The following is a 230,686-nucleotide window of genomic DNA, read 5'->3' on the forward strand; positions in this document are numbered from 1 at the left end:
TTCAGCTTCGGATCCGGTGCTCCGAGTGCAATGGTTCTTGTCACATCTGAGCAATAGCCATCAAGTAATGCACCGAAATCAAGGGTAATGAATTCATTGCCTTGAATTACGCGGCTGCTTGCTACGCCGTGTGGCATGGATGAACGTTCGCCTGAAGCAACAATCGTATCAAACGATGAAGAAGTTGCACCATGGGTACGCATATAAAATTCCATTTCCAAATCAACATCGCGCTCAGTCATACCCGGCTTGATCACGTTCAGAATATGACTGAATGTAGCATCGGCCAGATCTGCTGCACGTTGCATAACGGCAAGCTCTTCCTCATCCTTGAACATACGAAGGTCTTCCACAGCTTTGGAAATTGGAACTAACACTGCCGGCTTAAGTGCTTCTGCATATGCGGTGTACGCGCTGAATGAAACATCATCCTGTTCGAAACCAATACGTACCTCTTTACCAGAAGGCAGAAGCTCGCGAACTGTATCAATGAATTTAGTTGTATGCTCTACAACTTTAACCCCCATTGCTTGGTCCGCGGCCTGTGTCATATACCTGAAGTCAGTCAGCAGATAACAATCATCACTTGTCACCAGTACATAACCGGACGATCCGGTAAATCCACTTAAATAGCGGCGGTTATAACCGCTAGTTATCAACATTGCATCCAATCCTTGATCCTGCAAAACCTTACGCAGCTTGGAGACACGCTTGTTACCCATTTTCATTCTCCTCTCGAAATAGCCACATTGTATTTTAACATAGGGATATCCCCTTGAGAAGTTTTTTCGCGCCGTTAGGCAAGCGCTGTACTTTGCTCACGCTTCCGTTCGTCCGTATACTCAATTGCTGCTGTATATCCAATGAACATTCCCCATAGCAGAAAAATACAGAACTCACTAATGACCGTGTTCCACGGCAGCTTGAATGGGGGCTGCATAAGAAACATCTGAGAACCAGGAATAAATATAATCACCCACCATAAAATGCCGTAGACTAGGCCTGGCCAAGGCCCCTTCAGCTTACGGAGAACCAGTACGTACAGCATAGAAGCGATGACCGAAAATACAATAAACATCATATATCCCACGAAATGTCCAAATGCTGTTGTCAAAAACGCATGCTTGAAGAAAGGCTCTGCTATAAAGCCAGGGCTGACTTGGGTAAAACTGAACCAATAAACTAGCCAATGAAGCCCACCCCAAATTAATCCTGCAAAAAAACCTAATTCGAGTGCAAAAAGCCAAATATTTGTATGCCCCGATTGTTGTTGATGAGATTTGCTCATGAAATTGCCTCGCTTTCTTTATTTTCAATGCCGATTTATCTCTCGTTCTCTCTAGAAGATAGTATGTACAGCAAAAGGCGATCCAACTAGTAATGTCTTCAAAAATTAGTTACAATGTATTATATAAATCATATTAAATACGAGAAGGTGAATTGGTTGTCCCAGGAAACTCCCAGTTACGGCGGCCAAGCCGTCATTGAAGGTGTCATGTTCGGCGGTAAGCATATCAATGTAACAGCCGTACGACGCAAGAATCAGGAAATCACTTTTTTAGAAGTACCCAAAAGCGATAAGAGCTGGGTCACGAAACTGCGCAAGATTCCGCTGCTTCGCGGCCTTGTCAGTATTATAGATGCCAGCGCTAAAGGCTCTAAGCACTTGAACTATTCTGCCGAATCCTACGCTGAAGATGAATTGGAACCGGAAGATCTTGAGAAGGAAAAAGCGAAGCCGAAGAAAAAGGATGAGGGCTGGAGCCTTGGAATGATTTTTGGCGTTGCTGTAATGGGTATTCTCTCCTTCTTGTTCGGAAAGCTCATTTTTACGCTTGTTCCGGTATTTGTAGAGGATTTTTTATTTAAAAATGTATTTGATAACTACGTACTGCACAACCTCATAGAAGGCGGCATCAAAATGATTCTTTTGCTGGTCTATTTATGGGCGATTTCTCAAACACCTGTGATCAAGCGACTGTTCCAGTATCACGGCGCCGAACATAAAGTCATCAGCGCTTTTGAAGCAGGCGAAGAACTGACTGTTCAGAACGTTCAGAAATACAGCCGTCTGCATTACCGCTGTGGAAGTAGCTTTATGATGCTGACGATTATCCTCGGTGTGATCATTTACTCCGTAGTCCCATGGGATAATCTTTGGGAACGAGTGATCCAGCGGATTATCTTGTTGCCAGTCGTAATTGGTGTATCGTTCGAAGTTCTAAAGGGAACCAATGCGGTAAGAGAAGTACCAGGCCTTAAATATCTGGGTTACCCTGGATTGTGGCTGCAACTCCTTACAACCAAAGAGCCAAAAGACGATCAGGTAGAAGTATCTATTGCCTCTTTTAACCGTATGCGTGAGCTTGATGCTGCGATTGAAGCAAGAGGATATTCGGAGGCAAGTGTGTCAGGCGGCATATTGGATCCTGCGAAAGGATGAGTGATCTATGATCAGGCATGCTTTAATTTTTTGGATTACGGTTACGCTTGCGATTTTCGGTTTTGTGATTGGAGTCTTGACTGAGCCCTTCTTTACGCTGTCGAAGCTGATTCTCCCCTTAGTACTGTTAGCAATCATTTATTATGCTTACAAAAAAATGGGGCCAGGCAAATACGCTCTTAGCAGCAGTGGATCTAAGGTTAAAGTGAAGCCTTCCCAGAAGACCATGTCAAAGGTAGCAGGAATTCGCAAGACTCAAGCTGCACCAGGCAAACGCAAAAGCTATCCTTTCCAAGTGATCGAAGGAAGTAAAGGTAAAAATGATGATCAGCTTCCGAAGTATCACTAACTTCATAAAAACTCCAAAAAGCATCTCCACGTTTTAAGTAACGTGCGGGATGCTTTTTTCTCATATGGATAACGCGCTCGTTATCTTGGTCGCCACTCCTTAAAGAAATCTTCTCCTGCTTTGAGTCCGGCAGCATACATTTCATCGCTTTGCGCTTTTGTAATTTCAAATTGAGTCGTCCCAATCCCAAGCGTAGGAATTTTTACCGTGCGAACAAATTTATCCCCTTCAATAAACTTTTCATCATGAGCAGAGAGCATGGTAGTTACCAAGGCTTGGAGCATACTGAATGGCCCTCTGATTTTATGCGGCTGTGGATCGGTCTTACCTACCGTTTGATAACCTACCGTAGGAATTCTGTTCCCAGGTTGTATACTCCCATTATTCTTGCCGTCAAATAGCCACAAAGGGAAATTACTCAAGAGTCCACCATCTACAACATACACAAACTGCTCGGTAAAGGATTTCCCTCTTGCTGCTTGCCCGTTCAGTCTTAACATCACAGGATCAAAAAAATAAGGAATGCTGCAGCTCATTCGCACTGCCTTGGCCACTTCAAAATGTTCCGGAGAGATCCCATACTGCTCCAAGCCATCTGGCAACACCAATATCCTTCCATTTGTGATATCGGATGCGATGATAGATAATTTACCTGCAGGCAGATCACGGAAGGTGATGATTCCCTTTTTCAGTAATAATGCTCTTATCCAGGACTCCAAGGCTTCCCCAGAATATAATCCTTTCTTCAATAACACTCGCAGCGCAGGACCAACGATAGCAGTATTGTAAACGGGGCCTCGCTTCAGAAACGATGAAAAGGATGTTCCTTGGATGATCCGACACATTTCCTTCCCCTCATAGCCCGCTGCTAGTAAAGTGGCTACAATCGAACCTGAGGAGCTTCCTGCTACCCTTTTAAAAGTCCAGCCTGCCCTTTCTGTAGCTTCAACTGCTCCCGCAAGAGAAATCCCCTTTACGCCTCCTCCTTCAAATACTGCGTTAATCTCCATACACAAAAATCCCCCGTTTCCCATAGATTCTATTGCTTATCTATGAGCACGGGGGAACATTCATGACTCCTTATGAATAACAACTAATCGATTAGGACTTAAAATAAAAGGTCAATAAGCTCGACAATCCGAACGGATTGCGGACTACGACGTCATTCGCTCTAAACATAATACTACCTGCAACTTCTTCGTACTTCTCATTATATTTGAGCTGATTAATAATTTGATCCCCACTTTGCCATTCAGCCTTTTGATCACTGGCTCCGACCTTATAGCCGGCTAACCCGATGTAGAGTTTAACATTCGTATTCTCGACTTCTTTAACCCACCAATCTACTAACTTGTCATAACGTGCTGTGCTAAAGGACAAACTCCAATAAATTTGCGGAGCGACATAATCAATCCAGCCCTGTTTAATCCATGTCCGAACATCCGCATACATGCTGTCATAAGCAGTTACCCCTGCACTAGTGTCCGAACCTGTACTATCATTTTTAATATTTCGCCATACTCCAAATGGACTGATCCCATAAGAAGCCTTAGGTTTTACCTTATGAATCTGTTCTCCCAACTGACGGACAAATTCATTAATATTATCTCGGCGCCAATCAGCTTTAGAAAGCTTTTTCGTATTATAGGTAGAATAAGCAGCATCATCGGCAAAAGTAACATTTGAAGGATAAAAATAATCATCCAAATGGACACCATCGACATCGTAACCTTTAACCACTTCCATCACCGTGTCGATGATATGTTGGCGAGCCTCCGGAATACCTGGATTAATGTATTTCTTACCCTCGGCATTCACAATCCATTCTGGATGTGCTTTTGCCACATGGTTACTTGCTAACGCTGAGGTGGAAGCATCTGTCGTTGCACGGAACGGGTTGAACCAAGCATGAAACTGCATGCCGCGGGAATGCGCAGCACTGACCATATAACTTAGAGGATCATACCCCGGATTCTTCCCTTGTGTACCCGTCAATACCTTAGACCAAGGCACTAAAGTCGATGGGTACAGACTATCTGCTGAAGGTCTTACCTGAACAAATACAGCATTAAAGCCAACAGCTTTGAGTTTGTCCAACAAATTATCAAACTCCTGCTTTTGTTTCGTTTCATTTCCTGCAGAAGACGTTGAAGGCCAGTCTAGATTAAACACCGTGGAGATCCAGGCTCCCTTCATCTCCTTACTAGTTGACCCACCAGGGAGAGTAGGTAATGTTGGTTCGGTTGGTGTCGTTGGTGTCGTTGGTGTCGTTGGTTTTTCTGGATCGACAGATTGTGGCGGTTCAATGTTTGAGATCAAAGAAATATGCTTATTGACCTGATCCCATAACACCTGCAATCCCAATTGCTCACTTACAAAACGAATCGGTACCATTACCCGCCCCTGCTTAATCTGTACGGACGTATCCAGCGCTACCGAAGCATCGTTAACCATTGCATTTTTCTGGCCACTGGTCAGCTTAAGGAGCATATCTCCTTGAGTAATGGTTACAGTTTTACTATTTTGATTCCATACTACGCCGGCATTTAATCCTTTACTGATCACACTAATGGGCACCATCGTTACATTAGAAGTTGTGATATATGGGGGCACATCACTAACCAGCGCCTCTCCATCCAGTTCAATGGTAATTTGCACTGCTGCGGCACGTGCACCAGGTGACCATAAAGGCAGAAACAACATAATTACTAACAAGCTCAACATCCATTTACGATAATTCATAATTCCTCCCCAAATCTAAAAAATATGTATCCAAAAAAACGAAAAAAACGGATAAATCCTTCATGCAGATGAGTGAGTGCCTCCTTCTAAAAAGGTGGTCTCTGTCTCTGCAAAAAATATAAGAAGTATCGGATAAAGCTCATACTCTCTTATATTTTTAAAAAGGACTGTATCCGTTTTGACGCTAAAAACTGGAAAAGGTTGCACTAAACAAAATAGAAACGGCTATACTATCCACAGCCTATGCTCAAGAAAGCCTTGCTACGCATAACTTTTAGGACAGTATCCGTTTCGGGAAAAAACATTTCAAGAATCGCTTGCTAGTTCGTTGTGAATCGCATATAAAGTCTGTACACGTTCTTCGTCGCGGCGGAAATATTCTACCAACGTTTCAATACGCGTAATCGAATCCCAACTTAAGTGATGCTCGATTCCTTCGACATCATTATAAATGTATTCCTGCTGTACTCCGATCAACCCGAGGAATTCCTCCAATAGTTGATGACGATCAACTAGACGTTTTCCTACTTTTTTCCCTTTGGTGGTTAGGACAAGCCCACGATATTTCTCATAGATGAGATATTCGTCCTTATCCAGTTTTTGGATCATCTTGGTCACAGAGGAGGGGTGTACTTCCAGTCCCTCGGCAATATCCGAGACCCGCGCATAACCTTTCTCATCTATGAGCTTGTATATGCGCTCCAAATAATCCTCCATGCTGGGTGTTGGCATTAAACTTTACCTCTTTTCTATAATGAGCATGGCGCCGGGCCAAACCTTGCTCTAACAATGATACATGTTTCTAACGCACCTTGGCAAGTCCTTCAAAGGAACTTACAGAGGAGTTGCACATGTTTGCCATGCTTCTCTTGGGGCTGAGTTAGACATAATAAACATACTCGTCATTCCAAAGGAGCGTGAAAGTATGACAATAGTGACGCCGGAGTCCACTACTGTAAAAAGAACCAGAAAACCTACAGCGCTTTTTCTTCCAGAGCTTGTTTTCTTCGAGCCGGATGCTTTAAATTACCCTAAAGGTGAAAAAATCATGGAATGGGTAAAAGCTAACAATATCCCTTATCGTATGACCACATCACATAATCGAATTATGAATTTCCCTGGTGAAACTGAAGTCGAGCAATATAAAATTGCCAAAAGAACGCTTGTTGTAGGCCTACGCAAAACTTTGAAATTTGACCAATCCAAGCCATCGGCTGATTATGCTATTCCCATTGCCACGGGCTGTATGGGGCACTGCCATTATTGCTATTTGCAGACTACCTTAGGAGCAAAGCCCTACATTCGCGTATATGTAAACACAGGTGACATTATAGATGCTGCCAAAAAATATATTGAGGAGCGTAATCCAGAAATCACCACCTTTGAAGCTGCCTGCACATCAGATCCACTAGGACTTGAGCATATTACTGGTTCTCTGGCAGAACTAATTACATTTATGGCAAAAGAGCCCCTTGGCCGTCTGCGCTTTGTGACCAAATACCAACATGTTGAACCCCTGCTTGCTTTGGAGCATAACGGGCATACCAGAGTTCGCTTCAGCGTGAATGCAGATTATGTGATCAAGAACTTCGAGCCTGCCACCTCCCGCTTTGAGGAGCGTATTGAGGCTGCTGGAAAGGTAGCACGGGCGGGTTATCCACTTGGCTTTATCATTGCCCCAATTATTTGGTATGACGGCTGGCAAGAAGGCTATGCTGAGCTACTGGCCAAGTTAGCCCAGACCCTCCCCCCTGAAGTTGGAAAAGGATTAACCTTCGAAATGATTCAGCATCGATTCACCAAAACCGCTAAGACGGTTATAGAGAAGCGCTACCCCAAATCCAAGCTAGAGATGGACATGGAGAAGCGTAAGAAGAAATGGGGACGCTGGGGACAAAATAAATATGTCTATCCCGATGAACAGCAAACCGCCCTGCGAGAGTTTATCACAGAGCGGATATTCGAACATTTTCCGGAAGCAGGAATTGATTATTTCACCTAAAAAACGAGCCAATCTGGCGTGATTCCCTGCAGCCATACTGTGATCCGAAACATTTGATCTGTAAAGAGCAGAACGCCCATAAATACCATGAGAACGCCACCAATCTTCATCAGCACATTTGAATATTTAAGGATACGTCTGGCTCCTCCAAGAAAGAAGGCCAAGACAAAGAATGGCAATGCGAACCCGATGCTATAGGCCGTAATTAATGTGAACCACGTGCCAGGCTCACTTGCGGAAAGTGCGATAATTGCGGTCAAAATCGGTCCAATACATGGAGACCAGCCTGCAGAAAAACCGATCCCAAATATAAATGAGCCCATATATCCGGCCGGCTTCCATTTTAAATCAAGCTTACGCTCGCGAAGTAGAAATTGCGGCTGAAAGATCCCAAGCAGAAATAATCCCATCACAATAATCAGAATCGCGGATAATTGCCGGATCAGATCACGATGACCATTAAAAAATTGTCCGAATAGTCCGGCACCAAACCCCAGCGTGTAAAAAACCGCTGAAAAACCTAAAATAAAGGCCAATGTATGAGTTATGGTGCGTATACGGATTTCTTTGGTATTCGCACCTGATTTCAATTGTTGAACAGATAATCCGGTTATATACGATAAGTAAGAGGGATAAAGCGGCAAACAGCAAGGGGATATAAACGATGCTACCCCTGCTGCTAAGGCTATTCCTGCATTGATATTAGACAAGGTAGCGGCTCTCCTTCCGGCATTCGAGTCACTTCAGGGAAATATTTGTAGCTCCATCCTATAAAAACGCATACCGTATATTTTATTCGCTGTTTAAGCGGGCAAACCCTTTTTACCGATCAAAGTCAACACTAATAGGGATATGAGTAAAAGCACAATGGTAGCACCAGGGGCCAGATTCCAAACTCCTGCAACTACTAATCCGCCTACAACAGCTATTTCCGAAATGATGACGGATAGAATGACTGAGGATTTAAAGCTTCGAGATAACAATAAGCTGATAGCCACCGGAATGGTCAGTAGAGCAGATACGAGCAACGATCCGACAATTTTGATCGCAGTACTGATTACAAGCGCCGTCAGAATGGTAATTAGCATGTTCAGCAGCTTCACTGGCAGTCCGCTTACACTTGCAGCATCCTCTTCAAAGCTAAGCAAAAAGAACTCTTTAAAGAACATCGTAACCACTACTACTACTGCAATCGTCACAATCCCCACAACGATTAAATCAGTATTATTTAGCGTATAAATGCTACCGAACAAGTAACTCATAACATCTGCATTATAACCTTTTCCTAAGGTGAAAAAGAGTGAGGCTAAAGCCACCCCGCCAGACATAATGATGGCAATCGAGAGCTCTGCATAACTCTTATAAGCCTTGCGAAGCTTCTCTATCGCGAAGGAAGCCACCACTGCAAAAATAAGACCGGCTCCCAGCGGGTAGAAGCCTGTTAAAAAGCCAAGTGCTACACCGGCTATTGTAACGTGAGCCAGCGTGTCCCCTATCATAGATAAACGTCTGAGCACAAGAAAAACGCCTATAAGCGGCGCTGTAATACCTATCAGAAGACCGCCCGCAAGCGCTCGCTGAAAAAAATCGCTAAATAGAATTTCCAACTTTAACTCTCCTCCGTAGAACAATTGAAACATTTTTAAAAGCTTTTATTAAAATCTTTTTTCGATCCCTCCCAAACCCTCCCTTCCAAGGGAGGGCCCCAAGGGCTCTGCCCTCTGGACACACCCGTCAAGTGCAACTGGCGTAGGAGGTGGGGTTACTTAACTTAGATGGCGCGAGGTAAGATCGCTTTCGCCCCTTACGGGGCACGCTTACAGCGTCACGTTATTTAGATACGGAAAGGATTAGATGAAGATTGAGATCAATAGAAATGCAACCAAACAATAAATAATTATCTCTAATTTCCACTCTCCAGCTCTATGTACGCTCCCCAATAATCGAGGGCTCCCTCTACTACCAGAGTTTAAGTATGACCTAAGAGAGCGTGTGCTGCAGATTCTCCTCTGTACAATTCTGCAAATCATGAGAATGACGGGAGAAAAAGTTAATCTTACCGTTCGTTTGCACAGGTTCATTCCCTAAGTAATTCTTAATCATGTCGATATCATGCGACACCATAAGGAATGTCATATGATGATGAGCATGCATATGTGTAATTAAATCAAAGAATCCTGCTTGTGATTCAGCATCAATACCGACTGTAGGCTCATCCAAAATTAGCAGATCCGGATGGTTAATCAGCGCACGTGCCAGAAATACACGCTGCTGCTGACCGCCTGAGAGCTGGCCTACTCTTTTCTCCGCAATATCCTGTATTCGCATCACTTCCAGCGCATCTTCGCACTGACGATGCTGAGCCTTAGATACTCTTCGAATAATATTCTTGTTGTTGTACAAACCAGATAACACTACTTCCCGCACCGTTGCTGGAAACAGGGGATTGAAGGCGTTCTTTTGTGGAACATAACCAATCCGTTCCCAGTCTTTAAACTTGCGGACAGGCGTTCCGAATAATTTGATTTCACCACTACTGGCTGGAAGCAAACCGACGATCATCTTCATCAATGTTGTTTTACCAGCGCCATTAGAACCAATGATACCGAGGAAGTCTCGTTCTCTTACACTATAGTTAAGATTTGAGATCACCTTCTGTTCGCCATATGAAAATGAAAGATCCTGTATATCGATGATATGCTGATGGCAGTCCAAGGATACCGATTGCATACTTAAGCACCGCCTTTTCCTTATACTATCCTTTTTATTGTAAAGCCATAATCAGATTTTGCAAATTTTTCTCCATCAATGTGAAGTAGTTATCCCCATTCTTTTCTTGCTCCGCAGTAAGACCCTCTACTGGATTAAGCACCATAGTGGACACACCGGCTTCAGCTGCTAATGTCTTTGCGAGTTTATCGGAGACCAGTTCTTCAAAAAAGATATACCGAATGTTCTCCTCTTTAACCATCTTCGCCAGTTTGACTAGATCCTGTCCACGCGGCTCAGCATCTGGGGATAATCCCATAATCGCATGCTGCTCAAGTTTATAGTCACGGGCAAGATAGGAGAACGCTTGGTGCGAAACTACAATTTTGTGATTAGGCAGCTTGCTAAGCTCCTGTTCAAATTTACTATCCAATGCTTGTAAACGTTCAGCAAGCTTATTGTAACGATCTTCATAACCATCTTTATGCTCCGGGTCCACGGACTGAAGGCTTTCTTTTATATTACGAGCCATGATCATCGCTGATTTCGGACTTACCCAGGTATGTGGGTCTGTATGCAGACTGTCCCCAGTAGCATGGCTACTATGATCAGCATCTTCCTCATGATGATCTTCTTCACTGCTTCCCCCGTGATCATGTCCGTCATCTTCATCAGTCATTATTAAATCAACGCCTTTACTTACTTCAACAGCTTCCACTTTACTGCTACTATCCAGTCCTTTTAGAAAATTAGGAACCCATCCCTCAAGCCCTGCTCCATTGTACAAGAATAATTGCGCTTTGGAGGTATTGACAATATCCTGACTGCGAGGTGTCCAATCATGCGGCTCTACGCCAACTGGAAGCAGATTAATGGCATTTATATCATCTCCACCAATTTCTTGAGTAAACTCATAAATAGGATAAAATGTAGTTACAACATTTACTTTCCCTTCAACTATACTTCCACTGCTCTTTGGTCCACATGCAGTGAGTGTAAATACAAGCACGAGTGCAAGTATGAGTAGGCTTATTCGTGACCTCATAGCAACCATTAAAATGATCTTCCTCTCAAATCGTAATCTTTACTATCAGAAGTATAATAGTAATTATTACGATAAGTCAATAATAAATCATCTAGATCAGATGACCCAGCACTTTATCCCTGCTTGCTTTTACTTAGAAAAAAGGAATGTTCCCACAGCCTAACTGGCTGAAGGAACATTCCTTTTCTTTTATAACCCATTGCAATTATATATTCTATATAACCGCTCTTACTTCACAATAGCTCCGTTTGGCATGCTGTCTGGAACTGTGGCGAGAGTTAACTGATCACCTTTAGAAGCCGCTAGAATCATCCCTTGCGACAATTCACCACGCAGTTTCACTGGTTTCAGATTCACAATACAAATCACTTTTTGTCCTACCAGTTCTTCAGGTGTGTAAAACTTCGCAATACCAGAAACGACTTGACGCTGCTCATAACCTAGATCCAGTTGCAGCTTCAGCAGTTTATCGGCTTTCTTCACAGGCTCAGCTGCAATGACTTGAGCTACTCGAAGCTCAGCCTTGGCGAAATCGTCGATGCCGATCTCTTCTTTATGCTCTTCCTCAGGCTCGGATACCGCAGGGGCAGCAGGGGCTGTTTCAGTTACTTCAGCAGCCGACTTACCTGCGCCCATGGCTTCGGCGATATAAGCTACCTCTTGCTCCACATCCAGACGCGGGAAGATTGGATTGCCTTTCACCAGCTTCGTTCCTGCCGGAATCAGACCGAAAGTCTTTCCACTGTCCCATGTCGTCAGCTCACCTGTTTCGATGCCAAGCTGTTCCCAAATCTTCGCTGGGGTTTGCGTCAAGAACGGCTGCAGCAGAATGGAAGCGGTACGAAGACCTTCCACAAGATGTCTCATCACGGAAGCGAGCTCAGCTGTTCTGCTCTCATCCTTAGCAAGCACCCAAGGTTGTGTCTCATCAATGTATTTATTGGTGCGGCTGATAAAGATCCCGATAGCAGTCAGCGCTACGGAGAACTCCATTTTTTCCATCGCTTCTTCTACTTTGGCATAAGTATTCTCTGCCGCCGCTTGAAGCTCACCATCAAAGGCAGTTACATTTCCTTCATACGCCGGAAGCTCTCCTCCGAAATACTTCTCTACCATCGCACCTGTTCGGTTCAACAGGTTACCAAGGTCATTAGCAAGATCATAGTTAACCCGATCGACAAAGCTTTCAGGTGTGAATGTACCATCCGAACCAAACGGTACTTCCCGCAGCAGATAATAACGCAGTGCATCCAAGCCGTAACGATCAATCAGTGTAACTGGATCTACTACGTTCCCTTTAGACTTCGACATTTTGCCATCCTTCATAAGCAGCCAGCCATGTGCAAACACCTTTTTCGGAAGAGGTTCACCCAGCGCCATTAGAATGATCGGCCAGTAAATCGTATGGAAACGAACGATTTCTTTGCCGACAATATGCACATCTGCAGGCCAGAAATTATCGTACAGACTGCGATCCTCGGAACCGTATCCCAAAGCAGTAATGTAATTTGTCAAAGCATCGATCCATACGTACACTACATGCTTTTCATCGCCTTTAACCTTAACACCCCAATCGAAGGTCGTACGGGAAACTGCAAGATCCTCCAGACCCGGTTTGATAAAGTTATTGATCATTTCATTCTTACGGGATTCCGGCAAAATAAACTCCGGATTCTCCTCATAAAATTGCAGCAAACGATCAGCATATTTACTCATCCGGAAGAAATAACTCGCTTCCTTCACCAGTTCAACGGGATGACCGCTATCAGGGCTTTTTGCGCCAATGATTACGCCATCGTCATCTCGAACAATATCAACCAATTGTGTTTCTGTATAGAAGGTTTCATCCGGAATACTGTACCAGCCTTCATATTCGCCTTTATAGATGTCACCTTGCTTGAGCAGTCGATCAAAAATATCCTGAACAACCTTTTTATGACGCTCTTCCGTTGTACGGATGAAGTCATCGTTGGAGATGTCTAGCTTGCGCCATAATTCCTTAATGCCAACAACGATGTCATCTACGAACTGCTGAGGGGTTTTGCCTGCTTCCTCTGCCTTCCGTTCAATCTTTTGACCATGCTCGTCTGTTCCTGTAAGATAACGCACATCATAGCCGCGCAGACGTTTGTAGCGGGCCATTGCGTCTCCTGCCACGGTGGAATAAGCATGTCCGATATGCAGCTTATCACTCGGATAGTAGATTGGTGTAGTTAAGTAAAACGTTTTTTTCTCGCTCATTGATTTATCATCCTTTCTTTCATAAAAAGACAAAAAACTCCCGCCCCTATCATGGGGCGAGAGTATAACTCACGCGATACCACCCAAATTTCCTGTCTCTTCACAGAGAACAGGCTTCGCCAGTTCCCGAGAGGGAACTGTCCATTAACGCTGGAACACGCCGTTATCTTACACGAACCTCAATTGCAGTTCCCGCTCGAACACGGTTCCTCCCGGACCATATTCAATCTAACGCTCCATACCGGCTTTCAGCTCGTTCCGGCTCTCTGTAATGGACGTACCGATTTACTTATCCGTTCCTCGGAATTCATACTATTATCTGTGAATATACCCAATGGTATGGGCTTGTGTCAAGTCACACGGGCAGAATCCTTCTTCGCTGGGTGTTCCTCAAGAGGCGGAACCGGATCAAGTCCCCCTGGATGGAAGGGATGGCATCTAGCAATCCGCTTGGCAGCAAGCCACGAACCTTTCACAGGACCATGGACTTCAATAGCTTCAAGCGCATAAGCAGAGCAGGTTGGATAGAAGCGACAAGTTGCAGGCTTAATCGGGGAAATGTACTTGCGGTACACCCGAATGGGAGCCTGAATCGTTCTACGTAGGGTTGCCATTTCTAAACCCCTTTTTTGCTATCTGCCGCTGCGATTAGTTCTTCTTCCCGGTTCTCTTCACATTCTTTGCAATAACCGAACACCTCAAATTTATGCTTGACTACCCGGAATTGATCAGGTGTATCCGTTAAATTCATCGGGCAGAAATTAATCGGGTAGGTTTTCTCGCATTGAAGGCAGATCATATGATGATGGTGATCCTGATGATTACAGCTTCCCTTGAATTTCACTCCGTCTTCAAAGACGATTTGCTCAAGTACACCAAGCTCTTCCATTACACGCAGATTGCGGTACACGGTATCAAAGCTAAGTCCGCTATACTTGCGGCCCATATGCTCATAGACATCCTTCGCTGACAAATAACCCTTATTCTCGCCGAATAACTTGGCAAGCGTTTTGCGTTGGTCGGTGATTCGCAGACCTTGCCCCGACATGACCTCTAATATTTGTTCTGTCGACAGCATACGCTCATCTCCCATAACATTTCAGTTCATTTGTAATTCACTCTCTTAATAATGCCCCAAAATAAATGCCCCGTCAATGAAACAACCAAGCGTATGAGCGCTCATCAGTTTAAATTCATACATTTAAATACAAAAAGTCCGGCTGAGTATTCCTTTACGGAATATTCAGCCGGACTTTTATTTCAGGTGAATCCCAAAAAGCTTTATTTCTTCGCTGGCAGTGGTGTAACCAGGAAATTCACCGGCAAGTTACTACCAGAAGCTGCTGTGAACAAAATTTCCACGGAGCCGCCAAAATCACCAGTACGATAAATCACACTGTTCATTTCAGCACTAGAGAGACTTCCCGATGTCGGCATGTGTACGATTTGACCGTTAACCAAGACAGGTCCCATATAATTACCGCCACGTGGATTAAACGTAATCAAGGAATTAGGTGCAACACGCTCGAATTTGATTTTGTATAACACGCCGAAATTACCTGCATTGGATGCTTCAGTACCATTCATTGGATCTACACCACTCAAATTCAAATCACTCGAATTGTCACCGAGAAGGAGTCTCGCAGGAGTTGTTCCCACTTCGTCGGTAACCGTGATGATGCGCGTAGAATCAGCATAAGTTCCCCGGTTATGCACCCCATCACGATCCAATATTGGAAGTGTAGGAAGTGTAGTTAAAGGATCTTTATTCGCATCGATCATCATGACATTATATTCAATAGGATAATCGCTAAATAAATCCGCTTGTAGTGATACAATTTCGCCTGGTTTCATGGCAATTTTGTTTAGATCCGTAAGAATCGAGACGCTTTCTCCTGGTTGTAGGACCGTTGTCTTATAATCTTTTCTAGTCTGCATTGATTCCCAGTAACGCTGAACAGACATTTTGCCAGTACCTTCAGGGTAAGAGTTTGGACCGCCAAAGCCTACATACTCGGTTGTAATTGTCGTAGGGTACAGATTGTTATTCTTAGCAATCACATACACCTTCGTTTTGATATTCATATTATTCTTGTGGTGGACCAAGAAGCGAGTTCCGCCGAATGATGTTTCTTTATACGTGATCCCTTCCGTATTCACTGTTTCTGGACTGTTACTGCGGATAAGGGTATAAGGCTCAGAAGAAAGATTATAAGCTACCTTCTGCCAAGTTGGAACCATCGATCCGTCGATGTTAAATACGCTACCTGGAGCACCGAATAATCTATAGAAATCTTCTTTACTGTACAAGATTTCATCTGAAATATTAATAGTCTTCTCAAAAGTGCTGATTGCGCCATGTGAATCTTTGACTTGAATGGCTACTGTTGCTGGACCTGGAGTGAAGAACGCTTCTGCTTTGTTCGTCCAAGTCACTTCAATTGGATCACCGTCTGGATCGCTGCTCAGATCCGAATAAGTGATCATTTCACCCATCTTGTAGGAGTCCTTGTCAGTAGTAAAATTAGCAACTGGAGGTGTATTTGGTTTAAGTACATTGATGGTCACGGAGTAAGGATCGCTCCACTGTCCATTCGCATCCATAACGGAATAGGATACTACATAAACCCCTGGTGTATCATAGACATCCTGCTTATTTCCGTCCCAACGTTGATCGACAATGGCCGTACCATTCGGTGATGAGCTAGAAGTCACAAAATTCACAGGATCACCAGCATAAATTTCAGTTGGCACTGTAAAAGAAGCTTTAGGCTTCGTGTTCAACGTAAGAATCACTCGTTTTTGCACATTATCAACCGTATAAGGAATGCCTAATGCCCCGGTGATGGACGTCAAAGGAATCATGAATGTACCATTGGTTTGGTAAGCTGGACCTTTCATCGTCACATTTTTACCATTAACGGAATAGATCTTACTGTCCGTCTTAAAGCGCATTACATCGGTTCCTTTGGTAACAATGGTCTCTTTCGTTTTATAATCGTAAATGTATTTCACACCTACGCGTTCCACCATAGCTCGGATCGAAACGTATGAGACACCATTCTTCACGGCCATTGGCTGATTAGCTAAATACTCAACGCCGTTTTGATACATTTTGTTGCTGTTCATCATAAGAACAAGCTGATTACTAGCTGCAGCACGAACACCATCCGTTGGTATAGGCTGTGTAGTGGTTACAGGTGTTGCAGTAGGAATTGGTGTAGCCGTTGGTTCGGTTGTTGATGTAGGTTCAGTTGTTGTCGCAGGTTCAGTCGTCGGTTCAGTTGTTGCCGCAGGAATTGGAGTTGGTGTAGGTGATAACACTCCCCCTGGCCCCTCAGTTTGCAATGGTGGCAATGGGTCTGTAGCTTCTGGCATTACATCCGTCACAGAGGAAACAATTGTTCCTACTGTATTCGTATTACCTGAAGTATTATTGACAGCTTCAGCAAAAGCCGGCACTGCCGAGGCGGCCTGCGATACGGCCAAAACAGCAACTAACGTTAATTTCTTTAAATCCATGATATAACTCCTCTGCTCCTATTTGTAAATATAAGTAGGTCTCTGTCTTTTTCATACGCCTCTTATATTCCCCGCAAAAACGCAACCGCTCTCATCAGAGCGGAAGAATTGCTTTTTGCCACGTTCGTTATAACAAAACATAGTATTAGACGCATCCGGCCGCAAAAAGTTTCATTTTAAAGTAAAGAAAGATTAACTCAGTATTAAAACAAGCAAAAATAACCTTTCATCCGCTACCCGAAAAATATGAGATTCCACAGTTTTATTATCACAAGTATCCCCGGCTAATACTGCGACTATAAATACCATTCATTTGGATCTACTCCAAAGAACGAAAGCGTTGTGCTTGTAATGGTCCAAGCTGCCTCCATTGAGAACAAAAAGCTCGCTATCCCAACCCAGGCACTGCCTAGAATCCCTTTCTGGTAATTGATATAGCAGTATAGGGATCATATTCCATTTATATAAAAAAAAGACATGATTATCCTTAATAACTAAGAATAATCATCTCTATGTTTTAAATCATTTAATCTTATGTACCTTTATCACAGCCGCAGACTGGTCCAATAGGCCCCTCGCCCTTCTATCACAGCCACAGGCTGGTCGATACTCTTTCGCCCTTCTATCGCAGCCGCAGGCTGATCGATAGTCTTCACTTTCCCCAAGGAGTCCCCACGTCTGTAGGAGTGGGACGACCCCATATCCACAACGAAGTGTGGTGAGGGAGAAGGAACGGAGAGGAAGTTTGGAACTGTAGGAGCGGAGCGTTCGCCTTTATCCTCGGATTTCAACCGCAAAGAGCGGTTTCTAATCAAGAAATCTGAGGATAACAGCGACCGGAAGTCCAAACATTCCTCGCAGTGACGCTGACTCTCACCATACTGGCCAGCCTAAACCTCACCACACGCCGCCGGACTCATAATACTTCACTCCGGCACCGATCACGATACTCCTTAGGAGACATCCCCGTCTGCTTCTGAAATACCTTCGTGAAATAACGTCGTTCCTGATAACCGACTCCGGAACCAATCACCGTAATGCTTTTATCGCTGTTAGTAAGCATAAACTTAGCTGCTTCAATTCGTTGTTGTGTTACGTATTCCACGAAAGTCATTGCAAAACGGTTCTTAAACAAGAGGCAGAAGTAACTGCCGCTAATGCCGATCTTATTCGCCACTTCCTCAATCCCGATATCTGAATGAAGATGTTCAGTGATGTATTGAGCAGCCAAGTTCATTAGCTGATCCGGCGTTTTTTTACCATTGTCAACTTCAGGAATCTCCTGAAATAGAGGGATACTATTGTACAGTTTATTCTTAAACTGTTTACTACGGATATTAGCTCCGATCTCACGCACCTTATTGCCGAGCTCCTCATAATGTATCGGCTTACAAATGTATTCTCTTACCCCGAGCCGGATCGCTTCCCGTGCATAGTCAAATTCCTGATACCCGGTAAGAAGCAGTACCTCACTATCCAATCCCAATTCCCGCAGCTTTCCTACAAAAGTTAATCCGTCCATCACTGGCATACGAATGTCACTCAACACAAGATCGGGTTGCTCCTCTTCAGCAATGCGCAAGGCGTCCATACCGCTTCGCGCCATACCGACGACCTCCATCCCCATCTCCTGCCATGGTAACACTCTTTTCAGATTATTCAGAATTGGGGCTTCGTCATCTACCAATAATACTTTTAGCATAATGATCTTCCCCCTGCTCGTATTTAGGTATGACACATTGAATAATAGTACCATATCCTGGACTGGAACAAATAAATATTCCATATCTGTCACCGTATTCAATGCGGATGCGATCCGCTACACTGCGTATGCCAAGACCTCTGCGTTCAAGATTCATCCGGTTTTCCCGTTCAACTTCAACCTCTTGCTCCACAGGATCATTCACAATATATTGGAAAATAGACAACTGCGATGGTGTAATTCCAATACCGTTATCTTCAATTCGTAAAATTAAGTCCCCTTGCTTCTCCCAAACTTTCACAGAAACTTGACCTTTGTAATCTATACCCTCAAATCCATGCTGAATGCTATTCTCTACAAGCGGTTGCAAAGTAAGCTTTAAAATACCGCAACTCATCAATTCTTGTGGGATATCAATATCGTATTCAAATAAATCCTCAAATCTAAATTTTTGAATATCCAAATAATTGCGCAGATGTTTAACCTCTTCATCCAGTGTAATTTCTTCTCGATCCTGAATGCTAATACGTAAAATACTTGCCAGTCGGTAGACCATCTCACTGACTTTCTTGCCTTCATTCTGTATAGCCAGAACATTAATCGACTCTAACGTATTGAATAAAAAATGCGGTTTAATCTGAGCCTGCAGAACACGCATCTCGGCTTGATTCTTGCGACGCTGTTCCAAATGGATTCTGTTAAACAACCGGTTAATTTTATCCATAAGATCATTAAAGCCCTTACCAAGAAGCGTTAACTCATCGTTCCCCTTCACTTCTACCCGCGAAGTTAGATCTCCATCCTCAACACGTCGCATAAAACGAACAATTACTGCTATTGCACCAGTAATGCGATTCATAAAGAATAGATTGAAGATCACCGCTGCCAAAAAGCAAAGGAAGATTACCCCCACAAACCAGCGTGCAAATACTGTAACTTCTCGAGATAAAGAGTCCCATGAGGTTACAGACACTAGACTCCAAGGATAATCCTTCAAATGATACATGGAGAGAATACTCTTCTCCCCGTTATACTCTGTTTTAAAACTCTGAAACCCTTTTTTGAAGGTAATCTCTTTATTCGCGAATGACTGAATATCTTGCCCATCCAGCTTTTGATCTGGGTCAAATAGAATCATTCCATCATCATTTACTAGCATAAACGAAACATCCTGATTGCTATCCCCAATTTTTAAATTGCGAAATATCGATTCGAGCTCCCAATTTTTGATCTGTACAACAAGGATACCTATGTTCTGAAAGAAGCTCAGTTCCTTCACGAGTCGAATTTGTGTAAACACAGGTTCAGTTCCTGTAAGTTCAGGATACTCATGAGGAGCCAGCCATTTCGGCACGCCATTCAAATCCATTACTTCCTGGTACAAATCACTTTTTTTGAAAGTATCATAGGGTAGCGTTCGGAAATTTTCCTTATTAAAAAGCGACACGATTTCAGAGTTACCTCTACCGTTAAAATTGTACAAAAAAGCATAACTGATCGATGGATGGTTAAACAACAGACTACGGAAATTGCGCTGGCTTGCATTCAAACTGAGTTGCTCAGCATCCGTCAAATCCTGATTAGAAGGATCTTCGGCGCTAAGTGCCATATGAAAAACCGAGGTAGCAATTCCGTTGTCTGTAACGTTATCCATATCTTTTAACACATTTGAAATACTATAACTAATAGCTTTAAGTGAGTATTCCGACTGCTGGCTGTACTTCTTCTCAATAGAGTTATAAGTCACAAAGAACATAAGCATGCCTAGAATAAATAAGGGAATGATTATCAGGCCCAAAAATGCCGTAAATAATTTATAGCGCAAATTCATCGGCTAGTGCTCCTGACTGAGAAAAAAGTTATCCTTTTACGCCGCCCGCTGTTACGCCTTCGATAATTTTTTCCTGTAGAATCGCATAGATAACAATTACTGGAAGCACACTGAAGACGATACCCGCTGACATTTGTGCATAGTTCATCTGATATTGATCGCGGAATTGAACCATACCCACTGGGAGCGTCCGCAGTTCGTCATTCGATAGGAAGTAGTTTGCCAGCAAGAATTCATTCCAATTGCCCAGGAAATTAACAATGAATACAGTAACCATGGCAGGTACGGTTAGAGGTACAATAATTTTAGCAAAGATACCCGGTGCCTTCAACCCATCCATGACCGCAGCCTCTTCAATTTCTCTAGGTAACGAACGCATAAATGCAGCCAATATTATAATCGTAAATGGAATTGCATTCGCGATATAAGGAATAATCAACGCCCAGTGTGTGTTCAGAATTCCCATTTTGCGTACAATCGTATAAATAGGAAGCATCAATGCGTTGTTTGGAATGAGCATTCCCACCATAACTAGCGTGAACAAAATCGTATTCCATTTGCCTTGGCGCATCCGTGTTACCGCAAAAGCAAACATAGAAGCTAGAATGATAGACACTACAGAAGCTAATATGGAAATGTACAAACTGTTAAAAAAGTAGGTGCTGATCTTGGCGTTTACCCAAGCTTCAACGTAGTTACCAAAAACGAACTCCTTTGGAATCCCAAAAGGGTTAAGCGCTATCGCATTGTTATCCTTTTTCACAGATGAGAATAACACGAACAGGAAAGGAAATAGAATAACTAGTAGATAAGACAATAGTGCGACATGGGGCAGACTCTTTTTCAGGGCGCGTGGCATCAGTATTCAATCCTTTCTGTGCGTCGGGCTATCAGCAGCTGATAAACGGCTGTAACCACCAATGTAAATACAAAGATCAGGACTGCGATGGTGTTACCGTACCCGTATTTAAAGTTCGTAATTGCATATTTAATCATGTAGGTTGCCATTACATCGGTTGAACCTGCAGGTCCACCCTTAGTCATTACAATGACGATATCCGCCGCTTTCATTGCCCCTGCAATGGATAACATGATTACAACAGAAATGATCGGAACGATTAGCGGAAGTGTGATGCGTGTAGCACGTTGGAATCCAGTTGCGCCATCAATGGCAGCTGCTTCATCCAATTCACCTGGTATCGACAGAATAGCTGCCAGTACCATTACGATATAGAATCCAGTCCACTGCCAAGCATTCGTGATCAGGATCGATACCATTGCGAATTTTTCATCCGACAGCCAGTAAATTGGATTAATCCCCACTAAACCTAGAACCTTATTTAAAAGTCCAATGTTGGGCTCATAAATGAAGCCCCATAGAATACCGATAACTGCTGTAGACATAATGGAAGGCATGAAGACCGCTGTCTTATATAAGCCTTTCAGTTTCTTTACATTCGATATCAATAACGAGAAGAATATGATTAACGGTACCTGTACAAAACAAGAGAAAAGAATGAAGAAACCGTTATTTTTGACAGATATCCAGAATCGTTCGTCTCCTAATGCCTTCTCAAAATTACTGATACCGGCAGACTTGACTGTGTCAGATACCCCGTTCCAGCTAGTAAAGCTGTAATAGATTGAACTAAAGATGGGATAGATGAAAAACATCGTGAACAAGATCAGTGCTGGAAGAATAAAAAGGAAAAATACCAATGGATTTCTTAGTGCTTTATTCATGACTACCTCCGGTTGCTTTGACATCTGGCGAACAATGAATGTTTTAGATCTTTGCAAACACATAAATTCTTTGAGTTTAAAAATGTACCCTGGTTCTGGCACCAGGGTACATTCAATTTGCAGCTACTTATTCAACTGCTGCGTTTGCTTCTTCTTGTACCTTCTGTAATGCTTCGCCCATTTTCTCAGGAGTTGTCTGACCACCAATTAGCTTTTGAATTTGAATGTTACTGATTTCTGTAGTTACATCAGCTTGAACAAGTGAGTCAAATGCTGGGAACGAAGATTGTGAGTTATTAAGTACACCAACGATTTCGCTCATCAGATCATCCGTAATATTTTCGTTCAGAACGTTTTGGTCAATTTTCATTGCTGGCAATACGCCATCTTCAACCAGTCCACGTAATTGCATTTCTTCATTAAATAGGTTTTTGATAAATGACTTCACAGCAGCCAATTGACGTGGATCTTTTTCAGCAGAAGCAGAGAAACCGTAGCCATTGTTTACATCGCGCATCAATGCAGTTTGGTCGCCTACGCCACCATCAACTGGAGGAATATTGAAGAATCCAACTTTACCGATCAAACCTTCGCCAGATTGTCCTTCTTTAAATACGGAAGATTTCCAAGTACCATCATACAAGAGGATTGCTTCACTACTAGTGAATTGCGTTGTATATTCAGCATACTCGAAACCAAGTTCGCCTTTTTTGAAGTATCCTTTGTCAACCCATTCTTTGTACTTCGCAAAACCTTTTACAACGTTTGGATCAGTCCATTTAGCTTCACCTGTTGCAAACTTAGCGGTTACATCTGGACCTGCATAACGTGACCACAAGTGGTTGGCTAGCATAAGCGGTACCCAACCAGCCTTAGATGCACCAGCCAAAGGTACTTTTCCGTCAGCTTTGATGTCAGCCAATTGTTGTTCCAATTCAGCAAATGTTGTTGGAGCTTTCCAGCCTTTGCTATTGTAGTACTCTTTGTTGTAGAAGAAACCTTCACCAGATCCACCGATAGGCAATCCGTAAATTTTTCCTTCATAAGTGAAAGGATCAAGATTTGAGAATTTATCCTTAATTCCAAGTTCCTCTAGGATTGGAGTCAGATCGAGTAATTTACCTTCTTTAGCATAGATCTTAGAGTCAGGGCTTCCGAAAAGATCGAAGATCTCTGGTGGATTACCTGCAGCCATTTCACCACGTAATTTTTCTTTACGGTTTACATCTGAATCTACTCCATCAAGCTTAAAGGTCAGACCCGGTACATCGCCTTCTACCTTTTTCACTACTTCTTGCAGAATTGCTAAACGCTTCTGTTTGTCGGCACCGATTTGAGTGTGACGAATCGTCATTTCGAACGGTTCGCTACTTACAGGTTCTTCTGTTGCTGGAGCATTTGTAGCATCCGCTGAATTCGTCGCGGTAGCGTTTCCATCTCCTTTGTTAGAAGATGCATTGTTGTTGCTTCCGCAACCTGCCAGTAAAGCTGATGATACAAAAATCAGGGACAATAGCAAAGTCATACCTTTTTTCATTTCTTGTGACCCCCCATATAATGTTGTGCTTTACACTTCTTATTATAGAAAACAGATTCCATTCTCGTAAGGTTAAGATTCATCCACTATAGGGATAAAAATCTCTAATGAAAGCGGAATCAACTACACAACGTGTAATATAACATAACTTTATTTTAGTAAAAATTACGATTATCTGCTAAACAGCGTGGATTAGTCATACATATACTTAGAAAATAATAATAAAAACTCAATTAAATGACATAAAATCTATCATAATGTATTTCCAACTCCTTAATTAATAGCTGGAAATATATCATTTTTTTAAAGGTAAAACACAAAATTACCCCTTTTAATGACATCAGACGTCCCTCATAACAAAAAAACCGTTCCTTCAGCAGTAAATCACTAAAGGAACGGCTCCACTTAATGTAGATATAAATTATACCAACGCTGTCTGCTTGCGACCTTCTTCGACTAAGCGGTACGCCCGCTGAACTTCTTCATCCGTAGGGGATGGCACTCCATCCAATTCATAAGCCTTGCCGAGCATTTCCCATTTATAGATACCCATTTGATGATAAGGTAAGATTTCAAATTTCTCAACGCCATTTAAGGTTCCAATATATCGACCCAGATTGATAAGATCCTCTTCACGGTCATGAATGCCTGGAACATATACATGTCTAATCCACATCTTACGGTTATGATCTGACAGCCAGCGCGCAAGCTTCAAGGTCCGATCATTAGATTTACCAGTTAACTTAATGTGTGCTTCTTCATCAATATGCTTCAAATCAAGCATCACCAAGTCCGTAACATCCAATAAGTCATTAATCTTGTCACCTTCGTTATAACCATTACTATCTAATGTAGTGTGCAGATTCCAACGCTTTTTAACTTCCGTAAATAACTGCTTTACAAATTGTGCCTGCAAAGTTGGTTCTCCGCCGGATACAGTTAACCCACCACCGGATGAACGATAGTAGTTTAAATATGGCTCGATCTCCGAAAGTACTTCTTCTAGAGTCATTTCCTTACCTTCATCTAAAGCCCAAGTATCAGGGTTATGGCAATACTGGCATTTCAGCAAGCACCCTTGCATAAATAAGACAAATCGAATACCAGGCCCATCAACGGTTCCAAAGGTTTCCAAGGAGTGTATGCGACCTTTAATCATAGGATGTCATCCTTTCTCCACGACTGACTAACAGTCCATCTTTCACGAAGAAGAACCCCTGCCCATAAGACTGTGTTCTCCTTAAACGCGACCGTAAAATTTAAAATTTTAATGATTCTTAAACAAGATATTACCGCCCTTGAAACAAGAGCGGTAATTCCTTGCAATTATTTTAGTGCATATCTCAATGAAAGATCTTTATAAATATAAACAACTTACATTGAACCATGGAAAGTACGGTTAATTACGTCCATTTGTTGTTCGCGAGTCAGCTTGATGAAGTTAACTGCATAACCGGATACACGGATAGTCAATTGTGGATAATTCTCTGGGTGATCCATAGCGTCCATCAGCTGTTCACGGTTAAATACGTTAACGTTCAAATGCTGCGCGTTGTTATGGAAGTATCCGTCCATCATGTGTACCAAGTTAGACTTGCAGGATTCATCGTCTTTACCTAGTGCCTTAGGTACGATGGAGAACGTATTGGAGATACCATCTTGGGCATCGGAGTAAGGCAGTTTGGCTACAGAGTTCAGTGAAGCCAGTGCACCTTTCTTGTCGCGTCCGTGCATTGGGTTAGCACCTGGTGCGAATGGTTCGCCTTTTTTACGTCCGTCAGGTGTTGTACCTGTCTTCTTACCGTACACAACATTCGAAGTAATGGTCAATACCGATTGAGTCGGTACAGCATCACGATATGTTTTGTTTTTACGGATCATAGACATGAAGGTTTCAACCAATTCTACTGCGATGTTGTCTACAGCATCGTCATTGTTACCGTAGCAAGGGAATTCGCCTTCCGTTTCGAAGTCAATTGCAATACCTTCTTCGTTACGGATTGGTTTAACCTTCGCGTATTTAATAGCACTCAGCGAGTCAGCTGCAACGGACAGACCAGCGATACCGCAAGCCATCGTACGCAGAATGTCGCGATCATGCAGTGCCATTTCGATACGTTCGTAAGAATATTTGTCATGCATATAGTGAATGATGTTCAAAGTGTTAACATAAGTCTTAGCCAACCACTCCATCATCGGTTTGAAGCGTTTCATTACTTCATCATAATCCAGATATTCAGAAGTGATCGCTGGGAATTCCGGCCCAACTTGTGCTCCGGATTTTTCGTCTTTACCACCATTAATAGCATACAGCAAAGCTTTTGCCAGGTTGGCACGAGCGCCGAAGAACTGCATTTGTTTACCGATACGCATTGGAGATACGCAGCAAGCAATAGCGTAATCTTCACCCCAGTACGGACGCATTAGATCGTCATTTTCATACTGAATTGCACTAGTTTCGATAGAAACCTTAGCACAATATTTTTTGAAGCCTTCAGGCAATTTTTCGGACCACAGAACAGTTAAGTTCGGTTCCGGAGCCGGACCTAAGTTGTACAGGGTGTTCAGGAAACGGAAGCTGTTCTTGGTAACACGAGTGGTTCCATTTTCAGCCATACCACCGATGGATTCAGTTACCCAAGTAGGGTCGCCGGAGAACAGATCGTTATAGTCAGGTGTACGCAAGAATTTCACGATACGCAATTTCATTACGAAATGGTCGACAATTTCTTGTACTTGTTCTTCAGTCAAAGTACCTTCTTCAATATCTCGTTCTGCATAAATGTCTAGGAAGGAGGATACACGTCCCAGGGACATCGCCGCACCATTTTGTTCTTTAACCGCGGCCAGATATCCAAAGTATACCCATTGCGTAGCTTCCTTGAAGTTCGTCGCTGGTTTGGAAATATCCATACCGTGAGCAGCCGCCATTTCTTTCAATTCGCCAAGTGCACGAATTTGCTCGGACAGCTCTTCACGCAAACGAATTACTTCTTCAGTCATGGAATCAACTTCAAGCTCAGTTAGTTGTTGTTTTTTGTCTTTAATCAAGAAATCAATACCGTACAGAGCAATGCGGCGGTAGTCGCCGATAATGCGTCCGCGGCCGTAAGCATCAGGAAGACCTGTGATAACGCCGGATTTACGCACTGCTCTCATGTCTGGTGTATATGCATCAAATACGCCTTGGTTATGCGTTTTGCGAATGTTCGTGAACATGTCAACGATGTTTTGTGGAAGCTCGAAGCCATAAGCCTTCGTAGCATCGACCATCATCTTGATTCCGCCGAATGGCTGGATAGAACGTCTGAAAGGAGCGTCAGTCTGTACGCCTACAATTTGTTCCTTGTCCTTGTCAATGTAGCCTGGAGCATGTGAAGTGATTGTGGAGACAGTATCTAGGGAAACATCCCATACGCCGCCTCTTTCTCTTTCTTCCTTGCTCAGCTGGGAAATAATCTTCCACAGTTCAGTTGTGTTACTAGTAGGACCTACGAGGAACTCTTCGTTACCTTCATAAGGTTTAATGTTACTAGCGATAAAGTTGTTAACGTCAACTTTCTTGGACCATTTACCTTTTGCAAAACTTCTCCAACCGGATTTCACTTCATTTACTTCTTTTTCAATCACCGACATGCTAAATCCCTCCATCTATATTTATTATATTTGTAGAGATCGCGGGCTTGAAGGTTGATCCCGTGTCTCGTGATCCCCAAAAGATGTGATTGTTCCAAATTTCACAATCAACATTTCATATGCGGGACCGTTGTTTATATAAACATTCTAGTTTATTTTCTATAAAAACACTGTGACAAATATCACCTTTCGAGTGATATTTGTCACCTTTATCTAAGTCCACAACTATCCTATTCTCTATTTAACCATTTGTTAATTATCAAATCTTCCGTAGAATGCGTTACGGTATACATCAGCAAGTTCAGATACTAATGGTAGCTTAGGATTGGCAGTTGTACATTGATCTTCAAACGCACGGTCAGCCAAGTAATCTACACGGGATTCGAAGTCCTTAGGGTCAAAGCCCAGTTGTTGGAACGATTCTTCGATACCCAATTTTTTATTCATATCGCGAATCGCATTGATAAGGCTAGTCACACCTTCTTCAGTTGTGCGAGCTGGCAATCCCAGAATACGGGCAATTTCAGCGTAACGCTCATCAGCTACGAAATGCGAATATTTAGGGAACGAAGCGAACTTCGTAGGTTTTTTAGCATTGTAGCGGATAACGTGTGGCATAAGGATCGCGTTAGTACGACCATGAGCGGTGTGGTACTGTCCGCCCCATTTATGCGCCAAACTGTGGTTAATACCCAAGAACGCATTCGCGAAAGCCATACCAGCCAATGTCGAAGCATTGTGCATTTTCTCACGAGCAAGCTTGTCACCTTGGAGTGCGGATCTTTCTAGATATTGGAACACCAATTGAATCGCTTTGATAGCCAAACCATCAGTGTAGTCACTCGCCATAACAGATACATAAGCTTCGATAGCATGTGTCAATACGTCCATCCCTGTATCAGCAACAGCCGTTTTTGGCAAGCTGTAGACGAACTCAGGATCAATGATAGCTACGTCTGGAGTTAATTCGTAGTCAGCCAAAGGATATTTAGTGTGCTGTTCCGTTGTTTTATCGGTAATAACTGCGAAAGATGTGACTTCCGAACCAGTACCCGAAGTAGTTGGAATCGCTACAAACTTAGCTTTGTTACCTAGTTTAGGGAATTTGTATACCCGTTTACGGATATCCATGAATTTTTGTTTCAGACCGTTAAAGTCTGCATCTGGATGTTCATAGAATAACCACATTCCTTTTGCAGCATCCATTGGAGAACCGCCGCCAAGTGCGATGATGCAGTCCGGTTGGAATCTATTCATCATTGCAGTACCTTTTTCAACTGTAGTTGTCGATGGATCTGGTTCAACTTCAGAGAACACTTCGATAGCTACAGGAGTTTGGCGTTGACGCAGGTAATGCTCAACTCTTTCAACATATCCAAGCTTAACCATCATTGGGTCAGTGATAATTGCAACACGTGTAATATCAGGCATTTTGGTCAGGTACTGAGTAGCGCCTTTTTCAAAATAAATCTTGTCAGGTACTTTAAACCATTGCATATTCACGGTACGACGATTCACCCTTTTCACGTTGATCAAATTGATTGCTGTAACGTTTTGCGATACGGAGTTGCGACCATAAGATCCACAGCCCAGTGTCAGTGAAGGGATATTAGTGTTATAGATATCGCCGATAGCGCCATGTGTCGAAGGCGAATTGACGAGAATACGTCCTGTTTGTAGACGGTTAGAGAACTTCATGATCACTTCTTCGTTGTTGGAGTGGATAGCCGAGCTATGACCCATACCGCCAAATTCAACGATTTCAGCTGCGCGTTCGATACCTTGATCAGCATTCTTAACTTTATAGCAAGCAAGAACCGGGCTTAATTTTTCTGCAGATAACGGGTATTTAGTGCCTACGCCTTCGAGTTCTGCTACCAGAATCTTTGTGCCGGCAGGAACTTGAATGCCACACATTTCAGCAATCTTCACTGCCGATTGACCAACGATTGCTGGGTTAACCGCACATTTATCAACGTTCATTGCACCGCTAGTCAGCTTACCAGCTTCTTCTTTATTCACAAAGTAGCAGCCATTAGCGATCATTTTCTTCTTCACTTGGTCGAAGATTGGTTCTTCAATAATAATCGCTTGCTCGGAAGCACAGATCATACCATTATCGAATGTTTTAGAAAGAATGATGTCCGTTACCGCTTGATCAATATCAGCACTCTTTTCAATGAAGGCTGGTACGTTACCAGGGCCTACACCAAGAGCAGGTTTACCACAGCTATAAGCTGCTTTTACCATTGCAGATCCGCCAGTTGCCAGGATAAGAGCAACGTCTGGGTTGTTCATCAAAGCATTTGTCTTGTCCATTGTTGGCATTTCAATCCATTGGATACAGTTCTCAGGTGCGCCAGCTTTCACGGCTGCATCACGAAGAATTTTAGCTGCTGCAGCACTACACTCTTGCGCAGATGGGTGGAAACCGAATATAATAGGGTTCCGTGTCTTAATCGAAATCAACGCTTTAAACATCGTGGTGGATGTTGGGTTGGTTACTGGAGTGATGCCCATAACGATTCCGACGGGTTCAGCAATTTTTTGAAAGTTCTCATATGGATTATCTTCAATAACGCCTACTGTTTTATCATATTTAATTCCGTGCCAGATATATTCTGTCGAGAAGATGTTCTTCGTAATTTTGTCTTCGTATACGCCGCGTCCTGTTTCTTCGACGGCCAATTTTGCGAGGTACATATGTTTGTCGAGTCCAGCCAACGCCATTGCATGAACGATTGTGTTAACTTGCTCTTGATCTAGCGCCATGAACGCCTCATGCGCTTTTTTCGCTTTATCCACTAAATTCTGTATATACTCTTCAGCGGTAACTTGTTTAACTTGGGCGGCGACTTCATTCTTAACTGCCATCTCCCTCGTCCTCCTGTCAATTTTTAGTTGTTTTTCTCTACACATTTATCTTATCACATGATTTCTACCTTGTATAGTGAAATCTTTCACAAAGTATAAAGTTTTTTTGATTTGTTTTCAAAGCGCTTTCATTCGATCATATAATAGTCTTTTTACCATATTATGTAGTATAAATCCCTTAAAATCTTAGAATTATACTTTGATAAGCAAAATACCAGACCCATTTTATCCCATATCTCTAAATATTCACTCAAAAAAACCATCCCTTACAGCACAAAAAATTACGATTTTCCTACGCCATAATAATTTCCAGTTGATTATCACTATTTCTGATAATTTATAAATTTATAAATCATCACAACAAAAAAATCGGCCCACAGGGACCGATTTTTTCACTTGCCTATTCCGCTTTAATCGTATCAAAGAATTTCTCTTGCACTGTTTTAGCTGCTGCTTCTAGCTGGCTCTTGGAATCCGTTCCTTTTTTGGAGAACAGCTCTTGAATAACATTGGACATAGTTGCGTAATAGTCCTGTGTGTTGTATTGAGCTTCAGGTTTACCATCCAAAAGTCCCATAATATCAGGGCTATATTGGTATACATTTGTGTACTTGTCATAAACCGCTTTGGTCTTCTTACCAAACTCAGAATCTGCGGAGTAATAATCTAAGAGTGGCGGGATAAAGTATTTGCCATCAGCTGTACGTTGTTGAAGAACTGCATCCAGGGCTTCCAAACCTTTATCAGAGAAGTAATCAAATGTGATATAACGGAATGCCATTTCTTGCTCATCTGGTGTTGCATTCGGATTAATAACGAGGTAATCACCACCAAGTACCCCGGTGTGCTTACCGCCTTTTTCCATAGCAGGCATTGGATATGTGAGCACATCCTCAGGTTTCAGTCCGCCTTGATTCAGTGCTTGCTCGATTACGCCATCGGATCCAGCCATTACCATAGCTGTACGACTTTGTTGGAATGCGCCTACAGCATCGCCCCAGCCAAGTGCCCAGTCCTGAGGAATCGCGTTAGCTTCCCATCTAAGTTTTTTGTAGAAATCCAGTGCTTTAACACCAGCGTCGGAATTAAATGTAGCTACAACCTTGCCGCCTTCAACCTTTTGAATTTCACCGCCAGCTTCAAACAGGAAGTTGGTCCAGTTCCAGCCTGCTTCGTTACCTTTACCCATTGGAGCAATACCGGAAATGCCTTTTTTGACATCAGCTACGCCTTTAGCCGTATTCAGCATATCATCCCAAGTCCAATCCATTGGTGGGACTGCAACGCCTTTGTCATCCAGCATTTTTTTGTTGATCATAGTAGTTGTTACATAACCTTTTTGAGTTACGCCGAAAACTTTACCATCAATGATGAATTGATTTTGCAGTACTGGGTTAATTTGATCCTTAAATTCATATTTGTTCCAAAGATCCGTAATGTCAGCAACCCAGCCCTTTTCCACCAGGAATTTAGCTTCTGTAGCGTAGGTGTTAAAGAAGGTTGGTGCTTCATTCGCAGCCATTTTAATTCCGATTTCACTTACATTGTACTGCCAGTCATCTTTAACAATTTCAACATTAGGATATTCAGCTTGGAAACGCTTAATCTTGTCATCTTCTTGCGCTCTCACTTCAGTCAAGTCAGGTGTTGGATAGTGGATCTTGATCGTCACTTTTCTTTGAGTAATGTCCTCCACTGGCGCATCCGTAGCAGTTGCTGTATTATCCGTTACCGCATTTGTTGGCGCAGTAGATGCTTCCCCGCCTTTGTTCCCCGCTGTGTTTCCGTTATTGTTGCCGCTGCAAGCAGATAGCAACGATCCGGCTACAAGTACGCTTAGTAGAACGCTAGAGTACTTACGCATTGAAACTCCCCTTTTCAGTTCATAATTATCTTACCTATCGATCATAAATTAGAAACCGTTTACAAACGAGGTGCATTTATATTCCTTTCATGTGCATGTTTACGATCCATGGGTAAATTCGTCGATAATTGCTTATCCTTTCACGGCCGACAAAGCAACCCCACGCATAATGAATTTCTGGAAAATCAAGAAGACAAGGATTGGAGGCAAGGATACTATAAACAGGATTGCAAACTTAATATTAGTATTGAGTGCCTTCACATTAATAACGTATTTATAAATGGCTGTCGCAAGCGTATATTTCTCTTCACTGTGCATAACCAAAGATGGCCAGAACCAGTCGTTCCATGCAGTAGAAAAGATAAAGATTGCTAATGTAGCAAAAATCGGAACGGATAGTGGCACGGCAATGGAGAAAAAGCTTCTCGGCTCAGAGGCCCCATCAATTCGTGCTGCTTCAAAGATTTCTGGATGAATTCCGTCAAAAAAGTTCTTCAGCAATAGAAAGTAAAACGTGTTCGCTCCCGCTGGCAACCAAAAGGCCGCGTACTGATTTAGCAATCCAAGCTCCTTCAGATTGACAAAGTTCGGAATCATGTAACTGGTCGCCGGAATAAATAATGTCATCAGAAAGAAGAAATAAATCGCTCTTTTGTAAGGAACATTCATACGAGAAATACTAAAAGCTGACATTCCCAATACGACAAGCGTCACGACCATATTCCCTAAAAAGATATAAATGGTGTTTCTAAGGAACATGGGTAGATCAATGTAATTCATCGCGTCTTTAAGATTACTGAAGTGCCATTCCTGAGGGAAAAAATGCGGCGGGAATGAATTCACTTCTTGATTCGACTTCAACCCGTTGAATAACGTCATACAAATCGGGTACAGCATGCTAAAAACCATAACCAAAATGACTACGCACATCAAACCATAAACGATCTTATTACTTGTTTTTTTCAAATCGTGTTCTGAAAGAATTCCTCTATCTGCGCTCTTCATCTTAGTAGTCCTCCTTGTTAAGCTTGAACTGTAAAATGCCCAAACCACCCAGGACAATGAACATTAACATGCCAAGCGCAGTAGCTGTTCCATAATCGAGTCTTGTAAAAGCATATTTTACGATCAACAGCGCATAGGTAAGCGTAGTGTTATTCGGCCCACCATCAAGCAGTGCCATCTGTGACTGATACCCTTGTGAAGTACCAATAACTTGTAGTATTAGCATCAAAAAGATTAAATTACGGAGTGAAGGCAAGGTGATGTACTTTATACGTGCCCACACACCAGCTCCATCAATTTCAGCGGCTTCATACCAATCTCTTGGAATACTAAGTACAGCAGCCAAGTATATTAGCATCCCTGATCCGAACTGTTGCCATGTCTCCATAAACACAAGAGAAATCATCGACCATCTTGTATCTGTTAAAAAGGCAACCTGGTCCACACCCAACGTGCCTAGTAATGCATTAATTGGGCCGACCGGATCATAAAGCCATCTCCATAGTCCATAGAGAACCACACCAGGCATTACGAAAGGAAGGTAAGCCGCTACACGTACAAAGCCCCCAAACTTTCTCAGCTCTGAGATCATGATGGCAAAAGCAATCGGAACCCAGAATCCAATAATAAGACATAGGAACATATAATACCCAGTGTTCTTTAATGCGGTCAGGACATCTGGATCACTAAGTGCTCTACTGTAGTTCTCAAAGCCTACGAAGCTGTTTCCTTTAACAAAATCAACATGGTAGAAGCTGTACAGTAAGCCTTTAAAAATTGGAACCCATAAGAACATTATAAAAATAATAATGGCAGGTACGAGGAACATATATCCCCAAAAGTTTTTCTTCCAGCGGTTTTGCTTGTACGGTGTCCCCTTCAGCGTCGCCGGGTTTTCGGTTACTACTGCGGTTTGATTCATCAGGCTCCCTCATTCCATTGTTCTTTCAGCATTTTTCGCAAAATGCTTCCTACCTTAAATTGTAGGAAATGAGGGTTGTACTGAACATGTCTATATCTACCGAAGTCATGAGTGTTTTTACTTCTTCAATTCGCTTGGACTAATTCCATAATATTTTTTGAAAATTTTACTAAAATGTTCCGGCGATTCATAACCCACACGTTCCGCAATTTCGTATCTGCGAAGATCGGTATTCAAAATCATTTCCCGGCTTTCTTCCATCCGGAGCTTGATTACATATTCCCACAGGTTATAACCTGTATTTTTCTTAAACAGGTAGCTCAAATAATTGGGGCTAACATGATTCTTCTTAGCCACATCGTGAATAGTAAGTCCTTTTTGAGCATAGTTCTCGTCAATATATTCTTTTGCTTTTTGTACGATCAGATTGCTATGAGTATGTAGTTCTTCTACAGAAGGATCACTCGTGTAGCTGTTCCAATTGAAATCCCCATAATAGAACACGTAATGGTCACTATGCTCATTATTCCAGAGAATTGCATTAGAGGCCTGACGGTTCAAAACGGCCATAAACGAAAGCCCCTTTAAAATCTGGCTAATGCCAATGACCACATTCAGATGTAAATATTTATGGATATTAAAATGAAGACTACGACCAAGTATATCTAGCCTGTTGATTTGGCCGGCAGAAGAATCCTCATAGCTTTTTTCATCCCATTGGATAATGATCGTAATTTCTCCATCCGGCGCATAAAAGGCTATCGAGTTCCATTCCTGATCCATTAATTCTTTGGCAATGTTCAGCGCAGCATAACAAAGAAGCCGTCTGTCCCGCAAAGTATACTGCTTATTCTGGTTCACTCCAGTTAGTGGTACCTTAAGTTTTAAGACGGAAAAATACGGCCCTTGTAGCTTCAGGTTATCCAGCTTCTGCAGGTTATCTGCCTCAGCTAGTACAACCCCAGGGTCAATGAGCAATTCGTTCAAGAACTTACTATATTCCGGCAACGGCTCTTCCAGTCGAAAGCTTTCGTTAATTCCAGACATAAAGACATCTAGTTCTGGTGAGGGCTTCCCCATCTTAAGGAGCACATTTCGGACCGAATCCAAAAATTGCTCACTATTTAAAGGTTTGATTAAATAGTCCTTTGCCCCGAGCCTAACGGCCATTTGAGCATATTGAAACGTTTCATGAGCAGAAATCACGATGGTCTGTACCCATGGTTTGGCCAGTTTTGCATGCTGCATCAGATCAATTCCACTCATCGCACCCATCTGAATATCTGTAACGAGCAGATCAATCTCCTCCATACGGATACAGTCTAGCGCTTCAAATCCGCTATTAGCTGTATAGATATTAGAAATATCCAGCCCGGATGAAGCTAATAAATTGCTCAATCCTTTACAAATCAATGGTTCGTCATCCACAACCAATATATTGAACATATCTGCACGCTCCCCTTCCTTAGTCCTGATTCTCCGATTTCGGAAGCTTAACCGTTACTAGCGTTCCGCCTTCTGTACGAGGGGTATAGCTGATGCCATAATCAGAGCCAAAATGTAAATGAATACGCTGGTTAATATTGCGGATACCATAACCGCTAGTAGGATTGGGGCTATCATCATTCAATACAGCTTCTATGGCTTCATAGTCAACAGACTTATAGCCGTTATCTTCAATAGAGATCCTAACGGTTTCATCCTCACATACTGCAGTGATGGTGATCTCACCATCCTCGCCCATATTTTTAACCCCATGAATAATAGCATTTTCTATCAATGGCTGCAGCGTGATTTTAGGAATTAGGTTGCTTTTCGTATCCGGGTGAATATTCATCACAACTTGAAATACATAATCATAACGGTGCTGCTGCAGCTTGATATAGGCTGTTGCATGCTCCAGCTCTTCTTCAAGGCTGATCAGCTCCCTTCCCCGACTAAGACTGATCTTCATTAGTTTGGACAATTCCTTGATCATCTCGGCGGATTCGACATTTCCTTCTAAAGAGCTTTTCCAATAAATGCTCTCTAGGGTGTTATAAAGCAAATGAGGGTTGATTTGTTGATATAGAAGTTGAAGCTGGGATTCTTTCTGTTTAAGCTCCATCTGATATTTGTATGTGATTAATCCGTTCAGCCTTCGGGCCATATCATAGGTAGATGCAATCAGCACACTGACCTCATCGTTACTCCCCCTCCGTGGTGTCTCTGGAACTCGATTACCCGGCTCGTATTTTCGCACGAAAAAAGCCAACTTTTGCAATGGAGTCATTAATGAACGCCAGAAGTATGTAATCATAATTAGTCCAAATACCGCATAAGCCACGGTGATATATTGAATAACACTTTTCATTTCGTTCTGTTGCTGCAGTAGCGCCTTCACCGGAACTTTGTAGACCAGTTTTTGTCCAAGCGCATGGTTATTGTTAACCACATAGATAAAATCGGAGGTAATCACATCCACGGTACCTTCCAGATCCTCGGCAACAACCGTCTCCGGCAACGCAATCACTTCCCCAGTATTATTAGTAGTGGAGGCAAGAACACGGTTGTTTAAATCTGTTAAGTAAATTTCGCCGTCAGGTAAAGATATTGATTTGAGGGATTCTCCAATTTTAGAGTCCATTTTGGTGATGACCAAAACGCCAATAGTCTCCGCTTTTCTAGAAATGTTGTTTACAGCTCTCATGTAAGTAAGTGTCTTTAAATTCTCCGCTTGAGCACTTAGCCTCTCCGTGAACTTCAGCGAGCCGCGTCCTTTTTTCTGAACAACCTCCTCAAACCAGTAAGGCTCTTCGGCTTTAGAAAAGAAATAAACTCCTGCCTTCTTAACCTGTGGAAAATTGGGAGCAAAAAAGTAATAATCAGTCGGATCGTATATATAAAGAGAGTAGTAAATGCCGTCACCACGTTCAGCACCCTGAGAGTAACTGAGCAATAGCTTCTCTATCGTCTCATATCGTTTGACTCGCTCCAGTATGGTATCCGAGCCAGTCATATTAATTTGCTGAATTAGAGGATTTTGAATCACGGTGGTAGTGATTTTATTTACGGTGTCGATATCCCGGTTAATGATCGTAAAGTTCTGCTTGTTCAATTCCACATATGCATTCGTAACATGGCGCTTCAGTATTTGCTCTGCCTTCAAATTTCCATATATGTTCAAAAAGAAAATAGGAGAAATCATAATCAGGAATAGTAGGATGAGCTGCTGCTTCACGTTCAGCTTTCGAATCAATCTAATCAGCCTAGACAACACTATAGTCACACCTCCGGGTTAAATAACTATATCAAAGGGACAAACGCTTACATATGTTCATTTTAAAGTTTTTTATGGTCATTTGTATGTAGTTTTTTTCTGTTATGCGTATTTGAAAGAGTGGGAATCATGGTGTCATTACGAGGAAACTTTGGACTTACGGCCGCTGTTGTCTCCGGATTTTCTGATTTATACCGCCACTGGTGGATAAAATCCGGAGACAAAGGCGGACGCTTTCGCTCCTCCAGTTCCAAAATTCCTCTCCATGACCTTCTTCCCTCTCAAAAAAACCGAAAACAGAAAAAGTGAGGGCGCGCAGGGGACACTGCGTGGGGCTTTGGGACTCGATACTCCCTCTGAGCTTCTACCGAAATTCTGAGCTTCTTTGGTCTTTTGAGTATAATAGCTTTCTAAGCTATATCATCACGTTGAGCCATCGGATGCACGTTGGTTTTTTCAAACAGCTGTACTTGTCAGCTGAATTCAGAGCGTGAGCGTAGGAAATCAGAATAAAGAAGATAAAAAAAGAACGACCCCATAGTAGCGTCAACTACTTTGGAGTCGTTCCCATGTTCATTTAGAGCTTTAGTCTGTCAACAACTCATACAATCCTTTTACAACCATATCGGCTTCCTTCAGCACTTCCGGCTTGCCAATACCAACTACCTTCATACCTGCAGCCTTACCTGCTTGAACGCCTGCCTCCGCATCCTCAAACACGACACATTCGTCCGGCTGTAAGCCTAGCTCCTGACCAGCGATCAAGAATACTTCCGGGTCCGGTTTGGCAAGTGACACTTTGTTACCGTCAACTACGGCATCGAACAGATCCGTAATGTTCAGCTTATTCAGAATAAACTCTGCATTCTTACTAGCTGAACCTAACGCAATTCCAATCCCCCGCGTTCTCAGTCCAGTTAAGTATTCTTTGACGCCAGGAAGCAGTTCGGACTCCTCAAGCTTAGAGATGTACTCTACATATAGGCGATTCTTTTTCTCCGCCATCGCAAGCTTCTCCGCTTCTTCAAATTGTAGTCCACCGACTTCCAGAAGAATATCGAGCGATCTCATCCGGCTCACACCCTTAAGGCGTTCGTTATCCTCCTCTGTAAATGTAAAACCTAGCTCGTCAGCAAGACTCGACCAAGCCAAATAATGGTATTTTGCTGTATCTACGATAACGCCATCCAGATCGAAAATGGCGCCTTTCATATTTTGCAACATCGATTTACTTCCTCTCCGTTATTAATTAATGTCCAAGGTTAGCCGCAAGCTCTCCCCTGCACCACAGGACTTTCCTTCCCGCCCTTGTACCGAGAACACCAGAGTCCCTCTGTAGTCAGCTGCTGTGGTAACTGTAACCTCATCCTTGCTGATCCGCAGTTTAAAGGTATCTCCCCGAAGCGTAACCGGAAGCTCAACAGACTGCCAATGTTTAGGCAGTGAAGGTTTGATATGGACAGTTTCTCCATCATAATCCAACCCTGCAAAACCAAGCACCGCAGCCATCCATGCACCACCGTTAGCGGCTGGGTGTGTACCACCAATATAGAGATCCCCTACATACTGCTTAGATTCTCCCGTAAGATCAACAGTAGCTGTACGCATAAAATATGGATATCCCCAATCCGGCGAACCAATATCGGCAGCTACCAAAGCATAGATGCAAGGACTGAGACTTGACCCATGTTCGGTGCGTGGCTCGTAGAATTCCCAGTTTGCTTGCTTCACTTCCTTGGTGAAGGAATGTTTGAATAGATTCAACATCAACACGACGTCTGCTTGCTTCAGGATGGTTGTCGTTGTAGCTAATCCATTACCCCCACCCAAATACTCATTTTTATTAAGTACACGGGATTTCAATTCTGTCAGCCTAACATCTTCTAAGGTGAAGTATCGGTCAAATTGTTCAATGACAAGACTGGCAGGGTCTGGCTGCGGAACATAGAAGCTATCCAGCATAGCTTTGAACTCTGTAAGAAACGGACCTTCACTAAACTCTGTAGACAGTTGGTTGTACACTTCAGGATACTTATCTTGCAGCAATTCTGCAGTGCGCAGGGCTATCTCCAGGGTCTCCTTCACCAGAGCATTCGTAAAGGCATTATTGTTCACACGCTCATGATATTCGTCTGGACCTGTAACATCTAAAATCTCGAAGCGTTCTTTTACCGAATTATAGTAGGCATAAGAGTAGAAGAACCGGGCACATTCCCAGATCACTTCCGCCCCTCCGCTAGTCAGCAGACTCTCGTCACCTGTAAATTGAACGTATTTCCAGATCCCATGTACAACATCCCCACTGATATGGACCTGCTTATCGCGGAAATAAGTCCGCATTGGTCGACCGGTAAATACATCGTTCACATTAAACAGAGTACAAGCATCGTCTCCTGTATCCTGACTTTCCCAAGCGTAGAATGCTCCCAGAAAACCATATTCCGCGGCCTTCCGGCGAGCTCCGTCCAAGGTATGAATCCGGTACATCATCAGGTTGCGAGCAACCGTTGGATCCGTATGCAGGAAGAAGGGCAGCATAAACATCTCTGTATCCCAGAATACGGCCCCTTTATAGACCTGACCCGATAAACCTCGAGCCGGGATAGAAACTTTTTCCGAAACTGTAGGTGCAATAATTAACAGCTGATAAATACTGTATCTCAGTGCAAATTGAGCATCCTCGTCGCCTTCGATAATGACATCGCTAAGTGACCATCTTTCTTCCCATAGCTGGTTGTGAGCTTTAAACAATTCGTCATAACCGAGTGCCTCAGCTCCACGGACAGATTTCACAGCTTCTGCCTCCGGTTCACTAACATCAAGCCCAGTATACACCGCAACGTACTTAAACCATTCATAGGTCTCACCCGCACTTGCTTCAAAAGAAATCCGGCGAATACTAGCGCCCTCATCCAGTTGCTGATCTCCGAAATTAAATACGGCTCTCTCCGCCACAACTACCGGAACCTTCAATTCTCCACTAGTGGAGGAAGAGACTAGTACATCACCCTTTGACTGTACTTTTTGACCATAGAGGTGGGGACCATTGATATCCCATACATCTACGTCAATCCCGGTCTCAATCACAATTGGGCAGTCCTGTGTACTATGGATAGTGTATTTACTAACGAGGAGGTGCAGATTGTCCTGGCTTACGAAACGATCTGCTGTAAATGTCAACGTCCCACCATCAGATAGACTATAGCCAGTACTCCGATGATGAATGGCACTACGAATATTCAGCTCCTGCATATGAGAGCTAGGTTCACGCTCTAGCACACTTAAAGGTTCACCATTGCAGACAATCTTGGTCCATAATCCATTAGGAGCATTGACGGGTTCTCTCCACTTATCTCCCGCTTTGTCATATAGACCAGCTAAAGTTACGGCAACTAACTCAGCTTTACCGAATTCCTCAAGAGTACCGCGATATCCCATATACCCATTGCCTAACATATATTTGTTCCCGTTCGTCGTCACAAGCTGCTTGTCAAAACAGCTATCCCTAACCGCCCAGCTCATCGAGCCAACATCCCTTCACCTAGCGGAAGCGTCGTCCCGGAAGCGTCCACCGTTATTGACTGCCCATACACTATAATATCAGTGCTCCCCCCATTAATTGCGGTGAGCGTTACTGAAGTCTTGTTGACCAAAATACGTAGTAATACCCCTTCATACATCACTTGGAAGCTATACTCGCTCCAGCGCTCCGGCAATGAAGGCTGGAAGGACAACCGATCCCCATCTGAACGCATACCGCCAAAGCCATACACAATATTCATCCAAGCGGCTGCAATCGAAGTCGTGTGCAATCCTTCGCGTGTATTACGGTTGTAATTGTCTAAATCCAGTCTTGTCGCAAATTCAAAGAACGAATACGCTTCTTCTGGCTTGCCGATTTCGCTTGCCAGTATGGAATGGATCGAAGGCGAAAGTGAAGACTCATGAATACATCTAGACTCGTAATATTCATAGTTAGCCAGCTTCTCTTCTTTAGTGAATTGTCCATTATATAAGAACATAAACATGAGAACATCCGGTTGCTTAATCATGTCATAACGGTACAATCGATCATACGACCAGTTCGAGTAGAGCGGAAACTCTGTTACAGGAATGGAGTGAATATCAATATGCGGCATATCGAAGAATCCATCATGCTCCTCAAATACGCCTGTCACTTCGTCAGCAGGAATCTTCATATTGTCTGCTTTATTTTCCCAATCGGTAAGCTCTTCATTACGGAGCCCCGTCTTTTCCGCAACCAATGCAAAGGCCTCCGGTGCCTGTTCTTTCATTTCACTCAGGGTGTCTAGAGTGTATTCAAATGATTTTTGGGCCATCAAATTAATATAGCAGTTATTATTCACCATCAATTGGAACTCATCAGGACCCATTACGCCAAAATATCCATACTTCCCACTCTGTTGACCCCATTGACCGCGTGTAGCATAGAATCTGCTAATCTGGATCAGCATTTCAGCGCCTTTACTATGCAGGAATTCTTTATCCCCAGTATTTTTGACATAATGCCAGATACCATAGGAAATAGCAGTCCCTACATGAAGCTGAAGATTCGAATGCTGCCAGAGATCACAGCTTTCTGTTCCGTCTATAGTAGCAATAGGGTAGCAAGCTCCCTCGCAATCAACATCTTTAGCACGTTGCATAGCCTGAGGTAATGTCTTATATCTAAAGTCCAGTAAGCTCCGGGCGGCCTTAGGATTATTAAACATATAGAATGGTAAGCAATACGACTCTGTATCCCAAAATGCCAAACCACGATACACTTCTCCCGTCAATCCCTTAGCGCCGATGTTGAACCCTGGATGATCCCCATGATAAGTCTGATAAAGCTGGAAAATGCAAAACCGAATGCCCTGCTGATTCTCAGGATCGCCCTCGATCCGAATATCACTTGTCTCCCAGATCCCATTCCAATATGCTGTCTGATCCGCGAATATTTGAGTATCACTCAATTGGCTTACACTTTCAGCAAGAGCTAGCCCTTTGCTCCACAGCTCTTCAGCTGTATGGGCAGATTCACTATCCGAACAGTTGATAACCAGCTTTGTAAAATGGGCCGCTTCTCCCTGAGCAAGATCCATAGTAAAGCTTTGTCCAATAAATTTATCATGTTCAACTCGCGTAAGCTGAAGCGGCTGTGAAGATTGTAACGAAAAGCTTGAGAATAGTTTGTTAGCTGTATTCACTGTTCTCGCCATAATAGCTGTGGCAGATCCTTGTTCTCCACTGCGGAGACTACTCCACATACATTCGCCGCGTTCCTCATGAATAATGCTGAAATCAAGACCTGCACAAATGTCCACGCTGCCCGAGAAATTAAGGGGCTCAAATTCCACCCGCTGTAGTCCCAGATGAGACATCGTCATACTTACCAAACGAGTAAAGACAACTTTTAAGATTTTCCCATCATCTAGGTGCCAGAGTAGCTCCCGCCGATAGGTCCCACTACGAAGATCCAGTTTGCGTACATATTCCGATATTTTACTTTTTGCCAGATCGAGCTGTTCACCATTCACAGTGATCCGCGTATACAGCCAGTCCACCGCATTCACCATATATCTCAGCGAGCGAATAATCCCTTTATAATGATTGCCAATGTCCAATTGTTCATTTAGCCCGTTGAAATAACTGCCTTGCAGGGAATCCCCAGAGTAACCTTCCTCAGCATACCCCCGCACACCCATATACTCATTTCCCAGCGAAAAAATAGATTCCGAGGTCCGATTTCGTTCTGGATCAAAGCCCTCTTCAATAATTGCCCAAGGATCTACCTTAAGATATTTGTCAGCCACTTTAGCCATGTATGATTTCCCCTTCTCCTGGTTTTTGCTCCATTCTCAGGATATCGTTCCATACCCGTTGCGCCAATGTCTGACCTTAATGAAGATATGTGCATTTATACGGAATTGAAATCGAATGGATTTCTATATCATGAATTTTTGCAGTATACTATGTAGAATCTAATAAGAACAAAATAAACAGTGACAGACCCATTATTTGAGAATAATGGATTGCCACTGCTGATATATAAAGAACATATACTTCTTACTCCTTTTTAGTTAAAAATCATATTACATCTTGCACTTTTGAAGTGAAAATAATCACAATGTTGAAAATTCGACACTTTTAAATGGTTTTTCTTAACCAAATCAAAGATTTTAGAGGTATAATTAATTTAAAATTTACTGAAAAACTGAGGGAATAAAGGGGATGTCGATTATGCTAAAAGAACATTACAATGTCATCGAAGCCCACGGAAATACAAACTGTTTCTCCGAACAGAATTTCAACAGACTTCTTGTTACGATGAAAGAACGCGTTGTTCCAGAGGGTTCACATCTTTTCTGGGAAGGCGACTACTCGGATAAATTGTTTTATATCAAACGTGGACGTGTGAAATTAACTAAATCAACGGATGAAGGTAAGGAACTTATTCTTTATATGTACCAAGCCGGCGATATGGTAGGTCAAGCGGACCCATTCTTCAGCACCAAGCACAGCTTTACTGCAGAAGTGATTGAAGAAAGTGAAGTTGGCGTTATCGAGCAAAAGGATTTAGAAATTCTCATTTGCCAACATTGTGATTTTGCGATCGACTTTATGAAATGGATGGGCATTCATCACCGTCTAACTCAAACGAAATTCCGTGATCTGATGATGTACGGCAAACCAGGCGCACTTTGCTCCACTCTCATTCGCCTCGGCAACACCTATGGTGAGAAGAGCAGCGATGGTGAGAATATCCTCATCAACAAAAAAATTACGCATACAGATTTGTCCAACATGATCGGCGCTACTCGTGAGAGTGTGAACCGGATGTTGAGCGACTTGCGTAAAAAAGATGCGGTTGAGTACGAGAACGGTATGATTGTCATCAAGGATCTGGGCATGCTGCAGGAAATTTGCCACTGCGAAATGTGTCCTAACGAAATCTGCCGGATCTAAATTTCTGTCTTATAATATACCCTCTATTCTCCTCAATGAAACATATATGACCCAATTATTCTGCACATTATAAAATAGAGTGGTCGAAGACGCCTAGCGAGGGCGTCTTTTTTTATAGCATAATGATGAAAAAAGAACTGATCCCGAATCGGGTCAGCTCTTAATCATAAATATGCTCTTAACTTAACATTTGGTCTGAGCACCACGCACGGGAGAAATCATCCAGTAGGCCATACCGACGAATACGCCACCGCCAATTATATTTCCTAACGTAACGGGTATCATATTGTGTATCCATCCGGTAATTGTAACGGTGTCCGGGTGATTCGGGAGCAGCACAGCAACACTCAGCAGCGTCATATTAGCCACACTGTGCTCATAGCCACTCGCAATAAAGGCAAATAAACACCACCAGATTAGAACCAGCTTGGCCGTTTCACTTTTGGCGCGCGAGGCCATCCATAGTGCTAGACAGACCAGCCAGTTACATAGAATCCCCCGGAAAAACAGCTCTGAAAACGGAAGGCTCATTTTCTTGGCTGCAGCCGCAAAGATCAGATGCTCTGGGGGAGCCGCACTGAATAGTCCAGTTCCTCGAATCAAAAGTGCTAAAATCACTGCCCCTACCACATTCCCTACAAACACAAGCACCCAGTTCTTAACAGTATCCCAGATACTTGTTCTACCAGCTAGTGTACTAACCGTAAAGAACATATTATTTCCGGTAAACAGCTCTGAGCCTGCAAACACAACAAGAGTCAAGGCAATACCGAAGGATGCACCCATAATGAGGGGTTGGAAGGGCGATTTGGCAGCCGCTAGAGGCGCTCCCAGCGAGAAAATAAGGATAATCCCAATGCCTACATATGCCCCTGCCAAAAGGGCTGCCAGAAAATATCTTGGTAAACTTTCATTCATTTGGTCACGCTTACTGACTGCCGCCTCGACAATGTTCTCCACACTCTGAGTAAACATAATACTCCACCCCACCGTTTTCTATTTCATCCTTTACTACAAGCTTCGGTGTCTACAAGCTCACTGTCACAATGTCTCCGTCAAGGGAGACTGGATAAGTCACAACGATACCTTGATCCGGTGCCTGAACTTCACCCGTGCGAAGATCTATTTTCCAATCATACAGCGGATCATAAAGAAAGTGACCCGAAACGATTCCTTCAGCAAGCGGCCCCCCTTTTGGATGAGGACTCCGATTCTCAAGCGCATAAATCGCTCCGTCAGAGGTACGAAATACAGCCAGTTCCACATTTCCAGCCACAACTACCCGGCCAATTTGTAACAGGAGATCCTGTACTGATCCTATTGCATACGTTTGTGTGGTCTTATTCATTGCTCTCTCCCCTTCTGTGTGCGTTATATCCGCTAGACTCTTGTTTCTTCAAAAAGCGCAGTACGAGTGCTGCTGTCATTGAGCATTTTTTTCCAAGGATCCGTAACCTGAGTGAGAGCAAAGTCAATCCGTGCTGCCAGCTCTTTGCGGTTATCTTCATTATCCAAAATGACCGTTTGAATCTGCTCAAGTCCCATACGCTCAACCCACTCGGAGGTTCTTTCCAAATAATTGCCGGTCTCACGGTAATATTGCATCACAGCGGAGCACACCTCGATCAACTCATCATCGGTCTTAATTTTGCAGAAAGAGTCAGCGATCCTTGGCTTAATCCCACCGTTACCACCGATAAACACTTCCCAACCACCATCATTACCGACGATGCCAATATCCTTCGTGCAGGATTCCGCACAGTTACGTGGACAGCCGTTGACAGCTATTTTAAACTTGGCGGGAAAATCAAGACGTTCATACTTACGTTCTATGAGCGCGCCCATTGCCAGCGAATCCTGTGTGCCGAAACGGCAGAACTGTGAACCCACACAAGTCTTAACCGTACGTAGCGATTTGGCATAACCATAACCTGATGGCATATCGAGCTCTTCCCATACTTTCGGCAGATCCTCTTTTTTCACCCCGATCAGATCCAGGCGTTGCCCACCAGTCACCTTCACAACTTTCACGTCATATTTAAGGGAGACATCGGCGATTTTCTTCAAATCCTCCGGTGTTGTTACCCCACCATACATGCGTGGTATCACGGTGTAGGTTCCATCTTTTTGAATATTGGCACCCATTCTTTCATTTACAAATCGGGATTCTTTCTCATCCTGATGGGTATCAGGGTTCATCATTCCTAGATAATAGTTAATTGCCGGACGACACTTGGAGCAGCCTTCCTCTTGTTTCCATCCGAGTACATTCATGACCTCTTTTGTTGTTTTAAGACCTTTAGCTGTGATTTCAGCAACAATTTCATCACGGTTAAGCGTTGTGCACCCACAAATACCTTGCTTAGCAGCTTGCTGGAAACTGTCACCTAAGACAAATTGCAGGATTTGTTCTACTACGGGTTTGCAACCACCACAAGAGCGAGTAGCGCCAGTACATGCTTTGATCTCATCCACAGTAGTAAAACCATGTTCAGTAACAGCATCTACGATCGCTTTTTTAGTTACACCGTTACAGCCGCAGACAATTTCTTCGTCCGCCATAGCTTCTACGGATGTACTCTTCTTTGCTCCGCCACCGCAGCAGCCCGTTCCCATGACTTCTGTATAAATTTCATCGGTCATTATCGCGCTTTGTTTTACTAGCTTTTGCAAATTGGCGGACTCCGTCACATCACCGAACAATACTGCACCGACAATCACATTATTTTTGAGCAGAATTTTCTTATAGGTTCTCTTCCATTCATCTTTATTTGAGATCACCGTGTGATCAGAGGAATCCAAAAACTCACCCGCTGAAAATACATCCACCCCAGATATTTTAAGCTTCGTGGAGACAATCGAACCTTCATAAGGCTTGGTATTGCTACCACATAAATGTTTAGCTAGAACCATGCCTTGTTCAAATAATGGAGCCACCAGCCCGTAACACATACCGCGATGCTCGGCACATTCGCCGATGGAATAAACATTCTGCATCGAGGTTTGCAAATAATCATCCACCACGATCCCACGATTTACGGAGATTCCGCTTTCTTTTGCCAACGTCACGTTCGGTTTGATTCCAACAGCCATTACCACAAAATCCGCTGTAAGCATACTGCCATCGCTGAAGCGCAATCCACTAACTCTCTGTTCCCCGGTCAATTCCACCGTTTGTTTGCCCATAGCAAATTTCACACCTTGACGCTCCAGCTCAGCTTGAAGCATCGAGGAGGCATTCCGATCAAGCTGACGCTCCATCAGATCTTCCATCAAATGAACTACGGTAACGTCCATGCCTAGGTTCACAAGACCTTTTGCCGCTTCCAGCCCAAGTAACCCCCCGCCGATAACAGCTGCTTTGCTGTATTGCTTGGCCGCTGACAGCATCGCATCACAGTCTGAAATATCCCGGAATCCTACAACGCCCTCTTTATCACTGCCAGGTACAGGTAGAATAAACGAATTCGAACCTGTCGCAATAATTACCTTGTCATAGGGGACTATCTTCCCGTTATCCGTAACCACTTGCTTCGAGCCTTCATCAATTCGTGTCACCGTTGTTCCCGTGTGTAGAGTTATATTATTGTCTTCATACCAATTCCAGTCGTTTAGGATGATATCATTAAGGGTCTTACTTCCTTCAAGAACATAAGACAACATGATCCGATTGTAATTGGGATGAGGTTCACTTCCAAAAACCGTAATGTCATAAGCTCCACCCAGCTTCAATATCTGCTCAATCGTACCTATGCCTGCCATACCGTTGCCGACTAATACTAGTTTTTCTCTTATCGTTGTCATGGTTAGGTGCCTCCTCAAGCTTATGAATACCTGATCAATCTCTCTTCTACATATTGGAATTATACGTTTCAAATTCAAGTCATCATTGTGATTGCAGTCACTTTAATTGTGAATATTTTCACACTTTAGTGTGCTGATAATTGTTAGATATCTTTTCCACATAAAAAGCCAGATTAACGGTTCTGAACAACCGTTAATCTGGCTTAATGTACGATTTTTAGCGTAAAGTCAATAAAATCTCCAATTCATCTTGAGCCCTGAGCTTCATATCCATTCCATCATCGAGTAGTTGTTTTCCGTTCACCTTCAGCTTCCATTCTTCATTACTTAGAGGGGTATAATCATTGACGGAAAGCACCTTTTTATTATCATCCGCCAATTGTACCCTACTACAGCTTTTGAGCAAATCTCTTACGGTTAAATCTTCTCTAAATAAAATAATATACGTATGATGCAGGTCTACTTCTACACTTCCACCGTTCAAGGTCAGCCTTACTGTTTGAAGTGGTGCTTGATGATCCTTCGACTTCGCGGTGAAGACTAGCTGTGAATCATACCCTACAGTATTATTCCAATCCGCATTCCCAATGATTTGACCGCCCATCTGAAGCTCCCAAACCAATCCCGACTCTAGCGAAAAATCCTTTACCGAAAGAATGCTTGAGTTATCCTCCGCAAATGTGGCAATATTACTACCTTTCAGGAGCTCCATGAGCGATATTCCATTTCTATAACTCCCGCTAAGTAACCTGTCCGATGGTTTAGTAAGCAGTTCATTATCTCCAACCCTTATCGATATTGTCGGTCCCTCTAATCCTGCCGCACCATTATTAGCATTACTATTGCTGTCATTGTTAGTAGAGCATCCACCTATTGTGAATCCGATGACTAAACCTAGCATCAATTTCCACAATGATCGTATGGGCATCCTGACACCGCCTTGTCCCGCCTAATGACCATATAGCGTCTCAGGCTTGTAAAGTTATGTATACTGTCTTTTTAAGGATAACTTAAACAAGCCATGTTCTCAAATAAAAAAGCCCCCTAAGGGGCCCTTTAGAACACTATTCATCTTCACTGAAACCTAGGGAACAATATATTATTCTCCAAATGTACGTGTTCAAAAGTCATACTCTCCAGCTCTTCCAGCCGGGCATATGTCAATCGATAGGTCGTGCAAGCATGCGCCGGTGGAGTGAAATCATCTGTAACACTACGTATTTTTCTCAAAATATCGCCCGCACCATCATGCTCACTCTCCAGCTCAGACAATGACTCACGAAGCGATGTCAGGCCTTCTTCACTAGGATTAGCAGCGTATGTCAACAGCTTAGGAAACTCATCTTCTTCTTCTTTAGCCGTATGCTCGAGTAAATCTTCCTTAAGTGTGTTGAACAAGTTATATAATTCCACCAAATGGGGAGAATCCCCACCATGCACTCGATACACCTTAGTTACATTTTGGCTAATAAGGGGTAGCTCTTCACGAAGATAACGATGGTGTTTGTTAATAATATGGGCAATTAACTCTTCTGAGGATGCAGTATTCCAAGCGATTTCCTCTTGGGGTACTGGATACTCTTGGAACAGCTTGTTTAGATCACCGATGATTATCTCGTGATCCAGACCACGCTCAGCTGCTGCTTCAGCAAGTGGTTTAGCTCCACCGCAACAAAAATCAATCCGTTTTGCTTTAAAATAATCTGCCGCTTTAGGGAATTGCAATACAATATCCCTCACCAGTGCATCTGGGGTAAACCCAGCCTGTACCGATTCTGCTTGTTTCGAATCCGAAATACTATCATTAAGTTGTTTAGTTTCCATTATAGCTCCTCCTTGGGTTATGGGATTAGGTTCTGAATAAATCTTATCCACTTCTTCACCTTAACCCTGAAAGGAACTTTGACTTGTGATTGTACGCACGGAAATTGTATCTTATTTTTGAACGAGATTGGAGAATGTACATACATAGTAAGCGCAAAAAAGCACCTTTGCCTACAAAGGTGCTTTTTCAACTCACTTTATTGCACATAAGCCTGCATATACGTCCGCTGTCCCTTTGAATCCTTCAAATAAGGTCCCAATCCAGCAAAACGGGAGTGATCCATATAAACACCGGTCATCCATCTGCCTTCCGTCAAGCCACCATTCCATTTGAGGACAAGATCTGGTGCGGAAATCCATTCCTGAAAGACTCGTATATTCTGATCTTTGTATTCTTTACATGGCTTAGACCGCTCAATAAGGTGGAACTCATTCAGATAAGTTGGAACGAAATAAGAGGATATCGTATGCAAATCATCATCGTCAAAAAAAGGCTCATCGCCTAAAAAGGGTTTGAATAATACGATATTCTCGTACATGGACCAAATTAAGGCTTGAAGTACCATACTCTGGCGAATGCCGTTATGAAACTTATATTGTCGCCCATGATTCGCCGCATTCACATCTTGTGGAGGTTCCGTGGACTCCAGACAGTGCCGTTCACAACCAATACACTTCCAGCCGGTCGGACTTTGAATCCATTTTTGAAAAATAGTCCCACTATCATTGTTTCCTTTGTAGAGTGAAGAGATAATGCTGTAAGGCACGCCAATCCACGCATCCCATAAGGAATCAGGAAGATGGCTATGCAGCATGAACAACGTCTTGTCATAGATGAGCTGTACTTTGATAGAAGCATTCTCTAGCTCAGCAACATCCTTTTTTCCATACGTTATTTCCCGGGAAAATAGGGTCGTCTTCGTCTTCATCTCCCTCGCCTCCTAACAGTTTTGCTATGCCTGTACTCCAGCTGAGTAGATTTGAGCAAAAACCAATACGCGAGCGCTTCCATTCAAGGATCATACAATGTTTTTCTATTATATTACAATTATTTTTAAACTGTGCAAGTTTTTTTCAAGCATAAAGGATTGGAACACAACTGTCACTGTCTAATATTTAGAAACTGAAAAGCCCCTTTTCCACCATTTCGGAAAAAGGGCCACAACATTACTGTGAATTTTAGTCAACCCAGCTCTCAGCCCAAGACTGAATCTGCTGCATAACAGGCTGCAACGCACGGCCTTTGTCTGTTAATTCGTACTCAATACGTACGGGTGTTTCTGGGTATACATGCCTAACCAGGATACCCTCACCTTCCAAATCCTTCATCCGCTCGGACAGCATCTTATCGCTCATTGAAGGAATGAGGCCGGAGATATCTTTAAACCGCTTCGGTCCACTCATCAATGTCTGAATAATAAGTCCATTCCAACGTTTGCCTAAGAAAGAGAAGGCTGTTTCAAATCTGGGACACATCGCAAATTGATGTTCTTCCATTGTTCTCACCTCTCACTTGCGAAACTTACTATTAGTTAGTATATATAATATTAACACATTTTAACCATGATGAACATCGTTTACCGAAAAAAGTTCATCTGACTCTATTATTATATCCCCAATGTCAATCCCCCACAGGTCCTTTAGATCCCCTTTGAGCAATCGCTTCAGTTACGATTTGTGCCAAGTCATCATTTCCAAAAAGTGAAAGTACACCCAGAACGGTGTCATCAGAAATGTCTCCCGCTTCCTCTGCGGAAACCGTGAGGGCAAGTGCCTGACGCAAGGCTTCATTCCCTTCCTGCTGCGGATAAGCCTGCAAGTATAGCGCATGTGGATCAAGTCCATTATTTACACACCACTGAGCGAATACAAGAATCATCATCTCTTCTTCGCGCTTATAGCTTTCGATGATCTGTTCCTCCACTAATTTACGGTTATCCTCCATATATTCTTCTCCTTTCTCAGAGACCTCATTCAGCAAGCTGTGCCGCCAGCATATGACTAGGCAGTACCGCTGAAGCAGCAATGCTGCATAGCTCCGGTGTATTTATGTTGCAAAGAAAATTATTCACCACTCCACTAAAACCTCTTCTATCCAGTACAGTATCCCAGCTTCCAAAGCCTTGAATATGCGGTAAGGTATCTTTTTCAAAAAGAATGGCCTTGTCTAGATCCACTACTTCCACCGATCTACCATTTCCGTGCAGCTCAAGCTTCTCCAAATCCGCACCGGCTTCACGAACCATACTGTACATCCCTACTGCACTATGTTTCCAGGCTAGCATTCCAGATGCCTGTAGCAGACGACCATCTCCACTAGATTGAAGATGACTACGAAGCAGTTCATACTGATCTCCACATAACCACAACAGCAAATCAAGCATATGGATAAGATCATCATGCACAGTTTCGCGGCTGGTGCTTGTCTGTAGCTTCGTTCGATGTTTAATCGCACTGCAGTGGCTAATTCCACCGACTTCCTCAAGCCATTGCTTGGCGGTGACATACATAGGGGCAAACCGGCGGTTAAAGCCCACTCCCAGCAAAAGCCCTTTATCTTGTGCTAGCTCTGCCATCCTTCTGGACTCTTCAAGATCATAAGAAAGTGGTTTATCTACATATACCGAAATCCCACGTTCGAGACATTTTGTTACTATATCATAATGAGTAGTTGTTGGGCTATGTACAAATACTGCATCCAGATCCCAAGATAACAGCTCTTCCAGATTCGTCGTCCCTTTAGGAAAACGATAGGTATGAACAGCCTGCTCCACCGTTGTCGATGAATGGCTGAGAACACCCACTACCTCGGCATAATCATGCTGAGAGAGCAGTGGCAAATATACTTTACGGGCGATATTGCCGATTCCTATTATGGCGACTCTTTTACGTTCAGGTACAATCACTGATCCATCCCCCTCTAACATTTCAATATCTCGATCTTTTCTCTTTGTTCTCTACAAATGCTATTATACCTGCTTCTCATTCTCTGACAATTGATCTTTGCTTCAATATTTACTTCATATCCCGTATGATGAGATGAATGAGTGGAAGAAGGGGCATATTATCTATGAAGAAATGGTTCTCGATTGTTCTTTATGTTTCGGGTACAATCCTTGCGTTTATCTACAGATATGACATCCTAAGCTGGATGAAAGAGGATCATAATCTTTTCAGTTCTATAGGGTTTGCAACTTTACTGGCCTTGTTTCCAGTTGTCCCTTATAAAGCTGTCATCGGATTCTTCGGTTATGCATACGGAAGTTTAGTGGGAGCCTTGATTTGCTGGCTAGCTACTAATTTGGCTGCCGCAATCCTGTTTGGAATTGTGAAGTACTTATTTCAAAGCCAAGCTAGAGCTTATTTAGCCTCCATTCCCGCACTCGAAAAGTTCACAGTAGGCATTGAGCGGCGACCTTTCGCTTCGATTGTCCTAGCACGACTCGTGCCAATCATTCCCCAAACAGCGGTTAACATCTACGCTGGAGCTGCTGGACTGCCTTTTTGGAGCTATATTGCAGCTTCCGGCATTGGAAAAATACCAGGGATTGCATTATACGCTTTCCTCGGGAATCATCTCTTCCAGGACCCTGTAAGTGCGATTATTGCCATCATCGCCTATGCCGCTGTGCTAATTATTGCCGGACTGAGCTTGCGTCCGCGCGCTCAAGAAGCGAAGAATAACAGATAGCGAAAGAACTTATCGGTTACAAACTGGCAGGCAGTTAGTATTTGCTTTATAATTAAATTGTGATCTATTTAATTGCATTATGTGAATGGAGGGATATCAATGAGTGAACATCAGACTAACCATATAAATACCAAGACGGATAAAGCAACCTTTGCAGGTGGATGCTTCTGGTGCATGGTCTCGCCGTTCGAAGAATTGCCAGGAATCATTAGTGTCGTCTCTGGCTATACCGGCGGACATACAGTGAACCCAACCTATGAAGAGGTTTGTTCTGAAACGACAGGACATGTTGAAGCTGTACAAATTACGTTTAACCCAGATATTTTCCCTTATAGCAAGTTACTTGAGCTGTTCTGGCAGCAAATTGACCCTACCGATGCAGGTGGACAATTCCATGATCGCGGGACTTCTTACGGAACAGCAATCTTTACCCATTCGGAGGAACAAAAAGAACAAGCAGAAGCTTCCAAGGCAGCTCTTCAAGCAAGCGGTCGGTTCTCAAGTCCAATCGTAACCCCGATTCTCCCGGCATCCACTTTCTATCCTGCCGAAGAATATCATCAAGGCTACCATCATAAGAATCCAGGCCACTACAAACGTTATCGCAAAGGTTCTGGACGAGAGGATTTTATAGAAACCCACTGGACACATAAAGAGGACAAACAAAGTTTGAAAGAACGGTTAACGCCTCTTCAATATGAAGTCACTCAGAACAGTGCTACAGAATCTCCTTTCCGGAATGATTTTTGGGATCACCATGGAGATGGTATTTATGTAGACATCGTATCTGGCGAACCGTTATTCAGCTCGCAGGATAAATACGATTCCGGTTGCGGCTGGCCAAGCTTTACTCGTCCCATCCGGGACTATGCTGTGAAGGAAAAGACGGATCTCAGTCATTTGATGGTCCGCACTGAAGTTCGCAGCAAAGTAGCGGATTCCCATCTAGGCCACGTCTTCGACGATGGTCCCGGAGAAAACGGTTTGCGCTACTGCATAAATTCGGCGGCGCTAAGATTTGTCCCGAAAGAGGATTTGGAGAAGGAAGGATACGGGGAGTACCGCGTACTCTTCCAGCCTGCCTAAACATCAATCCTCAGTACACAAAGAAACGGTTGTCGTCCTTTTAGGATGACAACCGTTTTTTTCTCTTATAATATAAGAAAGTATAAGTTTCACGTTATACATTATCCTTATATTTCTCGCTTTAACGCTTACCGTCTTTATAAGGACGCCGAGGTCGTTTATGCTTAGAGGGGCTATTCTTTCTTTGAGTCCTCTGAGTCCTTATTAGCCTTCGGCTCATCCTCTGAACCTGCCTCCTTAGGTTCTGTTGCCGCAGGGATGATTTGCTCTCTCTTCAGCTCCTTATTGCGCTGACGGATCCTCTCGGTCTGCTGCTCCCGACGCTCGCGGATATTTTTACGGGAAACTAATACAATAGCTAATATAATGGCAGCCCCGATAAGTATCGGTAACGCTCCTGCAAGGATAACTACAAGCCACTGAAACATCACAGATAGCGCATTTAAGCTGCCATTTAGAGCATCTGAAGCGCGTTCCAGTAACGGCCCTTGCTCCTTCTTCTCTTTGACAGCAATGCTTTCATCCGTCTGATACACTCTCAATTCTACCGTAGAGAAGGATACATTCTGATTGATATAACGCATTCTACCTTTAATCTGTTCAATGCTTTCTTGAATCGAGCCAAGCTCGTTCGCGAAGGCGACCAGATCCGTGGATTTCGTCGCTTTTTTCATAAACTCTGTATATTGTGCTTCCATTAGCTGCTTTGCCTTCAAACGTGACTCCAGATCAACGTACTCTTCAGAGACATCCTGACCTTGAATGCTGCGCTGTAGAGATTCGTGTTTTACTTGTTCTAATTTATTCAGAAAAGGTGAGAATCCGGAGGCAGGTACCTTAAGGATAAACGTCCCACCTTGCTCGTACTGCGACATATTTTCATTAAACTCAATAATATATCCATTGGCTATGGTTACTAAATTACGTATTTCAGTCTGTGCTTTTCCATAGTCTTCTACTTCCATGTTAAGGTTCGCTTTATAGATCAGCTTCTTGTTCAAGCCCGCTACTACATCGCTACCAGTAAACCCTGCACTTGCTTGAACAGTATTTTCTGATGTGGAGCCCTTTATAGCCAAGTTCTCGCTGCCTGTTGCTTCTGCCTCAGGGGCTGCCGAAGTGCTTTTATCCGCTGTTGAGGCCAGCGAGCTCTGCGATTGTACCTCTACTGCTGCGTTGTTACTCGTACTACCATTTTCTTTTGCCGAGCTATCTGCCGCTGAATTCCTATCCGCTGAACCACAACCCGCCAAGACTACCGCAAGAATTAATAAACATAAGTAATGCAGACCCCATTTACGCATTCTCATTCCTCCAAAAATGTAGTAGATACCGCTTGCACGGATCATCATATCGTAACGGAATGTCTTGTTCTAAGCAGATCTCTTCCGTCACTCTTTACTATGACGTTCCAAAACTTGGAAGGTTGCACTTAAAAATGGAATGATGAATAGTTTCTTTTAAATCATGCATACTCAAAAGAAAAAAAGCCGCATTTCTGCGGCTTTGAGGTCTCGAACTATCATTTTTTGTGCAAACACTAACCTGGGTTAGAAGAACTTTGTTTAATGACATAAATGCCATCTGGTAGCGAACCGCTTAATAATCTTGCCATGTAAATATCAACATCATAACTAGTGGTGCCTACAAGAACTGAATTCCCTTGAACATTGGCATAAGTCTTCTCTGTGATCACACCAAATGAGTTATTCATAATAGGCGTATATTCCATCCAAGCATAATTGTAAGGATTCACTAATGCAGTTGTCGTGTTACTGCCACCATAAGTATTGGACCACGACGAGCCACCTGTAATGCCAGCACTAACAGCTGTTTGTTTTGCGGTTACACCAAAGCTAGTGTTCGCAATATAACCTTGAGAAACCGAATAGCTGATGTTTAACAACGAATTTCCAGAAGCACTGTTATAAACAGCCTGAGAGATTTTTCTAGTCAAGCCACTTCTAGTAACATAGGAGACATAACCATTTTGTTGGTAAGAGTAGATCGTTGTTTGGAAAGCATCTCTAGGAGCTATAACAGAGGCTTTCTCAAAAGAAGAATCTGTATTAAACAGGGGCACACTTGGCAACAATCCCTCTTTAGCAGCCTCTAAAGCTTGTCCTTGCGCAAGAATATCATTGTACTCTTCTATTGAGATTTCTGACAATCCCGTAGGTGAGGTTTTGTAGACTTTTATGATTTCGGGTTCACTATTTTGAGGGGCTTCGTCATTATGTACACCTTCTGCACCTGCATAAATAGGTAAACACAAGATTAGCATTAAGGCAAAAGGGAATAGTAAGAACTTTTTCATCAATTTCATCCTCCAATATTTCAGATTAGGATCGGCCGTTCCCTATCGAAAATATTACCAGATATTTTTTAAAATTATATAGATAATTAGGATTATTTTGTATTTTTTGGTATGTTAATGAGAAATGTATTTTGTAATTTTTTATATTTATTTGTATAACTTTGTCATATTTCTGTGATTGAATAACCCATTTGCTTACAAACGCTTTATTTGGTACAATAACCTCGTCTAGCTACACAGAAAATACCAAATACCCTCAATTCATAATGAATGAGGGTAGGGCGCGGTTCTGTTCGGACAAGCTCCACCTTGTTGAACAGAGTAGTTCTTTGTTAATAATGCTGTCTATTACTAAGAAGGGGAGGTGAACCCTCATGGCAAAAGACGTAATTTGCGAAGTTAACTCCTGCACCCACTGGGCAGAAGAGAACAAATGCAGTGCTGATTCTATCTTTGTAGCTTTCCACAGCTCCCAAGAACCTACACGTGCAGAAGAAACAGATTGCAAGACTTTCGAAAGCAAATAAGGTGATAATTTGAAGGGACCCTCCACGGTTCCTTCTTTTCTTTTCTCATTCTATCAAGAATGAGAATTATTATCAAGTGGCTGAAATAAAAAGCCAGGGAGAAATTCCCCGGCTATGATTTATTGTATATCTCTAATGCTATTTGGAGGCACTAACTCCTGCCTTTTCTCTTGCAATAGCAGCAGCCTTTACCATGTTACGAAGTGCATCTTCCGTCTCCTGCCAGCCACGTGTCTTAAGGCCGCAATCCGGATTAATCCAGAACTGTTCAGGGTCGAGCACCCGCAGCGCACGATCAATAGCAGCTGTCATTTCTTCTACAGCAGGAACCCGTGGACTATGGATGTCATATACACCAAGACCGATTCCCTTATCATATTCCTGTTCTTCAAAGCTAACGATCAATTCCCCATGGCTACGGGAAGTTTCTATAGAGATGACATCCGCATCCATCGCGGAAATGGAGTCGATCATGTCATTGAATTCGCTATAGCACATGTGGGTATGAATTTGTGTTGTAGCCTTCACATGATTCGTTGCGATACGGAACGACTTCACCGCCCAATTCAAGTATGCCTCATGATCTTCAGCCTTCAAAGGAAGCCCTTCACGGATAGCCGGTTCATCTACTTGAATCATCTCTATGCCTGCATCCTCCAAAGCTTTAACTTCATGACGGAGCGCTAAGGCAATTTGATTGGCTACTGCTTCCCGACTAAGGTCATCACGTACGAAAGACCAATTGAGGATTGTAACAGGACCAGTCAACATACCTTTAACAGGAAGGGCAGTTAACGACTGAGCATAAACGCTCTCTTTCACAGTCATAGGCTGAATAAAAGCTATATCCGCATAAATAACCGGTGGCTTCACGCAGCGAGATCCATAGGATTGAACCCAGCCATTACTAGTAAATAAGTAACCATCTAGCTTCTCCCCGAAAAACTCCACCATATCCGTTCTTTCGAACTCACCGTGCACGAGTACATCCAGACCTAGTTTTTCTTGGAAGGTAATTGCATCCGCGATCTGCTCACGTACGAACCCATCATAGCGCTCTTGATTCCATACCCCTTTACGCCATTTCAACCTTGCCTGACGTACTTCTACGGTCTGTGGAAAGCTTCCGATCGTTGTCGTTGGCAGAAGTGGCAGCTGCCATTTCTCCTGCTGCACCTTCAGGCGCTCAGCAAACGGTAGACTGCGTTGGTCCGGTAAATCTGCAAGTCCAAGAACTTGCTCCGCAACATCCTTACGGCCGCGTTCAGGAAGCGAACGGAAGGCAGTAAGGGCTTCGCGACTGGCTGTCAACGCAGCAGCAGCTTCTCCTGTACCCTCTAAGGCTGCAGCAAGCAGGCCAAGCTCACTAAGCTTCTCATCAGCAAAGGCTAATGCAGCCTTGACGGTTGTCTTCAGCTTCGCCTCACCCTGAACAGTAACCGGAACATGCAGCAAACTGCAAGAAGGCTGTAGAATAAGACGATCAAGCGGTACATGTACACTCAGCTTCTCGATTAGCTGCAGCTTAGCATCCAGATCCGAGCGCCAGATGTTGCGTCCGTCAATAATACCCGCTCCCAGCCACTTATCCTCAGGCCAGCCAAGACGTTCAATCGATGCCAGGTTCGTCCCGCCATCATGGACAAAATCAAGACCTAAACCTTGTACCGGAAGTTTGAACAATGCCTCCAGCGGTTCAGCAGCTTCAAAGTAAGTCTGCAGAATAATATTTAAACCAGGCACGGATTCAGCAATTTCTGTGTAAATCGAGTGAAGTAAGGATAATTCTGACTCATTTATTCCTGTAACAATTGCTGGTTCATCCATCTGTACCCAGCATACTCCTTCTTGCTTCAGTTCCTGCAACAGCTGAATGTAAACCGGAAGAAACCGAGCAGCAATCTTCGCAATATCCGCAGATGCAAAACCTTTTGACAACTTAAGGAATGTATAAAGGCCTAAAACTACAGGTTTACCCTCAATTCCCCCTTGGGACTTGGCAAAACGATAAGCTTCCAGTGGTTTGTTCTCGGTCAGACGCGGCGTTTGTGCACCAATCTCTGGAACGATGTAATGATAGTTCGTATTGAACCATTTAGTCATCTCACAAGCGGTAGCCTCAGCATTTCCTCTAGCCATCGCAAAATAAAGATCAAGTCCAATGTCGCCACCGTCATACGCATAACGTGGAGGTACGATCCCGAACATAACAGCTGTATCCAGCACATGATCGTAGAATGTAAAATCATTTACCGGAATGAAATCAATTCCTGCCTCCTGCTGAGTCTTCAAATGCTGAAGCTGAATGCCTGTCATTTCAGTACGGAATTCTTCCTCATTTATTTTCCCCGCCCAGAAGGCTTCCAACGTTTTCTTCCACTCGCGGTTTTTTCCGATTCTTGGATAGCCAAGATTACTTACTTTTACTTTGTTCGTCACTTTGCAGCTCCCCTTCTCCATTTTCTTATTTTGGACTTGATATCACTTGCATTCCTATAAGCATAAACGCCTTCGGCGTCCTTGTAAGGACGGTAAGCATTTTAGCGAGAAATATAAGACATAAAGTATAGGTGCAAAACTTATACTTTCTTATATTTTTAAAAAAAGCGCCTTTCCCTAAAAAAAGTCAAAGGGAAAGACGCCCATAATATACCTATGGTTAACGTCTAACACCTTCCTATCCTCCGTAGGTGAAGCAGTGCTGTTGAAACAGGCAGGTCTCCTGGCTAGCGGTGTCAGCATCCTTAGCAGTCTTCCCAGCAGTAGTAAATTGCCAGTGACATATGTTGCTATGGACTCTTCCGTTACAGTGGCGGGACCGCATCGGCTTCGAACCGAACTTCCCTTTTAAGCCTACCGAATTACTAATTCCGGCAAGCACCTGTCTCCGTTATTTTCAAGCTAAAACGCCATTGGCGTCCTTTTAAGGACGGTAAGCGTTTATGCGAGAATAATAAGAAAGTATTGTGTGAAACTTATACTTTCTTATCATTTAATCGCTAAAACGTCTTCGGCGTCCTTTTTAAGGACGGTAAGACGTTTATGCGAGAATAATAAGAATAAAGTGAAACTTTTACTTTATCCTTATCATCAATAAAGTGAGTGTCTTAATCTGATGTCATCATACGTGAAAGCCCCCGTCATCTGCAATAGATGACGGGGGCTTTGGTTATATCGATTCCTTATAACGGATTTAGAAAAACACGAAATATACTACTGCAGCAAGTACTATGCGATATATAGCAAATGGTAAAAGCTTAATCCGGTTGATCAATTTCAAGAAGAAACGCATCGATAATAGCGCAAACACAAAGGCACTGATAAAGCCTGCAATGAAGAACGGCAGGGCATCGATGGTGAAATATTGCCAGTTCTTCATCAGTGAGAGTAAACTGGCGCCTGCCATGATTGGAACAGCCATAATAAACGTGAAATCAGCAGCAGCGCGATGACTCATACCCAGAAGAACACCACCAGAAATCGTCGACCCGGAACGTGAAAATCCCGGCCACAAGGAGAAGCACTGGACCAGACCAACACCTAGCGCCTGCTTATATGTAATCTGATCGACACTCTCCGTTTGAATCTTCTTAGGTCCGAATAGATCCGCAATAATCATTAATACAGCACCGACTACTAGACCGATTAACACGGTAGATGTAGAGAATAAATGTTCGTCAATATAATCATTAAACAGAACCCCCAGCACGCCTGCTGGCACTAAGCCTACAAGCACCTGTGTAAGCTTAAGGTGGCCGCCTTTTTCAAGCTGTGGTTGTTGCTCGGTTACAGGATCCAACTGCTTGCGGCTGAAGCGCTTTAAGCCCAACAATTCAATGAACCTATTTCTAAAAATAACTACAACTGCTAATATTGACCCCAGCTGTATAACCACTTTGAACGTATTGGCCGTATATTGCCCAAATAACTCTGTCGATTTTAACCACATATCATCAACAATAATCATATGACCCGTGGAGGATACCGGAGCAAATTCAGTCAATCCTTCAACAATTCCCAAAATAATAGCTTTAATAATCGTTAATAGCTCCATTTGTTCTCCTCCTTTTAATCATAACTTTTATCTATAAGTCCTTCTCGGCTCAACCTTCGGTGTTCATTTTCCGGCTGCGCTTGCGGAAGAACAAATATCCCAGGATCACTACTCCACCTGCAAGAAGCACGTACACTACGTTAGAGTACATATCCATATACATGGCGATGTCTTCCCAGGACTCACCCAATGCCGCCCCAATAAGCACCAGCAATAGATTCCATCCCAGCGTACCAATCGTTGTGAAGATCATAAACACTCCAAATTTCATGCCCGACATCCCTGCTGGGATCGAGATCAAACTACGCACTAATGGAACCATCCGACAAAATAATACGGTCCAATAGCCATATTTGTCAAACCAAGCGTCAGCCTTGTGGATGTCCTTTTTGCTAATCCGGAGTAGGCCGCCCCAGCGTTCAACAATCTTTTCCAATCGATTTACATCCAACAAACGACCGATATAATAAAGAATCACTGCACCCAGCAGTGAGCCAAGCGTAGCAGCAATGATTACCCCAGGAATGGTCAAATTCGTTGTGGTTGTCATGAATCCTCCAAAAGGAAGGATCACTTCGGAAGGAATTGGTGGAAATATATTTTCAAAAGCGAGCATCAGGAAAATACCAAAGTAACCAAACTGCTCCATAAAATCTGTAATCCATGCTTGCATTTCGTAACCCCCATTATTCAGATCAAGTTCTTCTTCAAGTTGCGTAAATAACGGCTGCGAATAAAAAAGAAGTAAAGTCCCTGGACAGCCAAATATCCCAATAACACCGCCCCGGTCTCCACAGCAATAGATAAGTAGAACAACCGCTGAAGCGCAATAAAGGCAAACACACTATGCAAAATGGCAATCCCAACCGGAACAAAAAACAACAACGACAATTGTATCGTTACAATTCGGTTTAGCTCATGATCTGTAAGTCCCATTTTGGACAATGTAGAATATTGATGACGATCATGATCTAGATCTGTATACAGCCGGAAGTAAAGGAAGCTGCCTGCCGCTATGAAAAATACAGTACCCACCAGTAAAGAAGCGAATAGCATCGTGTTGTACAATGTTCTCTGTATTTCAAACAGCGTGCCGCTAACAACAATCGCGTATGGCGAGTTACTTTCATAGGATCGTTTCCCTTTATGAGCAAGATCCGCCGCTATACCTACTGTTCGCGGGAAGTCATCCATGTAAAATCCTGTATACAAATCGGTCTGTACGGGATGAATAGCCTTGTAAAGCTCATCGCTAATCACAACACCGCTGAAATCTCCCCCATCCCTTCCATCCAGCTCCGGCAATAGATATTCGGCAATGGGAACATGCTGGGTATAACCCATTTCTCGAATGGAAAGACCTTGCTTCAAGGTGTATATCGGCTTTACTCTACCCGCTTGCAGACTCCGGTCTCGTTGCGAACCGATCATCACCAGTCCTTCATCTCCACTTAGAGGTTGCTCATCCGTCGTAAACCCTGCACGAAGCAGAGCAAGCTTATAATCACTGTAAGCAATCAAGGGAAGCCTTAACGTGCGATCTGGCCCGGTCTGAGATTCCACCTCTGCGTATTTAATCGGAATATTAAGTGTCTCATAGGGTAACCCGAGCGTTGTAAGCTCTTCCTTAATTTCGTCCAAATGCTGGTCAAAAGGATCCTGCGATTGATGGCCTTTGGCTACATAACCAACTGCTGCGGGATAGTCCAATTTCAACTCTCTGGAAAGCGTATGGATCGATGCAAATACTCCCACTGAAGTAAAAGATACTGCGGATACAATCGTCACCATAAAGAACATTCGGGCATTCTCTTTCCAGCGGTAAGACAAGCCCGATAAAGTAATGATATTCGTGCGGTTCCAATACAGGCGCCGGATCGTCTTAAGCAGTTTAACAGTGTAAATACTGAGCTGAGTATAAAAGAGATAGGTACCCGCAACCGTAATTATAACGACGGGGAACATCACCTTTTCAACCGAAGCCGCTTGTGCAGTAGCTGCCATAAAATAGCCCGTTAACAGCAATAAAGCAGACAGGATTGATAACACCAAGGAAACTTTAGGTTCCTCTTCTGCTTTTCGTTCTCCCTGAAACAGCCGCATCAGTGATTCATTCCCAATAAAGAAGAACGTGCTTAGCGAGATTAGAATAAATAACAGCGCAAAGCTACATATCGTTAGTACAAGCGCCTGCCATGGAAGATGAAACGTTAAAAGAGGTATACCCAGAAAAGTAGATCCGATCATTAAAAACAACTTGCCCAGAATTAACCCTAGTAATGTACCTGTCAGAATGGCTGAGGTGCCGATCATCATATTTTCCAAAAATACCATCATGTTGAGCTGTTGCTTCGTCATTCCATGCATCAATAAAATCCCAAACTCCATCTTACGTGACTGCAGAAACGATCCAACCGATACGAGAACGAACAAGGAGCAAAACACATAAATAATGGCTTCTGCCGCCATCATTGTATGAGCTGCTGTACTATAAACCAAACTCTTAGAAATATCCGGATGGTAAATAAACAAAGCGCACACGAAAAAGATCATCACTGAAAAAGCACTGACGACAAAATAAGCCGCATATTTACGCTTGTTACGTGTAACATTCCTATAAGCGAATTGCCGAAAGGTCATGGCTAGTTCCCCCAAGCAGAGACAACATATCAATGATACTTTGGAAGAAAGCGCCTCTGCTGCTCCCCCTGTACATTTCACTATAGAAACGTCCGTCTTTAATAAAGATGACTCGGTTACAAAAACTCGCGGCCACTGCGTCATGTGTGACCATCAGCACAGTTGCCCCTTCTTCCTGATTTACCTCTGTCAGCATATTCATGACTTCACCTGAAGCCTTGGAATCCAGATTCCCTGTAGGCTCATCTGCTAAAATCAGTGCAGGACGATGAATCATCGCCCGGGCGATGGCGGTCCGCTGCATCTGTCCACCTGAAATCTCGTATGTCCTTTTTTGCAGCAGATGCTTGATGTCCAGCATACTTGCTACTTCTTTCAATCTGCTCTCCATTTCCGTTACACGGACACCAGCAAGCGTGAGAGGCAGCACAATGTTCTCCTCAACAGTGAGCGTATCCAGCAGATTGAAATGCTGAAAGACGAAACCAAGCTCATGGCGGCGAAAGAGTGCCTTGTCTTGTCTGCTAAGCAGATTGGGGTCTCGGCCGTTGATCAGAATCTGACCGGAGGTCGGCTGGTCGATGGTGGCGATCGTGTTGAGCAGTGTTGTTTTTCCACTCCCCGAAGGTCCCATAATGCCAACAAACTCCCCTTTTTCAACAGAAAAGCGGATATGATTCAATGCCTGAGTGGACACTTTGCCCTCATATATTTTTGATAAATTATGAACATCTAGAATGGGCAAGTGTTACCTCTCCTTCTTTCGACTGGATTGCCTTCATTATACAAAGTGTATACACAGGCTGCCATTTCTCTAACTTACAATGACCTTACATATTTGTAAGGTAGGACTCCTTAAACACTATCCGTACGGTCGTGCCCTTGCCTTCTTCTGAGCAAATGCTCACCTCTTGGCCAAGTTTTCCGCAGATCTGTTTTACAAGATATAAACCCATTCCCGTGGATTCTTGAAAGGTTCGTCCATTGACACCTGTAAAATAAGGATCAAACACACGCGGCAGATCACCTGCTGGGATGCCCACGCCTTCATCTCGTATCTCCAGTACTGCTCTCTTGTCTTCTTGTATGTACCCATGAAAATATACATGTTTGCCGACTTCCTTCGTATAACGTATTGCATTCGTAATAATCTGCGTAAGTACAAAACTTAGCCATTTCTCATCTGTAGTTACGGCGATTCGCTCATCTATTTTAATAGTAGGAAATATACGGTTACGTATGAACAGACGCTTCTGCTCTGAGGTCACGCTACGTACGAGGGTTTCCAAATCCAAACGTTCCACGTAAAAATCATGCTCAAAGGTATCTAGCCGAGCCGTATAAAGTACAGTGTCCAGTCCTTTTTTCAGACGATCCAGTTCATCACCTATCGCCGTAAAAGGCGGTCCGTCTTTATCTTGAATCATCAAATGGATCACAGACAGCGGTGTCTTCATTCCATGCACCCACTGATTAATAAAGTGAATATGTTCTTCCAGCTTGTGGCGGTAGCTGTGTAAATCATTTTTGTAGAGGCGGAATTGTGACCCTAGTAGTCCTCGTAAACTCACGGCAAGCGGAGAATCCTGTGATGGACCGCCAGCTTCATCTAGAGAGGTAGGTACAGTCTCCAGTCGTTCATAGAACGTACGATTGCTGATATACCGGTAAGCGAGGTAGCCAAGCAGCAGACAAGTGCTGAGAAGAGCAGCGTACAGACTAACACTCACACCACTGCCCCCATCCAGCCGATAGACTAGTGTGATCAAGATGAGCTGTGCTAGATAGACCACAATTAATGGGATCTGCTCCCTTAAAAATAGCTTCAACCCTCATCCCCCCAATTCGGAATCAAGCGGTAGCCTTGACCTCGAACGGTTTGTAGACCGTCCGTAATCTCAAGAGCGGCAAGCTTTTTACGTACACGGGTGACATAGACATTAAGCGTATTCTCATCCACAAAGGCTTGATCATCCCAGATTTTTTCGAGCAGTCTGTCGCGGGTAACGATAGTTCCCGACTTTTGCATCAGCTCATCTAGTATCTTGGCTTCCGTGTGACTTAAATCCACCTTGGCTTCTCCCCGAGTAAGGACTAGTCGCTCCACATCCAGTGCCAATCCGGCAACGGTTAGGGTACGCTCATTGTTGCTTCCCGCATAGGTGCCGTAAGCGCGTCTTAACTGGCTTTTAATTTTGGCCATCGCAATTTCGTAATCAAAGGGCTTGGTAATATAATCGTCGGCACCGTTCTCCAGCGCCATCACCTGATCCATTTTGCCGTCGCGGGCAGATATAAAAAGGATAGGGCAGGTGGAAATCCCACGAATCTGGCGGCACCAGTAATAACCATCGTATTTTGGCAAATTAACATCTAATAGAACCAGGTGCGGAGCGAACGTCTCAAACTGAGTGCGAACCCGCTCGAAATCATTCACAGCCTGTGTTTCATATCCAAACTTATGTAAATAATCCTGTAGCAGAGCTACCAGTCCACGGTCATCTTCTATAATAAATATTTTGAACATATCATGCCTCCGGTCACAGCCTTAACAATATAGGGGTTTGCCAAATAATATATACATCGTGGACAGGGTTAGTCAAATTAGGAGGGGGGTGCGACAGATCGTCAGCGTAACGTGAGGCAGATATTTAATGGTTATGAATTAAAGTATCCCAAGCCCAACCTCTAAAAAAAGACCCGTGAATGAGCATAATCATTCACGGGTCTCACTATATAGCAGTAGCGGTAGACATCACAGAGTCGATAAAAAAAACGTCAACCGGCGATATCATCTCGAACATAAGTAACCAATGTCTTGCTGAAGCAATTAGAACTGGATCCGGCCCATTCTACGGGATTTATACCGTTCTTTTGGCTGGATTCGCGCGATCCAGCCATTTCTACGGGATTTATACCGTTCATTTGGCTGGATCCGCGCGATCCGGCCCATTCTATGGGATTTATACCGTTCATTTGGCTGGATCCGCGCGATCCGGCCCATTCTACGGGATTTATACCGTTCATTTGGCTGGATTCACGCGATCCGGCCCATTCTACGGGATTTATACCGTTCATTTGGCTGGATTCGCGCGATCCGTGCAAATCGAAAGCATTTTTGCCCTTCTTTCGCTCCATTTAGGCCATTTCCCAGAAATCTAGGGCATTTTTGCCCCTATTTCGCTCCATTTGGGCCATTTCACTCAAATCGAGAGCATTTTTGCCCTTCTTTCGCTCCATTTGGGCCATTTCCCAGAAATCGAGAGCATTTATGCCCCTCTTTCGCCTCAGCAAGGCCATTTCTCTCAAGCCCCCTAATCGAATTGGAGTCCTAAAGATGAAATAATTGTTTCTTTAACAGGCATATAAAAGAGTGATCACACCAAAACGACTGCATCCAACATGATGAATACAGTCCCTTCTTTGACTCCCACATCCACTGATCAGCAGCGACAAAATATCGTCTCCTCCACTCGCGCCGCCATTTCGCAGAATAGTCTCCATATGCATGATGATTCTGACATATTCATTGCGCTGTTTTTCTTATTAATATCCAAGTTTTAACCATTACTGAATCAAGAGTTTCTCTTGTCAATGCTTGATAATATGTTACAATACTTTTTATACTTAAACGTTTATTTAGTAGTCTAATTCTAATGATAAAGGTGAAAAGAATGAAACCACAATCGGAATATGCAATTCTGCTATACTATAAATTTGTAAAAGTGCCGGATGCAGAACAATTCGCTCAGGAGCATTTATCTTACTGCAAAGAGCTTGACGTAAAGGGACGAATTCTCATCTCAGATGAAGGCATTAACGGGACACTGTCTGGAACGATTGCCCAAACCGAGCAATACATGAAGGATTTGCGCGCAAATCCGATGTTCAGCGATATCGTCTTCAAGATCGATGAGGCAGATGGTCATGCCTTCAAAAAGATCTTCGTTCGTTATAAAAAGGAACTCGTGACGTTCCGGGTCGAGGATGAACTGGACCCCAACGTGATCACCGGAGAGCATCTGGCGCCTAAAGATTTCTATGAAATGATGCAGCGCGATGATGTGGTAATTCTGGATGGCCGTACCGGCTATGAATTCGATCTGGGTCATTTCCGCGGTTCCATCCGCCCTGAAGTTGACAGCTTCAAAGAATTCCCGGACTGGATTCGCGAGAATATGAGCGAGCTAAAAGATAAACCAATCCTGACCTACTGTACAGGTGGAATCCGCTGCGAGAAATTAAGCGGGTTTATGATGAAAGAAGGCTTCCAGCAGGTGTACCAGCTGGATGGTGGGATTGTGACTTACGGTAAAGACCCTGAGGTACAGGGACAACTGTTCGATGGAAAATGTTATGTCTTCGATGAGCGGATCTCCGTACAGATTAATCATACCGATGATGATATCGTTGTTGGTCGTTGCCATCACTGCGGTAAGCCCGCTGACAAATTCATCAACTGCGCCAACGATGCTTGCCATCTACAGCATATTTGCTGTGAGGACTGTGAAAATGAGCATAGTGGACATTGCTCGGACGAATGTGAAGCTATCACGAATGCAGTGGGCTAAATAAGAGGGACAAGTGGTCGCAAATGTCTCTTCACGATTTAAAGACAAGCATAAGAGAGTCTTAAGTTAACAAAAAGGTGGCGCATAGGATTAATCCCGTGCGCCACCTTTGTTATGAGCGAAACGTCCAAGCAACGCCCCTGAGATCACTTATTCAACAAAAAAAAAGTCAACCAGAAATTCTGGCTGACCTTATATATAGTATATCCCCGAAATAAGCTGTTTATACAGTCTTATTCACATTACCGTACCATCATGCGGTTTACGCAGCGTAGACTGAATCTTTGGCGCCTTCACTAACTTTGGTTTACCTAAAGAGGTTGTAAAGGTGATCACATAACCTGCGACGACTACCGCCATCACCGTATACATCGTTTCTCTAACAGGCATATAAAAGAGTGATAATGCCAGAACGATTACATCCAACATGATGAAAACTGTACCTACTTTAATTCCCTTCCATTCACTGATCAGCAGCGACAAAATATCATCTCCACCACTTGCGCCGCCGCTTCGCAGAATAATTCCCGCGCCTAAACCTGTCAGTACGCCAGATAAAAGGGCTGCTAATGCCAAGTTGCCCTGCAAGTTGATGACCAAACCGGAATAACGTTCCATGAGTCCGTAAAAGATTGTAAAAGCTCCTACAGAAACAAAGGTGTTGCATACGAACGTTTTCCCTTTGAACATCCATGCAATCAAGAGTACTGGAACGTCTAGAAGCAGAGTTGAAATTGAAGGTGATATTCCTAATACGTATTTGCCGAGAAGCGATAATCCTACGAATCCGCCCTCAGACAAATGGTTCTGAAAATTGATGTGATAATAAGCAAATGCAAGCAAAAATGTTCCAAACAAAATGACTGTCAACCGGAGCAGTACATTCACTCCGTAATTGTGGTTCCTCATACAGGTCTCCCCTTATCGTATATGGCGGCTAAACGTCCCACCAACCTCTACGACGGGTAAAACCGGAGGTATTGCTCCTTCGCATATATATACTCCTTCCCCTCGCAGAGGCGGTTCGTCGAGTAACAACGGTTCACGCACCTTCTACAGGGAAGCTAAGTATAAGACAGATCATAACGTTTCCAAATCGTCCTTTGGGGAATCGTCCTTCGGGGACACATGGTATCCTGATCCTTTCTGTAATTTAATAAGTTCTGAATACATTATACCACGGAGATCCACTACTCTAAACACTTCACTATAAAAATAGGCAGGAATCACTCCACGGTACGCAACAAACGATTGACTGTTTCGCGTCTCACACCGATCAATTGCCCAATTTCCTCCTGTGTCAAAAGCTCTGTTAGTGCTGCGCCATGAGAGTAGTCATTGAACCAGCGGGTTAACAGTTCCATACGTTCTGCGGGTGTTCCAACCGTAAGGTGATCTAGCCGAGTCTGCATAAAACGCACCTTCTCTTGAAGCAACATAGCGATTTCCATCGCTCGACCTGGCTCATCCCGTACCTGTTGATACCATTCCGCTGAAGGAACTGCCTCCACCTCGCTCTTCATCATAGCAACCGCTGTTCCATGCGCCTCCTTTGGCGAAATGAGTGAATGATGGGGAACCATCTCACCAGGATACAAGATGTTGAACAACACCATGTTCCCATTTTCATGAAGCCTTGTTACCTTGAACAGCCCACTTTTCACCTTATATAAGAATTCGCAGCTGTCCCCTTGACGGAACAAGACTTCCCCCTTGTGCAGTATCATCTCGCTCGCTCCTTTGCCCTCTTGTTATATATATATTTTCAATTATACAAAAATAAACCTCAATGAAGGAGATTATTCTCGCAAGGGCTGAGGGCATCGTGGTCAACGTTTAGGTAAGAAGAATCGCCTTCGGCTTCTTCTTAGGGACGATGATCGTTTCTGCAAAAATAGAAGAATAGTTTTTAGCGTATGCATAAAAATTCTTATATTTCAAAAAACTGCCGAGTACCAGAAGAAGCGTCTGGCACCCAGCAGTTCAAATTATTTATTTTATTACTTTGCCTCAAGAGGTTTCTTCCATAATCCGAGCATTAATCCGGAAATAACAGATCCGATCAGAACGGCCAGTAGGAACAACAACGCATGACTCGAAAGCGCGGCTACAAAGATCCCACCATGCGGTGCTGGAACGTTGATATTCCAAAACTGAGTGAGACCACCAGCTACGGCTGAACCTAAGATACAAGAAGTCAGAACACGCAGTGGATCGGCAGCGGCGAATGGAATCGCCCCTTCTGTAATGAACGATAAGCCCAATACATAGTTTGTTAACCCTGATTTACGTTCTGATTCTGTAAATTTATTCTTGAAGAAGGTAGTAGCAAGGGCTATTGCAAGTGGAGGAACCATACCGCCTGCCATTACAGCCGCCATCATAAATCCGTTAGTATTTCCACTGGTAGTGAATACCCCGATGGCAAAAGTGTAAGCCGCTTTATTGAAAGGACCTCCCATATCAATAGCCATCATTCCACCAAGAACCAGACCCAGAATTACTGCATTAACCGTTCCAAGATCGTTAAGCCAATTAATGAGCCCTACGTTCATCCAGCTAAAGATCGGATCGAACAGGTAATACATCAATCCACCGGTAATTAATAGACCAAATACCGGATATAACAGAATCGGCTTTAATCCGTCGAGCGTTTTTGGCAGACCCGCAAACACTTTGCGCAGACCGATAACAACGTAACCAGCCAAGAAACCTGCAGCCAGACCGCCGAGGAATCCAGCATTGGAATTCAAGGCCATATAACCGCCAACCATACCTGGCATCAGAGCTGGACGGTCACCGATACTAATCGCAATAAATCCAGCAAGAACCGGAATTAGGAAATGGAAGGCACCATCACCGCCACCAATCGTCTGCAGCAGCTGGAATAGAGGGTGATTCTCTCCACCAACTTGTTCAATCAGGAAGGAGATCGCCAGCAGAATACCACCGCCGACTACAAACGGCAGCATGTGGGAGATACCATTCATCAAGTCCTTGTATATTTTACTGCCGATACTGCCTGATTTCTCTTTGGACTCTCCTTCATTACCACTACGACCTTCATTATGGTAAATCGGTGCATCGCCGTTCATTGCTTTGCGAATGAGCTCTTCCGATTTGCGAATACCGTCACTAACCGGTCTTTGCAGTACTGGCTTGCCATCAAAACGAGCCATTTCCACTTGTTTATCTGCTGCCACAATTACACCACTTGCACGCCGAATCTCATCGGGTGTTAAGATGTTTTTGGCACCTTCTGAACCATTTGTCTCTACACGGATATTAACTCCCATTTCCAGAGCCTTCTTCTTGAGCGCATCTTCAGCCATAAAGGTATGCGCAATTCCAGTAGGACAAGCAGTAACAGCTACGACGAATGCTTGGGAATCTGGGTTGCCGACGATTAGCTTTTCAGGTTCTGACTTCTTGGCAGCTTCAGCAGCTTCGCTCTCTTTCTCCTTGGCTTCCCCTTCGGCCTGCTTCGCATCGAACAAGGCGGATACCTCATCTGGAGTTCGGGTATTCATCAGCTGTTCAATGAACTCACTATCGATCAACAGTCTGGACAGCGAGGCCAATGTACGAAGATGCATGTTGCCCGCTCCTTCTGGGGCTGCAATCATAAAGAAGATCCGAGCCGGTTCATCATCAAGTGATTCGAATTCCACGCCCGTCGCACTTTTGGCAAACACAACTGTCGCTTCATTCACCGCTATAGTCTTGGCATGTGGCATTGCGATACCGCCACCAATCCCAGTACTGGACTGCTCTTCACGCTTCAGGATCATCTCTTTAAATAGAACAGGATCATTGATACGACCACTTGCGGCAAGACTGGCAATCAATTCATCAATTGCACCTTCTTTAGTGGTTGCTTTTAAATCCATAATCATTGTTTCTTTTATCATCAAATCCGTAATTCTCATTTCTTCCAACTCCCTTGAGTACTTTGAATGCTGTTAGCTTACACTTCTGAGATGTTGATCAGCGGTCTCAGTTGCTCAATGAATTCTCTATTTGCCAGGTCATCAGAGAAAGCTGTTGCGCTGCCTGAGGCAACACCTGCACGGAAAGCTTCCATTAAATCTCCAGTCAAAGAAAATGTGCCAACGAATCCAGCGATCATAGAATCGCCTGCGCCTACAGAATTTTTTACTGCTCCTTTTGGAGCATTGGCGTGGTATACCCCCTGTTCCGTAATGAACAAGGCACCTTCACCAGCCATTGAAACTAACACATGCTTCGCGCCAGCTTCGAGCAGCTTACGACCATAAGTAATAATTTCTTCCTTATTCTCTATCGTAACGCCGAATAGCTCTGCAAGCTCATGATGATTAGGCTTAACGAGCAACGGCTGATGAGGAAGTGCCTTTTTCAGCGCTGAACCTGTAGTATCAATGACAAATTCGGCCTCTCTTTGCTTGCATACAGATATCAACCTGTCATAGAAATCAGCACCCAGTGAAGGAGGAACACTTCCGGACAATATCACAACATCGCCTGCATTCAGAACAGCCATCTTCTGTAATAATGCCTCTGCCTCCGTATCTCGGATGACAGGCCCTGCACCATTAATCTCCGTTTCCTCTCCATGCTTAAGCTTGATATTAATTCGGGTATCATCAGAAACAAATACGAAATCACTTGAAATCGACTCTTTCCGCAACCATTCCTCAATATATCGTCCAGTGAATCCACCAAGGAAGCCTATAGCTTTATTCTGAACCTCAAGCTGATTTAACACGCGTGATACGTTGATCCCTTTACCTCCAGGAAGCTTCAAATCACGTTTCATCCGGTTCAAGCCACCTAGTCTCAAATCTTCAACTTCCACGATGTAATCGATGGAAGGATTAAGCGTTACTGTATAGATCATAATTATCCCTCAATTATTTTGGTTTTCTAAGCCATAGATTACCGGCTAAACATGCGGCAAATGTAATTTCTCCAAACGATCTTACAATGATTCCATACCACTCAAATTAAAACATTTTCTAACCGTAGAACAGCCTCCACCTAGGGTCATACCAGCGAGAAATCCACACCCATTTGCGTAATCTCACGGATGAACTTGTCAGATGCACCAGAATCAATAATGCAGTGATCCATTTCCGTCACGTCGGCAACCTTACAGAAGGATACTTGACCGAGCTTGCTATGATCAGCCAGAAGAATTACTTGCTTTGCAACCGAGATCATCTTACGCTTGGTCGCTGCTTCAAGCATATTAGGTGTAGTGATTCCTTCTCTTAAGTCTAATCCGTTGGTTGCAAGAAATGTTTTATCCACTCTTACCATCTCTAAAGAGCGCTCAGTCATCGGTCCTACAAAAGCCAATGTATCCGGTCGCAACATTCCGCCTGTAATTGAGACTTCTATATTGCGACAATCCCGCAGTTCATTAAGCGCCATAATTGAATTCGTAATGACTTTTATATTAGAAAAAGCCCTCAGCTCTTTAGCAATCTGAAGCGTTGTGGTTCCAGCATCCAGCAGAATAGCATCGCCTTCCTGAATCATCTCTACAGCCTTACGTGCTATCCTCTGCTTCTCATCCAATAATCGATCTTCCTTATCTGGATAAGCCGCCTCAAAGTTAACGCTCTGCAGGGATACTGCCCCCCCGTGCGTTCGTTTCAGCAACTTGGCTTCTTCAAGCTCTTTCAGGTCACGGCGCACAGTAGACTCCGATACGCCCAGTTCCTGACTTAGCTCCTGTACCGAAGCTCTTGAATTCTTTTCCACAAATAGCACGATTCTTTGTTTTCTTTCTTCCTCAAACAACATCGTGGTTCGCTCCTTTTATTTACAGTGCTGTCCCATTTATTAAATGCGCTTATCTTTGGAATTTCATGACCATTATTTGATTATATATGACTGTTATTGATCATTTGTGCTCGTTTATGATTTTAACAGCGTTTTCATCATCTGTAAAGCGCTTTAACATTAAAAATGATGCTTCGGGAAAATGTAATAAATGGAATGATTTCATCCTACGTCCAAGGTGAAACAGGCCCATTAGAAAATTACATACCAATTGCCTATCTCATCACTGGCGTTTAAAACATATTAATACTACATATAGGAAAAAGCGGGTGATCAGAAATGGCCAACGGAAGAAACAACAAAAAAATGGGCGGTAACAGCAACACTAAGCGTAATGGAAATAGTAGTGGAAATAACAACGGGAACGGCACTAGTGAGGAAAATGCAGAATTAAGCGCTGAAGATTATGAAATCATTGCTGCCGCACTGGCCACTTTAGGGGAATTTTTTGCTTTTTTATCTCTCGTCAAGGCGAGACAAGTTACGAAGGAAACCGGAGGCGAAATTGAAGTGCCAGAAATATTCACCCTATCCACAAAGAAATCTTCTAGACGGAAGTTAAGATAATCTACGAAGCCCCCAAGAATCGAAATGATGATGTTATGGTTATGAGTTGTGACCTCTTACTTGGCGTAGCCTTAGCCATATGAACACCCTCCACGGATATGCCAAGAACTACCTAAAGGGGAGTAAACCACATTTTTGAATCAAGACATGTGAATTAGGGTTATTAAACTACATAGATTATTATTTTAAACTTGGGGGATGTTCCTATTGCAACAACAGAAATATTTTCGGACAAGTCTTGCTATTATCGCTTTTTTACTTATTTTGTACTTGGGCTCCAAAGTAATGTTTCTATTCGCACCACTGGCTGCCATTATCAGATTATTACTCGTTCCTATGGTACTATCAGGTTTCATGTACTACTTGTTACGACCTTTAGTAAGGCTTCTTGAGAAAAGAAAATTAAACAGGGCCTTCTCCATCCTGCTCATTTATTTCCTGTTTGCCGGATTGTTTATCCTCTTCTGGATTTTAGTCTGGCCGACGCTGCAAGAACAAATTCAGAACTTTATTGATAACACTCCTTATCTCGTTGAGGGACTACAGGATCAGTTCAATGCATTAAAGGATAATCCGACATTGTCACGTTTTTTCCAAGGGGACTCCGACATAGCTGCCCGTATATCAGAATATCTTAGCGAGGCTATTACTTGGGTGACCAATTCGATGTCTAATTTGATCGGCGTAGTTTCCAGCATTGTTATTCTAATCGCTACCTTGCCCATCATTCTGTATTACATGCTAAAAGATGACTATAAGCTATCACCAAAACTACAAGGCTTAATCCCTAGAAAATACCGCAAGGAAGGTAAAGAGATGTTCGGGGATATCGACAGCGCACTGAGCAGTTTCATTGTCACACGCGTGGTGTTAAACGTCGTACTCGGTATTATGTTGTATATCGGTTTCCTTATCATAGGTCTCCCTTATTCGCTATTGCTGGCAATCATTTCAATACCGCTCAATTTCATTCCTTATGTGGGTTCTTTCCTTGCGGGAGTCCCCGTAGTTATTGTTGGATTCATTGAATCACCCACGATGGCCATATGGTCGCTGGTCGTCATATTCATTGCACAGCAAATCCAAGATAATGTACTCTCACCGATCATTTACGGCAAATCATTAGATGTGCATCCACTGACCACGGTCCTTCTTGTTCTTATAGGTGGGGATTTTTACGGTATTATTGGTGTGCTTATTGCGCTGCCCGTTTATATGATTGCCAAAATAATTTTTTTACGAGTGTATGAGATTATTGTTGCAGATCGAGAGGAAGAGGCTGAGCCTCTCAAGCATGAGAATCTATAGCACTTACGACGGAATGAAGTTCCATTAATAAAAAAAGGTACGTCTCCGATTAGAGATGTACCTTTTTGTGCTTCTTTATAGGATTACTGAAATTAACCTCGTAATGAACGAACTACAAATATGTGATTGCCTTTCATAAGGTTCTGTCCATCTTGAAGTGTAACTGAACCTTTGGTATGCGAAATGATGGTCGTATTCAGAGCAATCAGCCGATCTTCTTTCCAGACACTTACAGCCGATTTAAAATATACTGCATTATCAAATTGCTGCCGTTCCCTCATCACATAACCCACAGAATGCAAGACTGGAGGCAGTGCTCTTTCTCTAGGAGCCAAAGCTTTGATGACCACAATATCCCGAAATGGCACAGCAATTTCCTGATGACCGATGACCGCTACAGAAGCGGAAAGATCCCATTTGCGCAGAATGCCTTTCATGATCGTGTAAGGTTCGTCGCCGCAGTACATGATAACCGGTTTACCAACCCAATGCTTCATAGCTCCCTCCCCCTTCCCAACATCCCATTAGCTATAAGTCCGAAATGAACCAATCGATCCCTTTCATTCCCTTCGACTCCAAAAACTGATTAACCTTCGAAAAAGGTCGACTACCGAAAAATCCACGATACGACGAAAGCGGGCTCGGGTGTGGAGATTGAATCACCTCATGACGACTTTGGTCTATGAAGGCGCCTTTTTTTTGCGAATGACTTCCCCATAAAATAAAAACCATCGGCGTAGTTCTTTCATTTAACTTCTTCATTATGGTGTCTGTGAATGTCTCCCAGCCTAGACCTTTATGAGAATTCGGCTCTCCCTCACGTACCGTTAGTACCGAGTTGAGCATAAGCACTCCCTGTTCTGCCCATCCCATTAAAGAACCATGATTTGGAATCGGAACACCGATATCCTCATTTAGCTCCGTATAAATATTACGCAGGGAAGGGGGTATACGCACCCCCGGATTTACTGAGAAGCTTAAACCGTGAGCTTGTCCCGCTCCATGGTAAGGATCCTGTCCCAGAATAACGACCCGTGTCGCGCTATAAGGCGTAAGCTTTAACGCCGTAAACAATAATTCTTTTGGCGGATAGACTATGTGTTCCTTATATTCACTATCTAGCTTAGCCATTAGCTCCAGAAAATAGGGCTTTTGCATTTCATTCTGTAATACCTCATCCCAATCGTTTCCAAACATCCCCAATTCTCCTCCTCTAGCCGAAACCCAGAGCCTTACTGCAACTATTTCCGACCATAATCTGCTTTGATTTCGCCCCACTCTTTGGTCTGCCACTTTAGCACTTTATTGTCATATGTATTGGTTTGCAACCAACGTTCTGCCCGATCAATAAGCACCCATATTTCCTCTGTTGAAGCATCGCGTGGCAAGGTTGTAGCCACCTTCTTCTGCTTTACCCATTTCATTGCATTCACAGAGTCACTGTAGACCGTTCTATTACTTCCCTCTTTCTTCAGGAGCGCCAAGGCATGCACAATCGCTAAAAATTCACCTAAATTATTAGTGCCCTTTTTAATCGGCCCACAAGAGAAAATAATATCTCCAGTTTGTGTATCCACGCCTTTGTATTCGACAGGACCCGGATTGCCACGCGTACCTACATCCACAGAAATACTGTCGTAATCGATTTCCGCTGAAGTCTCCACTGTAGCGCTTCGTTTAAAAGAATTTGTCCCCTTAGATTTAGCCGCACTGGTTGCCGATGCCCCAGTTCCCCAATTGCCTTTCCAACCTGCTTTGTAAGCCGCATCTGCTGCCGCTTTAGATTCATAAGATTTATATTTAGCTCCGGTATAATGATCCGTCTGCGCCTGACATTCTGCCCAAGTGCTATAGACTCCCGGTTGCTTGCCTTCCCATACTACATAATATTTCTGTTTAGCCATTGGTATAGCTCCTTTTCCGCCTTAACTTATTGTAATCTAAAATGCTTCTTCACCAAAAGAAGAATGTTATTTTTCGTGAATTTCTTCGAATAATTCATATTTTCCAGGTCATACTATACGCCAGAGATGTCCAGGCCTATATTACCATTTGTAGAATGATCGGTAAATATTATTGTGTCCACAAGCAGAAATGCCTTCAGCGTCCCTCAAGGACGGTAAGCGTTTGTGCTTACACCACATTAATACTAACTAATCAGTCTATATTAAGCTCGTAGGATATCAGTACAATTACTCAGGGAGGTTATACAGATGAGAAAGATAGCAAGCGTAGCCGCAGTATTTGCAATTGTGCTGTTGGTCGGATGCGGAAACTCAACCAATAACAATGCCAACGTTACCCCTACCGCCACTACTACACCTGGTAACACCAATAACGCTGGCAACACTAATAACACCACTGATGCTGTAACCTCAGCGTCGGTAGTAGATAATGAAGAGGCCTTTAAAAAGGCTATCAGTGCGGACGGTACTTGGATTGCTGCTACGCTGAAAGACTTAACCTTCACCGAGGATCTCGTGCTGGACGGACAATTCACGAATAAAGATGAACCTGCTCGAAAAATCGCTCTCTACACACAAGATGCAGATCACAATATCACTAACTCTTATAAACTAACAGCACCAAAACTTACGATCAAAAGTAAAAATGCCCGTATTCAAGGCGGCACATTTATTGGTGATGTGTACGTAGAAGCGGAAGGCTTCAGCTTAGTAAATGCAACGGTTGAAGGGAATGTTTACTTCACAGATGCTAAGTATCAATCCACCTTCGACACCTCGGATCAAGGAAAAGTTACGGGTGTTACAGAAGTGAAACAATAAGGTTGTCGCTCAAGCGGAAGCAGCTACACCTCTTATATTTCAAAAAAATGCTCTCCAGTTCAATCAGACTGGAGAGCATTTTTTTATTATTCCTGATAAAATCCATTTTTAAAAAAGTGATACCATCCATCAACTTTTTCTAATGGCATTACCTTTAACTTCTTCAAGATTTCACTTGTAAATTCCAATGCCGCCGTACCATTTGCAGTAATGATATCGTCACTGGAAACGGTCTGTTTTTCTAAAAAATTTGCCTGTCCTTTATAATTAGGAGCGAACTCTTTTAAGTAATCTAATGAATTTCCAGTGTGAGGAATGTTATCTAAATATCCATGTTCTGCCAAAAAGGTTGATGCATCGCATATAGCAGCTATAGGAGTTCTATTCTGTATACAACTTTCAATCACTGGAGTAATCGCTGAATTATCTTTCCAGCCCGTACCCCCAATTAAAATTAACATTTCAAACTGGGAGGGGATATTGTCTAGATGATAATCTGGAATAACAGTAAATCCGCCCATAGATTGTACATTGTCGCTATTTAAAGAAACTGTCTTCACTTTGTATTCAATTTCTGGCTTGTTTAGTTCGGCACTTATATAGCCAGCTTCCCAATCCGCATATCCATTAGAAATAAAAATCAATACTTCTTTTTTCATTTACTGCCCCCCCTCAAGTTTCAACAACGTATCTGCAACTTCCCGCCCGTTAACCAACAATACAATCCGATGTTCCCCGGGATAATGACGACGAGTGGTTAAATTCGCCCAACGATGCGTCCGTTTACCTGACAGAATTGTACCCCCAGGTACTGTTTTATCCGAAAGTAAGAAAGATTTACGAGAGGTTCGACCTGTAGCCTTCACGAAATAGATGCCATATTCTATTCGAACACGGGCAGGAGTTCCTTCACAAACTTGAAGTTTGTATTGTAATTCAGAGTCTTCTCCAATTCGCAATAGGGTAGGATCAATCGTGATAGAAGCACTCGTTATTAGGGGTGTTGCTTCATCTGTTTGCTCTGCATATCCGAATAAAGCCATAATCTCCGGATTCGCTTTACGGATTAAAGAACGACAACCATGCCGCACAATCCAGTCCGTGAGGGCATTTGTCCCTATCCAGCGTCGAGCGGTTTCAAGCACCACCTCGGGGTGATCCTTCGCAATGTCGTTCAAATTGTTGGCTACGCTCTTGCGCACATATAGGGAAGAATCCGCCTTAAGCTGCTCAAGTACAGGCAGCACCGGGGCTGGATCAAGCTTAAACATCGGGAGCGCCTGTCCCCATGGCAGACGAGGGCGACAACCCTCACTTGCTAACCGGCGCACATGCTCATCGGGATGTTTGGACCATACTAGCATTTGCGCCATCATCCGCTCCGGTTCACGCAAGAGAAAGGGTCTAACTGCAAACTCTGCTGACGACTTTGGTGTGAACCTTTCCAGCGCCTGCATAGATAGCTCCCAATGCTCAGCCCCTTGACCAAATACCTCTACAAAATCCGGAAAGATCAAGTATGGAAATCCCACACAATCCTCAGTAATAGCTGTCAAAATCGCCAGCGCATCCTCATAAGGAAGCTGTAAATGATTTCCCAATGTCTCTGTAATCCGCCGCATCCTTGCCTTCAGTTCGAGTGATTCCCAAGGTTCCGTCATAGCCGACATCACAAACGCATCTGTGTCAAATACACTATGTACACTGCGAATCTTTTCGCCGAAATAATGCAGAAATTGTTCATTGTACATCGCTTTTAAAGGTTCAGCCATGGTGTATCCCTCTTTTTCTTCTATAGATCATCAGATTTAATCTGTAATGGAATCGTAGCACACCCAATTTGACAACAGTATGTCAACTTCAGCCGCTCCCTAAATTAAGAATATCAACCTGCCTTGTCTTGAGATTAATAATGCGACTTCTCGTATCATTGCTCGAAATATAAATAGGTTCTCCGGTAGCGTCGATCCAATAAGAGATGGGAATCGAGATGCCACAATTTCGGTAAGATCCGTCCGCATGGCTTGTCCCCATAATCATCGTGTTATATTTCACGGCAATTCTAGTGGCTTCCTCGATCCATAATGCAAACTGTTCTTCACTGAACATGCCTACCCCAATCGGATGCGCGATGAAATCCAACGACTCTGCTTGCCCCTCCAAACCAACGTATCCTTGCAGCAGTTCCACACATAGCAAATAACCAAACCTGAGACCTTCCGTTTCCACTATAGACGGGTGATACAGCTGTTTATCCATCGGAGATTTGGCTCGTTCCAAAATGATGTCCCCGGAAGGATGAATGATTAGCGCTCTATCCTTATTATTACTGTTCCTATATCCTGTAATAATCAGCTTGTTATACGTTTTGGCTAGTTCACATAAGGTCCTCACACTGGCTTCATCTGCAACATAACCTTCCGGATACAACACCGCGTCAAAAGAATCCGGTTCTTTTAGTTCCTTCAAAAGCTGCTCCAAATGGGGCTCATGATTGGGTTGAGCTACAAGTAATCTCATATTTCCCCTCCAACGGTTAATTAATTAGCACCTTCACCTGTTCTAAGCTTTGCTCTGCACGACTGTTCAAAGCTCTCTTATCTTTAAGGCCAAGCTCCTTAAGCTCATGTCCAGGGTCAATGACCATCGGCTGTGAAATTACATTTTCGAGGATTTGTACAGCAACTTTGCAGGCCCCAAATAACAGCTCCTTTGAGATCACTTGTTTATGGGAGCCAATAATTCCAACCAGTTTCTCTGTGTAGATCAATCTAACCAGGCTATCCGCACTCATCATATTCCTCGAGGCAAAAGAAGATACCCTCTCCACAATCCAGCTATCTTGATAGTTTCTCGATAAAGCTTCTAGTGCATTAATTGCATCCCAATCTCGGATCGACAACTGCCCGGCGTACGCCAAGGCCATTTCATTGAGCCATTCTATCTCTTGTTCTCTAGGAATTTCAAAACTCTTATATTCCTTAAGGAAACCTGCCTTATGCATATCCAAAAAATGACCCAGAAATTGTGTGTATAACTCCTTGGCTCTTTGTAGCTGTTCTGTCATTTGGCGATCATCCTTTCACTACATAAATCATATCCGTCCGCAGGTTTCTTTTCAAACCAGACCAAATTTCGCATATTTTTGACCCAAATCAAGTAATCCCTCCTCAAAATCATCCGCAAATCGTGGTAAAATAGTTCCTTAGGATTATTTATATTCATAATGTTGAAGATATCACCGGAGGGAATACCATGCCACATACACTTAATAAAAACATTGATTTTTTTATAGCCGCTTTATCCCAAACTTATATCACTGCCCTGCAGCTTGATCCTGATGGTATGTATTCTGAGGTAGCCTCAGGAATTGTTGAACAGTTCTCCGATAAACAAGTACGGCTAAGAAGATATGACGGCTCTGTATCACACTATGCTAGGGACAATACAAAATTCCAGCGCAATAAAGGTTAGGCGAGAATGCATGCCAAAAAGACGTGACTGGAGAAATCATCTACAATGATCTTTCCTTCAGTCACGCCTATGCTTACTCTATATCCTGCTAGTTAAGTATAATCCATTCCCCTTCGGCATTCGCTGACTGTACTTCCGCCTCTATGATTTCCAAAGATTCGGCTGCACTTTCCGGCGTACAAATGACAATAGGCTTATCTTGAATAATCGCATTCAGGAAATAGACCAGCTCTCTATAGTAACCCGCATCCGGCGAAAGCTCCACCATAAAGCCTGCTCCATTATTAGGATTCACCTTGACTTCACTACCATCAAATACAACATTTCCTCGCTCGAAGTTAACCCTGTACCCCATGTAGAAACCAAAGTCGCCCTCCAGCGTCCAGTCCACCTGAGCATTGATCACCTTTGCGTCCTTATAAAAATAGTGTGTAGAAGCTATGTCATAGCCACTTCCCGGCAGAACGTTCCGTCCTAAGGTCGATACTTTGTCCGGTCTGCCGAACAGATAGTTAATCATATCCGTATCGTGAATATGCATATCCACAATGCATCCACCGCTTAGCTTCTCATCCAGAAACCAATCTTTAGGAGCCCCTGAACCACGGTAGAAATACCCTTCCGTCACTTTACCAAATTGCTCAGTTTCCACAACTTCTTTCAAATACTCATACCCTGGCCAAAAACGAAGGCACTGTCCGATCATCAATTTCTTTCCACTGCGCTCCGCTGCTTCTACCATTTTCTGCGCTTCTACTGAAGTTCTAGCCATCGGCTTCTCACAAAAGACATGATATCCTCGTTCCAGCAGCGAACAAGCCATTTCAGCATGCAGGTAAGTAGGAACTGCAATATCGATCATATCCAGTTCCTCATTCGCTATCATTTTCTCCAGATCATCATAGAGACTGTAAGCTGTTAAATCATACACTTCCCGAGCGGTACTCATATTGCCGTCCGCCTTACCATCTTTTAATTCCTCAATTCGCAAATCACAGATAGCTTTCAGGGCGATGGGATGTCCCTCTTCCGTTAAGCGAACATAATTATCAAAATGCATCCGGCCCATAAATCCAAAACCAATCAAACCTATTCTTAACATAGTGAAGCCTCCCCCGCTAAAGCTTTGAAAGTGGTACGTCCGAGAATGGCATCCATAGCTGCAGAAGTATTGAAAATAATTTGCTCCGTATAATGTGTGTATGAAGGTATCATTTCACCGGTAACATAATTGTTGTATCCAATATCTTCAAGCGCTTTCATAACTGCTGGATAATCCACATCCCCGGCGAGCAGATCAACAAATCCGTGAAGCCCACCAGCCGTCCGACGGTAATCCTTGAAATGCACCTTCTTGATTCTATGGCCTAGAATCCGTATCCATTGCTCTGGATAACCGGAATGCACGATATTCCCAACATCAAGATAGGAACCTACATAACTGGAACCGACCGTATCAATAAAAGTACGTAATTCAAGCGGAGACAGCAAGAATTTATTCCACACATTTTCGAGACCAATAGAAACGCCCGCTTGCTCAGCATCCTTGGCTAAATGACTAATCGCTTCCAGTGCTCTATCATAAGCTTTTTCATAATCAACAACCTCACAGCCCTCGATGAAATCCACACCAACAGCGCCAGGGATGACAAGAATCGTATCTACACCAAGCGCAGCCGCCAGCTCCAGTTGCTTTTTGCATACGTCGATTGCCTTGGTTCGATTCGCTTCAGATTCACTAGTCATCGCATAAGACCAATATAGCCCTGTTGCCAATCCTGCGATCTCTAGACCTGTTTCATGAATGGAATCACGAAGAATACGCGCCTCCTTCTCAGTGGTTTGCAGACCAAGCTCACCTGACTCGTTCAAGGACAGCTCGATCCCTTCAAATCCAGCAGCTTTGGCTAGACGTACACATTCTTTAATTTCTGTTCCTTCGCGAAACGACCAGATGTTTATTCCCTTTTTCATTTGAGCCCTCCTCAAATTTGTTGTTTTCCGTTTTTGACTCCCTAGACTTAGATGTACTTCTATCCTTTATTTATTTATATTATAATAGATTCAAAGTTCGATTTATTTAGGAAAAAAAGAGACTTTTTGCATTATTCCGATATGTTCTATTAAACATCAAGGAGGCAGTGCCATGTCTGACAAAGATCCCTCTTATCCACTTAGAAAACAGGTGCCCTCTCGTGATTGGTCACCCGGAATTCACTATGCACAATTGCAGACCCTTCCTCCTTGCACCTTTCCAAGAAGAAGGCTATATGACTACGAGTTACTCTATGTTCGCCAGGGCAAATTATTAACAAAGATGGATACGGTGGAATACGTACTGAACGCTGGGCAGCTAATCTTTCTCTCAGCTGGGGTATATCATCAGAATGCGATCCTGTCGGATTCTGACACCAAGCTTATTGGTATCCATTTTGATTTCTTTGGGGAATCCATTATTACACATGAGGAAGATATGGTAGTTAATGAGGAAGAAGTAATGGACGATAAATTCGCCTTTGAAGCCGTGACCGCTCCTTTCATGCCATTGTCACAAGAACCGATCTACTCTCCGCCTCCCGAATGTGTTCATGCCATGGAACAACTCGTTCATGAATTCACCATGCGGCCTGCCGGCTATGAGTGGGTCTGTAGAGGGCTACTACTCGGCATTCTGACTTCGCTGCTTCGAACGCAAAACTCCCGGGATGCTGCTAAATCTTCGGTTCACACCGAGCGGCTCAGAGCATTAATCGATGAGATAGAAGAGCGGTTAGCAGAACGCTGGACCAATAAATCCATGGCCACATCCATGAATATGCATGAGGACCACTTTGCCAAACTCTTTCGTGAGGTCGCAGGTATGCCCCCCGGGGAATACCTCCGCTCGATCCGGCATAGGGAAGCGCGTAAGCTGCTGCGGGAAACGGATTGGCCGATTGAACGGGTGGGCGATCAGGTCGGTTATCCCGATATCCATTATTTCAGCAGGGTGTTCACGGCGAATGAGGGGATTTCTCCGCGGGCGTATCGTAAGTTGTCCCGGATTCTCTAGATACGGAAACCCCAGAACATCTCAATCCAAGTAAGAAGAACTCGCCAAAAACATTGCGGTTGATGGATTCATGCTTATGCTTAAAAAGCAAAAGCCCCCTTCCCTGAAAAATCGAAGAAGGGGGATTCCTTTAATTGCTATCGAATCAGCTAAACTTTAGGGAGGTTTTCCCTGATTAGTAGTCTAATGACCAAAAATCCCGGACTTTCAGGGAGAAATTCCCCAATTACTCTATCGAAGCGGTACAATTCAGGAAATTTGGAGACAACAGCGGCCGGAAGTCCAAATATTCTCCGTAGTTACGACGGACTCCTTAAATGTATGCCCTCATAGAATTCATATCCAGCCACACACTTTCCATTCCGTTCAATTCCAGCTCCAGTCTCATATCATTCTCCATCAGGATCGTCGTTTTCTGGGTCTCCGCTGTGTTATTCACTGCACAAAAGCGCCCAGTCTCAGGGTAGGCATGACACTCTACATTCGGATTCACTGAGAACCAAGAATACAATTGATTCTCTTGATGTGCAGCCCAAAAGATCGCCCGGCTCAATAATCTAGTATTCTGGATACTATACGGCAGCCCTGCAATATAAACGCCTCGACCGTCCCCAACTGAATTCACAGCAAGATTGCAGCTTTTGTCCTGCACATCCAATATTTCAGCGCCAGTCTCTGCTTGATAGATCATGGTCATCCCTTCACCATAATCGATGTCGCCTTCCAAATCTTCCGTAATGAAATGCTCCTTTACTGGCGTTACCTTAGGCTTATTAACGCTTGCTGTAAAACCCATTTCCTTTTGAACACCTAAAATATCTGCCAGTTGAAAGAGACCCCCTTGATGCTCATAAGCCGTTGGATCACCAATTCCAATAAAGCCGCCGCCTTGATGCACCCATTCGCGAAGCGTTACCACCACTTTCGGGTCGCTCCAGTGATCGTCACCGCTCCAAGAAGTATGAACATCACCCGCATTAATAATCACACCGATACTAGGATCAATCCCGTGTTGCCGAATATCATCAAAGCTTATAAATTCAATGTCGAAAGGCAGTCCTGCGAGCGATTCCAGTGCCCCTATGTAGGAATAACATCTTTGATTCCATAAAGAGTGAGCCACCTGATGTGTCTGCCAAGAACGGATGTAGCCCCAAGTATTAAGAATCGCCACTTTAAACGAAGCTTTATATGGCTGAGTCCCTTCAGCATTTGCATGAATGCCTTTAAACTGAGCCGCGATCTCCGTCACATGATCAATGAAATTAGGGAATTGGTACGCCAGACTTAGATATCCGCCATACCCCATTCTTCCAACCGATTTACGCATAAGTGCCCGGCGACATTTTATCCAGATGGGCATGGACTCCCCAACAGGATCTCCACCTTCAAAGAATACATCTGGGAAAAAGTAAGGATAGAAACGGGCTTCAGTATCCTTAATCGGAATATCCGCGATCATACGGGTCGTAACCCCATCTCCGGCAGCCCCAACCACCGCATCTAGCCCAATCTCGGAAAAATATTTACCATAAGGCTCTGTGCCTGCCCAGTGATCCCCAAAGAACATAATCGCTTTCTTACCAAAATCATGTACCATATCAACACATTGTTTGGCATAACCTGCAATGAATTTCTGATTAAATTCCATCCAGTCCAAATACCTTGGTGTCGGATTCTTAAACGGTGTGTTATATCGTCCCTGATCCACAAAATCTTCCGCAGTCAGACGATATCCATAGGCTTGTTCAAACTGATCTAATGCTAATGGACTTACGCAGCTTAGATAGCCAAACCAATTAACTTGCTTCTCCTTACCTTCCTTATTAAAAATCAAGTCGAAATTATAAAAGAAGGTAGTAAAACGAACGATATCAGTCTTCGGATGCTTTGCTAGCCAATCTTTCAGCACCTTCAATACCTGCTCTTGAGCCTCGGGATAACGAACATCCAGTGGTAAGCGATGCTCTTCCGTCCAGTTATTCGTGATGTGATTGTACATAGAGACCGGTTCCCAAATCTGATAGGCCAAGAAACTGACGGTATATTTGTGAAACTGTTCCGCCTGCTCAAGCGTGACGATCCCCTCTGCGTAACTCCAATGTGCCGAAGGTACTATTTCTCCTGTGGTCCGGTTTACAACCTGCCAATATTTTTTAATATCTACATCTATGTTAGGAACAAATTGATCTGCAAAAAAATCTGCCATAATATCGATGGTGTTTACCTTCGATGTCACAATCAATGGTGCAGACATCAGATAAATCTGCTGTCTATACTGTGGATGCTGCTTTGCCCACTCGTTGTCCTCACGCACCAGACATAGCGTTGAATAGATTTGCAGACCCATATCAAGAATGTCCTGCGATAGACTCGTGCCATCACTGTCACGTACAGCATCTACGCCCCATCTCTCTACAAGATCAGCTATGACCTCTTCCATTCCTGTTTCACCAGGTAGTGTAAATCTTCCTTTATCCACACAAATTCCCTCCATGACTTTGTTGTTCAGCCCTTAATTCCGCCAGCGCTTATGCCTTGGAGCAATTGTTTTTGTCCTACCACATATAGGAGAATCGTTGGAATGAGTACCAAGATCAATGCGGCAAATAGTGCGCTCCAATCTGTAGCATACCTTTGAACCTCAAACAGATTGGCTAAGCCCACCGGTAATGTTTTTTTGCTATCCGTCTGAATTAGAACTAATGCCAGTGGATACTCATTCCAAAAGCCCATCGCTGCCAGCATACAGACCGTTACAATTCCTGGCTTAGCCAGTGGCGCAATGATTCTGACGAGTACCCCTGTATTCCCGCAACCGTCAATCTTAGCGGCTTCTTCATAATCTCTAGGGACAGATCGTAGAAATCCGCTCAACACAAAGATCGCAAAGGGAAACTGAAGGACCGCATAGATCAAACCGAGCATCCCGCGATTGTCCAGCATCCCGAAAGAATTCACTTGAATAAATAAAGGGACCATAATATAAGAAGCTTGAAGAAAGATACAGGCCATATAAATATTAAGAATCATTTTAGAACCCCAAAACTTAAATCTTGTTAATACATAAGCTATAGGGACCACAAAAATAACTAGAATCGCAGTTGAAAGCACCACTAGAAAGATAGAATTCAGGAAATAACTTCCCATCTTGGATTTCTGAAAAGCACGTACATAATTATCCAAGTGTAAGGATTGTGGAAAGGCAAAAGGATCGGTTAAAAATTCCGTGTTGCTCTTAAATGAGGCTAAAAGATTCCATACAAACGGATATAACAAAACAATGGTAGCCACAATCAGAAACAGCCGAGTGATCCAATTGATAATGTTCATTTTTATAAGACTCTGTTGATTACTATTCACCCTTCTCCCCTACCCTTCTGCTCGATTTGTAAGTAGTCTGGACAGAAAAGAAAGGGCAAAGGCAAAAGCAAGCGTAAAGATTGCGATCGCCATGGCATATCCAAAGTTCGCATTTTGGAAACCTTGCGTGTACATGTAATGGAGTAACACAGTAGTACCACCTGCCGGCCCACCGCCAGTCATGATAGTTACAACTATAAAGCTTAAATTGATCGTACCCGCCAGGGACAGCACGAAGGTTATACCAATGATTTCTTTTAACAGTGGGATCGTAATGCTGATAAGCTTCCGGAAATACCCCGCACCATCAATGGTCGCCGATTCGAACACATCCGCAGAAATCCCATCAATAGCAGCGATATACATCACCATATAGTAACCAACCGCCTGCCAGATCAGAGTGACCGCTACGCACCATAATGCAGTTCGGCTATCCCCAAGCCAAGTCATAGTCAGTTGATCCAGCCCAATACTTGAGAGAATATTGTTCAAGATTCCCATGTTCGGATGAAATACAAAGGACCATATGATCCCGACTACCGTCAAAGAGATAATGCTGGGGAAAAAGAATACCGTCCGGTAAAAGCCGCGCTCTTTCAGCTTCGTCTGCGTCAATAGAAAAGCAAGCACTAAGCCAAAGGCTAAGGTAACCACCGGCACGACCAGCATCAGCTTGAACGTATTACTAAGCGCTTTGAGGAACATCTCATCTTGGAACATATATTTATAGTTATCCAGAAAGATAAACTTGTTCTCATCACTCATCCCGGTTGCATCCGTAAAAGACATAACGAATGCCCGAAAGGTTGGAATGATCATAAATACGAGAGTCAACAGTAGCGCAGGAATGGTACATACGGCTATGAATAGCTTCGGATTTTTAGTTTTCGTTGACTTAGTCTTTATTTTTCTGTTTCTAGGAGCTACTTCCGTTAGTTGCATCTCAGACATCTTTCTCACTCCTCTTCATGCAAAATGCATCCTGTTCATAGATGTCCTTATCCATTCTTAACAGGATGCATTGGCATGAGATGCTATAAATTATTTACTAGCTGCTTTCTCTTTACGAATCTGTGCAAAAGCTTTTTCAACATTATCCATCCATTGGTCAGTGGTCATTTGACCTGTCATGACTGGCGTCATCGTATTTTTGAACATTTCAGTCACTACACTAACCTTGGAGCCCTTCGGTAAGGATTGCCAGCCTTGCAGAATTGAAATGGAACCATTATAAGCCTCAAACATGTCATATACACCTTTGGTCAAGTATGGCTTCGACAGCTCCTTCGCACCGTTAAGTGCATACGCACCATTAGCTTTTTCCGCGAATAATTTAACGGACTCATCCGTATACAGGAACTTCAAGAATTCTTTAGCCAGCTCTGGATTTTTAGCTTTTGCTGGAATGGAGAATTGCTCATAGCTGGAAAGCACGTACTTCTGATCCCCTTTATTAAATACAGGCACAGTCGTCATCCCAAATTCAAAGCCATTCTCTCTAGGCGAATCCTTCATTTCATTTTCCATCCAGTTGCCGTTTACGATAAACAACGCTTTCCCCATCATCATATCGGTCTGCGATTGGGTATGATTCAGGGCAACCGTACCATCCATCAGATATCCGTCTTTAGATATTTTGTAGAATATATCCAATACTTTTTTGATCGTGTCGTTCTTAAATGATCCTTCCTCATAAGCAAATACTTTATCTAACGTTTCTTTACCACCCGCACTAGCAATGGCAGGATACAGGATTTCTTCCAAATAGTCCGGATAGATGCCTTGGTAAGTGAACAAGGCTCTTTTCGTTTTCGTTCCATCTGCATTGACCAAGAAGTTCTCTTCTTTTTTCAGCTCATCGCCTAAAGCAAAGAACTCATCCCAAGTCTCAGGAACACTCCAGCCTTTTTCCGCGAACAATGTTTTGTTGTAAATCAAGCCCATCGGTCCAGCGTTAAAAGGTGCCAGATAGATCTTCCCGTCTTGATACGGCTGAAATCTTGTGCTGTCCAGCATTCCTGGAAGAATCATATCCTTTAGCGTCTCATCTTTATCTAATGCTTTGCTTTCGAATACATCACTGATATCTAGGAGTCCTTTTTCTTTAATGAGGGACAACATAATCCCACTTTGCTCTGTGTCCGTAACAGATAGGAAGTCAGGAGGATTACCGGCCACAATCTGTGGTCTGATCACTTCACCAACCTTAGGGTTGATCGTCATATTCACTTTTACCCCTGGATAAGTACTCTCGAATTTGCTGACAATTTCATTCCAATAATCGGCGCCATATCCTCCTTGGAATACAGCAATACTCAGTTCCTTGTTATCAAATTCCTTCTTAGCATCCTCTTTAGAAGTATCCTCAGCGTTCGTTGTACTTGTGGCTTGCGCGGTACTTGTAGCTTTTGTTGCATTCGAATCATTTGAAGCAGCAGGTTTATTCGTGCTATTCCCACAGCCAACCAACCCTACACCTAGCAGCGTAACCGCTAATAACGTACTCATCGTCTTTCTCATACACGCCCTCCTTAAGATGTTCTTGCTATCAATCCAATCACAGATTCAATATTGAAAACGCTTTATCTGATAACTTAAGTATAGAAGTGTTTACGTTTAATTTACATTTACAATACAAACGTACCTATGTATTATTTTATCCATCTATCATTCAGGTTTCAGATATACTTATTCATCAGACTCACATGACTTGTAAACTTAGCAGTTAAAGGAATGGATAATACTAACGATTCCATAGATTATTCTTGCTTTTCGCCCATGCATATATATTCCATTCTTCTTTTTATGTTAACTTGTAAGTAAAGGATATCGAATGGGAGGTCATCCACCTGAGTCATAACAAAGGGAATCGGCATTTTCCTAGTCCCCCACAAATCATAAGAAAAATTAAAATTCAAAATCGCTTAACCGTTATCTTCTTAATCGTTTCCGTGATTCCCATCATCTTTATAGGTTTCTATTCCTATACTATCTACTCCAAATCCATTAACAATAAATTAAGTAAATCTACCTTTCAGGCTTTGACACTGCTCAATCGAACGATGTTAAGCGAGCTTAATAACTATCAATATCTTGCCGGATCTGTTTCTACCAATCCTATTATTCAGGAGCGTTTAACGGCAGCACCTAATGAACCCGCTCCTAGCAATGCTACCATTAACCACGCTATGGATAATGTGTACAGAACCATTTATCCGGGATATGTTCAGAACGTTCGGATCATAGATTCCAAGAACGAACCGATCTATGAACTAGGCTATGATGGCATTCCCAATTCAAAATATGGGGAAATCATGAACCAGGTAGATCTGAATGCCCCTTATGACAGTCTTAATTATGTAAAAAGCTATCGTGCTTCCCATACGATTGTCCTGGGGCGTAAAATTTTTGATCAAGAAGACATTGGCGTTCCATTAGGTTATGTGTTTGTTTTTATCGGCGGGGAGTTATTCTCAAAAGTCATTCTTTCCAGTGTAGACTTAGGAACAGGTTCTAATCTGCTTATCATGAATAGAGAAGGAATAGTGATGTCCTCGAACCTTAAGAGTACAACACTTGGTGAAGCCTATGATAAAGGTCAACTTTTCAACCAAATCAAAGAACAAGAGTCACAGAAGAACCATTCCTTTCAAGGCTTAGTCAATGGCAAAATGCATCAGATCTCCTATATCAATAATAATCAATTAGGCTGGTACATGATTTCTACGGTTCCCTTCTCTTATATTAATTCTGAGACAAGTAAAATCACCACTGGACTCCTTATCGTTGTCAGCATCATTGTAGTCCTTTGTATCCTAATTATCATCGTCTTGTATAAAAGTATCCTGAAGCCTATCAAACAAATTATTGTCTTCTGTAATCAAATTTTTTATGGCAATTTATCCAATCGTATAGAAGATCACAGTAACGATGAGATGGGTGTTCTGGCTAATAGGATTAATAGTATGGTCAGTCGGATTGAGCAACTGATAGAGGATCAACAGAAAGATCAAAAGAGGCAGCGTTCGCTTGAATTACAAATGCTACAATCACAGATTAACCCTCATTTTTTATTCAACACTCTAAATTCCTTGCGATGGCTCGCAATGATTAACCAGGTTCCGGTGCTAAGTGATGGTATCTCCTCTCTCGCAGAATTACTGCGAAGTACCATCATCGATCAAGATGAGGAAATAACCATCAAACAGGAGCTTAATAATCTGGACAATTACTTTGCCATTCAAAAAATACGTTATGCTGATCGATTTGACGTTGAATATGATCTAGATGAATCGGTCTTAGATAGTCTGATCCCTAAACTTATTCTGCAGCCGATCGCTGAGAACGCTATCATCCATGGGGTTACGGATATTGGAGGAAAGGTTCTTATTCGCATTAAGGTTTACGCAAAAAATGAATACACACTTGTTATAGAAATCATTGATAACGGAAAAGGCTTTGACACGAAAAAATCGGAAAAGGCTGATACCCTGTCCGGTATCGGAATTTCTAATGTAGCCGATCGCATGAAGCTTCAATATGGTGAGAGCTACGGACTATTCATCACAAGCTTAGTGGGTCAAGGCACCTGTTGCCGCCTGATGATCCCCAAACAAACCTACGAAGAAGATAAGGGGTGATACTAGTGTATCCAATGTATAATGTAATGCTGGTGGATGATGAACCTATTGTAAAAGTCGCGCTCAGAACCATGATTCCGTGGGAAGAGCTTGGATATATGATCTGTGCTACAGCCTCTGACGGAATTGAAGCTTTAACCCTTGTCGAGAAATTTAATCCCCATATCATCATTACAGATCTCAAAATGCCTAATATGGATGGTTTGCAGCTGATAAAAGAACTGAATAACAGAGGGTTTGCAGGAAAAATCCTGGTGGCAAGTAACCACGGGGAGTATGAGTTGGTTCGCGAAGCATTAGTTCTTGGCGCTGTAGATTACATGCTTAAGATTAGTATGAAGACTGCGGACCTCATCCAGTTGCTGGAGAAATCCACGCACCTAATTCAAGAACAGCTTCAGTCCAAGCAGCAGCTAGAGACACAATCTCAGCTATTGCAACACAATTTAAAGAGTGTAAAAAATGCGATTTTAAAAGATTATTTTACCGACCCCTATTATGATATGAACCAGCTTGAACAGCAAGATTCTATAACACTCGCTTTTAGTGAAAATAGCTGCTATTTGTTCTACATTACCTTTGAGCAAAATAGCGCCAGCCCTAGCGAACGGAAAAATCAACTTTCGGTATCCTTCATTGAAAACATCATCTTAGATATCCTGGAAACCGTAGATCAATTCGAAATTATTCAGCTTGAATCGAATGCATTGTTGCTGCTAATCTCCACTGATACCTTAGATAATCAGCAAATTATCCGTACCGACTTTATCCATAGAGTCATCCAGTTGATCAAAATGTATATTTCCATTACCCCTACCATTGTTTATTCCCAGCCCATTAGAGGATACGCTGAGGCGAAAGTAATGCTAGAGCGATGTAAAGAATCCTTGGAAATCCAATTTTACAACGATATAACGATTATTGATCCCGAGATTGTCCATTTAAATGATACGCTCGATTTCGAAAACGTTCATGAGTTCTCTACAAATTTAATACAGGCCTGGAAACGCTCCGGCGTTGAAGCCGTTAATCAAGCCATTCATAATTTCCTTGAGACCTGCAGATCGAAACAAATAAAGCCGGCTGAAGCCAAAACATTCATCGTCAATTGTCTGCACTATCTTCCATTATGCGATGCTCACATTATCGTTGAAGATCCAAAGCTTTTGAAAACAACTATTGAGAATATTGCAAATAGTAAGCGAAGTGCTGAGATTCTAACGCAGATGGAGCTTTTATTTCAATTATTCACCCATCAAAAACAACAGATTGTGACTACCCATAATAGGGATGTTAAACAAACCATTGATTACATCAATGCAAATTATCAGAAAAAGCTGACCTTATCTCTGATTGCCAAGCAGGTCAACTTAAGTGAGAACTATCTATCCCGAATCTTTAAAGAAGAAGTCGGGCAAAGTATCATCCATTACATTAATACTGTAAAAATGGAGAAGGCCGCAGAGTTAATTCTAAAGGGCAACCCTTATGTCAAAGAGATTTCCACGCAAATCGGTATACATGATCAATTTTATTTCACCAGACTTTTCAAGAAGCATTTTGGTGTTAATCCGAGTGAATATAAAGATTATGTTCAAGCGACGCTTGGCTCAGGAAATTAAAGATCATTTCTTTTACGACGAAAGGCCATTGCTGTAGATCAGCAATGGCCTCTTTTTTTGGTTTACATCACTTTCCGAAACAATTCCTTGTTTAATCGCTCCAGCTGCAGAAGATGATGACGATAGTGCATTTCAATAAGCAGGAACCATTCCTCCGCGCATAGTCCACCGAATCGCGGATGAGATACGGTATTAAGTTTGGACGCTTTTTCAAGAGACGGTTCGACCTCTCTCATTCTTTGGATGACTGATTGTAACCCTTGAATTAATTGTTCTTTGCTCTCCGGCTGCTCCGGTGTATATTGGGCAGAAGGCGGAACCTGAATACGAATGGGTGGAAAGCTTCCTTGTGCAAATATAGCCGCACCATCCTCGGTTTTCCCTACATGAGATATTAAGGGATCTTGGCTTGGCGCCAGACATTGATCAATATTACGAAGCTGCATATACAGTGCCGAGTTAATGAGATGTTGAACCATCTGTCCGATGGACCACTCGTTTTCACTTGGCTTTTGCTTCAGCTGTTCCAGATTGAATCGCTCTAATTCATGAATATAGTATGTCGCAGTTTCTTCAAAACGTTGTAAGGCTTCTTTAGTTGTAATCATCATATTTCAGCTCCTCTAGTCATTAATTATCCAAGTATACAAAAACGCTACTGACAGCGTTATGTCAGTAGCGTTTTAACATTATTTCCAGCTCGTTTCTAACTTGATGGCGAAAAGATTCCGGCTCTAGCACAACCATGCCGCCTCCCCAGCCCAGCACCCATTGCAGCAATTCCGCTGGCTCTCGAACTCGAAAAGTAAACAGTAAGCCTTCCGCATGCTCCTCTATAGTTTCAATATAGAAATTGTTCGATTCCCTTACCCTATCGGCTATGTCCGAATGGACTAAGATAAGCACATGAACGTTGCGATCATCAGGAGGCTGGTATACCTCCAATTGGAAATCCGCTGGCAGTATGAATTTATCTTCCAGATCCATAAGCTCCCTCATTCGGGATAACCGGAAATGACGGATGCCTTGACGCAATTCACACCAAGCGACGAGTACCCATGATCCTTGATGAAGCACAAGTCCGTAAGGAGCAACCGTACGAATACTTTGACGGTTCCCATCGGCTTCGGCGATTCTTTTGGAATAACGAAATCTTATTTTCCTTTTCTCCATTATCGCTCGACGAATGGCTTCCAGACATGCCTTTTCTTGTATTGGTGCTATATCTGCTGCGGATGCAAATAAACGAAAACTTTTGCGGATCTGTGACGCTTCACTGCGGATGGCTTCTGGAAGGATAGCTTCTATCTTTGCTTTAGAGCTTCTAGCCTTATTGCTATAGTGGGCATCAAACCACTGCTCGATAAAGTCAGTCCCGATAAGCAATGTCACTGCTTCGTCCAGCGTGAAACTAACGGGTGGCAGGAAATACCCCTCGATTAAGGAGTAGCCCTGCCCTGGCGCTCCTATTATGGATACGCCCGCTTCACTCAGTGCCTGAATATCCCGATAGATAGTTCTCACACTCGTTTCAAACGTAGCCGCCAAATCCTCCGCCCGTAACATTTTATTTCGCTGCAGTTCAAGCACTATAGCTAACAATCGATCCATTTTGTTCATACGGCGCTCCCTCTATAAATCCTTTTTATATTAGATATCACAAACATTAATTTCACTTATATCGCTTAAAAGGGTATAGTAATATAGGATAAAAACCATTACTTATATAGAGAGTATACCCTTATAAGAGGAGAGATTGTATTGGAAAGAGTAGTTGGAACAGTGGTGCGCGGACTTCGCGGACCCATCATTAACAATGGGGATAACATAGAAGAAATCGTAGTTGAGACCGTATTGAATGCTGCAACAATCGAGGGTTTTAAGATAGAGGATCGCGACATTGTAACCGTAACAGAATCCATTGTGGCTCGGGCACAAGGAAACTATGCGACCATTGATAATATTGCTGCTGATATTAAAACAAAATTCGGTGAAGAGACTGTGGGTGTCATTTTCCCTATTCTTAGCCGTAACCGGTTTGCTAACTGCTTGCGTGGAATTGCCAAAGGGGCACAAAAAGTAGTCTTAATGTTAAGCTATCCATCGGATGAAGTAGGCAACCATCTTGTAGACATCGACGAATTAGATGCTAAGGGTGTCAATCCATGGACGGATGTATTAACTGAGGCTCAGTTCCGTGAACATTTCGGCTATATTAAGCACCCATTCACAGGTGTTGACTATATCGAATATTATAAAAGCTTAATTGAAGCTGAAGGTGTGGCTTGTGAAGTCATCTTCTCCAACAATCCGAAAACCATTTTAAACTACACAAAAAATGTATTAACTTGTGATATTCACACACGGTTCAGAACCAAACGAATTCTCATGAGCAATGGTGCTGAAAAAGTATTTGGTCTGGATGATGTTCTTACACAATCCATCGATGGCAGCGGCTTTAACGAAGCTTATGGTCTGCTTGGCTCTAATAAAGCAACAGAAGAAAGCGTAAAGCTATTCCCTAATAACTGCCAACCTATCGTAGATGGTATCCAAGCAAAAATTAAAGAAATTACAGGTAAAACTGTAGAAGTAATGGTCTATGGCGATGGTGCATTCAAAGATCCGGTCGGTAAAATATGGGAACTGGCAGATCCAGTTGTATCCCCTGCCTATACTGCAGGACTTGATGGAACGCCAAATGAGGTGAAATTGAAATATTTGGCCGATAACAACTTCTCTCATCTTCGTGGTGAAGAGCTGAAACAAGCCATTTCTAAATATATCCAGAATAAAAATGAGGATCTGGTTGGTGCGATGGAAGCCCAAGGGACTACACCTCGTAGATTAACGGACCTGATTGGTTCATTATCTGATTTGACTTCTGGTAGTGGAGACAAAGGAACACCAATGATTTATATTCAAGGTTACTTCGATAACTATACAAAATAATATAAGTACAAAAAAGGGAGCCTCTTAACGAGAGCTCCCTTTTTTGTACTTTGCGTTTTATAGATTAGGGAATTTCTCCCTAAAATTCAGAGATATTTGATCATTAGGCTGACAATTAGGGAATTCCTCCCTATAATTCAACTGATTTGGTCGTGAATTTAGTTATCCCCCGATTTTTAGGGAGGAATTCCCTGATTCGATTCATTTAGAGGAATGATCGGCTTTTATTAGGGAGATTTTCCCTAATCTAGTCACTGGTATAGATAGAACTAGCCAAGTATATCGATGCACTCGCTTTAAATCAAAATAAACCTTAAGCCGAGTCGGATGAATATCCGTGCGGTTTAAGGTGTTTTTTTAACTTTTTACTTATCCTTAATTCCAGATCTCTTCCGCAATCTCTTTAATATACGCAAGCTTGCGCCATTGCTGCTCCTCTGTCAGGTGGTTACCTTCTTCCGTAGAAGCGAATCCGCATTGCGGGCTCAGGCAAATCCGGTCCAGATCAACATATTGCTTTGCTTCTTCAATACGCTTCAGGATATCTTCCTTGCTCTCCAGCTCACCAAATTTGGAAGAGAACAGACCAAGCACGACCTGTTGATTGTCTTTTAGGAAGCGCAAAGGTTTGAAATCGCCCGCCCGTTCCGTATCAAACTCCAGATAGTAACCTGAGTAGTTATTGATGTTCAGAAGTGTTTGCGCGATAGGTTCATAACCTCCGCCTACTCCAGCATAAGTAGAAACATAATTGCCTCGGCATACATGTGTCGTTACAACCAGATCTTCCGGCAGACCGGATACTACTTCTTCGTTCAACTTCGCAAGCTCGTTCGCATATTCAGCTACATTCACACCAACCTGATTCATAAATGCTATAAACTGTTCGTCGCACAGAGCTCCCCACGTGCAATCGTCGATTTGAATGCTGCGGCAGCCCGCTGCATAAAAGGCAAGAATTGATGCTTTATACGCTTTGGCAATATCCGAAATTAGCTCTTCACGATTCGGGTATAATTCATTCGTGCTTTCCTTATTTTCTGCCCGATCCAGCTCAAACAGGAATTGCGCAGCTGCAGGAATCGATTGACGCGCAACAACGCCCTCGCCTGCAGCGCCTTTTAAGAATTCATAATGCGCTACAAAAGGGTGGCTGCTGTAGCTTATTTTCCCGGTCAATCGGGCTGTTTCTGGTCTCGACTGCGCGCCGTTAAACTGGTAGCCTTGATCAATAATAGTCCGCTCTACACCATCAAATCCCCAGAAGAAATCGAGGTGCCACCAAGAACGGCGGAATTCGCCGTCAGTTACAGCTTGAAGGCCTACCTCTTTTTGCTTCTGCACTAGCTTAACGATTTCTTTATTTTCAATTTCCTTCAGCTGCTCAGCGGTAATTTCGCCGTTTTTGAATTTTGATCTAGCCTCTTTCAACGCTTGAGGGCGCAGGAAGCTGCCAACAATATCATATCGAAATGGAGTAACGGTTCGTTGTTTAGGTTCGGTTTGAGTGCTCATATATTAATCTCCTCGTAAAAAATTATTAAAATTAATATAGCATATCCGATGGCCTATACCGTTACACCAATGAGTTATGGCAGGTTATAAGTATTAGCTATACCTAAAGAATAAACGTTTGTGTAGGCTAATATTGCCCGAGAAGACCTTTCTTCATGGCTATTTTCTCGCACCGATCAAACACAAAGAGCCCTAAAATCAAATACACTAGCGAATTTAATAGTAATACGCCATAATCTGATAAGGGCAACTCCGTTAGCGTAAGATTCTCTATCATCACTGTTCTTACCATATTCACGCCTTTGACGAATGGAGCAAACGCCAGAAATGGTGCGACAGATATCGGAACAAATACAAGTCCCATCAAAACGAATTGGAAAATCTGTAAAAATGCTTGAATTTGTTTCACGATAACAGCCAAACCAGCAATCATAAAACTGACCCCCACCATACTTATCATCGTAACTATAATGATTGGGATCGTAGTCATAGGATTTAAGCTCAACCACTGCCCGGAGGTCAGCATCGCACCAAAGAGTAAAAGGATCATAATAACAGACTGTAAGCCCAATTGACTGATGATCCGCGTGAGCATGATTTTCCACACGCCCAAGGGAGACATATATAACTGTTCTAACGTTCCACGCGTCGCTTCTGTGATTACCGAATAACCAATAAAATTCATCGTCATCATCGTTAAGCTCCAAAAGACCACACTTACAATGGAGTATTGAACATTCGTATCAAAGCTGGCCGGATCTCCTATGAACATAATTCCAAAAAATGCAGCCAGAAATATAATATAAAAAGTGGCTACTAACGCAATCGTGTTCGGTAGATAACGTTTCATCTCAATATATTCCTTACGAAAATTCGCATTAAATAAATGGAGCCATTTCATGAGTTCTACCTCCTTTCACAATCTGAATAAACACTTGTTCAAAATCAATCGTAATACGATCAATACTTTCCACCATGGTTCCTTCCTCTTTCAGGAGATCAAACAACTCGTAGATATCCTGCCCATGCTCTAAGTTCACTTCCACAATCGTTTCATGAGAGCTTGCTTTATAAGTACTTAAAGGGAATATACTTAACAGTTTATTCTCCTGTTCTAGGCTTAATTGCTCACCCAGCTTAATGGAATATGCCCTTGTTTCAAATAACTTAAGTAAATTCTCCACCCTGTCATCAATCACAACTTCACCTTTATTAATGATAATGGCACGGTCACACAGCTCCTGAACGACGGGCATATCATGTGAGCTAATAATGATCGTACGTCTTTCTTCCCTTACTATCGTTTTTAGAATATTACGTAATTCATAACTAACCTCAACATCCAAACCGAGCGTTGGCTCATCCAGCAAGATGACATCCGTATTAGCTAATAACGCCACAGCGATTGCCAGCTTTTGCTGCATCCCCCGGGATAATCCATTAACCAGCTCATTCTCCTTTTCTTTAAGATTGAATTGCCCTAATAATTTCTCTGTTTGATCGACTATTTGCTTCCGAGAGTACCCCCGGTTACCTGCAAAATATTCTAAATTTTCCCGTACGGTAAGACGCCAATATAAATTCCGGTTTCCCTCTAATACAGCACTAATATGCTCTAGCGCTTTCAGTCTCTTCTTGCATATATCTAAACCATTAATGGAAATAGAACCCCCATCCGATTCTAACAAACCACAAAGCATCTTTATTGTTGATGTTTTCCCAGCCCCATTGGGGCCCAATAAACCGAGAACCTCACCACGATTTACATGAAAAGAAACATTACGAACGGCATGTATTTTCTCTTTCGTCTTTCTTTTCGCATAGACCTTGCTAATCCCCTGTACCTCTATAATTTTCTCCACCTTATAACCATCCTCTCCCGTACGATTTTTAAAGAGTGATTCCATTGTTAAATTCATTTTATTTTAGAATCTAAATTTAGATAACTGGCTCCAGATGGATACTTTCTCCGTCTGGGGGATGAGAATTGGGTATGGGATGGGTAAATTTGATTTTAAGGTGCTGGTAATCGGAGGGGTTACTCTACAAGCCGGATCCTTCGCAATGTTCGGATGAATGAACTCAGTATGGGGATGGTACTTTATTCTCGATTCCTATGGCATAGTCACTACTCGGCATCAAAAGGTGCGGTTCGCGAACCTCAGCCTAATAACAACTATGACAGCCCTTGAAATTTATAAGGGCTGTCATTTTTTACGTAAATAAAACAAGCTACAACACCATTAAAAGATCCATATGAGTAAGAAAATAACTGCAATGATTGCCACCACAATTAAAAGATTGGTCACTTCGCTCCAAAATCCGGGAACACCTTGTGTATGATATTTCTGCGCATTGACATCATGGTTTGCTTTATGACCACCAGGGTCCGTCGTATTCGAACTAGGTCCTGGATTAAAAAAGTCTGACATAGAAATCAACCCCTTCCCATGATTACCAACCATATTATACCAGTATATTTCCTTTTTTATTAATAAATCACTTAGCTCCATTCATTTGAGAATAAAAATAAGGTAAGTGTTTCTTTGATAGAGCTTTTTCGATTAGTTCTTGATCGTAGCCATATTTTTGCAGTGCAGTAATAATCGCTTGTGTCCTGTCGGACCGTTGTCGTCTTAAATTAGATTCCAGTTGTATTTCTAGAGGAACCGTAGGAATAGTGTACCGTCCGATTGTTACATTCTTACAATGGTTCCAAATGAATCGTCCACCTTCCCATATCCCATCACCATCCATAGAATCAGGAATTCCCGCTGAGTTGGAGATATGAACGACTTCCACTTTGAATCCATTGATAATCCAACTTCCCTTTGTCCACGAAAAGCCCGAAGAAAAGGTCTGAGTGTATGCAGGTTCTTCTAAAGAGGATAACCAGTTCTCCCCATGAGGAAGTTCACATTTGTCTATCAGGGAATATTCCTTCAGAAGTTCTGCAAATTGTGCAATCCCTTCTTTATTTTTAGTATAAATATCAACGTCTCCCGGAGTCATTTCACAGCCCTGTAAAACCGAACCCACCGAGCCAACCAAGATCCATTCTAATTTCGAATTCACTTCCGATGAAAAATAAAGCTCACATACCTTTGACAAAGCTGTTTCCCAGCTGTTCATAATTTCACCCCAAATTGACTAGTAAGTTCGAGTACATGAAACCTTAATAACCTCAGATGCGTTAAAGAACTATACAAATTCACAGGAGGTTTTAAAAATGAGATACAGTGCTGCTGGCGCGCGAATAACCTGTCCTTGTTGTCAAAACGATACCTTTGATCTGGATTATAAACTACTTAACACAAGCGGAGCATCATTTCTAGGATTTGACTGGGCAAACAAAAACGCTGCAATCCTTATTTGTAAGAGATGCACCCATATCTCATGGTTTATGGAAGAACCAACATCAGATAATTAAACACTACCAGATTCTTCTACATCCTCATTATAAAATATATCTTTAGACCATGTGTCCTTGAGCTGGATGCAATTGTTCTTATGTATCCAGTTCAATACCTCTCGATACCCATCCTCAATTATCTTAATGCTCTTTAGATATCGCTCCGAAATATTCTACAACTACCTCACGAAATTCCAGAGCAGCTTGCGAAATATACCGGCTCTTGTGCCAAATCAAAGCAATCTCTCTTTCCAATTCATGATTCTCAACTTGGAGATATTTGATATCTTCCCGTGAATTCCTTGCCGTACTTGGAATGAAGGCTAAGCCAATTTCAGCTTCCACAAGCGCACTAAGCCTTGCAGGTTCATCCCCCTCATATACATATTTAGGCACAAATCCAACCGATTGGCACACAGAGTCTATTAAATCCCGAGTTCCATAACCACTCTTAACCCCGACGAACCATTCATCTCTCAGCTCTAACAAGGATATGCTACTTCGATTAGCCAACCGATGCCCCTTTGGAACGGCTACAAGGATTGGATCGATAAATACGATTTGGCATTCGATATCGTCCCCTTCTATAGGTGGTGAGGACAAACAGAAATCCACCTCTCCTCTATCCAAAAGTGTGATCATTTCCTGCGTGGTCAGCATCTGCACATGAAATTGAATATCAGGTCTCTTTTTTCGAAACTTGCGAAGGATATTGGGTAATGTGCTCGCGGTGGTCACCGCTAATTCAAGCGTGTTATGTTCCGGGTGAGATAAATCACTAAGCTCCTGCTTTCCCTGCTCCAATTCAAATAAAGCTCTTTCAGCACGGCGAAGGAATCGTCTGCCGAACTCATTCAATCGCAGCTTTCTCCCTACCCGATCGAACAAAGGGACCCCAAGATCCTCCTCCAAACGTTGAATCGTTCTACTTAGGGATGATTGAGTAACATGTAGATTTCGTGCAGCTTCAGTCATATGCTCCAAACGAGCTACTGCGAGAAAATATTGCAATTGCAGAAGTTCCATTTCATGCCTCCATTCATTCCTTCAAATCAATGAGATCATACCATGAAATGCGTTGGAATGAATAAACGAATTCAAGTACGATGAAATTAATAAGTAATGGGAGGCTTCATAATGAGTGTTCGCAGCAGGTGGTTAATGATTTCAGTGGGTTTGGGGATATTATTGAATCCTTTAAATTCTTCAATGGTTTCTGTTGCTATTCCAAGGCTGCAAAATGTATTCCAGCTTGACTATACAGGTGTTTCCTGGATCATTTTTTCTTTCTACATTGCAAGTAGTGTCGCTCAACCTGTCATGGGAAAAGCCAGCGATTTATTCGGCCGGAGGAAGATATTTCTTACTGGCCTTGTCGTATCCTTCATCGCAGGCTTATTAGCTCCAATATCCCCGAATTTCGGGTGGCTCATCGTGTTCCGGATTGTGCAAGCCATTGGAACAAGCATGATGGTAGCCGTTGGAATGGCCATTGTACGTATTCATATTACGGAGAAACAAGCGACAGCGCTGTCTGTTTTGTCCATATTCCTGTCCGGAGCGGCAGCCATTGGACCCTTTATTGGCGGGGTCATCATTCACTGGTGGGACTGGCCCGCTATCTTTTTCGTCAATATTCCAATCGTCGTGGCGAGCTTTCTTTTATCTTGGAGAAATATCCCTAAGGACGAACCGTCAACAACCGTTACCCGCGGGATATCCTTTCGAAATTGGTTTAATTTGATGGATGTGACAGGAATCCTGCTCTTCACGATGGGACTGATCGCCTTACTTGTTGGATTGCTCTCAGCCAAATCATCCGGGCATGTCGCATTAGTAAATGTTATTGCCCTACTAACAGGAATCGCTTTGTTAGGAGTATTCGTCCGGCATGAGTTAAAAGCGGAGTCACCCTTTATTCCTTTGCGTACCTTTGCCAAATATCCGGCGATGACTTTGGTTAATATTGAATTTATGCTCGTTAACGTACTTTTTTACTCCCTCTTTTTCGGGATTCCATCTTATTTGCAAATGGTACGGCATGTCAGTGAGTTCCAAACCGGGATTCTCATGCTAACGCTAGGATTATGCTCGTTGATTACTGCTCCAATAGCAGGACGCTGGATCGATAGATCTGGCCCCCGGCCAGCATTGCTGGTATCCGCAATACTAATGACATTGGGATCGGTGTGGCTTGTCACATTAAATCAGACTTCACCGGTTATCAGTGTATGTGTGGCATTGGCTGCCTTCGGGATTAGCAATGGGTTGAACAATGTAGGTCTGCAAGCCGCTTTGTTCCAAAGTTCTCCAAAAGAAATCATCGGTGTAGCATCGGGCTTATTTAACACATCAAGATATCTGGGAACCATCCTATCTTCCTTGTTGATAGGGATAATTATGGGAGAAAAATTCAACTTTGAGGGATTTCAAGTCCTTGGGATTATGCTCACGATCATTGCATTATCTTTGGTATTCATGAGTTGGCAGCACCGGAAGTCGGGGGAGTTCAGTAGAAGTTAAATTGATTAATTACTAATAAGTTCGCTGATTTCTTCATAAGTCATTTCAGTTGTCACTTTCGTTAACTAAAGTTTTCATTCAAACACCTCCAAATTGTGGGGCTTGCCTAGCACTAGTATATGCTAAAACAACCCTTAAACAAAGAAAGTCTCTATGACCATTCACATCATAGAGACTTTCTATTTGCAGACTTTTTACTTGTTCCACACTTATTTAATCACAACAACGTTAATCATGATGTCCGTGTTCATGATCCTCTTTCACCTGCTGCACTTGTTTACCTGTCAGGTCAATAGACTCTGTCGTAGTCGCATTGAATGCAGAGAGTTGAACATCCAGACTAGCAGCCAACGTATGGGAAGCTCCTTGCTCATCCTGACCCACAAACGTAAGATCTAACTGTTGGTGCTGAAGCGCATTGGCTGGAGTGATATCCGCATTCAGACGGATGCTTTGAATCTGTACGCCGTTCGTCATATCAATGGCTTGAAAATCAAACAGGTTCTGCTGAATAAGATCTTCTGGATCTTTCGAATCTACAGCAGTGTCTTTACCGGACTCATGATCCTTCTCTTCTGAAAGATTCTTGAACAGAACTGGGGCTAAAGCCTGCATCACTGCCGGAATTTGCGCATTATCAAGCTGCAGCGAGATATGCTTGGCACCGTCTTTATCGGTGGTAGATGTGAACTCATTCTTTAAATTACCGATCAAAGCATCCATGATTGTCTCTTCTTGGCTACTTAACCAAACGGCTTCCTTGGGTTCTGTTCCTGATTCCTGATCCTTCTTATCCTTTATATCCTGCTTTACGTAATAGATATCGGAAGCATCACTCTTCCAGACCTGTCCGTCAGGCTGACTATAGAGGCTAAGTACATGGGAACCTTGTGACCCGCTAATCTTTACAGCCCCACTAACGGCTTCATTCGCCAAGTTTGCTTTTAAGCTTCCTTGTGCCTGACTAAGAACACTGCCGTTATCTTTAAGTATCGCATCAGCTTGTACGGTAATACTCTGCATGTTCTCTGCAGTATTCTTAAGTGCCGCTTTATAATCCTCATACCCAGAGGTTCCCGCAAACGCCGTCAGTCCAGTAGCCAGCATGATAACCCCGCTAATCCCTGCTGCCCCTCCTGTGAGTAACCATTTCTTCTTCATTCTTTTTCCTTCCCTTCATTACTTATTTAGTCTTGCATATTAAGCTTAGGTGCAATTCCTAAATTCGTTGTGAAGAGTCTATTAAATAAATCTTAACTACGATACATTTGGAAGCTTCTCGATTACTCTGTTTCTGTGAATAAATAATCGGGCAGGGGATAGTAAGTAGACAACACTAATCAATCCAAACAAACAGGCACTGACTTGAAATGGCAGCAATTGATTCCCTGAGCTTCCCAGCCAGCCTCCAATTAGCGGACCAATAACCACCCCTAAACCTTCTATAGAAAACAATAAGCCCCAGCTGATCCCTACGGAATCTTCGGGAATGTAACTGGCCATTAAAGCATTCCAAGAGGGAAGTAAAGCAGCATAAGCACATCCCAGCAGAAGCGAGAGCCCAATGGCGGCGGAGAAGGAATTAATAGAAGTTAAGCCGAACAAGGCAACCGCAAATACGCCGAACCCAATCACAAGGAACCATTTACCTCCAACTTGATCAAACCATTTTCCCATGGGCACAAGAAATAGAACTACACCTGCTCCTCCCATAAATAACACGATCGACAGCTGAGAATGGGACAGACCTAAATGAGAAATAGCAAAGCTGGTTAGAAAAGGGACCAGTATCCCGCCCGCTGTAGTCTGCAGCAGCATGCCCGGGACGAGAAATCCCCCTTTCTTCACTTTGTTCCATAGAGATACAAACTGCTCGCCTACGGATATATTCACACGCTGCACCGAGACCTTGTTCATCTTCACAAGACCTACCATGATCCAGCCCGCTACAAAAAATAATCCAATGACAGCAAGGGACAGTGACAGTCCACCACCCATTAATAAATTCATCATTACGGGACCCAGACCTAGACCAGCCATCCAGTATACGTACAAGGTTCCCATCTGCTGTGCTCGTTTTTCCTCTGATACCTGGCTCATACATAGGATCCAGATCGGTGAGAATCCAGCCCCCAAGCAAGCAGAGGCTACAATAAGCATCCATGGACTATGCGTTGTCACCATCATTAACAGTCCTACGAGCCCAAGAAAGAAGCCTCCATGAAGCACGGTACGCCCAGGATATCTATCCAAGAGATAGCCAATGAAGCTTTTGATCAAGCTGTCCGTTAAATAGTGTACGGAGACCGCAATGCCAACTACTGACGTTGTAAGCCCCCAGCTCGTCAATATATAAGTGGGTAAGAACGTGATTAGGACAGCACCTCTTATCCATTCTATAAAAAAGAGAATTATTGCAAGGCGGGTAAACGTCTGCTGTTGCCTTTCTTTCTTCCTAATAATATCCATGAATCGTCTTCGCCTGCCCTTCAACAAGCATGGATTTTACTGCGGGAACAGAGGACTGACGCAATTTAATAGCCTCTAAGGCTTCGGTAACAATAGCATCCGAGGCTGATTTCCGCGAAAAGACCCTCATATGCTGTTCCCTTTCCTCTCTGTACGCCATATGCTCCAATCGCTGAAGCTGCTCTATTAACTGCTCCTCATTTCGTGCGATCTCTATCAAATGGTGCCCAGATAACCATTCTGCATTGCCTGCCTCCTGACCGGGGAGTGGTCGATAGACGATAACTGGAAGTGCTAGAGCCATCGCCTCAGTCAAGGTAATCCCGCCTGCTTTGGTCAATAGACAGGAAGCTATGCACATCAGCTCCTGCATTTCTTCCGTATAGCCCAAAATGTGAACACGAGGGTTCTCTTGAAAAAGCTCCACCGTAGCTGTTCGAAGCTTATGATTATTCCCGCATAATACAATGACATCGAAGCTTGATTGAAGCAGTACTCTTTTTATTAAACTGCTAATATCACTTAATACGCCGTAAGCCCCTGCCGCTAGTAATAGATATTGGCGATCTCCATGTAACCCATGTTTGCGTAAAAGTGCTCCACGATCCTGAGTCTGTTCAAAAGCCTCGCGAATAGGGATCCCGCTGACCACAAGCTTCTCTTCAGCAATCCCTGCTGCCATCAGAGTCGCCTTCATGCTTTCTGAAGCGATAAAATATTTCGTCGTTTGTGGGTGAAGCCACCTGCCATGAACTACATAATCCGTCATAACCGTGAATAGAGGCATCCGACCTCCTGTTGTTGATGCTAGCTCAGCTGCAGCCAAATAAGGAAAGGTATGAATAATAATATCCGGCTGTATCACGTCGATGATCCTTTGTACTTTTCGTTTGCCCATAGAATGGATGAGTCTACCCATGAACTGCTCTGGCCTCATCTTACTCGTCATTGTGTACAAGAATCCATAAAATTCTTGGGTATACCCTGTGTTGTTCAAATAGAATCTTCGGGATAGCTCATTCAAGGTAGGATGAACTGCAGCGAATAGATCCAAGGTGGTAATCCGGCTAATGCCCTGACGTCGAAATGAATGTTCGATGGCCTCGGCTACTTTCATATGCCCGTCTCCAAATGCCGAAGTAACAATAAGTACTTTAGGATCTGTGTTCATGACAAAGCTCCTTTTCTCATGGCCTCCTTTAACTCTAACTCTGAATCGTAAACGGATAGTGATGGGAGTCTTAACTGAGTATTAATTTCAATATTTTCTAAAGTGCTACCTCGTCTTTCTTTGTCTTGGTTAAATAGATCACTAACCCGAGAATAATAACAATAAAAATAATACTTGTTCCTGTCGTGCCCAGTTCCAACCCGCCTTCACTCCGGTCCTGTGAAAGATAGTCACCCAGTGATGCTCCTAATGGCCGAGTCAGAATATATGCAAGCCAGAAGGCAGTTACTGCATTTAGCTTAAAGCGATAGTAAGCGAGTGTTATCGCGCCTATCAGAGCGGCAAAAATAATTGCTGAGAGCAGGTATCCCCAGTTCAGACTTTCTGCAACTAAATCTCCAGCGGCTGTGCCTAAGGCAAAGGTAAATAGAATGGTTAGCCAGTAAAACATCTCGCGCTTTTTGGTAGTAATCGAATGGATAGATAACGTCCTCTCACTGGCATACCAGACTCCAAAGGTCAGGCTTAAGAGGATAGAAAAAACTATAGTGGTCGCCTCCAGTGATACGCCAAGATTGTCCACCAGATTGTCAGTGATGAGCGTACCCACGACACTGATTAATACAACAGCAAGCCAGTAAAGAGCAGGTACATATTTTGATGCTGACATCTGGAAGTATAGTGCTGCAATCAGCAGTCCACTCATCACCAAGGTTGTATTAGATAACCCCCAAAAGAGGTTGAAATTAAGAAAATCCGCAGCAGTTTCTCCAACAGTGGTCGCCATAATCTTAATGATCCAGAAAAAAACAGTCACCTGTGGCACCTTATTCCATACATTCCGATCTTCCGATAATAATGAACTGGTTTCCTTCACCAATCATTCCCCCTTCCTTTAGCAACACAATTGATACTCCGAGAAGTAAAAGTAGCGCTCAGGCTAAACCTCTTTCCGATCAAAGAAGAAATAGCCCACTGATAGAAATAGCAATAATCCTGAAAGTAAGAACAAGGTAGTTGTGGCAAGCCTGCCTGCGGAAATTGCATGACTTAACCATAGAGAGTACCCATTCGTATAAGAAATTATAGAAAAGGAAGAGAATCCACTTATAAAGTAAGGCACAGCCTTACCTCCGGCGAAGACAAAGATCGAGAACATTAGAAACCCACCTGTGCTGCGAAAAAATTGAGCGATGAACACAAACAAGGCTGCCAGTGAACACATCGAGAGAAATGCTGCTGTATAAGCTTTTATCAAGCTAATAATACCTACGTTCCCCATATGGATAGTTCCAAACAGAATATTACATAACGTGCTCACTATCCCTAATAGAAACAGTAGTCCTCCGATCGCAAGCCCTAGCGCAAGGAACTTAGCGGTGTACGCTCCCAATCGCGTAATCGGTTTGAGTAACGTCAGCTTCAAGGTACGAGAGGACACCTCTTGTGGAAATAGCTCAGAGATCTCTAAGAACATAAACAATGGAATTAAGAATGTTGTGCAGATTCCCAGCATCTGGACTGGATACGTGGAACCAACAGCCACAATGCCCAGAATAGGGTGAAGCGCCTGAAATAATAACATCAATAATAGTGGAATAAAGGCAGAAACAATAAAGAACATTAGGGTCTTTTTGCGGTAAATCATCAGTAGAAGCTCATTTTTAATTCCCGCTCTTAATCCCTCCATTCTCAAGCACCTCCTTTCCTTTCTTTAGCTCCGTAATGTAAAACTCCTCAAGGGATAAGCTGTCGGTCAGTAGCTCCTGTACTTCCCCCTCACGAATCAGAACACCTTGATTCAGAATCCCTACTCTATTACATAGCTGTTCCAATTCATGAATCATATGGCTGGAGATGAAAAAGGTAATTCCCTGATTAGCAGAAAGCTCTTTAACTAAAGCACGAAAATGAACAACCCCCTCAATGTCCAGCCCGTTAGTCGGCTCATCCCAAATCACTAGCTCTGGGTGATGGATGATAGAGGCAGACATGGCGAGCTTTTGCTTCATTCCTGTAGAGAAATGTCTGATTTTTTCTTTGGAGAACAAGGCGAGACCTACCGCCTCTAATACCTCGGTGATCCGTTCTGGACGAATATTCGGATAAAAGCTGGCTGTCAGCTTCAAATATTGTACAGGTGTAAGATAGTCGTAGAAATCAGCCGATTCGATCATACAGCCTACTTTCCTCATACTAGAAGAATAGGATGAACCCAGATCTTGCCCGAACAGTGAGATACTGCCGAAGCTGGGTGAAATCAGACCCGTTATTACTTTTAAGAGTGTTGTTTTCCCTGCACCATTCGGTCCAAGTAATCCGTAGATATCCCCCTTTCGAAGCTCCAAAGAAACCCCGCTAATCCCGCTGCCATTACGAAATTCTTTGGTCACTCCTGTTAGCTTGATTATGCTCTCCATCTCAGTTCCCCCTTTACTTCAATTCTTGTCCTCCATTTAACAATTCCATTTCCCTGCAATATTAGACTAAGTCGTAAATCTAAAATGCCCGTGAACAGACCCTTAAATAATTCTTAACTCCTTGTATTTTTACAAGCTTAAACGCCTTTGGCATCCTTTTAAGGACGGTAAGCGTTTATGCGAGAATTATAAGGATAAAATATAGCGTGAAACTTATACTTTCTTATAATTAAAAAAAGAAATGTCCCAGAAGCCATTAAAATGGCTAACTGAGACACCTCAAGTAGTTTGGTCAGGATAGACGTGATCGCTGGAGATGTTCTAGACATGAAAGCGATAGCCGGCACCCCAAAGGGTTTCGATATAGAGTGGATTTGCAGAGTCCTCCTCAATTTTCTCGCGGAGCTTACGAATATGGACCGTCACTGTCTGCGTGTCACCCAGAGAATCAATCCCCCATAATCGCTCAAAGAGCTGATCTTTACTGAACACGCGATTGGGATGCAGCGCCAAGAAATACAGCAGATCAAATTCCTTGGTCGTTAAGGTTACCTCCTCATCTCTTACAAAGGCACGTCTAGAATCAGGATTTAAACGCAGCCCCTTGATTTCCAATTCGTTAGTTGAGGAACCACGTCCCTTCAGCCGATCATAACGCGAAAGATGTGCTTTCACTCTGGCAACAAGCTCGGCTGGCTTAAATGGTTTTGTGATATAATCATCTGCGCCAAGACCCAGCCCACGAATAATATCAATATCCTCTAGTCTGGCGGTGACCATAAGAACCGGAATATCCAGCTCCTCACGAATTTTCTTGCAGACCTCAAATCCATTCAACTTGGGCAGCATCACATCCAGCACGATCAGATCAAATTTCCCTGTTAAGCCCATCTCCAAGCCTTTTTCTCCATCCTTTGCAATTTCCGTCTGATACCCGCTCATCTCCAAATAATCACGTTGCAGCTCAGCAATAACAGGCTCGTCTTCAACAATCAGTATGCTTCGGTTCATCTCTGATGTCTCCTTTCACAATCGGCAAGGCAATATATATAATAGTTCCTATTCCTTCCGTGCTATTCGCATAAATCGTTCCCCCATGCCCAGTGATAATCTGTTTAGCAATCGCCAGACCTAATCCACTTCCGCCAGTATGTGTGTTTCTGGACTGCTCCCCACGGTAAAAGCGTTCAAAAATATGCTCCGTTGCTTCTGGAGGAATTCCTGGTCCATTGTCTTCAATAGCCAGAATAAACTGTGTTTCTTCCTGCCAGCTGTGTACTGTGATTTTCTTTTCAAGCTTATCCATGTATTTGAGACTGTTCTGAATAATGTTGCCAAGAACGCGCTTAAAGGAATCACGATCTACAGAGACCCATACTTCCTCGCCACCTGTCATTTCTATGTTAAGGGCGACCTCTTGCTTCTCCAGCTCTACCTTTAGTTCCTCTGCCCAATCATTTAAGAAGGGTATAATTCTTACGGACTCAAAAGAAAATGGCAGCTTTTGCATATCCAGCTTGGAGTATAGAAACAATTCATTAATTAGATGATCCATTTCTCCAGCCTTGGCAGCAATCGTTCGCATATATTTTTCATTTTTTTCCGGAGAATCCGCTATCCCTTCCAAAATTCCATCCACATATCCTTTAATGGCAGTGATCGGTGTCTTCAAATCATGTGAAATGTTGGTGATTAGCTCCTTCCGGTTCGTCTCATATTGCTGCTGTACAAGGATAGACTGTTGAAGCCTGTGTCTCATTTCCTCAAAAGCCATCCCTAGCTGGCCCAGCTCATCTTTACCACTAATCTCCACCTGAAAATCCAAATCCCCTTCGGTGACTCGTTTTGTCGCTTTACGAAGTTCCAGCAAGGGACGGATTATCCGTCTGGACATATATTTTGTCAGCAATGTATGTGTCAGCACCAGAATAACCAACGTAATCAAAAACAGCGTCGGAAAGAACGTTCGCACAAATTGGACAAGAGGATCGATTGGCGTCAGAAAAAATATACTTACTGGCTTGGCATCCTTGGATAACAGATCAAACTGGCCTACTTGATACCATTCATTATTAAATTGCTGTCTAATAGGTTCTATATGCGATCTGTCTCCTTTGTATCCAGGCAAATGATCGGTTAATCCTTGTTTAAGCTTCAGATCCTCTGAAGCATACAGGATCTGGTCCTCCGAACGAATATAGACAGACGTATTTCTCTTGGTCATATCAGCGGATAATTCATTCAGGAAAGCAGTATCTGTAAGTAAATCTGTATTTTGCAAAAAAGTATGTTTAATAAGATTGCGGATATCGTTCTCTTCCATTCCTTCAAATTTACTTTCATACGTGCTCTTTAAGCTCTGCACATCCCCATGATAGACAATGCTCATTAACATAGCCGTAATGATAAGGAGAAGAAGTGGAACTACAAGCATAGCCGCATAGGATAGAAGAAATTTCCAACGTATAGACATAATGCAATACTCACCCTACCTCTTCTTGTTTCTTGATGAGCTTATCGTACGATATCTCCGTACTAACCACCATATGAGCAGGAGAAGCACAATACCGCAAATGGTATAACTAATCGGACGTATATATTGTTCTACAATACTCCAATTGTCTCCTAATCGGTAACCTAGATAGATTAACGCCAGATTCCATGGAATACAGCCCAACGCTGTAAATACAATGAATTTCCATGCCTTCATTCCAGCAATTCCTGCGGGTAGTGAAATAAATGTTCGGATAAAGGGTAACATACGTGTGAAAAACACAGTACTCTCACCATAACGGTCGAACCATCGCTCGGATTGCTCCAGATGATGCTCATTCAGGAGAATATACTTACCGTATTTCTCTAATAACCGCCTACCTCCGGCTTTCCCAATATAGTAAGCAATGATGGAACCTATTAGATTTCCAAATATCCCAGCGACAGCAACTTCCATAAAAGTAAGTGAGCCTTGCGCAACCAGCCAACCGCCGCTGAGCATTATCACTTCACTGGGAATCGGGATACAGGCACTCTCTAGGATCATCCCTAACCATATGCCCCAAATTCCCATCGTATTGACAAGGTGGAGCGCAGTTTCAGATATCCAAGTTAATAATTGATGCATGAGTGTTCACTCCGCTTCATAAATTTTACTATTCCTTAAGAATGTAACGCTATAATTGAACTAAAAGTCGGGGGAAGTACCATAATGAAAAAATTACAATCACCTAAGTTTTTATATGGTCTATTCGTAATAGCTATTATACTGCTGATGATTCCCAAATTCTCTTATAATGATCCTGATACTTTCTGGCACATAGAGTTAGGACAATATATGATAGAGCACGGACAAATCCTGCATCATGCCATACATACTTTTTACGGAGATAAGCTGCCCTATGTCCCTCATGAATTCGGATTCCAACTACTCGTTGCTCCGCTTTATGCTGCATTTGGATGGCCAGGGGTGTATATTTTGACCGCTGTTTGTTTGTTCTTTTTAGTACTCGGTTTGCTTCGGTTAGGGAAAGTGTCCCGCAAAGAGCTAGGACTTCAACAAGACCATGTGCTGATGCTCCCTTTTGTACTGCTAATTACCTGCTGGATTTACTACAATTATTTCAAGGGTCGTCCGCAGATGATCTCCTCGTTTATGATTGTCTGGTTCTTCGTTTATTTACGGGAATACCAGATGACAGCTCATAAGAAATACGCCGCTGCAATGGTTGCACTTTCTATAGCTATCGCCAACTTTCATGCAGGGGTATGGCTTGTAACAGCTGTATTTACAGGAATGGCTCTGCTAGAATCCTTGATTAATAAAACGCTCCATTGGCGTAAAATCACAGTCTTTGTTCTAGTCTGGTTAGCTGGCCTTCTAAATCCTGGAGGTGCAAAAAGCCTCTTATTTATTTTGACTGTTACGAAAAAGAACTTTAACCTGCTGATCAACGAATGGCAGCCTATTCAGTTCAATAGCTTGGAGAATCTACCCATTCTACTCTTGCTTCTGTTCTTTGCCTGTACGCTTCCTTTCGCACTCCAACGTAAACCATTCCGCTTCTTTCTCATGCTTGGGATTCTCTATCTCGGCGTATCGAACTTCAAGCAGAACCTGTTTATGTGGCTATTTGTTCCTTATTTTGCGGCCGTGTTCTTTGATGCGCTTCCTTACTTCCGTAAACCCGTTGTTCTGTTCCGTCAAAGCACCTTACGACTATGGCTTGCGATAGGACTACTCCTAAATATTGTGTATATATTCTTTGTACCCCCTGTTATTGATGCAAATAATTATCCTGTGAATGAAATGAACTATATTATGCAGCATACCCCTGAAGGTACTCGTCCAAAGGTTCTTGCCCGCTATGGTTCATCCGGGTATGTGATGTTTCGAGGTGGAGATGTGCTGTGTGATGGCAGACAGGACCCCTTCGTTACGCAGGCTTCACTTGGTACATTGGGCTGGACTGCTTTTGAGCGTTCCATGTACGGGTTCTCTGAGTATCTTCCTGAAATTGTAGACTATGATCATCCCGATTATGTAATTACCGGCAATGGAGTCTCACATAAGCTTTTTAATGAATGGTCACAAAAATTCGGGCAGCCCGTATATACAGGGACCTATGGAAGTGTCTTCTCGTTCATCAAATCTACGGAGTAACTCATTTACGAATCACATATCCGAGGCCGCGCATCGTCTGCACAATGCTTGGTTGTCCCACCTCATCAATTTTACTCCTAAGGTAGCTGATATACACGTCGACTACCTTAATATCCACCTCGGAATCATATCCCCATACGGTTTCGAGCAGCATCTCCCGGGTCATTACTCTGCCCCTATTCTCCATTAGCACTAATAGTATTTCGAATTCCCGTTTCGTTAAATTAACAAATATCTTCTTCTTTCTCAGCGCTCGGCCGTCAATGTCCATCTCCAAATCGCGAAATATTAGCATCCGTCCTGTGTTAAAAGTACCTGCCCTTCTTAACAGTGATCTCATTCGTGCCAGCAGCTCTTCCATAGCGAATGGTTTCAGAATGTAATCATCCGCTCCGCTATCCAGACCTCTGACTTTATCCGCGAGCCCCGCTTCCTCTGCAAGGATTATGATTGGTGTTTGTTTAGTTTCCCTTATTCTTTTGCACATCTCTGCGCCACTAAGGCCTTGAACCATTACATCCAATAAAATTATATCCCACTCTTCTTCTCGAGCTAATTGTAGACCTTGAAGTCCGTCGTGCGTAACAGTGATGGAGTACGATTCATGTGACAACTTCAGTTCCATACATTTAGCTGAACTCTGCTTTTCTTCTATCAATAGTATTTTGTTCATAGGCTTCCTCTCCATGTATGACATTTATCAAAGCTTTATGTCTGAGGTTGTATTGCCATTCTACTCGCTATCTATTAAATATTTATTAACTCCTTCTATCGGGGACCCGCTTAAAGCGCACAAAAAAACGATGACCTATGGCAAATAGCCAACAGTCATCGTTCTTGTACGCTTACTATGATTCAATACTACCTCTCGCGCATAATAACCCCTTTAGAAACACGCAGTTTTGGATATTCGCCCATGATTTCCGGTATATCTTTCAGCGAAAACTGATGGCTAATCAACGACTCAATCTGAACGATCCCCTTTTCAATTAACGCAATCGATTCCTCATGGGTATATGGATTAATGAACGAGCCCATGATGTTCAACTCTTTTGTAAAAATTTCGAATGGTGAGACTTGAATCAACGTGTCCGGGGAAGCAACACCAAACATTAATACTTGTCCACCCTTACGTGATGCCTTAACCGCCAGCTCCATGGAATCCGCCCGGCCGACACATTCGATGACAATGTCAAATTGATGATGGAGAGCTTCCATCACACCTTCTGCTGTAGGAGATACGGCTTCATCCGCGCCTAATTCGACTAATCGGTCATGTTTGAACACCTCTGGCTCACTGACAATAATCCCTTTAACACCCGCAGCTTTGACGAGCTGCAAGAACAATTGACCAATAAAACCTCCGCCGATAATCAGGACTTGAAGTGACGGACGAATATCCAGCTTCTTATAACCGTGAAGCACACAACCTAGAGGTTCAATCATTGCTCCTTCGATCCAGCTCATTTCATCAGGTAGCAAGTAACAGTTCGCTACAGGAACAACACAATACTCGCCCATGCCACCGTCACGAGTCACCCCAACAGCCTGCAAGTTATCGCATAAATGTACCTTTCCATTCCGGCAAAAATAACAGTTTCCACAATAGATGTTCGGATCAACCGATACACGGTCCCCCACTTGCAAGGTCGTAACCTCATCACCCACAGCCACTATTTCGCCCGCAAGCTCATGTCCTAACACAATCGGAGCTGTCACTTCAGCAGACCCTGGGTATCCATGATAAATATGCTGATCTGTACCACAGATCCCGCAGCATTTCACACGAAGTTTAACTTCTTTGGAGCCCACAGCCGGGGCTTCCCAGTCCGTAAATTCAATATGCTTCTTCCCTTGAAATACAGCCGCCTTCATATTAGCTCATCTCCTTAAATCCAAGTTTTTGTTAACCCGCATCATTCATTGCCGTTACACGTAAGGTTTCCCAAGGCAGTTCCCCGACATCAACATGATGCACACGAACAATCTTCTCTTCACCCGGCATCAGATCAAAGAAATTATCGTCCATGATCACCCAAGGTGCATCTAGTTCGATCATCACCATCCGGGCAACGCGATCTGAGATCAAGTGGATATGTCCTTTCGCTTCATCCACGGAGATCTGAACATGTGCGGGTTGATAATCCATATCCTTATAGTCTCTTAAATAGAGTACATAATCTTCTGTTACCCGTTTCTTCGAACGAAGTACGACCACAACCTCGCCAGCGCTATGTTGCTGCAGTACCTCAGCTTCAGTCAACTTGGCAAAATTAACTTTACTGTTCGAATCAACGGTAACATCGAATGTACGCTGATATACAATTGTACCATCCATCCGATAGATCGTTAATTCCGCCTCATCCTGATAAGTTTCGCGGCGATCATTGAGAGCCCATAACTGCAGCAGTCCATTCGGATCATGATCCACACATAAGAGTACCGGTGCAAAGAATTTACGCGCATAATGGTAGCTCGCCTTTGGTAAACCATAATAATCGATAACAGACCAGCTTGTTCCCGGCCAGCAATCATTGAACTGCCAGAATAAAGCCCCGCTTGTATCCGGCTTATTACGGCGGTAATGCTCAATCCCATACCTCAATCCCTCTGCCTGGGTCAGCATGGAGAACTGAATATATTCATTGATATCCTTCGGAACGCCTGTATAACCTTCCATGAGCATAATACCCTTTGGGTAATGGACATCTTTATTACGATATTTCATTTCATCGCTATCCCAATAGAACTGATTGTCCGGCATGTTCTTTGCTAAGGTGTAACGATTGGAAGCGGCATGCAGCCCGAATTCACTGGCAAATTTCGTGAAGTCTGACTTGAATCGTTTGAACGATATCCCTTCAACACTATAATCCTGTGTCTGCGGTTCACCAAACTGACGCGGCTCATTATTCCCATGCCAGACTTGCCAGTTATGAGTATCACCCACATCACGTGAATTGTGATCATTGCCGCCAAAAGGCGAGCTAGGCCAAAACGTTCGCGATGGATCAAGTTGCTCTAGTACTGCGGGCATGAGCTCATGATAAATTTTTTCTCCATAAAAGGGATGTGTGATCTCGCCGTTAGAGGACAGTGCCTCATACAACCAATCATTCTCGTTATTCCCACACCATAGAGCAAGACTCGTACGACTGCGAAGACGTTTTACGACCTGCTCAATTTCGCGGTGAACATTATTCATAAAATTACGATTGTAATCTGGATACAACGCACAAGCGAACATGAAGTCCTGCCAGATTAAAATTCCTAACCGATCACATTCATCAAAGAAGATATCCCGCTCATAAATGCCTCCACCCCAAGCGCGAATCATATTCATATTGGCATCCTTGGCCATCTGAAGCAGATGTGTATAGCGGCTGTCTGGCACGGTCGCAATAAAGCTATCAATAGGGATCCAATTTGCACCTTTAGCAAAAACCTTTACGCCGTTCAATACAAAAGTGAAAGCATGGCGCCCTTCTTCATCCAGCTGCATCAACTCGATCTTTCGAATCCCAAATGGCTGCTCATAGGTATCTATTTGCTCCCCATCAGCAAATAACGTAACGCGTAGATGATATAAGAAAGGCGTTCCTAGATCATGGGTCCACCATAAGTTCGGATCCGTCACTTGCAAGGTAACTGAATGATGAAGCGTACGCGCTGTAATCGCACCGTCAACTGTAATCCCTCCAATCTTATCCAAAGAGACATGTTCTTCCGCAACACGCTCTGTACCTTCTAAAAGTTCCACACGCGCCGTATACGAACATCCGCGATCAAAGGCATGTGCGCATAAATCCACATCAACAACACCCACTTGACCCTCTACCGAAGTTGTTCGAGCAAACACATGATCTAAATGTGCATGACGGTGTTTAATCAAATGCACCTCTTTCCAAATGCCTGCACAGACCAGACGCGGACCCCAGTCCCAGCCAAAATGACTCTGTGCTTTACGTGTCCAGATCCGTTTCTTACTAAAGCCTGACCAATAATATTGAACCTTATCACCTGCATGTACATGAATAGGATCAAATTTTACGGCAAGCGTATTTTTCCCTTTATTTAATTCACGGGTTACATCAAATGAATGGCTAATGAACATATTATCTGTTGATCCAAGCTCCACACCGTTGAGATATACGGTTGCATAGGTATCTAACCCTTCGAATAATAGCTCCATCTTCTCACCAGGTTTAAGATCAGAATCGTATGAAAAGACCGTACGATACCACCATACCTTTTCTTCAATCCAACGACATTTCTGATCTTGGTGGCCAAAGAAAGGATCATCAATAATGCCTTTCTCCCGAAGCGTCGTATGGATGTCACCGGGCACTGAGGTGGTCATCCAGAAATAATCAATAAACTCTGGCGATGCAACTTCAAGATCCCGGGCTTCCCCTACATGAAAATCACGAAGTTTCCAGTTTTCAGTTAATTTAATGTTCATTCTCTTCATCCTCTCTCCCAAATTAAAACGCCAAAACCACTTCGGTTTTGACGTTTTATTGTTATACGTATATCAAGCTATCTAAAATTTCTTGTACACTAAGTTCTGCGCAAGCCATTGATGTATCCGCGACTCCGTAATACATTTTTACAACATCGTCTTCCACGAGTGCACCGCAAGAGAATACAACATCGCCGAAGAATCCATTCTTCTCATAATCCGCTTCCGGCTCCATGATAGGAGCATTGGAACGTGCAATCACCTTCGAGGGATCATTGAGATCTAATAGGACTGCCCCCATGCAATAACGGTGTTCCAGCGTGGCCCCATGATACAGCTCCAACCAGCCTTTATCAGTCTTGAATGGAACCGCACCGCCGCCAATCCGGCCGCTATCCCACATCCCCTCACGCAAACCGATCAGGTGCTTATGGTTACCCCAATATAATAAGTTGTCCGATTCTGCGATCCATATTTCCGGATCTCCCGTGCTTTTCGTTGTTGGACGGTGCAATGCATAATATTTGCCGTTAATTTTCTCCGGGAAAATCAATACATCTTTATTATCCGGCCCAAAGATCATGCCGTGGTGATTTACATTCACGAAATCTCTAGTGGATACCAGCGATTCTCCAACGCCCACAGGGGAGACTGCCGAGAAATAAATATAATAGGTATCCCCAATTCGGGTTACCCGAGGATCTTCTACCCCGAAGGTCTCCAGTGAATTGGAAGGGTACACAAATGGCTTCTCATCCACCGTAAAATGATGTCCATCCTTACTTCGAGCGATTCGGATATAAGATAATGAAGTCAAGTACTGAAATGTAGCACTAGCGGATTTATTTTTGATCACACGCGGATCAGAGAAGTCGAAGCGCTCATCATCTGTATCCAGATCCAAAATATCCAATTCATTGGTCTCCGGATTATAAATCGGAGCTTTCACAATTTTTGGATCCTTGCTAATTGGGCGTTCTGCTACACGGAGAAACATTAATATTTCACCATTATAGCTAGCAATACCGGCATTAAATGCACCAATCACTTCAAAGTCATCGTGATACGGCTTAACGTCCGCCGGTGTAATAAGTGGATTTTGTTCATAACGATAGATTTTCATGTTGTAATAACTCCCTTAACCAAATGGATTTCATGTTTACAAAATTTCAAATTGAGCAAATGGATCAGGGATTGTCGCACGTTGTGCTTCCGCATCGCTGATTCCTGCATATATGTTAGCTGTACCGTCTTCATGACGTACGAGCCCGCCGCTGAATACAACATCCTCCAAATCAGGCCGTTTCGTGGCACCTGGCAAGAACTGATTGCGTACAGCGATTAATTGAATATCTGAATATTCACCCGTTGCCGGATCGATAGCGAATACCATCGGGTAATAGTGACGATCGCCCGCATCATCAAAAGAAGCGATATGCCCAAGAACACCGAGCAGTCCGTTCTTTAGCAAGTGTGCTTCATTCGCACCGCCCCACTCTTCATCAACAAACTGTCCATCCAATAACGGTGTTTCTTCGATCAATGGAATGGATAACGCTTCTAACGATGCAATGCGGGTAAAGCCGATTTTACCGCGTCCTCCTTTATCTCCTTGAGGGCGGGTCAGTACTCCGATGCTATCTTTCAGATCCACTAGGCGCAGATCTTTCATGCCATCCGGTCCTTTAAAGAATGGTTCTAAGCTCGCGATGTTCTTCCCGCGGTAGAATACTGTACGCCACATTAAGGCATCAGCCTTTACCGGATGTGGATAAATTTGAACGCCGCCAACTATCAATTCGCCATTAATTTTCGTAAAAAAAGGATCTTGAAGTTCAAGGGTAGGCGCTCCTTCACAGGGTACCCATTGTCCATCACGTTCGACAAAAAAGACGACATCGGAATGCTCGCTGTCACGGGATTCAACCCGACCCGCGATCACCCACTCACCCTCATCTTGGAATGGAGCTGTAATATTGTAGACATCTTTATGATCTACACCTGTGAATGTTAACTTCTGTGTATTGGTTACGGATACGTCCTTCATCGCGTATTCCATAAGCAGTTGTTCACATGTCTTCACAGCATTCTTGAGCAGTTTCATAATAATAAAATTCCTCTCTAGTCAAATAATAGCGGCGCACGCATCCATATTGCGGCTTCATTCGGCAACAGCGTTACCAAGTCTGTGCCGCTCACTATCTCTCGGCGGCTCGATAATATATTAATTGCTTGCCCATCCAGCAGCTCACTAGGATCAATCTGTATGCTCTGATTATCGTAATTCAAGGCTACGAGCGCTCTGGTATTGGTTTCTTTCAATGTTCTTACATATAAAATAAGATTGCCTCTGCGTTCCAGCACGTCATAATCCCCGAATTGAAATACATCCTGTGTATTGCGCAAGTGGAGAAGCTTTTTATAATAATGTAATAATGAATCCGGTTGATTGCATTCGGACTCCACGTTTAATTGCTGATAATTTGGGCCCAGGCCAATCCATGGTGTTCCTGACGTAAACCCGCCATGTGGACTTGCGTTCCATTGCATTGGGGAGCGAGATGCATCTCTTCCCTTTGCATTCGCAATTTCCAGGGCTTCCATTGGAGTTGTCCCCCGCTGTAGTGCGATTTCATATGCCTTCAATCCTTGGATGTCCCGCATATCTTCCAGCTTATGGGCTACGAAATTCCGCATCCCAATCTCTTCACCGAAATATAAGAAAGGTACCCCTTTTGCGGTCAAGGCCAACGTTGCCATAAGGCGGGCCCGTTCTTCCTCAATCTCCGCGTCCCCTTCACCAAAACGCGAAATTACGCGGTCCATATCATGACTACCGAAGAATAACGTTGGAATCTGATCTGCACGGTGCATCTTCTCCATCGTCTTAAGCTCGGCGAACAAATTCTCTGGACTAAATTCCTTCTGGCTTCCCAGATTGAAATTAAAGACCACATCAAACTTACCCGTTCCGCTGTAACGCTTCAGCATGTCCATATCTTCAGAGCCGACTTCACCTACCATGAACATTCCGCTATGCGCATGAACAAACCTGCTAATTTCCTCGATGGCATCCATAATTCCATCTTGATTCTGATCATGTACATGCTTCTGCTCACCCGTTACTTCATCCATCGGGTTATCCGGGAATTGATCGGACACCGATAAGAAGTTGATAACATCTAACCGGAAGCCACTTATGCCTTTGCCCAGCCAATAAGCCATAACATCCTTCATCGCTTCTTTAACTTCGGGATTTGCCCAGTTCAAATCGACCTGTTCTTTCGCAAACCCATGATAGTAATACTGTTCTGTTGCAGCATCCCATTCCCACGCGGTTCCACCAAAAAACGATTCCCAGTTATTAGGTACGCCGCCGTTCACAGCGTCCTTCCAAATGTACCAATCCCGCTTCGGGTTCGTCCTTGAAGATCGCGATTCCTTGAACCATGCATGCTCTGAAGACGTATGATTCAGGACAAGATCGGCAATCACTCTGATCCCGCGAGCCTTCGCTTCCTGAATAAACCGTTCGAAATCTTCCATCGTTCCAAAGTCTGGATCAATCTGACAATAATCTGCAATGTCATACCCGTTATCTACTTTAGGAGACTTATAGAACGGCGTTAGCCAAATCCCCCCGATGCCAAGTTCCCGCAAATAATCCAGCTTGGAAGTAAGACCTTCGAAATCACCAATCCCATCCCCATTGCTATCACAGAAGCTTGGCATATACACTTCATAGAATACCGTCCCTTTCCACCACGGCTGTTCCAACCGATACCCCTCCTGTGCAGACCTATTTCAAGTTAAATTGCATGCCTTCCTGGAACTTCTTGCCGAAAATAATGAACAAAATAATGATTGGCAAGGTGAGCATCACTGCACCGGCATACATCGGACCCGGATACGATTGATACGGACCAAACATCTGAGATAATAAAACGTTCAATGTTAGCATGCCGTCACTTCGGACGACGATCATATCCCATAGGAGCTCTGTCCAACGTTCCATTAGCAGGAATAGGAATACAACGGTCGTAATGGACTTCGACATCGGCATCATAATCTTATACAGGATTTTGAAATCGGATGCCCCATCCAGCTTGGCGGCTTCAATGAAGGCGTCGGGCACCGCCTTAAAGAAGTTGGTGTACATGAAGATCCCCCATAAACTCATCGCCTTGGGAATAATGAGCGCCCAATACGTATCGAACAGTCCTACTTTTTGAATAATCAAAAAGTTAGGGATGATCAGAATGATTGCCGGGAAGAACATATGAAACAACACAAAGTTGTTAATAGAGTCTCTCCCGCGGAATTTCAGCTTCGCCAACGCATAAGCTACCATAATTGCGAACATCATCATTAAGGCTGTAGATACCAAAGAAACGAACACACTGTTAAAGAAGGCGTGAATCCATGGTCTTGTAATCCCGGTCTCACCACCTGTAAAGAGCCATTGATACGAGCGCAGCGTAAATTTCGTCGGTATCAGCTTCCGGTCTACCTGTGACCAATCTGCAAGTGAATTCAATACCATATATAAATAGGGGAATACCATAATCACAAGCAGTACGATCGCAATCAGATAGCGGATCGACAGCCGGAGCTTGATGTTTGAATTAGACCCAACCATTGCGCTTACCCCACATTTCCAGAATTTTTCGGATTACGAATATAGATATAAATGTCGCAACCGCAGCCATAATCGCGATAGCTGACGCGTAACCTGCCTGCAGGTTCTTAAATGCTTGACTGTATATTTCCATTTGCCATGTATTCGTTGCGTAGTTTGGTCCGCCGCCTGTTAATTGGTAGACCTCAGTAAAGATACCGAATGTTGCACCGAAGGATAAAATTAAGGTTGTATAAATCGCAGGGTAAAGCAAAGGCAACGTAATCTTCCAGAACCTTTGGCTGTCCTTCACGCCATCAATTGCCGCTGCTTCATATACTTCCTGATCAATGCTTTCTAAACCTGAAGTAAGAATTAACGCATAGTAACCGGTAAATTTCCAAGCCATAATCATCGCAACGACGAACAATGCCGAGAAAGATCCGCCGAGCCAGTCAATATCAAGACCTAACCGTTCCCTTAGAAACGTCTGAACAGGACTTGTATGTGACAAAAATCCTTTAACAATAAGGGATGCAACAACCCCTGAGGATAGGTAAGGCAAGAAGAATCCAATAAGAAATACCGTTTTTAATTTAGGTAAGCCTTTTACAATTACCGCTACAAAAAGCGACATGGCTGTGACAATCGGTACAAATACGATCATAAATTTGTACGTTACCCAAAATGCCGATCTTACCCCTGGCGTGCCTAATGCTTTGGTAAAGTTTTTGAATCCAACAAAATCATAAGTTGGTGAAATCAAGTCCCAGTTAGTAAAAGACAAATATAAAGACCAGATAAGCGGGCCCAAGAAAAACACAGTCGAAAAAATAAGGTAAGGGCTGGCAAAAAGCCAGCCTAACCGATTATTATTTTTTTCAATCATTATTGAAGTTCCCCTTCAATCGCCTTCTTCATATTGTCCCAACCCGTTTTTGGATCAATCTCACCACGAACGATTTTGTTAAAGGCCTCTTGACCAATAAAGGTTTGCAATTCGTTGAATTTCGGATTGTCCATGGATGGAACAGCATTCGGGATTGCTTTTGCATACTCTTGCAATACAGGCGTTTTTTCAAATACTGGTTTAAATACTTCATTTGTACCTACATCATCACGTGCTGGAGGCAAGTTAGTTTCTTGGAAAAAGGCAACATCATTTTGGTCATCCGAGTAAACCCACTTGATGAATTCTATTGCAGCAGCTTGTTGCTCTGGACTTGCCGAAGCATAGATAACAATTCCTTTAGCATCCGCAAATGTTTTTGCATTCGCTGGATCCATACCGTCAGGAACAGGAGGCAATGTTACTTCAAAGTTTTCCTTGTACTGAAGCTCTGGATATTTCTCAGCCCATGTGCTGAATGTCCAAGGTCCTACATCCGTAAATACGCCCACTCCATTTTCAAAAGGTTCTGTTACATTCTGAGACAACAGCCCTTTCTCCTTACGAAGATTGTCCACGAAAGTAAGAACGTCTACACCAGCTTTTTCATCGCCAACAAATTGGCTGCCTTCAATGAATTTGTTGCCATCTGAAGCTGCATTGTACAGCATAAAGAAGTCGAACCATCTTTTCCAAGAGGTAGGGTCTGCTAAGTCAGGTTTCGCCCAAAGATATTTATCCGGGTATTTTGCTTTTAATTTTTTCGTTGCCTCAATCACTTCACTGTATGTTCTTGGAACTTCGTTCACACCAGCTTCTTTCAAAATATCCGTTCTCCATCCGAACAACATTGCATTGGAGTAGATTGGAAGAACATATTGATGGCCATCGGCAAATTCCCAAGGCTCAATCGTTTTGGTCATATTACGTTTTGTCACAATATCATTGAAGCCAGCAATCGTATCCAATGGAACTAACGCTTTGCTGTTCGCAAGTTGTGCTGCAAAACCACGGCTAATATTCTCAGTCATCGTCGGAGCGCTTCCACCCGCGATTGCGGCTTGGATACTTGCCTCAGAAGTAGGGGACTCCTTGATCGCACTTACGTTAATTTTCACCTTAGGGTTAACAGTCTCATACTCTTTGGCGATTTTCTGCCAATATGCTTGTTGAGTCGGGTTAGGTGCAGCCCAGAACTCAATAGTTGTTACTCCATCAGCTGAAGTGCCTGAATTACCGCTCTTTGATCCACAACCGGCAAGAATCGTGAATACAAGCGTAAGTGCAAGCATTACTGAAAGCTTCTTCTTCATAAAATAAACCCTCCCTGAGTATCGATGCACATCAGTGCAGCATTTTGTAATTCCTAGATATAATTTTGTAACGTTACAAAACTAAACAAATATATACCTGTAAGCAGCTTTGTAAGCGTTACAATTGCTATTATTATAGTTTTTAGCGAAAATGTCAACCTGTTATTCGAGTGTTAATGAAAAAGACACAATTAATTACATTACAAACTACCTTTACTTATATAGTTTGTAATGTTAAAATAATTTATAGTTGTAATGTAGTTTTACAGCATAATCTTTAGTATTATGAGAGACAGTATGGAAGAATATTCATTACACTTCTAATTAGAAAGGACGTATCTTCGCATGAAGGTGAAGGTGACAATGCAAGATATCGCCGATCGATTGAATATATCGAAGAACTCTGTTTCTCAGGCTCTGTCCGGTAAAGACGGTGTGAGTGAGGAAACGAGACAATTAATTATCGATACTGCGAATGAAATGGGTTACACCTATTCGCGAGGGCGCAAAAGCACAGAAGAAGAAGCTGGAACCTTTGTCATTTTGGCATCAGAATTTGCATTTTCCAAACGTAATTTTTTTGGAGAAATTTATTTGAGTATTGAGAAGGAAGCAGCGAAGCGGAATAAGCGTATGGTTATTCAATCTATTGATCATCACGCTTCCGAACAATTGATTCTGCCTCCTATATTATTTGATCCTTCTGTAGAAGGAATCTTGATTTTGTCCCATATTACGACCCCGTATATTCAAGCAGTGACGGGCACAGGGATTCCCACCGTGTTAATTGATCATCATCACCCTGATCTTAAGGCCGATAGTATTCTCACCAATAATCGTTATGCCGCTTATACAGCGGTGCAGCATTTAATTGGATTGGGACATACCCGTATTGGATTCATCGGCAATATTCAATTCTCACCAAGCTATTACGAGCGTTTAGAAGGTTATCGCCTGGCTCTATACCAATCTGCCATTGAATACAACCCAATATGGGTGTTCGATCATGCCATTGAAGAAATGGATGATGTGTTCAACGCTGTACAAAAGTTGGATGAGCAGCCTACGGCTTGGTTCTGTGTCAATGACGGCTTGGGGTTCTTGATCAATTCCGTGATGTACAAGCTTGGGTATCAGATCCCCCAAGATGTATCTATTGTGAGCTTTGATAATGGACAGTTATCACGGATAACAACTCCTTTGACTACAACGATGGATGTAGATTTGTCTTACTTTGGACGAAAAGCTATAGAACAGCTCTTCTGGCGCATCGATCATCCCGAGGAGCCTTTTATAGAAATTCTCCTTCCTACCCATCTGATCATTAGGGAATCCACACAACATCCAAATACATAATCAGTTCATATAGACAGGAATGTTGTATGGAGAATAATATACGCACATCACAAAAAGGGAGAGTCCCACAAGCCATGAAACGGCTGCGGAACTCTCCCTTTATTTTCAGATTAGGATGTATGTTGACGCTCGTTGTGGTCACTACGTGAATGAACCGTTGTTCCATTCATCTACTACCAATACCCGCGGATTCCGGTCTGCATACGGATCAGTGCTTCCAAATAATAATAGTCTCCCCAAATCATGTGACCATCCGGCACACGTCCACCTCTGACATGATAAGAACCATGCTTTAGAAGCCCCTCCGACTCCGGATTCCCAGAGGTCGCATAATGTTCCACCAAGGATTTCATGCTGCGGAGTAAGGCATCTTCATAAACAGCGCGGTCCGGGTCATCTGCATCTAGAAGATCCAACAGCTCTATTAGACCGGAAGCCGCAATGGCCGAAGCCGAGCTGTCGCGAGGCGTACCCGCTTCCACTGGCACATCAAAATCCCAATACGCCACATTATCCTCTGGAAGATGGCTGATAAAGTAATGGGCCAGACTTTTAGAGGTATTAAGAAAGTCTTCCTCTCGTGTATAACGATAAGCTAGAGCAAATCCATATATTCCCCAGGCTTGCCCCCGTGTCCAAGTCGACCCATCCTCATAGCCTTGATGTGTTCCTCCACGAATTGCATTTCCAGTGACCGGATCAAAATAAAACGTATGGTAAGAGGAAGCATCGCCGCGCACAAGAAATTTCTGACTCTTTAGCGCATGCTGGAGAGCTATATTATAATAGCGATTGTCCCCCGTTTCCTCTGTCGCCCAGAACAGCAGCGGCAAATTCATCAAACAATCAATAATAATGCGTCCCGCATTTTCCGGGTCATTCTCCAAGCCCCATGCCTGAAGAATCCCGGCTGGTTCACGCCAGCGCTTGCATAGCGTATCCGCAGCTTGTAGACCGACAGCCCGTGCCGCTTCGCTGCCTGTTATTTTCCACTCCGCTACAGCAGTAAGTGAATATAAGAAACCTATATCATGATGATCCAGCGCAATATGATGATCCAAACGATGCTTGAAGTCACCTAACCAAGAGGCTGCCGCCTCCTTATAGCTTGGATCTTTGCTATATTCATAAGCAAGCCACATCATCCCTACATAAAATCCTTCTATCCAATCATCATTGTCTCCCCATTCGTACTGTTGTCCCTCTGCTATATGAGGCAGTTTGCCCGGATGGTTAGCAATATTTCTCTTAATTTTGTGAATCGCATCCTCAATCGCCTTATTCCACATCTTTGTTTCTCCTTTCCGATAAGTCAGCAGTATAGAGCAGTTCACCGTTACAGGAATCGTATACAGAAATCCTTCCATCCGAATGCTGCTTAATAATTGGTGGCAAAGCTAGTGCTGACTGGTTCTCTGGCGTATTCGTTGCTCCGAAGACAGCAGACATCAATACCTGATCTCCGGGCTCCAATCGAGTACACAAGCTAGGAAGAAGTGTCCGCGGCTTCAGCAGGTTGGTATTGGGTTCAGGATACACGCACTCTGCCCGGTCAAAGCCGTTTAGCATATGTATAGCACTTATTCCCCAAGGCATTTGCACGGAAACGGCCGTGTTAGTTACATTAATGATTTCCCGTTCACTACGTGAGAAGCCAGCAGACTGGCCAATAGCAAATCCACCTTCTGCTAGATCTAGATGCCGGGCACTATGAATGCTGTGAATACGGACATGCCATAAACCTGCCGGAATAATCCATGTCTCCACTTGTACATCACTCCAGGGATGCCAGCGGGAATATACATAACGCTCTCCAATTTCCCACATTTCACAAAATCTGCGTACCCGGTAATGTTCATCGCATTCGCACAGTGCCAGCGTAGAGTCGTAAGCGCCTTGAACCAACCCGTAACCCGCCTTCGGTACACTAAAGCCGAACAGCGTAGAGTAAGCAAACTTGGAATATTTAGCTGCGCTATGGGCCATATCAAAGTTCGCCATCTGACCAGAGGTATAGGCAATAACATGCTTATTTCCTTCCGGACGACTCACCAGCATACGCGCCTCTTGGAGAGCCCGTAGCTCTTTCAATTCAGGTAGCGGCTCTTCCTCTGCCTGCCAGAAAGGATGATCGTCCGGCAAGGCTAGAATGAGATTAGCTTTAAAGGCCCAATACGGTGATCCGGGGGCATTGTAGTTCTCCGTCATTACCAGATTCGGGTAAGCATATCCGATACTTAGTAATCCGTCTATTCCCACAATAGGCTTCTCAAACCACCAACGAAAATGACGCATTATAATTCCTTTGAGAACGCCATATGAGAAAGGAAGCACCTCGGCATACACCAGCGCACTCCAGAAAGAGACCTGTGCAAAACGATAGGTCAGACTACGTCCGAAAGGAATCGCACTTCCGTCCTCAGCAAACCAATACATAAAATCCTTGGCAAATTGCGCGGATCTTTCCCGGTAAACTGCAGCCCTCTGAGGATCATCCTCCGCCATCAATTTAGCATATATCAGCGTATAATAATGCATAGCAAAAGCAATATAATAGTCTCTCTGATCGGTCAGCCCATCGGAATACCATCCATCACTCAAGTAGTAGGTGTCAATCTTCTCCAGATAATCATCCATGATCTCTTGATCGTAGGGCAATCCGACTTTCTTAAAGCCCACATTGACAAGAACCGTGAACATCAGCCAGTTATTCGGATTCGAGCGATCCACATGATTGATCTGGTTCAACCAGTTATATACCTGCATTTTCTGAACATCACTCAATGGTTCCCACAGCTTATGCGGCGCAAGAGCAAGCCCCAGTCCCAGGACGGCTTGTTCCACCATACGCTGGTCTTTGGTCGAGAATTCACCCCAATATTCTTCATGCTCCGGGTCAGTCCCGTTAATGATCCCCTCTAGAAACATCGGCCAGAGCGCACTTTCTCCTCCACCGCTGGCATGGGGAACAAGCCCCCATAAAGGACGGGCAAAGGCTTCCATAAGCGCAGTCGCTTCATTATATATAGATCCTGTAGCTCCCATCTCGATTCCTGCATGACCAGCAGTAAATCGTTGCTCTAGCGGAGCATACAGATCATTTAAGAACAGCTGTAATTCATTTTTAGTACCCTTCAGTTCCACAGTAATGGTCCCTCCCAATCCAAACTCAATGCCAAGCCGCATATTCACTAGGCCGCATGCCCATTTCTCGCTTAAACAGCTTGATGAAATAACTTTTGTTCGCATATCCCAGATATTCGGAAATCTCTTCTACAGTCTTTCCAGACTGATTAAGCAGTTCTTTTGCCTTCTGAAGCTTTAGCATATTTACATATTCAATGAAATTCTGGTTCGTTTCCCTTTTGAAGAGGCGACTGAAATAGCTGGCATTCAAGTTCAAGCGTCCTGCCATGTCCTCTAGCGTTATTTTCTCCGTTACATGACTAATCACGAACTGCTGGGCTTTGATGACCTCACTCCGTTTGGACTTGATGGAGAACATACTTATTTTCCGGGCTAATTCCTCCAAGTACTGAACCAGCCAATCTTCCAAATGCTCCAGGGTTTCAATGTCACCCACCACATTAAACAGCTTCTCTTCAGCCATAGGCAATGGAGATTGCAACAGCTGTTTCGTCTTCATTTGCAAGTCCATCAGCAAGCGGAGCACACATTCCTTAACTTCATTGGGATGGAACTTTTGCGAGGCCACCCATTCTCTCCATTCCTTGATATGAACACGAAGCTCTATTTCCCTGTTCAAGGCAATATCATCATTGATAACAGCGTAAATGCTTCCATATTGGGCATAAATATCTTCCTTTGAAAAGCAAATCTCTTCAAAACGGTGAATTCCTGCTGTTGGCAGATAAAAGCGTTGGGTCTTCTCCCTTAGCATCCGCTGTAATGTCCCACGAATTTCTTCAGGACTGCGCGCCTCAGCGCCAAATAGGCAGGAGACAGACAGCTTAAGATATTTTTGCACGGCTGCAGCTGCATTTTGCATTGAATGATAGATCACTTGGTGGTCTTTAGAAGGCTTGTCACTGCAAAAAAGAATGACAATTTCCTTATGACTATATCTCGAAATAAACAGACTGTGATCAGCCTCAAGCACTTCCTGCATGATATTCTCAACTGCAAAAGAAATCGTATATTCACTCATTCGGCGTACCCTCGAAACTTCCTCAGGGCGGTTAATCACAATAAGCACCGGAATATAGTTCTTAGCATGGATCATAATTCCGTTTGACCGGGCTTGCTCGATCCAAGCCTCCTTGTCCCAGGACTGGTACAAGGTATCTTTTAGAAACTTTTCCTTCAGCGCGGCGCGGTTTTGAGACTGTTTTTGCTTATATACCAGCATCTCCGTATGCCGCTGCCTGTTCAGGCCCACTTCCGTTACAAGGGTTCTAAGGGCATGCTGCAGCTGATCGATATCCAGAGATTCCTTTAAAATATATTCCCCCACGTTAAGCTTAAGTGCCTGCTGAGCGTACTTGAATTCGTTGTGGCAGGAGAGAATGATCGCACGGATTCCAGGGTTCACCGCTCTGAATTTCTCAAGCATCTCTAGTCCGTTCATCTTGGGCATTCCAATATCGGTAATAATCAGATCCGGTGGATTCTGCTGTGCTTTTTCCCAAGCCTCGAGACCGCTATAATAACACCCGATGAGTTCAATCCCGAGCTCACTCCAAGGCACAGCCTGCGACAAATAACGGATCACCGGATAGTCATCATCCACCAAAATTGCCGTCAGCATTCACCACACCCACCTTTCCATCATCCAGAGGAAACTCCAAACAAATCTCCGTCCCTACATCAGGTTCGCTTTGAATATTCAGCTTGAAAGCAGCGCCGTAAATCATACTGAGGCGTTGGGCCACATTGCGTAAGCCTATGCCGGAGAACCCTCTTCTGTCCTCATCTGCAATTTGCTCGCTGCTGTATGCGGTTTCACGAAGTCTTGTTAAATTCTCCGCTGACATGCCGATGCCATTATCCTTAATCGTGATAACCAGCATTCCCGAAGTTGCCACAATATGAGCTTCAATAAAGATCTCACCACCAAATTGCTCGAAACCATGGATGATCGCATTCTCGATCATAGGCTGAATCATAAACCGAGGCACCAGTGCTTCAGCAGTTCCATCTGCTAAATCCATTTCCAGCCTGACCTGATTGGCATGGCGAAAATTCATCAAAGTCACATAATGAGATATCGTATCTGTCTCCTCACGAAGCGGGATAAACTCATTGTCTCTGTTAAAGGTCATACGGAGCAAAGACGACAACGAACCAATCAACTCGGCGTTCTCCTTGTCTCCTTGCATCAGAATATTTAACCGGATCGAATTCAACAGATTAAACATAAAGTGCGGATTGATCTGTGCCTGCAGCATTTCCAGTTCAGCTTTTCTTTTTCCTGTTTGCTCATAGGTGATCTGTTCAATCATGGACTCGATTCGATCTAGCATTTGGTCAATGGTACGGGCCAGCTGTGCCGCCTCATTATTCCCACGGATTAGTGAACGTTCATCCAATTGACCACGGCCTATTCGCTTTACAAAAGCACTTAATTTCACGATGGGCTGAGTCAGCTTAGAGATTAGAACAGTTAAGAGAACGGAAAACAAGGTAAAGAATAGAATTTGCACGGCTAAGCTGATAAATAAAATCTGCTTATTCTTCGATAAGGCATCCTTCAATGGAATAATGCTTACCATCCGCCATTTGTTACTGCTCAGTTCCTGGTCTACATATAAGAATTTCTCCCCGTTAATTTCGACAGTATCAAGCTCGCCATCCTTTTTCCGCCACGTCATCGTTTCACCTATTCGGGCCTTGTCAGCATGCGAGACTACAGTTCCCTTGTCATCCAAAAGCATCATCTCTTTGCCATTGTCATTGTTCAGGTAAGGGCGGAGTTTGCGCTCATTGATGTTGATAATCATATATCCGATCGTGCTGCTGGAGGTTGATTGAATGGGTCTTGCAATGGTTACCCAATCCACTGAACTCTTATCCGAGTAATTATAGTAAGTATCGTGTTCCGCTTTCCAATAGGTCGAGATCGGTTGAATTTTTTTCAGAAGCGACATCCACTGCTCGTTATAAAAGGTTGAAGGATTAAAGTCACTATAAGGATAGCTGGTATAAATAAATCCATTCTTTCCGATTAGCGTTACTTTCAAATATTCTGTCAGAACGAACATATCATCCAGCATCCGTGACATACGGTTATACTGGATGATATGCTTCGCTGAACGGAGTGTCTCTGGATCAGCAGACATCATCTGCCTAATTTCGCTGTTCTGAAGCACAAAATTGGACTGCTCCAGCGTTTGTTCAAAAATGGCATTCATATTGGCACTGGACGCATTGAGAGACTCTCTTGCGCTGCCAACGGCCTTCTCCAGAATCAGATCCCGGGTTAAGTAATCTGTAACCATGTAAATGCAGACTAGCGGGATCAGTACGCAGATCATTGAAGACCAGACAAGTTTCATTCGAAGTGATTGATGCTTTCTAAACACGGATGACAGGCCCCATATCTGTTTTAAATTTGGAGCAGGAGGCAGAAATGCTTTCCTGCCCCCACATTATAAGCCCCCTTGGGGAAGCGTACAATCAGTCTCCGCCTACTTTCCGCTGTTGTTCTGAACGACCTCCGAAATTTTCTTATCGATATTGGTAACAGTGACATCCAGATCCTGTTGGCCAAGGAGATACATCTCCGCTTCTGGAATAACGTTGTTCTTAGCTTCATCCGCATATTTAGCCGGAACTTGCGTCGCACCAGGATTCGAGTTCTCCATTGTAAATTTCAATGAATCAACATCTATCTTAGATGGATCCTTAGAACCACTTACAATCGTATCGACCAATTTGTTCGTGTCCGATTTCGCCCAGCCAGAGAAGACACGTCCGCCGATTTCCAGCCCTTCTGAGGTATACCAGCGTACAAAGGTGTAAGCAGCTTCCTTATGCTTGGATTTAGCAGCTATCCCCATATAGGTTGGCTGAACAGGTGAGTAATGTTTGCTCTCACTATCCAGTCGAGGGATCGGCGCAAACGCGGTAACGAAAGTTGCTGGAATGGCATCCGTTCCACCCGATTCCGCAACCATCCAGTCACCCATCGGAAGCATCGCTGCTAAACCGTTAAAATACTGATTCCGGTAGGCAAGCTTCTGCGAAATAATATCCTCGTAAGGAGTAGCACTCTTATCTTCGTACATCATTTTCTTCATCATCTGCAGATTAGCCTTAAATTGCGGGTCCAGGGCATTGGAGGTTCCGTCAGATTTCAGGAAAGTATTATCCTCTGGTTTACTCATTAGCTGGAGCTGGAAATAATCCGGCCAATTATGCAGATATGCGCCAAAACGCTTCGTTGCACCCTCACCCTTAGTCAATTTCTTGGCATACTCTTCGAAATCCGCCCAAGTCCAGTCGGTCGGAACCGGCAGGCCCGCCTCATCTAGCATTTCTTTGTTAAGAAGCACGAACCAGCGCTGCATAGATGACGGTAACGCATAGACTTTGCCATTGACCGTAGTATCCACTAGATATTCATCGGAGAGCTTATACCCTTCTTTCTGAATATATTCGTCCATCGGTGCTAACACACCGATATCTGCACGCTGCGAATAGTTGGTATACGGCAATTCGACAATATCCAGCGGGTCACTTGCAGCGGCCATCAAATCCAGCTTCTGCATGGAGGCAACAGAGTCGCCTTTTTCATTTAGTAGATCCACTTCTACATGAATGTCGGGATGCGCCTTCTCAAACTCCGCAATAATCGTGCTCCACTTCGCTTTAGCTTCTGTCTGCCAGGTGCTCAGCTTCAGCGTAACCTTCTCTGCTGCAGGCTCCTTATTTCCACCAGTGTCAGGCGCATTTGTCGCTCCTGCATTATTTGTTTTCGCATTTCCACCGCATGCGGTGAGTGACAACGCCATTGATGAGATCATAAGCACGGATAATAATTTCTTTTTCATATAGACCCTCCTATAAATGTGTTGGGCATACCTCGTCTTACAGCTAGTGCTATGTAACTGCTTACAAGAACATCCTAACATGCAGGATAGATGAGGAAAGTTCTCATATTCTACCGAAGAGAAACTATTTTGACTTTTATTATCCTTTCACACCGCCGAGGGCAATCCCCTCAATAACCTGCTTCTGACCAAGAGCAAAAATAATCAGCAGCGGCAGTATTGCGGACACCGCACCAGCCATCATAAGGGAATAGACATCCCCGTATTGGTCCCCAAACAACCTAATACCTAACTGAATAGTAAACAGTTCTTTAGACTTCAAAAAAATGAGTGGATACTGATAGTCGTTCCAGGTCCAGATAAAACGTAGAATAGCATAAGTAGCAACAGCAGGACGGATCAGCGGAAAGGCAATTTGTAGAAACGAACGAAAATGACCTGCTCCATCTATCCGCGCGGATTCAAGATACTCGTTGTTTACCCCCATAAAAAATTGCTTGAGCATAAACGCACCAATAATACTAAAACTGTTAATTAAGATCAACCCTAAATGTGTATCAATCAGATTCAACCAGTTAAACAGCAGAAACTGCGGAACCAGCGAAGCCTGTGGAGGAACCATGTAAAGGGCCAATACAACTATAAACATTGCATCTCTACCCGGAAAACGCAGCTTGGAGAACCCGTAAGCCGCCAATGCGCATATCAGCACATTAATTATAGTCGTAGCCAACGTAATATAAATGGAATTTCCGTAATAACGAGCGAAATCACCGGACCAAACCTGTTTGTAATTTTCAATAAGATTCCACTGCTGAGGCAACCATTCTATTGGAAAATTAAACACATCTTTCTCCAGTTTAAAGGAAGTGGATAACATCCATAGAAAGGGTAAAAGAAATGCGATACCTAGCAGTCCCATTGCGATTGTCCAGATGGTTCTGGATAGAAGCTCTTTTCTCACTGTAATTTCTCCTTTCCGCCTTTAATAATTGACCCATTTTTTTTGCGCTAACATCTGCAGGGCTGTAATGATCAGGCAGATGAGGAACAGGACAAGTGCCATGCTAGAAGCATAACCCGTCTTCAATTGATTGAAGGCAGTGTCATACAGCTCATAGACAATAACGGTCGTGGAGTTAGCCGGTCCGCCCTGTGTCAGTACTTGTATGAGATCAAAGATTTTAAAGGAGCCGATGACCCCTGTAACCAGCAGGAAAAAGGTAGTTGGCGAAATGCAGGGAACCGTGATGTTGCGGAATTTCCGCCAGACATTGGCACCGTCAATATCAGCCGCTTCATAAAGATCCTTCGGAATACTCTGTAAACCCGCGATAAAAATAATAATGTTGTACCCGAGCTGAATCCAAATCTGGATCATCATCAGCGACGGCAGCGCATAATGGATATCAGCCAGCCATTTGGGTGGAGAATCCCATCCCAGCGACATCAGAAATTGATTGACAGGCCCTAGGGAAGGGTGAAACATAACCTGCCAAACCATAGCGATGGCAACTACACTGGAAATGTAGGGAAGGAAGTAAATCACTTTAAATAAATCCTTCAGGAAAACCTGTTTATCAATCAGGATAGCTAACAGCAGAGCAACGATGATCGTAACCGGTACTGTAATAATAAAGAGCAAATTGTTCAGCAAGCTTTTCATAAAGGCATCATCATGAAACAGCCTTATGAAATTATCGAAACCCGCGAACTTAATCCCCCCTAGACCAGCTACAAAGTTCCAGTTCGTGAAGCTTAATAATAGTGAACCCAGGACAGGGATCAAGGTCAAGATGATCAGCCCCAACATTAGTGGAGTGACGAATAAATACCCAGCGATCGCTTCGCGCGTATCCATTTTAAGATGAAATTTTCGTATCATAATTCTCCTCCTTTACTTATCCCTAATTGTAGAAAAAGTAAGCATTGATCATAAGAACTATAATTGTTCATTTTGGAACTAATTTTACCGATCCTTCGGTCATGAAACCTTCTAGATAACCAAGTATAAACACCTTTAGCGTCCTTATAAGGACGCCAAAGGTGTTTATACGAGAAATATAAGACATAAAGTATATTGTAAAACTTATACTTTTTTATATTTGCAAAAAAAGCGCGAGCCACGCTCCCGCCATCCACTATATTTCTATGCTTTTACGTAAAGCAAAGCTTTTGTTACACCGACGCAACCTCTACAATATCTTTTCCATCCCCACCCGTGCTTTTAAGCTTTTTACTAAAAATGATAAACAAGATGACACCCATCAAGCTCGTTATAACTTCTGTTATGGTCATTGACCAGATCACGCCATGAAGTCCAAAGACAGAATGTAACACGATAATCATAGGGATAAACAATACGCCTTGTGTGATGGCCATAATGTTAGTTGGTATCCCCTGTCCGGTCGCTTGAAAAACACTCATAAACAAACCTGTAAAACCATTAAATAAAGCAGAGATTAACATGGCTACCAAAATATAAGTTCCCATACTTAACACGGAAGGGTCATTAGAGAAGAAATGCAAGATCGTTCCTCTAAACAAAAACACTAGACCTACAAAGACAAATGCAATGCCTCCGATATAGGCAAAAGCATGTTTAATCGTTGATTTAAGTCTCGCCATATTTTGACTAGCAAAGTTAAATGCAAATAGTGGAATCAAACCTAAGAATAAGCCCATGGATAAAAATTCCGGAACTTGCACAATTCTTAAGGCTACACCAAATCCAGCAACCACATTCTCTCCATATTGAATCGCGAAGTTATTTAACAAAAGCGTGCTCACAATCACAAAACTAAATTGCAATAACTCCGATACTCCTATTTTGTATACTTCTAATTGATCTCGTACAGATATCTTGAAATGCTTCAAAAATCCCCTTAAATGCTCACTTTTCTTTTCTAAAAAATACACATAATAAATCGCGGAACCCACATTCGCTAAAACCATCGCCAACGCAGCACCTGCCACATGCCACTTCAGCACAAGAATAAAGAGTGGATCAAAAATTAAACTTAAAGCCGTACTGATGAAGATCCCGTACATCGATTCTTTGGAGGCACCTTCGGAACGGACTAGCTGTTCCAAGGCAAAATTAAGCACAATGGCGAATCCACCGGCGAAAAGAGTCAAAGCATAAGCCTTAGTAAAGGCTAGAGTAGCAGCATCTGCGCCTAGTAATCGCGTAATTGGATCCATCGCTAACATCGCTAGTAGAGCAATAAGAATACCCACTATAATGCTTCCATAAAAAGTGTATCCGGCAACCTTCTTCCCCTTCTCCGTATCCTTTTGCCCCGCTAGCCTTGTAATAAATGTTCCTCCACCAACGCCAAGCATATTCCCAAAGGCCATTAAGACTGTGAAAATGGGTAGACCCAGCGTAATGGCAGTCAGCATACTAGTATTGTGGAGTAACCCAATGAAATAAGCATTGATTACATTATAGATGGTACCTACAGACATCCCGATCATCATAGGAATGGATAAATGAGCTATTGCCTTCTTGATCGGCGCCGATTCTAAATAATATTGATTGGAGACTTCGGTTTCCATGATTAATCCTCCGAACGTTTATAGACTTGAATTAACTTTTTGTAGTAAAGACTTTAAGGTAGCTGTTTCTTCCGGACGTAGTGTTTTTGTAATGCTTGCTTCTACCTCAGAGAAAATCTCATTGAACTCCTCGACCAAAAGCGCACCCTTTTCCAAAACAAAAATACTCTTCTGCCGTTCATCATTCTCAGGTGTGACACGCTTGATATAGCCTTTCTTTTCTAACCCTTGAAGCATACTGGTGATACTCGCTCCTTTTCGATTAAAGACTTCCGCCAAATCCTTTTGGATCACACCTTTTTCTTGATGCTCAAAAATATAGCCAATCATGCGTCCTTGCTGAGAATTCAGCCCTAGCTCATTCAGCCTGGCATCAGCTGTACTTTTTAGTTTCATCCCGATCTCTCGAATCAAATTAGAAAATGGTGTGTTTTCAACGGGTTTTCTCATTGTTATTTCCTCCGCATTCGCATTAGTTAGAACTCTAAGTAACATCATTATCATAATAGTTAGAACCCTAACTGTCAAGGTTCTAACTAAATTAAAAAAACTCCTCTCCAGCACCCGTCGAGTAGACAGGTACTGAAATGGAGTGCTATAGATGATCCTTTATAGTTTCCTTATCGGTTCAATAACTTATAGATCATAACTGCTCCCTGCGCACGTGTTGCTTGGGCGCGAGGTGCAAAACTACCGTCGGTAAATCCTGTTAATATCTCTGCTTTTTGCATAGCACTGACTGCTGCCTTGGCGTACTCAGAGATGAGATTTCCATCGGTAAAATTCACTTCTCCACCCTCAAAATGAGTTCCTGCCAATTGGGCCGCTCTATAGGTCATCACCGAAATATCTTGTCTTGAAATCGGATCATGGATACCAAAACTGCCATCTGGCTTGCCTTCCACAATGCCGAGCACTTGTGCGGAACCAATATAGTCCGCATACCATGCGTCTGCCTTAACATCTGTGAAGCTGCTTGAGGTACGCTCTACCTTGAGGTTCAAGGTAAGCATTAGCATTTTCACAAACTCTGCACGTGTCACTGTAACATCAGGATTAAATCTGGACTCCTCTGTCCCCTTCACAATTTCTCTTGCTGCCAAGGCCTCGATACTCGCTTTTGCCCAAGCCAGCTTTTCGATATCTCTGAAGGATGACCCCGCATAAGCCGCAGCATAATAGCTGAAATGATTCGTTTCAAACACGATTGCCTTTGCTTGTGCATCATATCTGCTGTGTCGAATCACTTCCACATTTCCAGCATCATTAATGTAGTAGGCAACCATATTCTCGGGCTTCTCATCGTTGTTGATTGTATATGGCAAGGCCAGGGTTAGTCCGTGCTTCGCCTTAAAGATCTTAATCGTTGTTCCATCTACCTGAAACGTAAAGTCTAGTACAGGATTCGAACCAAACTTCTTCTGCATCGCGCCAGAAAGCTCAGAGGGATTTGCTAGTCGTACGGTCAGCGTAAGTTCTTTACCATGATCTCCAATAAGCTCCAATAACTGCTCTTTGGATAGCTTCACTGAAGCAAGACCTATATTCAGCGTAAGCTGTTTCAGATCACCTGTTGCAATGGAGCCTGCAATTTCTTTAGCTGGTAGTTTAACGGTTACTGTATTGAAAGGAAGTTCAGAAATCACCTGAATGGTTAAGTTTCCATCCACGATTGTTTTTACACCCTTCTGGAAATCAGCCTCAATTACTTTCACTACACTCATATTCGGCTGTAACGCCATTTCAATCAGCCCTGTCTTAATCGTCGAATTAGACGTTTGTGACCCCTTGTCATTGTCATGGATATTGTCATTCACAGCTGGTGGTGCGGTGATCACGGAAGCTGCAAAAACCTCTATTTCCTTCTTCAGGTCCACCAGCGCTTGATCTACTTGTATTTGAGAGATTTGATTATTGCTCGCAACGACCTGTGCTAGTTGGATCGCCTGATTTAATCTATCCACCGCAGCTTGCGAATATTGCCCTGGTACAGTCCCTACTACAGCTGCCGCTACCTTAGCTTGAGCAACATCTATTATTGAGATTAATGACGATTTATCTACAGACAATTTATTAATCCGTACCTGATATAGAGGTGCGGCAGACAGCTTCATTTCGCTTCCATCTAGATCGCTCACTAAAACATTCACTGGAGCTATAGAACTTGTAGTGTTCTCAGCAACAGGCTCCGTCTGGAAAAGTATTTTCAGTAAGTCACCTGTCTCCCTAGGAATAAAAGATGGGTCTGTGCTCGTTAGCTGAACCTTTACAATGCCAGATTCATCCGTTTGCGTATCAACGCTTACCCCATCGATCAAGGAATCCACTTGAACAAATTTCAAATGCGCTGGGTCATAATTGAAAGTCACTTCTTTCAGATATACACTTTCTCTTACACCCACCAGCTTAAACGTTAAATCTAAAGACTGGCCTCCTGTAACTTCTGCGGATCCCGTTAGAATTCCCAGCGGTTCTTTAGTAGCCTGTACTGTTAAGTTAAGCAAGGCGGCCTGATCTTCGAACTCTGCCTTAATCTCTGCGCTACCTGCTGAGATTGCTCTTATCAATCCCGTATTAGATACAGTTGCTACTTCTGAATTACTACTAGTAAACTTTGCTTCAGCGGTAACATCTACCGTTGTATTATCATTATAGTTAGCTATCAGCCTCATTTGTTGATCTGCTTCACCCAAATACATCGTAGATGGCCCAGTGATAGACAATGAGGTCAACGTCTTGTCGGTAGAGGGTTCAGCTGGAATACCATCTGTGGCATATTGTGCAAAAAACAAATCGTCAAAATAATATACCCCTGGATTCCATTCACCGAGTGAAATACTTGTAATCTTCGAGAAATCGAGTCCATTGCTCACTATTTTTCTCAGGTTTATTGACACCTTTGTCCATGTCCCGCCTATGCCCGCATTCTCTGTCCAGCCATCTGCGATGACACCATTCGCATCTTGCAAGACAACATTGACGGTGTTCCCCTTCTTACTCATATCCTTTACATAAAAGCTAAGATAATCATAACCGGTTGAATCAAAGAAACTTCCTTCTTGAGGCAGCAAGGTTACGTTACGATCTGACCGACCTGGATACCCACCTTCACCCGTAATTTCCATCCGTACACTCGATATCCCATTTGAATATGGTGGGTGTTCTTTCTCTATAGTTGTTGTAGTATTGCTGCCAGCGATCACAGCAGCTTCAGCGTTATCCTCCAAGTTCTGATACCATTTCGTAATTCCCATGGGATTAAGCACTGGCAATGGATCATTCTCATAGGTCGTAAGATAAAAATCATCCACATAATAAACACCGGGTTGACTGAGTTCAAGTCGAATCTCTTTAACAGAAAGGTTGTTGATTCCTTTAACAACAGAACCAAGTGGCAGGGTTAATCTCGACCAGCCATCCTTAACGGCTGTTTCGCGAGCTATCCCGCTCCAGGATTTCCCGTCCGTGTCGACTAGCGTAACGCCCACCGGAGGTACATTCCCTTGATCTGCTTTCATATACAAATTCAAATAATTAGCATACGTCAAGTCTTTGGAGAACATCCCATCTGCAGGTGCTACTGCCAAATAGGTAGAATCCGTTACGGTCCATTGAACAGATTTCATTCCATTCACATTCGCAGATTCTTTCGAAACCACAGCTTTGCCGTTAGGCCCAACGGAATAGAAATTCCCCGATTCAAAGTTCTGATAGAAATCACTTAGACCTACAGGTAGGGGCTCTACAGATTTGTTCGTATATCGACCATAACGTTCGGATAAAATATCCGTTAATTTTTTCTTGTCCTCCCGGTTCATATGCATCAGACCCATGGATTGAATATGTCCTCCATCATCGTCCACATTAGAGTACCAGTTGAAGGCTGTCCACCAAGCCGCTCCGCTGAATATACCGTTCGGATTCGGAGTGCCATCCTCATTTACCGTTGCTTTACTAGCGAAGGCATTAAAGGTTGAATTAAAGAATTGCACTTGTTTATCACCTTGCGCACCATCTGGACCGGACCAATAACCATACTCTGTAGCAAGAATCGGCTTATCCGGATACATCGCATGCAGATCTTCTATGGATTGTCTCGTTTCCATATCTGCATTTTCACCATAGAAAATCCCATAATACATCGTCATTCCGACGATATCGGCAACCGTATGGGTGTTATCGTCCTGCCCCATGTATTTGTTGGATACTGCAGATTGCGCAACTAATCTAGTCCCATCAATCTCATACGCAGTATCGTATAAATCTTGGATATAGTTAATTCGCGTTAAATTCCCGCCTGATTCATTTGTCGTTCCATCGAACCAAACCGAAGGTCTGTTATAGTTGCTGTAAATCATTTCACTGAACATTTGCTTAGCCATTCCAGTTTGTCTTGTACCGTTAAATCCATCATCGGAGAACCAGAAGGCCGGGATTTCCTGCCAAACGGCTAGTCCTAAACGATCCGTATACATATACGAATTGATATGACTCGGTAGATGGCCCGTTCGCACAAAGTTTGCGTTAAATTGATTCTTGATGATCGAGAAGTCCTTATAGAGTTCCTCATGTGTTAAGGAAGGTCCTTTATCAAAGCTGTCTTCGCTTCTACCCATACCTACTAAGAACGGTGCGGGCTTCCCATTAAGCATAATAATTGCGCCTTCTGTGCTCAATGTGCGAATCCCAAATTGCGAATAATAGGACTCAGACGTTCCGTCTGCCAACTTCTTTGTAACTTTTAAAACATACAGATTAGGTTCTGCTGGACTCCATAATTTCGGATTAGGTACCTGCAGCTTCAAATGAGCCAATCCAGCCGATTCAGCCTTGACTCTGACAGACTGTACTGTCGAAGCTACAGCAGCCCCACTGATCAGATCCTCGGCGAAATCACTGGATTGATTCGAATCCGTTAGCTTGGCCTCAAACACCTCATAAGTTAAATCTACATTAGCGTCTGATCCTACTCGTTTATTGTTTAGAATGGTCGAGATATCCAGATCCCCTTGTGCATTAAGCGGTTTAATATCACTTCTCACCACATACACTTCATCAGAGGCTTCCAGATAAATATCACGTAACACACCGGTATAGTTGAACCAGTCTGACTTCACATAAGGCAGGATTTCACCTTTACTGAAGAAGTCCCATTTCGGATTGTCTACCCGTACGGCAATTACATTATCCTCACCGTATTTTAATAACGAACTGACATCGAGTCCAAAAGGGGTATAACCGCCAGCATGGCCACCCGCATATACTCCATTCACCCACACGTCCGCAAAATAGTTAACGCCCAAAAAGGATAACTTCACATTTTGCCCGGCCCAAGATGCATCGGGTTCAACATGTTTTCGGTACCAGACTGCGCCTTGATAATCTTCAAAGGAGTCATTCTCAGTGACTTCCTTATCCGCTCCCGGCTTCATTCGGTCATTCTCAGGCATAGGTAACGTTTTGTTCCCCCAAGTGGAGTCGTCGTATTGCGCAGCGAAGCGATTCCCACTTTCAGCTTCGATAGCGGAGATGCCTGCGGCGTCTCTTGGCGCTGCCGATAATGCTGAATTCACAGTTACCCGCTGCTTACTCCATTCCCCGTTTAAAGACAGATAATCACGATCCTTCTGCTTTTCAAATGAAGCAAGAGGCACTCCATTCTGATAAGGAATTAAATCCGCTCCCACGGCCCTATAGACTAGCGTAGTAAATCCAAAACCTGGAACTTGAGCGGTGTCACTAGATGCAAAATAGAGTTCATCATAATAGTAGGTCCCTTTTTGAGTTGAGCCTAATTGGATACCGTTAATCTGTTTAGCATTGATTATGGATTTATCAAGATTCACCACCACACGCTTCCATTGATCCTTCAGCGTGAGTGTATCTATGGCTGGAGTCCAACTCTTCCCTCCCACATCTTTGAGGGTTACGTTAACCGGATTACCTCCGACAGCATCGTAAACATAAAAGATCAGGTATTCATAATTTGTAGCATCAAAATGTTCCCCAAAATTGTTCGAATCAGCAGGATCTAAAGATGCACCTAACAACTGCGGCGTAATGGTCACATGATGCGCAGATTGAGCTTGGCTACTTTCTGCAATGGTTACTTTGAGGCTGTTCTTTCCATATTCATTGGAAGATAACGTATCTACAGTGGCTGTAACTCCTGAGGCTTCCACGAACCCTTTTTTGTTCTCAAAGTTCTGGTACCACTCTATCTTTACCTCTGGTTTCTTACTAATAAAACCCGGTAAGATATCTTCCTTATTCATCGCAAAATACATATCGTCAATATAAAGTGTATGCTTGTCCCATTGGCCGATGGTAACTTTCGCCACCTTGCTTAAATCCAATTTACTTGCAGAATCAAAAGAACTAAACGGCACAATAATTTTTGTCCACTCTCCACTGACGGATTTATCGTCTGTCCAGAGATTTGTTGTCCGACCATTTGAATCCGTTAGCGTGAGCTCCATATTTCCACTTTTCTCAATATCCTTTATGTAATAAATTAAATATTTATAAGCACTTACATCCATAGAGGACCCGTTTCCAGGAATGATGTCAACATAGTTCTGCGTATTGTTTGGCCAGTCCCCCCCAGTCGTAGATACCATTTTCATGCTCGTATTGCCATTCTGGTTCGCAATGTGATCTCTATTTTTCTCAGCAGTTACCGTCGCTTTTGGACTTGAAAAACCATTGCCCAACTCGAAGTCTTGGTACAGCAGAGTATCTGAAGAAAGAGCTGTACTAACTGATGTATTGTCTTCTTGCGGCATAGCAGCAGCTTCAGCAGGCGTAGAGAAATAAACAAGATTCCCGGCTAAAATAGTAATAATCAAAAAGAGCAGCATACTTCGCTTTTTCACGTGATATCCTCCACATTCAATTTTGTAAACGATTGCAAAACTTAATTATTTAGAGTCATCTACTGATAACTCCATCACCACCTTTAGAAATTATAGAAACTCTATCTTTATATTTCATGAAATCGATTTCATAAAAAACTGAAAGTCATACCTTTCAAAAATGATACCGCAGCCAATGGTTAATCTCACTCTAAACTACGTCTTCTGAGGAATCCCTATCCCTCTCTAGTCTAAATAATAAGATGAAGATCACCTTGAAATCGTTTTCATGATAAATTATAATCATATTATAAATTGATTGTCAAATCATAATTCAGAAAGTGGAATCAAATGGATATTAAAATAAGCGATGTAGCGGCAAAAGCCGGTGTCTCCCCTGCTACAGTTTCCCGAGTCTTAAATGGTATCGTTCACGTCAATCCTGAAACAAAGGAAAAAGTACTTCGAGCGATCGATGAATTACACTACCATCCTAATGCTGCCGCCAAAAATTTACGTAGTCAAAAAACCTCAACGATTGGTATCATAGTTCCGGATATTAATTCGGCCTATTTTGCTCAGATCGTTAAAGGGATTGAGAACATGGCTTATGCCAGAAAGTATAAAGTGATTATTTGCGATGCTGAGAATTCAAAGGAAAAGGAACTGGAATATCTAACCTTTTTAACAGATCGAACGGTAGATGGCATGATCTTAAATACCACCCAACTTAGTGAAAAGGAAATTATTGATTTTGCTGAGAAGGGCTATAATATCGGGGTCATTGGTAAGCATATTGAGCATGATTTAGTTCCCTGCATCTATACAGATAATGTGAAAATTTCTAGAACCGTTATAAACCATTTGGTACAAAATGGCCATAAGGATATTGTGTATTTAAATGGATATCCCGATTCCACAGACAGTTATGAACGTCTAGATGGATATCTAAAAGGATTAAGCGAACACCAAATTCCCTTCCGGCCAGAGCTTATTGAGAATGGTAATTTCAATGAAGACAGCGGTTATGAGGCCATGACGCGTCTACTATTAAAAGGAATTTCTTTCACCGCTGTATATGCGGCCAATGATGAGATGGCGTTAGGTGTCTATAAAGCCTGCCGCGAAAAAAATCTGCGGATTCCTCAAGATATAGCAATCGTTGGTGTCGATAATAACCGAATTAGTAAATACCTGACGCCCACGCTGAGTTCAGTAAATCAGCCCATATATACAATGGGTGCGCTCCTAGTTGAGAAGTTTATTGATCAGATGAAGCAAAATGAATTTCAGGGTAATAGAGTCTTTAAATTGGATTCCGAGCTCATCATTCGTGAGTCTTCGGATTATGTTAGAAAGTAGAACAAAAACACCTCCAAAGATGGCCTCATGTTTAAGTCTAACGACATGATGCCATTCTCTTGAAGGTGTTCAGTAATTCATACCTCTTGTTACTTCACAAGCTCCTCTAAACTTCCGAATAATGCTTTTGACGATTTCAGCTTTGAAGCATTGCCGACCACCGTGAAATAATTTTGTTCCGTCACAGCCTTAAGTAAATCGGTGTACTGTCTGATATCTTCCGGTGTTGTCGACAAGATTTCATCCCGTTCTTGCTGCATCTCGGCCTCCATCACCTGTTCAAAATAATGTCTGTCCGCCCGCCGTCCCTGTGCACTGGGACTCAGCGGCTGATCCAGCATGGACAAGGTGCCGATAATTGCTTTGGTCATCTCGTCGGAATCTGCTTCATATCCCTCAACAAAGCGGTACGCCTGATCATAAACCTCCAGCGTCTCCTGCAAATTCGGATCACGGTAGGAAGTGAACATCATCATCCCATCTCTGCGCAGAACCAGGTTCCCGCCATACGCACCACCCTTCACACGCACGGCATTCCACAGATAGGTAAGACTCATGATTTTCTTGAGCACCTGCATTTTCCCTGAATATGTGAATCCTAGTTTAGTAAAGTCGTATCCCTTAACCACATATTGCACCTGGCTGGAAGACATGAATCCTTCATTGTCCGCATGTCCCTGCGCCGTAATCTTAGGCCTATTTACTACTGGCCGATCCTGGATACCCAGCTTCGCTGCATTAGCGACGAATTCTTCATACAAGTCAGGTGTTCCCGTCACGCTGATGATCAGATTGTTTTTATTGAACAAATCCCCACAAATGTCCTTCAGTATGTCTGCTACTTGAGCTCCCTGCTGATCGAACGTCTCGGCAAGCTCCCGTATAAAGCGGTAATAAGTAACGCCGCCCTGTTGTTCCTGATATGCTCCCATATCCGAGAAATAGGACATCAGGCGGCTGGCCGCAATCTCATTCCCTCTTTGATTCAGAATCGATTCCATCTGCGAGGCTTCCCGGCGGACGATTTCCTGCAGCTTAGTCAGATTGTCGAGCGCACTTGTATAGAGTATCTCTCGCAGTAGGTCCAGTGATTCACCAATATGCCCCGCCATCACCTTCACCAGCGCAGAGAATTTAGGCTGATAACCCGCCCCCGCAGCTTTTGCAGCGCCAAACAGCTCATTTCTGAAAGTTATGCCCCCGGTTTTGATCCCGATTTCACTGGTGAGCTCTTTAATAGCGTAAGAGGCAGTCTCCATTTGGCCCAATACCTCTGCCAATAGCACCAAATAAGGAATTCGTTCAGGAGCTATAGCACCCGTATCCCAATAAAACTTGCAGTAGGCAATCTTATGGGTAGCTACCTCATGGTGGATCACCTTTATGTCCTCATGGGTTTGTTCATGGGTCGGCACCTGAGGTTCTACGCTGCGGTTAATATCCTGTAAAGACAAGCTTGGTAGCTTCTGTAAATCTTCGGCTGCATCCGCACGACTCTGCCGCGCCAGAAGATGCTGTGTACTCTGAACAAGCTGCTCCAACTGATCTGGTTGCAGTGACGCTTTGTATTCACTCAACCGATGCTGAGTGGATGCTTCCTTTTCCGCTGCGATCGTCTTGGACGGGTTCAGTACCACCACACTGCAATGATCACTGTTCAGCAAATAGTCCTCAATCAGCTTCTCAAAATAACGGTCCGCAAGCTTTTCCCGAATGGCCGTGAGCACCTCTTCATAGCACATGTGAGTAGTCGGCTGACCGTCATAGAGCCAGGACTTCATCACTTCGATATTGTAAGTAAGCCCCTTCGGATACTGGTTAAAGTCCGCTTCCCGCAGTTCAAATTCCTTACTGTTGACCGCTGCCAGCACCAGCTTCTCATCTAGTCCGTCCTCCGCCAAACGCTTTAATGTAGTCTTCACCAGCTCCACGAAGGCATCTTTGGAGGAAGCATTGGAATGCGTCAGCGTAATACCAAGCAGCGGTTGAACCATACTGTCGGAATAAAAAGCAAACGCGTCTTTGCCCAGTCCGCTTTCGAGCAAGGCTTGCTTGAGCGGAGCTGCGTTGCTGTCCATCAGCATGCTTTTTAAAATATCAAAGGAGAGGTTCAGCTCCCGATCTGTAGACTCTCCAATCACATAATTTAGACTCAAATAAGTTTTGTCTGTGGCTGCTTCTGCTTCCAGAATCGGATAATCTGCTACCAGCTCCGTCATTCCAATGGGCTGTTGTAGGGGAATGGAAGTATCGAAGCTGTTATGTTCATAATGACTGAGATATTCCTGGTCTATAAATTGCAGCTTTTCTTCAATATTAACGTCTCCGTAGAGATAAAAATAACTGTTGGACGGATGATAATAATTGCTGTGCGCTCTAAGAAACTGCTCATACGTTAGCGCAGGAATCTCCTGTGGATCTCCACCTGAGGAATGGCGGTAAATCGTATCCAGATATAATGATTTTTTGATTCGGTCCATCAAAACCGTAGTCGGCGAGGAATATGAACCCTTCATCTCGTTATAAACCACGCCTTTATAGATTAACTCATCTTCGGAATGCTGAAGCTCGTAATGCCAGCCTTCTTGCTCAAAAATTTCTTGTTGCTTATAAATATTCGGTTGAAAAACACTATCCAGATAAACCTCCACCAAATTGGAGAAGTCCTGATCGTTCCGGCTCGCTACTGGATACATCGTCTTATCCCCAAACGTAAATGCGTTCAGGAACGTCTGCATTGAACCTTTCAGTAGTTCTACAAAAGGTTCCTTGACCGGATATTTCTCTGAACCACATAATACGGAATGCTCCAAAATATGAAAGACCCCCGTACTATCTTCAGGCGGGGTCCTGAAGCTTATGCTAAATACCTTGTTGTCATCCTGATTCTGCACGAACAGCAGCCTGGCGCCGCTCTTCAGATGCTCCAGCGTGAATACGTTGGATTCGTTCTCCCGGATAAATTCCTCATTAACGACCTGAAATCCATAATAAGTGTTCCCTGTGATCAAACGGCTCATAGATTTCCCTCCTCTGTTTAGGGATATGATAACTCTACATGAGCTTATCATATCCCTGGGCGATTATTCCATCAGAAGAAGATCTCCGGGATTAATTTCTGGTTCACATAAAACAAGACCACGCCAGTAATAATCCCTGACAAAGCCTTGTTTTATTTCAAGTGATCTTTTAATATTGCTCCTAGTTCAGCAGTGTATTTCGTCAACCTTAAGCTTATCTCTGTACGCATAACATCTCGGGTTAATCCAAAGCGTTCCTGATATCCCCGGCAAAAGATTTTGTAATACACCAAGAATTCCTCCTGTTCATCTGCCAGCACCCTGATATTCCGCTGTTTCAGCTCTTTTTGCAGCCGATAAGTATCCTGCATGATCCGGCGTTGAATGGCTTGCCCAGCCATCAAATAGGCGCGTTTAAGAATGTTGCTGGAGGGCTCGATCTCTTTCAAGCTCTTGCTAACCATGGTATCTATATAGGGAAGCAAAATGAGATCTCGAACCATCGTACGCTCCTCCATAGTTATCATTTTATCTGGGTTCACACGCTGCTGTTCCTCGTACTGCTCAACATGTTCGGTCATGATCATTTTCGTTTTCCAGCGCTCATTACCCTCAAGTTTACTCATTTATAGTGACCTCCAATCTGTTCAGCTCTTTCTAAGGCAACACCGGATTCCAGCATAGATGAAGCTCTGATTAGAGCTTTACTGCCATAACGGGCTTTTATTTGATCGATTGCACGTTCTTTGTTGTAAGCCCGAACCCTGTCATCAAAGAGTGTAAGTTGGATGACGCTATCATCTGATAGGTTAGACAAGGAAATCGCTAATCGACCTACGGGAAGGCCAGACCAGTTGTCTGCAAATAATTTTTGCGCAGCAGCAGCTACTTCGTGTGTTAGTGATGTCGGTTCGGGCAATGTCATCTGACGCTCGTAAGCGTTTGAACGCTCTCCGTCCGTCTCTAAAACTGAAATAGAAACTACCGATCCCATATAACCATACCGCCGGGCTCGCTGGCATACTTCAATGACGAGTTCAAGCAGCACAACCTCAATATCTGTATGCCGGGTGTATAAATTCCAGCGAAGAGCCTTGCCGTGTCCCACAGATTTGATCTGATGGCGCATTCCTGTGACCACTGGACTAGGATCCAGCCCGCGCGCAGTTTGCCAATAATATTCCGCTTGAATATCACTTTGCTTACCCATGGTGGTTCGCATTCGTTGCTTAAACTCTGACAGTTCCATTCGCGCAATGTCTCCAATTGTGGATATACCCATACGCCAAAAATTCTTGGTCATTCTAGACGCTACCATAAACATATCCTGCACCGGAAGTTTCCAAAGGGTCGTCTCTAATTGGTCAAAAGAAAGTTCATATATCCCATCCTTCATCTTCTTGGCGTAGTTATCTGTCGCCATCTTTGCCATAACCTTAGTAGATCCAATACCTACCCGTGTCCAGACTCCCGTCGAAAGTAATACATGGTGCTGAATTTTATGAATCATGTCCTGCAGCGATCCTCCGAAATACGCAAGGGATCCTGTGACATCCAGAAACTGCTCATCGATACTGTAGGGTTCTACCAGATCGGTATATGTTCGGTAAATCTCTGATATCAAGAGTGATACTTTAATGTAAGTCCCCATGCGGGGCCTTATTACGATTAGCTCCGGGCATTTTGCTAAAGCTTCACCTACACGCGAGGCCGTTGTTACCCCCTTCGCTTTTGCAAGCGGGCAGGCTGCCAGCACAATCCCGTTCATTCTTGTTGGATCCCCTACTGCAACAGGTTTATCTCGAAATTCAGGGTGGGCAGCTTTCTCCACAGAGGCGTAAAATGCCTGGCAATCAGACAGTAGAATGACGCGATTCTTAGGCATGACGTTGTTCCTGCACGGGTTGCCATGAAAGAATATTTGCTGCCAAGAACATGCGGGGCGTCCCTGTAGTCAGACAGCTTGCTCGTATGCGGCCGTCACGGATACTGTGTATTTCAATTTTTCGCTGGCTGATATTTCTCGCTTTATCCAGATATATAATTTCAATTATTTGGCCGATGCTGATTTGCATGCGATCGCCTCCATAAAAATAAGAACACTTGTTTGTATTATATGCGTAATCGGGAATTTTAAGCAACAAAAAAGGTGAGGTAATTTCCCCCACCACACCAGCTCTTATTTTTTAGAGCTGAGGCTTGCGTATTCAACAGAGATTGAACAGAGAACGAAAAAAGCTTACACTTTGATAGAGTAAACAACAGTAGTAAATTATTGATCTGTTCTCAAAAGCTTTTTTTAGAAAGGAAAGTTGCTAATGTACCGTTCCTCCTACACCTTTCGCTCGGAAGAAGAAGCTTCCATGCTTCTGTTTGATTCTATCGGCTGGGAACTACTCGATTCACCTGCCTATTCATTCAACGGCCAGAACCGGACGGAGAGAAGTTGTGTTATTTTTCAATACACATTATCGGGAGAAGGTAGAATTGAAATAGATGGGGTTGTTCATCGGTTAACGAAGGGCAAAGCTTTTTTAGTGACTGTCCCCAGCATACACAGGTACTATTATCCGGAAGAAGGCACCGAGCCTTGGGAAGTTTTATGGCTCAATCTACGGGGGCCTTTAGCGATTTCACTTTGGAACCAGCTCGCTGCTCATTGCGGTCCCATTGTAGAACTCCCTCAGGAATCGGTTTCAATAGATTTATTGTGGAATACATTCAAGGACATTCAGGTTCATGAAGAAAGAGATTTGCATCTTTTAACGGGAAAAGTCTTTCAGTGGATCTTGTCCATGGAGAAATACCTTAGGAAACCAAATTTATTAACTACCTATATAAAAAATGACAAGCTTCACGCCGCAATTCAATTCATGAAGGATAATCTGCATAATAATAATCTAAGCTTAGACGATGTTGCCGCTCATATTGGCGTTTCCAAGCATCATCTTTGCAGACTATTTCAAAAAAACATCAATCTTTCACCCTTTGAGTATTTAAAAAGACGGAGGATTGAGTTAGCAGCTTCTAAACTTAAAACAACAGATTTGAGTATCAACCAGATTGCGACGGAAACCGGATTTGATAATGCCAGCTATTTCGGAAAGGTTTTCCGGTCCTATTTTGGGGTCAACCCTTCGACTTACCGCGAACAGGATCTAGCGTTCCTCACCAAACATGTATTTTTCGAAAATTAATTCATATAAAAAAGGAGCAAACCCGTGGCTTGCTCCTCTTTTTATTAAACCTCTTTGAGTACAAATAGCAAACTTTTGAAATCGCCCTCAAGCTGTGGAAGAGTGAGTCCGAAGTGCATCAGCTCATCCCCTCTATACACTTCACCATTAAACTCAAGTTTGTAATTCTTAGCGGGGTCGAGTCCTTTCAACCGCAATCTGCGGAGAGGAGCATTAGGCTCAGCCAGAACTCTGAAATATGTGGCAAAAGCTTCTTTTTTATCCTCCGAAACAAACATCCACGCCGTCTGATTGCCTTCAAATGGACTAAGCAGTCGATAGAAATCTCCGAATTGAATCAGCATTCTCAGTTCTTTGTACTCAGAAACCTGCTTACGGATATCTTCGCGTTCAGCTTCAGTGAGCTTGGTCATATCTAGTTCGTAGCCGAAGTTACCAGACATCGCAACATGACCTCGTGTTTCCAATGGGGTGATACGGTGCACCTGATGGTTAGGAACAGCCGATACGTGAGCACACATAGAGCTTGCAGGGTACACCATGCTTGTTCCATATTGGATCTTCAATCTTTCAATCGCATCCGAGTCATCACTGGTCCAGGTCTGTGGCATATAGTACAGCATTCCTGGATCATATCGTCCGCCACCGCCAGAGCAGCTTTCGAACAGAATATGAGGGAAACGGGTGACGATACGTTCCAGCACATCATAAAGTCCAAGAATATAACGGTGAGCTGTTTCGCGTTGACGTTCTGCAGGAAGAAGAGCAGATCCAATCTCCGTCATATTCCGGTTCATATCCCATTTCACATAAGTAATCGGAGCCGATGACAGCACAGAGCTAACCGAATCCACAATATAATCACATACATCCTTACGGGATAAATCCAGTACAAGCTGCTGGCGGGCTAACGTTCTTTTGTGACCTGGTACATGAAGACACCAGTCCGGATGCTCACGATAAAGATCGCTTTCTGGCGATACCATTTCCGGTTCGAACCATAATCCGAATTCCATGCCCATTGCCGTAATGTCTTCCCCGAGTTTTCCGAGACCTTCCGGAAGCTTGTTGCGATCCTCTACCCAATCTCCGAGGGAGCTATCATCATTGTCTCGTTTCCCAAACCACCCGTCATCTAAGACAAACAGTTCAAGGCCAAGGTCTTTGCCTGCTTGAGCAATTTCTTTGATTTTATCTGCGTTGAAATTAAAATAGGTCGCTTCCCAGTTGTTGATGAGAATAGGGCGCTTCCGATCACGGAATTCACCTCTGCATAACCGGGTCCGATACAGACGGTGGTATGTTCTTGATAATCCACCAAGTCCTTGACTGGATCTTACCAGCACTGCTTCAGGAGCCTGGAAAGATTCTCCCGGTTCAAGCAACCATTGAAAATTAAACGGTTGAATGCCGATGCCCACTCTGGAAATCCCGTATGGATCCACTTCCGCTTGCGCAAGAAAGCTTCCACTGTACACAAGGCTGAACCCGTATACTTCACCATGATCCTCTGTTGCATCTTTTGCAAGCAAGGCCATAAACGGATTCTGCGTGGAACTACTGGCACCGCGTTTACTGTCAATTCGGTGGATACCAGGTACAAGTGGTCTTTTATAGATATGGCGTTCTCTCGTCCAAGTCCCAGATAATTGCAACATGTCATATTCCGAATCATGGAAATCAACATTTGCGCTTAATACACGTTTCAGTACTACATTATCCTTACCCTGATTCTCAATTCGCACGGAACGTGTGATTACATCCTGATCATTAAATACAGTGTAGCTTAATACAGCAATCAATCCCGTTTTGTCATCCTGAAGATACAGTTCCAGTGTCTCTGCTTCTGCTTCGCTTTCAACATAGGTGGATGGCAAACCCTTTAATGCAGGTTTTCCTTTATTAATCTTATGGCTCTTATACAGGAAATTTGTAACGCTCGTACCATCTACTAAATGAACCTCAAGCGCGGGTTCACGGAAATCGCCGTTTCCATAAGACGGAAATTCACTTGGAAGGGTGTCGAGGGAGATTTTTTTATCCTCCATCGTGTAGGTCGGGCTAAAGGAGCAACGTTCCACCAAATTCAGCGCTTGCACTATTCCCTCTAATTTAGGACCCCAATAAACATGCGCTGGAAGCTCACCTCTGACGAGTTCAATAATGTAGCTGGATTGCTCAGACTGTAAATGAAATACCTTGCGGCTGTCATCATAATAAATACTCATAATATCCTCCTACTCTTCTTTTCAGATCTTGCTGTTTGAAGTCTATTTTAAAGATAATTGGAAGGGGATACAATCTGAATATCTATACCTTCATTAGTAAAATATTGATCTATAAAAAATTCAATTTCATGTTATTAAGCTTTGCAAAACAATAAATGATTATTAGCGGCTATAGTAAAAAAAATACATAAAAAAAGAGGCCCAAGTTAAGGGCCTACTTCCTGTGAATCCTCCTATTTAAATATCAAATACGGAGTGTACAGTAAGCTGTGCACGAAGTTCCTCCACCGTAGCTGGCTTGTCGAGATCTTTTTTAGCGATGGTAATACTCCTAGTTGTACCACCCGACATATCAAAATAGTTGTCGCTGAAGATGGCATCTCTTTCCTTGAAGTCTAAGCCGACGAAACGAGCATAGGTCTTGGCCTTCACAGTAATTATGAATTGTTCTTCTTCCTCGGTAAGCACCGCATCAAGCTCAGGGTCAACGAAGCTAAAATGCTTCGGCTTAACAAACAGGACCGTTCCGCCGCTCTTCCTCTCCCCGTCTACCTCAAAAGCGTATTCCAGATAAGTCTCACGTTTCTTCCCTTTCGTATCCAATATGTGACCGAAATCAAGCTGTTCGAACTCAGCAGTACTTAATGCGGCAATCTCCACTGGCTTTGTGCCTTCCAGTAAGACCTCAGATGTCGCAGTGAGCAGTCTCCAACTCAGTTCACCAATAACTTGTTCTCTGCTTTCGTTAGAGACATGAAGGGAGACCTTCGTTCCTTCCTCATGGGCAGAAACAAGGATCGGCGCGAAGAAGTGTTTAGCCGCATAATGCATAGCCTTCCACCGGCCATAATAGTCGATACTGGACCAAGAAGCTACCGGCCAGCAGTCGTTCAACTGCCAATACAATGCACCCATACAGCGACCTCTATGTCTGCGCCAGTGCTCAACGCCGCAGCGCATCCCTTCTGCCTGAATCAGCTGCGAGGCATATAGCACAGACTCGAAATCTTTCGGATATTTGTAGGTCTCTCCGATATAGTAGAGAATTTTCTCATTCCCGGTATTGTTCTTCTGATGAGACTCCATAACATAAGAGAAGATATTACGATCCTCCGGCAACGTGAACGTTTCGATGGTCTTCAAGCCCGGAAAGGACTGTAGCCCGAATTCAGACATATAGCGCGGATATAGCTTCCGGTAATCAGTAAATGGCTCCTTCCCATGCCAGACACCCCAGTAATGCATATCTCCGTAATTCTCGTCATTCGGCTTATCAAAGCTGCCCTTGGAGGATGGTGAAGCCCGCCAGTAGAAGGTATTTGGATCAATTTGTTTAGCGATTGCCGGTAGAAGCACCTCGTATTGCTTAATATAATCCGCCTTAAGCTGTAGAGAGTACTGCTTCTCCCAGTTCCATTCGTCCCAAGCCATCTCCTGCTCATTGTTTCCGCACCACAAGCCTAACGAAGCATGATGGCGAAGACGTTTCATGTTATCAATGGTCTCTTTCGTGATATTCTCCTCGAAAGCCTCGGTCAAGGCATAGATGCCGCACGCATAGAGATGATCCTGCCAGACGATAAGACCATATTCATCGCAGAGATCATAGAAATAATCATCCGGGTAATATCCGCCACCCCATACACGAATCGTATTGAAATTGGCAGCCACACAGCTTTGAAGCAAGCGATCTGTACGCTCCCTAGTCACACGCGGCAGAAGATTGTCCTCCAGAATATAGTCAGCACCTGTAGAGAAAATAAGCACACCGTTAACTTCAAATGCAAATGATTCTCCCCACTGGTCTTCTTCCTGCTTCACCGTAATGGTTCTGAGTCCAATCCGCAGTTCTCTGCGATCTAACTCCTGCGCCTTTTCCTCAAGTACAACCTCTACATTGTACAGCGGCTGAGCACCGAGATTATTCGGCCACCACAGCTCTGGCTCGGTAATTTCCAGTGTAATATGATGATCTGTTCCAATAGTCTCAATTACACGTTGCTCCCGAATTTGACCCGCTGGTGAATGAACTTTAACCACAATCTCCCGATCAGCCTCCAGCCAGCTCGCTGTCCTAACTCGAACATCCAGCGTGACCTTATCCTTCTCATGAAATTGTGTAATATAAACATCCTCAAGGCGGGCGCTGTTATAACCCTGAATAGAGAGACTCCGCCAGATTCCCAGATCAGGCAGCTTCGGACCCCAATCCCAGCCAAACATGGAGTGCGCTTTGCGCAGATGAGATATCCCCTCTACCGCATCAGCACATCCACTAAGCGGCAACTCCGCTTGCTTCCTGAGGGTAAACTCTACGGGGGAGCGGAAAATAGCATGAATGATATTCTCACCGGGTATCAATACAGACTTAATATCCACTTCATAGGTCCGGTGCATATTGTCACTATTCAGAATATTCGTTCCATTCAGGTAAAGCTCACAAAGCGTATCCAGCCCTTCACACAGCAGAAAGATGTGGTCATGCTCTAGCACTCCCGCCTCCAGCTGAAAGGTACGCTGATATTCGTAATCATAATTGGACAGTTCCAGAACCTCATGCTCCTGCTCGCGGTAGAACGGATCTGGCATTGCTCCGGCGTTCAACATATCATGGTAGACAGAGCCTGGTACACTGGCTTCCAGCCAATTTGGTTCATCAAGCCGTTTCATTTTCCATTTTCCATTTAGATCGATAAGTTGCATATTTTCGCCTCCACAGATGTGCTATTTTGACTTCTTGTATTAAAATCTTAACAGAAATATGTATACATTTCTTCTATTGTGTTCGCAAAAATAGTGTGCTATTTTAACATCATCAAACGCTGGAGGAAGAGCATGATCAAATACACCGAGGCAAGCCACATCAACCCCGAATTGCTAGCTGATCCCTTCTGGGTAGAATCTCTGAGTCAGGTATCCCCAGAACATACGCATGATTTTTATGAATTTTTTATACTCACTGAAGGCCGATGCCGGCATATTGTCAACGGGGCTACCCAGCTTCTTCAATCTGGCTGCCTCGTCTTCATCCGGCCCGATGATACTCATCACTATGAAGCTGACGGGGATAACGATTGCCGCTTTCTCAATATTCCCTGCCGAAAAAGCCTCATTAATGATGCCTTTAGTTACCTGAATGAAGAAGAATTCCTGCACGGGCTATTAAATACTCCGCTTCCTAGAATCGCCATGCTATCTCAACTGGAGATGGATGATTTCATTCGTGCTTTTGACCGTATCCGAATGCTCTCTACCTTAGACAAAGTAAAGTCCAGGATTTATCTGAAAGGAATACTCGTAGATACACTTACCCAGCATTTTTTCTCTCCAGAAACCATCGAGCAGCCTGAATTCCCATTGTGGCTCGAACATGCCGTTTCCAAGATGCATCTAAAAGAAAACCTGAACAAAGGTCTTCATACCCTGTACGAGTTGTCGGGCAGAAGTGCCGGTCATGTCAACCGGGCCTTCCGCCAGTATTTGAACCAGACACCGACAGAATATATCAATCAACTTAGGCTCAACGTGGCACGTAATCTATTACTTACTACTGAACTGCGTGTGGTCGAAATCGCCCTGGAATCCGGCTTTGAGAATGTCAGCCATTTCTATCATCAATTCAAAAAGTACTATCACCAGGCCCCGCTAGATTTCCGCAAAAATACGCATGCCATAACAAAAGGCTCCCCCTCTGCCTGAATGCAGAGAGGAAGCCCTTACATTAATTATTTTGAATTCCACAATTCCATACGTTCTGCGTACTTCTGGTTAATAATTTCTTCTACTTTCTCATCCCCAGCCTTTTTCATATCCGCAAGCATCTTGTCAAATACGGAATTAGCTTCGGCTTCCGATGGAGCAATGATCACTCTCGTAATGCTTTGATCCATAATATCTTTTACCTTCTGTGCAGTCAGGGCTTCAGGTGTTCCCCCGTCAGGGGTCAGGTTGTCATATTCCGCTGTATCCCATACGGAGTCCCCAAGACTCTTGATCGCCAACTGATCTACTTCACTGCGTTGATATTTAACCGCCATATCGTAAGGCTGTTCATTGGCATCCAGACCATTTTTAATAAACCATAACCATTTGCGGACACCGCTTTTCTTCACTGTGTCATCCCAATTTTCCTTGAAGCTATCCAAGATTGCAGGGTCTGGTTGTCTCTTGCCATCCACCATGGTGTATTGAACGCCTTCTTGACCCCACAGCAGTAAATGCTGCCCTTCATCACTCGCCAAGAAATTGAACAGCTTCATTGTTTCTTCAGGGTGCTTGTTATTCTTAGTGATAGCGATGGCATCCCATCCCAGTGAGCTTCTTGGTCCAGATGTCGTTTGGGTAGGGTCTGTGCCTGGTGCCACAACCTTATAAGGGAAGAATTGATTATCTTCGCCGCCATCCTTCTTCAAAGTACCATTCGCGTTACCTGGGTCCCAATATGCGCCTGGAGTAGAGAATACTGCGCCGGTAGCCAGCTTTTGAATCCAGGTTTGTGTTTTACTAATGGCAAATTCCTTTTCGATCAGACCTTCTCTGTATAATTTGTTCACATAGAGCAGCATTTCACGATACTTAGGATCCTTAACATCATATTGCAATTTCCCATTATTATCGTAGTAGGTTTTCAGCCCCCACATGCCCTTGAACGTTCCAAGGTTGGCTCCCATATTCTCACCGTTCATGGTCATTGGAACAGATTCTTTTCCATCAATCGTCTTATTTTTCGCTTTAAAATCCTTCAAAATTGCTTCTAATTCATCTGTTGTGAGCGGTGCTCTGCCATCTGCTTTGTCCGGAGCCAGACCTGCAAGCAGATTTTTTCTCATCAGCATCCCAAAGACTGGGTCACTATCTAATCCATACCAGTTAGCCAAGTAATAGTTCTTTCCGTCTTTATAACGCGTCTTGGTCAGTGTGTCGCCATACATTTCCTTGATATCAGGACCATTCTTCTCAATCAACTCATCGAGTGGAATGAAGGCACCGCTTGTGATGTATTTATCAAGTGAAGCATCCCCGCGGCTCATCACGACCACATCTGGATAGTCGCCGCTGGCAAGCATCAAGCTTAGCTTCTCTGTCGGATTTCCTGTTGGCTGCTGAATGGAGATCTCAATGCCAGTCTTTTTAGTGATTTCTTGGGCGACAGCATCAGTAAAAGGCTCTCCCTTAGTATTTGAATCAAACCATGTAAGTGTAATCGGCTCTTGTTTTGTATTGTCTCCAGCCGCTTTGTTTGTATTGTCTGTTCCATCATTAGAGCCACAGCCCGCTAATAGACCCACAGATAATGCAGCTGTCATACTTACGCTCAACAATTTGTTTTTCTTTATCATAGACACCCTAATTCCTCCCATTAATTAAGTTACGTCACAAGTCTATCAAGCAACCAAGCAAGTCTGTCCGCTCACCCCCCTTCAGGGCCGCCAGCTGGACAACTCCTCTCCGGCTGGCGTTCGGTTATTTAACCATATTAACTCTTAACAGCTCCCAAAGTCATACCCTTAACAAAATACTTTTGCAGGAACGGATACACTAGAACGATAGGCAATGTTGCAACCATCGTCGCTGCCATCCGGATCGTATCGCTTGAAACCGCATTTCGCTTGGCGGAGTTTGCCAGCATTTGCGATTGCGATACCATACCTCCGGTCTGGAATTGACTCAGTATTTTGACGAGTACAGCTTGCAAGGTCTTCAGGTCTGAGCTGTAAGTAAAGGCATAAGAGTCAAACCACGAGTTCCAATGTGATATTGCCTGAAAGAGGCCCACTGTCGCGAGTACTGGTGTTGTTAACGGCAGCACAATCCGGAAGAAAATCATTAAGTCGTTCGCTCCATCTACTTTCGCTGACTCCTCAATCTCACCAGGCAATCCCTCCATAAAGGTACGGACAATAATCATATAGAAGACATTCATCAAGCCTGGCAGAATAAAAACGGAGAAAGTGTCGATCATATTCAGGGCTTTAAGCACCATGTAATAAGGAATCAAACCGCCTCCGAAATACATCGTAAAGACGAAGTAAAGGTTCCAGCCCTTGCGTCCCATCAAATTCCGCCGGCTTAGCGGATAAGCAAGCATCGTAATCACAAGAACCGACAGTGGTGCACCAATTACGGTCCGTTTAACCGTTACCCATATCCCATTCATAATTTCGGTATCTTTCAAAATTTGTTTATAGCTATCAAAGGTGATATCTCTTGGCCAAAAGTAGACGCCACCACGAACAGTATCCTCAGCAGCATTTAATGAAAGCACGAGAATATTCCAAAAAGGTAAGAAGGTAACTAGCAATACAAGAATAAGAATCAAATATACAAAACACTTAAAGATATGATCTCCGTATCTGTTCAAAAACATCTCAAGCGCTCCTCTCCATTTTGTTATTTAGAACAACGCTTGGTCGTTCACTTTTCTAGAAATTCGATTCACGATTACAACAAGAATGAAGGCAATAACGGATTTGAATACCCCCACGGCAGCCCCGTATGAGAACATGCTGTTTTGCAGCCCGTATTTGTATGCATAAATATCGATAACTTCCGAGTACTCAAGCACAGTGTTATTTTGCAACAGATATTGTTGTTCAAAGCCGGCATTCAAAATACCTCCGACTGCAAGAATCGCCAATATCACGATAGTTGGACGTAAAGCAGGGAGCGTAATATTCCACATTTGCTTGAATCGGCTAGCTCCATCTACTCTTGCGGCTTCGTAAAGCTCCGGATTAATAGCGGATATTGCAGCAAGGTACATAATGGCGCTAAAACCCATTTCTTTCCACATATTAGATAAGGCGATAATCCACCAGAATAAAGGTCCGTTTTGTAGAAAAGCTACTGGTTCGTCCACAATCCCGAGCGTTACTAGAAGATTGTTGAACATCCCATCGGAAGCTAGCAGTGTAATTACAATGTTAGCGGCGATAACCCATGAGATAAAATGCGGAAGATAAGAAACCGTCTGCGTAAAGCGTTTGAAAAATCCCTGTTTTGCTTCATTCAGCACAAGCGCGAGTATGATCGGCGCCGGAAATCCGAATAACAAGGTCAAGAGGCTTGTCGCAAGCGTATTACGCATTACACGGTAGAAGTCTCCTGTGGTAAAGAAATATTCAAACCACTTAAAGCCCACAAAGTCGGCATGGAAAAATTGTTGAAAAAATGTTCCTCCACCCGGTTGATAGTTTGTAAATGCCATATACATACCAAACATAGGTCCATAGGAAAATAGCAATGTCGCAATTATGGCAGGGAGCATTAGCAAAAATAACCATTTCTGCTCTTTTAATCTGTACCAAAAATTATTGCCCCTGACTGTTTTGATAGCGCTTGCTTTATGCATCAAATACCCTCCCTTTTTATTTCGTGCAGCATGCCCTGCTACATCTCGATTCAGCTTCTCTCCTATTTATCTTAAGTCCGTATAGAACTCCTTTCTATACTTCAATCCTCCGAAAGATAGCGCTTTTTAAAGGAGTTTCGGTACATTCGAGCATTGGATTTCGATATTCAGTCTGATATGATAAACTTGGCTTTCCGTGAATTCACAGTAAAGAAGGGACTTCTACGATGCGTCATTTCTACAAAAAGTATATTTATATGCCTTTTATTGACCTTAGCTTTCGCTCCAAGCTGTTCCTTGTGTTCGTTCTGGTCACCATTATTCCAATGATGTTATTAGCCTACCTTTCCTACGAGTTAACAAAATCAAAATTAACAGATCAGATTTACAGCAATATGATGAATTCGACGGCGCAGATCAATAAGAACCTGGAGAACAAACTGGACAGTTATGAGCATATTTCCGCTTCCATTTACTTGGATAACAGACTGGCCACTTATCTCACAAGCGAATACCAGGATGATCCATCTTATCTAGACGTCTATCAATATATTGGCAATCGTATAGACACGGTACTGGCCGCTTATCCCGATTTTGGTAGCGTTTTCATTTATTCGGAAAATGAATCACTTCCCAAAGATGATTATTATATCAAGCCTGTGACACCTGAGGTTAAAAATACAGCGCTGTACAAGCAGCTGATGCAATCTCACGGGAATATTATTCATCTATCCTCACCGCAGTCACAAGATAATCCCGCGATGTTTACACTAGCCAGGTTACTGAACAATAATCGCAATCAATATCCCTACGGTATTCTGGTTTTCGAAATATCCGAATCGGTGATCTATTCTTTAATGGAGGAAGAGACGGGTGGCAAAGATATTTTTATTGTTAATGACAAGGGCCTTATATTATCAGCTGCTGACAAGCACTTATTAAATACAAGTCTGCCGGAAATGCTTGATCAGAGCTTTGATGAATCGCCTTCTGGCCGATTTGATACTACATATAATGGGGTAAAAGCATTCGCCGTCTACAATACGCTAAAAAACGGATGGAAAACCGTATCTATCTTTCCTTATGACAGTATCATTCAGGATGCCAAATCACTGTCCGAGCTCATCATCAAAATTTCTTTAGCTTTTATAGTCGTAGCATTAATACTGATATATATTACGGCATCGCTGTTCAGCAAACGTATTCGCACGTTAATCCGAATGATCCGGCGGCTTGAACGTGGTGACTTCAACCCTACGAATGATGAGTATTTAGGCAATGATGAGATTGGCCAGCTTCATTTTGCCTTCAAGCAAATGACTACACGCTTAAAGAGCCTAATCACCGAAGTGTATCAGAAGGAGCTACAGAATAAGGAGGCAGAGCTTAACCTGCTTCAGGCTCAGATCAACCCCCATTTTCTCTACAATACACTGGGCTCCATTTCGTCTCTTGCCCTAAAACATCAAGATACCCGTATTCAGGATTTGGTGCTTCATCTCGCCAAGTTTTATCGCATTTCCCTGAATAAAGGGAAGAGCATCTTAACTATTAATGAAGAATTGAAGCTGACGCAAAGCTACAATGCCATTCAGCTGATCCGATTCAAAGGACAATTGAACATCACCTACCATGTGGATGAAGTGATCTTACCTTACTCTACAGTCAAGCTAGCCTTGCAGCCTTTTGTAGAAAATGCGGTGCTTCATGCTGTGTGGAATCAGGAAAGCCCGCTAAATATTCATATCAAAGGAGTAATAAAAGATAATGATATTCTTCTATCCGTGATTGATGATGGTATGGGGATGAGTCGTGAGACACTTCACGCTTTACTTGAGGATAAGCCCGGACGAGGTTATGGGATTTCAAACGTAGATCGACGGATAAAACTGAGATTTGGGGAGCATTACGGCGTTACAGTGTTTAGCAGACTCGGAATAGGTACCACTGTGCAAATTCGCTTGCCGCAAAAGGAACTGTAAGGAACGACGCATCTGAATAATCGCAAAGCTTATTGAGAAATCAGAAATATTGATTAACAATTAGGGAAATTCGCCCGATTATTAGGGAGGATTTCCCTAATTACATTGCATCCAGGAATTTTCCGGCTATTTTTAGGGAGATTTTCCCTAATCGCTCTCACCTAGCCTAGTTGCCACGAGCCCCTCGATATAACCATTATCATTAGGACGCTAGCTACTTAATAAAGCTTCAGTGAACACCAAAAACGAAGGAGCTAAGCATCTAGAGATCGCTTAACTCCTTCGTTCATTTCTATATTTGCAATATTTTACTTCATAATCAAGTTATAGATCACTTGGGTCGCTTCTGCTCGGGAAGCGATCCCTTTTGGTGCAAACAGACCTTCACTTTGGCCTTGAACCAGTCCTAGGCTGGCTGCTCCCTTTACAGAAGATGCTGCCCAAGAGGAGACTTGCTTCATATCGGTGAATGCCACGTCAGCTGAAGCAACAGTTACTTTGCCATTCTTCAGCTCATAGGCTTTCATTAACATGACCGTGATTTCTTCACGGGTAATCTGTGCAGACGGCTCGAACTTGGTTGCATTTCTGCCGCTCACGATGCCCGCCTTGTAAGCGATAGAAATGGACTCCGCGTACCAAGCAGACGGTGCAACATCAGCAAAGCTAACCTCTCCTCTTGTGGTCAGCCCAAGGGAATGAACGAGCATAGAGGTGAACTCAGCACGTGTAATCGCACGGTTTGGTTCAAACTTGTCTTTGCTAGTCCCTTGAACATACAGCTTGGCCGCCAGTTCTTGGATTGCAGGACTAGCCCAGTGATGGGCTGGCACATCGACAAAGCTCCGTTTAAGCTCCAGCACAGCATATTTACTAAAGTGATTAACTTGTGCTGTCAATACACCATCAGCATAATTCGCAGAGATATATTCCAGCTTACCGTTATCCGCAATATAGTAAATGCCTCCACGCCTCAAATCAAAACCTTCTCCCACTGACAAGCTTAGCGTAATGGGTTGATCGAACGCAGAAAGCTTTTCTGTTGTGCCAGTTTTCGGGGTCACCGACAGACTGAACTCATAGATATCACCCATGAGTCTAACCTGTGCATGAGTAGTTCCCTCCGCTGCAGCAATGATCTCATTAGCCTTGCTGCTGAATGGTGCTAATTTCAGGGTTATCGTGCTATCTTCCCGCTGACCTTCCGGTAGCTTGCTCTGCAACTGGCGGAGCAGATCCGCAGGCACCTTCATGGAGAACTTACCGGACTTCAGAACCAGCGTGTGATTCGCCAGCTGGCGAACAATATCAGAGGATAATTGTATCTGCTGTGTATCTCCCTTAATCTCCACGATGACATTACCAGATGCACTATCCACCTTCAGCATCTCTCGTGTAAGGATTAGAGTGCCCGCGCCATTCTCTTGGTCTACAATGCTACCAGGAGTACCGTTGTGGTTACCCGGATTCGCAGGCACTTCAGGATTTCCCGGTTCTACAGTAGAGGCTGCTTTGACTGTAACTTCTGCCGTAGCTTTGAAGCCGCCGTCTACTGTTTCCACCGTAATTGTGGTTTTCCCAGCATTTACAGCCGTTACTGTTCCATACACTACGGTAGCTACAGACGTATCGCCTGAAGTCCAGTGTACTGCTTTATTCGCCGCCTCTTCTGGAGATAGCGTAGCCGTCAGCTTTCCGGTTGCACCAGCAGTTAATGTTAGCTCTGTCTTATCTAGCGATACACCTGTAACTTTCTTAGGTGCAGCTGTTAATTTTACCAGTTTCGATTCAGCCGGCTGCATGGACAATGCAAGTGTTCCTGAAATCGTCGAAACCTCTCCCGTCCATAGGTCTTGCATCGTGTACGAATCCGCTGCGTCCAATCCGGCTCTACCCAGATTCACCGTTTTGTCTGCAGAAGCATTGGCGCTGTAGTTGAATACAGTCAGATAATAATCGTTGCCGTCTTTCATCACAAAAGTATCCGCTGCATTGGCATTCGTATTCCCTTCCAGCGGCTTGAACACTTTTCCTTTTAACGCTAATTCGAGAATCTCCTTGTTGTTAAATAAGGCAGTCATGTACTCCTGTGCCTTTGGATCGTTAACATCATCAGAGCCGAGAAGTACGGTACCGGCGATGACGCCAGAGTTCATGCGGCTGCGAGCTTCAGTTAAGCTGGAAGCACGGGCCAACGCCAAATGATCGGGATCCGTATAGGTGTAGATCGTGCCATTTTGCCAGAAGCCATAAGTCAACGAATTCAGCATGTACTCCGTTTCATTGATCTTACCGTAGGTATCGCAGGAAATACGTCTGCTGTGTGCATATTGACTTGGAAAGATTGGCGCAATAGATGCGCTAATGAACATTTTTCCATCCAAACGTTCTTTCACATAACGCATTCCTTCATTATAAGCTTGAATCCCTGTCGTTACGGTTGAATCGAAATGTTGTCCCTCAAGCGAACCGTGCGTCAAGAAATCCAATTTGATGAAGGTAAAGCCCAGAGCCTTAAATTTGTCCAAAAAATAATTCATGCGCAGCTTAGCACCTGGATGTGTCACATCCAGAGGAAAAGCCCCATCCAGCGTCGGCAGCGGTTTACCCTCAGCATCTTTGAGGACAATATCGCCATACGTATACTTATTGTCGGTACCCTCTACCGGCTGGCTCATATTGTTGCCCCAATAGACAAATGGTGCCCAATAGATACCTGCATGCTGACCATTACCCTTAATGACTGATACAGCGTCAGCAAGCTGCTTATCATTCAAATTGTCCCAATAGGAATCCATATTAATAAATACATTACCGTTATTATTGAAATCATTTAGGTGCTCCTTATAATAATTGGAGACATCCACAACGTCTTGGTATGAAAGTGTACCTTCGTAAGCTCCCCAGCTGTTAAAGCCAACCGGCACGCCTTGCGGCAACTCAGGATTCAGCAACAGTGGAGGTGTGATGATCGCATTAGCTTTTCCGTATTCCTCAAGTCCTGTGCGGTAATCACTGAATGCCCCCACCATAATCAGCGGCGAAGACAATTCTGCGCCTGTAAGGATGCCATGAGGTTGTGTATCTCGGGTAACATCACTTGCAGCGCCGCCATAAACCACCAGTTCGTTGAGCCGATTAGAAGAACCCTTCCAGTCGATCCCGGTCTTCCACGTATCATGAGTGACCGACCCTAGCACAAGGCCGCTGCGTGTCGAGTTATTAAAGATAGTCGTCATTTCATAGCTGGTATCCGCTCGGTTCACAGATTGAGATTTATAACGAATCCAAGCATCATTGTCAAAAGGAACGGTCAGCACCCGGTTATCTGCACTGGCACCGATATCTACTCCACCTGAACGTTTTACGGTAATAGGTGACATATAATTCGTCTGTAGCGCCGTATCGTTAACGGCATCCAGACGAGTTAAGAAATACTTCTGATCGTCATAAAACTTGTAAACCTGTTTGAGTGTTGGCTGTCCAGCTGAGGTGTGAACAAAAGTAAGCTCCACTCCTTTACCGAAGCCATCTTGAATTTCTACCGGAGCACCAGCACTTGTATGATTCTCATAGTTTTTAGTTTCAACGAGAGTCTCACCGAGTTTAATGCTGCTATAGATTCCTTGCAGCTTCTGATACCATCCGTCCATTTGTAGCTTGCATATCCAGACTTCGTATTATAAGACACTTCATATTGTCCATTCGATACGAGTGTTCCATAAGTATATTCGGTAACGGTGATGGCCCCGTAGTTATTCGAAGTCCCTGGTGTCCCCAGATCACCCTCCTCTTCAACTGGAGGATTAGGATCTGTACCCAATGCCGGTTCTACAATAATTCGATCCAGATCTGGCGCATACCAGTTGCCGTCTGAGAATTTGATTGTATTCTCGCCTTCGTTCAGGGGCAGGGTAAGCTCATATGTGAGAGCTGTATCCCAGTCCGGCGTCTTAGGCAGCTCATAATATTGTTCAACTCCGCCATTGGCGCTTACATAGAAACTGCGTGGGTCTCCTGAAAAGTATGCTACCGTGATTCGGTAATCACCTGGCATTGGAGCTGTAATCTTGTTGAAGGTTATAGAGCTACCTCCATTCAGGTACCCTACCTTCTGACCGCCAGAAGCATTCGGGCTATCGCCAACTCGTGCTTCTCCAGTTAAATCATTGACCGGAGACTCCGCTTCATAACTGATCGTATACGGAATGACTTCAATCCGGTCGAAATCTGGAGAGTACCAGTCATGATCCGAGAAAGTGATCGTGTTCAACCCTTCCTGCAGGGAGGCTTCTACATCATAAGTCCCTACCGTATCCCAGCTTGCTGTCTTTGGCAGATCAACCAATTCATCCTGTCCATCATTCACCTGTATATAGACAGGCCGCTGGTCACCGGAAATATAGGAAATACGGATCAAATACGTTCCCGCTGCCGGCACAGTGACATTTGTGAACTGTAAAGTACTGTTTTTATTCATATCCTTTACAATTTTGCCACCGGAACCAACGCTGCTGTCCGCTATTTTGGCGTTGCCTGTAATTATATTTTCAGGCGCTTCGGCTTCTATGATTGCACCATGCAGCTTCTCCTTCCAGTCGCCTCCAGATCCTTCACCTGGTTCGCTGTCGTCCAGTCCACGAATTACGATCTTGTCGATGTCTGGAGAATACCAGTTGTTGTCATCAATCAGGATACTGTTCTCTCCAGCATTCAGCGGAAGTGTCACATCATAAGCTCCCACCGTATCCCAATCCACTGTCTTGGGTGGTTCTTCAAACTGCTTATCGCCGCCATTGGCACTGATATTGAATGGCCGCGAATCGCCAGAAAAATAGTATACTGTAATTTTATAATTCCCACTCACACTTACAGTCACATGATTGAACTGCAAAGTGCTTCCTTGATACATGCCTCCGACTTTCTGCCCCCCGGAAGCCGCTGGGTGTTCAGAAATAGAAGCATTGCCAGTCATAGCATTTCCATCAGCTTCAGCTTCATAGGTAGTATTCTCCGTATCATCGGCATAAACCGTACTGACAAGCTGACCGCCACTGCCTATTACCAAGCAGATGATGACAAAGAACAAAAATCCTCTTTTCATTGCTTTCCCAAACATTTAATCCCTCCGTTTGTAGGTCTCCTTGCACTTTTGTGATATTCGGGCTATATCTGTCCATCAAGTCATCAAAGGAGTTGGTTAAGAAGCATCTTGAAAGCGCTACCGATTTTCGATGAACTAAAACTCCTTTGATTGCCTTGATGAATGAAGCCCCTCACATGTGCTAGTTATAATACATGCTTAATTGTAAAAAGCAGAGTGATTAATATCCATATCGCAAGTTTACTATTCGTAAGGGAAAGTAACTTTATTTCCTATTTGCCGAACTGAAGCGCTGCACAATCATAGACTCTTCCTGTACTCGTTAGGTGTAACGCCTTGGTTCTTCAGAAATAGGGAGATAAAATAAGACGTGCTTTCGTAACCGACTCTTTGAGCGATATCCTGAATTTTGAGCGAGCCGTCAGCCAGCAACTCTATAGCCTTACCGAGCCGGATACGTGTTAAATAATCATGAATCGTGATACCCGTCTTATCTTTGAAAATGGAGCGTAAATAGTTGGGCGACAAATAAACCTGATCAGATAAGCTATTGATCGTAATCGGCTGATCAAAATTCTGGTCGATCATACTGCGGACCTTGTGAACTAATTTCGTGTTTTTGTCCATAAGACGCTCACCCAGCAAGCTCATGGCATTGCCGGCAGTGCCCAGGATCAAATCCTCAATCTCATTTAAAGTCAATGCATTATAGATGGAATGATATAACTCCGCCCGTTTAACCCCTTCAGGAACAGGTTGATGCAGTTGCTCCAGCAGCTCATCGACAAGATCAATCGCCCATTCGCAGATATTTTTTTTCTTGATTCTTAGTTGGGCTAGTCCCTCGAAATACTGATGCAACTTCTGTGCAGCTTGCTCGAAATCTAGCTGATTGATAGCTTCAAACCACTCTTTTCTATTAAAAGGTGGCACATGCTCACTATCGAACTGGTTTGAAATCGCCAAGGCATGAATAATTGAACCCGTCCCTTTATAGAAACGCTCATTCAGGATTTCACGCGTCTGCTTATACAGACAATGTACCTCTGTTAATTCGGTTTCCTGCGCACCGACTGCTGCCGTCACTGTGAAATCCAGTCCGCTTCGGATAGCCGTTGCCAAATCCTCCCATGCATAATACCCAGGCTGTTGGCGTGCTTCCATAAATACACCTACCTCCCCATCTTTGTAGGGCACAAATACCGTCTCTATATTCTTTGACTTGAAGAAATGATCCAGAAAAGCTACCAACCGGTTCTTACAATCCTCCAGACTCTGCTGTTCTCCCTCTGCCTCAATCGGATCGATACTGAACAGCGCCATTGTGTAGCGATTCCTCTCAGACTCACGGGTAAGCTTGCAATAGCTGGTCGCCAGATCAGCGGCATGTTCCGCATTTTTTTCATAGGAAAGCTCCTTAAGAAGGTTCGTTTTAGCCGCCTCCATGGAACGCTTCTTCATTTGAACTTCCTCACAGCGCTGCTTCACCTTTGCGATAACGCTTCCAATTTCATTCAAGTCGAGGGGCTTCAGTAAATATCCAACAGCACCTACATTTAATGCCGATTTTACATAGTCGAATTCGTCATGCCCAGTCAGGAACATTAACTGCATCCAGTCATAGCTCTCATGTATTTTTTTAGCCATTTCAATACCGTTCATAATCGGCATCTGGACATCTGTAAGAATAATATCAGGTCTAATGGCCTCTATCTTCTCTAGAGCCTCTCTACCATTATTCGCAGTTCCGACCACATAAATACCCATTTCTTCCCAGCGGATATAATCTCTCATCATCTCAAGGCCTATTTCTTCATCATCAACTAGAAAAATACTATACACGGATGTCCCCTCCTCTTTGTTGTCTGCTTTTTGTTTCTTCTATTATATTCTTTTCCCCTTAGGCTACTATGGTCCAAATAAATGAAAGTTATTTTCAGGTATGAATCGTTAATTTGCAGATATCGGCAAAAGGGCTATCCGGTCCATAACAGACCGGATAGCCCTTTAATTATGCGCTAATCACCTAGCATAATTAAAGCGGGGGTTCATATCCCCCCCGCTGAATCATTATACCAACTCTAACTGACTGTTAAAATAGTAGCTTCCTCCTATTTCGCCTTGAACAGTAGCTCTTCTATCTCCCAGCCGAAGTGTCACGGTTCCTGGCGAGTAGGTACGGACCCTTGCTTCCACCAATTGACCAGTGTCCCAAGCTACATCAACCTCAGCATTTCCTTTGGCCCGCAGTCCTGATACCGATCCTGTACCCCATGCCTTTGGAAGCGCAGGCAGCAGATGAATCTCACCCTCATGGCTTTGCAGCAGCATCTCGGCAATAACAGCCGTCCCCCCGAAATTCCCATCGATCACAAAAATATTGCATTCCGCTCCTCCAATGCCCGATTTAGAAAAGCTGAATAAATTATCGAAACTGAGTCCACCAATCAAATGAGAAATATGATTAAAGGCCTTTTCCCCGTCATACAATCTGGCAAAGCCGAGACCGAACAATGCGGCGGTAAATTCCACATCCTCCAGTTCTTCCTGAACCATCCGGTTCTCAAGTGTTACTCTCACCGCAGCGCTAAGTTCAGGTGTCTTACCTGGTGTGATCTGATTACTTGGATATACCGCGAACAAATGGGCCAAATGCCGATGCTCCGGCTGCGCTTCCTCGTAGTCCTCGAGCCACTCTTGCAGCTGCCCTCTCTTGCCGATCTGAAACGGTGGCAGCTTGGATATCGCTTGCTCCAGCTGCTCCTGTAGTTCCTCGTCCGTATTCAGTAGTTTCGCAGACTTCAAACAGAACTCAAAAAGGTCTTTCACCAGCATCTGATCCATAGTGGTACCCATAGATAGCTGCTGTGCGCCATCGCTGCTATCCGCAGGATAGAAATGATTCTCCGGCGAGTTCGAAGGTCCGGTCACCAGCCAGCCGTATTTTGGATGAATGGTCATATAATCCAGGAAGAATGCTGCGGCTTCTTTTAGCACTGGATAGGCCTGTTGCTCCAGAAATACACGGTCCTGACTATATTCATAATGCTCCATCAGATGCGTCGCAATCCATAGTCCACCTGTAACGTTCAGCCCCCAAGATGTCTCCCAGCCCGGAGCCGTGAAGCCCCAGACATTCGAGAACACATGTGCTACCCAGCCTTTGCTGCCATAGAAATCGTGAGCGCTTGACTTTCCAGCCTGAGACAAATCCTCAATATAGCGCATTAATGGTAAATGACTATCCCCAAGATTTACGACTTCTGTCGGAAAGTAATTCATTTGCGTATTGATGTCCAAATGATAGTCACAGCTCCACCCCATACGGCAAGCCTCGCCATCATTCCATATTCCCTGTAAGTTCAGCGGTAACGGGGAGTCTGCCCGAGCTCCAGCAATAGTCAGGTAACGTCCGTACTGCAGGAACAACGCGAACAACTGCGAATCCTCCTCCTGACCCTGTGCCAGTAATCGAATACGTTGGTCAGTCGGCAGATTCTCCTTCCCAGTGGTACCTAATTGGATATCCACCTTCCCATATTCTTGCTCATAATCTTTGATATGATCTTCTTTTAACTGCGCATATCCTTTAATCAAAGCCTGCTGTAATGTGCTGCTGCTCTCCATTTCCCACTCCGAGTTACTACGGTTGTAATCGGTGCTGACGACAAAATAAATTCGCGCCTCATTGGCTCCGGCAATTCTCAATTGACCTTCCCCTCTGTACATCGTACCACCGGAAATGCTTACCTTAATTTGTCCCTTTGCCCATACCCCGCAAGTGCCGTCACTATGCACATTCTCTGTGGCTTGTCCTCTAAATTCAATAATGTCGTCATTCACGACTTGAGTCGTAAACGACTCTGAACCACCCTCCAGACCAATCGTAAAGGATACACCTCCCGGTTCATCGCTCCAAATTCTTGAGACCACCAGATCATCAGCATGAGAGGCAAAAATCTCACGATGCAGCGTTGCTCCTCTACTTTGAACCACTGTCTGAGCCACCGCACAGGTCAAATCCAGCTCTCGCTCGATAGCCGCTGCTGACCCGGAATCCCTGTCCTGTTCTGCAAAGCCAATGACAACCTCGCATAAACCAAGGTTCGTACCGAAATTTCGTTTCTTCGGCTGCAGATGTTGTTTAGCTAGACGGTCACCTTTGTTATAATCGCCAGCAAAGAAGTACTTCCGCATCTCTTCCAGCGCAGCTTTGCCTCCGAAAGGAGCAGGCTCTGACTCCGCTTGACCCGACCAGTAGGTAACCTCGGTCATGTTCCATACCTCACGGTACGGAGCAGCTATCACTACTGCACCTATTCTTCCATTGCCCAGTGGCAATCCTTGTGACCAATCCGTTGCAGGGGTAGAATACCATAATCTAAAATCGCTCATTTTATTTTCTCCTGTCCATAGTAGAATCTGTGCAATCGCGTTAACCCTCTAAAAACGTTGTTAAATAATCCGCTAAATAGTGTAAACCTATTCATAATTCCATCTCTTTCATGATGAATCATTCTTTCTTAAACCTATCCAATATGTTGCGGATTCATTGTATTTATCGTACCATTTGTATGAACCACTGTCTTTGTTGACCCGTTCGATTATTTGACGATTTGTACGGTAAAATAAGAAAAGAGGGGCCACATGAATAAACTATCTGAAATAACTCCGTATGTCGGCGCAATCATGCCTTATGTGTACGACGGCAGCAGCAATGAGCATCTGAGAGTCGGTAATGCATACGCGTTCCACTTGTTTACGGATGGCCCCGGTGAGATGGAGATCGACGGAATACGTTATCCGATTGAACGGAGGACGCTTGTCTTTCTCCGTCCCGGTCAGCCCCATGCTTTTCATATCATGTCTTCTCATCCACTGTCGTCCTACAACATCTATTTTGATTTATGGGACAACCGCACTCCAGTATCTAATAACCTTTCATTTATCCACGCCCCTGAAGGCTTACATTTTGAAAAAAAAGCCACCGAAGCACCCTGTGCCGAGCTGAACGAGCTACCTTGCGTATTTCCACTAGCTAAATATCCCCTGCTATACGATAGTCTTGTGATGATTGCCAAGTCTTACAATGACGCGCTGTTCTATCGTAATGAGACGGCCAATAGTTATCTGTACGGCTGGATCTTGAGCTGGTATAACGCCCTCCATCAGCATCAGCCAAGTGATTATCGTATTGTCCGCCTGCTGGAATATTTGAACACCCACCCCGAGCGTGGAAAGTCTATCGAAGATTGGGCACAGTTCTGCGGGCTCAAGCGGACATATTTCCATGAGCTGTTTCTACGGGAGACCGGAATGACGCCACGCGTCTATCATCATCATTTAGTCATGAGGCGGGCGGCAGGGCTGCTTCTGGAAAGTGAGCTTAGTGTGACTGCGATTGCTGAGAAGCTGGGCTATCCTTCCATCCACCCCTTCTCCAGACATTTCAGTACCTGCTACGGCATTAATCCCACACAGTACCGCCTTCATCCACAAAGCCGAATACGAAGGTAAGACTTCAATAAAAAGAATACGCGCTACCCGCGAGAAGCGGTTGCGCGTATTCTTTTTTCAATGTGTATAATCAGTTCTACTTTGCCGTTAATTTGAAGATTTTGGACTCTGCAGGTTCGAGCGTAACCGCAAGCTCTCCCGCTGCTTGCCCTTGTGTGCCTTCCCATAGATCAAACAGTTCGTAAGCTACTTGACTATTCAGTCCTGCACGCTCTAAAGAGATCAATTTATGAGCGGAATTCGCAGCATCATAGTTGAAGACCGCAAGATAGAATACATTGTCTTCTGCATCTTCAAGTACGAAAGCATTGGAAGCTTGCTTGCCAAGATCCCCTTCGACAGGGCGGAAGGTCTTCCCTAGGCGGGCGATATTCATAATCTCTTTATTGCCCAGCCACGCTTTGGCCCGGGTGGCTGCTTCTTCTTTTCGGAAATCATCTCCTAACAGCAGCACCGTTCCAGCGATGACTGAAGCGGTCAGCCGACTCCGACCTTCATGCCAGCCCGTGGCATCTTGGTTATGGCTCTTGTACAGCACGGAATGATCCGGGTCATTGTAACGATATAAGGTATGGCTCATCCACCAGCCATGTGTCAACGAATTCAGCAAATATTCTGTATCGTGCAGTGTACCGAAGACGTCACAGGATACCCGGCGGCTATGCGCAAATGCATAAGGGAACAATGGCGCGATGGATAGATTGATAAAGAACGGCCGACCGATCACCTCTGGTAAGAGCTTGTTCTGCAAGTAAGTCATCCCATAGTGATATGCCGCAATTCCCGTCGTAATCTCCGGATTGTAATGTTGCCCTTCCAGTGCACCATGCGCCAAGAAGTCTAGCTTGACATACTCGAAGCCTTCCGAGATGAACTTATTCGTATACCAATCTATTCTTTGCAGGTTGCCTGGATGTGTCGGGTCAATGGCCAGCCCTCCATCAACATCCGGCAAAATTTCTCCTTCGCTGTCTCGCAGCAAGATATCACCATAAGTGTATTTGCCGTTTGTACCTTCCACGGGATCTCCAAACTGAGCCGGACTTCCCCAGAAGGCAAAAGGCGTCCAGTAAGTTCCCGGTCTATGACCGTTCTCCCGAACCAGGTCCAGTGCATTCTTCATTTCTTCTGGTGTGAAATTGTCCCAGAAAGCATCAAAGTTGATGTACAGTGTGTCCTCATTCTGGAATCCTAGCGGCTGCACTTCATTTTTCAGAAAATTACTGGTGGACGTATACAGATCGTAATCAAGCTCAGCCATTGCCGCAGACCAGCTATTCCAGCCGATAGGAACGCCGCCATCCCATGACAGAGGAGCCTCTATCCAGGTATTAGCCTGACCGTATGCTTCAAGCCCTTTTCTATAATCATCATAAAACCCTACGAAAACGAGCGGTGACTCTACCCGTGTTCCTTTCACATAACCATGTGGCTGGGAATCGCGGGTCATTTCACTTACAGCGCCGCCGTAAAGATCCAGCTCCTCGATCCCTCCGCTCCGTTCGCTTTTGATACGAATCCCTGTCTTCCACACCTTGTGCGTAATAGAACCCATAATAATTCCCTGCCGGCTTTCCGGCGCGAACAATGCAGTTACTTCATAGCTTTCCGTATCCATCGGCGGCTTCACTACTGTATATCTGACCCACTTGTCGTTGTCGTACGGCACACGCAGAATGCTTGGTTCTTCGGGTTGCCCTGACTCCCCGCCAAGTGACACCGATTGGGTCTGAAGGACTGCCATCCGGTTTGCCTTGATCTCCTTGTCGCTTGCGCTTGTGATTACGATTTGCATCAACACAAATGATGAAGATTCATAAATATAGAAATGCTGCTCCAGCTGTGGCAGCAGGGACGTTTCGTGCAAAATGACTACGTGAACACCTTTTCCAAAGCCCTCACGAACTACTACTTCCTGAGACTTCAGTGTGTGGCTCTGATAATGTTCTGTATTGTATTCCCGGCCCTGCCAGCGGAATGCGCTGCGAATCCCTTTTATATGAGAAGTGTTTCCGCGGGCAACGGATGCTTCACCCGTCCCGAGATCAATCTCTAGATTCACCTCATCATTGGTTACACGGATAAGAGATGCTGTGTCCGTATTCACTTTTACCGTTGTAGCACTATCAGTTAGCATGATTTGCCTCCTTGTTACTGCATTTTGGACCTTGAAGGCGGCAGGCTCTGTACCTGTGTCGCCCAAGTATGCCCTCATTATAAAGATCAGATAAAGCGTTTTCTATACAACGATCTTCCGATCCATACCGCGATCTAACACATCTCAAGCATAAACGCCTTCGGTATCCTTATAAGGACGGTAAGCATTTACTCAAGAAATATTCAGGCTGAACAAGAAGAAGCGCCTATGCTAAAAATACTGCTTACGCTTAACCATTTCGCATCTTTCGTATCCACACTCCGTTTCCCTCTTACTCACTCTGCGATAATAGTGTTTTTCAGTTGCCACACGGGTCCACATATTTCCATTGCCGCTATAGATCATTTTGTGAATCCCTGTGATAGCTAGAAGAGATAGATTAGGGAAAATCTCCCTAAAAAAAGCCAGAAAACACTATATTCCAATGAAATGAGGGAATTCCTCCCTAATAACGAGAGTGAATTCCAAATTCACCACCAGATCTGATGAATTTCAGGGAGAAATTCCCTGATTGTTAGTCTTGCGAGCAGAAATCTCCGAATTTCAGGGAGTTTTTCCCTAGTTGTTGATCAGCATATATTCGTACAAAAAAAAAACAGCAGCAGGGCCTGTATTTCAGGTCCCTGCTGCTGTCCATATTCGTATGAAACTAACTATTATTGCTTACCAGTTATAAGCTTGTAGGTTTGGCCTGCGGTCGTTGGAAAGCTCACCATTCCATCTTCGGAACGGTCACACTTCATTTCATTACCGCCATTACTCACCATAAGCGAAGCATCTGTGCGGATCACACAATCATTGCCTTGAAGGGAGGTAATCTGTGCTTCCACGAGATGGCCTCTATCCCACTGAATGCTAACTTCAAAGCCACCGCGGGTACGTAGCCCTGCTACACTTCCCCCCTGCCATTCATCTGGCAGGGCAGGCAGCAGATCGAGATAGCCGAGGTGAGATTGCAGTAGCATCTCAGCAATTCCGGCAGAAGCGGCGAAGTTACCATCAATTTGGAACGGTGGATGTGCGCCAAGCAGATTGGCATAAACCCCGCCGTGACTATACTGTTCGGACTCCCCGTCCTTCACCAGCCGCAGCATGTTTGAGAGCAGGCGTAGTGAGCGGTTGCCGTCCCGGAAGCGGCTCCAGAGCGCAACTCTCCAGCCCAGACTCCAGCCCGTGCTCTCGTCCCCACGCCGTTCAAGCGAAGTTTTGGCGGCCGCGAACAGCTCAGGGGTCTCATCTTCTGACAACTGCCGGCCCGGATAGATACCGACCAAATGTGAAGTATGTCTGTGATACATATCCTCATCCTCAAAGTCTAAGGACCATTCCTGCAATTGTCCGTACTTACCCACCTGCAGCGGCAATAAACGTTCACGGGCGCTTACCCATTCTGCACGCAAATCCTCATCCGTTCCAAGCGTTTCCGAGGCCTCGATACAATTCGTAAACAGCTCCCAGATGAGCGAAATATCCATAGTAGCACCTGCACTGACTGCAGCCAAGCCCTCCGCAGTCCGGAATTTATGCTCTGGTGAAGTGGATGGAGAGGTCACAAGCCTTCCGTTACCGTCGTCAATAAGCCAGTCCAGTGCAAACAGAGCCGCCTCCTTCATCACAGGATAAGCGGAAGTCCGCAAATATTCCTCGTCGCCGCCAAAAGCATAATGCTCCCAGAGATGTTGTGTCAGCCAAACGCCGCTCATCGACCAGTAAGCCCAGCTTGGATCTCCGTCACCATAATCCCCCACCGGTGCTGTCTGTGCCCAAAGATCCGTATTATGATGAGCCACCCAGCCTCGGGTACCATAGTTGACTTGAGCAGTCTCCGCACCCATCTTCGCCAAGTTTCCGATCATATCCAGCAGCGGCTCATGACATTCCGCCAGATTACAAATTTCAGCTGGCCAATAATTCATCTCTGTATTGATGTTCAGCGTATAGTTGCTGCTCCACGGCGGACGGGTAACCGCATTCCATATTCCCTGCAGATTAGTAGCCTGCGTTCCAGGGCGCGAGCTTGCGATCATCAAATAGCGCCCGTAATGAAACAGCAACTCGACAAGTCCAGGGTCTTGTGCCGCGTATGTCGTAATCCGTTGCTCCGTGGACATCGACTCCGGGGCTAGTGTCTTACCTAATTGGAGCTTCACTCGGTCAAAAAGCGATCGGTAATCCTCGGAATGCGCTTGAAGCAAGCTATCGTAAGACTTTCCATTCACATCTGCCAAGTAAGAAGCTGCAATAGCAGAAGCATCTTTCCCCTCAGCTCCCGGGATTTTGTCAAAACCATTAAAGCCTGTAGCCGCGCTGAAATAGAAGGTTGCAGCCGTTCCTCCCAACAGATGAATTCCACTACCGTCAACGGTAACTTCCCCATCCTCTGCTACTACGGAGAGTTGTCCTTCAAAGGCCATGCCCTTGCTCTTGCCAGGTTCTCCGTATTGGATGGGATTATCACTCCAAAAATAGCTTGGATCAACATGCTCCGGTGCAGTTCCCGAGAGTACAAAGTTATCACCCAGAGCGTGAAGGCTATGCCGAAGCGAACTATCTAGCGTAGCATGCACATTCAGCGCTCCCGGTGCACTTGCAGTCAGACGCAGCACGAGCAACTGATCAGGATGTGAAGCGAACATCTCACGGGTATAAGTAACATTACCAATCTTATATTCAATGCGGTGAACCGCATGTTCAATATCTAATGTCCGCCGATAAGATTGATAAACACCACCATGCTCAAAACGAAGTAGTAAATCTCCAAAAGGCAGATACGATTGGCTGTACGGACCTAGCATCTCTCTAGTCAGGGTGTCCGCTTCTGAATACCGGCCCTCCTGAATCAGCTTTCGAACCTTTGGCAGAGCTTCCTTAGCACCGGGATTGTTCCCATCCTTTGGGAATCCGGACCATAATGTATCCTCGTTTAAACTGACTTTCTCCTTCTCCACACCACCGAATATCATACCACCCAGACGGCCATTCCCAATCGGAAGCCCTTCGGTCCATACATTTGCTGGCTTGTCATATTGAAGTTTCATCGGTTCTCTCCCTCATTATCTGTCATGAATTAAATGATGTTTCCCCCAAGTATGCCCTCATTATAAAGATCAGATAAAGCGTTTTCTATACATCGATCTACCGATCCATATCGCGATCTAACACAACCTAAGCTAACTCAATTCACAAATAATCGAGAATGTCGACCTCGCTGCAGGTAGTTAAACGTATCGCATCCTCAAGACTGGAAAGACGGTCCGTGTTATCCCCTAGATTAACCCTTTCGTTAGCACTGAAGACCAGTCCTCGGGTACTCTTGGCACTAAGGACTAACGTTTCACCAGTCTCAAACCTGTTGTTCTTAATGACAATGCCCTGATGAACAGGGGCGCTCTGATCAATCTCTGTGTTCTCTGGCAAAATTAATATTACCGGATGCCCGATGCCCCCGCATTCAATAAAATGATTCTCAGCGATGGTCACATCCTCAACCTTGCCAGACTCATACCAAGATTCCGCATCCAGAGCGATCAGAATCGCACTCATTTGCATCCGTTCAAAAACATTCCCCTTAATCTCTACTTTACGCCGGGTTGTCACAAGGATACCGCGGGTCGGTACCCGCGCGAGGTGATTATTTACGACTACAACCTCCGGTGTCCAGGTTACATTCTCGATCACATCATGGCTGCCAATCCCCTCAGGAATAGGATGTGCTAAAGTCAGTTTTAGCTCGCGTGGATTGAGACGCGTAACCTCTATCACTTCATTAGCCGCATAGGTAGTCAGAGAGCCAGAACGAACAAATTCAATTTCGTCTCCCGGATGAAAGGCCAGGAAACCGTAGGTCTGCGGATGCATGAAGCGAACCTTCACCCTATTCGCAGACAGCTGCTCAACGATCCGTAGATAGGTACCATGGACATTGACGACGTCATCATGAGAACCGGCAAAACGGCTGTCTGCAACAGTTATTTTACCTCGGCAGCTGGACATGTGGATGAAATCCGCAAAGCCAGCAACCGTTCGGCCTGTCTCCAGGCGCGGCGAAATATCCATGCGTTGAAAGGTGAGATTGTCGCTGAACTGCCCTACAACACCAAGTCCGTGTAAAAAATGCAGCCCCACATCGCTGAAGGTGATGTTAGAGCTTTCCACAAGGAAGACACCTACCTGATCGCGAATACCATCACGGCTTTGCAGGACTTGCCCGGGGACAACCTCCGGCTGATGATCAAAATGCAAGCGGAGCTTCATCGGCTCCAGCTCTTCAACCGAATCAGCCAGCTCCGACCAGTTGTCCACCCGCCAAGTCGTATTGCTGAGTGGATCATAGGTCTGCATCGGTCCTTCCGAGAAGCTCCAGCCCTCACCGATCCAGACCAGCTTGCCGTCCCTGATCTCATAATGCGAATCGGGGTGAACCTGGACATCGAAATAATGAGTACCGCTTTCAATAATCGTCATCTCTGACACAGTCGGCTGAGCGTAGTCGGTATGCAAATTACGAATCTCTACATTTTTGCAGCCATCCAGCAAGAACATCGTCTGCTTGCCATGGAAGATAAATAGAGAGCCATTGCCCTCAAATGTTAAATTGTGCAGCCCCTTTAAGAGAATTCCTATAGTCTTGGTGACATCAGGATTCTCTTCTTCACTGGTAGTGTTGGAGATGTAGTAGGGGTTCCGGATGGCCTTTTCCGAATAGAAATGATAACAGCCTTTTGGACAATCCAGCAGGACCGGCCCAGTTATTTCGGCGGCTGCCTCAATAGCTCTTGTCATGGCTGGCTGAGCATCCAACCCGGAATCCGGCAGAACACCATAATCAGTCAGGCGGATTACGATAGGAGAAGAACCGACGCTGTGTTCTGTAAAAGAAATGATCAACACCAACTTTCTTAGTATTGTAAACGCAGTATAATCCTTTCGGTTAAAATAATTAATTGTACATTAGCTTCAAAATACGCAGACTGGTGCCTTTACTCTGTTCATCCTTTTCCCCTGTAATTCGCAAGGTTACTTGCAATTCCTGACGTTGCTCCTCGATTCCGAACATAGCAATCATAGGCCGAAACGCAAGCGGACACCATTCATCGAATAAGTGAACCGCATAAAAGGGACCGCCATTGAGCGAATATTCGAATATCCCACTGTCCGGGCCGTAGAGCAGCAGCAGACCCACACTCTGTCCGGTTACTGTGTAAGAAAAAGATGCCTCTTTGCTGTCTGTATATAAATGCTCCGTTCCAAATCGCCAGTTCATCAGTGGATCATCAGGGGTAAGCTCGCGTAGCTCGAACCCATCTGCATGATCAGCGCTTCTGAAATCCAGTAATTTACCGTATTCATAATTTCGCTCCTCCAGAGGAGCAATACTTAACGCGCTTCCAGTATTTGAATGTGTGTTGTCAGGAACAAGAGCTGCATCCAAATATTCCTGTAAAAAAGAAGCATACAGCGCATGTCCATCATCATTGGGATGATAACCATCCGGAGCCAGCTCAGTCCACTCCATTTGTCCGGCCTGGGTCTGTGCATAAACTCTAGCTGCAAAATTAACTGATGGAAGATCGTAATGCTCAGCTACTTCTTCGTGGACGGCAATGTTAAAGGGGTTGCTCCCCGACAGATTCTTCTCTGCTGCCGTATACAAGAAGCAAATGTCAGTGCCGGGCGACAACCGTCTGCACTGGCGTACAATGCCTTCCATACCTCTAATGGATTCTTCCCGGTCGTTGCCGTCATTGACGCTAAATTCAACGAATAGTAGATCAATCTTGCCGTATTGCAGGACATGTGACTGTAATCGGTGAGCGCCCAGCGTGGAATTCGTTCCACCCACTCCCGCATTGATGAAGCGGAATTCATGATTCGCAAATCGCTCCTGCAGATACTTACCAGTCAGCACTCTCCAGCTAAATATGTCCGCATCGGAAGCACCCGCCCCCTCCGTAATGGAACCACCCAAAAAGGCGACCGTCACCCGCTCCTTTCCTGCAAGTCTTACACTTGTATTCGGTAGTCCTCGTCTTGGAGCTACAAATTCATGATTGCAATGTTTCTCTTCTGTCATGACTGATCCTCCGTAATAAAAATGTATATTTTTCCTTGAAATCAAGAAATCAGGTGCTGGGGTATATCTTACAGCACCTGATTCTGATTTCAATATTTTATTTTTTAGAAGTTTCATAAGCCTTTTGCAAGATTTCGAGATAACGATCTAGCTTCAAGTCTTTCAGACCTTTTATATAAGCATCCCAATCTTTAGTAAGATCCTTGTTGCCCGTGATGAATTGAAGCTGATTTTGCTCAATATAATTCTTAATGTTGGTTTGCAGTAAGCTCGCTTCATCGATTTCGCTTGGATCAATCCAAATCGACCAGATTGGGAATAATTCTTTAGGCTCATGCCCTTCATACAGCAGAGTCGCATCATACAATCTGCGTTCATAACCGCTGGAAGCGTAGATGTCAGTAGCTTGAACGAAAGTATCACGGTACTCTTTTGGCATATAGAAGTGACCCATGCCGCTCCAGCCCGCATTGCGCGGCGCTTCGCCTTCCGCCATAGGAATGCTCTTGACGACTGGTTTAACGTCTTTATCCAGCGCTACATCGCCTTCTTCTGGATCCGTCCAGTCAATGCCCTTCATACCGCTGCCAGCATTGGTCTGTCCCTCAGAAGTAAACATATAGTCTACCATTTTAATTAAAGCGACCTGTGCTTCCTCGCTAGCTTTGTTTGTGATGACAAACTTCGCTCCCGGGGATACGCCACCTGCATCATGAGTCGCATAGGAGATACCTTCCGGTCCGCTAATCGGTGGTACAGGATTGTAGTGTGCCGAGCTTCTATTGCCCGGATCAATATTGACGAAAATCGCAGGGTGCATGCCCGCACCAGCGCCCAGAATTTCCGCATCGGCATTTTCACCGATTTTCTTAAAGGCTTCCGCATTCTGTGTGAATGCCCCTGGATCAATCAAACCTGCGTCAAACAGAGATTTGATATAAGTCAGGCCTTCCTTCCACTCCGGTGTGACAGCCGCCGATTGAACTTTTCCATCCATCATGTTCAGATAATTGCGGTCATCATCGTATACAAATGCATTCATGAGGAATGGTACAATGCGTACACCAAACTCCTCAATGGAGCCACTCAGCGGCACTTCATCTGCTTTTCCATTCCCGTTCGGATCTTGTGTTTTGAAAGCTTCCAGCACTTTTTTGAATTCTTCGGTTGTCTTCGGCATTTCCAGATTCAGCTTCTTCAGCCACTCGGTATTGAGCCACATTTTGCTCGGATAGGAGCAGTGAAAGCATTCTGTGTAAGCGACAAGCCCGTAGATATTACCATCAGGCGCTGTGTTAAGCGTTCTCAAATTATCGTTCTTTTCCATAGCCGCTTTAATATTCGGAGCATATTTATCAATTAGATCGTTCAGAGGAATCAGTACGCCCTGTTTGCCATACTTCAGAAGATCTGCCTGTGAGAACTGATCGATATAGTGAGTGAGCAGGTAAGCATCAGGGTAATCGCCACTAGCAAGTGAGATTTGGCGCTTTTCCTTGGCTCCGTCTGAAGGGTTGATTTCCCATTTGAATTTAATATTGAATTTGTCTTCCACAAATTTCGAAAATTTATTGGTAGGAACATCGATCCCGGATTCCTGAACCGAGAACACGCTGATTTCCACCGGTTTGCTTGCTGATTCCGAGTTACCTGAGTCAGCAGGTGCGGAGGATGTGTTATCTGTATTTTTATTAGCACATCCGCTTAACACCACCGTAAGAATTAATACCAGCACCAATGACAAGGTCATCATACTTTTCTTCAAATCCGATCACTCCCTTTTATAATTTAGGCAGGTACGATATCTTTCTGTCATTTTACTGCGTGCCTCTCCCCCTCTCCAGATTCTGAAAGCTGTGAATTAACCTTTAACTGAACCGACCAGCATGCCTTGGACAAAATAACGCTGAACAAACGGATAGATAACAAGTACAGGCAGCGTAGCGATAACTATAAGTGCATATTTGAGTAGCTCAGCAAGCTGCTGCCGCTCCACCATTTTCATCGCATCCATTGTACCTGCACTGTTGTTCTGGATGATGATGCTTCGTAAGACAAGCTGAAGTGGAAACAAATTCGCTGATTTCAAATAAATCAAAGCGTCAAAGTAGGCATTCCACTGTCCTACCGCATACATAAGGACTAACACCGCAATAATGGGCTTCGATAACGGAATAACAACACTCCAGACAAACCGCATATCACTGCAACCGTCGATTTCGCTGGCTTCCAGCAGTTCCTCCGGAATGGAGGATTGAAAGAATGACCGGGCAATAATGACCTGCCATACCCAAATCGCGTTTGGTATCAGCAGTGCCCAGCGGGTATCAATCAAATGGAGTTCCTTCACGACCATATAGGTCGGAATCAGCCCGCCGCTGAATATCATCGTAAAGGTGATGATCATCATCAAAGTGTTGCGTCCGAAGAAACCTCTGCGTGATAAAGGGTACGCGATCATGATCGTAAGCACAACACTGATGAACGTCCCTGCGGCTGTATAAAAAATGGAGTTGCCGTAGCCTGTAATGATCTCAGGTGTATTTAGCAGAACCTTGAAACCTTTGAAGGAAATATCTACAGGCCATAACCAGACTCGGCCGGAGGTAACGGCTGCCGGACTGCTAATCGAGCTACTGATGATAAAAATTAGCGGATAAATCACCGCGATGACCACGAGGCTGAGTAGGATATAAATAGTGGTCAGAAATAGCTTATCGCCAGTTGATTCTTTAATTTTTTGTTGAACTGCTGCCATGTGGTTGCTCCTTTCCTACCAGATGCTGTTGTTTGTGATGCGTTTAGCCAAGCCATTCACCGTAAGCAACAAAATAAGGTTGATTACCGAGTTGAATAGACCAACCGCAGTTGCAAAGCTATAATTGGCGTTCAGCAAACCGACCCGGTAGACATAAGTGGCAATGATCTCGGAATTCGCCAGATTGAGCGGGTTCTGCAGAAGATAGACCTTTTCAAAGCCAATAGCCATGACATTCCCAACATTCAAAATCAGGATGATGACGATGGTAGGCACAATACCTGGCAGATCAATATAACGAATTTTTTGAAAGCGTGAAGCGCCATCGACTTTGGCTGCCTCATAAAGCGTAGGATCTATACCGGCAAGCGCTGCTAAATAGATAACGGCACTGTAGCCCGCAGTCTGCCAAATATCAGACCAGACATAAATCGAACGAAACATTCCCGGTTCTCCAAGGAAATTGATCGACTCCAAACCGAAAAAGTTGAGAGCGATGTTCGCAAATCCAAGACGAGGTGCCATAAATAGCATAATAATGGACACCATGACAACCGTCGAGATGAAATAAGGCGCAAAAGAGACCAGCTGGACGAACTTTTTGAACCTTCCCCCGCGCAATTCATTAATCATGAGCGCAAGGATAATCGGAATTGGAAATCCCGCCAGCAGCAGGTAACCACTAAGCATGATGGTGTTCTTGAGCAGCGTCCAAAACTGCGGATTATCAAAAAATAATCGAAAATTATGAAATCCAACCCATGGACTTCCCCATATTCCTTTAATCACGTTGTAGTCCTTGAAGGCTAGAACCGCATTCAGCATTGGATAATACTTAAAAATGAGGAAAAATAACAGAGGTGGAATCACGAACAAATGTAGCTGCCAGTGCTTTTTCATACTTCTGCGAGCATTTTGTAAAAATACAGAGCCCCTACGCTTCGGTAACGACTTGTGGTGTAATACTATTTCTTTCTCCAGAACAATCCCCCCTAAGCAACCGCCAGTAGTTTATGATAGCGCTTTCTACGAGTTGATCATAATTGACTTTTATCCCCAAAGAAAAGGTACACTTGGGCATTTCAGCGTACAAATAACCCTGTTCAGGGAGAACAAAATAGCTGTAGAACGGCCATTTTTCCGGAAACAGGGTTCGGACTCCGAAAAAAGTATTAGACTGACGATGCTTCATTAAGCTATACCAGCTAATAGTTTGTCAAGATTACCAGTAAAGTAGTTTCTTCGGATGATCAAAACGGTCAACTTCTCCATAGATGTTTAACTCGCACACAGATTTAATTCCCTTCTCTGTAGTACAACTCTCCAATAGATAGGCATCAGCAGGAACCGTCTTCACCTTTCGAGGACCCTCACTGGAGATTTTCAATCTGGACAATTCTACCGGCAGTTGAATAAAGCCCATGAGACAATTCAACCAACTCTTGATAGGATTGCGTTTGCAGAAATGCTATGCTGTTTTTGACAGTGCGCACTGTACATTTTGTTTTATTGGAGGTATACAATGCTCGACTTGCGTAAAATTGGAGCTTATATTTCGAAGCTTCGCAAAGACCAGGATCTTACCCAATTGGAACTTGCCGATCAACTGAATGTAAGTCATCAAGCGGTATCGAAATGGGAACGGGGCGAATCGCTACCGGATATCGGAACGCTTCCGCAGATTGCAAGGTTATTCGGCAAAACGGTAGACGACATTTTAAATGCAGGAGACAATACAGAAAATCGGGAGCACCCGCACCTAGGAACGATCGTTGAGGAGATCGCAGAGAACAGGCCGGAACAAGTTGCAGAGATGGTCAATACCGGAGAAGCGGAGGTGGAGGAGCTTGTAGAAGTAGCGCCGTTTGTAAAAGCAAGCGCTCTGCATAAGGTTACAGAACGATTAGACAGCAGCGTCCTTAAGTTAGACGTGATCATGCGGCTGGCTCCGTTCCTTGGAACAGGCACATTGGATGAACTGGTTCGTCAGGCAGAAGAGGGCGAAATTGTGTGGAATACCATTACTGGACTCGCTCCGTTCGTCAGCAGCGACACATTAAGCCGACTGGTAGATAAATCGATTGACGGTTCCTTAGAAGTGCACAATCTTGTTGGGATTGCCCCGTTTCTTGGAAGAGAACATGTAGATCGGTTAGTACAACAAGCAGAAGAGGGCAGCTTGAGTTGGCATTCCATTCAAGGGCTGGCACCCTTTATTAGCAGAGAAACATTAAACCGTTTGGTAGACCGGGTTGAAGACGGCACTATCGATGCGGATCAGATCATAGGCCTTGCACCTTTTCTGGACAGTAAAAATCTCGAGAAGTTGATTAGTGGAGTCGAAGCTGAACATCTTAGCCCAGATCTGCTGGCAAGTCTTGCTCCTTTCGTCGATCAAGGGACATTGAGCAGAATGGTGACAAACTTATTAAATAAAGTAAAGTAGGATGCATAGACCGTCGGTGACAAGCTAACGGGAACGTTATTTGAACGACAACAGCGGCAGTCTAAGACTTTATTTATCAAGTCTTGGTCCGCCGCTGCTTCTTTTACTGGATCAGTCTAATACTTAATTTTTGCCAAACAACTGTTTACTCATCAATAGACTGTCTATAAGCGCTCGGTGAAACGCCGATTAACCGCTTGAAGGCCCGTCTGAAAGAATGTGAACTATTGTAGCCCACCCGAATAGCAATCTCATCAACCGTATACCGACTATCTTTGAGCAAAATCACAGCCTGATCCATTCTCACTTTTATCAGATGATCGGAGAAATTGACACCTGTAACCTCTTTAAACAATTGAGAAATATATTTTTCAGGCCGTTCGACCTGTTCGGCTACCCGGTACAGACTCAGCTCTGTATCCGAATAATTCTCTGCTGTATATTCCTTGATCTGCTTAATAATCTGAATATGAACATCCTTCTTTTTATTTGCAATAAGTCCGCACAGTTCTTCCATAATAACAAAAAATTCGGTCTGAATCATTTCGAGTCGTTCCGATGAACCAATGTCTATGACCCTCCGCTTCACACTCTCGATGTCCGGGTATTCTGTAAAAGCCTTTTGATCCAGAAGCTTAAGAAACGTCCCTTTTATTTCTCCAACAAGCTGTTGCTTCATTTCCATGGATAATTCACGCTGTTCCATGTTCTGGGCAACAATCGCACGGACAATCCGTTTAGCCTCTTCTAACTCTCCAGCCCGGATGGTACTGATCAGACGTTGCTCTGTATCCAGTGGATAATAGTAGGTCGTATTCTCATTTTGGGCTTCGCTACTCCATACAATTCCTTTTTTATTCATGTAGACGGCATATTCCAGAGCTTGCTTGGCTTGGTCAAAGGAAAGGCCGATTTCCGTTATTTCTGTAAAAAGATCTCCGAAGCCCGCCTGAGTAGTAATACGATACTCATTAAAAACGTACTGCGCCAAATTCTCCAGAATGCTGGTGATATTCTCTGCCTCATACGCTTTGTCAGTCTCTTCTTCCTTGGAGAAAAACAGAGTTACCACTTTGTCGGAGCCCATATCCGTCATTAGTACTTCCACTCCGAGATCCGATAGGGACTGCTTCAGCAGCAACCGGGAAGCATTCAGCTCATTGAGAATCTCAACGCTGTCCATACCGGCATAGCCGTTAATCTGAACAATTCCTACATACCCAGTGTTCTGTTTCAAATTAATCCCCACCTGCTCAGCGGCTGTGAGAATCTCATCATGCGTTTTGAATTCACCTGCTAATAGCCGCTTCAGAAATGCATCCCTGACCAACGGAAGCTGACGATTAAGTTCGGTTTCCAGCAACTTGTTCTTAGTGATCATATTGGCAATATTTCCGCTTAAAAAGTCAAATTCATTCTTGGCGGAGGCCTCTTCCTTGCCAAATTGCTCCTTCATGACGCTAAGCATACGGTTGATTGGAGCGCTGTTACGGTAAGCTAATATTAGTCCGACTATCAAGCCGATGAGTAATGTTCCTCCCGTAATTTGTATGGACATTTGCTTGATCTTGTTAGCATTATCCATCAAAATAGGCCGGGGAATCCCTGTCTGGTATACCCAGCCGTTCGAATCAGAACGAGTCGTGATCACTAGATCGTCTTCATAGAACTGACTAACCTTGGTTTTATCAAAATCCGAATCAGCGGTCATATGGGCCATTTTCTGCTCATCACTTCCCTGCAGGACAATCGTATTTCCTTCAGCATCGCTGATATGAACCCAGCCTCCGTATCGCTCAGTTAAACCAGATAACAGACTAGAAATGATTTTCTCGTCTATGATCACTACCGCGACAGCTGGTGAGGAATCGTTGAAACTATCCAGAGGGAGTGACTGCATATAGGTAATAACGGAGGTTTGCATGCCCCTGCTAACATAGTCACTGAGTGGCTTGATTTCACTGCGATGGGTTTTCTCAAGCACTTCTTTGGTCCAATCCTGTAGCGGAAGATCCTTATAGTTGAAATTAGAGTAGTAATGTTCCGGTCGGTAAGAAGAACCTGGGGTTAGAATAAGATTATAATTGGCGAGGTAAATATAATAGTTTTGCAAAAAATCATTCGTCTGACCGAAAGTCAGGACATTCCGCATCGTTCTCCAAATGCCATACACGTTCGTCTCATTGTCTCTTTCATTCATCAGAACATTTAGCTCCTGGTTGACTGCCAATTGCCTGGTAAACCCTTCTACTTCCGCCATGCGGCGCTCCAATATTTCCTGACTTTTCTGGAGCTGGGTGACCCCGTTCTCAATAGAGATAGACTCTGTCACAGAAATCGAAGTCAGATAGGACATATATCCGCCAATGCTGGGAATGACCAAAATGACTACATAGGAGATTAAGAATTTACGAAAGATATTGGAATATTTAAGCGTAGTGACCCCTCCCCTAATATCATTTCGATAGCGCTATCATTACCATAGATTAAAACATTTTACTTAATAGTCAAGTGTGCAAACCCAATTTTGCAGATGTTAAACCTTTCAGAACTGGATAAAAAGCAGCGATATACGCCGTTATCACTGCTTTTTATTCACCATCCGAATTTTTTTATCTTTCCAGCATGTAAACCCTTCTACGCTTTACCCATCGTATGGCGGGTAGAATGTGAAGGCACAAAACCGAATTCCTCTTTGAAACGATCCATGGCATATAAAGGCATATATTCTTGACCCGAAAAATGATAATAATCCAAATTATAATCATTCCCCACCAACGGGGTAAGGAGCTCAGCCACTGGCAAGTTGCTGCTAGCATCCGGCCCAACCAGATTAAGAGTTCTTACCCCCGGCTTGAGTGGAGATTCCAGTGCCGCAGTAATACCCTTCACTACATCCTCTGCGTGGACATGCCCCAGTGTGATGAACGGGAGCGTCGGCTTGGATCCAGTTTCCAAGACAGGAGAAATCCAGCCCTGGGAGGCTACAGCTCCAAAGCGAAGATTGATAAAGTCGGTATCTTTATGATTACGATGAAAATACCGGGTCAACTCCTCGACCATAGCCTTGCTTAGCCCATAGGCATCCGCCGCCAAGCAGGGATGATCCTCTGGGATAGGCAGCTCAAGCGGTATAAAATCCTCAGTGAGTCCACCCACCACGGCAATGGAGCTCGCTGTGATGAACTTTTGGCAACCGCGGTCCAGCAGATAACGGTACAATCTCCTTGTTCCCAGTACATTAACAGCAAGGCTGTCCTCCTCAGTAGAGCCGCCAGTAACAGCAGCAAGATGAATCACCGCCTGAATATCATACGAGTCCAGCCTGCTCAAATCCTCCGCTGAATCAAAAGAACCCTGAACATAGGCAAAAGCCCCTTCCGGAGCTTGGCGTGACAGACAAATCACTGTATGTTTATCCGCCAAATGCTTGACTAGAGCCGTTCCGATAAATCCACTTGCTCCGGTAATTAGAAGATTCATGCTCTTCTCCCCTTCTTTTTCTCATCTCATATCATTCAGAAAAAAGGGGCCAAAGAAGGCCCCTCCGTTCATTCATCGCTCAACTTATTCTGTCCACTGTTCTCCGCCTTGTGTACCAGGCTTCGAGATATGGTCGGTCGAAGCCTCCTCAATATCACCGAATGCCCAGTGGGAGACTGGAACATCGTTCCACCCTGGCTGTGTGACACCCATAAGCGGACCTCTGCCCAAAACTCTGTTGATAGCTGTAACGGCTTCCGCACGAGTAAGCTTGGAATTCGGGCGGAAAGTTCCGTCACTGTAGCCCTTCATTATGCCTATATCTTGGGCTTTCTTTATCGCCGCCTGTGCCCAGTGGCCGGTAATGTCAGAGAAGCCACGGCCCGATGTTGCAGAATCCGGGCTCAGCATGGCTGTTAAACTAGCCATTTCTGCACGCGTCATTGGTTGGTTAGGTTTAAAAGTACCATCGATGTAACCGTTCATTAGTCCCATCTTCGCTACTTTGGCAATGGCATCTGCCCCCCAATAGCTGGAGGATACATCACTGAATATCACGCCTGATCCAGTGGCCTCTTTCTCAGCAACCTTCGCTAGGATGGTTGCCATCTCAGCACGGGTAATGGGAGCATCGGGTTTAAAGAAGCCGCCCGGATATCCGTTGATATACGCCGAATGTAGCATTGTCTCTGCATCCTCCTTCCCATCAGTTCCAGATGCCGGAGTTGGCGTTGGCGTCAGGGTAGGTGCGGATGAAGGCTGAGCGGGTATAGACGGCCCCCCTGCATCAGTCGGTATGGGTGTTGCTGTCGGTGTTGGAGTTGGAGGTTCTGTAGGGTTCGTTGTTCCGCCATCACTGGTTGGGACTGTAAATTTCAATTGATCTGTCAGCATGAGATTACCTGATTTCTTCACAGCTTTAAGTGTGTGTAAGCCGCTTACCAATCCAGAAATACTATAAATCTCCTGTTGTGTCAGTCGGCTCTGACTATAAGTATTCACGGTCTGAATCCTTTGGCCGTCCACATAAATATCTACTTCACCTTGATCTGGACCCGTAGGTGTAATCAGACGGATTCCAGTGCCCTTGAAGGTATATTCAAAGGAATCGCCATCTACTGTCGTTGAATGCACATCATTAAGATAATCGCCACCAATAATAAAGCTGAGGGTCAACTTTCCGACTGGCTGTGATGCGAGATAAGATTTGTTCAATGTAACATGCTCACCAGCTACCGTATAATCGGTCCCTGGAACCAGATGATTTGATCCGTTCGTAATGCCAATGAAGCTTTCCGGCTGTTGTAGAAGTGTAATCTCAATGTCCTGCTGAGCAGAAGATGATTTATCAAAGCTCGCTGCGATCGGATTGATCATATTCGGAATCTCTACCTTGAGCATGTCAAGCAGCATGAATCTGCCCGATTTTTTCACAGCCTTAAGTGTGTGCTGGCCATCTGTAAGCCCAGAGATACTGTACAAAATCTGCTGTGACAATCGCCCGTTTCGATAAGCGCTTACCGTTCCCTTGAATTGATCGTCTACATAGATATCCATATCCCCTTGCGATTCGTCTACCTCAGTGAACAGTTGAATCCCTGTTCCTCTGAAGGTGTATTCGAAAGAATCACCGTTCTGCTCCGCATACTGCACATCGTCATTGTAGTCGCCCATTCCTCTTCCACTACTGCGGGACCAAGTACCGTTATATTTGATTGCCGGATCGTCGTTATTAACCATCACATAACGGATGCCTGTAGAGTCGCTAATCTGTACCGCTAGCGTCTGTGGATCACCGGCGTTAAAGATGATGTTCAGACTTGCCAGGCCAGCAGGTTGCTGCGCAAGATATTCCTTCTTGATGGTCAATTTATCATTAGTCACCGTATAATCTTCTTCGCGCAGTGCCACTCCATTATTTTCAATAGCACTCAGCGTATTTCCCTGCAGATTAAGCGTGACTGTGACATCCTTCTGTTGTTCCGTTGCTTTATCAAACCCAGCGGAAGTCGGAGTGATAGAACTGTTCTGACCCCCAGCCGGACTTTCTGTTGTCACTTTCAACGCGTCGAGCAGCATATAATTTCCCGATCCCTTGCTCACCTTAAGCGTGTGAGGACCGTTAGAAAGCCCTGATACACTATAAAGAGATTGTTGTACCTCTCTCGGTCCACTTGTATACGCATTTACAGTCTGTGCTGTCTCATCATCCAATGTAACAACCATTTCTCCTTGCGATTCATGCCTTTCCGTCAGCAGCTCAATGCCCGTTCCCGTAAAGGTGTACTCGAAAGAATCACCGTCTTTCTCGGTATAATGCACATCGCCATTATAATCTCCATGTTCTCGGGCAGAGCTTACCTGCCATGTGCCGTTGTATTTAATGCCGTTGTCATTATCATTAATGTAAACCACATCCGTAACGGTGGTATTGCTTGCCGAAGCCGAAGCTGAATCCGTAGCAGGGTCAGCCACAGAGTTGAGAGCATCCTCTTGAGGAGTACTGGTAGCAGTAGCCGAGGAATCCTTTATCGTAATGCTTAGATCCTGCTTCCCTTCAAGCAGCTCCTTGCCTCCATTTCGCTTCCAATCGCCGCTGTAGCGCATCCCTGTATCATCGTTATTGACAGCTGATGTGCCGCTTAATGCGGTTACTTTAAGCATACGAGAGGCATGGGGTTCAAGGATGCCACCGCTGAATTCCTTCTCAAAGGTTCCCAGCTCGGAATGGCTCCATAGGTCGCGCACTGAAGCCGGACCCTCAAGGCCAAGATCACTCCATTTGACTTTAACCTCCCCACCCCGACTACCCAGATTGAACAAAGCAACGCTGTAAGTCCCATCTCCATTATTGGCGTACCAGACCTGCTGTTGGGTATCCATCGACACCGGATGTCCAGGACGTCCGGCCTGATTGACGGCAATTACCTCATCATTGGTAAGCAGTTCTAGTCCATAACTATCCAGCCGTGTCATGTCATTCCCTGTATAGAGCGGTACGGAAGAAATGGACCAAAACGTCATCGCAGTCTTCCGCTCATCCTTGGTCAGACCATCCATGGAGCCGTTACCAACATTCAGGGAATCGAAGTCATTCCAACCGCCAGGGCCTGCATCCCGCCACCAAAGTGCTGCTTTGGGGAATAATCGGGAAATACTCGGCCATGCTGTCAACCCACTGCCGTCATAAGATTCAACATCCCAGTCAATTCGCCAACCGTTAGCATATTTTTTCCAGAACTCTACGTAATTGTGGTCGAGTGCCCAGGACAGCTCAAACCAGATGTTATTTCTATCCAAGGCTTTGGACCAAGCTTCTACGTCACCGCGTGCATCCCGGCTCAAGTTGTCAATCCCCGACCCAGGGGTTACGCTGTCGAATTTGACGAAATCGATTCCCCACTCGCCAAGCATGTCTGCAATGGAATCCACATACTTCTGGGCACAGGGATTCGTGAAATCAATTTTATAGGTGTAGGAATTCCAATAATCCATAATGGTAAGCGGCTTGGCTGTAATATCCTGAATACGACATTCGCCGCCTGTCCCATACACCTCAAGATTTCGGTTATATGCATCGATAGATACCCCCGGGATCAGATAGATCCCAATCTTTTGCCCATTATGATGAACATAGTCAATGACCTCCTGAAATCCGTTCGGATAAAGGACTTCACTAGGAATAGGTCTCCCGTATTCATCCATATCGCCATTCCAGCCTGCATCAATATTAATGTATTCATATCCATGGGCCTGCAGCTTCTCATGCATCGCGTCCGATTGCTTCTTAACGCTCTCCGCCGATGTCCAGTTTCCTGCCCCATCATACACCTGCATACTGTAACTGCTCCAGCCCATATATGGCTTCTGAGCCATACTCTTCTCCGCCGCTTGCGCCACGTTACCTTTCATTCCTGTAAATCCGAACTGTGCTGCTGCAATAATGAATACTAGCAGACTCATACCCAATCTTTTTCCCATTCGCTTCAAATCATCCTTACCCCCTCATGAAATGTGGTCAAAATTACTTTGATAGCGCTTTCTTTCGGGAAGATCATAATTGAATATGGATTTCCAAGATAGGTACATTTCGGAATTTTACGTACAAATAACCCCAAAATAGAGGGGCAAATAAACAGCATAACAGACATAATTCCTGCGATTCGAAGGAACTTAGTAAAAACACTGTAACTGTACCCTGGTTATATTTGGACAATCCTAAAACAAACTCTTGTTTCCTTGTTCCAGTGATGAAAATCACTTACTATATTGGTAAAATAAAGAATAATTTAAAGATACAAACGTCACAGTAATAACCGATGAATGATATGCTGAAGAAAGGAAGATCGCATTGAAGTTGGATTTGGATGGATTAAATGCCGATTCCTTAACGTGTATGCTTAAGGCATCTTTTTCATTGGAAAATTGGGATGCTATGATTGAAGTTGCGGACAAGCTGATCACACAGATTGCAATTATATATGAGACAAGCAGTGACACATTGAGAGAACAAAACCTGAAGCGGAGTATTCCCTATTATTTTGGATTTAGCTTATGTTCAAAAGGAATCGCACTGCAAAAGCTCGGTAAGTATCCTGAAGCTAGAATGTGTATTCAAAAATATGCTGAATTAGGATGGATCAAAGGGTTAGATGAAGAAGGAATTAATGAAGTCAAATACTACTGTAATATTGCAAAAGCCAATACCTACGTGCTCGACCTTTTAGAAGGCAAGACTGGAGTCCTAAAGGAGTATGTTGAATTTATTAGAAACAGTGCTGAGGAAGAGTTACTGCCAGGACTAATTACCATCTTGGAATCCTCGATAAAATATAACTATTCCGTAGATTGGATTCTGAGTGATCATAAAAACAACGTAAATGACATAGAAGAGTATGTGACTAATGTGGATATAAGATATTACGAGGAATACATTTATTTGCTGGTAATGTATTACTACGAACAAGAGAATATGTACGAAGCAATCAACACTATTCTAGAAACTCTGATTTTTAGTATCAAAATTGAAAACGATACAAACCTCAAGAAATCAGTAGCACTCTTTGAGCTCCTAAGAGAACATGCTCATCAATCACAACTTCAAATGTATCACAACATAATGGAAAAAATAATAGTAAAAGAGTTTACTAATGAAAAAGAAAATGTTCTTTCTTACAGTCGTAGTCTTGATTAGTTCCAGCTTAATGATCGCCTCTGCAAGTGCTTCTGCTGTCGATTCGGGCTCCACCATTTACACCTTTAACAATCACGGAATGGGTCATTGATTGAATTTTTATAAGTGGATTATACAAAGGAGCGATCATCCAATAACCGGATTGGTCGCTCCTTTGTTTGTAAATGAACATGATAGATTAGCTAAAATTCAAAGTCCTCAGAATCATGCAGGATTTTCTCGCTATAAATCCTCTTTATAAACTGTTCTTATACTCTTGCGGCGTCTTCCCGTATTGGGATTTAAACAACTTAATAAAATACTGCGGTTTCTGATAGCCGATTTCATGCGCAATTTGACTGATTCTCAAATCCTTGTACTTCAACAATTGAACCGCCTTCTCCATTCGCAAGCGGAGCACATAGTTCGAAAAGTTCTCTCCGGTTTCCTGTTTAAACAGGTTAGATACGTATACGGGATGAAGATTAACATTATCGGCTACCGCTTGAAGAGTTATATCTTTTATATTTCCTTGGATGAACCGGCGGATTCGCTCCATCAGATCAGAGCGTATATTGTCCGAGCGACTGTCACTGTAGGCTTTGATTTGGACATAGCTGCTGAAGGCCCATTCTTTTAACGGTTCATCACTCCAACTGGCATCCATTTTCAGCATCTTTTCGATATCTCTTCCAAACACCTCAAAGATTCGTTTACCTTTCTTATGCAAATAATAAGCGTATGCTTGCAGCAGGGTAACGTATATTTCAATCCCGTATTCACGGGCTCCACTTCCCGCCCCTTCAAGTTCACTGAATATCAGTTTCAGCTTACTCTCAAATGCCGTCCATTGCTCGATATCGATTAATTCCATTAAAGTCTGGGGGCGATAAAGCTCTGCCAGCGGCTGGATTTCAAACATTTCTTTCTTTTGCGTCACATGAAAAAAGCTTTCCGTTTGATAGCCAATATAATCGGTATATATCGATAAAGCAGAATGGTACATGGATAGAATATCTTTTGGGAAACCTCCCCAATCGCTTATGACCAGGGAAACCTTCGATTTTAAATACAATTTGATCTGATGTTGGGAGAGTCTGGCCAAGTCTTCTATGATCGCAGAGTCCGCTTTGTCTGGTTGCTCCAGATTGGTTTGAACCAGAAAAATCAAATAATCATGTGAATCTTTACAGTGCATGATATTAAATTTCTCCGAAAAAACTTCTTCTACGATGTTATACATAGCATATTCAATCAATGAGAGGCTATAAAGATCCGTATTTGAGTAATCCTCCTCCACCCTCATACATAAGAGAATGGTCTCTCTCTCAACAGAAAAGGGAAGTCCGTATAGTTGAATCTTGTCCTTCAAAACAGATAAGGGATAATTTTTACCGGAGATCAAATCAAACAATAACATTTCTCTTAATTTGGGCAAACTCTCCCGGAAACGGTAAACAAATTTTTGCTGATTTAATAATTCATTTCCTTCTTCTGTAATTTTAACGATAATATTGCGAAGAGTTTGCTCCAGTTCCTCGTTCGAGACTGGTTTGAGCAGATATTCAGCTACTTGCTGTTGGATAGCTTCCTTCGCATATTGAAATTCATCATAGCCGGTTATAATAACGGCCTTCGTATTTTTCCATTTCTGATTTATTCGGGCGATCAATTCGAGCCCTGTCATTCCGTTCATATGAATATCCGTGACCACAATATCAACGGAATGGTAATTCAGCAGCTCCAGGGCCTCCTCGCCGGAATATGCCTTATAGACATTGGTGATCCCCATTTGCTCCCACGGAAGTCCTATCGCCAGGCTGTCAACCAAATGGGTATGATCGTCTACGATTAATATTTGGTACATCCCTTTCCCCTCCTTAGGTCAAGACTCACCTTCCCTACTGCTCCAACATAATTCTACGCAAAGTCCACCTAGTTTCGATTGACTGAGCAGCACCCCTGAGTCACCGCCATACATCAAACGCAGGCGTTGATGGACATTTTTGAGTCCGGATTCTATTTCTTCGTTAGTGGACTGAATCTTCATTCGGATAGATTCGATCACTAAATAATCAATTCCTGTGCCCGTATCCTCAACGGATACATGATTCATGCCTTCCTCTCTCCACACGCGGATATGAATCATTCCATAGTCGGAATGATTATTGAACGAATGAAGGATTACATTTTCGACAAGCGGCTGAACAATTAACCGCGGAACTTCCAAGTCTTCCATCTGCGGCTCAACCTCAATATGAAATTCAAAATCATCTCTTAACATACAATGTATTTCCAGATAAAAATGAATCAAATCCAGCTCTTCTTTCAGCCGTACCATCTTATTCCCCGTTTTAGTCGTGTAACGATAGTACTTGCTCAAATTCATAGTCATCGAAACCGCTGCCTTGTCTTCATTTAACTCAATCATACTTTTGATATAAGCAAGGGTATTGTATAGAAAGTGCGGATTGATCTGCGATTGCAGCTGCTTAAGCGTCGCATCCTTTGACCGGAGTTGCTCTTTGTACACATCCTCGATCAGTTCCTCTATTTTTGACGCCATGGAGTTGAATTTTTCATATAACAACCGATATTCCCCTTCAGGTTTGTCCGACATTCTTACGGAATAGATGCCCTTCTCGATCAAGTTCATGTTCTTGAACAGTTTTCGGAATGGAATTTGAATATTCCGGTACATCACAAAGGCAAGATATGCCCCCATAAACAGAAGCATACCGCTTATCACATAAAACATAGTCTGGTTCCGGCTGATAGGTGCCATAATATCACTGATAGGTACATAATCAACAAGATACCACCCTAATGATTCCAGTTTTTGATAATGAACCTGAAACCTCGTCTTATCGGATTTTAGCAGCATGTATCCACTTTCCAACGAGTGGTCGATCTCTCCAAGCCGGGGAAGAAATTCATCAATTTGATTAACATTTACGGAATAATTATAAATAGGATCCATTCCTGGATGGTACAGAAACGGATCTCCCGAACCATTCGTTTTAAATTCAGATAGAGCTCTCCGCAATTCTGCTACACCAAATTTAAGCACGACTCTCATATGCGCCTCGCCTGACTCCGCTGATTTTTCGGGATAAGACAATATCCCTAGGAAATAATCCTCATTAGAATCGGAATAGTATTGCCAAAATGTATCCTGCGCAGGAAGTACTTTTGGGAGTGCATTCAAGCTGGAGTTACTTTTGATGACAATTCCGGTACGAGGATAGAGGACTGCGATCACTGCTTTCCAGTCTCCATAACCGGCAAGACGGTTTATCTCTTCAGAGACAGTTCGGTTGGTTCTGTATTTATCCAGAACATCATCAAGCAAATCAGGATAGGCCAAATTTCGTACATCTGTACTTTCATACAGCATTTTCTTATAGGTATCCAGCCGGAAAAACAACTGATCCAACTGATTAGCGAACGTTTCAATCTGATATTGCTTTACCTTAATAATTTCCTCCGTCAGTACATCCTTGCTTGTTCGATTCGACACTGCAAACAGGAGCAGGATCGGGATAAGTAAAATCAACAAAGTGGCAATTAGTTTTGTGAATATGCTGAATCTACTCATGATCAATCGTCCTCTCAAATCCGGGTTCAGCATCTGGATGCCCACGCTCAAATTCCGAGAACTGCTTCTTTAATTCGGTAAAGACAATGTCAAAACCTGCCTTCTTAAGATCTGTAATTGCATCTTGATAATATTCTTCATAATTGGCTAATCCAAAATTGATTGGCTCGAATTTTTCCTTATAGACAGCCATTACCTGCGCTATCTCATTCTTGACAGACGCCTCATTGAAATGAAATCCGAATAGTTTGGAAATGCGAGAGTTCTCGTCATTTTTGAGCAGGTCATGAATAATATCGTCCTCTACACTGGCAGGTGCGATAAAATAGTCCTTATTTCGCCACATCCATTCGTACATCAGCTGGTCATTGGTTAATTGCTTAATTTTACCTTTTTCCAATTCATAATCCTTACCCTCTACTCCATAAATAATAAAATTATAATTCTCTTGGGTTTGCAGAATCCAATTCATAAACATCATTGCGCGTTCAGGATTTTCCGCTGCGGCCGTAATCATAAAGGCTTCGTTACTTGGGGTAGTGATAAACTTTGGTTTCTCCTTAGCAAGATAATACTCGCGGAGCCTCGCATTTGGATCGGCATTCCGTACCGTTTGCAGGTTCTCCATCGCCCTCGAGACTGCACCTACCCGGAAAAGAAGCTTACCAGCATTCTCCTGATCGATCTTCGCTGCCGGATTACCCACCAAATTCTTATCGATGATCCCCATCTTCACCCATGATTCTCGTAAATGAACTACTTTTTTGTATAAATCAGACTCTACATAACTCAAAATTTCTCCAGAATCCTCATCAACCATAAATAACAGCCGCTCATCCAATGAAGAGTAGTTTCGATCTGTCAATTCACGCCACAACATTTCATGTCCTCGGTCTGTTTCCAGATAGCCATAATAGCTTGGATCTATCAGCTGCATTCTTTCATAAAACAGTTCTAAATCAGCGATTGTCTTAATTTCTGACATACCGACCTTCTCCAGTAAATCCTGGCGGACCATGACTGAAGAGAATTTCCCCGCAGAGGTAAATGCCTGAGACGGTATCGCCCAAAGCTTGCCATCAATCACGTTCTGCTTGAAGTTTTCTTCGGGAATATGTTCAATAAGATCCTGTCCATATCGATTCAGAAGCTCATCTAAAGGTTGAATATAACCTTTATAGACAGTGACGAAGGGTGCGCCATACCAGAACAGATCATATTTTTCTCCAGTAGATAAGGCCAGCTCCAGTTTTTGCTGATAATTAGACCATGGAATATAAGTCAACTCAAGCTTCATATTTAAATCTTTTTTAAGCCTCTCATTCAATTCATTTTCAACGAAATCACCCATACGTGCCGACAAATCGCCAGGCATAATCACCTTTAAGGTGACGAAGGGTGCCGGCGCATCTGACGTCAGCTCATTTACTGCAATAGCATTCTGTAAACCTTGCGGACCGGATACGTCCGGGCGGAAGTATTCGCTGTACAACATATAGATTATGGATAGAAAAAAGATCGCAATTATAATAGTGACAGCGGGCTTCTTCATGAACCGCTACCTCCTTCACCATAGAGCCTCATTGCTAGTCTACACTAAATATATGAAAGCGGATACAATATGTATATACCTCTGAGTTGGAACAGGAGCACATGAATTTCATATCATGTGCTCCTGTATTTCACTCAACTATTCAGTTTAAAAATTGGACATACTGCAGCAGCCGTTTAATCATGACAGCAGCTTCTGCCCGGCTTGCATGGGCAGTTGGATCGATTATTGTTGCAGATTTCCCCTGGATGATTTGAGCTGTGAGCAAGGCGGCTACCGGATGTTTTGCCCAAGAACTGACAAAACCGTTATCTGTATATTTCCTGAGAATAGTGTCAATCCCATCACTCGCCGGGACGGATTTGTTCACATAATCCAGCGCTCTGGACAGCATGACAGCCATTTGTTCACGGGTGATTTCTTCACCCGGTCTAAATGAACCATCACTGAAGCCTTCAATGATTCCTGCCTCAGCCGAGGCTGCAAGTGCCCCCGCATACCAGTCTCCTGTAGATACGTCCTTAAAGCCGGCTACCTTACCTAGAGAATTAAGTCCCAAGGAACGGACGAGAATGGCCGCGAACTCTGCGCGGGTTACCGGATTATCTGGTGAAAAGCTGTTAACTCCAACACCGTTTATAATCCGCTTAGAGGCCATTAGTTCGATGTCCGCTTTTGCCCAGTGGCTTTGTAGATCAGCGAACGTCTTAGTGCTCGAAGCTACCGTATAAATACTATTCCCGTTCCGTTTGATTACAGCTTCGGTAATCCCGCCATTATCCAGCAGTAGGGCTGGAACAAAGCTGAATGCCGTTGTATCCGGACTGAACAGGAGTGCAGTGGTTTTCTTCGGATCAATTGAGCCCGGAAGAGTAAGGGTGCGTTCGACATAGGTGCTGCCGAAGCTGTCCAGCTCAATCGACAGACCGTTTACTTGCGCAATGATTTTGTAATCGAATGCTGGAGTGAGCAAGGTCAGACCTTCTTTGCCGGCCTGCTCAGACAATAGCTCTGCTGTGCTGCCTGAAACCCGGTCTATAACTATACTTATGGTCATATCTGCCGGGCTAACGCCAAGCTTCGCCGCTAATGCCGCTACTCCCAGAACTTTGACCGGAACCTTGTAGCTTCCGAAATCCGTCTGAATCACAACGGATGCTTCCGGCAATTCATCCACCACACCTGCAAACGCAGAGGATGGAATGTTAACCTTCACACTTCCGCCGTCACTCTTCAGTTTAATGATTACTGATCCTGATTTGGCTGCAGCCGGATTGTTCTGAAGGGCTTGGAAGGCATCCTGTAGCTTCTTCACATCAATGGCTGCTATTGTTTCGCTTACACCATCCTTATTCGTTGTCCGTTTAAACGTTGCCCCATCCAGCTCCAGAATGATTCCATTATTCTGGATTACGGGTGCTGGTGTTGCAGGAACTGGCGTCGTAGATACAGGTACTGCTGATGTCGCTGCTGGCGGCGGTGTTGATGTGGCTGGTGTCGAAGTCGTTTCAGGTGTCGGCGTCGGTTCGCCTCCAGCAGGCGGGTTCGTATCCGCTGTAACCGTCAGCTTAAATTGCTTTTCTAAATTGCCGTCGGAAGACTTCGCCGTAATAACGGTTTGGCCGACACCTACTGCTGTGACCAGGCCTGCGGCGGATACATAAGCAACTTTAGGATCTGCCGATGACCATACGACCCTTGAATTACTAGCTTCTGCCGGAACTACACTGAGCTCAAGCTTCTTGCTTGCACCTGGAGCCAATTGCAACTGCTCCGGCGTATTCGCCGTTAAGCCTGTAACCCTTACTGGGGTTTGGGCAGAACTATTCGCTACATCTACGCTGCCCAAGCTCAGCCAGCCGCTTTCACCCATCTCAGCATTTGCGAAGCGGAATGTTTTGGCATCAGCATTAATTTTCTCAAGTGGATTCACATAGCGTAACAATATTTCATAGCTTCCATTACCTAATTGCGGATTATCAGCCGATACAAACAGCTTGTTGTTATCAAATCCATTCGTATTCGGAAGAATGTCTTTCAGATCCCAATCCGGATTCCAGATTTTAATGATGTCATTTCCTGATTTGGCTGCAAGCTCTACCTTCCAGTTGTAGTAGAACGGCGCTATTCCTTTGTTCTCAAGCTCTACTCCCACTTTCAGCTTTCCATCTGAAGCGTCCAGATAAGCGGTGGGCACATAATATTCATATCCCATCCTGCGTGAACCTTCAGTGGCTCTCGCCAAAGATGCAGCATCCAACGGAGTCTGGAATATCCCCTGGGCAATCAGCCAGGATGCATGGGTCAAGCCCAGGCTGGTGTAATAATCCTCTCCCTGCGCCCCTTCGATCGGAGTTGACGGTTCATTGTATTTTGGCGGATCATTATTCCACATCTTCACCTGAATTTCCGGTCTCATCTCGCCACCCATAACGTTGTTCTTCCAGAACTCAGTCACTCCTGCGTCATTCACTCTGCCCCAGAAATGCCAGCCCTGTCCGCCCAGGCTTGGCGGGAGTGTCTGGAAGGCAAAAGAATCATCATGATAACCGACATCGAAATTTCTGGTCTTAAGTGTGCTGTTGTCCATCGGATATCTTAGGACGAGCTGTGTTTGGTCGAAGGCATTGTCCATAGCGGTAAGAACACGCTTCAGGTTAGCATCGGTTGGCATCAGGTTAGGCGATTTCAGATTCCCGTCATACGGATACGTATGCCATTCGCCCCAGAAGCCAATTAATCCGATCATCACCGATCCGATCCGCGGGTCGCCGTCATAACGATTTCCAAGCGCGTTAATGAAATTATCCAAAGCGCCCAGTAAATGCTCATCATTATAGTCAGGCGCTAAGCTCGTGGCATCTTTGCCATTGTCGAATTCATCATAAGCATAAGTCTTCAGCCCTTCGTCCAGCAGGAATTTTGGTATACCTGAAGGTTTGTTCGGGTAGTCCAAATACACCCTGAACACGGATTGATTACCTCTGGAGGCTATCGCTGCTAGCCGTTTATCCAGCTCAGACCAATCAAAGTCATTCAGATTGTTCATCAGCTTGCTAAGCGGCAAATAGAAGAACTCCAAGCTGTAAGGCAGCTGTGTAGGACGATCTCTCCAATCATCACCTACTTTGAAATAAGCCTCCTCCGAAGCATCGTAGAATGGCAGAAACCCCTTGAGCGGATTATCAACCGGTGCCTGCGCATACTTTAAGATATGAGTTCCGGCCGATGTTACCCAATCTGGCTGACTTGGATGATCAACTGGAGGGTTCTCCGGCCCTTCTCCAGATCCGCCTGTTCTGCCCGCTAATGCATATAATCCAATCTGGTCGATGCTGAGGACATTATCAGCCTGATTGCCAGGACCGAAACCAAACTGAATTTGCAGCACCTTGCTTGCGTCGAACGATGCATCGCAGGCAACGCAGCCTTGCCACTCGGACTGGGCAAACGCGCTCCATGGGATTCTCACCATTCCTGTGTAGCCTGGGGCAATCGACAGGGAACCTCCACCAAGAGTGGATGCCTTCCAGCCTTCTGCTGCATTGTAGAGTTTGACGACGCCTCCTGCTTTTAACGAGAACTCACCTTTCGGCGCATCTGTTACAAGCGAGATATTCAAATCCATATTTTTATTGCTTGATGATGTATGGTTGATCCAGAAGGTAAGTCCATCAAAGGCCGACCAATCCGAATCCGTTCCGGTAAACGCTGCGCGTTTGATATTGACCCAGTCGGAGGCAGCTTTGCCCGGTGGAGGCTTAACAGAGAATTTCATCGCCTGACTGCCATTCGAATAATGAACCTTATCAAGCGTGCGAAGTGTAGAAGGTTCACCGGATTCCCAGTCTATTCTCCAAACGTTCTGCAGAGCGGCATCATCTGTGTACGATTCGAAATCCTCCAATACTTTATCAGCGCGATAGAGTCTGATGTCATCAATTGTGATCACGTTATGAACATATCCTGCTGGCGGATATCCGAACTGAAGCCCGGTTACTTCACTAGGATCCAGCACAGCAGCGCAGTCGGCCTGAACACCATCGCACTGCCAAGCAGATTGTACGAATTGATCCCACGGGATTCTTACAACGCCTTTGAATCCGGCCGGAACATTAAGCGAGCCTCCATTAAATGCCGCTGAATGCCAGCTTCCATCCGCAGCCATCTTCAAGGCAGCCCCGCCATCTTTCAGCCCGAACTCTCCATTCGCTACAGGCGTCTGCAGCGCAACGTTTAAGCTGAAATTCTTGTTATCCGTTGTTGTATTGTCCACCCAGAGGCTTAATCCGTCATAAGCGGACCAATCTCTTAGCTCCGCAGGGATGGCATGAATGATATTCGACCAATCCGAATCCGGGATTGCGACCGAAAGCTTGAGGCCTTTGCTTCCGCTCGCTTGGCCCAGCGCCCGTGTAACCGAGCCTGGCATATCGCTCCACGCTTCTGTCCAAGCTTGCCCAAGAGCAGCATTATCCCCATAAGATTCGAAATTCTCAATCAGTCCTGGTGTTTCTGTACCATTACCCGGATTAGTACCAGGGTCAGTTCCAGGTCCAGTACCGGGATCATCATCTGAGTCATACTTATCAGTGAAGTAGATTTCATCAATATATATGGTACCTGTAGTATCCCAAGTAGCTTGTGCTATCGCCACACTCCAGATCGTCTGCGATAAATCCACTCCATGGGCAGCCAAGTCGATAACGATATCTTTATAGCTGGTTGTTATCGTATCTCCACTGAATTGGCCGAGTGTCTTTGTGACGCCGCCGATACTGATACTAACCTGATTCTCCTCGCCGCCAGCAGCTCCCTTCACGCGGATGACCAGTTTCCCCGTATCTGAAAGATTCCGGCCGATGTTGGTTTCTAGCCGTGACATATTCTTATACTGCAGGACCAGTGCGCCATCTTCGATAACACCAGCGCCGTTCCCGTTGGCGAAACCGCTCGAACCTGTCCATTGATTCAGATCATTTTGGGTGCTTCCGGACCACGTCCGGGTACCATCATAATCATCCACTAGCAGACGTTTTGGCGGCAGCGGTGGTGAAGTCGGAGGTGTTGTTGAATGACTCTCCCCGATTAATACGGGGCCCAAATTGAGCCAGCCTTCTGTGTCTTGGTCCGTATTCGCAAATCTCACCTTTTTAGCCTTATTGCTAATGGCCTCTAACGGATTAACGACCTTCATCACTAAATAATAATAGCCATCATTCAAATCCGGAGCAGAAATAGAAGTATCGAAATAATAGGGTTCACCGAATGGGGCGTACTGCGGATCACCAGGAAGATTCCATTCAGGATATGTCCTGATTTGCAATGGCATGACCTTTGTCATATCCCATGAGGTATCCCACTCTTTAATAAGCTTCCCGGATAAATTCTTTACTCCCAGTTCTACTTTCCAAGGATATGCGAAGGGAGCAACGCCATTATTCTGAATGGCTACTCCGACCTTAAGCGGAGCACCTTGGGCAACATTATTATAGTAGGCACTCGTCACATTTAGATCGTAGCCCATCTTTCTCACGCCTGCGGCTACGGCCGGATCATTGGCATTATAGTTGCTGATACCGCCTTGGTTAATCATCCACGTTGCATGAGTCAGTTCAATATCATTCATTGCATTATCCACATTAGTGCCGCCGCTGAAGAAGTTGTTCTGAATTTCCGGCCGTACTTCTCCGCCAACAGATTGCGTGATCCATTTATTCTCCGAACCAGCTCCCAGCATTTTGGTCAAAAACGAGTAATAGGTTCCGCCCATACTCTCCGGCTGGGTTACACTCTGCAGCGGATCACCTTCCTTATACCCGAAAGAGTCATCATGGTATCCGATATTGAACTCCGATGCGCCCGGCAAGCCGGGATACCGGACCTCAAGCTTGGTTTGATTGAAAGCAGAATCATAGGCATTGAAGATTGTTCCGATGGTTTCAGCATTAGGCATATAGTTCGGCAAACCATCCGTTTCATCCTCATCATAAGGGTAAGTATGCCACTCTCCCCATAGCCCAACGAGGCCCATATGAATAAATCCGATACGCGGATCTCCGTCATATTTTGCACCGAAAGCCCGGATAAAGTTCGTCAAATAAGTTACCATAGCAGGGTCATCGTAATCAGGCTCGATCTGGTTAAAGGTATCGTTATGACGCATTGTCACTCCACTGTCATGAATGAAATCCGGTATTGCATCCTCTTTGCCCGGATATTCAAGATATACCCTGATCGCTGCCTGATTCCCTCTTGCTGCAATCGCATTCAGCGCTGGCTCTATACCGGTATCAAATGTGTATGAATCAGGGCCGTTCATCACTGCTTTCAGAGGGACATAATACCATTCCAGGCTGTGGGGGAATGAGGTCTCCGTTTCCCAAGGATAGAAAGGTGCGAACCCTTTCAACGGATTGTCGAGCGGACTTGGGGCATACATCAAGTCATGCTTGGTTAGTGTACTATCCGCTGCAGGGCTGGGATATGGATTAGAGGGTACACGCGCCTGCTCCGGGTCCGCATTGACTGTGCCGGCAGCATTCCCAAAGAACGTACTCAGTAACAAGCATACGATGAGCAATACTTTAAATGATGCCTTCCTAATATATTGAACAGATAATAGATTCATAGAACCTCCTCGTTAACGCTGTTATCAATCAGTGTGAACGATTTCAGAATGCCAAATGGAAACAGTCGGTTTATCCTTTATGCGCACTAAATGCAATTCCTTCGATAAACTGCTTTTGAAATATAAAAAAGAGGACGATCATCGGAACCACTGCCATGAAGGCGCCTGCCATCAATACCGGGTAATCCGTTCCGAACATGGAGACTAACGTCGCAATACCCGATGACAAAGTCATCTTCTCAGGTGAGCTGTTAATGATAAGGGGCCATTGCAGTTCATTCCATGCCCACTGCAATTGAATAATAACAATCGCAACTAAAGCCGACTTGACTAAAGGAAGCATGATATGCCAATAAATTTGAAATGGATTGCAACCGTCCAATACTGCCGCTTCTTCCAATTCCTTAGAAATAGTTAGGAAAAATTGCCTTAAAAGAAAAGTTGCGAAAGGACTGATCAGCGAGGTAATCCAAAGAGCAGTCACCGTATTGACTAAGCCCAAGTCACTCATCATCATGTATTGCGGCGTATAGAAAACAGGATTAGGTACCATCATGACCGATATAATCAATGCAAAAAGAAATGAACTTCCTGGAAATCTAATCCGTGCAAAGGCATACGCCGCCATCGAACTAAATATAACTGGAAACACGGTTTTCATTAATGCCGTAAAAATTGTATTTAAGTAATAATGCGGAAATGCCGATTGCTTGATCGCCTCTATATATCCTCTTAAGTTGGGGGCCTCCGGAAAATAACGGATCGGAATTTGCGTGGCTTCCGTCGTTGACTTTAGCGAAGTTAGCACCATCCATATAAATGGAACGAGCATAGCAATAGCGCTAATCATTAGAATGACATGAACAATCGAGTTAATCTTCCGCGCTGATGTGATCTGCACTTCTGTCTTCCCCCCTTCTTAGTCGTAGACGACCCATTTTTTTTGAAGAGCAAATTGGATCCCTGTCAGTATGACGTTAATAAACAACAATACATTGATAATTGCTGCGCCATAATTAGGATTAAAATAAACGAAAGTGTTTTGGTAATAGGCATAAACAAGTGAACGAACGGATGGAAGTGCTACATTCGTCTTCCCGATAATCAGATAGATGGAGTCGAAAATTTGCGTTGCTCCAATCAAAAGGATGATGCTCGTGAAAAAAAGTGTTGGTGTCAGCATGGGAAGTGTAATATAGCGAAACTTCCCCATTCTCTTGGCACCATCAATCTCGGCAGCTTCATAGAGTGATTTAGGTATCCCTTGCAAACCTGCAAGAATCAACAGCATATTCAAGCCAATTGCCCCCCACACGCCAACGATAACCAACACAAACATGGCATAATTGGGATTAGACAACCAGGCTACACGAGTTCCCAATATATGGTTGATGAGCCCGAAGTCCTGAGCGAACAAGACGACCCAAACCATCGCTGCCGCTGCAGGCATTGTGACTTGAGGCAAGAAAAAAACGACCCGGTAAACGGATAATCCTTTAATCTTCGTATTTAGCAATACAGCAAAAAAAGTAGAAAGGGCAAGTGTTATCGGTACAAACAGAACTACATAGTATAAAGTGTTGCGCAGATTCTGCCAAAACTCTCCATCACTAAATAACTTCACATAGTTATCAAATCCAACCCAATGATTAACGAGTCCGAAATTCTCCGACTGCTGGAATCCCAGCAGAATCGATTGAAGAACCGGCCAGCCCCAGAAAACCAATGTGCCTAGAAGAGTCGGCGCGATCATGAAATAAGCCCATACATATCTGCTTCTGGAATTCAATCTGACCACTCCCTATTCATCAGGGAACGTTCCTGATCTCCAAGAACGTCCCCTGAATCACTTTATTTTAAATAAATGGCTTATTTCGTTTCTTCTATCGCTTGATTCATCATCTCAGCGACCTTCTTCGCAGCTTCCTCAACCGAAATTGCTCCGCCCCACGCTTGCGACATAATCTCAGGCTCTTTCGCGAACCATACCGGGTAAGCTAACGAACCGCTCGGATACGGAGTCGCATCAGCCACCTGTTCCGTGAATATTTTCAGATTCAAGTGAGGTCTCGAAGTTAGCCACGCATCCTGAGTGCCATTGAATGCCGGTATAGCCGCACCCATTTCCGCCGTAATTTGCGCTGCTCTTTCAGATCCAAGGAACTTGAGGAATAACCAAGCCTCATCTTTGTTTTTACCACTTGCGGACATGACATTGCCCAGACCATTAATGATATTAGCTCGTTTCACTTTACCCTTTGGCAATTTAGCCCAATCCCATTTGCCCTTAATAATTTCGCTGCTGTCAATGTCGCTGATCCGCCAGGATCCGTCGAAAATCATCGCTAATCTGCCGGACTTGAACATTTCGGTGGCTTCCGTATCTGTCATTTGCTGATGAGTTGGAGAAGCGCCGTCGAGAGTCATTTGATAACGGGCCTGTAAAGCTTCAATGGAAGCCGGATCATCGTAGCCTGACTTACTCATATCAGCCGATAAAATACTCCCGCCATTAGCCAACATATCGTTCCAATACCCGGTCTGAGTGTCCATTTTCGCCCCAAAGCCATAGATGCCTTTATCAGGCTGACTTAATTGCTTGGCAACCTCGGCAAGCTTGGCATAATCCCAAGTATCGTCTGGATAGGGAATCTTAGCTTGGTCGAAGAGCTCTTTGTTGTACGCCAAACCGATCGTATCAAAATCCTTCGGTATGCCGTAATTTTCACCATTCAGTGTATATATGGAAGCAAGGTCTGCCGCATAATTATTTAGATCAATTTCTCCAGCCTGTATCTTGCTTGTGATCGGTTCAATGAATTTACCTGTTGCATATTTGACAAATTGACCACCATGCATCCAGAAAACATCAGGCAGTGTACCGGCAGGAGCGGCAGCGGACATCTTTGTCCAATAATCACCCCACGGAATAACTTCGACCTTGATCTTGATATTTGGATTTTCTGCCGTAAACTCCTTTGCAATGGCTTCCATTGCCGGTTGCTGAATTTTATCCCATATGGAATAGGTAAGCGTTACGTTTTTTTGAGGCTTATCAGTCGCTTTCTCAGCATTACCAGCATTGCTTTTCGGACTATTATCTGCTGTATTGTTAGTATTGCTGCTGCAGGCAGCTGTGACCAGAGCAAAAACAGTTAAGACAGTTAGAAACAGAAATGAAAACTTGTTTCTTTTCTTCATAATGACATCCCCCTAATTAGTTATTTAGGCAAATATTTGCGTAAATTCTCACTACGAATCACTTTGCCTCCCTACATATTGATTTTAATTCAATCTTACCTCCCCTTTAAATGCCTCATTTTAAAGATTTGATGCCTAAATATTAAGATAAAAAAGGTTTGCATTGAAATATAGATTAATCCATAATGTTAGTAAATAATTGCGCAAATTATTTCATAACTTAGATTGGAGTGTCTGCGATGACAATTACTGTATTACCTCAAAAAACCGGAGAGTTCTGGTGGGGAGGTGTTATAAACGAAGGGCATTTAATGCCATTTGGCGACCGGCCACATACACGTGACTTACGTTTGACGGATGATAATCAAGCTTCTCCCTTATTAATTTCTAATCTTGGAAGGTATATTTGGTGCGAAGAGCCGTTTGCCTTTTCGTTTAATGAGAGCAGTCTTACCATCGATCACAAACAGAAGCTATGCCTTGAAGATGGACACGAAACCCTTCAAGGTGCGTACCAGCATGCATCTAAAAACCATTTTCCCCCTTCCGGCGTTACACCTGACAAACTAGCCTTCACGGCACCGCAATATTGTACCTGGGTGGAAATGTTTTACGAACCGACACAGGAAAAGCTCCTCAATTACGCAAAATCCATTATTCAAAATGGCATGCCCCCTGGTGTGTTAATCATTGACGATAATTGGATGCAAGACTATGGAACATGGGACTTTGATAAACACCGATTCCCCGATCCTGCTAGAATGATCAAATCCTTACATGAATTAGGGTTTAAGATCATGCTTTGGGTGTGCCCGTATGTAAGCCCCGATAGTATTAAATTCCGTCAATTACTGGAACTCGGCATCTTGATGAAGCATGCTGATGGTGCCCCTGTCCTGAGGAGATGGTGGAACGGGTACAGCGCAATCGTTGACTATACAAGCACAGAAGGCCCGGCATGGTTCAGGCAGCAGTTAGACAGGCTGATTGAAGATTATGGAGTTGACGGATTCAAGCTCGATGCAGGAGAACCTCTATTACCTGACCTAATGGATGACATTACAAAAGAGGTCGCTTGGTCACATCCTGTTCGCCCAATGGAAGATTGTGAGTCATATGCCAGATTAGGAATCGGATACGCGCTTAGTGAACTGCGCATGTGCTGGAAACTCGGGGGACAGGCACTCATTCAGCGGCAACGTGATAAAACGCACACATGGAATGCTACGACTGGGCTGAGAGGACTTATCCCTAATGCTATTGCCCAGGGCCTGATGGGATATGCCTATAACTGCCCTGATATGGTAGGCGGAGGAATGGATGGGGACATTAATTCACCCGATTTCCGTTTTGATGCTGAACTTTTTATCCGTTTTGTTCAATGCTCCGCTTTATTTCCCGTGATGCAGTTTTCAATGGCGCCCTGGCGGGTTTTGAATGGTGCTGAATTGTCCTGGTGTATGGACGCCGTACGGATACGATCAGAGTTAGGGCCTCTGCTATCCGGACTTGCCAGCCAAGCTGCAGAGGATGGGCTTCCAATCCTGCGTAGTCTGGAATTCGTCTTTCCGCATCAAGGCTTCCATAAGGTTCAAGATCAATTCATGGTTGGCGAGACCATTCTGGTAGCCCCAGTTATGAATAAAGGTCAAACAGCTCGAAGGATACAATTCCCGGATGGCCAATGGCTGGGTGATGACGGAAGCATCGTTGAAGGCCCGGCTCAGGTCGAAGTGAATGCCCCGCTTTCCCGATTGCCATGGTATCGAAAAATCTAAATACTTACATTCAGGAGATAATTCTATGAAAAAAATCAAATTAGCTGTAATAGGGGCAGGAGCAAGAGGTTTTTTATCCTACATGCCTTATGTCCAGAGGTTTCCCCACGAGGCGGAGGTAGTCGCAGTTGCCGAACCAAACGACGAGAGAAGAACGCGATTTGCGGAAGCATTCAACCTAACCCCGGAGCAAATTTATTCAACATGGGAAGATCTATTGAACGGGCCTAAGCTTTGTGATGCGCTCCTTATCTGCACACAGGATCAGAATCATTACCTGCCCACAGTTGCCGCTCTCAGGAAGGGATATCATGTTCTTCTGGAAAAACCTATGTCCAACAACCCGATTGAGTGCATTGAAATGGAGAGGATCGCACGTGAAGAAAGGCGGTTGCTTTCAATCTGTCATGTCTCGAGGTATATCCCTTTTTGGAAAAAGATAAAGCAACTCATTCATGAAGGTTTCATCGGAAACCTAATGTCCATTCAACATAACGAAAACGTGGGGTACCTCCATTACGCCCATAGCTTTGTAAGAGGCAATTGGAGGAATGATGTACTCTCGAGTCCAATGATATTGGCCAAGTCTTGTCACGACATGGATCTAATCCGTTGGATTGCCGATGCAGATTGCAAGAGGGTTAGTTCCTTTGGCTCTTTAGGCCACTTTCGTGTCGAAAATGCGCCTGCTGGATCAACCAACCGATGTACGGATGGGTGCGAGGTGGAATCCACTTGTCCTTATTCAGCATTACGCTTTTATATGAAAGACCCTACATTAAATCACTTTGCAGCACTCATAACAGATCCGCCTACCGAAACGAATAGAATGAACGCGATATTGAATGGTCCCTATGGAAAATGTGTCTATCGGACGGATAATAATGTAGTGGATCATCAAACGGTAAATATGGAATTCGAGAATGGAGTTACCGTGATTTTCAGCATGTGCGGGTTTACGCGCGATATAAATCGCACCATTCAAATCATGGGGACCAAAGGGGAAATTCGCGGTGATTTACTAAGCGGCTGTATCGATCTATTCGAATTTTCATCAGGGACACAGTCTATCATTCATACCCCAACCAGTGACGGTGGTCATCAAGGAGGCGACGATGGGATCATGCAACAATTCCTGTCCGACCTCCGAAATGAAAGATATATGAATACCTTGACTTCTGCGGAAGCCTCTCTGGAAAGTCATCTCATGGCCTTCGCCGCTGAGGAATCGAGACGAAGGGAGGGCGCCGTTATAGACATGAAGCTCTTCCGCCAATCTCTTACAACAACCTCTCCAAATGGCACACAACATGTTCAAACATCCTAGTAAGTAATATTATGAAGACCGGCTCGCAGAACTGCAGGCCGGTCTTCTTTCACGTCCCCAACTTTATTCCCCTCCGTTCGGATAAAAATTTAAGGCAAATTTTTGCGCAACAACTTCGCAACTTTCGTGTGCTCTAGACACGCCAAATAACCGTCCTCAAATTGTAGTCATTTGAAGAACGGCTAGTTCAGATCGAGCGTAGAGTGCCTGCCTCTACCCCTTATTTGCCACTTTTGCGCATGATTCCCGCTCAATTAGTTCTGTCTTCAGGCTGATTTGGACTTCCGCTATATTCTTGTTCATAATCAGCTCGGTCAGCACTTTTACAATGATAGAGCTAATATCATATCTAAACCGTCGGACAGTAGTTAATGGCGGAACCATAAACTCCGATAGCTTTAAATCATCAAAACCAACTAACGAGACATCCTTTGGAATACGGATGTTCATCTCAGCCAATCCTTTCATCGCACCAAAAGCAATGATGTCGTTAAACGTAAATATTGCGGTTATGGACGGATCCTCACTCATCAATTGCTTCACCGCCTCATATCCATGTGCAGGATCAAATGCACCCATTAGGACATTAGTGTCGGACCATGGCATTTTAAAATCGCGAAATGCATCTTTGCATCCGTCCAGCCGGTTTAAATTCACCAGATGTTGCTTAGGCCCGGCAATGATTCCAATTTTCTGATGCCCCAATTCATGCAGATATCGAATCACATTATAAGCGCCTTTACGGTTATCATAGTCAATATAGTTATGACCGATCTTATAGGTTCTTCCATTCGTAAGCAAATACGGAATGCCGAGTTTCTCAAACTCTTCAAACACCTTGTCATTAACAAATGGATCAAAAATGATGGCTGCATCCACTTTTTCCTCACTTAACAACTTATACGCTGGCGAGGACTGCAAGTCCGTATTATGCTTCACAATATGAATCTGATGACCATAATCCTCAAATTCTTCCTTTAAATGATTTAAGTCGGCAGAGGTAGACGGATCATTGTCGAAGAAGTCATTATTCCCTGGAACGATGACGACTATATTATAAGATATGTTTGCCAGTTTGGAGGGAGCGACACCTGGTTTTAGGTGTTCATTAACAATTTCCAGTACTTTCCTGCGTGTCTCTTCGCTGAAATTCCCCTGATTGTTCATGATCCTGGACACCGTGCTAATTGACACGTTTGCCTTTTTCGCAATTTCTTTTAGTTTAATTTGCTCTCCCTCCTATCTTCAGGAAATTTTTTGCGCATTAAAGAAATTATAGCTTTTATTATTGTATCTCGTCAATTTCTCCTCAATCTATACTTGAGAGTAATATTTTTTTACAGGATTTCAACTTCTACATGCTCCATATAAAACAAAAAAACTTGATTTCTCAAGGTTTTCACTGTGATGCCAAGTAATTATTTCAAACATCAGCGACCATCGTCTGGTTTCTTCCCCTGCTCTTTGCCAGGTATAACGCCTGATCGGCCTTCTCCAGCAGCCCCTCTCGCTCCAATGCATGAAAAGGATAATGGGCGATTCCCTGGGAGATCGTAACCTGTGTCGGGATTGGACCCCCGCTTTGTTCCAGTGCCCGCCGGACTCTTTCAGCTACGTTGAAAGCTTCCTCAGGTCTAGTGTGGGCCAGTAAGATGACGAACTCTTCGCCGCCGTAGCGGTAGCAAACATCGTCTGGGCGAAACGAGGCAACGATAACTTTGGCTACATGTTTCAGCACTTCGTCGCCAATGAGATGGCCGTAGGTATCGTTCACCAGTTTAAATTTGTCTACATCCAGCACAATGAGCGAAAACGGTTGACCTGCGGCAATCCACTGGTTCATCGTATACTCTAACGATCTACGGTTCAATAAACCGGTCAGAGCATCGGTCACTGCTTCTTGGGTCAGTTGATCCGTCTGCTTCTGAATATCCGTCACGGCAAGCAACACAGCCTTGGTCAGCAGATCTGCCTCTCGGCTCCATTGCGGCTTTGCTTCTGGTAATACAATTTTTTCCTTGCCCATCCTGCTAACCAGGTTTGCCAGGTAGACAAAAGGCCGGGCCAACTTGCGCGCTACGAGAATGACGCCCATCAGGAGTATAATGAAGGGAAATAACGAATACCCGAGAATTGTCCGAAGGTGGCCCATCAGTTGATGATGGATGACACTAATCGGCGAAACGACTACAATCCCCCATCCTTTGGCCGGAACACTGGAGTATCCGGCAAGCATTTCAATGCTGCGGGTGTTGCGCGCTTGCTGTTCTCCGCTTTCCCCTTTCATAAGTTTCTGCACAACCTTATTACTGCTGACATCCTTCCCAATAAGCTGTTTATCCGGGTGGTACAACAGATGCCCGCTTGCATCCACAATATAATAATAAGAACCAGAATCGTCCACGTTGTTGTCGCCAAAAATCATAGACAAAATATTGTTCTCCTGCAAATAAAATGTGCCGCTCAAAATACCGCGATATGTACCCTTGTTGCTGAAAATCGGCTGACTCATAAAAACGATTAGTCTCTTGGTGGTTTGGGTCATATAGGGGGAGGATATGTAAGGTTTTTTGAACGCCAGAGCTTCCAAACCGACTTTAGAAGTAATATGGTCGCCTGTTGTCCCCAAACTAGTCGGTACTACGTTGCGGACCAGCCCGTCGGCATCGACCACGGCGATAGAATTGAAGTAATTGCTACTATTGCGCATCAGTTCCAAATTATCATCTACTTGCTTCGGCGTTGAGCCACCGTCTTCGGAAAGTGTGGCAACGCTGTATTCCAAACTGCTGCGCATGGACTGAAATAAGGAATCCATTGTCTTGGTCATTCGGTCAGCATTGTAGTAATTCAAATGGAGCGTAGTCTCCATCAATGATTGTTTCTTGGACTCGTAAGAACCGATCAGAAGAATGCTTGAGGTTAGTAGAACCACCAGCGTAACCAAGCCCGTAAGCAGCGATGTGAGACTGAGCTTTTTACTTTGACGCGGCTCGGCTCTTCTCAGTGTAAGCAAACTATAACCCTCCTTGAATCTTGAAAACTAGCTCAATCAATAATACAACAAATTAAGATGTTATTCGACAATGATCTCCAATCTCTCACACCACTGTACGTCCCATTCGATATACGATGATTCATGAAATATTACATGTTAAAAAACTCTTCTCCAGAACTTGAGAATTGACAAGCACTGAAAAAGAGTATTTTCATAGGTGATTATTGAAGATCTTAAAAAGTTTGGCTCAATATAAATATGAGTAAATTCACTTCGAGAAATAGTTTTTTCCATATTGGAATCCTTCATTACGCTTAATGTAAAAGAGACTTTAAGTTGTGCAATAATTCATCAGGTAGTGGCTCTTTCATTAGTTTGTTAAGTATTTCATTCCTTGCTCCGTTGTTCTTCAAAAATGAGAATAGCAGGTTTGCCTTATCCGTACGATTCATTAGAGCATAGGCAACAAACCATACTTCAGGAGCAGACACTTGAACACTATTCCAACTCAAAGTCGGAACTGTTGGCATTTTACAAAGCCCTTTAGTAGAATGAATCGAGAAGTTTCCTAATATTTCAACCGGAGGGTTTCTTTTGTGAATTAATAGTTTATACTCACTTCCGAAAGGATAATCCCCACTCTTTAGTTCCTCAACTTTGAAGTTTCGTAGAGCATCTATGACAGTTTCTTTAGGTGCGTCAGTCATAATATCCCAGTCATGAACGGAATTGATTAGACCCAAACTTAGTAATAAACCACTCCCACCCAAGGAATAGTTAATGCCGAATTGCTCTAATTTTTCTGTTACGATAACCAAATTGTTAATATCTGAATTCATTATTCGAGAACCTTCCTTTAGTTATTTTTTCATTTAATTCAATATACCATATACTGAAAAAACAGATAAAAGAATGGAAACCTAAAGATACTGAATCGAGACTAAGAAGGCACGGAGCCATTCACCAACTATTAATTCGCCAAAATTTGATTCAGACTCTTCTCCAGCACTTTCAGTCCTGCTTCCGGCTCGATCCGGTTCCGGACAATATTCTGAAGCTCCTCAGACATTGCCGTGAACAGCGTCGCGTATTTATCGGTTTTGGGGGCAAACTTCACCTGATCCCTAGATTGAATAAACCGATCCCGATAAGGCAGCTCCCGGTAAGCCCGGCTCTCTGCGATATCAAGATTCGCCGGAACATGACCTGCTTCCCCCCAGATTTTACCGCCAACCTCCGAGAAGTACTTCACGAAGTCCATGGCGCCTTCCTGCTCTTCTTCGCTGACGTAAGCCGGAATAACCAGTGTATGTGAGCTTCCCCAGTGGGCTGAGCTGCCGAAGATCGGCGGGATAGGTATAATTCCTATGTCAAGCGCATTATTGCTCAGATGATGCCCGGCTTCCCATACCCCGCCAAACCACAAACCAGCCTGGCCGTTATAAAAGGAATCCCATGGCGTATTGTCATTCAGATCGCTTAATCCCTCTTCGAACAGCTGTTGGTAGAAGGTCAGGACTCGCACCGACTTCTCATTATAAATCACCGCTTGTTTCATGTCGGGACTGAACAGCTCCCCGCCTGACTCATAATACAGATCCAGGAAAGATTCCTGAAAATAAGGGGTATTGACCGCCATAGGCTGTACTCCCGGAACCCGCGCAGCAATCTGCCGCAGCAAGCGGATGAACCCTTCGGGGGTGTTCATTTCGAGCTTCGGCGTTCCTTCGGGAGTTAGCAATCCGGCCTTGGCCAGTATATCCTTGTTGTAATAGAGCATATGAAAATGGGTATCCAGCGGTACCGCATAATATTGTCCGCCGTAACTGACGCTCTGAAGGTTCTGTTCACCGATTTTATTGAATTGGAACCTGCCCTGTTCCGCCAGAGCATTCAGTGGTACGATTTGCTTGGCTTTAATAAACGGCGACAACCGGTCCGCATGGACTACGGCTACATCCGGCCCTTTGCCGAAGGACAGAGCAGTGCTGAGCCTGGCATAATATTCGTTAGATTCCAGTCTGAGCTGCTTCACAAATACTTCTTCCTGGGAAGAATTATAATCCTTGATGATTTTCTCTACGAATTCACCTTCTCCGCCTCCAAAAGGATTCCAGAAGGACACTTCAACAGGTACCGGACTTTCCCGCAGGCTTTGATTCCCGGGAGAGAGATCCGCACAGCCCGGCAGCAGGATCAGACACAGTAGCAGAACCGGTACCATCCGACCCATATTTTTCATCTCACTCACCCCCTTTAGTTTAAATCCAATTCGGCTAATATACGTAAGCGTTTACAGAAGCTTCCACGAAGTTCATTTGCTGATCTTCCGAACCAGCCCACGATATTCCGACGGGGACACGCCAGTGATTTTTTTGAACACTTTGGAGAAATATTTTGGGTCCTGAATCCCGACTAAGGTTCCAACATCCCCTGCCTTCAGTTCTCCAGTAAGCAAGTTCTTGGCTTTCTCAATCCGAATCCGGGTCAGGTACTCCAGAAAGCTCTCCCCTACCTCCTTCCTGAACAGATTGGCGAAATAGTTCTTGCTCAGATGTACAAGCCGGCTGATCGACTGCAGCGTGATTTCCTGATAGTAATACTGCTGGATATACTGGGTTGCCTTAATAATGCTGTTCCGGTCGCTATGATACATATCTTTCATATGCTGTACCAGCGCTTCGAACGCCTGCACGAACCATAACCGGCTCTGTTCAAGCGTTTCCAGCATCGCCAGCTCGTCAAAATACTGCTTCTTGAGCTCCAGAACCTGCTCAGCATCCCTGGATACATCGGGCCATAGGGTCGTTAATATCATCAGCAACTCAAGTGAAATAATCTGCACAAGATCTGCATCCCTGCGCACGGCAAGCTGTCCGAACAGCTGCTCCAGATATTCCGTCAGCTCTCTGGACTGGAAAGCGTACACCATGGATTGAATCTGGTGGCTGCTGATCTGGAGCGCATGAGGCGGCGCCACCTGCGCCAGCAGCTCATCGCTCCCGTGAATCAGGACACGCCCGTTTCCCATAAACAGCTTTTGCTTGGCTGCATCCACGGCCTGAGCATAGGCAATCTTCACCTCTGTCCACTGCCTGGTTACGCCACTAATACCTATAGTCGCCGTCCAGCCGCATCGTCTGGATAAGCATTGAATAAGCTCTTCACTGCGGCTGCGCAAGAGGTCTATCCGATCAGCAACTGCAGGCTTTGCCGTGAGGTCTGTGGTAACTATAATATTGAGTTCACCCTGCCTGTCAGGGAAAATTTCGTAGCCGAGGGTATTTTCATTCCAAATCTGCTCCAGCATACTGCGGACCACGGTCTGTCCTTGCCCATACCTTGGCTCAACGCCGCTGCTCAGGCTGATATGTAGCAAATACAGCGGCCGTGAATCAGCGAGTCCCGCCTGCGTGAGTTTATGTCTGTCTATCTGACCCTGAACCGGCCCCCGATCAATCAGATCCATCAGGAAACTTTCCTTATGTACCGGCTCCGGGTGAACACCCTGAGAATGGACTGCCGTGTTCTTCTGCACTGCCTCCAGACTTTCCTTCAGCTTAAGCAATACTAGCTCAAAGTCACGGGGCATCATATCCGATTTAATCATATATTCGGATACACTGTGTTTAATTGCTTCCTTCGCATACTGGAAATCTTCGAGGTTGCTGAGGATGATGATCTTAATATCCGCTGAGAGCCTCCGCACCTCAGCTATCAGCTCAATGCCGTCCATCACCGGCATTTTAATATCGGTAATCAGGATATCAGGCAGTCCGGTTGCCATCAACGCCAGCGCTTCCCGGCCATTCGACGCTTCACCGGTGACCTCCATCCCAATGGTCTCCCAATTAATCATCGACCGGATACCATATCTCACGATAAATTCATCTTCTACGATAATGACCCGGTGCATCTCAGCGATTCCCCCTTATGTCGTTTGTCATCAAAGGCAGCTTGATCCGTATTGACGTTCCTGTGCCGGGCTCACTGTGGATCTCGATACCGTACATTTTTCCGCAAATGAGCTTAATTCGTTCATCCACATTCGCCAATCCTATGCCTCCCGATTTATCCTCATCCGGCGCTTGCTCGGTCAGCAGACTCCGGGCAAATGCGGGGTCCATCCCCTTACCGTTATCTGCCACCTCGAACCATACAAGGTTTCCCGGCGCTTTGCGGCAGGATATGCGGATGCTGCCGCCGGACCCCATATCCCCAAAAGCATGGATAATCGCGTTCTCGACAATCGGCTGCAAGATCAGCTTGGGCGTCCGCAGGTGGCGGACTTCATCGTCCATTTCAACGAATGTCTCAATATTGAAATTGAAGCGGAATCTCTGAATGCCCAGATAACACTGCACATGCTCAATTTCCTCTTCCAGCGTAACGGTTTCTTCACCCTTGCCCAGACTGATCCGCAGCAGCCGTGACAATAAGCTGACCATCTCTGCCGCGTTGTTGGCTTTCTGAATCAGGGCCGTCCATTTAATAATATCCAGCGTGTTGTAGAGAAAATGCGGGTTAATCTGCGCCTGCAGTGCCTTGAGCTCGGCCATCCGTTTCTGGTCCTGCTCTAGATATACCGCTTTCAATAGTTCATCTATCCGCGCAACCATATAGTTGAAATTATCACCAAGGATATCGAATTCGTCATGCCGGCTTTTGGCTTTGTAGCGGACGCTGAGTTCGCCGGACATCACCTGCCGCATCAAACGGATCATCTTCAGAATCGGATTGGTGATGGAATTCGCCAGCACAAGCGCGGCAATAACCGAGAAAAATATACAAAGCAGCCCGACGAAGATAAAGATCTGCAGCAGACGGTTCGAATCCTGGTACAGCGCAGCCTTAGAAATGACATTCACAACCACCCAATCATTGGTGTGAAGCTTCTTGGCATTCACGATCAGGCTGTCGCCGTTGTAAGTGAGCGGGAATCTCGTTTCCTCCGGTCCAGAATGAATGAGCCTCTCGTAACCCGCCTGACCCAGCACCTCAGTCACACTTTTGCCGATCAGCCGGCTGTCCGGATACGAGACCAGCATACCGCGCCCGTCCATTACAAAGCTTTGCAGATCCCGGTTGTTGCTCACCGCCTTCGAGATCAGCTCCTTTATGACATCTTCACGAATATCCAGGACAGCAACAATTCCCAGTGGGCTGTCATCGGATATTTTATACAATTGCTTGGCTACCGAGAAGACGTGTGTACTCTGGGAATTCAAACTGTCCACATAGGTCCCGTAACGGGTCGGATACCAGCGGAAATTACTGCCGCCCTCAAGGGTCTGCAGGAACGGCTCCACCTCGGCAGGGATTCGCTTGTTCCAGCGGTAGATTCCCTTGATATAATGTTTCCCGGATACAAAAGAAATGGACTGCACATCCTGATTAATCGCTACAATCGTGGACAGCTTTGTCGTCAGCGACAGACTATCCACATCATAGCTGGCCGCGTCTGTCCGATCAAGAGTCCGCAGCATACCCACAATCTCGTTGTTGTTCAGCACCTGCATCATCATGTCCTTGTAGACACCCAGCCGCGTATCCAGATTGTCGGCGGTTTGATACAGCAGATGCTCGGAATACTCCGTTACTTTGTGATTAATCGTTGATTTGGAGATCGAAAATGAAATAATCCCCATGACCACCAGCGGTGTCAAGGAGAAGAGAACGAGAAGCAGCATCCACTTATAGCGCATGCTGCTCTTCATTATTTTGATCCAGGATATCAAGCGGAAGCGCAAGGGCCTGGCAGTACTCTCTGGAGATTTAAGCATGCCCTATATCCTTTCTCGTTGTAGAGTCTTGAGACTGGAAATCTTAAAGATTAACCCTTGACGCCGGACATCGCCACGCCCTGGACAATATGCCGCTGCAGCAGAATAAAGACAATGATTGTCGGAACCGCCGCGATTGTACTTGCCGTCATAATCAGATTGAGCGACATGTTATTATTCGACAAAAAGGTGGGCAGCCCTGCCGAAAGAATCATATTTTCCTCAGAAGTAATGGCCAGATAAGGCCACAGGAAATTATTCCAGGAGAGGATAAAGAAGAAGATTCCCACAGAAACCATGGCTGAGCGTGTAAGCGGCAGACAGATGCTCCACCATAACCGGAAGCTGCGGCTACCGTCGATTTGCGCGGCTTCAATGTAATCCTTGGGTACCCCGTCCATGAATTGCTTCAGCAGCAGAATGCCGATAGGGTTGGTCAGTCCAGGCAGGACAATCGCCCAGATGTTATCAATCAGCTGCAGATGCAGCGCAGTTTCATAAAGCGGAATGAGTATTGCTTCCGTCGGAATCAGCAGACCTGAAACGATCAGCACATAGAATATTCCCCGTGTCCGGAATGGCAGCTTGGAGAACGAGAATGCAGCCAGCGAGCTAAGCAGAAGGGAGATTACGGTCGTGAGGACACCAATGACCAGACTGTTCCATGTCCAGTGCAGAATTTGCGAGTCCCGGATGACTTTGACATAGTTATCGGTATTCAGATCTGACCATTTCACCCAATCAGCCAGCGTATATACGTTCACACCATCAGGCTTCAGGGAGGTGAGGAACATCCAGATTAGCGGGAAAATAAACAGCAGCGCAAGCAGAACAGCAGCGATATTTAAAGCGAGCTTTTTCATGAATATCTCCCTCCTATCCGTCTTTCCGGTCTGTGATTTTAAATTGAACCACGGCGATCAACAGCATGATGAAGCAGAAGATCATCGACTGCGCTGCGGCCAGGCCGAACATGTCTTTCTTGAACCCTGTAACGTAAATATACCGGATCATGGTATTGGTGGAATCTCCCGGCCCGCCGCCGGTCATAATTTGCACCTGTCCGAACAGCTTAAGGCAGTTGATAATCTGATAAAAGATCTGGATCTTCATTACGCTCGACAGCCCCGGCAGTGTAATGCTCCAGAATCGCTGCCAGGCATTGGCGCCGTCAATCTTCGCCGCTTCGTAATGATCGGTGGGGATTTCCTGCAGTCCGGCAAGGAACAGCACCATCACAAATCCCACGCTCCACCAGTCTGTCGCAATCGTAATCGCCCACCACACAAATCTGTGATCGGTGAGCCAGTTGATATCTGCATGGATGCCCAGTACATCCAGAGCTGCGTTCACTGGACCGTTCTTCGCGTCGAACAGTTTCAGCCAGATGAAGCTGACCACGGAGACCGACAGGACATACGGCAGGAAGAACACGGAGCGGATCAGGGTCCGCAGCCAAATTCTCTGATTGATAATCAGTGCCAGTATGAGTCCCAGTACGAGTACGGTAGGTGCGCATAGCAATACAAAGTAGAAAGAGTTCCACAAATACGAATAGAAATCCGAATTGCCCAGAATTTTCTTATAGTTAGCCAAACCGGCGTACTTCTGCATCCCTTGAATGCCCCAAACATGCAGGCTCATCCAGGCTCCGCGGATTACCGGCCACAGATAGAACACCGCAAATGGTACCAGGAACGGAATCAGGTACAAAATGGCTTTCAGTTCCTTCAGTAGGTGTATAGGCTCTGCCCTGCGAAGAGGCGCAGCAGCCCTATTCTCTCTTAAAGTCCGCTCCATCGGTCATACTCTCCTTCAATCAAAATGGCGCTTATGCCTGGAGGCAGCCCCCGCCTTACGGGCAGGGACCTCCCCTTTCCGGCAGAATGAGTTAGTTCTCCAGCACTTCGTTAATCTGTTTCTCCAGTTTTGCCAACCCGTCTTCGGGAGTCTCGCTGCCGAAAATAATGTTCTGCAGTTCTTCGGAAATAGTAGTAATGATTGTTGTGTATTTATCTGTCGGCGGAGCAAATTTCACGGTCTTCTGCGCTTCGATGAATTCACTGCGGTAAGGCAGGCTCTTATAAGCATCGCCGGTGGTTACTTTACTATTCGCAGGCACATGTCCTGCCTGTCCCCAGATCTCTCCACCAACTTCAGAGAAATACTTCATGAACTTGGCTGCGGCCTCCTGCTTCTCAGCAGTTACATAAGACGGGATTACAAGCGTATGGGAGCTGGCCCAATGCGTCTGGCTGCCGAAGATCGGAGGAAGCGGCATAGCGCCGATATGCAGTGACTCATCTCCTAGTAACAGTCCCGCTTCCCATACCCCTCCGAACCAGAAGGCAGCTTTGCCGTTATGGAAGGTATCCCAAGGCGTTTTATCATTAAGATCGGAGTATTTGTTGTTATAGATGTCCAGGTAGAATTTGAGGACATCCAGTGCCTGCGGATTGTTGATGCTTGCTTTGGTCATATCCGAATTTAGGATATCACCGCCGGCTTCATAGTACATATTCAGGAACGGCTCTTGAAAATAAGGAGTGTTAATCGCCATCGCCTGAACATCCGGCACTTTGGCCTGAATATCCGCCAGCGTCTGCTCGAAGCCCGCCGGTGTCATTTCGCCCAGCTTAGGGGTGCCGTCTTCGTTCAGCAGATCGGCCTTCTGCAGAATATCCTTGTTGTAGTAGAACATATGGAAGTGAGTATCCAGCGGGACAGCGTAAGGTTTACCATCGTAGGTCACACTCTTAATATTGGATTCAGAGATCTCCTTCAGGTCAAAGCCGACCTTGGAAGCCAGCTCATCTACAGACACAATCTGCTGTGCTTTCACGAACGGGGAGATCCGATCCACGTGGGCAATGGCAACATCAGGACCTTTGGAGGAAGACAGTGCCGTACTTAGCTTCGCATAATACTCGTTGGATTCCAGACGGAGCTGCTTGACCGTTACTTCCTGCTGGGAGTCATTGAAGCCCTTGATGATCTGGTCTACGAAATCCCCTTCCCCTCCGCCGAACATGTTCCAGAAAGATATCTCTACCGGACTGCCGCCTGCATTCTCTGTTTTTGCCGGTTCATTTACCGCCTTGGCCTGCTCACCGTTCTCTTTGTTTCCGGATGAGCATCCCGGCAGGATCAGGGCCAGCATCAGCCCGGCCGACAGCAAACTTGTGAACTTCTTATTCATCCTCATTTGAACAACCCTCTCGTCAAAAAAGTTTGTATGCGAGAGCCCCTCTGCGTTTATGTAAGGGCTTTCTTGACTCTTACTCTACAGGGAATACCGCGTGTGTTGAACCGACAAACCGCCGCTCATTGGTGAACAAACGAAAGATATTAATAACGAGGGGAACCCCAGAAGGTAGACGATCGTATGGCAGGTGGAGAATCGTACGGTGTAGAGATAGACTTGCGTTATCAAAAAAAAGAAGCCCTTAAGGGCTCCAAAATTTTCAGATTAGTTCACTGTAATATTGTCGAAGCTGACGCTGTTGTTAAAGCCGCCCCGCACCCCGATGGTACCAGAGGTATATACTGCATCGTTCATGTTGATCTTAGGCGTGGTCATATCTCCGACGTATAACTTAATGTTCCCGCTGTTCACAACCACCTTCATATGATGCCAGGTGTTTACTGCAATAGGTGTTGCTACCGTCTGCAGCGGTGTCCAGCCGTTGTTGAAGCGTCCCAGCCAGACCTGGCCTGCGGAATCAATACCTGCGGCGTAGCCTTTCTGCAAATCAGCTCCAGTGCCCGGATTGGTCAGATTGAAGATCAGACTGCCCTGGCCCGCATTATTCAGCCTGATGTCGCCCTCCAACGTGTAGTTCATTTTGGAAGGGTATGGGGTAAGGACCGATTTATCCGCATTGACCGAGCTCAGGTTGTAGGTTCCGCCGCTCACAGCCCACGTTCCCCCATAACGAACCCATCCGCTGTCATTCGCAGCAAAATCATTGCTGTACGCACCGCTGAGTGTACCGAAACGGACCTGGACATTATGCCCGCCGACACTCCGCTCCACAGAATCAACCATCGCAATTTCATTTGCACCCGTCTGGTACATTGCAGTCCACCACGAATTCCCGAATGCCGGTACATCGTTATCCACCCATGTATTGCCGTAATCGTTGCTTAAAGACAGCACATTGGAGTTGGAGCTGAGCAGCAGACGGCCATCGGTTAAGGAGAGGAGATAAGGCCCGCCCTGCTGATTGGTC

172 protein-coding genes and 1 riboswitch (2 of these 173 cut by a window edge) are annotated in these 230,686 nt (G+C 44.1%); of the genes, 29 read left to right on the forward strand and 143 right to left on the reverse strand.

Annotation, left to right across the window (positions count from 1 at the left end; all coding sequences use genetic code 11):
- Both M2444_RS07810 and M2444_RS07815 read right to left on the reverse strand, forming a co-directional pair.
- Positions 1-722 carry the 5' portion of a M24 family metallopeptidase gene (locus M2444_RS07810; RefSeq protein ID WP_094874066.1) on the reverse strand. The gene continues 349 nt to the left of window position 1, outside the view, so only the first 722 of its 1,071 coding nucleotides appear in the window; it begins with the start codon at positions 720-722; the stop codon falls past the left edge of the window.
- Positions 723-796: 74 nt separating this feature from the next.
- The gene (locus M2444_RS07815; RefSeq protein ID WP_094878364.1) at positions 797-1,288 is read right to left on the reverse strand and encodes a YqhR family membrane protein; all 492 of its coding nucleotides are present in this window, start codon (positions 1,286-1,288) and stop codon (positions 797-799) included.
- Positions 1,289-1,495: 207 nt separating this feature from the next.
- On the opposite strand from M2444_RS07815, the gene M2444_RS07820 reads away from it, so the two are divergent.
- Entirely contained in the window at positions 1,496-2,443 is a 948-nt protein-coding gene (locus M2444_RS07820; RefSeq protein WP_373455847.1) for a DUF1385 domain-containing protein, read from the forward strand.
- A 7-nt stretch (positions 2,444-2,450) separates the two neighbouring features.
- Positions 2,451-2,792, forward strand: coding sequence for a hypothetical protein (locus tag M2444_RS07825; RefSeq protein ID WP_280786663.1), 342 nt, complete (start codon positions 2,451-2,453; stop codon positions 2,790-2,792).
- Positions 2,793-2,872: 80 nt separating this feature from the next.
- On the opposite strand, the gene M2444_RS07830 is transcribed toward M2444_RS07825, so the two are convergent.
- The 3 genes from M2444_RS07830 to mntR all read right to left on the reverse strand — a co-directional run bounded on the left by M2444_RS07830 (position 2,873) and on the right by mntR (position 6,266).
- Positions 2,873-3,802 (reverse strand): patatin-like phospholipase family protein, encoded by a 930-nt coding sequence (locus M2444_RS07830; RefSeq protein ID WP_280786664.1) that lies wholly within the window; start codon positions 3,800-3,802, stop codon positions 2,873-2,875.
- A gap of 91 nt (positions 3,803-3,893) precedes the next feature.
- A complete protein-coding gene (locus tag M2444_RS07835; RefSeq protein ID WP_280786665.1) occupies positions 3,894-5,534 on the reverse strand; it encodes a family 10 glycosylhydrolase in 1,641 nt (546 codons plus the stop codon).
- Between the two features lie 306 nt (positions 5,535-5,840).
- The gene (mntR, locus tag M2444_RS07840; RefSeq protein WP_094874060.1) at positions 5,841-6,266 is read right to left on the reverse strand and encodes a transcriptional regulator MntR; all 426 of its coding nucleotides are present in this window, start codon (positions 6,264-6,266) and stop codon (positions 5,841-5,843) included.
- A gap of 193 nt (positions 6,267-6,459) precedes the next feature.
- Here mntR and splB point away from each other — a divergent pair, with 193 nt between their 5' ends.
- Positions 6,460-7,536: a spore photoproduct lyase gene (gene splB, locus M2444_RS07845; protein ID WP_094874059.1), complete on the forward strand. Its 1,077-nt coding sequence runs from the start codon at positions 6,460-6,462 to the stop codon at positions 7,534-7,536.
- On the opposite strand, the gene M2444_RS07850 is transcribed toward splB, so the two are convergent.
- The 25 genes from M2444_RS07850 to M2444_RS07970 form a co-directional block, all read right to left on the reverse strand.
- Positions 7,533-8,246: a cytochrome c biogenesis CcdA family protein gene (locus M2444_RS07850; RefSeq protein WP_094874058.1), complete on the reverse strand. Its 714-nt coding sequence runs from the start codon at positions 8,244-8,246 to the stop codon at positions 7,533-7,535. The two genes, splB and M2444_RS07850, sit on opposite strands and share 4 nt — an antisense overlap.
- A gap of 93 nt (positions 8,247-8,339) precedes the next feature.
- Positions 8,340-9,143, reverse strand: coding sequence for a metal ABC transporter permease (locus M2444_RS07855; RefSeq protein ID WP_179281736.1), 804 nt, complete (start codon positions 9,141-9,143; stop codon positions 8,340-8,342).
- A gap of 373 nt (positions 9,144-9,516) precedes the next feature.
- Positions 9,517-10,266: a metal ABC transporter ATP-binding protein gene (locus M2444_RS07860; RefSeq protein WP_094874056.1), complete on the reverse strand. Its 750-nt coding sequence runs from the start codon at positions 10,264-10,266 to the stop codon at positions 9,517-9,519.
- 34 nt (positions 10,267-10,300) lie between these two features.
- The gene (locus M2444_RS07865) at positions 10,301-11,299 is read right to left on the reverse strand and encodes a metal ABC transporter solute-binding protein, Zn/Mn family (RefSeq protein ID WP_481857477.1); all 999 of its coding nucleotides are present in this window, start codon (positions 11,297-11,299) and stop codon (positions 10,301-10,303) included.
- A gap of 219 nt (positions 11,300-11,518) precedes the next feature.
- Entirely contained in the window at positions 11,519-13,531 is a 2,013-nt protein-coding gene (gene metG / locus M2444_RS07870) for a methionine--tRNA ligase (protein ID WP_094878369.1), read from the reverse strand.
- A 350-nt stretch (positions 13,532-13,881) separates the two neighbouring features.
- Positions 13,882-14,145, reverse strand: a complete 264-nt coding sequence (yidD, locus tag M2444_RS07875) for a membrane protein insertion efficiency factor YidD (RefSeq protein WP_094874054.1) — start codon at positions 14,143-14,145, stop codon at positions 13,882-13,884.
- 2 nt (positions 14,146-14,147) lie between these two features.
- Positions 14,148-14,609, reverse strand: coding sequence for a Fur family transcriptional regulator (locus tag M2444_RS07880; protein WP_094874053.1), 462 nt, complete (start codon positions 14,607-14,609; stop codon positions 14,148-14,150).
- A gap of 203 nt (positions 14,610-14,812) precedes the next feature.
- Entirely contained in the window at positions 14,813-17,053 is a 2,241-nt protein-coding gene (locus M2444_RS07885; RefSeq protein ID WP_280786666.1) for a stalk domain-containing protein, read from the reverse strand.
- Between the two features lie 545 nt (positions 17,054-17,598).
- Positions 17,599-17,901: a hypothetical protein gene (locus M2444_RS07890; protein ID WP_280786667.1), complete on the reverse strand. Its 303-nt coding sequence runs from the start codon at positions 17,899-17,901 to the stop codon at positions 17,599-17,601.
- A gap of 68 nt (positions 17,902-17,969) precedes the next feature.
- The gene (locus M2444_RS07895) at positions 17,970-18,755 is read right to left on the reverse strand and encodes a response regulator transcription factor (protein WP_094873711.1); all 786 of its coding nucleotides are present in this window, start codon (positions 18,753-18,755) and stop codon (positions 17,970-17,972) included.
- Positions 18,730-20,586 carry a cache domain-containing sensor histidine kinase gene (locus tag M2444_RS07900; RefSeq protein WP_280786668.1) on the reverse strand — a complete coding sequence of 619 codons (1,857 nt, stop codon included), beginning with the start codon at positions 20,584-20,586 and terminating at the stop codon, positions 18,730-18,732. The genes M2444_RS07895 and M2444_RS07900 overlap by 26 nt, the downstream gene beginning before the upstream one ends.
- Positions 20,587-20,614: 28 nt before the next feature.
- On the reverse strand, positions 20,615-21,445 hold the full coding sequence (locus M2444_RS07905) for a carbohydrate ABC transporter permease (protein ID WP_094873715.1): 831 nt from the start codon (positions 21,443-21,445) through the stop codon (positions 20,615-20,617).
- Positions 21,445-22,329, reverse strand: a complete 885-nt coding sequence (locus M2444_RS07910; RefSeq protein ID WP_094877979.1) for a carbohydrate ABC transporter permease — start codon at positions 22,327-22,329, stop codon at positions 21,445-21,447. The genes M2444_RS07905 and M2444_RS07910 overlap by 1 nt, the downstream gene beginning before the upstream one ends.
- A gap of 127 nt (positions 22,330-22,456) precedes the next feature.
- A complete protein-coding gene (locus M2444_RS07915; RefSeq protein WP_094873719.1) occupies positions 22,457-23,866 on the reverse strand; it encodes an extracellular solute-binding protein in 1,410 nt (469 codons plus the stop codon).
- A gap of 421 nt (positions 23,867-24,287) precedes the next feature.
- Positions 24,288-25,025: a pyruvate formate-lyase-activating protein gene (gene pflA / locus M2444_RS07920; protein WP_042190523.1), complete on the reverse strand. Its 738-nt coding sequence runs from the start codon at positions 25,023-25,025 to the stop codon at positions 24,288-24,290.
- Between the two features lie 215 nt (positions 25,026-25,240).
- Positions 25,241-27,502 carry a formate C-acetyltransferase gene (pflB, locus tag M2444_RS07925; protein ID WP_280786669.1) on the reverse strand — a complete coding sequence of 754 codons (2,262 nt, stop codon included), beginning with the start codon at positions 27,500-27,502 and terminating at the stop codon, positions 25,241-25,243.
- 252 nt (positions 27,503-27,754) lie between these two features.
- Positions 27,755-30,376: a bifunctional acetaldehyde-CoA/alcohol dehydrogenase gene (gene adhE, locus M2444_RS07930; RefSeq protein ID WP_280786670.1), complete on the reverse strand. Its 2,622-nt coding sequence runs from the start codon at positions 30,374-30,376 to the stop codon at positions 27,755-27,757.
- A gap of 400 nt (positions 30,377-30,776) precedes the next feature.
- Entirely contained in the window at positions 30,777-32,240 is a 1,464-nt protein-coding gene (locus tag M2444_RS07935) for an ABC transporter substrate-binding protein (protein WP_094877976.1), read from the reverse strand.
- 132 nt (positions 32,241-32,372) lie between these two features.
- Positions 32,373-33,245 carry a carbohydrate ABC transporter permease gene (locus M2444_RS07940; protein ID WP_094873727.1) on the reverse strand — a complete coding sequence of 291 codons (873 nt, stop codon included), beginning with the start codon at positions 33,243-33,245 and terminating at the stop codon, positions 32,373-32,375.
- 1 nt (position 33,246) lies between these two features.
- Positions 33,247-34,167, reverse strand: coding sequence for a carbohydrate ABC transporter permease (locus M2444_RS07945; RefSeq protein ID WP_094877975.1), 921 nt, complete (start codon positions 34,165-34,167; stop codon positions 33,247-33,249).
- Between the two features lie 117 nt (positions 34,168-34,284).
- Complete coding sequence (locus tag M2444_RS07950; protein ID WP_094873731.1) at positions 34,285-35,613, reverse strand: response regulator; 1,329 nt, start codon at positions 35,611-35,613, stop codon at positions 34,285-34,287.
- A 19-nt stretch (positions 35,614-35,632) separates the two neighbouring features.
- On the reverse strand, positions 35,633-37,426 hold the full coding sequence (locus tag M2444_RS07955; protein WP_373455904.1) for a cache domain-containing sensor histidine kinase: 1,794 nt from the start codon (positions 37,424-37,426) through the stop codon (positions 35,633-35,635).
- 585 nt (positions 37,427-38,011) lie between these two features.
- Positions 38,012-38,650: a beta-phosphoglucomutase gene (gene pgmB / locus M2444_RS07960; RefSeq protein WP_280786671.1), complete on the reverse strand. Its 639-nt coding sequence runs from the start codon at positions 38,648-38,650 to the stop codon at positions 38,012-38,014.
- A gap of 21 nt (positions 38,651-38,671) precedes the next feature.
- Positions 38,672-40,948, reverse strand: coding sequence for a glycosyl hydrolase family 65 domain-containing protein (locus M2444_RS07965; protein WP_280786672.1), 2,277 nt, complete (start codon positions 40,946-40,948; stop codon positions 38,672-38,674).
- Positions 40,945-43,251, reverse strand: a complete 2,307-nt coding sequence (locus M2444_RS07970) for a glycoside hydrolase family 65 protein (RefSeq protein WP_280786673.1) — start codon at positions 43,249-43,251, stop codon at positions 40,945-40,947. Before M2444_RS07970 ends, M2444_RS07965 begins: the two co-directional genes overlap by 4 nt.
- Before the next feature lie 418 nt (positions 43,252-43,669).
- On the opposite strand from M2444_RS07970, the gene M2444_RS07975 reads away from it, so the two are divergent.
- Positions 43,670-44,395 (forward strand): Crp/Fnr family transcriptional regulator, encoded by a 726-nt coding sequence (locus tag M2444_RS07975; protein WP_042129903.1) that lies wholly within the window; start codon positions 43,670-43,672, stop codon positions 44,393-44,395.
- Positions 44,396-44,578: 183 nt separating this feature from the next.
- Here the strand turns inward: M2444_RS07975 and M2444_RS07980 are convergent, their stop codons facing one another.
- The 9 genes from M2444_RS07980 to M2444_RS08020 form a co-directional block, all read right to left on the reverse strand.
- Positions 44,579-45,370 (reverse strand): formate/nitrite transporter family protein, encoded by a 792-nt coding sequence (locus tag M2444_RS07980; RefSeq protein ID WP_280786674.1) that lies wholly within the window; start codon positions 45,368-45,370, stop codon positions 44,579-44,581.
- 52 nt (positions 45,371-45,422) lie between these two features.
- Positions 45,423-45,743: a nitrite reductase small subunit NirD gene (gene nirD, locus M2444_RS07985; RefSeq protein WP_280786675.1), complete on the reverse strand. Its 321-nt coding sequence runs from the start codon at positions 45,741-45,743 to the stop codon at positions 45,423-45,425.
- Positions 45,744-45,775: 32 nt separating this feature from the next.
- Positions 45,776-48,199: a nitrite reductase large subunit NirB gene (gene nirB / locus M2444_RS07990; RefSeq protein WP_280786676.1), complete on the reverse strand. Its 2,424-nt coding sequence runs from the start codon at positions 48,197-48,199 to the stop codon at positions 45,776-45,778.
- Between the two features lie 217 nt (positions 48,200-48,416).
- Positions 48,417-49,127 (reverse strand): hypothetical protein, encoded by a 711-nt coding sequence (locus M2444_RS07995; RefSeq protein ID WP_094877968.1) that lies wholly within the window; start codon positions 49,125-49,127, stop codon positions 48,417-48,419.
- A gap of 146 nt (positions 49,128-49,273) precedes the next feature.
- Positions 49,274-50,023 (reverse strand): iron-sulfur cluster repair di-iron protein, encoded by a 750-nt coding sequence (gene ric, locus M2444_RS08000; RefSeq protein WP_094873750.1) that lies wholly within the window; start codon positions 50,021-50,023, stop codon positions 49,274-49,276.
- 197 nt (positions 50,024-50,220) lie between these two features.
- Entirely contained in the window at positions 50,221-50,952 is a 732-nt protein-coding gene (locus tag M2444_RS08005; RefSeq protein WP_094873752.1) for a hypothetical protein, read from the reverse strand.
- A 250-nt stretch (positions 50,953-51,202) separates the two neighbouring features.
- Positions 51,203-51,520: a winged helix-turn-helix transcriptional regulator gene (locus tag M2444_RS08010; RefSeq protein WP_042129916.1), complete on the reverse strand. Its 318-nt coding sequence runs from the start codon at positions 51,518-51,520 to the stop codon at positions 51,203-51,205.
- A gap of 124 nt (positions 51,521-51,644) precedes the next feature.
- Positions 51,645-51,968 carry a hypothetical protein gene (locus tag M2444_RS08015; RefSeq protein WP_094873764.1) on the reverse strand — a complete coding sequence of 108 codons (324 nt, stop codon included), beginning with the start codon at positions 51,966-51,968 and terminating at the stop codon, positions 51,645-51,647.
- A gap of 25 nt (positions 51,969-51,993) precedes the next feature.
- On the reverse strand, positions 51,994-52,929 hold the full coding sequence (locus M2444_RS08020) for a Gfo/Idh/MocA family protein (RefSeq protein WP_280786677.1): 936 nt from the start codon (positions 52,927-52,929) through the stop codon (positions 51,994-51,996).
- A 164-nt stretch (positions 52,930-53,093) separates the two neighbouring features.
- Between M2444_RS08020 and M2444_RS08025 the strand changes: the two genes are divergently transcribed.
- Positions 53,094-53,714, forward strand: coding sequence for a TVP38/TMEM64 family protein (locus tag M2444_RS08025; RefSeq protein ID WP_179283737.1), 621 nt, complete (start codon positions 53,094-53,096; stop codon positions 53,712-53,714).
- Positions 53,715-53,813: 99 nt separating this feature from the next.
- Positions 53,814-54,800 (forward strand): peptide-methionine (S)-S-oxide reductase MsrA, encoded by a 987-nt coding sequence (gene msrA, locus M2444_RS08030; protein WP_094877964.1) that lies wholly within the window; start codon positions 53,814-53,816, stop codon positions 54,798-54,800.
- A gap of 173 nt (positions 54,801-54,973) precedes the next feature.
- Here msrA and M2444_RS08035 read toward each other — a convergent pair whose 3' ends face one another.
- Both M2444_RS08035 and M2444_RS08040 read right to left on the reverse strand, forming a co-directional pair.
- A complete protein-coding gene (locus tag M2444_RS08035; protein ID WP_179283812.1) occupies positions 54,974-56,104 on the reverse strand; it encodes a DUF4349 domain-containing protein in 1,131 nt (376 codons plus the stop codon).
- 236 nt (positions 56,105-56,340) lie between these two features.
- Complete coding sequence (locus M2444_RS08040; protein WP_094878978.1) at positions 56,341-57,117, reverse strand: hypothetical protein; 777 nt, start codon at positions 57,115-57,117, stop codon at positions 56,341-56,343.
- Between the two features lie 374 nt (positions 57,118-57,491).
- On the opposite strand from M2444_RS08040, the gene M2444_RS08045 reads away from it, so the two are divergent.
- Positions 57,492-57,644: a DUF1540 domain-containing protein gene (locus M2444_RS08045; RefSeq protein WP_076120659.1), complete on the forward strand. Its 153-nt coding sequence runs from the start codon at positions 57,492-57,494 to the stop codon at positions 57,642-57,644.
- 138 nt (positions 57,645-57,782) lie between these two features.
- Here M2444_RS08045 and metE read toward each other — a convergent pair whose 3' ends face one another.
- The 7 genes from metE to M2444_RS08080 all read right to left on the reverse strand — a co-directional run bounded on the left by metE (position 57,783) and on the right by M2444_RS08080 (position 66,865).
- Positions 57,783-60,083: a 5-methyltetrahydropteroyltriglutamate--homocysteine S-methyltransferase gene (gene metE / locus M2444_RS08050; RefSeq protein ID WP_280786678.1), complete on the reverse strand. Its 2,301-nt coding sequence runs from the start codon at positions 60,081-60,083 to the stop codon at positions 57,783-57,785.
- Positions 60,084-60,339: 256 nt separating this feature from the next.
- Positions 60,340-60,544: riboswitch (cobalamin riboswitch) on the reverse strand.
- Positions 60,545-60,837: 293 nt separating this feature from the next.
- Entirely contained in the window at positions 60,838-61,698 is an 861-nt protein-coding gene (locus M2444_RS08055; protein ID WP_042190575.1) for an undecaprenyl-diphosphate phosphatase, read from the reverse strand.
- 49 nt (positions 61,699-61,747) lie between these two features.
- Positions 61,748-62,371, reverse strand: coding sequence for a DedA family protein (locus M2444_RS08060; protein ID WP_042190577.1), 624 nt, complete (start codon positions 62,369-62,371; stop codon positions 61,748-61,750).
- A gap of 17 nt (positions 62,372-62,388) precedes the next feature.
- Positions 62,389-64,338 carry an FtsX-like permease family protein gene (locus tag M2444_RS08065; RefSeq protein WP_094878937.1) on the reverse strand — a complete coding sequence of 650 codons (1,950 nt, stop codon included), beginning with the start codon at positions 64,336-64,338 and terminating at the stop codon, positions 62,389-62,391.
- Complete coding sequence (locus tag M2444_RS08070) at positions 64,313-65,083, reverse strand: ABC transporter ATP-binding protein (protein WP_094878936.1); 771 nt, start codon at positions 65,081-65,083, stop codon at positions 64,313-64,315. The genes M2444_RS08065 and M2444_RS08070 overlap by 26 nt, the downstream gene beginning before the upstream one ends.
- An 85-nt stretch (positions 65,084-65,168) precedes the next feature.
- On the reverse strand, positions 65,169-66,167 hold the full coding sequence (locus M2444_RS08075) for a sensor histidine kinase (RefSeq protein ID WP_280786679.1): 999 nt from the start codon (positions 66,165-66,167) through the stop codon (positions 65,169-65,171).
- Entirely contained in the window at positions 66,164-66,865 is a 702-nt protein-coding gene (locus tag M2444_RS08080) for a response regulator transcription factor (protein ID WP_094874631.1), read from the reverse strand. Before M2444_RS08080 ends, M2444_RS08075 begins: the two co-directional genes overlap by 4 nt.
- A 179-nt stretch (positions 66,866-67,044) precedes the next feature.
- Here M2444_RS08080 and M2444_RS08085 point away from each other — a divergent pair, with 179 nt between their 5' ends.
- Together M2444_RS08085 and trhO are read left to right on the forward strand one after the other, a co-directional pair.
- A complete protein-coding gene (locus M2444_RS08085) occupies positions 67,045-67,500 on the forward strand; it encodes a hypothetical protein (protein WP_280786680.1) in 456 nt (151 codons plus the stop codon).
- A gap of 512 nt (positions 67,501-68,012) precedes the next feature.
- Positions 68,013-68,909: an oxygen-dependent tRNA uridine(34) hydroxylase TrhO gene (trhO, locus tag M2444_RS08090; protein ID WP_280786681.1), complete on the forward strand. Its 897-nt coding sequence runs from the start codon at positions 68,013-68,015 to the stop codon at positions 68,907-68,909.
- Between the two features lie 237 nt (positions 68,910-69,146).
- Here trhO and M2444_RS08095 read toward each other — a convergent pair whose 3' ends face one another.
- The 5 genes from M2444_RS08095 to M2444_RS08115 form a co-directional block, all read right to left on the reverse strand.
- Positions 69,147-69,818 carry a YitT family protein gene (locus M2444_RS08095; protein ID WP_094872822.1) on the reverse strand — a complete coding sequence of 224 codons (672 nt, stop codon included), beginning with the start codon at positions 69,816-69,818 and terminating at the stop codon, positions 69,147-69,149.
- A gap of 317 nt (positions 69,819-70,135) precedes the next feature.
- Entirely contained in the window at positions 70,136-70,636 is a 501-nt protein-coding gene (locus M2444_RS08100; RefSeq protein WP_094872824.1) for a Crp/Fnr family transcriptional regulator, read from the reverse strand.
- A gap of 273 nt (positions 70,637-70,909) precedes the next feature.
- The gene (locus tag M2444_RS08105; protein ID WP_280786682.1) at positions 70,910-72,838 is read right to left on the reverse strand and encodes a PTS fructose transporter subunit IIABC; all 1,929 of its coding nucleotides are present in this window, start codon (positions 72,836-72,838) and stop codon (positions 70,910-70,912) included.
- A gap of 38 nt (positions 72,839-72,876) precedes the next feature.
- Positions 72,877-73,788, reverse strand: a complete 912-nt coding sequence (gene pfkB / locus M2444_RS08110; RefSeq protein WP_280786683.1) for a 1-phosphofructokinase — start codon at positions 73,786-73,788, stop codon at positions 72,877-72,879.
- Between the two features lie 146 nt (positions 73,789-73,934).
- Positions 73,935-74,699, reverse strand: coding sequence for a DeoR/GlpR family DNA-binding transcription regulator (locus M2444_RS08115; RefSeq protein WP_094872829.1), 765 nt, complete (start codon positions 74,697-74,699; stop codon positions 73,935-73,937).
- 318 nt (positions 74,700-75,017) lie between these two features.
- On the opposite strand from M2444_RS08115, the gene M2444_RS08120 reads away from it, so the two are divergent.
- Together M2444_RS08120 and M2444_RS08125 are read left to right on the forward strand one after the other, a co-directional pair.
- The gene (locus M2444_RS08120; protein WP_280786684.1) at positions 75,018-75,305 is read left to right on the forward strand and encodes a hypothetical protein; all 288 of its coding nucleotides are present in this window, start codon (positions 75,018-75,020) and stop codon (positions 75,303-75,305) included.
- Positions 75,306-75,503: 198 nt separating this feature from the next.
- A complete protein-coding gene (locus tag M2444_RS08125) occupies positions 75,504-76,613 on the forward strand; it encodes an AI-2E family transporter (RefSeq protein WP_094872833.1) in 1,110 nt (369 codons plus the stop codon).
- Between the two features lie 92 nt (positions 76,614-76,705).
- Here M2444_RS08125 and M2444_RS08130 read toward each other — a convergent pair whose 3' ends face one another.
- Genes M2444_RS08130 through rnhA form a run of 3 tightly spaced genes read right to left on the reverse strand, consistent with a single transcriptional unit; the run spans position 76,706 to position 78,517 of the window.
- The gene (locus tag M2444_RS08130; RefSeq protein ID WP_042190609.1) at positions 76,706-77,110 is read right to left on the reverse strand and encodes a hypothetical protein; all 405 of its coding nucleotides are present in this window, start codon (positions 77,108-77,110) and stop codon (positions 76,706-76,708) included.
- A 31-nt stretch (positions 77,111-77,141) separates the two neighbouring features.
- Positions 77,142-77,810, reverse strand: coding sequence for a uracil-DNA glycosylase (gene ung, locus M2444_RS08135; protein ID WP_280786685.1), 669 nt, complete (start codon positions 77,808-77,810; stop codon positions 77,142-77,144).
- 44 nt (positions 77,811-77,854) lie between these two features.
- Complete coding sequence (gene rnhA, locus M2444_RS08140) at positions 77,855-78,517, reverse strand: ribonuclease H (protein WP_094872836.1); 663 nt, start codon at positions 78,515-78,517, stop codon at positions 77,855-77,857.
- A 309-nt stretch (positions 78,518-78,826) separates the two neighbouring features.
- Here rnhA and M2444_RS08145 point away from each other — a divergent pair, with 309 nt between their 5' ends.
- Positions 78,827-79,399, forward strand: coding sequence for a hypothetical protein (locus tag M2444_RS08145; protein WP_094872837.1), 573 nt, complete (start codon positions 78,827-78,829; stop codon positions 79,397-79,399).
- 86 nt (positions 79,400-79,485) lie between these two features.
- Here the strand turns inward: M2444_RS08145 and M2444_RS08150 are convergent, their stop codons facing one another.
- From M2444_RS08150 to M2444_RS08165, 4 genes are all read right to left on the reverse strand, one after another.
- The gene (locus tag M2444_RS08150) at positions 79,486-80,058 is read right to left on the reverse strand and encodes a type 1 glutamine amidotransferase family protein (protein ID WP_280786686.1); all 573 of its coding nucleotides are present in this window, start codon (positions 80,056-80,058) and stop codon (positions 79,486-79,488) included.
- Positions 80,059-81,171: a DNA alkylation repair protein gene (locus M2444_RS08155; protein WP_280786687.1), complete on the reverse strand. Its 1,113-nt coding sequence runs from the start codon at positions 81,169-81,171 to the stop codon at positions 80,059-80,061.
- 88 nt (positions 81,172-81,259) lie between these two features.
- Complete coding sequence (locus M2444_RS08160; RefSeq protein WP_280786688.1) at positions 81,260-81,919, reverse strand: hypothetical protein; 660 nt, start codon at positions 81,917-81,919, stop codon at positions 81,260-81,262.
- 16 nt (positions 81,920-81,935) lie between these two features.
- Positions 81,936-82,466, reverse strand: coding sequence for a hypothetical protein (locus M2444_RS08165; protein WP_280786689.1), 531 nt, complete (start codon positions 82,464-82,466; stop codon positions 81,936-81,938).
- Between the two features lie 188 nt (positions 82,467-82,654).
- On the opposite strand from M2444_RS08165, the gene M2444_RS08170 reads away from it, so the two are divergent.
- Positions 82,655-82,873, forward strand: coding sequence for a hypothetical protein (locus M2444_RS08170; protein ID WP_094872846.1), 219 nt, complete (start codon positions 82,655-82,657; stop codon positions 82,871-82,873).
- 88 nt (positions 82,874-82,961) lie between these two features.
- Here M2444_RS08170 and M2444_RS08175 read toward each other — a convergent pair whose 3' ends face one another.
- Both M2444_RS08175 and M2444_RS08180 read right to left on the reverse strand, forming a co-directional pair.
- Positions 82,962-83,975: a Gfo/Idh/MocA family protein gene (locus M2444_RS08175; protein WP_094877924.1), complete on the reverse strand. Its 1,014-nt coding sequence runs from the start codon at positions 83,973-83,975 to the stop codon at positions 82,962-82,964.
- Positions 83,969-84,847 carry a sugar phosphate isomerase/epimerase family protein gene (locus tag M2444_RS08180; protein WP_094877925.1) on the reverse strand — a complete coding sequence of 293 codons (879 nt, stop codon included), beginning with the start codon at positions 84,845-84,847 and terminating at the stop codon, positions 83,969-83,971. The genes M2444_RS08175 and M2444_RS08180 overlap by 7 nt, the downstream gene beginning before the upstream one ends.
- A 172-nt stretch (positions 84,848-85,019) precedes the next feature.
- Between M2444_RS08180 and M2444_RS08185 the strand changes: the two genes are divergently transcribed.
- A complete protein-coding gene (locus tag M2444_RS08185; RefSeq protein ID WP_094877926.1) occupies positions 85,020-85,925 on the forward strand; it encodes an AraC family transcriptional regulator in 906 nt (301 codons plus the stop codon).
- Positions 85,926-86,238: 313 nt separating this feature from the next.
- Here M2444_RS08185 and gnpA read toward each other — a convergent pair whose 3' ends face one another.
- The 4 genes from gnpA to M2444_RS08205 form a co-directional block, all read right to left on the reverse strand.
- Entirely contained in the window at positions 86,239-88,407 is a 2,169-nt protein-coding gene (gene gnpA / locus M2444_RS08190; RefSeq protein WP_280786690.1) for a 1,3-beta-galactosyl-N-acetylhexosamine phosphorylase, read from the reverse strand.
- Between the two features lie 26 nt (positions 88,408-88,433).
- On the reverse strand, positions 88,434-89,288 hold the full coding sequence (locus M2444_RS08195) for a carbohydrate ABC transporter permease (RefSeq protein WP_280786691.1): 855 nt from the start codon (positions 89,286-89,288) through the stop codon (positions 88,434-88,436).
- A gap of 9 nt (positions 89,289-89,297) precedes the next feature.
- Entirely contained in the window at positions 89,298-90,239 is a 942-nt protein-coding gene (locus M2444_RS08200; protein ID WP_218832793.1) for a carbohydrate ABC transporter permease, read from the reverse strand.
- A 90-nt stretch (positions 90,240-90,329) separates the two neighbouring features.
- Entirely contained in the window at positions 90,330-91,808 is a 1,479-nt protein-coding gene (locus M2444_RS08205) for a carbohydrate ABC transporter substrate-binding protein (RefSeq protein WP_280786692.1), read from the reverse strand.
- 431 nt (positions 91,809-92,239) lie between these two features.
- On the opposite strand from M2444_RS08205, the gene M2444_RS08210 reads away from it, so the two are divergent.
- Complete coding sequence (locus M2444_RS08210) at positions 92,240-93,928, forward strand: sensor histidine kinase (protein WP_280786693.1); 1,689 nt, start codon at positions 92,240-92,242, stop codon at positions 93,926-93,928.
- A 14-nt stretch (positions 93,929-93,942) separates the two neighbouring features.
- Positions 93,943-95,550 carry a response regulator transcription factor gene (locus M2444_RS08215; RefSeq protein WP_256989961.1) on the forward strand — a complete coding sequence of 536 codons (1,608 nt, stop codon included), beginning with the start codon at positions 93,943-93,945 and terminating at the stop codon, positions 95,548-95,550.
- A 62-nt stretch (positions 95,551-95,612) separates the two neighbouring features.
- Here M2444_RS08215 and M2444_RS08220 read toward each other — a convergent pair whose 3' ends face one another.
- The gene (locus tag M2444_RS08220; protein ID WP_094872901.1) at positions 95,613-96,155 is read right to left on the reverse strand and encodes a DinB family protein; all 543 of its coding nucleotides are present in this window, start codon (positions 96,153-96,155) and stop codon (positions 95,613-95,615) included.
- 67 nt (positions 96,156-96,222) lie between these two features.
- Entirely contained in the window at positions 96,223-97,170 is a 948-nt protein-coding gene (locus tag M2444_RS08225; RefSeq protein ID WP_280786694.1) for a helix-turn-helix transcriptional regulator, read from the reverse strand.
- Positions 97,171-97,311: 141 nt separating this feature from the next.
- Between M2444_RS08225 and M2444_RS08230 the strand changes: the two genes are divergently transcribed.
- Positions 97,312-98,502 carry a coenzyme F420-0:L-glutamate ligase gene (locus tag M2444_RS08230; protein WP_280786695.1) on the forward strand — a complete coding sequence of 397 codons (1,191 nt, stop codon included), beginning with the start codon at positions 97,312-97,314 and terminating at the stop codon, positions 98,500-98,502.
- A gap of 375 nt (positions 98,503-98,877) precedes the next feature.
- Here M2444_RS08230 and M2444_RS08235 read toward each other — a convergent pair whose 3' ends face one another.
- The 6 genes from M2444_RS08235 to M2444_RS08260 form a co-directional block, all read right to left on the reverse strand.
- Positions 98,878-100,017 (reverse strand): 5-methyltetrahydropteroyltriglutamate--homocysteine S-methyltransferase, encoded by a 1,140-nt coding sequence (locus tag M2444_RS08235; RefSeq protein ID WP_094877933.1) that lies wholly within the window; start codon positions 100,015-100,017, stop codon positions 98,878-98,880.
- A 127-nt stretch (positions 100,018-100,144) separates the two neighbouring features.
- Positions 100,145-100,918, reverse strand: a complete 774-nt coding sequence (locus tag M2444_RS08240) for an ABC transporter permease (RefSeq protein WP_094872868.1) — start codon at positions 100,916-100,918, stop codon at positions 100,145-100,147.
- Entirely contained in the window at positions 100,896-101,879 is a 984-nt protein-coding gene (locus M2444_RS08245) for an ABC transporter ATP-binding protein (protein WP_094872904.1), read from the reverse strand. Before M2444_RS08245 ends, M2444_RS08240 begins: the two co-directional genes overlap by 23 nt.
- Before the next feature lie 381 nt (positions 101,880-102,260).
- A complete protein-coding gene (locus tag M2444_RS08250) occupies positions 102,261-102,449 on the reverse strand; it encodes a hypothetical protein (protein ID WP_094872879.1) in 189 nt (62 codons plus the stop codon).
- A 67-nt stretch (positions 102,450-102,516) separates the two neighbouring features.
- Positions 102,517-103,149, reverse strand: coding sequence for a nucleotidyltransferase family protein (locus M2444_RS08255; protein WP_094872881.1), 633 nt, complete (start codon positions 103,147-103,149; stop codon positions 102,517-102,519).
- Positions 103,150-103,570: 421 nt separating this feature from the next.
- Positions 103,571-104,455 carry a LysR family transcriptional regulator gene (locus tag M2444_RS08260; protein ID WP_280786696.1) on the reverse strand — a complete coding sequence of 295 codons (885 nt, stop codon included), beginning with the start codon at positions 104,453-104,455 and terminating at the stop codon, positions 103,571-103,573.
- A gap of 111 nt (positions 104,456-104,566) precedes the next feature.
- Here M2444_RS08260 and M2444_RS08265 point away from each other — a divergent pair, with 111 nt between their 5' ends.
- Positions 104,567-105,952 carry an MFS transporter gene (locus M2444_RS08265; protein WP_280786697.1) on the forward strand — a complete coding sequence of 462 codons (1,386 nt, stop codon included), beginning with the start codon at positions 104,567-104,569 and terminating at the stop codon, positions 105,950-105,952.
- Positions 105,953-106,180: 228 nt separating this feature from the next.
- Here the strand turns inward: M2444_RS08265 and M2444_RS08270 are convergent, their stop codons facing one another.
- The 9 genes from M2444_RS08270 to M2444_RS08310 form a co-directional block, all read right to left on the reverse strand.
- A complete protein-coding gene (locus M2444_RS08270; protein ID WP_280786698.1) occupies positions 106,181-107,113 on the reverse strand; it encodes a hypothetical protein in 933 nt (310 codons plus the stop codon).
- A gap of 96 nt (positions 107,114-107,209) precedes the next feature.
- Entirely contained in the window at positions 107,210-108,421 is a 1,212-nt protein-coding gene (locus M2444_RS08275) for an MFS transporter (protein WP_094876949.1), read from the reverse strand.
- Positions 108,408-109,592: an MGDG synthase family glycosyltransferase gene (locus tag M2444_RS08280; protein ID WP_094876948.1), complete on the reverse strand. Its 1,185-nt coding sequence runs from the start codon at positions 109,590-109,592 to the stop codon at positions 108,408-108,410. Before M2444_RS08280 ends, M2444_RS08275 begins: the two co-directional genes overlap by 14 nt.
- Positions 109,593-109,689: 97 nt before the next feature.
- A complete protein-coding gene (locus M2444_RS08285) occupies positions 109,690-110,472 on the reverse strand; it encodes a COG4705 family protein (protein ID WP_481857480.1) in 783 nt (260 codons plus the stop codon).
- Positions 110,473-110,532: 60 nt separating this feature from the next.
- Positions 110,533-111,282 (reverse strand): ABC transporter permease, encoded by a 750-nt coding sequence (locus M2444_RS08290; RefSeq protein WP_280786700.1) that lies wholly within the window; start codon positions 111,280-111,282, stop codon positions 110,533-110,535.
- Positions 111,257-112,012: an ABC transporter ATP-binding protein gene (locus tag M2444_RS08295; protein WP_094876947.1), complete on the reverse strand. Its 756-nt coding sequence runs from the start codon at positions 112,010-112,012 to the stop codon at positions 111,257-111,259. Before M2444_RS08295 ends, M2444_RS08290 begins: the two co-directional genes overlap by 26 nt.
- A 321-nt stretch (positions 112,013-112,333) precedes the next feature.
- Positions 112,334-113,023, reverse strand: a complete 690-nt coding sequence (locus M2444_RS08300; protein WP_280786701.1) for a response regulator transcription factor — start codon at positions 113,021-113,023, stop codon at positions 112,334-112,336.
- Positions 112,998-114,485, reverse strand: a complete 1,488-nt coding sequence (locus M2444_RS08305; protein WP_094876946.1) for a sensor histidine kinase — start codon at positions 114,483-114,485, stop codon at positions 112,998-113,000. The genes M2444_RS08300 and M2444_RS08305 overlap by 26 nt, the downstream gene beginning before the upstream one ends.
- A 15-nt stretch (positions 114,486-114,500) precedes the next feature.
- Entirely contained in the window at positions 114,501-115,133 is a 633-nt protein-coding gene (locus M2444_RS08310; protein ID WP_094876945.1) for a DedA family protein, read from the reverse strand.
- Between the two features lie 84 nt (positions 115,134-115,217).
- Between M2444_RS08310 and M2444_RS08315 the strand changes: the two genes are divergently transcribed.
- Positions 115,218-116,669 (forward strand): hypothetical protein, encoded by a 1,452-nt coding sequence (locus M2444_RS08315; RefSeq protein WP_094869459.1) that lies wholly within the window; start codon positions 115,218-115,220, stop codon positions 116,667-116,669.
- A 1-nt stretch (position 116,670) separates the two neighbouring features.
- Here the strand turns inward: M2444_RS08315 and M2444_RS08320 are convergent, their stop codons facing one another.
- The 9 genes from M2444_RS08320 to M2444_RS08360 all read right to left on the reverse strand — a co-directional run bounded on the left by M2444_RS08320 (position 116,671) and on the right by M2444_RS08360 (position 127,951).
- Entirely contained in the window at positions 116,671-117,342 is a 672-nt protein-coding gene (locus tag M2444_RS08320) for a response regulator transcription factor (protein ID WP_094876944.1), read from the reverse strand.
- A 188-nt stretch (positions 117,343-117,530) separates the two neighbouring features.
- On the reverse strand, positions 117,531-118,544 hold the full coding sequence (locus M2444_RS08325) for a zinc-dependent alcohol dehydrogenase family protein (RefSeq protein WP_280786702.1): 1,014 nt from the start codon (positions 118,542-118,544) through the stop codon (positions 117,531-117,533).
- Positions 118,545-118,575: 31 nt separating this feature from the next.
- The gene (locus M2444_RS08330; protein WP_280786814.1) at positions 118,576-121,125 is read right to left on the reverse strand and encodes a beta-mannosidase; all 2,550 of its coding nucleotides are present in this window, start codon (positions 121,123-121,125) and stop codon (positions 118,576-118,578) included.
- A gap of 67 nt (positions 121,126-121,192) precedes the next feature.
- Positions 121,193-122,254 carry a BtaManbiosPhlase gene (locus M2444_RS08335; RefSeq protein ID WP_094876943.1) on the reverse strand — a complete coding sequence of 354 codons (1,062 nt, stop codon included), beginning with the start codon at positions 122,252-122,254 and terminating at the stop codon, positions 121,193-121,195.
- Positions 122,255-122,290: 36 nt separating this feature from the next.
- Entirely contained in the window at positions 122,291-123,235 is a 945-nt protein-coding gene (locus M2444_RS08340) for an MTP-1 family protein (RefSeq protein ID WP_481857481.1), read from the reverse strand.
- Positions 123,236-123,252: 17 nt separating this feature from the next.
- A complete protein-coding gene (locus M2444_RS08345) occupies positions 123,253-124,908 on the reverse strand; it encodes an alpha-glucosidase (RefSeq protein ID WP_280786703.1) in 1,656 nt (551 codons plus the stop codon).
- Between the two features lie 22 nt (positions 124,909-124,930).
- Positions 124,931-125,770: a carbohydrate ABC transporter permease gene (locus M2444_RS08350; RefSeq protein ID WP_076284699.1), complete on the reverse strand. Its 840-nt coding sequence runs from the start codon at positions 125,768-125,770 to the stop codon at positions 124,931-124,933.
- Positions 125,757-126,635 (reverse strand): carbohydrate ABC transporter permease, encoded by an 879-nt coding sequence (locus tag M2444_RS08355; RefSeq protein WP_179283670.1) that lies wholly within the window; start codon positions 126,633-126,635, stop codon positions 125,757-125,759. The genes M2444_RS08350 and M2444_RS08355 overlap by 14 nt, the downstream gene beginning before the upstream one ends.
- Before the next feature lie 2 nt (positions 126,636-126,637).
- Positions 126,638-127,951: an ABC transporter substrate-binding protein gene (locus tag M2444_RS08360; protein ID WP_280786704.1), complete on the reverse strand. Its 1,314-nt coding sequence runs from the start codon at positions 127,949-127,951 to the stop codon at positions 126,638-126,640.
- A gap of 345 nt (positions 127,952-128,296) precedes the next feature.
- Between M2444_RS08360 and M2444_RS08365 the strand changes: the two genes are divergently transcribed.
- On the forward strand, positions 128,297-129,307 hold the full coding sequence (locus tag M2444_RS08365; protein WP_280786705.1) for a LacI family DNA-binding transcriptional regulator: 1,011 nt from the start codon (positions 128,297-128,299) through the stop codon (positions 129,305-129,307).
- A 173-nt stretch (positions 129,308-129,480) separates the two neighbouring features.
- Here the strand turns inward: M2444_RS08365 and M2444_RS08370 are convergent, their stop codons facing one another.
- From M2444_RS08370 to M2444_RS08415, 10 genes are all read right to left on the reverse strand, one after another.
- On the reverse strand, positions 129,481-130,596 hold the full coding sequence (locus M2444_RS08370; protein ID WP_280786706.1) for a glycoside hydrolase family 88 protein: 1,116 nt from the start codon (positions 130,594-130,596) through the stop codon (positions 129,481-129,483).
- Positions 130,586-132,451, reverse strand: coding sequence for a DUF2264 domain-containing protein (locus M2444_RS08375; RefSeq protein ID WP_256990507.1), 1,866 nt, complete (start codon positions 132,449-132,451; stop codon positions 130,586-130,588). Before M2444_RS08375 ends, M2444_RS08370 begins: the two co-directional genes overlap by 11 nt.
- Before the next feature lie 25 nt (positions 132,452-132,476).
- Positions 132,477-134,075: a response regulator transcription factor gene (locus M2444_RS08380; protein ID WP_094869469.1), complete on the reverse strand. Its 1,599-nt coding sequence runs from the start codon at positions 134,073-134,075 to the stop codon at positions 132,477-132,479.
- On the reverse strand, positions 134,050-135,849 hold the full coding sequence (locus M2444_RS08385; RefSeq protein WP_256990506.1) for a cache domain-containing sensor histidine kinase: 1,800 nt from the start codon (positions 135,847-135,849) through the stop codon (positions 134,050-134,052). Before M2444_RS08385 ends, M2444_RS08380 begins: the two co-directional genes overlap by 26 nt.
- A 105-nt stretch (positions 135,850-135,954) precedes the next feature.
- Positions 135,955-137,319 carry an ABC transporter substrate-binding protein gene (locus tag M2444_RS08390; protein WP_094869470.1) on the reverse strand — a complete coding sequence of 455 codons (1,365 nt, stop codon included), beginning with the start codon at positions 137,317-137,319 and terminating at the stop codon, positions 135,955-135,957.
- Between the two features lie 139 nt (positions 137,320-137,458).
- Complete coding sequence (locus M2444_RS08395) at positions 137,459-138,241, reverse strand: carbohydrate ABC transporter permease (protein ID WP_094869525.1); 783 nt, start codon at positions 138,239-138,241, stop codon at positions 137,459-137,461.
- Between the two features lie 63 nt (positions 138,242-138,304).
- Complete coding sequence (locus tag M2444_RS08400; RefSeq protein ID WP_094869471.1) at positions 138,305-139,204, reverse strand: carbohydrate ABC transporter permease; 900 nt, start codon at positions 139,202-139,204, stop codon at positions 138,305-138,307.
- A 293-nt stretch (positions 139,205-139,497) separates the two neighbouring features.
- On the reverse strand, positions 139,498-140,880 hold the full coding sequence (locus tag M2444_RS08405) for an MATE family efflux transporter (protein ID WP_280786707.1): 1,383 nt from the start codon (positions 140,878-140,880) through the stop codon (positions 139,498-139,500).
- 18 nt (positions 140,881-140,898) lie between these two features.
- Positions 140,899-141,330, reverse strand: a complete 432-nt coding sequence (locus tag M2444_RS08410; RefSeq protein ID WP_094869473.1) for a MarR family winged helix-turn-helix transcriptional regulator — start codon at positions 141,328-141,330, stop codon at positions 140,899-140,901.
- Between the two features lie 170 nt (positions 141,331-141,500).
- The gene (locus M2444_RS08415) at positions 141,501-147,755 is read right to left on the reverse strand and encodes an S-layer homology domain-containing protein (RefSeq protein WP_280786708.1); all 6,255 of its coding nucleotides are present in this window, start codon (positions 147,753-147,755) and stop codon (positions 141,501-141,503) included.
- A 330-nt stretch (positions 147,756-148,085) separates the two neighbouring features.
- Here M2444_RS08415 and M2444_RS08420 point away from each other — a divergent pair, with 330 nt between their 5' ends.
- Positions 148,086-149,096, forward strand: a complete 1,011-nt coding sequence (locus M2444_RS08420; RefSeq protein ID WP_280786709.1) for a LacI family DNA-binding transcriptional regulator — start codon at positions 148,086-148,088, stop codon at positions 149,094-149,096.
- An 89-nt stretch (positions 149,097-149,185) separates the two neighbouring features.
- Here the strand turns inward: M2444_RS08420 and M2444_RS08425 are convergent, their stop codons facing one another.
- The 4 genes from M2444_RS08425 to M2444_RS08440 form a co-directional block, all read right to left on the reverse strand.
- Complete coding sequence (locus tag M2444_RS08425; protein WP_280786710.1) at positions 149,186-152,116, reverse strand: insulinase family protein; 2,931 nt, start codon at positions 152,114-152,116, stop codon at positions 149,186-149,188.
- 152 nt (positions 152,117-152,268) lie between these two features.
- Positions 152,269-152,742, reverse strand: a complete 474-nt coding sequence (locus M2444_RS08430; RefSeq protein ID WP_094869475.1) for a YhjD family protein — start codon at positions 152,740-152,742, stop codon at positions 152,269-152,271.
- Positions 152,739-154,001 carry a DNA polymerase IV gene (locus M2444_RS08435; protein WP_280786711.1) on the reverse strand — a complete coding sequence of 421 codons (1,263 nt, stop codon included), beginning with the start codon at positions 153,999-154,001 and terminating at the stop codon, positions 152,739-152,741. Before M2444_RS08435 ends, M2444_RS08430 begins: the two co-directional genes overlap by 4 nt.
- Positions 153,994-154,191 carry a hypothetical protein gene (locus M2444_RS08440; protein WP_280786712.1) on the reverse strand — a complete coding sequence of 66 codons (198 nt, stop codon included), beginning with the start codon at positions 154,189-154,191 and terminating at the stop codon, positions 153,994-153,996. Before M2444_RS08440 ends, M2444_RS08435 begins: the two co-directional genes overlap by 8 nt.
- 243 nt (positions 154,192-154,434) lie before the next feature.
- Here M2444_RS08440 and M2444_RS08445 point away from each other — a divergent pair, with 243 nt between their 5' ends.
- The gene (locus tag M2444_RS08445; RefSeq protein WP_094869478.1) at positions 154,435-155,313 is read left to right on the forward strand and encodes a helix-turn-helix transcriptional regulator; all 879 of its coding nucleotides are present in this window, start codon (positions 154,435-154,437) and stop codon (positions 155,311-155,313) included.
- 44 nt (positions 155,314-155,357) lie between these two features.
- Here M2444_RS08445 and M2444_RS08450 read toward each other — a convergent pair whose 3' ends face one another.
- Both M2444_RS08450 and M2444_RS08455 read right to left on the reverse strand, forming a co-directional pair.
- Complete coding sequence (locus tag M2444_RS08450; RefSeq protein ID WP_094876935.1) at positions 155,358-157,541, reverse strand: alpha-galactosidase; 2,184 nt, start codon at positions 157,539-157,541, stop codon at positions 155,358-155,360.
- Positions 157,542-157,778: 237 nt separating this feature from the next.
- Positions 157,779-160,244 carry a beta-mannosidase gene (locus M2444_RS08455; RefSeq protein WP_280786713.1) on the reverse strand — a complete coding sequence of 822 codons (2,466 nt, stop codon included), beginning with the start codon at positions 160,242-160,244 and terminating at the stop codon, positions 157,779-157,781.
- Between the two features lie 132 nt (positions 160,245-160,376).
- On the opposite strand from M2444_RS08455, the gene M2444_RS08460 reads away from it, so the two are divergent.
- Complete coding sequence (locus tag M2444_RS08460; protein WP_094876933.1) at positions 160,377-161,240, forward strand: helix-turn-helix domain-containing protein; 864 nt, start codon at positions 160,377-160,379, stop codon at positions 161,238-161,240.
- Between the two features lie 26 nt (positions 161,241-161,266).
- On the opposite strand, the gene M2444_RS08465 is transcribed toward M2444_RS08460, so the two are convergent.
- The 3 genes from M2444_RS08465 to M2444_RS08475 all read right to left on the reverse strand — a co-directional run bounded on the left by M2444_RS08465 (position 161,267) and on the right by M2444_RS08475 (position 164,892).
- A complete protein-coding gene (locus tag M2444_RS08465; RefSeq protein ID WP_179283669.1) occupies positions 161,267-162,880 on the reverse strand; it encodes an extracellular solute-binding protein in 1,614 nt (537 codons plus the stop codon).
- A 137-nt stretch (positions 162,881-163,017) separates the two neighbouring features.
- Positions 163,018-163,908, reverse strand: coding sequence for a carbohydrate ABC transporter permease (locus M2444_RS08470; RefSeq protein ID WP_042190738.1), 891 nt, complete (start codon positions 163,906-163,908; stop codon positions 163,018-163,020).
- Between the two features lie 27 nt (positions 163,909-163,935).
- The gene (locus M2444_RS08475; protein WP_094876932.1) at positions 163,936-164,892 is read right to left on the reverse strand and encodes an ABC transporter permease; all 957 of its coding nucleotides are present in this window, start codon (positions 164,890-164,892) and stop codon (positions 163,936-163,938) included.
- Positions 164,893-165,119: 227 nt separating this feature from the next.
- On the opposite strand from M2444_RS08475, the gene M2444_RS08480 reads away from it, so the two are divergent.
- Complete coding sequence (locus M2444_RS08480; RefSeq protein WP_280786714.1) at positions 165,120-166,874, forward strand: cache domain-containing sensor histidine kinase; 1,755 nt, start codon at positions 165,120-165,122, stop codon at positions 166,872-166,874.
- A 308-nt stretch (positions 166,875-167,182) separates the two neighbouring features.
- On the opposite strand, the gene M2444_RS08485 is transcribed toward M2444_RS08480, so the two are convergent.
- The 4 genes from M2444_RS08485 to M2444_RS08500 all read right to left on the reverse strand — a co-directional run bounded on the left by M2444_RS08485 (position 167,183) and on the right by M2444_RS08500 (position 176,373).
- Positions 167,183-170,527 (reverse strand): S-layer homology domain-containing protein, encoded by a 3,345-nt coding sequence (locus M2444_RS08485; protein ID WP_280786715.1) that lies wholly within the window; start codon positions 170,525-170,527, stop codon positions 167,183-167,185.
- Positions 170,416-171,993, reverse strand: coding sequence for a carbohydrate-binding protein (locus M2444_RS08490; RefSeq protein WP_280786716.1), 1,578 nt, complete (start codon positions 171,991-171,993; stop codon positions 170,416-170,418). Before M2444_RS08490 ends, M2444_RS08485 begins: the two co-directional genes overlap by 112 nt.
- A 285-nt stretch (positions 171,994-172,278) precedes the next feature.
- A complete protein-coding gene (locus M2444_RS08495) occupies positions 172,279-173,820 on the reverse strand; it encodes a response regulator transcription factor (RefSeq protein WP_280786717.1) in 1,542 nt (513 codons plus the stop codon).
- Between the two features lie 228 nt (positions 173,821-174,048).
- Complete coding sequence (locus tag M2444_RS08500) at positions 174,049-176,373, reverse strand: glycoside hydrolase family 95 protein (protein ID WP_280786718.1); 2,325 nt, start codon at positions 176,371-176,373, stop codon at positions 174,049-174,051.
- Between the two features lie 252 nt (positions 176,374-176,625).
- On the opposite strand from M2444_RS08500, the gene M2444_RS08505 reads away from it, so the two are divergent.
- On the forward strand, positions 176,626-177,495 hold the full coding sequence (locus M2444_RS08505; RefSeq protein ID WP_280786719.1) for an AraC family transcriptional regulator: 870 nt from the start codon (positions 176,626-176,628) through the stop codon (positions 177,493-177,495).
- Positions 177,496-177,571: 76 nt separating this feature from the next.
- On the opposite strand, the gene M2444_RS08510 is transcribed toward M2444_RS08505, so the two are convergent.
- The 8 genes from M2444_RS08510 to M2444_RS08545 all read right to left on the reverse strand — a co-directional run bounded on the left by M2444_RS08510 (position 177,572) and on the right by M2444_RS08545 (position 189,907).
- A complete protein-coding gene (locus M2444_RS08510) occupies positions 177,572-179,632 on the reverse strand; it encodes an alpha-galactosidase (protein ID WP_280786720.1) in 2,061 nt (686 codons plus the stop codon).
- A gap of 677 nt (positions 179,633-180,309) precedes the next feature.
- Positions 180,310-182,691 (reverse strand): glycoside hydrolase family 95 protein, encoded by a 2,382-nt coding sequence (locus M2444_RS08515; protein ID WP_280786721.1) that lies wholly within the window; start codon positions 182,689-182,691, stop codon positions 180,310-180,312.
- 142 nt (positions 182,692-182,833) lie between these two features.
- Positions 182,834-184,540, reverse strand: a complete 1,707-nt coding sequence (locus tag M2444_RS08520; protein WP_280786722.1) for an alpha-1,3-galactosidase-related protein — start codon at positions 184,538-184,540, stop codon at positions 182,834-182,836.
- A 52-nt stretch (positions 184,541-184,592) separates the two neighbouring features.
- Positions 184,593-185,726 (reverse strand): SGNH/GDSL hydrolase family protein, encoded by a 1,134-nt coding sequence (locus M2444_RS08525; protein WP_280786723.1) that lies wholly within the window; start codon positions 185,724-185,726, stop codon positions 184,593-184,595.
- A 97-nt stretch (positions 185,727-185,823) separates the two neighbouring features.
- The gene (locus tag M2444_RS08530; RefSeq protein WP_094877404.1) at positions 185,824-187,479 is read right to left on the reverse strand and encodes an extracellular solute-binding protein; all 1,656 of its coding nucleotides are present in this window, start codon (positions 187,477-187,479) and stop codon (positions 185,824-185,826) included.
- Between the two features lie 108 nt (positions 187,480-187,587).
- Entirely contained in the window at positions 187,588-188,484 is an 897-nt protein-coding gene (locus M2444_RS08535) for a carbohydrate ABC transporter permease (protein WP_042190759.1), read from the reverse strand.
- 15 nt (positions 188,485-188,499) lie between these two features.
- Positions 188,500-189,384 (reverse strand): ABC transporter permease, encoded by an 885-nt coding sequence (locus M2444_RS08540; RefSeq protein ID WP_280786724.1) that lies wholly within the window; start codon positions 189,382-189,384, stop codon positions 188,500-188,502.
- A gap of 322 nt (positions 189,385-189,706) precedes the next feature.
- Positions 189,707-189,907 carry a hypothetical protein gene (locus M2444_RS08545; RefSeq protein ID WP_280786725.1) on the reverse strand — a complete coding sequence of 67 codons (201 nt, stop codon included), beginning with the start codon at positions 189,905-189,907 and terminating at the stop codon, positions 189,707-189,709.
- A 99-nt stretch (positions 189,908-190,006) separates the two neighbouring features.
- Between M2444_RS08545 and M2444_RS08550 the strand changes: the two genes are divergently transcribed.
- Positions 190,007-190,930 carry a helix-turn-helix transcriptional regulator gene (locus M2444_RS08550; protein WP_280786726.1) on the forward strand — a complete coding sequence of 308 codons (924 nt, stop codon included), beginning with the start codon at positions 190,007-190,009 and terminating at the stop codon, positions 190,928-190,930.
- 145 nt (positions 190,931-191,075) lie between these two features.
- Here M2444_RS08550 and M2444_RS08555 read toward each other — a convergent pair whose 3' ends face one another.
- From M2444_RS08555 to M2444_RS08565, 3 genes are all read right to left on the reverse strand, one after another.
- Entirely contained in the window at positions 191,076-193,286 is a 2,211-nt protein-coding gene (locus tag M2444_RS08555; protein ID WP_094869494.1) for a helix-turn-helix domain-containing protein, read from the reverse strand.
- Positions 193,287-193,567: 281 nt separating this feature from the next.
- Positions 193,568-194,413: an NAD-dependent epimerase/dehydratase family protein gene (locus M2444_RS08560; protein WP_280786727.1), complete on the reverse strand. Its 846-nt coding sequence runs from the start codon at positions 194,411-194,413 to the stop codon at positions 193,568-193,570.
- A gap of 84 nt (positions 194,414-194,497) precedes the next feature.
- Positions 194,498-198,394 (reverse strand): X2-like carbohydrate binding domain-containing protein, encoded by a 3,897-nt coding sequence (locus tag M2444_RS08565; RefSeq protein WP_280786816.1) that lies wholly within the window; start codon positions 198,392-198,394, stop codon positions 194,498-194,500.
- Positions 198,395-198,764: 370 nt separating this feature from the next.
- Between M2444_RS08565 and M2444_RS08570 the strand changes: the two genes are divergently transcribed.
- Positions 198,765-199,607, forward strand: a complete 843-nt coding sequence (locus tag M2444_RS08570; RefSeq protein ID WP_094877392.1) for a hypothetical protein — start codon at positions 198,765-198,767, stop codon at positions 199,605-199,607.
- A gap of 235 nt (positions 199,608-199,842) precedes the next feature.
- Here the strand turns inward: M2444_RS08570 and M2444_RS08575 are convergent, their stop codons facing one another.
- From M2444_RS08575 to M2444_RS08605, 7 genes are all read right to left on the reverse strand, one after another.
- Positions 199,843-201,453, reverse strand: coding sequence for a response regulator transcription factor (locus M2444_RS08575; RefSeq protein ID WP_280786728.1), 1,611 nt, complete (start codon positions 201,451-201,453; stop codon positions 199,843-199,845).
- An 18-nt stretch (positions 201,454-201,471) separates the two neighbouring features.
- On the reverse strand, positions 201,472-203,184 hold the full coding sequence (locus tag M2444_RS08580; RefSeq protein ID WP_179281557.1) for a sensor histidine kinase: 1,713 nt from the start codon (positions 203,182-203,184) through the stop codon (positions 201,472-201,474).
- Positions 203,177-204,736 carry an ABC transporter substrate-binding protein gene (locus tag M2444_RS08585; RefSeq protein WP_094869500.1) on the reverse strand — a complete coding sequence of 520 codons (1,560 nt, stop codon included), beginning with the start codon at positions 204,734-204,736 and terminating at the stop codon, positions 203,177-203,179. The genes M2444_RS08580 and M2444_RS08585 overlap by 8 nt, the downstream gene beginning before the upstream one ends.
- Before the next feature lie 142 nt (positions 204,737-204,878).
- On the reverse strand, positions 204,879-211,367 hold the full coding sequence (locus M2444_RS08590) for an S-layer homology domain-containing protein (RefSeq protein ID WP_280786729.1): 6,489 nt from the start codon (positions 211,365-211,367) through the stop codon (positions 204,879-204,881).
- Positions 211,368-211,437: 70 nt separating this feature from the next.
- Positions 211,438-212,268 (reverse strand): carbohydrate ABC transporter permease, encoded by an 831-nt coding sequence (locus M2444_RS08595; RefSeq protein WP_373455836.1) that lies wholly within the window; start codon positions 212,266-212,268, stop codon positions 211,438-211,440.
- Positions 212,269-212,286: 18 nt separating this feature from the next.
- Entirely contained in the window at positions 212,287-213,156 is an 870-nt protein-coding gene (locus tag M2444_RS08600) for a carbohydrate ABC transporter permease (RefSeq protein ID WP_094869502.1), read from the reverse strand.
- Positions 213,157-213,236: 80 nt separating this feature from the next.
- Entirely contained in the window at positions 213,237-214,568 is a 1,332-nt protein-coding gene (locus M2444_RS08605; protein ID WP_280786730.1) for an ABC transporter substrate-binding protein, read from the reverse strand.
- Between the two features lie 239 nt (positions 214,569-214,807).
- Here M2444_RS08605 and M2444_RS08610 point away from each other — a divergent pair, with 239 nt between their 5' ends.
- Complete coding sequence (locus M2444_RS08610; RefSeq protein ID WP_280786731.1) at positions 214,808-216,346, forward strand: glycoside hydrolase family 31 protein; 1,539 nt, start codon at positions 214,808-214,810, stop codon at positions 216,344-216,346.
- A 25-nt stretch (positions 216,347-216,371) separates the two neighbouring features.
- A complete protein-coding gene (locus M2444_RS08615; protein WP_280786732.1) occupies positions 216,372-217,673 on the forward strand; it encodes a Gfo/Idh/MocA family protein in 1,302 nt (433 codons plus the stop codon).
- 213 nt (positions 217,674-217,886) lie between these two features.
- Here M2444_RS08615 and M2444_RS08620 read toward each other — a convergent pair whose 3' ends face one another.
- The 10 genes from M2444_RS08620 to M2444_RS08665 all read right to left on the reverse strand — a co-directional run.
- Complete coding sequence (locus tag M2444_RS08620) at positions 217,887-218,900, reverse strand: LacI family DNA-binding transcriptional regulator (protein ID WP_280786817.1); 1,014 nt, start codon at positions 218,898-218,900, stop codon at positions 217,887-217,889.
- 196 nt (positions 218,901-219,096) lie between these two features.
- Complete coding sequence (locus tag M2444_RS08625) at positions 219,097-220,689, reverse strand: sensor domain-containing diguanylate cyclase (protein WP_280786733.1); 1,593 nt, start codon at positions 220,687-220,689, stop codon at positions 219,097-219,099.
- Positions 220,690-220,985: 296 nt separating this feature from the next.
- Entirely contained in the window at positions 220,986-221,510 is a 525-nt protein-coding gene (locus M2444_RS08630; protein ID WP_280786734.1) for a hypothetical protein, read from the reverse strand.
- Positions 221,511-221,641: 131 nt separating this feature from the next.
- Positions 221,642-222,913: an extracellular solute-binding protein gene (locus M2444_RS08635; protein WP_280786735.1), complete on the reverse strand. Its 1,272-nt coding sequence runs from the start codon at positions 222,911-222,913 to the stop codon at positions 221,642-221,644.
- Positions 222,914-222,985: 72 nt separating this feature from the next.
- A complete protein-coding gene (locus M2444_RS08640; RefSeq protein ID WP_280786736.1) occupies positions 222,986-224,587 on the reverse strand; it encodes a response regulator in 1,602 nt (533 codons plus the stop codon).
- A gap of 1 nt (position 224,588) precedes the next feature.
- Positions 224,589-226,388 carry a sensor histidine kinase gene (locus tag M2444_RS08645; RefSeq protein ID WP_280786737.1) on the reverse strand — a complete coding sequence of 600 codons (1,800 nt, stop codon included), beginning with the start codon at positions 226,386-226,388 and terminating at the stop codon, positions 224,589-224,591.
- 116 nt (positions 226,389-226,504) lie between these two features.
- Positions 226,505-227,317 (reverse strand): carbohydrate ABC transporter permease, encoded by an 813-nt coding sequence (locus tag M2444_RS08650; RefSeq protein ID WP_094877402.1) that lies wholly within the window; start codon positions 227,315-227,317, stop codon positions 226,505-226,507.
- 13 nt (positions 227,318-227,330) lie between these two features.
- Positions 227,331-228,254, reverse strand: a complete 924-nt coding sequence (locus M2444_RS08655) for a carbohydrate ABC transporter permease (protein WP_280786738.1) — start codon at positions 228,252-228,254, stop codon at positions 227,331-227,333.
- A gap of 91 nt (positions 228,255-228,345) precedes the next feature.
- Positions 228,346-229,659 carry an ABC transporter substrate-binding protein gene (locus M2444_RS08660; protein WP_280786739.1) on the reverse strand — a complete coding sequence of 438 codons (1,314 nt, stop codon included), beginning with the start codon at positions 229,657-229,659 and terminating at the stop codon, positions 228,346-228,348.
- Positions 229,660-229,923: 264 nt separating this feature from the next.
- Positions 229,924-230,686, reverse strand: partial view of a 3-keto-alpha-glucoside-1,2-lyase-like domain-containing protein gene (locus M2444_RS08665; protein ID WP_280786740.1) — the 3' portion only. The gene runs 548 nt beyond the window's last position; 763 of the gene's 1,311 nt are visible here — the last part of the coding sequence; its start codon lies off the right edge, out of view; the stop codon is at positions 229,924-229,926.

The organism is Paenibacillus sp. PastF-3, assembly GCF_029893135.1.
In the GTDB taxonomy this organism is placed as follows: domain Bacteria; phylum Bacillota; class Bacilli; order Paenibacillales; family Paenibacillaceae; genus Paenibacillus_AQ; species Paenibacillus_AQ nitricinens.

Excerpts from the sequence above, each read along its gene's own strand:
- M2444_RS07815 (WP_094878364.1), bottom strand. The coding sequence starts at position 1,288 with ATGAGCAAATCTCATCAACAACAATCGGGGCATACAAATATTTGGCTT.
- M2444_RS07820 (WP_373455847.1), top strand. The coding sequence starts at position 1,496 with ATGTTCGGCGGTAAGCATATCAATGTAACAGCCGTACGACGCAAGAAT.
- M2444_RS07825 (WP_280786663.1), top strand. The coding sequence starts at position 2,451 with ATGATCAGGCATGCTTTAATTTTTTGGATTACGGTTACGCTTGCGATT.
- M2444_RS07830 (WP_280786664.1), bottom strand. The coding sequence starts at position 3,802 with ATGGAGATTAACGCAGTATTTGAAGGAGGAGGCGTAAAGGGGATTTCT.
- M2444_RS07835 (WP_280786665.1), bottom strand. The coding sequence starts at position 5,534 with ATGAATTATCGTAAATGGATGTTGAGCTTGTTAGTAATTATGTTGTTT.
- mntR (WP_094874060.1), bottom strand. The coding sequence starts at position 6,266 with ATGCCAACACCCAGCATGGAGGATTATTTGGAGCGCATATACAAGCTC.
- splB (WP_094874059.1), top strand. The coding sequence starts at position 6,460 with ATGACAATAGTGACGCCGGAGTCCACTACTGTAAAAAGAACCAGAAAA.
- M2444_RS07860 (WP_094874056.1), bottom strand. The coding sequence starts at position 10,266 with ATGCAATCGGTATCCTTGGACTGCCATCAGCATATCATCGATATACAG.
- M2444_RS07865 (WP_481857477.1), bottom strand. The coding sequence starts at position 11,299 with ATGGTTGCTATGAGGTCACGAATAAGCCTACTCATACTTGCACTCGTG.
- metG (WP_094878369.1), bottom strand. The coding sequence starts at position 13,531 with ATGAGCGAGAAAAAAACGTTTTACTTAACTACACCAATCTACTATCCG.
- yidD (WP_094874054.1), bottom strand. The coding sequence starts at position 14,145 with ATGGCAACCCTACGTAGAACGATTCAGGCTCCCATTCGGGTGTACCGC.
- M2444_RS07880 (WP_094874053.1), bottom strand. The coding sequence starts at position 14,609 with ATGCTGTCGACAGAACAAATATTAGAGGTCATGTCGGGGCAAGGTCTG.
- M2444_RS07885 (WP_280786666.1), bottom strand. The coding sequence starts at position 17,053 with ATGGATTTAAAGAAATTAACGTTAGTTGCTGTTTTGGCCGTATCGCAG.
- M2444_RS07895 (WP_094873711.1), bottom strand. The coding sequence starts at position 18,755 with ATGCTAAAAGTATTATTGGTAGATGACGAAGCCCCAATTCTGAATAAT.
- M2444_RS07900 (WP_280786668.1), bottom strand. The coding sequence starts at position 20,586 with ATGAATTTGCGCTATAAATTATTTACGGCATTTTTGGGCCTGATAATC.
- M2444_RS07905 (WP_094873715.1), bottom strand. The coding sequence starts at position 21,445 with ATGCCACGCGCCCTGAAAAAGAGTCTGCCCCATGTCGCACTATTGTCT.
- M2444_RS07910 (WP_094877979.1), bottom strand. The coding sequence starts at position 22,329 with ATGAATAAAGCACTAAGAAATCCATTGGTATTTTTCCTTTTTATTCTT.
- M2444_RS07915 (WP_094873719.1), bottom strand. The coding sequence starts at position 23,866 with ATGAAAAAAGGTATGACTTTGCTATTGTCCCTGATTTTTGTATCATCA.
- pflA (WP_042190523.1), bottom strand. The coding sequence starts at position 25,025 with ATGATTAAAGGTCGCATACACTCCTTGGAAACCTTTGGAACCGTTGAT.
- pflB (WP_280786669.1), bottom strand. The coding sequence starts at position 27,502 with ATGTCGGTGATTGAAAAAGAAGTAAATGAAGTGAAATCCGGTTGGAGA.
- adhE (WP_280786670.1), bottom strand. The coding sequence starts at position 30,376 with ATGGCAGTTAAGAATGAAGTCGCCGCCCAAGTTAAACAAGTTACCGCT.
- M2444_RS07935 (WP_094877976.1), bottom strand. The coding sequence starts at position 32,240 with ATGCGTAAGTACTCTAGCGTTCTACTAAGCGTACTTGTAGCCGGATCG.
- M2444_RS07940 (WP_094873727.1), bottom strand. The coding sequence starts at position 33,245 with ATGAAGAGCGCAGATAGAGGAATTCTTTCAGAACACGATTTGAAAAAA.
- M2444_RS07945 (WP_094877975.1), bottom strand. The coding sequence starts at position 34,167 with ATGAATCAAACCGCAGTAGTAACCGAAAACCCGGCGACGCTGAAGGGG.
- M2444_RS07950 (WP_094873731.1), bottom strand. The coding sequence starts at position 35,613 with ATGTTCAATATATTGGTTGTGGATGACGAACCATTGATTTGTAAAGGA.
- pgmB (WP_280786671.1), bottom strand. The coding sequence starts at position 38,650 with ATGTTGCAAAATATGAAAGGCGCCATTTTCGATCTGGATGGCGTTATC.
- M2444_RS07965 (WP_280786672.1), bottom strand. The coding sequence starts at position 40,948 with ATGAGCTGGGCGGTTAGGGATAGCTGTTTTGACAAGCAGCTTGTGACG.
- M2444_RS07970 (WP_280786673.1), bottom strand. The coding sequence starts at position 43,251 with ATGGCTAAAGTGGCTGACAAATATCTTAAGGTAGATCCTTGGGCAATT.
- M2444_RS07975 (WP_042129903.1), top strand. The coding sequence starts at position 43,670 with ATGCTAAAAGAACATTACAATGTCATCGAAGCCCACGGAAATACAAAC.
- M2444_RS07980 (WP_280786674.1), bottom strand. The coding sequence starts at position 45,370 with ATGTTTACTCAGAGTGTGGAGAACATTGTCGAGGCGGCAGTCAGTAAG.
- nirD (WP_280786675.1), bottom strand. The coding sequence starts at position 45,743 with ATGAATAAGACCACACAAACGTATGCAATAGGATCAGTACAGGATCTC.
- nirB (WP_280786676.1), bottom strand. The coding sequence starts at position 48,199 with ATGACAACGATAAGAGAAAAACTAGTATTAGTCGGCAACGGTATGGCA.
- M2444_RS07995 (WP_094877968.1), bottom strand. The coding sequence starts at position 49,127 with ATGCCCATACGATCATTGTGGAAATTGATGCTAGGTTTAGTCATCGGA.
- ric (WP_094873750.1), bottom strand. The coding sequence starts at position 50,023 with ATGGAAACTAAACAACTTAATGATAGTATTTCGGATTCGAAACAAGCA.
- M2444_RS08005 (WP_094873752.1), bottom strand. The coding sequence starts at position 50,952 with ATGAAGACGAAGACGACCCTATTTTCCCGGGAAATAACGTATGGAAAA.
- M2444_RS08010 (WP_042129916.1), bottom strand. The coding sequence starts at position 51,520 with ATGGAAGAACATCAATTTGCGATGTGTCCCAGATTTGAAACAGCCTTC.
- M2444_RS08015 (WP_094873764.1), bottom strand. The coding sequence starts at position 51,968 with ATGGAGGATAACCGTAAATTAGTGGAGGAACAGATCATCGAAAGCTAT.
- M2444_RS08025 (WP_179283737.1), top strand. The coding sequence starts at position 53,094 with ATGAAGAAATGGTTCTCGATTGTTCTTTATGTTTCGGGTACAATCCTT.
- msrA (WP_094877964.1), top strand. The coding sequence starts at position 53,814 with ATGAGTGAACATCAGACTAACCATATAAATACCAAGACGGATAAAGCA.
- M2444_RS08035 (WP_179283812.1), bottom strand. The coding sequence starts at position 56,104 with ATGCGTAAATGGGGTCTGCATTACTTATGTTTATTAATTCTTGCGGTA.
- M2444_RS08040 (WP_094878978.1), bottom strand. The coding sequence starts at position 57,117 with ATGAAAAAGTTCTTACTATTCCCTTTTGCCTTAATGCTAATCTTGTGT.
- M2444_RS08045 (WP_076120659.1), top strand. The coding sequence starts at position 57,492 with ATGGCAAAAGACGTAATTTGCGAAGTTAACTCCTGCACCCACTGGGCA.
- M2444_RS08055 (WP_042190575.1), bottom strand. The coding sequence starts at position 61,698 with ATGGAGCTATTAACGATTATTAAAGCTATTATTTTGGGAATTGTTGAA.
- M2444_RS08060 (WP_042190577.1), bottom strand. The coding sequence starts at position 62,371 with ATGCAAGCATGGATTACAGATTTTATGGAGCAGTTTGGTTACTTTGGT.
- M2444_RS08065 (WP_094878937.1), bottom strand. The coding sequence starts at position 64,338 with ATGACCTTTCGGCAATTCGCTTATAGGAATGTTACACGTAACAAGCGT.
- M2444_RS08080 (WP_094874631.1), bottom strand. The coding sequence starts at position 66,865 with ATGTTCAAAATATTTATTATAGAAGATGACCGTGGACTGGTAGCTCTG.
- M2444_RS08085 (WP_280786680.1), top strand. The coding sequence starts at position 67,045 with ATGAGCATAATCATTCACGGGTCTCACTATATAGCAGTAGCGGTAGAC.
- trhO (WP_280786681.1), top strand. The coding sequence starts at position 68,013 with ATGAAACCACAATCGGAATATGCAATTCTGCTATACTATAAATTTGTA.
- M2444_RS08095 (WP_094872822.1), bottom strand. The coding sequence starts at position 69,818 with ATGAGGAACCACAATTACGGAGTGAATGTACTGCTCCGGTTGACAGTC.
- M2444_RS08100 (WP_094872824.1), bottom strand. The coding sequence starts at position 70,636 with ATGATACTGCACAAGGGGGAAGTCTTGTTCCGTCAAGGGGACAGCTGC.
- M2444_RS08105 (WP_280786682.1), bottom strand. The coding sequence starts at position 72,838 with ATGAGAATTACGGATTTGATGATAAAAGAAACAATGATTATGGATTTA.
- pfkB (WP_280786683.1), bottom strand. The coding sequence starts at position 73,788 with ATGATCTATACAGTAACGCTTAATCCTTCCATCGATTACATCGTGGAA.
- M2444_RS08115 (WP_094872829.1), bottom strand. The coding sequence starts at position 74,699 with ATGTTGTTTGAGGAAGAAAGAAAACAAAGAATCGTGCTATTTGTGGAA.
- M2444_RS08120 (WP_280786684.1), top strand. The coding sequence starts at position 75,018 with ATGGCCAACGGAAGAAACAACAAAAAAATGGGCGGTAACAGCAACACT.
- M2444_RS08125 (WP_094872833.1), top strand. The coding sequence starts at position 75,504 with ATGTTCCTATTGCAACAACAGAAATATTTTCGGACAAGTCTTGCTATT.
- M2444_RS08130 (WP_042190609.1), bottom strand. The coding sequence starts at position 77,110 with ATGAAGCATTGGGTTGGTAAACCGGTTATCATGTACTGCGGCGACGAA.
- ung (WP_280786685.1), bottom strand. The coding sequence starts at position 77,810 with ATGTTTGGAAACGATTGGGATGAGGTATTACAGAATGAAATGCAAAAG.
- rnhA (WP_094872836.1), bottom strand. The coding sequence starts at position 78,517 with ATGGCTAAACAGAAATATTATGTAGTATGGGAAGGCAAGCAACCGGGA.
- M2444_RS08145 (WP_094872837.1), top strand. The coding sequence starts at position 78,827 with ATGAGAAAGATAGCAAGCGTAGCCGCAGTATTTGCAATTGTGCTGTTG.
- M2444_RS08150 (WP_280786686.1), bottom strand. The coding sequence starts at position 80,058 with ATGAAAAAAGAAGTATTGATTTTTATTTCTAATGGATATGCGGATTGG.
- M2444_RS08155 (WP_280786687.1), bottom strand. The coding sequence starts at position 81,171 with ATGGCTGAACCTTTAAAAGCGATGTACAATGAACAATTTCTGCATTAT.
- M2444_RS08160 (WP_280786688.1), bottom strand. The coding sequence starts at position 81,919 with ATGAGATTACTTGTAGCTCAACCCAATCATGAGCCCCATTTGGAGCAG.
- M2444_RS08165 (WP_280786689.1), bottom strand. The coding sequence starts at position 82,466 with ATGACAGAACAGCTACAAAGAGCCAAGGAGTTATACACACAATTTCTG.
- M2444_RS08170 (WP_094872846.1), top strand. The coding sequence starts at position 82,655 with ATGCCACATACACTTAATAAAAACATTGATTTTTTTATAGCCGCTTTA.
- M2444_RS08175 (WP_094877924.1), bottom strand. The coding sequence starts at position 83,975 with ATGTTAAGAATAGGTTTGATTGGTTTTGGATTTATGGGCCGGATGCAT.
- M2444_RS08180 (WP_094877925.1), bottom strand. The coding sequence starts at position 84,847 with ATGAAAAAGGGAATAAACATCTGGTCGTTTCGCGAAGGAACAGAAATT.
- M2444_RS08185 (WP_094877926.1), top strand. The coding sequence starts at position 85,020 with ATGTCTGACAAAGATCCCTCTTATCCACTTAGAAAACAGGTGCCCTCT.
- M2444_RS08200 (WP_218832793.1), bottom strand. The coding sequence starts at position 90,239 with ATGTCTGAGATGCAACTAACGGAAGTAGCTCCTAGAAACAGAAAAATA.
- M2444_RS08205 (WP_280786692.1), bottom strand. The coding sequence starts at position 91,808 with ATGAGAAAGACGATGAGTACGTTATTAGCGGTTACGCTGCTAGGTGTA.
- M2444_RS08215 (WP_256989961.1), top strand. The coding sequence starts at position 93,943 with ATGTATAATGTAATGCTGGTGGATGATGAACCTATTGTAAAAGTCGCG.
- M2444_RS08225 (WP_280786694.1), bottom strand. The coding sequence starts at position 97,170 with ATGAACAAAATGGATCGATTGTTAGCTATAGTGCTTGAACTGCAGCGA.
- M2444_RS08235 (WP_094877933.1), bottom strand. The coding sequence starts at position 100,017 with ATGAGCACTCAAACCGAACCTAAACAACGAACCGTTACTCCATTTCGA.
- M2444_RS08240 (WP_094872868.1), bottom strand. The coding sequence starts at position 100,918 with ATGAAATGGCTCCATTTATTTAATGCGAATTTTCGTAAGGAATATATT.
- M2444_RS08250 (WP_094872879.1), bottom strand. The coding sequence starts at position 102,449 with ATGTCAGACTTTTTTAATCCAGGACCTAGTTCGAATACGACGGACCCT.
- M2444_RS08255 (WP_094872881.1), bottom strand. The coding sequence starts at position 103,149 with ATGAACAGCTGGGAAACAGCTTTGTCAAAGGTATGTGAGCTTTATTTT.
- M2444_RS08260 (WP_280786696.1), bottom strand. The coding sequence starts at position 104,455 with ATGGAACTTCTGCAATTGCAATATTTTCTCGCAGTAGCTCGTTTGGAG.
- M2444_RS08265 (WP_280786697.1), top strand. The coding sequence starts at position 104,567 with ATGAGTGTTCGCAGCAGGTGGTTAATGATTTCAGTGGGTTTGGGGATA.
- M2444_RS08270 (WP_280786698.1), bottom strand. The coding sequence starts at position 107,113 with ATGAAGAAGAAATGGTTACTCACAGGAGGGGCAGCAGGGATTAGCGGG.
- M2444_RS08275 (WP_094876949.1), bottom strand. The coding sequence starts at position 108,421 with ATGGATATTATTAGGAAGAAAGAAAGGCAACAGCAGACGTTTACCCGC.
- M2444_RS08280 (WP_094876948.1), bottom strand. The coding sequence starts at position 109,592 with ATGAACACAGATCCTAAAGTACTTATTGTTACTTCGGCATTTGGAGAC.
- M2444_RS08290 (WP_280786700.1), bottom strand. The coding sequence starts at position 111,282 with ATGGAGGGATTAAGAGCGGGAATTAAAAATGAGCTTCTACTGATGATT.
- M2444_RS08295 (WP_094876947.1), bottom strand. The coding sequence starts at position 112,012 with ATGGAGAGCATAATCAAGCTAACAGGAGTGACCAAAGAATTTCGTAAT.
- M2444_RS08300 (WP_280786701.1), bottom strand. The coding sequence starts at position 113,023 with ATGAACCGAAGCATACTGATTGTTGAAGACGAGCCTGTTATTGCTGAG.
- M2444_RS08305 (WP_094876946.1), bottom strand. The coding sequence starts at position 114,485 with ATGTCTATACGTTGGAAATTTCTTCTATCCTATGCGGCTATGCTTGTA.
- M2444_RS08310 (WP_094876945.1), bottom strand. The coding sequence starts at position 115,133 with ATGCATCAATTATTAACTTGGATATCTGAAACTGCGCTCCACCTTGTC.
- M2444_RS08315 (WP_094869459.1), top strand. The coding sequence starts at position 115,218 with ATGAAAAAATTACAATCACCTAAGTTTTTATATGGTCTATTCGTAATA.
- M2444_RS08320 (WP_094876944.1), bottom strand. The coding sequence starts at position 117,342 with ATGAACAAAATACTATTGATAGAAGAAAAGCAGAGTTCAGCTAAATGT.
- M2444_RS08325 (WP_280786702.1), bottom strand. The coding sequence starts at position 118,544 with ATGAAGGCGGCTGTATTTCAAGGGAAGAAGCATATTGAATTTACGGAC.
- M2444_RS08335 (WP_094876943.1), bottom strand. The coding sequence starts at position 122,254 with ATGAAAATCTATCGTTATGAACAAAATCCACTTATTACACCGGCGGAC.
- M2444_RS08340 (WP_481857481.1), bottom strand. The coding sequence starts at position 123,235 with ATGAAACTGCTCAAGAATGCTGTGAAGACATGTGAACAACTGCTTATG.
- M2444_RS08350 (WP_076284699.1), bottom strand. The coding sequence starts at position 125,770 with ATGGTTGGGTCTAATTCAAACATCAAGCTCCGGCTGTCGATCCGCTAT.
- M2444_RS08360 (WP_280786704.1), bottom strand. The coding sequence starts at position 127,951 with ATGAAGAAGAAGCTTTCAGTAATGCTTGCACTTACGCTTGTATTCACG.
- M2444_RS08365 (WP_280786705.1), top strand. The coding sequence starts at position 128,297 with ATGAAGGTGAAGGTGACAATGCAAGATATCGCCGATCGATTGAATATA.
- M2444_RS08370 (WP_280786706.1), bottom strand. The coding sequence starts at position 130,596 with ATGTGGAATAAGGCGATTGAGGATGCGATTCACAAAATTAAGAGAAAT.
- M2444_RS08380 (WP_094869469.1), bottom strand. The coding sequence starts at position 134,075 with ATGCTGACGGCAATTTTGGTGGATGATGACTATCCGGTGATCCGTTAT.
- M2444_RS08390 (WP_094869470.1), bottom strand. The coding sequence starts at position 137,319 with ATGAAAAAGAAATTATTATCCGTGCTTATGATCTCATCAATGGCGTTG.
- M2444_RS08395 (WP_094869525.1), bottom strand. The coding sequence starts at position 138,241 with ATGGGACTGCTAGGTATCGCATTTCTTTTACCCTTTCTATGGATGTTA.
- M2444_RS08400 (WP_094869471.1), bottom strand. The coding sequence starts at position 139,204 with ATGATACGAAAATTTCATCTTAAAATGGATACGCGCGAAGCGATCGCT.
- M2444_RS08405 (WP_280786707.1), bottom strand. The coding sequence starts at position 140,880 with ATGGAAACCGAAGTCTCCAATCAATATTATTTAGAATCGGCGCCGATC.
- M2444_RS08410 (WP_094869473.1), bottom strand. The coding sequence starts at position 141,330 with ATGAGAAAACCCGTTGAAAACACACCATTTTCTAATTTGATTCGAGAG.
- M2444_RS08420 (WP_280786709.1), top strand. The coding sequence starts at position 148,086 with ATGGATATTAAAATAAGCGATGTAGCGGCAAAAGCCGGTGTCTCCCCT.
- M2444_RS08425 (WP_280786710.1), bottom strand. The coding sequence starts at position 152,116 with ATGAGCCGTTTGATCACAGGGAACACTTATTATGGATTTCAGGTCGTT.
- M2444_RS08430 (WP_094869475.1), bottom strand. The coding sequence starts at position 152,742 with ATGAGTAAACTTGAGGGTAATGAGCGCTGGAAAACGAAAATGATCATG.
- M2444_RS08435 (WP_280786711.1), bottom strand. The coding sequence starts at position 154,001 with ATGCCTAAGAATCGCGTCATTCTACTGTCTGATTGCCAGGCATTTTAC.
- M2444_RS08440 (WP_280786712.1), bottom strand. The coding sequence starts at position 154,191 with ATGCAAATCAGCATCGGCCAAATAATTGAAATTATATATCTGGATAAA.
- M2444_RS08445 (WP_094869478.1), top strand. The coding sequence starts at position 154,435 with ATGTACCGTTCCTCCTACACCTTTCGCTCGGAAGAAGAAGCTTCCATG.
- M2444_RS08450 (WP_094876935.1), bottom strand. The coding sequence starts at position 157,541 with ATGAGTATTTATTATGATGACAGCCGCAAGGTATTTCATTTACAGTCT.
- M2444_RS08455 (WP_280786713.1), bottom strand. The coding sequence starts at position 160,244 with ATGCAACTTATCGATCTAAATGGAAAATGGAAAATGAAACGGCTTGAT.
- M2444_RS08460 (WP_094876933.1), top strand. The coding sequence starts at position 160,377 with ATGATCAAATACACCGAGGCAAGCCACATCAACCCCGAATTGCTAGCT.
- M2444_RS08465 (WP_179283669.1), bottom strand. The coding sequence starts at position 162,880 with ATGATAAAGAAAAACAAATTGTTGAGCGTAAGTATGACAGCTGCATTA.
- M2444_RS08470 (WP_042190738.1), bottom strand. The coding sequence starts at position 163,908 with ATGTTTTTGAACAGATACGGAGATCATATCTTTAAGTGTTTTGTATAT.
- M2444_RS08475 (WP_094876932.1), bottom strand. The coding sequence starts at position 164,892 with ATGCATAAAGCAAGCGCTATCAAAACAGTCAGGGGCAATAATTTTTGG.
- M2444_RS08480 (WP_280786714.1), top strand. The coding sequence starts at position 165,120 with ATGCGTCATTTCTACAAAAAGTATATTTATATGCCTTTTATTGACCTT.
- M2444_RS08485 (WP_280786715.1), bottom strand. The coding sequence starts at position 170,527 with ATGGACGGATGGTATCAGAAGCTGCAAGGAATCTATAGCAGCATTAAA.
- M2444_RS08490 (WP_280786716.1), bottom strand. The coding sequence starts at position 171,993 with ATGTTTGGGAAAGCAATGAAAAGAGGATTTTTGTTCTTTGTCATCATC.
- M2444_RS08500 (WP_280786718.1), bottom strand. The coding sequence starts at position 176,373 with ATGAGCGATTTTAGATTATGGTATTCTACCCCTGCAACGGATTGGTCA.
- M2444_RS08505 (WP_280786719.1), top strand. The coding sequence starts at position 176,626 with ATGAATAAACTATCTGAAATAACTCCGTATGTCGGCGCAATCATGCCT.
- M2444_RS08510 (WP_280786720.1), bottom strand. The coding sequence starts at position 179,632 with ATGCTAACTGATAGTGCTACAACGGTAAAAGTGAATACGGACACAGCA.
- M2444_RS08515 (WP_280786721.1), bottom strand. The coding sequence starts at position 182,691 with ATGAAACTTCAATATGACAAGCCAGCAAATGTATGGACCGAAGGGCTT.
- M2444_RS08525 (WP_280786723.1), bottom strand. The coding sequence starts at position 185,726 with ATGACAGAAGAGAAACATTGCAATCATGAATTTGTAGCTCCAAGACGA.
- M2444_RS08530 (WP_094877404.1), bottom strand. The coding sequence starts at position 187,479 with ATGATGACCTTGTCATTGGTGCTGGTATTAATTCTTACGGTGGTGTTA.
- M2444_RS08535 (WP_042190759.1), bottom strand. The coding sequence starts at position 188,484 with ATGGCAGCAGTTCAACAAAAAATTAAAGAATCAACTGGCGATAAGCTA.
- M2444_RS08540 (WP_280786724.1), bottom strand. The coding sequence starts at position 189,384 with ATGAAAAAGCACTGGCAGCTACATTTGTTCGTGATTCCACCTCTGTTA.
- M2444_RS08545 (WP_280786725.1), bottom strand. The coding sequence starts at position 189,907 with ATGGGCTTTATTCAACTGCCGGTAGAATTGTCCAGATTGAAAATCTCC.
- M2444_RS08550 (WP_280786726.1), top strand. The coding sequence starts at position 190,007 with ATGCTCGACTTGCGTAAAATTGGAGCTTATATTTCGAAGCTTCGCAAA.
- M2444_RS08555 (WP_094869494.1), bottom strand. The coding sequence starts at position 193,286 with ATGTCCTATCTGACTTCGATTTCTGTGACAGAGTCTATCTCTATTGAG.
- M2444_RS08560 (WP_280786727.1), bottom strand. The coding sequence starts at position 194,413 with ATGAATCTTCTAATTACCGGAGCAAGTGGATTTATCGGAACGGCTCTA.
- M2444_RS08565 (WP_280786816.1), bottom strand. The coding sequence starts at position 198,394 with ATGGGAAAAAGATTGGGTATGAGTCTGCTAGTATTCATTATTGCAGCA.
- M2444_RS08575 (WP_280786728.1), bottom strand. The coding sequence starts at position 201,453 with ATGTACCAAATATTAATCGTAGACGATCATACCCATTTGGTTGACAGC.
- M2444_RS08580 (WP_179281557.1), bottom strand. The coding sequence starts at position 203,184 with ATGAGTAGATTCAGCATATTCACAAAACTAATTGCCACTTTGTTGATT.
- M2444_RS08585 (WP_094869500.1), bottom strand. The coding sequence starts at position 204,736 with ATGAAGAAGCCCGCTGTCACTATTATAATTGCGATCTTTTTTCTATCC.
- M2444_RS08590 (WP_280786729.1), bottom strand. The coding sequence starts at position 211,367 with ATGAATCTATTATCTGTTCAATATATTAGGAAGGCATCATTTAAAGTA.
- M2444_RS08605 (WP_280786730.1), bottom strand. The coding sequence starts at position 214,568 with ATGAAGAAAAGAAACAAGTTTTCATTTCTGTTTCTAACTGTCTTAACT.
- M2444_RS08610 (WP_280786731.1), top strand. The coding sequence starts at position 214,808 with ATGACAATTACTGTATTACCTCAAAAAACCGGAGAGTTCTGGTGGGGA.
- M2444_RS08615 (WP_280786732.1), top strand. The coding sequence starts at position 216,372 with ATGAAAAAAATCAAATTAGCTGTAATAGGGGCAGGAGCAAGAGGTTTT.
- M2444_RS08630 (WP_280786734.1), bottom strand. The coding sequence starts at position 221,510 with ATGAATTCAGATATTAACAATTTGGTTATCGTAACAGAAAAATTAGAG.
- M2444_RS08635 (WP_280786735.1), bottom strand. The coding sequence starts at position 222,913 with ATGAAAAATATGGGTCGGATGGTACCGGTTCTGCTACTGTGTCTGATC.
- M2444_RS08640 (WP_280786736.1), bottom strand. The coding sequence starts at position 224,587 with ATGCACCGGGTCATTATCGTAGAAGATGAATTTATCGTGAGATATGGT.
- M2444_RS08645 (WP_280786737.1), bottom strand. The coding sequence starts at position 226,388 with ATGAAGAGCAGCATGCGCTATAAGTGGATGCTGCTTCTCGTTCTCTTC.
- M2444_RS08650 (WP_094877402.1), bottom strand. The coding sequence starts at position 227,317 with ATGAAAAAGCTCGCTTTAAATATCGCTGCTGTTCTGCTTGCGCTGCTG.
- M2444_RS08655 (WP_280786738.1), bottom strand. The coding sequence starts at position 228,254 with ATGGAGCGGACTTTAAGAGAGAATAGGGCTGCTGCGCCTCTTCGCAGG.
- M2444_RS08660 (WP_280786739.1), bottom strand. The coding sequence starts at position 229,659 with ATGAGGATGAATAAGAAGTTCACAAGTTTGCTGTCGGCCGGGCTGATG.